Source organism: Sulfurospirillum deleyianum DSM 6946 (assembly GCF_000024885.1).
GTDB lineage: Bacteria > Campylobacterota > Campylobacteria > Campylobacterales > Sulfurospirillaceae > Sulfurospirillum > Sulfurospirillum deleyianum.
The window spans coordinates 114,267-344,952 of the sequence record NC_013512.1 but is presented as its reverse complement, the minus strand read 5'-3'; the positions used below and the strand labels follow the sequence as shown (position 1 = coordinate 344,952).

Sequence of the window (230,686 nt, the reverse complement as noted above, 5' to 3'; positions counted from 1 at the left end):
TTTACATGTAAGTTTAAAATGAAACGTGGTGTCCCCAGCGCGATTCGAACGCACGACCTCAGAATTAGGAATTCTGTGCTCTATCCTGCTGAGCTATGAGGACATTGAAGAGATTTTAAATGGCGGGAATTATACCAAAAATAGACTTAGGAAACCTAAAAGAAGAAGGCTTAAAGTGTACCAAAGATACACTTTAAGCAAGAGTCTTTGTTGACTAAAATGCTGGAACGATAGCACCTTTGTATTTTTCAGTGATAAATTTCTTCACTTCATCGGATTGAACCGCTTTAAGCAGTGCTTTGGTTTTGTCGCTGTTCTCATTGCCCGCTTTGACAACCAAAATATTGGCGTACGGAGAATTCGCAGACTCAAGCGCTAGCGCATCCGTGCTAGGATTAAGCCCTGCGGGAAGTGCGTAGTTGGTGTTAATAACCGCAAGGGTAAAATCTTCAATCACACGGGGAAGTTGTGCTGCTTCAAGCTCTGTAAAGGTAAGATTTTTTGGATTTTCAACAATGTCAAGCTTTGTTTTGAATTCAACATCTTTGAGTTTAATCAATCCAGCACTGGCTAAAACATCTAAAGCACGTCCCCCATTGCTTGGGTCATTGGGAATCGCGACGCTATCACCATCTTTAAGCTCAGAGAGTGATTTAATTTTTTTAGAATAGATACCAATGGGTTCAATATGAATATTACCAACGCTCACAAGCTTTGTGCCTTGATTTTTATTAAACTCAACAAGGTACGGTGTGTGTTGAAAGAAATTTGCATCAATTTCACCAGTGTCTGTGACTTTATTGGGAATAACATAATCATTAAACACTTTAATCTCAAGCGTATACCCTTCTTTGGCTAAAAGAGGTTTTACGATTTCCAATATCTCAGAATGTGGCACGGGAGTCGCACCTACAATAATTGTTTTTGCACTTTTATCTTCTTTTGCAACTGCTTTTTCTTCAACTTTTTTATCGCCACTGCAACCACTGAATGTCAATAATGCTCCTACTAAAATCACGCCTAAATGTTTATACATCTGTACTCCTTAAAATAACTAAATGTTTAGTAAATCTCTTTACTTACTAAACATTTATAAAATCGTAACCTCTTTCGCATTAAAAGAGACTGAATTGTGTATGCTATTTAAAAATCAATGCTTTACTATTTTATAGAGAAAATCCCCTAGACTTTGAAATATCTGAACCAATACAATCAGAATAAAAACCGTCCAAAAGATATACGTACCATCAAAACGATAATAGCCATAATTCATCGCCACCGCACCAAGACCGCCTCCGCCAACGGTTCCTGCCATGGCTGAAAAACCAATAATGATAATTAACGAGAGTGTAATGGCAGAAATAATACTAGGAAATGCCTCAGGCAATAAAACCCTAAAAATAATTTGCACCTTGCTGGTACCAAAAGACTTTGCCGCTTCAATGACACTTCTGTCCACCTCTTTAAAAGCCCCTTCAATCATTCGTGCAATAAAAGGCGCTGTTCCAATGGTAAGCGGAACAATCATGGCAAAGGTTCCAGTATGCTTCCCTACCAAAAATTTTGTCACAGGGAAGAGGACAATAATCAAGATAATAAAAGGGAAGGATCGTAGCATATTGATTGCGACATCTAAAATTTTATAGGTATAACGATGCGGAGATATCCCATTTTTATCTGTAACAATGAGAACAATAGCCAACGCAAACCCAATCAGTGTAGCAAGAAGGGTTGAAACAAGACTCATCGTAAGTGTCTCAATCACAGCATCTATCAAAACCTGTTTCATACTGATTGATTTTTCATAAAAATTGAGGATAGATTGTTCCATATTAAAGTACCTCCCAGATCACTTCAGTTTTCTCTTGTAAATAGGCAGTAATTGAAGTTGCATTTTGTTCATCGATATTAATAACCAGTGAGCCAACCACATGGTCATTGAGTTTTTCAAGTTTTCCCCACACAATGTTAAAATTAAGGTTAAGTTCTCTTGCCATCTTTGTTACAATAGGCTGATACGAGACATTGCTTGGGAAAAAGAGCCTTATATTGACCCCTTCTTGCGGGAGTTCTTCATCCTCACCTAAAAACCGCATCATCTTTTCATCGGGTCTCAAAAAGAGTTCCTCAATACGCCCAAGTCCAATCACTTTGCCATCTTCTAAAAGTAGCGCACGCGATGCAACTCGTTTAACAACATCCATTTCATGCGTAACAATGATGATGGTAACGCCCAGTTTAATGTTGATCTCTTGTAAAAGCTCTAAAATGGATTTAGTGGTATTAGGATCAAGTGCTGATGTTGCTTCATCACTGAGAAGAATTTTGGGATTTAAAGTTAATGCTCTTGCAATCGCAACACGCTGTTTTTGTCCACCACTGAGCTCTTTAGGGTAAACACATTTTTTGGCTTCTAGCCCTACAAGTTTCAAAAGTTCATCGACTCTTCCTTGAATCTTCTCTTTACTATATCCCCAGACTTTCATTGGAAGTGCGATATTGTCATACACATTTTTTTGATTGAGTAAAGAGAAGTTTTGAAAAATCATACCAATCTGACTGCGTAATGCTCCAAGACCACTTTCGTTTAAGTGTTTAACTTCTTGCCCCAATACATTCACGCTACCCTCACTAAAACCTTCCAATCCATTAATGCAACGAAGTAGTGTTGATTTTCCAGCACCGCTGTGCCCAACAATAGCAAATATTTCACCTGTGTTTACATGTAAAGTGATGTCATCTAAAACTTTTTGATCGTTAAAGTATTTACTGAGGTGTTTTATATCTATCACATTTTAACCTTTACAAAAAGTAGTCTAATCCAAAACGCGAGATTATAGCGATTTATTGTTAATCGTTGTGAGTCAAAATATTATTTTTCGTTCATTGAGTAAAAAATGCGTTTAGGAGATAGTAGCGAAAAAAGAGATGTAAAGAGCCCGAAGACTCTTTACATGTAAAAGATTAACCGTTACGTTTTTTAATAATTTCGTCTGCAACGTTTCTAGGAACTTCATCATAATGATCAAATTCCATAGAGTAAGACGCACGACCTTGTGTTTGTGAACGTAGATCTGTTGAGTAACCAAACATCTCGGCAAGAGGACAAAATGCATTAACAATTTTGTTACCACTTCTATCATCCATAGAGTTAATTTGTCCACGTCTACGGTTCAAGTCACCGATAACATCACCCATAAAGTCTTCAGGTGTTTCAACTTCAACTTTCATAATTGGCTCAAGAATAACAGGTTTTGCTTTTCTTGCACCCTCTTTAAAGCCCATTGAAGCAGCAAGTTTAAACGCCATCTCAGAAGAGTCAACCTCATGGTAACTTCCATCATAAAGGGTAACTTTAACGTCTTCCACTTTATAACCTGCAAGAACACCGCTTTGAAGCGCTTCTTTAATACCTTTATCAACCGCTGGGATATATTCTTTTGGAACAGAACCACCTTTGATATCGTTAACAAATTCATAACCAGAACCAGGCTCTTGTGGCTCAAGTTTAAGATAAACGTGACCATACTGACCACGACCACCTGATTGTTTTGCGTATTTGTACTCTTGATTAACGGTTGCACGGATAGTTTCACGGTAAGCAACTTGTGGTTGACCCACTTCCGCACTTACTTTAAACTCTCTAAGCATACGATCAACAAGAATTTCTAAGTGAAGCTCTCCCATACCAGAGATAATCGTTTGACCACTCTCTTCATCGGTTTCAACTCTAAAGCTTGGATCTTCTTGCGCCAATTTTTGAAGCGCAATACCCATTTTCTCTTGATCCGCTTTCGTTTTAGGCTCAACGGCTACAGAGATAACAGGGTCTGGAAATACCATTCTCTCTAAAATTACAGGATCTTTTTCACTGGCAAGTGTATCACCAGTAAGTGTGTCTTTAAGACCTACAACCGCACCAATTTCACCTGAGTGAAGAACTTTAATCTCTTCTCTTTTGTTTGCATGCATTTTAAGAAGACGACCAATTCTCTCTTTTTTATCTTTAGTAGTATTGTAGGCGTAACTTCCGCTTTCCAATGAACCACGGTAAACACGAACGAAGGTTAACTGACCAACGAATGGATCGGTCATAATTTTAAATGCAAGTGCCGCAAACTCACCCTCATCGGTTGAATCAACGACACACTCACGTCCATCTTCGTACTCACCTTTAATCGCATGTACTTCCGTAGGTGCTGGCATATAATCTACAACCGCATCTAGCATCGGTTGAACACCTTTATTTTTAAACGATGTTCCACAAATCATAGGGATAAATGTCATTGCTAAACATCCCGCTTTAATACCTGCTTTAATCTCTTCTTTAGTAAGCTCTTCGCCACCAAGATATTTTTCCATTAAAACATCGCTGGTTTCAGAAACAGCTTCAATCATTTTTTCACGGTATTCTTTTGCTTTATCCGCAAGCTCTGCTGGAATCTCAACCACTTGATAGTTTGAACCCATTGCAGCATCATCATCCCAAACCAGTGCTTTCATCTCAACGAGATCAACAACACCTTTAAAGGTATCTTCTGCGCCAATAGGAATTTGAATAGGCACAGGATTGGCTTTTAAACGAGTTTTAATTTGTGCTTCTACGTTATAAAAATTCGCACCAACACGGTCCATCTTATTAACATAAACCATGCGTGGAACATGGTAACGATTTGCTTGTCTCCATACGGTTTCTGATTGGGGTTGAACACCCCCTACCGCACAAAATACAGCAACTGCACCATCTAAAACACGCATAGAACGTTCAACTTCAATAGTAAAGTCAACGTGACCTGGGGTGTCGATGATATTAATTTGGTGATCTTTCCATGTACATGTTGTCGCAGCAGAAGTAATGGTGATACCTCTCTCTTTTTCTTGCTCCATCCAGTCCATAGTTGCAGCACCGTCATGTACCTCACCAATTTTGTGAGAGATGCCAGTGTAAAATAGAATTCTTTCGGTTGTTGTCGTCTTACCCGCATCAATATGCGCAGCAATACCGATATTACGTACCATGCTTATAGGGGTATTTCTTGCCATTGTCGTTTCCTTAAATGTAGTAGGAGTAAAAATTGAGAAATGAGAAAGAGCGTAAACAAAAGTTCCGCTCTTATCATCATTCTACCAGCGATAGTGAGCAAACGCTTTGTTTGCTTCTGCCATTTTATAAGTATCTTCTTTTTTCTTGAAAGTTGCGCCTCTGCTATTAGCCGCATCTAAAAGTTCATTTGCCAACCTCTCGATCATGGTTCTCTCACTTCTCTTACGAGCATAAGAAACCAACCATCTAAGAGCCAATGCTTGTTGTCTTGCTGGTCTAACTTCTACTGGAACCTGATATGTTGCACCACCAACACGTCTGCTTTTTACTTCCATAACAGGCTTTACATTATCCATAGCTGTATTAAAAATCTCAATACCTTTTAAAGTTCCACTTCTTTTTTCAGCTAATTCTAATGCACCATAAAATACTTTGGTTGCTACACTTTTTTTACCATCAAACATCAACGCATTGATGAACTTTGTAATAACTTTGTTATTATAAATTGGATCAGGTAGTACTTCTCTTACGGGAGCTTTTCTTCTTCTCATTATTTTTCCTTCAAATTTTTGAAAATTTTACTCAAATGATGTCAAAAAACAAGGACATCACCTGTGGTTAAATTTATTTAGCTTTTGGTCTTTTTGTACCGTATTTACTTCTAGACACCGTTCTTTTTGCAACACCTGATGTATCAAGCGCACCACGTACGATATGGTACTTAACACCTGGTAAATCTTTTACCCTACCGCCACGTACCAATACAATGGAGTGTTCTTGTAGGTTATGTCCCTCGCCACCGATGTAGCTAATGACTTCAAAACCGCTTGTCAATTTGACTTTGGCAACTTTTCTCAAAGCTGAGTTTGGTTTCTTAGGAGTTGTGGTATAAACTCTTGTACAAACGCCTCTTCTTTGAGGGCACTTATCAAGTGCAGGTGATTTTGATTTTTTAATCACCTTTTTTCTCTCATTTCTGACGAGTTGGTTAATGGTTGGCACATTATTTCCTTTATTTTGTAAAAAATAGGTGCTAATTTTATTTAAAAATAGCTTAAAAAAAGGTTAAGTTAAGGGAACCTTAACTTAACCTCTACTTGGGTTCAATTCAATATTAAACTGCTTATTTTGGTATAAGCCTGTTCCAACAGGAATCATACGTCCTAAAATAACATTTTCTTTAAGATCTTCAAGCATATCCATTTTTCCTGCGATACTTGCTTCTGTAAGAACTTTGGTTGTTTCTTGGAACGACGCTGCTGAGATAACACTGTCACTACCAACAGCCGCACGAGTTACACCTAAAAGAGTTGGTTCGGCAATGGCTGGTTCTCCACCCATTTTCATGACCGCTTCATTCTCTTCACGGAATCGTCTTCGGCTGATAAGATCACCCATGATGAACTTCGTATCACCACTATCAACAATTCTTACTTGTCGAAGCATTTGAGAAACAATAACTTCAATATGTTTATCGTTAATCGCAACACCTTGACCACGGTAAACTTGTTGAATTTCGCTGATTAGATAATAATGCAATGCTTTTTCACCCATAATACGTAAGATATCATGACTTGAAATCACACCATCAGTCAGTCTCTCGCCCGCATGGACAAATTCGCCTGATTGAACATGAATTTGTGTATTTTTATCCACTAAATACTCAACACTTGTACCGTCTTTTGCTTCGATGATAATACGCTCTTTTGAACGAAGAGGCTTACCAAAACGAATTGTTCCATCAATCTCAGCAATCACGGTTGCATTTTTAGGACGACGTGCTTCAAAAAGCTCACTAATACGAGGTAGACCTCCGGTAATATCTTTTGATTTTGCAATCGCTTTTGGTGTTCTACCAATTAAATCAGCCAAACCTACAACCGTACCATTTTGAACGAAAATCGCTGTTTTTGGCTCTAATTGATACTTAATAATTTCACCTAATTTATTGACAATAACAATGGTCGGCTTCATTCCGCTTGGCAAATATTCATTAATCACCAATCTGCTTTGACCTGTCATCTCATCGAACTGCTCTGTCGCACTAATACCAGGTTCAATATCTTCAAATGTAACCGTACTCGCATCTTCAGCAATAATCGGTGTAGAATACGGATCCCAATCAGCAATGGTAATTTGCTCATTATTGGATGGATACGCTAACAAGGTTTTAGTATCGACCACACTGTTATCATTAATATCAATAATAGAATCACGAGGGATATAATGACGAATTGCTTCTCTATCATCATCATCTGCAATGACAGCAAAAATACCTTTTTCCTTGACAACATGACCTTTAACGATATCATGAATACGCTCTAAATAATCCCCTCTAAGCTTATAGTATTTTACAATACCCTTGGCATCCGCATTAATTTTTTGGATGATAGGCTCACCGTTTTTCACTTTAAGTTCGCTGGCGTAAGGAATACGGCTTGGAACATTCCAACCCTCTTTAATGACCTCAACAATACTCTCATTGACTTCAACACTATCACCATTGACGTAAGGAATATAAAATTTACCCTCAATTTTACCACTTACGCCTGCTAATTCATTTGGCTTAGCAAAGTCACTCTTTCGTAGGGTATATTTTACATTTTCACCGTTTCCGACAATAGAAATAACTGTCTCTTCATGCGCAGTATCAATTTCAATAATACCTTTGATTGGCGACTTGATTTTTGGTTCAACCAATAAAACAGCTGCATTTCTTCGATTAGCAACAATATTTTTACCCTCTTTGGTAACATACGTTTTCACATTGTAATAACGGATGAAACCCTCTTTTTGAGCGATAATTTGACGATCTTGTGACTCAGTCGAAGCGGTACCACCAATGTGGAATGTTCGAAGGGTCAACTGCGTACCTGGTTCACCAATGGATTGAGCTGAAATAATACCTACTGCTTCACCAGGACGAACCAATGTTCCCTCAGCTAAGTTTGTACCATAACACTTCGCACACACACCTTTTTTAGCTTTACATGTAATCGGTGTTCGAATCACAACAGACTTGATACTTGCATCTTTAAGTGCTTGTGCTTTTTTCTCATCAATCAATGTTCCCTCAGTAAAAAGAACCTCATTGGTAATGGTATCAATCACATCTTCTGCTAACACACGACCCGTTGCTCGCTCATACAAGGATTCAACCAACTCGCCGCTTTCACTGATTTCTGTGATTTCAACACCTTCATGTGTTCCACAATCATCCATCGTGACTTTAACATTTTGTGCAACGTCAATCAATTTACGTGTCAAGTAACCCGCATTCGCTGTTTTAAGAGCGGTATCCGCCAAACCTTTACGTGCACCGTGCGTTGAAATAAAGTACTCAAGAACATTGAGACCTTCACGGAAGTTTGAAATAATTGGTGTTTCAATAATACTTCCATCTGGCTTTGCCATCAAACCACGCATACCTGCTAACTGACGAATCTGTGCAGCAGAACCACGCGCACCAGAGTCTGCCATCATATAAATAGAGTTAAATCCACCTTTATGGCTCTCGGTAAGCTTCATCATCTCTGATGCCACATCATTGTTCGTATCAGTCCAGATATCAATAATTTTGTTATAACGCTCTTGTTCGGTCAATAAACCCGAGCTGAACTGTTTTTGAATCTCACGTACTTTTTTCTTCGCTTCTTTGATCTTTTTCACTTTGGTATCAGGAACACGAATATCGTCAATAGAGACTGAGATTCCCGCTTGTGTTGCGTATTTGAAACCAAGATTTTTAAGGTTATCCAAAAATCCTGCTGTAATACCAATGCCGCCCTCTTTAAAGATAAAGTCAACCAATCCACCAATATTTTTCTTCTTTAAAATTCTATTCCAAAGTTCTTCTGGTACAAATTCAGGCAAGATTGATTTTAAAATTAAACGACCCGCTGTCGTAAAAAGAACTCTATCACCAATACGTGTCTTAATTTTTGCATGAATATCTAAAAATCCTGAATCAATAGCAATATGCACTTCATCAATGTTGGCAAAAATTTTATTGCTACCTTTAGCATCTTTCTTCTCTAAAGTAAGATAGTACAGACCCAAAACCATATCTTGTGTTGGAACAGTAACCGCTTTACCGGAAGCTGGAAGCAAGATATTCATAGAACTAAGCATCAAAATCTTACACTCAGCAATCGCTTCTTGTGATAAAGGAACGTGAACCGCCATCTGATCACCATCGAAGTCCGCATTAAATGCCGAACATACGAGTGGATGCAAACGAATCGCTTTACCATCAATCAAAACAGGGTGAAACGCCTGAATGGAGAGCTTGTGAAGTGTCGGCGCACGGTTAAGCATCACAGGATGTCCTTTAACCACTTCCGCCAAACATTCCCAAACCTCATTGGTTTTCATGTCAATCATTTTCTTTGCTTGTTTAACCGTTGTTGCGTACCCTTTTTCTTCAAGACGTGCTAACAAATGCGGTTTAAACAATTCTAAAGCCATTTGCTTTGGAAGACCACATTGATCCATTCTCAAATTTGGTCCCACAACGATAACCGAACGACCTGAAAAGTCAACCCTTTTACCAAGCAAGTTTTGACGGAAACGACCTTGTTTACCTTTAATGATTTCTGAAAGTGATTTTAAAGGACGCTTGTTAGCCCCTTTAACGGCATTGGCACGACGACCATTATCAAACAACGCATCAACTGCCTCTTGTAACATACGCTTTTCATTACGAATAATAATCTCAGGAGCATCAAGTTCCATCAAACGCTTCAAACGGGCGTTTCTGTTGATAACACGACGATACAAATCGTTTACGTCACTGACCGCAAATTTTCCGCCATCCAGTGCGACAAGTGGTCTTAAATCAGGTGGCAATACTGGTAACATCGTGATCATCATCCACTCTGGACGGTTGCCGCTGTTTAAAAATGCTTCAACCACTTTAAGACGTTTAACAATCGTTTTTTTCTTTGCTTCTGAGCTGGTTTGATTGATTTCATCTTTAAGTTGACTTAAAACTTCTACAAGATCAATACTTGCCAACAAATCACGAATCACTTCACCACCCATTTTAGCCACAAAACCTGTGTCACCAAAACGTTGTTGTAAAGATTGATACTGCTCTTCATTTAAAACATCATACGCCACTACTTTATTTTTATTTTCAGCATCATAATAGGCTTCACCTGCGTGTTCTACAATATATGCCTCATAGTAAAGTACGCGCTCTAAATCTTTCATTTTAACACCAAGCAGTGTACCAATACGACTTGGAAGAGAATTGACATACCAAATATGTGCCACAGGAGTAACGAGTTCAATGTGTCCCATACGTGAACGGCGAACTTTGGTGCTGGTAACTTCAACACCACATTTTTCGCACTTAATGCCTTTATAACGCATCTTTTTATATTTACCGCACAGACACTCATAGTCACGTACTGGTCCAAAAATTTTCGCACAAAAGAGACCATCTCGTTCTGGTTTTAATGTACGATAATTGATCGTTTCAGGCTTTTTAACCTCACCATAACTCCATGAACGAATTTTTTCAGGGCTCGCAAGTCTTAATTGAAATGCTTTAAAATCCCTAGGACGGCTCTCTTCGTGAATCTCAATTGGTTCTAGTCGTGTCATCTTCTTCCACCTCATCATAAATCTCAACATCTAAAGCCAAAGACTTCAACTCATTCGTTAAAACGTAGAATGTTTCTGGAATACCCGTTTGTGGAACATTCTCCCCACGAGTAAGCGCTTTGTACGCCAAAATACGTCCTTCAACATCATCTGATTTAACAGTTAACATCTCTCTTAGGGTATGAGCTGCACCGTATGCTTCAAGAGCCCAAACCTCCATCTCACCAAATCTTTGACCACCAAAAAGTGCTTTACCACCCACTGGCTGTTGTGTGACCAAAGAGTAAGGTCCTGTACTTCGTGCATGCACTTTTTCGTCAACCAAGTGGTGGAGTTTTAACATGTACATGTAACCCACGTTAACTTTTTCATGCATTTTTTGACCGGTCATACCATCATATAAATCCGTCTTTCCATCCATATCAATTTTTGCCATCTCAAAGAGTTTTGCAAATTCTTCTGTATTGACACCTTCAAAGATTGGGCTTGCAAAACGCACACCCTTACTCCAATCACGTGCATAACCTAAAAGTTGCTCATCATTTAAAGTATCCATGAAATTACGTGAATCCATCAGTTTTGCAACATCCGCAATGCTAATCATTTTTTCACGAAGTGACTTGATCCAATCACCTTGCTTTTCTTTAAAAATATCTTCAATTTGATCGCCGAGTCTTTTACCAATGAGTCCTAAGTGAACTTCTAGAATTTGTCCAATATTCATACGACTTGGAACACCCAGTGGATTTAAAACAATATCAACAATCTCACCATTTTTGAGATATGGCATATCAACTTCACGAACGATATTAGAAACAATACCTTTGTTACCATGACGTCCCGCCATTTTATCACCGACTTTAAGCTTTCGTTTTGTCGCAATGTAAACTTTAACAAGTTTCACAACACCGCTTGGCAAAATGTCATCTTTTTCTAAGATATTAAGCTTTTCATCATGTTCCTCTTTGAGTTTCTTTTTCTCATTTTGGAAATAGGCTTTTAGATCTTTATACGCATCTTGCACGCCATCATCAAATGCTTTAACAATCGAGTTAATGGAGAAACGATTAACGTTTTGCAAATCTTCTGCCTTAATAAACTGACCTTTTTTATAGCTTTGTTTATTAATTTCTTGATCTTCTTGCAATGGATTTTTAAGAAGAAGTGCATTAATACGCAACATCTCTTCACGATCTAACATAAGTAATTTATCATGGTGTTCACGATCTAAAATCTCTTTTTCTTGCTCATAAGCTTGAACGGCTCTTGGATCTTTGTCATACCCTTTTTTCGTGAAGATTTTAACATCCACAATAATACCCTCAAGCGAAGGGGAAGCATAAAGTGATTTATTGACAACATGTCCTGCTTTTTCACCAAAAATAGCACGTAAAAGTCTCTCTTCAGGCGTTGGCTTTACCTCACCTTTGGGAGATACTTTACCGACTAAAATCATCCCTGGAGTAATGTAAGTACCTACTTTGACAATACCACTATCATCCAAATGCGCTAACTCTTCTTCTTTAACGTTTGGAATATCTTTTGTGATTTCTTCCACACCGTCTTTAAGTTCTCGTGCCTCAACCTCTTTTTCATAGATATGAACACTGGTAAACGCATCTTCACGAATCATACGCTCACTAATAATAATCGCATCTTCGTAGTTATAACCATTCCATGGCATAAACGCAACCATGGCATTTTTACCAATAGCAAGCTCACCTTGATCCATACTTGGACCATCAGCGATCACACCGCCTTTTTCAACAAAATCACCACGTCTTACAATCACTTTTTGTGTAAACGTTGTATTTTGGTTTGTTCTAAGATTTTTTTGCAATGCATAATGGTCAATAAATGCACCATCTTCATCTTCACCCAAAATATAAATATTTTTATTGTCAACTTTTTCAACGATACCTGCACGTCTTGCTTTAATCGCTTCCCATGAATCACGAGCGGCAATTTTTTCAACACCTGTTCCTACAATTGGAGCATCTGATTTTACCAATGGAACGGCTTGACGTTGCATGTTTGAACCCATCAACGCACGGTTGGCGTCATCATGTTCCAAGAAAGGAATCAACGAAGCTGCAACACCTGCAATCATCATGGAAGAGAGGTCGATCAAATCAACTTTCTCTTTTTCGATCATAACCGTTTCGCCATCAACTCTTACTTCAATCAAATCTTCAACAATTTCATTGTTTTCATTGATTTTAGTACTCGCAGGGGCAATAACTAAACCCTCTTCTTGCGTTGCGGTGATGTAAATAATCTCATCTGTAATCGTCGCATTTTCAACTTTACGATACGGTGCTTCCACAAAACCTAAATCATTTACTTTTGCATACATCGACAGGGTATTGATCAAACCAATATTTTGACCCTCAGGTGTTTCAACAGGACAAATTCTTCCATAATGGGTTGGATGAACGTCACGCACTTCAAAACCTGCACGCTCTTTAACTAAACCACCTTCACCTAATGCTGAGAGACGACGTTTATGGGTAATCTCACTGAGTGGATTGGTTTGATCCATAAATTGAGATAATTGTCCGCTGGAGAAAAACTCTGCAATCGTAGAAGTAATCATTTTTGAGTTAATTAAATCATGAGGCATTAACTCTTCAACACTACCACTTAGCGCTGTAAATTTATCACGAATAGCTTTTTGCATTTTTATCAAACCAGAATGCAATTCATTCGCTAAAAGCTCTCCAATGGCACGAATTCTTCTATTACCCAAATGGTCTCTATCATCAATGTGTCCTTGACCATTTTTAACTTTAATCAAATACTTCGCTGTTTTAATAATATCTTCGCTGGTCATAATGGTCACATACTCAGGTACGGATAACCCTAGTTTATGATTCATTTTCATACGACCAACTTTTGTTAAGTCATAACGCTCTGAATTGAAGAAAAGATCTTTCACAAATAACTTTGCGGCTTCTTTGGTCACAGGCTCACCTGGTCTCATGACTTTATAAATACGAATGGCTGCTAAATCGTTCTCATCCTCAACATTTTCTGTTTGACGAAGTAGTTTTAGTGTTTCTGTATCGGCAATAAAAGAGTTAATAATCGCATCATCCACACCACTTGCAAGGTCATTAGCAATCTCAATCGTTTCACATTTTTGCTCAATAATTTTTGCCAATTTACCTTCATCAAGTTGCGCTAAGGTATCGTATAAAACTTCACCACTCTCTTGGTCAATAATTGGAGAAGATAAAAAGCGATTGACAAGAATTTCAACAGGATATTCAATAAATTTCACACCATCTTCAATAAATTTTTCTGCTTTTTTACGTGCAAGACGTTTACCTGCCGCTAAAAGAAGGTTTCCATGCTCATCTTTAAGGTCAAAATCAACACGACCCAAGAAGTTATCTGCTGAGAACTCAATTAAAAATTTATTTTCACGAATCATAATATTAAGCACAGGATAAAAAAGTTTTAAAATATCTTGTTTGCTGTATCCAAGTGCGCGGAATAGAATCGTAATAGGAACTTTTCTGCGTTTATTAATTCTCACAAAAAGTGTATCTTTTGCATCATACTCAAAATACAACCACGAACCACGATCTGGAATGATTTGAGCGTTGTAAATCAATTTATTGGCAACCGTTGGACTCTCTTCTTCTTTGAAAATAACACCAGGGCTTCTGTGAAGCTGATTAACAACAACTCTTTCAACGCCGTTAATCACAAAAGAGGTTCTATCCGTCATCAAAGGAATTTCACGAATAAAAATTGCTTGTTCTTTAATATCTTTTACACCAGTTTTTTCACCAGTTTTTTCATCTTTATCCCATAAGATAAGACGAATATTCATTTTTATGCTAACAGAGTACGTCAGTCCTCGCTCCATACATTCACGGACTGTGTATCTTGGTTTTCCAATTTCAGATCCAGCATATTCTAAAGTAATTCTGTTTTGGGGATCATGAATAGGAAAAATAGATTTAAAAACCTTCTCTACACCACTCTCATCTTTGAGATTTTCAACATTCAAAAATTGTTCATAACTCTTTTGTTGAAGTTGGAGTAGATTGGGGACATCAATTTTTTTAGGGACTTTGGAAAAATCGACTCTAAGGCGATTTCCAGATTTTAAGCTATTTAACATGAGTCTACCTCGTGTAGTTGTTTGAAAAGGGCAGTGGGTTCATCTATAAATTCTATAGATGTTGTAACGACTAAAATACCAGGGAAAGTTTAAAAAGAGAAGCACAAGGCTTCTCTTAAAATAATTGTATTACTTAACTTCAGCGACAGCGCCAGCTTCTTCAAGTTTCTTTTTGATCTCTTCAGCAAGCTCTTTAGATACACCCTCTTTAATAGTTGTAGGTGCACCCTCAACTGCATCTTTAGCCTCTTTAAGACCAAGACCAGTAATCTCTCTAACAACTTTAATAGCGTTAATTTTCTTCTCGCCACCATCTTTAAGGATAACATCAAATTCAGTTTTTTCTTCAACTGCTGCTGCTGCAACACCAGCACCAGCACCAGCTACCATAACAGGAGCAGCAGAAACACCAAATTTTTCTTCGAAATCTTTAACAAGTTGACTCAATTCAAGTACGCTAAGACCTGAAATATACTCTAATACATCTTCTTTTGAAATTGCCATTTCAAATCTCCTCTTTAATATTTAAAAGTTTAAAAAAGAACCTAAGCTCTTTTGGATATTTACATGTAACCTTACATGTAAGATTATGGAACCTTTGTTAAGGTATGACTATTCTGAATCTTGTTTTTTAGCACGAAGTGCATCAAGACCAATGGTAAAGTTTGTAATAGGTGCCATCCAAGTTGAAAGAAGCATTCCAATAAGCTCATTACGAGATGGCATTTTAGAAAGTGCTTCAATTTTAGTGGCATCAACAACTTCACCAGCACAGAAACCGCTTTTAATAACAAAATTTTGATTTGTTTTAGCGAAGTCTGCAACGACTTTAGTTACCAATAACTGATCATCACCCCAAACAAAAATGTTGGTATCTTTAAGTTCAAGTCCTTCAATACCTGCATTGGTCATTGCGATAGAAGCGAGAGTATTTTTAATAACTTTCACTTTAATAGCATCAGGTCTAGAAGCATTTCTCAATGTCTCTAGTGCTTTTGTTTTAAGACCTTTATAGTCACAAACAATCAAACCGTCGGAAGCTTTAAACTCTTCAGTTAGCGAACTAATAAATTCGGCTTTTTCTGTTCTTGTCAATTTTTCTCCTTTCCAACTGGCGATTTCAAGTAGAGCTGAGTTACCTCAAATTAAGCTTGCGCCTCCACTATCTCCAATCAAAGATTAAACACGTTTTATTTTAATAGTATTGCGATTACTTAAGATCAATTAACTCTTGGTTTTCAAGATTCATTGATGGACTCATAGTCAATGAAAGTGCTGCACTCTTAATATATTTACCTTTTGCAGCGGCAGGCTTATGTTTATTGATGGCTTTAATAAATGATTCAAAGTTTTCTCTAATTTGAGCATCAGAAAAACTAATTTTACCAATACCTGCATGGATATTTCCTTGTTTATCAACACGGAAATTAACTTGACCACCCTTATTGTTTTCAACAGCTTTTGCAACATCCATAGTTACAGTCCCTGTCTTTGGATTTGGCATAATACCTTTTGGTCCTAAAATACGACCAACTTTACCAACTAAACCCATCATGTTTGGTGTAGCAATTAAAACATCAAAATTGATGCGACCTGCTTGAATCTCTTCAATCAAATCATCACTTCCTACAATATCTGCACCTGCTGCTTTTGCTTCATCTGCTTTCTCATCTTTTGCAATAACCGCAACACGTACTGTTTTACCAGTTCCAGCAGGAAGTACAACAGAACCTCTTACCATTTGATCCGCATGACGTGGATCCACATTAAGTTTTAATGCGACTTCAATCGTCTCATCGAATTTCGCAGAAGCTAAATTTTTGATGTTTGCCAATGCTTCATCAACTGAATATTTTTTCTCTTTATCAACTTTTTTTAAAAGTTCTTGAAAACGCTTATTAACTCTTTTTGACATTCTCTATCTCCGCATAATTTTGCTTCCGCTTTTTATGTCCCTAGCGGTAAAGGGATAAGATTAATCGACGACAGTAATACCGATACTTCTAGCAGAACCCGCAATAATTTTTGCAGCTTGCTCTTTATCATTTGTATTCAGATCTACAATTTTTCTCTCAACAATCTCAAGAATTTGAGATTTGTTCAATGTTGCAACTTTGTTTTTCAAAGGATTGCTTGAACCACTTTTAATACCTGCTGCTTTTTTGATTAAATCTGTTGCAGGAGGCTGTTTTGTGATAAATGTAAAACTTTTATCTGCATAAACTGTGATTACAACAGGAATTTTAAAACCTGCCAAATCTTTTGTTCTTTCATTAAATGCTTTACAAAACTCCATAATATTAACACCACGTTGACCAAGGGCTGGTCCTACTGGAGGTGATGGATTTGCTTTTGCGGCTTCAATTTGTAATTTAATTTCGCCAATGACCTTTTTTGCCATTTCTTTTCCTTTACGCTTAAACTATTTTTTCAACTTGTGAATAAAGAATCTCGACTGGTGTACTTCTACCAAAGATTGAAACATTAAGTGTGAGTTTACCATGCACCATATCATACTCTTCGACACTTCCTGTGAAGTTTGCAAAAGGACCTTCTGTAATCCTAACGCTCTCACCCGTCTCAAAGAAAATCTTTGGTTTTGGAGCACCTTTTTTCTCTGCCTTTTCCAAAATAAGCGCAATGTCTTTTTCGGTTAAAGGCGTAGGCTTCTTGGACTCACCAATAAATCTTCCAACTTTTGGCAATGATTGAATAAGATGCCATAACGCTGTATCTAAATCTAGTTTTGCAAAAGCATAACCAGGATACAAGCTTCTCTCACTAATCTTTTTCTTACCATTCTTCACTTCAATAACATCTTCTGTTGGAACAACAATTTGTTCTAACTTCTCAGCAATGCCATGATCATTAACGAGCGTAATGATTCCTTTTTTAACTGCTTGTTCACTCCCTGCATAGGTTTGAATTGCATACCATTTATGTGCCATCTGTTCTCCTTAAACCAAAGAAGATAGAGAAAAAGACATAATGGCATCAATCAATGCTAAGAAGAGAGAAATGACAGTTACAACGACAAAAACAGAGATGAAAGCATTCCGAATCTGTTCTTTAATCGGAAAAATGACTTTCGATAATTCAGCTTTAGAATGATGATAATAAGCTTTTAATTTTTCCATATATTACCTCGACTAGTGGCAGGGTAGGAGGGACTCGAACCCCCAACCTGCGGTTTTGGAGACCGACGCTCTACCGTTGGAGCTACTACCCTGCATGTAAAGTTAAGTCAGAAAACGACTTAACTTTTTAATTTCACTTCTTTGTGAACGGTGTGTTTTTTCAAACGAGGACAATACTTGCTAAGTTCAACTTTTTCAGTAACTGTCTTGCTATTTTTGGTTGTTGTGTAATTAATGTCACCACATTCAGAACACTTTAGTCCGATTTTAACGGTCATACTATTTTCCTTGACTTAATTACATGTAAGGGGCAAACCCCTTACATGTTAAAATTACTTGATGATTGCAGAAACAACACCCGCACCAACAGTTCTACCACCCTCACGGATTGCAAAACGAGTACCCTCTTCAAGAGCGATAGGTGCGATAAGTGCAACTTTAATTTTAACGTTATCACCAGGCATAACCATCTCAGTACCTTCTGGCAATGAAATAGAACCTGTTACGTCTGTTGTACGTACATAGAATTGTGGTCTATAGTTGTTAAAGAATGGAGTATGTCTACCACCCTCTTCTTTTGAAAGAACATAGATTTCAGCTTCAAAATCAGTATGAGGAGTGATTGATTTTGGTTTACAAAGAACCATACCACGCTCAACTTCTTCTTTTTTGATACCACGTAACAAGATACCGCAGTTATCGCCTGCTTGACCTTGTTCCATCTCTTTACGGAACATTTCAACACCAGTTACTGTTGTTGTTTTTGTATCTTTAATACCTACGATTTCGATAGTCTCACCAATTTTAACAGAACCTCTGTCGATTTTACCTGTAACAACGGTGCCACGACCTGAGATTGAGAATACGTCTTCGATTGGCATCAAGAAGTCTTTATCTGTCTCACGAACTGGCTCTGGAATATACGCATCAACTGCTGCCATAAGAGCAAGAATTTTTTCACCCCATGGTCCAACAGCACCTGCTTTTGCTTCTTCTAATGCTTTAAGCGCAGAACCTGCAATGATTGGAGTATCGTCACCTGGGAAGTCGTATGAGCTAAGAAGTTCACGAATTTCCATTTCAACGAGTTCAAGAAGTTCTTCATCATCAACCATATCTGCTTTGTTCATGAATACAACAATATAAGGAACACCTACTTGACGAGAAAGAAGAATGTGCTCACGAGTTTGTGGCATAGGACCATCTGCTGCAGAAACAACAAGAATAGCACCGTCCATTTGTGCAGCACCTGTAATCATGTTTTTAACGTAATCGGCGTGGCCTGGACAATCTACGTGAGCGTAATGGCGATTTTCTGTTTCATATTCAATGTGTGAAGTTGCAATAGTAATACCACGCTCTCTCTCTTCAGGAGCGTTATCAATACCATCATAATCTTTAAATTCACAAAGACCTTTTGTAGCAAGAACAGCAGAAATTGCAGCTGTCAATGTAGTTTTACCATGATCAACGTGACCGATGGTTCCAATGTTAACGTGTGGCTTGGTTCTAGAGAACTTTTCTTTTGCCATTTTTTCCTCCGTAATGAGTTTTGTTTTTAATACATTTCAATTTGTCAAAGTTGTTTAAAACTTTTAAGTGATGGAGCTCATAGAGGGACTTGAACCCTCGACCTCTTCCTTACCAAGGAAGTGCTCTACCCCTGAGCCATATGAGCCAACTGTAAAAGGTAAGCCGAACTGTATCGAAAATGCCACTAATGAAATTTATAAGGAAGGAAAGGAAAGACTACTGAACTTGCTCTGTAGCGCCCTAAAGCGGAAGAAATTCAACAGCTCCCAGTTAGCTTATAAAAATCTTGGAGCGGGAGACGGGACTCGAACCCGCGACCCCCAGCTTGGAAGGCTAATGCTCTAGCCAACTGAGCTACTCCCGCAATGGTGGTGAGAGAAGGATTCGAACCTTCGAAGACATAGTCAGCAGATTTACAGTCTGCCCTCGTTGGCCACTTGAGTATCTCACCGTATTTTTTACCATTTTCATTGCTGGTCAAACACTGTCTTTCACAAACAAAAAAATGGAGCTGGTGAACGGAATCGAACCGCCGACCTACTGCTTACAAGGCAGTTGCTCTACCAACTGAGCTACACCAGCATCCTGTGATTGTGAGGTGAAAGTATATCTCAAAATATTTTCAAAGTCAATACTTTTTGGAATATTTTTGAAGAATAAGATAAAATTCGTTCCTAAATTGAAATCAAAAAGGCTTTAGTGATGAAAATTCTCTTTTCACCAAGCGAAACAAAAACAACATATGCCTCAGAGGCTCCTCTTCATGAGAAGAGTTTTATCTTTCCAGAACTCTATCAAAAACGCCTTTTTGTTGTAGAACAGTACCGCTCTTTACTGCAAGAAGCTAATCTTTCGACTTTACAAACACTTTTTGGTTACAAAGAAGAGGAAAAAGTGATAGCACACGCAGCGATAGATCCTTTAAAAGCTCTTACATGTAAAGCCATTGAACGCTACAGTGGCGTTGCGTATGACTATCTGGATTTTCGCACATTAGATGAAATATCACAACACTTTCTTGAGGAAAATCTACTCATCTTTTCCAATCTCTTTGGTCCTATTTTAGCAAAAGACCTTATTCCTGTTTATAAAGTACATCAAGGTCAAAGCCTTAACGGATTTAAAATAGAACCTTTTTATAAAGAGACTTTTCAAGATGTACTGCACACATGGCTTGATGGCGAGATGGTTATTGACCTGCGTGCTGGATTTTATGAAAAATTTTTCACCCTCAAACAGCCTTACATTACCATGAAGTTTCTCAAAAATGGTAAAAATGTCAGCCATTTTGCAAAAGCTTACAGGGGAATGGTTGTGCGAGCCCTCGCACAGCATCGTCCTAGCACAGAAGCAGAATTGCAAAACATTCCTTTTTCTGGTTTAAAAATTAAAGAAATTCTTCTTTCAAAATACAAATACGAATACATCTTTGAGAGTATTGATTGATTGTCACAAAATAGGATACAATGGTGCGAAATTTGCACGCACAAAGGGAAACTATGGAAATTTTGCAATGGATTGTCATTGGTGTTTTGGTTTACATTATTTATTATTTAATTAATAAATATGAAAGAAGGGTTGATGAGCTTACACGTTTGATTGAACTCAATCGTGAAGAAATCAATAAAAACAAAAACAATATTCAAAAAAATGCTGAAGGCGTTAATGCTAATAAAGAAAAAATTGAGCAAATACAATAATCCGCAGGAGAATCTCTTCTCCTGTTTTTTTCAAATAACCATGAAAAGATTATTTTTCTTCATTTTTACTCCATTTCAACAGATTTCAAACAAAGGATTTCTATGTCAAAAATTGTTTTTATTACAGGTGCAACATCAGGTTTTGGAGAAGCAACCGCAATCAAATTTGCTATGGTAGGTTATAAAGTTATTATTACAGGTCGAAGACGTGAGCGATTAGACGCATTAAAAGCAAAACTTCCACACGCAGATATTTTACCTTTGTGTTTTGACGTCCAAAATAAAGAAGAGGTTTTTCAAGCCATTGCTTCGCTCCCTCAAGCCTATAAAAATATTGATATTTTGGTCAATAATGCGGGACTTGCATTGGGCTTAGAGAGAGCCAATGATGCGCATTTGGAAGATTGGGAACAGATGATCGACACAAACATCAAAGGGCTTTTATATGTCACTAAAGCCGTACTTCCTACGATGGTCAAACGAAAAACAGGCTATATTTTCAACCTCAGCTCAACAGCAGCCAGTTGGCCGTATGAAGGGGGCAATGTTTATGGTGCAACCAAAGCGTTTGTCAAGCAGTTTTCCCTGAACCTTCGAACCGATTTAAAAGGAACACATGTGCGTGTAACAAACATTGAGCCTGGATTTTCACAGACAGAGTTTTCAGATGTACGCTTTAAAGGTGATACGCAAAAAGCACACCAACTCTATGAAAATACCATACCCCTTTTAGCAGAAGATATCGCTCAGACTATTTTTACCCTTGCAGAACTTCCTGCGCATGTTAATGTCAATCGCATTGAAATTATGCCGACATGTCAAAGTTATGCCGGTCTTGTGGTTGAGAAGAAGAGTTAAATCTTTTTACATGTAAGAATTTTCTTACATGTAAATCTTATTTTGAGGAACCAATGAATCCAAACGAACACAAAAACAATCCTTTGCATGGCATTACCTTAGAGAAGATGTTGAGTGAATTGCACGCACACTATGGTTGGGAGAAACTTGATGAGATGATGCGTATGAATTGCTTTCATGAAAATCCTAGCATCAAATCGTGCTTGAAATTTTTTAGAAAAACCCCTTGGGCACGCACAAAAATAGAAAAGCTCTACCTTCACTTTCGCACACAAACAACAAAGTAAACCAGTGACATACGCAAAGGCTTTTGGCATTACCGCAATGGGGATGATTTTGATGAGTTTTGAATCCCCTCTTATTAAAATGACCCTTGTAAGTGCTCAAAATTTTACGTTTTACTTTGGTTTATGTATGTTTACGACAATGAATCTCACCCTTTTTTTGAAACACAAAACAGCCTTTTTTGCGCTTTATAAAAAAGATTTTTTGATTATTTTTGCCAGTGGTTTTTGTATTGCGCTGAGTAATCTTTTTTTTATTCTGGCGATCAAGCACACCAGTGTGGCAAGTGCTGTTTTTATTTTAAGTACAGGACCACTGATTAGTGCGGGAATTGGGTTTCTCTTTTTCAAACAAAAAACGCCTTTGCGCACTTTCATCGCTATCTTTTTTGTTTTTATTGGATTGAGTTTTATCCTCTTTCATGATGTGGCTCTTGGCAATATGAAAGGCAATCTTTACGCGTTTGGCTGTGTTTTTTCTTTTGTATCGATGCTAACTATTTTAGAACGCAACAAAGAAGCAAATCGACTCGCATGCTTTGGAACGGGAGCGCTTTTGGCTTCTTGTCTGGCCGCACTGAGTGCGCCTATTGTTCTGCCAGATAGTTATTCGCTGAGTATTATTGTAGGGGTTGGAGCTTTTCTAACACCGCTTTCTCGTGCGTTCATAGGCATAGGAACGAGATTCTTATCTTCAGTAGAAGTAGCCCTCTTAACGATTATTGAACCTGTTCTTGCCCCATTTTGGGTCTGGATTTTATTGAAGGAAGCACCGCATCCAAATACACTCTTAGGCGGTGCTATCATTGTGACAACCTTAATCATTCACTCGATTAAAACACATCAAGCGCATCAAAAAGACTAATGGTCTGAGGCAGTCAACTGTCCATAAAGTACATTCAAATCACCTAAAACCCATGCATCAACAATCTTATCATTTTCAAATTTGAAAAAACAAGCCCCTGAGTAACGAATACGATTTCCGGTGGGTTCAAACCCAAACAGTTTGCCGGTATGTGAGCCTGTGTAAACCAATCGTACAGCGGCTTTATCGCCTTCAACGACCACATCTTCAATCACATGGTACAGATTTGAAAACGCACCAAAAAGCATTTTGGCATAATCACAAAAGCCATTAATACCCTCTACTTTCATACCCAATGAGCCTCTAAAATTAATAGTAGGGCTTAAAAAATGATGCGCTTGGTCAAGCTTTTGCTCGTTCCAAACCACTTCATAATACTCTTCAATAATCTGACGTAGTTGTTTTGCCATTGGCTTTTTTTCCTTTTTCTGGTGCCTGTTTTACCGTAGATTTTGAAGCGGTTGCACTTACGCCACTCTCAAACCAACTCTCACTCGCATCGTATTCAAATTCAAATACCTTATCAAAACCTTTTTTTTCTAACTCACCATCAAGGTTTTGAGGCGTGAGCCCTTTTTTCTTGCAAATTTCAAGAATCTCTTCAATGTCTTCCTCAGGAATGCCACTGTAACGCATCTCTAAAACTGCTTCGTTAGCCGTCATTATCTCTTTCTCGTTCAAAAAAATAGCCCTAAAACGCTAGGGTCATTTACCGTCTGAACTCTCATTCAAACACCGCCACTACACCCTTACTATAACGTAGCGAAATTATAATCATTTTTTTTCAAAAAAAACCTAAAAATTACCTCAATCTATTCATAATATTCGCTATCTTTTTTATCGGTAACAAACATGTGCCCAGGGGCATGCGTGATGGCAAAAGGAAGTTTCATCTGTGTAATCACATTTTGAGGGGTCACACCACACGGCCAAAAAAGTGGAATTTCATCTTCTTTAATGACAATAGCATCGCCATAATCAGGATGTGTAACATCGTTAATACCTATCATCTCAGGATAGCCCACTTGAATGGGTGAACCGTGCATTCTAGGAAAATGACTGGTCACGACACACGCATCGGCGACTTTTTCTTTTTTAATCGGGCGCATACTCACCACCATTTCACCGCTAAAGCCTCCCACGGGCTTGAGTGCAATAGTGGTGCGGTACATCGCCACATTTTTTTGCTCATCCACGTGGCGTAGAGGCATCCCGTTTTCAATGAGTGCAGTCTCAAATGAGAAACTACATCCAATGAGAAAAAAGACCAAATCAGGCGTATAATAAGGCGTTATGTCCGTTACCGTTTCCACCAAAACGCCCTCACGTAAAATGTTGTATTTGGGAATTTCATTTAAGATATTTGCCCCAGGAGCTAAGAGTTTTGAAACATGCCCCTCTTCAATCACCTCAAGCACGGGAATCGCTTTTGAATTTTCACGAGCAAAGGCTTCAAACTCTTTGGCATACGCACGAGGCAGAGCAACCATATTCATCTGAATATACCCAGGGCACTCCCCTGCTGTCGGACGGGTAAATTCACCTTTGGCAATTTTAGCGCGAAGCTCTTTTGGACACATTTTCATCCTTTTTTTGGCACACATTGTAGCAAATTTTAGGTACAATTTTTTAACGTCAACTTTTACATGTAAGGATTTTTATGCAGAGATTTCAGAGCGTTGAAGAGATTGTTTTACAACACTCCACACGCCACATGGACAAAATTCAAGCGCAGTTTCCTTTTGAGCACACCAAAACAGCAGTCGATGCCTTTATACACCTTAAAAAAGGTGTAGTTTTCATCTATACAGGATTTTACGTCGCAGGCTTTGCTGAAACCGATGGTCCCATTGGTACGTACTTTTTAGCTAAAGCGTTTGAAAAAATTGGCTTTAAACCCGTCATTGTGACGGATTCCTTTTGTGAGGGCTATTTTCCTGAGATTGAAACCCTTTATATTCCGCTTTCAGGCTTACATGTAAACGAATATGAAGCGCTTTTAAACGAGTACAAACCCGTTGCTCACTTTTCTATTGAACGTTGCGGTCAAAATGCACAAGGCGATTACCTCAACGCCAGAGGTGTCTCGGTGAAAGAGTTTACCGCACCTGTGGATGAACTCTTTAAATTGGGCAGTAAAGGTGCTCCTAGTTTTGGCATTGGTGATGGGGGAAATGAAGTGGGTATGGGAAGTTTTGCCAAAGCGCTTCAAGATAAAGAGTATTTTAATGACTATTGCGTCATTGCGTGTGATTATCCCATGATTGCTTCCGTATCAAATTGGGGTGGATATGGCTTTATCGCCGAGCTTGAGCGGGTTTTACATGTAAACCTTCTACCTTCGTTTGAAGCGGTTGAGCAGTACCTAGCCTTCATCGTTTCCAAAGGCTCTGTGGATGGCATTAAACGAGAATCGGTCATGTCCGTGGATGGAAAAGAGTGGGCATTGGAACCTGAAATTTTAAAAGCACTAAAAGATTATGCAACCAAAGGATAAGCAATGAAAGTGATCTGTTCACACTGTTTAGCAACCAATAATGTTCCAAAATTAGACGTCTATAAAAAAGCCAACTGCGGAAAATGCAAAGCCTCTTTGCTTGATCCGCACCCTATCGCACTCAGTAGTGATAACTTAGAAGCCATTTTAAGAAGTACCGATGTGCCCGTCATTGTCGATTTTTGGGCACCGTGGTGTGGACCATGCAAAATGTTCGCTCCTGTGTTTGAACAAGCCGCACGTGCCTACCCGCTTCGTGTTTTGTTCGCCAAAGTTGATACCGAAGCTGAGCAATTTTTAGCCTCTCGCTTTAAAATCCGCTCGATTCCAACCATAATTGTCTTTAAAGAGGGTAAAGAAGTGGAACGTGTCAGTGGAGCGATGAACGATGAAGGTTTGGATAGATTTGTGGAGAGATTTTTGTAGTTTACATGTAAGCTTATAAGCTTACATGTAAAATTTAATCATCTTTTTCTTTCATCCCAAGCAAACTTTAACCGATCATATATAGCAACTAATCTTTTAAAATTACTTATGGCATTCTGATCGGCTGACCAAATTATTTTATTTAACTCTTTTAATAGCGCTAAGAGTTCATCAAGATCATTAATAATCTCTTCTTTCTTTAATGATGCAATATATGCTAACTTTGTAGCCCATTGAATATCTAATTCTAAAATCAAAGATAGTTTTCTTTGCGCAGGATTTGCTGTAGCATTTGAAAAACCATTTTCTACTAAGTCAATAATCTCTGTAGAAAAATACTGCTTTTTACTTTGATACTTTTCTTCAGAATCTATATGATCAGCATTTAAATATTTAAAGATTGGTATACTTTTATTTCTTCCATGTGTCTTTGCTTTTGGAATAGTGTATTTAAGAACATATTCTACATTCAAGGCTAAATCATCATTTAGAAAATCTTCAATTAACTCTTTAATGTCAATACATCTATACCCTTTGTCCGATGTCGCAACACCTATTCCTATAGCAAATTCAACATCACTCGAATCACTTAATGACTCAATATCTCTAACACAAAGTTTTTCACTTGGATTATTGGTCACAGATAATTCATAAAATTGTTCTTTGAACAAGCGTGCAATTTTTGCAGGAACTTTTCTTTTAATTGTGCCTAATGCTTCAAAAATAGGAATAAAAGAGTTAGTTTCAATTGTAATCGTTGAAATTATACTGTGATTAACAGTATGTGAACTACGTGCAAAATCAATACTTTCACCTCGTTTGATAAAAATCAATCTATCTTGTAATTTACTGACATTTTCTGTACCAATTGCTTTGACAATTTCTTCAATAATGGCATTAATATTTTTATCACCAAGCTTATAGCCCATAAAAATCACAGGATGATCAACAAAGGTGGTTAATAGCTTTGCAGCTAAGTAACTATTTCTTGAATTAAAATCTTCGTAATCTTCATAGGTTAAAACTAAAGAATTAAACTTTGAACAACATCCATGAATTTTATAAATCTCGGCTATATTATGGCTTCGTCCAAAAAGCATCTCCGATTGCCCAATAAAAGGCTTAAAATCGGGAAAGATTGATTCTATTAATAAATCATAATTTGTCGTAATAATACCATCTACCGAAGCTTTTTTTAAAAGTTCTAACTCTCTTTTCAATGAGTCATCTAACTTACTTAACGTATCTATAATATCTACCGTTTTGAGATATTGGGCTATTTCATATTTTAAAGGCAATGATTTATCAACGATTTTAACATCAATTTTTTCATATTCTTCACGACTATCTTTGTAATCAGAACTCTTCCACCAAACATCAAAGAAATCACTTGAAAGGTTAGAAGCAACTTTTCCTAAATCACCTTCAGAGCTATCTTTATAATACCTAAATGGTTTCTCTACAATTTTGCAATATCTTGCCAATAATTCTTCCCAATTTTCCAAGCCTAAATATCTTTTACTTAATCCTGAACCTATGAACAAATAAGGGGCTGTTAAAAATTTTGTATTTAAATGTTCTGCCAATTTTTCTTTAATTTCTATAAGTTCCATGATTATTATCCTAACATCAAGATTTCTAAAAACTTCAAAACCTGCACATTCTTCTCATTTTCTGCTTTAGCGTGTTCAATAGCACCCACAAGAGCAATCTTCTCTTTTGAAACAACCATGACCAATTCTGCTTGATATTCAGGTAATTTATGTGCGATTACATCCCAAACGATCTCTTCATCAATGCCAAAATAACCATGACTGATTTGATTGCGAAAGTCAACGATGCGACGGTATTCGCTTTTAAGAAGTCCGCTGTTTAAGAGTATTCTGGTGGCTTCGCCGATGATCTCAAGCTCTCTGATGCACGCATCCCATGCCATTTCATGTACGAGCAGTTCAGCTCCATTTTTTATCTTACATGTAAAGCGGGAAATTTTGTCGATAGCAATGAAAATATCGACGATGTAGAGGCTTATATCACGATTAGACATAAAGCACTTCGTGGGCAATTTTTTCTTTAATGAGTTTACGAATCGACTTTTCAAGCCCCAAATCAACTTTAGCACCTAACTCTTTTTCTAAGAGTTCTTTGAGTGCGTAGTAATTATCAAAACTTGAGGGCATATCGACAATGATGTCAATGTCACTTTGTGGGGTTTGTTGCTCTTTGGCGTAGCTACCAAAAAGTCCTATTTTTTTGACATTAAACTGTTCTTGCAAAAAGGGTTTGTGTGTTTTTAGGTAGTCCAAAATCAACTCTCTTGTCATAATACACTCCCACTTTTTAGTGTTTCTATTGTAGCGAAAAAAGCTTTTTTTATCTATTTTCTTTCATTTTGAAATATTTTTAATCGCCTCTTTTTTACTGGGCTATGATACGGGCATTAAAACAGTGAGGTGAGAAATGATTTTAGGAAAATGCCCTTTTTGTGGTGGCAATGTGCTTTCACAAAAGATAACCGCCAGAGGTCAAAAAATAAATCTTTACCATTGTGAGCATGCCATTAAAGAGAGAGATGTAAACGATGACTATGTGTTTAGTGCTACTTCAATGTGCCGTTTTCAAGTTTACTCCAATGCACTCTTGCGCTGGAACAAACGAAGTTTGAGTGAGTTGGAGATGAAAACATTGCTTCAAGAGGGGCAAATTGTAGTGCGTTTGCATGGGAAAAAAGGAACACGTGAATATTTTAAATACGTCGTTGCTGATCCAGAATATGGTGTGAGCATCCTGTGGGATAGCGAAGTTGCGTAAATCTTTACATGTAAAGTGTACTAGGGAACAAATGGAGAAGGCATGTCAATGTAGTATCCTTGCGAATAATCAATCCCTAATTGCTTGACTGCCGATAAAACCGTACTCGAATGAACAAACTCTGCGACAGTTTTAATACCCAATTTTTTAGAAAAACTTACAATCGTCTCTACCACAATTTGGGCATTTTTATCTTTATCAAGCTCTTTAATGAGACTCCCATCAATTTTTATAAAATCTGGTTTGAGTTTGATGATATAGGAAAAATTGGAAAATCCACTCCCAAAATCATCAATGGCAACTTTTGCACCGTAGCGCTTGATTTCATAAAAAAAGAGTATGACTTTATTGAAATCTTCCACTTTTTCTGACTCTAAAAGCTCAAATGTCACTCGATGCCCAATTTTAGAAGTGGTTAATTTATCGATAATAAAATCACAAATTTCTGGGTTAATAATATCTTCAAACGAAAGATTGACACTAAAATCAAAAGGATAACTTTGAAAAACCTCAAAGCTTTTCTCGATGATAGTCATCGTAATTTTGTCATAGACTTTAATCGTTTTTGCCACAGGAATAAAATGATTCGGGTTATGAATCCGCCCCTCTTCATCAATCAAACGAGAGAGCGCTTCAAACTTTACAATTTCATTGGTTTTATTATCAATAATTGGCTGAAAATACGGCACAATACCCGAAGAATCGACAATGGCTTTACGCACTTTTGTGGCGTATTTGAGGTTGGTTTCATACTCCTGAGAAAAACTCATACTGTCTTCATAAATCCAATATTTGAGTTGCTGTTTTTTCGCATATTTCAGCGCCATATTGACTTTTGAAAATATATCGTGATGCGACAAACTCGCACTTGAAGAGAGCGTACAATCGACATAAATCTCTGTTTGGGCATAGGCGTATTTAAGATGAATGAGCTTTCGAGCAAGGCTATCAAGATACTCTTTAAGGAGATAAAAATTCATTTTTTCTTTGATTAAAAGCGCAAATTCATCCCCCGCAATACGATAAACGACTGCTTCTTTTTGACTTTCTTGTAAGCTTTTTGCAAAAGACTCCAAAACAAAATCGCCCACCAAAAAACCATAAAAATCATTCAGCAGTTTAAAATTATCAATATTGGCGAGAATTAACGTAAAGTTATTATCTTCTTCAAGGTCATGACGCAGTTTATAAAGATTAGGCAAACGTGTGAGCGGATCGGTATAAAACTGTTCAACCAAACTCTTTTGTACCAATTCTAATTCACGAGAAAGAACCTCAATCTTTTCAGATGGTGATAGCTCTTTGTGCAGATGTTTTTGCATGACAAACCTTTATTCCTAGCTTAAAAAGGCGTAAGAACTTATTGTATCAAAAGTTAGGTAAATTATGAAAAGAAGGCTAATCCCTCTTAAAGTTTTTTGTGTTACAATAATTTAGACCTCATCACCAAAGGAGAAGGAATGTTTAGAGAGAAGTTTTTAGTGTTCATCTCGATGTTTTTCATCCTAGTCACACTCTCTTATGGAAGAAACAGTGAGATTGAAGTTCCTCGTACGGCACTCAAAGACCAATTTAAGTACTATATTTTATCCGATACCAAACAAGCAACCTTGCATCAAGTGAGCCTCAAACGACTCAGCTATGACACCATTTTATATATTAAAGTCGAAATCAACTGCCCTTCACGTGTGATACGAGAGCTAGGATACAACGTTAATTCGCTGAAAGCCATCTCCACCAACAAACCCTCACAATGGTATCAACCCACCATTGGAAGTGCCCAAGCTGATATTATCACCTACGTGTGTCGCTAAGAGAGTAACTGCTTTAAAATCGGTTCCATCTCTTCATAATCATCACGCTGACTAAAAGCTTCAAAGAGTTGCATTTTCAACGCAAAGACCTGCGAATCAAAAAAGTTTGTTGAGCCCATAAAATCAAGCCCACCAATACCTAGCGTATTCATGGCTTCCCAGACTTCAGGAGAGCTGAGGGTGCTCAGTGTATCTTGAGCGATCAGCTGTGTCAGCCACGAATTATCACCCTCATTCGCTTTGGTGGAGTCATAATGGAGTAAAAAATCCTCAAAACTCCCCTCTTCTTTCTTGATAGAGTTGTACAATCCATACCCAATTCCCGCATACGGGTCTAGCTCAAACAGTCTGCTTTCCATGCGACACTCCTTTTACATGTAAAAGCAAAAAACATACCTTTTTATCTTTACATGTAAACCCATTACAAATCGTTCATTAAGTGAAAGTTTGATAAAATGCACGGATTTGGTTACTCGCAACCAACCCCCATCTCATATCATTAACGAAGAGGTACTGCTCATGGTGTATCAGCACAAAGATTTGATTGGTCTAAGAGACCTCTGTAAAGAAGAAATTCTTTCGTTTCTTCATTTAGCCAAAGAGTTTAAAGAACTAAACAACAGTGATGTGAAAAAATCCTCATCCCTTTATGGCAAAACGGTTATTAACGCATTTTATGAAAATTCCACACGTACCCGTGTCTCTTTTGAAGTAGGAGCTAAACGCCTTGGCGCTGATGCTATTAACTTTTCATCCTCTCAAAGCAGTTCTAAAAAAGGGGAAACCCTAGTGGATACCATTCGCAACATGGAAGCGATGAAAACGGATATTTTTGTTTTGCGTCACTCTAGTTCGGGTGCAGCGCACTTTGTGGCTCAAAACAGCGATGCTTCCATTGTCAACGCAGGTGATGGTCTTAATGAGCACCCAACACAAGGCTTGCTTGATTTGTTCACCATCTTAGAGCATAAAGGGAGTTTTGAAAATTTAACGGTTTCTATTATTGGTGATATTGCCCACAGCAGAGTTGCACGCTCAGATATTTGGGCAATGCGAAAACTAGGTATTAACGTCAAACTTTTTGGTCCTCCAATGATGCTTCCTGTACATATGGAAGTTTTTGACTGCCATGTCTGCTCTTCCATGGAAGAAGCGATAGAGGGAAGCGATGTCATCATTATGCTTCGTATCCAGCTTGAAAGGCAAGATGGCTCCATTTTCCCCTCCGTTCGTGAATACTCCAAATTTTTTGGACTCACCTCGACACGCATGAAACTGGCAAATAAAAACGCCATCGTTCTTCATCCAGGACCGATTAATCGTGGTGTGGAAATGAACTCAGATGTGGTCGATAACAAGGATTACTCGGTGATTTTAAATCAGGTTGAAAACGGTGTTGCTATTCGTATGGCAGTCCTTCATACCTTGAACCTTTATAGAAAAAGTAGGAATATGTAATGAAAACTTTAATCAAAAATGGCATTATTGTGAATAGCAATGGTCAAATAAAAGCAAATGTGCTTATTGAAGATGAGATGATTGTAGATATTATTGAGCATGAAGTGCAAGCCGATAAAATCATTGATGCGTGTGGAAATTACATCATGCCAGGGCTTATTGATATGCACGTGCATTTTAGAGACCCAGGGCAAGAGTATAAAGACGATGTCATCTCTGGCAGTGAAACCGCTGTTGCGAGTGGGGTAACCACCTGCCTTCCGATGGCAAACACGTTTCCCATTAATGACAACAGCTCGATTACTCGTGCGATGATTCAAAAGGCGAAACAACGAGGTTTGATTGATTTATTGCCTATTGGGGCGATTTCACAAGGTTTGCATGGAGACCGTATTGTTGAAATGGGCGATATGATAGAAGCAGGAGCGGTGGCGTTTTCAGACGATGGACTCCCCGTATCTGATAGCAGTGTTATGCGAGATGCCCTAGAGTATTCTCGTGGGTTTAACTCCTTTGTCATCAGCCACTCCGAAGACTGCTCACTCTGCCGTCAAGGGGTGATGCACGAGGGTGAAATTTCAACCATTTTAGGTCTTAAAGGTATGGCTTCTGAGAAAGAGGAGATTATGATTTCTCGGGATATGCTTTTGGCAAAACTGACCAAAGGGCATATTCATATCGCACATGTCAGTTCAGCGTGGTCGCTTAAACTCATTGAACTTGCTAAACAAGAAGGCATTAACATTACCTGCGAAGTCACCCCACACCACTTTAGCTTTTCTGATAAAAACCTTCTCTCCTACAATACCCATTTTAAAATGTCTCCACCGCTTCGTAGCGAAAATGATATCAAGGCTATTCGAGAAGCGCTTAAAAGTGGTTTGGTGGATGTCATTGCAACTGACCATGCCCCACACCATAACGATGATAAATTTGTCGAATTTGACAATGCCCCTTTTGGTATTTTAGGACTCCAAACCCTTGTGCCACTTACTTTAAAATTGGTCAATGAAGGAATCATTTCCCTTGAGCGCATGGTTGAACTTACCTCAGCCAACCCTGCAAAAATTTTGAACCTCAAAACAAAGGGAAAAATTGCCAAAGGGATGCTCGCGGATATTGCGATTATTGACCCGAATAAAGAGTATATTTACGATGAGAGTATCAACAAATCCAAATCCAAAAACTCGCCACTTTTTGGAGAAAAACTCACCGGTGCTGCGGTGATGACACTTAAAAATGGGCGTGTAGTGTACGACTTTCCTCACTGTTTATAAGCCTTACATGTAAAGATGCAAGAGGTGACTTTACATCACTTCTTGCGCCATTTTTTGCATCGCTTTCGCACTGACATGTAACGCTTCAAGTTCCTCTGGAAGCAGTTTATACTTTAAAATTTTACTCGCACCTTTTTTTGTTACCACCACAGGGACATTGAGCACCACATCATGCAATCCATATTCACCGTCTAAATAAACACCCAAAGGTAAAACAGAGTGCTCATCGTTAGCAATAGCACGAATAATACGAAATACACTCGCCGCTGTGCTGTGGTTGGTGTTGCCTTTTTTGTAAAAAACTTCAAATCCTGCTTTTAGAACATCTTGATAAATCTCTTCACGATTGAGTCGTGGCAAGCCATTGAGGTCACAAAAGGTATCCACATCTAAACCGCAAATATTGCAAATGCTCCACGGAAGCGTACTTCCTTTGCCATGTTCGCCCAAAATATACCCGTTGATATTTTTAGGATCAATGCCTACTTTTTTGCTCACAATTTTCATAAATCGAGCCGTATCGACCAGTGTGCCTGAACTAATCAAACGCTCCCTTGGATAAAGCGCTTCTTTGTAAGCAATGTGGGTCAAAACATCCACAGGATTGCTCACCATGATAAGCATGGCATGAGGAGCATAGGTGTAGAGCTTATGCACAATCTCACGAATCAGCGTGGCATTTTCATGCAACAATTCATCTCGTGTTTGACTCCCCTTCAGTTGTGCCCCAGCCGTAATGACAATCACATCGCACTGCGCACAATCCACGTAATCTCCACTGTGTAAATGGGTGTTACGTGCATAGGTAAATGACTCTACATACGAAAAATCTTCTACTTCGCCCACGGCTTTTTGCACATTGCGATTGACTAAGACAATCTCACTCATATTGCCCAGTGTTAAGAGATAATTAACCAGTTCAACCCCAACACCTCCCGCACCAATAATCCCTACACGCATACACGTCCTTTAAAATTTTCTGCGACAGTATAACACGCTTCATGGCACTTCATCCTCTTAAAAAATAGGCACTCCACGCTTAAAAAGGGTCAGAGCTTTACTTTAAACTCTATGCTATAATGGCAGCAAAAAAAGGAGTTCTATGCCACGCTCTCTACGCATTGAAAGTCTTGGGTATCATCATGTGTACAATCGAGGAGTCGCCAAAGGCAAAGTTTTTGAAGATGAACAGGATAAAGCTAAATTTATTGAACTCATGGGAAATATCGCAAGGGAGTTTAAATTTAACATTCACGCCTTTTGCCTTATGGAGAACCACTACCACATTCTCCTTGAAAACAAGCGTGAAAATCTCTCTGCTGGTATGCGTCAGCTCAATGCTCAGTATGCGAGCTACTTCAACAAGCGTCACGACCGTGTAGGGCATTTGTGGCAAGACCGTTTTAAATCATGGTATATCTTCGATAAACACCATCTTTTTAAGCTCTTTAAATACATCGAAACCAATCCTATCCACGCAAAACTCATCCAAAATGTAGGAGAATATCCCTATTGTGCGAGTTACAGCATTTTAAAAGATGCCATTCCACTCTTTTTAGAAAACAGCTTTGTTTTACGAGAGTACAATCCTCAAGAGCTTTTTAATGCCTTATCCACTCCTCTCAATGAAACTGAACTAGAGCACATTGAGGCATTGCGTCATACCAAATACAAGAAAAAAGAGGGTGAGATTGCCCTTTTACATGTAAAGCCATTGGCAGAATACTTTTTACATGTAACGCATAAAACTGCGCGAAATAATGCCATTAAAGAGGCGTATCATGATGGATATACCAAGAGTGAAATTGCACGATATCTTCATTTAAGCCCTGCTGGTGTCTGCAAAATCTTCAAAAGTTAAAAGTAAAGCCCTGACCCATATTGAAAGGAAAGGTAAAAAAAGATAAAATAAGCGCATATTACACGATAAGGTGAGTGAATGGATAATATTTTCAATACCAATCAAGACATAAAAACAATTAATATCGAAGAATCTATCAAGAGCAGTTATCTTGATTATTCGATGAGTGTTATCATCGGACGTGCACTCCCTGATGCACGTGATGGTCTCAAGCCCGTTCATCGAAGAATTTTATATGCTATGAATGACCTCGCCATTTCTTCACGTAGCCCTTACAAAAAATCAGCCCGTATCGTGGGTGATGTTATCGGTAAGTACCACCCACACGGTGATACAGCTGTTTATGACGCTTTGGTTCGTATGGCACAACCCTTTTCTATGCGTATTCCAACGGTAGATGGTCAAGGAAACTTTGGTTCGATTGATGGCGATAACGCTGCTGCGATGCGTTATACCGAAGCTCGTATGACACCACTAGCAGAGGAATTACTGCGTGATTTAGATAAAGACACCGTTGATTTTGTCCCTAACTATGATGACAGTATGATAGAACCTGATGTCTTGCCAAGCCGTGTTCCAAACTTACTGCTTAACGGTTCAAGTGGTATTGCGGTTGGTATGGCGACCAATATTCCTCCACACTGTTTAGACGAACTGTTGGATGGGTTACTCCTTTTAATCGACAACCCAGAAACAACCCTTGAAGAGATTATGGAGTTTATCAAAGGTCCTGATTTTCCAACGAGTGGCATTATTTTTGGTAAAAAAGGAATTATCGAAGCGTATCGAACAGGACGTGGTCGTGTTCGAATTCGTGCGAAAACACATATTGAGAAAAAAGGCAACAAAGATATTATCGTTGTCGATGAATTACCTTACCAAGTCAATAAAGTCCGTCTTATTGAGCAAATCGTAGCATTGGTCAAAGAGAAGATGATAGAAGGTATCAGCGAAATTCGTGATGAGAGTGATAGAGATGGTATTCGCCTTGTTATTGAACTAAAACGTGAGGCGATGAGTGACATTGTATTGAACAACCTTTACAAATCAACCAATATGGAAGTCACTTTTGGAGTCATTCTTCTTGCGATTCATAACAAAGAACCTAAAATCTTTACACTGATAGAACTGTTACAACTCTTTTTACGCCACCGCAAAACCGTTATTATTCGTCGTACCATTTTTGAACTTGAAAAAGCCAAAGCCAAAGCGCATATTTTAGAGGGTTTAAAAATTGCGTTGGACAATATCGACGAGATTATCGCACTCATTAAAGGCAGTGCGGATACGAAAAGTGCGAAAGATGGTTTGATTGAACGCTTCAACCTCAGTGAAGTTCAAGCAGGTGCCATTCTTGATATGCGTTTGCAGCGTCTTACAGGACTTGAGCGAGATAAAATTGAGAATGAATTGGCAGAATTGTTGCTTGAAATTCAACGTTTAAGTGATATTTTACGCAGTGAAGCGCTTTTAAATAACCTCATTAAAGAAGAACTTCTTGAACTCAAAGATAAATTCAAATCCAAACGTATTACTGAGATTGTTGATGATTATGATGATATTGATGTGGAAGATTTGATTGCTAACGAGCCAATGGTTGTCACCATTACGCATCGAGGGTACATCAAACGAGTACCTCTTAAACAGTATGAAAAACAAAAACGTGGCGGAAAGGGCAAAATAGCCGTTACCACCTACGATGATGACTTTATTGAGAGTTTCTTCGTCTCTGATACACACGATACTTTGATGTTTGTAACAGACCGTGGACAGCTCTACTGGCTTAAAGTCTATAAAATTCCTGAAGGAAGTCGTACCGCAAAAGGGAAAGCTGTTGTCAATTTGATTCAGCTACAAGCTGATGAAAAAATTATGGCGATCATTCCAACAACAGATTTTGATGAAACCAAATCGTTGGCGTTCTTTACTAAAAATGGTGTCATTAAACGTACCAACTTAAGTGAGTTTAAAAATATTCGCTCCGTGGGTGTGAGAGCCATTACTTTGGACGATGATGATGGTTTAGTAACCGCTAAGATTGTGACGCAAGAGGCAAAAAATCTCTTTATTGTGACAAAAAAAGGTATGTGTATTCGTTTTGAAGTGGGGGATGCACGTGAAATTGGACGAACAGCACGTGGTGTGACAGGTATTCGTTTCAAAGAAGAGAATGATTGTGTTGTAGGTGCAGCGGTTATTTATAACGACCAAGAAGAGCTTTTAACCGTCACAGAAAAAGGTATTGGTAAGCGAACAACCGCTGAAGAGTACAGGCTTCAAAATCGTGGCGGTAAAGGTGTTATTGCTATGAAACTTACACCAAAAACAGCCGATTTGGTCGGTGTTGTTATTGTCGATGAAGATAAAGATTTGATGGCACTCACCAGTAGTGGAAAAATGATTCGTGTGGATATGGAAACGATTCGAAAAGCTGGACGTAATACCAGTGGTGTGAAAGTAGTTTCCGTAGAAGGTAAAGATGTGGTTCAGAGTCTTGCTCGTTGTCCAAAAGAAGAGGATGAAGAACCTGAGATAGAAGGCATGGATGAAGAGGGAGCGGTACCCCAAGAAGGCTCTTTACTTCTTGAAGAAACAAATTCAAGCGAAGAGTTGGAATAGTAGTTGCTTAAAATAAAAAAATATTTAAAGGTGTATGCATGAGTAGATGGTTTATAACACTTTTGACAAGCTTAGGGTTAGTCATGTTGGTCTCTGGATGTGCGAGTAAAGAAGCGCCTGTAAAAGATCCAAAAGCTGCTGCATATGATTTTAGTAACGAAAAGTCATTTGTTGTCTATGGAGAAGGAATTGCACCACAAAACACAGTCTCTCCAGCACAAGCTATCGCCCTTGCAAAACGTGCCGCCATTACAGACGGATATCGTCAGTTAGGGGAAAAGCTCTATGGCGTTAAAATCAATTCTAGCGAAACGGTTAAAGATGCGGCATTGAAAGATTCTCGTATTGTCGCATCGGTTAATGCCCTTGTTAAAGACGCTGCTATCACGGATGCTATGTTTAAAGATGGTTTATACAGTGTTCGCATGGAAATCACAATGAGCGCACGTAGGTGGCACGAACTTTTTGCCTATTAATTCTTTTCACGCAAGTACTTTTTTGCAGTGAACGGTTTTGGTTTTCATACAAAATCGTCACTGCAAATTCTCTTGTGATTTATGAGCAAAAGAACATTGCACGTTTGAGTGTTCCTTATGAAGGAACCGAAGAGGTGTTATGTAAAATTGTGCTTAGCAATCCCACGAAAATTCCCGAAGAGACCTTTTTACGACAACACTTTGACACTCTTTTACCCTGTTTTTATCCCCTTGCTTCCCATCTTATTTCTCGTAGCGAAACCTATACGAAACACAATAATGACAGGGTTGAGCTTATCATTGAGCCTATTCGCTTTACAGTAGATTTTAAAGATGAATTTGCTACCATAAAAACCGTTCGGTAAAACCTTTTTAGCAGGAACATTTAAAAAATGCACATTGCCATTGTAGAAGACGATATAAATATGCGAAAATCCCTAGAAATTGCCCTAGGAGAGTATGAAGAATTTAAAATATCGAGCTACAAAAGTGCTTTGGATGCACTCAAAAAGATTGACACTAGTGTTGATTTAATCGTCACAGACATTAATATGCCAGGTATGGATGGTATCGAATTTATCAAAAAACTTGATGGGCTTTACGATATTATCGTTATCACAGGTAATGCAACGCTTAGCCGTGCCATTGAGTCGGTACGTTTGGGTGTCAAAGACTTTTTAACCAAACCCTTTGAGATTGAAACCCTTGTTGAAGCGATTAAACGACACGATAAAATTCGAAGCAAAGTGAAAGAGACCCCTGAAAAGATAGAAACACTCAAAGAGACCAGCAACGATTTTATCGCTACCTCACCTGCTTTAGATAAAGCACTCCTTATGGCACGAAAAGCCGCTAAAACAGATGTGAGCGTATTACTCTTAGGTGAAAGTGGTGTGGGGAAAGAGTTATTTGCGAATTATGTTCACAAAAACTCTCCACGTGCTAAGAACCCTTTTGTCGCCATTAATATGGCAGCCATTCCTGAAAATTTACTAGAAAGTGAACTTTTTGGTTATGAAAAAGGGGCATTTACAGATGCCACGACTGAGAAAAAAGGGTATTTTGAAGTTGCTCATGGGGGCACACTTTTTTTAGATGAAATTGGTGAAATGCCCATGATGCTTCAAGCCAAACTTCTACGTGTCATTCAAGAACGTGTGATGGTGCGTGTGGGTGGAACCAAAGAGATTCCGATTGATGTGCGCATTGTCTCCGCAACCAATGCAGATATTCAGAAAAATATCAAAGAAGGGCGTTTCCGTGAGGATTTGTATTATCGACTCAATACCATTCCTATCGAAATTCCTCCATTAAGACAACGTAAAGAGGAGATTATGCCTATTTGTGAGGTCATTTTAGGGAGGGTGATTCAAAAGTATGGTTTGCAAAAACGCTATTTTTCAGAAGAAGCCATCGAATCACTGATGCGTTATCCTTGGCCAGGAAATATTCGAGAACTCATCTCTGTCGTTGAAAGAGCTGTTATTCTAAGTGATGCGGAAGCTATCAGCAAAGAGGATCTTTTTTTAGAGAGTCGTCATAGTTATTGATAACATGTAACATAGACTTTTTTGATAACTTAATACCTTCATCCTATTAGGTTATTAAAAAAGTCTCATACAAAATAATAAGGTTAAACAATGAAAAAGTACAATGTAGCCATCGTTGGAGCTACGGGTGCCGTTGGGGAAGAGTTGGTTCGTGTTTTAGAAGAGGTAGATTTTCCAGTCAATACCCTCATACCTCTAGCAAGCCGTAAAAGTGTCGGTTTAGAGGTTGAACTAAAAGGCAAAACGTATAAAGTGCTAGAACTCACTGAAAAAGCATTTGAAGAGAATGATGTGGAAATCGCATTTTTTAGTGCGGGAGGTGACATTTCAGCACATTACGCTCCTTATGCAGCCGAAGCGGGTGCCGTTGTGATTGACAATACCAGCCATTTTAGAATGGACGCCGATGTTCCTTTGGTGGTTCCTGAATGCAATCCTGCGGATATTGAACAGTGGCAAAATAGAGGTATTATTGCCAACCCAAACTGTTCAACCATTCAAATGGTACAGGTTTTAAAACCTTTAGATGAGCTCTTTAACATTACCCGTGTCGATGTTGCAACCTATCAAGCAGTCAGCGGTGCTGGTAAAAATGGTATGGAAGAGTTAGTCAACCAAATGCAAGACTTTTTTGCTTTTAAACTTGACCAGTGTGAACCTAAAACTTTTGCGCATCAAATCGCTTTAAATGTTATTCCTCATATTGACGTTTTTATGGACAATGCTTACACGAAAGAAGAGATGAAAATGGTCAATGAAACCCAAAAAATCTTGGGTAAAAAAATGGAAATCAGTGCCACATGTGTGCGTGTTCCTGTTATGAGAAGCCACTCTGAGGCGATTACCATTCATTTTGAAAACGATGTCAATTTAGAAAAAGCTATCGAAGCTTTAAAAAACGCAGAAAATGTTGTTGTCATTGATAATCCAGAGAAAAAAGAGTATCCAATGCCTATTATCTCAACCGATACCAATGAAACCTATGTGGGAAGAATCCGTAAAGATATCAACCGTGACAACGTCCTTCATTTGTGGTGTGTCGCAGACCAGATTCGTGTGGGGGCTGCAACCAATGCGGTAAGAATCGCTCAAAAATGGATTCAATTAGAAGAAGAAAAATGATAGAGAAATGGTTTGAAAAAGGACTTTGGTCCAGTAGAATGGTAACGCTTCTGGCGGTTATTTTTAGTATCCTTTCTGCCTTTGCCCTTTTTCTACTCGCAAGTGCAGATTTGTACCACGTACTGACTCAAGTCTATGCTTATTTTTTTACAGGTCTGCATCCAGAAAATTTTCATGCGGATATTGTTGCAGAAATTATCGGTGCTGTTGATTTGTACTTGATTGCCGTTGTGCTTTTGATTTTTGGTTTTGGTATTTACGAACTCTTTATCTCTGATATTGATGTGGCAAAGGGCACAGGAGGCGACAAGATTTTGTATGTACGCTCCCTTGATGAGCTTAAAGACAAAATTGCCAAAGTCATTGTGATGGTTTTGGTCGTAAGCTTTTTTCAACGTGTTTTACATTCAGAATATAAAGATGCCCTAGAGATGCTCTACCTCTCTTTATCTATTTTAGCACTCTCTTTGGGACTCTATTTTTTACATAAAGGTGGAAAACACTGATGATTTTTGTTGATGCGTGTTTGGGTAAAAAAACACCCTATACTCCTGTTTGGATGATGCGACAAGCGGGACGTTATTTGCCAGAATATATGGAAGTAAGGGCACAAGCGGGTGATTTTCTCTCTTTGTGCAAAGACCCACAAAAAGCGTGTGAAGTGACCCTTCAACCTGTAGATATTTTAGGGGTTGATGCAGCTATTTTATTTAGTGATATTTTGGTTGTGCCTTTAGAAATGGGAATGGAACTTCAGTTTTTAAAAGGCGAAGGTCCTGTTTTTTCACATCCGATTAAAAATCAAGCTGACCTTGATGCGCTCGATGTTCAAAAAGCAATCAATGGTTTAGAGTATGTGTATGAGACGATTCGCTTAATTCGAGGCAAACTCGCAGCCGATAAAGCACTGATTGGTTTTTGTGGTGCGCCGTGGACACTTGCGACCTATATGATTGAAGGGCAAGGAACGAAGACGTACGCTTTAGTGAAAAAACTCATTTATACCAATCCTTCGTTTATGCATGCTTTACTCAGTAAAGTCACAGAGGTCTTAAAAGGCTATATGGAGCGTCAGATTCAAAGTGGTGCAGACGTCGTGATGATTTTTGACTCATGGGCAGCGGCACTTGAGGAAAGTGCTTACTTTGAATTTAGCTGGGCGTATATGAAAGAGATAAGCGCTTATCTTAAAGGCAAGTATCCCCATGTCCCTGTGATTTTATTTCCTAAAGGCATTAGTGGATATCTTGATAAGATTGATGGTGAGTTTGATGTTTTTGGGGTTGATTGGTCAACGCCAATGGAATTAGCTAAAGAGAAATTAGGGCATAAATATGTCCTTCAAGGCAATATGGAACCAACCCGTCTTTATAGCAAAGAGGCGATTGATGCGGGTATTTCACACATTGTCTCGGTCATGAAAAATGAACGTCATGTCTTCAACTTAGGGCATGGTATTTTGCCTGATATTCCTGTTGAAAACGCCAAATATTTTATTCAGCAGGTTCAATCTCGCACAAAACTCTAATCTTTTGCCCTCATGAAGAGGGCAACCTCTTTTTACATGTAAGGATTTTTCTATGAGCTCTCTTATCTTTGGACCCATTACTTCTAGGCGTTTTGGACAATCGTTGGGTATTGATTTAAGCCCTGATAGGAAACAGTGCAATTTTGATTGTCTTTACTGTGAACTTAAAGGGGCAAAAACAGTCGATACTGCCACCAATAGCCCTTCTGTTCAAGAGATTATGGATGCGCTAAAGATTGCTTTGCAAAAACACCATACGATTGATGTCATTACATTAACTGCCAATGGTGAACCAACCTTATATCCCTATTTGGGTGAATTAATTGATGCAATCATTCCGATTAAAAAAGAGCATAAACTGCTCATTCTCTCCAATGGCTCAACGATTGATAAACCTGCCATTCAAACTATGCTATCAAAACTCGATATCGTCAAACTCTCTTTGGATTGTGTACATCCAAAATGTTTTAAAAAACTCGATCGTCCTCATAAAGGGATTTACATTGAGACTATTATTGAGGGAATGAAGGCTTTTCGAAAAATCTATCACGGTGAATTGGTGATTGAAATTTTGGTTGTTCAAGGCTTAAACGATACAACTGAGGCATTCGAAGCGCTCCACAAAGTTCTCCAAGAAATTCAGCCTGATCGCATTGATGTAGGAACGATTGACCGTCCTCCTGCGTATGACGTCAAAGGTGTCAGTATGGAGCGGTTGATTGAATTAGCAGGGCTATTAAAAGATTTACATGTAACGATTGCTTATAAAAAAAATTATATTGCCGAAAAACGTCATTTTTCTCCCGAAGAGATTATAGCCCTTCTCAAACGTAGACCGCAAAGCTTTGAAGATATCGCCCTTTGTTTTGATGAACAAAGTCTTCAAAACCTTCAAGACTTAGTTGCTCAGAATGTTTTACATGTAAAGAATATCGCAGGGGTAGATTTTTATAAAGTCGTATAGACTTCTTGCAAAACTCATTTTGCAAGAAGGAAAAGCACCAAGGGTGTACGGTCTTTTGGGCTAAGAAAACTTAGTGTTAACGTAGTCTTTAGAGCTTTGCTTTAAAGGCGTGTTAAGAGTTCTGCAAGAACTCTTATAAAGAAGAGTGGGTGAAATCACCCACTTTATATTTTAAACAAGAAGAGCTTGCGCTTTTTTGTACTGAATGCGCTGATTGAAATAGATAAATCCATAGATGCCAAGACCAATGAGATAAGAGATATAATGACTAGGCAATCCAAGTTTGACAGCCATCAATTTAGGCAACATTAAAAATGGAATCACCACAATTAAGCTTATTCGTTCAATCATGTTTACTTTTCTTAAAATAAATCCCTGTGTCGCCGAAGTGAAAGCAAACATACCCAAAATTGCACCACCAAAAATAAGAGCAATTTCGAAAGGATTGGTAATCCACTGCCATTTTGAAGCATCATTAGGATCTTCTGGATCAACGCCACCAATGAGTAAAAGCTCATTGTTAAAGAAGAACATAAACGGCAAGATAGCTGTTCGAATATCGTAAATAAACGACTGAATACCCGTAATAATAGGATCACTCTTTGCAATCGCCGCAGAAGCATAAGCCGCCATTCCCACAGGTGGCGTGTCATCGGCTAAAATACCAAAATAAAAAACAAACATATGCGCCGCAATCGTAGGAATCAAATAACCACTATTGCCTGCTAATTCCATGATAATTGGTGCGGTTAAGGCTGCCATAACAATATAATTGGCAGTTGTTGGAAGCCCCATACCCAGAACCAATGAAACAAATGCTGTTAAGAAAAGAACCCCTAAGATGTAACCTCCAGAGAGATTATCAATCACCTCAGCAAGAACCAAACCAATTCCTGTGAGTGTTACAGACCCTACGATGATACCTGCAACTGCCGTTGCAACGGCGATAGAGACCATATTTTTACCACCCGCAACCATACCATTTCCAATATCAGCAAAACCTTCCATCACAAGAGGAAGGGTTATTTTTTCTTTATTTAAGTAAGCTTTAAATGGTTTTTGAACGACCATAATAATCATCAAAAACATAATGGCACTAAACGCCGCACTTTGTGCTGATTGTCGTAAAACAATAAGTGTATAGACCAAGAAAAAGATAGGAATCAGATAGTGAATACCTCGAATAAAAATAGGCCATGTACGACCCAAGGTACTAGAATCTTCTCCTTTTAAGCCATGTTTTTTGGCTTCAATATGCACAATATAAAAAAGTGCCGCATAACAGGTAAAAGCAGGGATAAACGCCGCAAAAACGATATCCGTATAATCTAATCCTAAAAACTCTGCCATAATAAATGCCGCAGCACCCATAATAGGAGGCATCAACTGACCATTAACCGAAGCTGCCGTCTCAACCGCTGCTGCTTTGTGTGAACTAAACCCAAGACGCTTCATCAGAGGAATTGTAAATGTTCCTACCGTTACCGTATTGGCAATAGAAGAGCCTGAAATCATACCAAACATACCCGAAGCCGCAACCGCTGCTTTAGCAGGACCTCCATCGTATTTACCCAAAATCGTATAAGAAACTTTAATAAAATATTCACCTGCCCCTGCTTTATCCAGTAAAGAACCAAACAAAACAAATAAAAAGACAAAACTTGCACTCACACCCAATGGTACACCAAAAATACCCTCGGTGGTTAACACCATTTGTCCCATCATTTTATTGATACTTGCACCTTTGTGTGCAATCATATCGGGTAGATAAGGACCAAAATAATCATACAGTAAAAAAACAACCGCCGCTAGCATCAATGGAAGCCCCATAACTCTTCTGGATGCTTCAAGTACGACTAAAATAGTGACAATTCCCACGATAATATCTGTCTGTGTCCACGCACCCGAACGCATTGCCAGATCTCTATAGGCATACCATTGGTATAAAACAGCAGCAATACCTACCAACATAATGACAAAATCGTACCATGTAATAACCGATTGAAGTTTAATACTTTTGCTCATCGCATGCATTGAAAAAGCTAACGCAATACCAAAAGCCAAGTGAATTGCTCTTACATGAGCACTGTTTCCTGGATCGATGACGATATAAAGTTGATATAAAGACCAGCAAAAAGCAATCGCAGCGACAAACCAATATTGCCATGTTGTGCTTTCAAAATCTCTGTGCCCTTCAAATTCACTGATGAGTTTCGCATCATCCAGTCGTTCTTCAAGTGTTTTCACGCATTAACCCTTTAATATGACTCTGTAAGGCCTTGAATTCAAAGCCTTACATGTAAAAAATTATTTTAAAATTCCAGCCTCTTTAAATGCTCTAATCGCACCTGGATGCTGAGGAATACTTAACCCTTCTAACAAACTCTCTTTGGTGATTGTTTTATACGAAGGATGGAGTTCTTTGAATTTTTCAAAATTGTCTAAAATGGTTTTCACCACTTGATACACCACTTCATCTTTAACTTTAGTACTTGTGACAAGAACCGCTTTCACACCAATACTTGGAACATCATTCGGAACACCTTTATAGTAAGAACCTGAGATGATTCCTTTGGCGTAATAAGGATATTTTTTCAACAATACGTCAATTTGTGGACCATCGATAGGTACAATGCTGATATCGACAGAGTTTGCCGCATCTTTGATGTTCGCTGTTGGATGTCCTGCAACAAAGAAATAACCATCAATATGATTGTCTTGAAGCATTGTAGGACCTTCGCTTACTTTTAACTCATTTGCCAATGCAAGATCAGATGCTTTAATACCAAACGCTTCAAATACCAAATCTGCTGTCATATGCGTGCCCGAACCGGGGGAGTCTAAATTAATCTTTTTACCTTTTAAATCAGTGATACTCTTAATCCCTGATTTTTGACTCACAACAAGCGCAAGCAATTCTGGATAGATTGCTATGGCACTTCGAAGCTCAGGAACTGCCGCAGCACCTTGAAACTTACCCTCGCCTTTAAAAGCCTGATACGCTGTATCACTTTGCGAAATACCAAAATCAAGCTCACCCGCTTTGATGGTATTGACATTGTAAACAGAACCACCTGTGGATTCCACAGAACAACGAATGTTGGTCTCTTTTTTGTTTTTATTGACCATTTGACAAATCGCACCACCCGTTGGATAATACGTACCTGTGACACTTCCTGTACCAATGGTAATAAATTCAGCAGCCACCATCGGAACACTGAGTGCCCCCGCAAGTGTTAATAGAGCAAGTTTCCTTTTCATAATAACTCCTTATTAGTGTAGGTTATAATCGTACTATGTTTTGACTGACTTTTCCTTGAATGAAATGATGTAAAAATAAGCAATCGCACTTTTTTTTATATTTTTTGATTTATCTCTTGACAATCAAATATTTTTTTACTATAATTTCGACCTCTTAACAGATTAAGTGTTCCGAATTAGCTCAGCGGTAGAGTAGGTGACTGTTAATCACTTGGTCGCTGGTTCGAATCCAGCATTCGGAGCCACTCTTTTTTAATCCCCTAAAATATTTACCATTTTTAATTGAGTCTATTTCATAATGATATTTTTACATGTAACAATGTTTACTCTGATTCTAAGAGACGAGAAAGCGTAATAAACTGATACCCCTCATCAATTTCCAATGAAAAAGAGTTACCAAACGCACTCTTCTCCTCTTTAACATCTAAAATAATTTGACAATACCGAAAATATTCAAATTGATCAGGATCTATAAAAAATTCACATCCGCCCACTTCTCCAAGCTTTACATTGCGAGAAGGAACATGAAAATCTTTTTTTTCATAACACATCGGAGCCGTACCATCGCAACAGCCACCACTTTGGTTAAAAACCAGTTCGCCATACTCTTTTTTGAGTCGTTCAATCACTTTTAGCGCTTCAGGTGTCGCCACCACTCTTTGCAATGCCATAAAGACTCCTTATGAAAAAAAGCACGGGAAAGCCCGTGCCGTTGGTATTAAAAAAATCCTAAAGGTTTTTGGGTAAAAGAGGTTAAGATATTTTTAGTGTGACGATACGCATTGAGCATCATCATATGGGTTTCTCGCCCAATACCTGATTTTTTATACCCTCCAAACGAGGCATGAGAAGGATAGAGATGATAGCAATTCACCCACACACGACCCGCTTCAATGCCACGTGACATACGGTGGATTTCATGCATATCCCTAGACCAAACGCCTGAGCCTAAACCATAAATGGTGTCATTGGCAATAGAGAGAGCTTCTGCCTCATCTTTAAATGTGGTAACACAAAGCACTGGTCCAAAAATCTCTTCTTGGAAAATGCGCATTTTATTGTGCCCTTTAAAGATGGTGGGCTGAATGTAATTTCCTTTGGGATAAGTTTTGTTTTCATAGGCTTCACCACCGATTAAACACTGCGCCCCCTCTTCTTTTCCAATGCGAATGTACTCCAAAATTTTCTCTTTTTGATTAAGTGAGGCTTGTGCCCCCATTCTTGTGGTTGCATCCAAAGGATTCTCTTGACTAATCGCTTTAACTCTCTCCAAAACCCGTTTCATAAAAGGCTCATAAATAGACTCATGTATCAGTGCACGTGATGGGCATGTGCACACTTCGCCGCTGTTAAACGCAAATAAAACAAGTCCTTCAATCGCTTTATCCAAAAAGTCATCATCGTGTGCCATCACAGAGGGAAAGAAAATATTGGGTGATTTACCTCCTAACTCAAGGGTTGAAGGAATGATATTTTCAGTAGCATACTGCATAATCAGCTGACCCGTGGTTGTCTCTCCTGTAAAGCCTACTTTTTTAATGTCAGGGTGGGTGGAGAGATGTTTACCGATTTTTCCACCTGCACCGTTGATGACATTGATCACCCCTTTGGGCAAGACCTCTTGAATCGTCTCCATCAAAAGTAAAATAGATAAAGGTGTCGCACTCGCAGGTTTAATCACCACGCAGTTTCCAGCAGCCAAAGCTGGAGCAATCTTCCATGCCGCCATTAAAAGTGGAAAATTCCACGGAATAATTTGCGCAACAACACCCAGTGGCTCATAAACCTCTTGTGAGATGGTATTTTCATCCAAATCTGCCACGCTTCCTGCTTCACTACGAATCACTGAGGCAAAGTAGCGAAAATGATCGACCACCAAAGGCAAATCTGCTGCTAAAGTTTCACGAACAGCCTTTCCATTATCTAAGGTTTCAGAAATCGCTAAAAACTCTAAATTTGCCTCTATTTTATCGGCAATCTTATTGAGCATGTCACTTCTTTGAATGACTGAAAAATGTTTATAGCTCTCAAATGCCTTCTTTGCGGCTGCCACGGCAGCATCAACATCGGCCGTACTTGAGCGAGGAATCTTCGTTAAAAGTTCTCCATCGACAGGAGAAAGATTGTCAAAATACTCACCATTGATAGGAGCAATCCACTCACCCCCAATAAAATTCTCATACTGTGATTGATAGACGGGTTTACTGTACACCATAAAAGCCACCTTTCCTTAAGTAGATTCGGATAATTTTTATCCGTGAAAAACTTTATTCCATAAATCTTTAACAAGCGAAACAAAAGAAAAATTAACTCTCTTTTTTAATTTTTAACCATTTTCTTATATGTAATACAGAAGATTTTGTTATACTTTTCTCTTTTATTGAAAAAGGGATTTTGACCATGAAACAGCACACACAGGCTTCAAAGAGGTTCTTAAATACACAAGATTATAAAACGCTCTCCCTTTCTGCTTTTGGTGGAGCACTGGAATTTTATGATTTTATTATTTTTGTCTTTTTCTCAAAAGTGATTGGCTCACTTTTTTTTCCTACTGATATGCCTATTTGGCTTAGCCAACTTCAAACCTTTGGTATCTTTGCCGCTGGTTATTTAGCACGTCCTTTTGGTGGTGTTGTGATGGCGCACTTTGGCGATTTGTTTGGCAGAAAACGTATGTTTACCTTTAGTATTCTTCTCATGGCAGTGCCTACCTTGCTCATTGGTTGTTTACCAACCTATGCTGAACTGGGTTACATTGCGCCTGTTTTACTGTTGATTTTACGTATTTCTCAAGGCTTAGCTGTGGGTGGTGAAATTCCAGGAGCGTGGACATTTGTCGCAGAACATGTTCCTAAAGATAAAGTAGGACTTGCGTGTGGAACGCTGACTTCAGGATTGACACTGGGGATTTTATTGGGTTCATTGGTTTCTATCATGATGCAAAGCAATTTTAATGCTCAGGAGATGCACGATTGGGCGTGGAGAATTCCTTTTATTATGGGTGGTATCTTCGGCTTTATTGCGATGTATTTAAGACGTTGGCTTAAAGAGACACCTATTTTTCTTGAGATGCAAAAGCGTACTAAACAAGAGGAGTCTAAAAAGCTTCCTGTGTGGAATGTCCTATCGCATCATCTCCCACAAACCATCCTTTCTATCTTACTCACATGGGTACTCTCTGCTGGGATCATGGTGATTATCGTGACTGCACACGTTTATCTGCAAGGACAGTTTCACTTTGAAGAAATGGATGTTTCTTTTTCACGTCTTTTAGCCACAGCGGCTTTAGCATTGGGCTGTGTTTTTTATGGCTATCTAGCCGATAAATTTTCCATTGGCAAAGTGATTTTATGGGGCTGTGTTTTCGTTATTTTAGCCACTATTCTCTTCTTCTTCACCCTCTCTTTTGGTGTCACATTTTTATACCTTGCTTATCCTATTGTCGGTTTTAGCATTGGTATTGTGGGTGCATTTCCTTACTATATGGTGAGAGCCTTCCCTGCGAAAGTACGTTACAGCGGTGTCGCATTTTCGTTTAATATCTCTTATGCGATTACAGGGGCTTTAACCTCATTTCTCATTCCTATTTTGGCGAATTTCTTTAACAAATACGCTGCAGGATTGTACGTCATGGCTGTTTATGTTTTAGGTGCGTTGATTGGCTGGTACTTGATGGCTAAGAATGTAGAAGAAACACTCTGCGAGGATATTTAAAAGGCTTTACATGTAAAGCCTTTTAAATAAAGGATAAAGGGGACAGTTTCCATTTATTCATTTATTCAAAAAGGAGTTTCGATGCGTTTGGTTCGAGGCGAAACGATGGTTTTAGTGGTTGATATTCAAGAGCGTTTGATGGTACACATGGATAATCATGAAGAATTAGAAGCCAATATGAATAAATTATTACAAGGTGTAACACTTTTTGATATGCCGTTATTTCTCAATGAACAGTATCCTCAAGGTTTAGGTCATACGATTTCAAGCCTTAGGGAGCAACTACCACACAAGGAAGTGTTTGAGAAAGTAACGTTTAGTTGTTGCCAAAACGCTTCTTTGCATGAAGCATTGCTTACATGTAAGAAAAAAAGTGCCATCGTCTTTGGCATAGAGACGCATGTATGTGTGATGCAGACGTGTTTGGATTTGGTGCAGATGGGCATACAACCTTTTTTGGTCGTGGACTGTTCGGGTTCACGCAAACGGGCTGACCACGAAATCGCCCTTCATCGTATGGTACAAGCAGGTGTCATTCCCATGACGTATGAGTCCGTGTTGTTTGAGTTGTGTGATAGCGCTAAAGACCCTGTTTTTAAAGCAATGAGTCAGATAGTGAAGTAAAATTAAACGATTTTGAAAAAAATAAAGAAAATAAAGAGACAATAAAGGGGACGAGGCTACTTTTTTACATGTAAAGCCTTTATCCCTCTTTCGCATCGGCTAATACAAGGGCAAATAGCACATGCACACCCAGCTCTTGCAGTGCCTTATGCGCCTCTTTTAAGGTGGAGCCTGTGGTAATGATGTCATCAATCAAAATGACATCCATTCCCTCTTTACATGTAATCCTAAAATCCCGTTTATTTGCCTCTCGAAACGCTCGGCTTTTTCCCGAATAGCTCTTATGATTTTGCGCTCTTAAACTTCCATACAGGGGTGTGAGATAGGGCTTGGTTGCCTTGGCTAAAATGGCGCTATGTGAATAACCGTGTCTTATATGATCATCAATGGGGAGCGCATATATGCCTTTGGGCAATTCAAAGGTTTTGAGAAATTCATAAAAAGTATGACGTCCTAATTGAGCAAAAATCTTTGCACCCACAAAGGTATGCTTGGTATGTAGTAAGGGAGCAATATCGCTGTAACGATAAAAAGAGTAAACCCGAAGCCCATCTTTGAGGATTCTAAAAGCAGGTGTTGGCGTTAAAAAAGTTGAGAGACAGGTTTTACAAAGCGGTTGCCAACTGAGCTTTAAACACAGATGGCAACGCATGATTAGTCAATTTTAAGAATGGTTAAAAAGGCTTCTTGAGGGAGCTGAACTTTTCCAATGGATTTCATTCGCTTCTTTCCCTCTTTTTGTTTTTCTAAGAGTTTACGCTTTCTGGTAATGTCACCACCGTAACATTTAGCAGTCACATTTTTACCCATAGATTTAACGGTTTCTCGTGCAATGACTTTGGTACCAATGCTGGCTTGAATCGCCACTTCAAACAGTTGTCGTGGAACGATCTCTTTCATCGCTTTAACAAAATCACGACCTCTGCTTTGTGCACTCACACGTGGTACGATGATAGAAAGTGCATCCACAGGCTCACCAGCAACGAGTAAATCAAGCTTCACCAAATCACCGACTTGATACCCAATCGGTTCATAATCAAAGCTAGCATAGCCTTTGGAGACGGATTTGAGTTTGTCGTAAAAGTCCATCACGATTTCATTGAGGGGAATTTCGTATTCTAAAAGTACACGCTCAGGGCTTAAATAATCCATCTTTTTTTGAATACCCCGTTTGTTGTTCATCAAAATGATGATATTCCCTAAAAACTCCGTCGGTGTTAAAACTGTTGCTTTCACATACGGCTCAGAAATCTCTTCAAATTCATTGACGGGTGGAAGTTGGCTTGGATTTTGAATATCAAGCACTTCCCCTTTTGTTGTTTTAACTTTATAGGTAACCGTTGGCGCAGTGGCAATCAAATCAAGATCAAACTCTCGCTCCAATCGCTCTTTAATGACTTCCATATGCAAAAGTCCCAAAAAGCCAACCCGAAAACCAAAGCCAAGTGCGGCAGATGTTTCAGGCTCATACGAAATGCTTGAGTCATTGAGTTTAAGCTTGTCTAATGCATCTCTAAGTTCTTCAAATTTATCGGTTTCAATGGGGTAAAGTCCCGCAAAAACAAACTGTTTGACTTCTTTAAAGCCTCCAACTGCTTCAGCGGTTTTGTTGTGATTATCCGTAATGGTATCACCAACACGAACATCCCCTACGTTTTTAAGACCCAAAACCACAATGCCCACTTCACCTGTTCTAATTTCCATTGTTTTTTGCATCGCTAAAGGGTGCGGATACATCAAGTTTAAGACTTCGTGTTTTTTACCTGTACCCATAACATAGACTTCTTGCCCTTTTTTAATGGAGCCATCATACACACGTACAAGGGCGAGTGCACCCAAATAGTTGTCAAACCAACTATCATAAATCAGCGCTTTGGTTGGAGCATTCTCATCGCCCGTGGGAGCTGGGATTTTATCGACCAATGTATCAAGAAGTTCTCTAATCCCAATACCACTTTTAGCACTGACACTGAGTGCTTCAGAACAATCAAGCCCAATCGTATGCTCAATCTCATCTTTCACTCGATCAGGATCAGCAGCAGGAAGGTCGATTTTATTGAGCACGGGGATAATTTCTAGGTTATTTTCAAGGGCAATATAGACATTGGCAATCGTTTGTGCTTCCACACCTTGAGAGGCATCAACGACCAAAAGTGCACCATCGCTGGAGGCTAAAGAACGACTCACTTCATAGGAAAAATCGACGTGACCTGGGGTGTCGATGAGATTAAGAATATACGGCTGTCCATCTTTAACGTACGTCAAACGAACACTTTGCGCTTTGATGGTAATGCCACGCTCTTTTTCGATGTCCATGGTATCCATCATCTGTGCGGTCATTTCACGCGCACTCACCGCACCACACTCTTGAATGAGACGATCTGCTAACGTGCTCTTACCATGGTCAATATGCGCAATAATTGAGAAATTTCGAATATGTTTCTGCATTAGATAAAGAGTCCATTGACGCTTTCATTGTGATAGACACGACGAATCACTTCAGCAAAAACAGGGGCAACACTAAGGACTTTAATTCTCTCATTCGCTTCTTTTAACGGAATAGTGTCAGTGACAACCAATTCGTCCAATTCACCTTTTGCCAAACGCTCATACGCAGGACCACTTAAAACCGCATGGGTACAACACGCCATAACACTGGTTGCCCCTTTTTTCTTTAACACTTCAGCCGCTTTCACAATGGTTCCAGCCGTATCAATCATATCATCCACTAAAATAACATCTTTGCCACTCACATCACCAATGATATTCATCACTTCAGATTCATTAGCCTTTTCACGACGCTTATCGACAATGACCATATCCACGCCTAAAAGTTTTGCGAAACTTCTAGCCCTTGCAACGCCGCCAATATCAGGACTTGCAATAATAGGATTTTTAAGATTTTTCGCTTTAACGTAGTCATTAAAAACGATAGAACCATACAAATTATCCACAGGAATATCAAAAAAGCCTTGAATTTGTCCCGCATGCAAATCAATCGTTACCACACGGTCAATCCCCGCTGTTTGCATCATATTGGCAACCAATTTTGCCGTAATAGGAACCCTAGGAGCAGCTTTTCTATCTTGTCTTGCGTATCCAAAGTAAGGAACAACAGCGGTAATGCTATTGGCTGAACTTCGTCTGAGAGCATCTGTTAAAATTAACAACTCCATCAAGTTAATATTAGCAGGTGCACACGTTGACTGAATAATAAACACATCTTTTCCACGTACACTCTCACTCACTTGAACACTGATTTCACCATCGCTAAAACGCTTAATTTCAGCTGCCGAAAGAGGCAAAGAAAGATGTTTAGCCACTCTTTTTGCAAACTCTGGATTTGCCGTTCCTGCAAAGACTTTATAGCCTCTCATAATCATATTTCCTTTACATTAAATAATGCTTTATTCTACCGCATAGGGACTTAAGTGAGCGTTAATACTTTTTTAATCCTAAAGTGCCATAATGTCAAAAGAGCTTTTAGGAGGCTTCTTATGAACAGTTTACGTCGTTTTATTTCACTCTCACTTTTATTCTCTTTTTTTATCATGAGCTATACGGGCATTGTCCTTTTTTTAGCACCCAAAGGAAGAGTTGCCAACGCAACGCATTGGGAGCTTTTTGGATTGGAAAAAACAGAGTTTTCTGCTTTACATGTAAGCTTTATGCTTCTTTTTTTAGTCGGTATGTTTCTTCATATTTACCTTAATTACAAAGCGTTATTCAGCTATTTTAGAAACAAAATCAGAGAGTTTTCACTTTTAACCAAAGAGTTTCTCTTAGCTCTTGGAATCACCCTCTTCTTTCTCATAGGAACGCTCTATCAGTGGATTCCTTTTAGCACTTTTTTGACCTTTCAAGAAAATCTTAAAGCCTCGTGGGAGCAGCCTCAAACCCGTATAGAACCTCAAAAAAAGCTCTCTTTTGAGGGCGGTGGCTTTGGAAAACTAAGCCTAAAAGAAGCAAGCATTCAACATGCGTTTGAACTTCAAACTGCTTTGATATTCTTTGAAGAACAAGGGGTTCCTGCCACAGAAACTTCTACCCTTAAAGAACTTGGAGAATCGTTACATGTAAAACCCTCTCAGCTTTTAAATACACTCAAAACATCTCAAAAAAAGGAGTTAAAATGAGAAAAATCTGTCTGTTACTCGCATTCGTAGGTCTCTTAAATGCGGCCAATACCTCAAGAGGTCCTGTGGCTTTTGAAGCTTATGATACCAACAAAGATAACATCATCACGCAAGAGGAGTTTCAAAGTGTAAAAAATGAGCGGATGAGTGCAAAGGCTGAAGCCAATATGCCGATGCGAAATGCCATCAACTCTCCAGAATTTGGCGTTTTTGATGCCAATAAAGATGGAAAAATTACCAAAGATGAGTATCAAAAAGGACAACTAGAACGTAGACAAGAAAGAGGTGGAAAAGGTAGACAATAGCCTTTACATGTAAAAAAGGCGAATTGATTTTCGCCTTTTTTTACGCACGACTGGAGATAAAAATTCCTAAAACAATAAGAGCAAGTCCTAACACTTTGTAGAGGGTAACACTCTCTGAAAACAAAAAGACTGAAGAGATAAAAACCACCACAAACGTCAACCCCATAAACGGATAGGCGTAGCTCAGCTCAAACTTTGTCATCGCCGCCATCCAGCACAATGAGGCTACAAAAGCGGAGACAAAGCCACTTAAAATAAATGGGTCTAAAAACAGTTTCAATAAAAAAACTATTTTTTCAAGCGTTTCCTCAGGCAAATGCCCATAGTTTGGAATACGCCACTTAATCACTAACTGCCCATACACGGTAAAAAAAATCGTTCCAAAAATGTATAAATGCGCCATTAGCACTCGCTCCATTTGATTAAAATTTCGCACACCGCATCAATTTCTTCAAGGCTAATGCCATAATAAAGGGGCAAACGAACCAATCGTTCACTCTCTTTGGTCGTATAGACATCTTCACCAACCATACGACCGTATTTAAGTCCTGCTGGAGCACTGTGCAAAGGAAGATAATGAAAAACAGCGCCAATATTTGCTTCTTTGAATTTCTCTAAAAGTGCGGTTCGCTCTTCTAAATCTTTGACTTTAAAATAGAACATATGCGCATTATGCACACATCCCTCTGGTATATGTGCCAATTCAATGAACCCTTTTTTCTCCAAAGGCTCAAGCCTGTCATAGTACGCTTTCCATGCATTTAGACGGTGTTCTTGTATCAACTCAGCTTTTTCAAGTTGCCCCCAAAGATAAGCCGCTTGAAGCTCACTGGGCAGATAACTGCTACCTATATCCATCCAACCGTATTTATCGACCATACCTCTAAAAAACTGACTGCGATTGGTTCCTTTTTCACGAATAATCTCCGCACGATGGACAAACTGTTCATCGTTAATGAGTAATAATCCACCTTCACCGCCGCTGGTCACATTTTTGGTTTCGTGAAAACTAAACGCACCTAAATGCCCGATGGTTCCTAAAGGCTTACCCTTATAGGTTGCTTCAAAACCTTGTGCCGCATCTTCAACCACAAAGAGGTTGTGACGTAAGGCAATCTCCATAATCACATCCATCTCACACCCAACACCCGCATAATGCACAGGCACAATCGCTCTTGTTTTAGGCGTAATCGCCGCTTCAATTAAACGCTCATCAATGTTCATGGTTTCAGGTCGAATATCTACAAAAACAATTTTTGCCCCACGGAGCGCAAATGCATCAGCAGTGCTCACAAAGGTGTAGCTTGGCATAATGACCTCATCACCCTCTTTAATGTCCAAAAGCAAAGCCGCCATTTCAAGTGCGTGCGTGCATGAAGGCGTTAAAAGCGTTTTCGCACAACCATAGCGCTTTTCAAACCATGCTTGACACGCTTTACCAAAAGTGCCGTCTCCTGACATTTTTACACTATTCATCGCTTCTAAAACGTACTTATCTTCGTTGCCTGTTCGAGGCGGTTTATTGAAATGTATCATTGTTTATTTTCCTGTACTTTTAAGAAAATGTTTGGCGTTTTCGCCCTCATTTAAAATTAAATCTATCACACTCACCCCATGCTCAAAGGGAGGAAACAGTTGGTGATACTCAGCATACCCACTATAATCCATCCACTCCACGCCAATCCCTGCTTTTTCAAAAATGGACTCATCCAAATAATCACGTGCGGCTGGACCACTCAAATAGGTCGTTGCCCCTAATTCTTGACACAATGCCAACAGTCTTTCACTTTTGCCCTCCGCTAAAACAAACTCTCTGGAGTCTCGAATTTTTGTTTTAATCTCAAGCATTTTGCACAATGCATCAATAAAATAACGATTAATCTCGCTAATATGTGTCTGTGTCGCTCCTGCGTACAGCGCTTCAAACTGCTCTTTGTAGGCTTTAAAAAAGGGCGCCTTAGCATAACTTTGCGCAATGCTTTTCCAATGATTCACATGCCACTTAGCATCGGTTATCATCGTCTCATTGATTTTTTGATGCAAACTCTCCTGCCGCACAGCAATACTGAGCCACTGCAAACCATTTTGGGTTTTAATCTTATTGCGGTTACGCCAATCATTTTTCGTGTATTGCATATCATCGTACAATACAAACTCATCCACACTGCCAATAATGTCAAAATACCCCTTCCACGGGATATAATTTGACTGTAAAATTGCTACTTTTTTCATAAATTAATTGTCTCTTGAATAATATAAAGGGGGCGTCTTTTCACCTCATCAAAAATCTTGCCAATGTAAAGCCCTACAATGCCAATAATGGCAAATAAAAGACCAAACATAAAGAACATTGACACCATTAAACTCGTCCAACCCTCAGTGGCAGTGCCATAAAGAAAGTAACGCAAAACTAACCAGCACGCATACACCAAACTGCCTAACGCAATAAAAAAACCTAATTGAATCGAGAGGCGAAGGGGTTTGTTCGAATGCGATACAATCGAATCAATCGCTAAACGAATCAATTTTGAAAGATTATAAGACGAACTGCCATAAACCCTTGCCGCATGTTCGATATCAATTTCGATTTTTTTAAATCCCACCATTTGTGCAAAGAGTAAAAAGTCACGGCTATGCTCACGGTAACGATTAATCGTTTCAATCACTTTATGGGAGTAAATACCAAAATTAGCAATCGAATTATCATGCTTACTATCGGTAAAATAGTCCAACACTCTATTAAACGCACGAGAACCTAACCGTTTAAAAAAGCTATCCTGCCTCTCTACACGTCTGCCAAACACAATATCATAACCATCACGTGCCGTGTTGTAAAGCTTGATAATCTCTTCAGGCTTATCTTGCAAATCACAATCCATCACCACCACCCACTCGCCTTTGGCATGATCCAATCCTGCTGTGATAGCATAATGCTGACCAAAGTTACGGGAGAGATTAATTCCTTTAACCCTTTCATCCCGTGCGCACAGCATCACAATGCGCTCCCACGAACCTTGTGGACAGGCATCGTTCACAAAAATAATTTCAAATTGATTGCTAATCTGAGAAAGCGTTTCGACTAAGCGCTCATATAACTCAAAAAGCGACTCTTTGCAGCCATAAACGGGAGAAACCACACTTATTTTCACTGACTCCAAGGTATATACCCTTTACATGTAAAGATTAAGAAGGCGTTATTATACGCTTTTTCTTTGGTGGTTTTGCTGTTTTCTTCTCATAGAGTGGATTTTTTTCAAAAATAAAAATCGTGTATTTGCCATAGGTAAATGAATCAATAAAATCAGGCATATTGGACGCTTTAATCCCCTCTTGAAAAACTTCACAATTTTTCTCATCGGTGACAAAAAAGACTTTACCCGCTGTGGAGTCTTTTTGATACCAACGGTCATTGGAGAGCCAGTGCTCTAGTTTAATTCCCTCTTTACTCATAATAATCGGGCGAATATCCACTTCACTGTCACTAAAGACGGTATAAATATGTGAATCCCAATACGTAGCATAACCAAAGTGAAGCCCACGACTACGAAGTTCTTCGACAAAAGCAATGCGTTCATCCACCAAAGCTCTCCACTCCTTAGGCGAGATATACTGCCACGACGTACCAAGGGCTAGTATAAAGCAGAGAGAAACTAAGAGTTTGACAAACAGAGCGTAAAAACGCCACATCATCACATTACAAACTAAAATCATCATGAGAAAAGGAGAGATATAACGAATATTATTACGTGCTGCCCAAGCATGTTCATGCAAACCTGTGGTCGCATACAAAACAAAAATCAACGCAAATCCCACATACGAAAAGAGTACAAAAAAACGCTCCGTAGCGCTCATTTGGAAAAAAGAACCTTTTACATGTAAGAATGGAAGGAGCAAGACCATAGGGTAGAGAAAAAACTTTAAAAGCGCAATACCTCCCTCAAGGGATGCGGCAGGTACATTATTTCCCCACTCTGCACCAATAAAATTAAAAAGTCCTAAAAAAGCGTGTGCCACATGCACAGGCAAACGCTCAAGCCCAATTAACGCTGCTTGATTCGCTCCTCCCGCCACTTTTAAATTCTCTAAAAGGCTTTGGTGTGCCACAATACCTATCGCCATCACTGCTAACGCAAAGAGAATAATAAGAATACGTTTAAGAGAACGTAAGCGCTTTAAGACACCCTGAAATGTTTTTAACGAATCTTTTGCCAAATAAAGGCTAAGACCCAACGCGCCTAAAAAAGGAATCACATAATAGACAAAAAAACGAACAGGATTGGCAAGAACCAGTAGATAAAGCAGTGCCATAAAAAAGATAAAGGCTTTAATTTGTGTCGCAACACTGAGCACATGAGGGCTCAATTTTCTAAAAATAAACATAAACGCTATCATAAACAAAAAGTACCATGTATAGGCCGCTTCTCCATAAAGTTCTCGCAGATACATTGGCGAATAACCCACGCACACGACAATGCCACCCATCAACGATGCAGTACGTGAGAACATTAAAGAGCGTAAAAAAGCATAGACAAAAATTATCATAAAAATAGTGACAAAAAAGACCGTAAACGCATGGGCAAAATAGCCATTTTTACCCAAAAGTACCCAAGGAATCACAAGAATTTGTTTATAAAAAACCCACAAATCGTTATTGACATACCACCAATGGGAGGGGAAAAAGCTCCCTGCGTATACCATCTCTTCAGCTAAAATATTGGCAATAGCCGCATCGGAGTTAAAATAAGCACGATAGGTTTTAAAAATGTAGAAACTGATCTCATACAACACGACATTTAGGAGTAAAAACGCACCAAAAAGAGGCAGTGTTTTTTTAAGAAAATGTTTTTTGGCGTGCACGATTACTCTTTATTGGACAAAAATTCAATCGCACTCTGATAGTAACGACTCTGCTCTAATCCCTCTTCTTTCAGCGCATTGACATACAAAATCAATCGTTCATCAATTTTATTGACAATCTCATCCATATCATCCGTTAAGATGATGAGTTCCACATCCTCAGGACGAATGGTATGGTGTTCCACCAATGTTGTTTGAATAAAATCCATCAACTTTTCCCAATACGCTTTACCGTAAAGAAAAATGCTAATTTTGGTAATTTTTTTGGTTTGAGTGAGCGTTAGGGCTTCAAAAAGTTCATCAAGCGTTCCAAAGCCACCAGGAAAAATAATATAGGCTAAAGAGTATTTTATCAGCATCACTTTTCGCACAAAAAAATAATCAAAGGTTAAGTGTTTGGTTGTAAATTCATTGCCTGATTGTTCATGCGGAAGATTAATGTTTAAACCAATGGACTCACAGGCGTTCGATTCAAAAGCACCTTTATTGGCAGCTTCCATAATCCCTTTGGAACCACCTGTCACAATAGAATACCCCTTCTCACCCAAACGCTTCGCTAACGTGTAAGCCTCTTTGTAGTAGCGATGATTCGCATGAAAACGAGCACTTCCAAAAAAGGTCACAGAAGGTCCTAAATCCTGAAGCTCATCAAATCCTTTGACAAAATCAGACATAATGCGAAGCACACTCCATTCATTGGTGCGCTCAATATCTTTAATGCGTTTTGATTCCTGCATGGGCTCTCTTTAGCGTAATTTCTCTAAACGTTCACGTTTGGTACCAATTTCTCCAATTTGCACACCAAAGTTACCATCCACAATCACCACCTCACCCATCGCAATCACTTTATCCCCTACTAGAATTTCTAAAGGATCATTAGCAAGTTGGTCTAACTCTATCACTGAGCCAATATCCATACTCAAAACATCTTTTAATAACATCTTCTTAGAGCCTATTCGCACACGAATCGGCAATCTCACATCTTTAATTAATTCTATATTACTAATCTCTTCTGGACTCATACTGGGAACTACTTTTTTAGGCTCTATCAAAGCGGATTCTGGAATACTTTCTTTGGGTGTATCCATACGTGGCATATCTTCAACAAGTGGTGTAAGCTCACTGGATATAGCAAAAGCTATCGTATCGTGCGACATATGAATCGCTAAATTATAAATAAAAAGCTTCTCATATCCCCTAAACTCAATCTCGCTATTCGCATCAATATACTCAACACTTTCAATATCAAACTCGAGCTTTGGCATGTTTTTTTGACTAGCGAGGGAGCGTGAAAAAGAGCTTAATATATTGGAAACAATCTCTTTGGTTGCATCCAAATCCTCCGCATCCATCTCCTCTTTTTCTAAACCCTCTCCACCGAGCATCATATCACCAATCGCAGTCGCTATGGATGTCGCAACCGTAACACGCATACGTCCATGCATATCACCGCCGACAGAAACATCCAATCTTGCAAGAGGAGGACTCAGCCTAAGTTTACTCTCGGTACTCTCTTCTTTATTGAGTTCAACCTGTGGTGCAATACCCGTTAAGCCTTCAATCGTTGAAATTACTTCTTGTTGCAATAATTGTACAAATGTATTCACACCTTACCCCTGTTGTGATATATCAAATGATGAAATTTTAGACTTACGAATCTGCTCCAACTCTTCGAGCTCTTCTTTGACTTCATCTTTATCGGTTTTCACCAAACGCTCTATTTTAATTGACTTATGAAAACGATGCAAACCAATCTCCGCTAAAAAAAGCTCTTTTTTGTCAATCATCACAATCGCCTTATCATCAGCGGCTCTATCAAGACGAACAATATCCCCTTTTTTTAGCTCCAAAAGCTCACCCACAGAGAGTTCTGCTTGACCAATAATCGCCTCATTGAAGACCTCTGCGCGAGAAATTAGCGTATTAAGCTCTTTATTGCGACTCTTTTTCGCACTCGTTTCTCCTAGCATAATATCACGGTTGGCAAGACGAGAGAGAATAGGCTCCAAATAGATAACAGGATAACACAAGTTAATCATTCCACTAGAATTGCCGATAATAATCTCCATCACCACCATAATGACAATCTCGTTTTGAGAGACGATTTGTACAACATTGGGGCTAGACTCTTTGGTTTCAATGGCAGGATACATATCCGTAATAGGCGCCCACCCCTCTTTAAGACGCTGCATAATAATACGCAAAATGGCATCTAAAAGATTCAGTTCAATGTCTGTCAGTTCCCTTGTTGCCTCGTATGACTCACCCAAACCTCCCAAAAGCCTGTCAATCATCGGAAAAGCAATGGATGGGTTAATCTCAATGATACAATTCCCATCCAACGGTTTAATCGAAAAAACGTTAAAACTCGTAGGACTAGGCAGTGACATCAAAAACTCACCATAAGTCATCTGATCCACAGAATGAAGCTGAATCTCGACGATACTTCGCATAATTGCGGAGATTTGAGAGGCTAAGTTACGTGCCATTTTGTCATGAATACCTTTAACCGCACGCAACTGCTCTTTTGAGACACGATTGGGGCGTTTAAAATCGTATAAAATAACCTGTTTACTTTCAGTATTGTCAAGTTCACTGCTAAGGGTATCACCATCTTCTTCAACCACTTCTAAAAGTGCATCTATCTCTTCTTGACTTAAAATATCAGCCATGGTATAACCCTAATTGTTCTTTGAGTTTTGCTAACAGTTTTTTATGAATTTGTGAAATTCGTGACTCACTAATCTCTAAAATTTCACTGATCTCTTTAAGATTGAGCTCTTCAAAATAGTAGAGCTGAATAATCATCTGTTCACGTTCATTAAACGTTGAAAGAATGCTTTGAACCATCTCCATCAACTCATCTTTTTCTACTTTTTGTGCTGTATCTTCACCTGAGAGAATCGTCACTTGTTCATTGAGTGACATCACAGAGACAATCATCGCACTATTGCGTGCTTCAGCTATTTTTTCACTATCTTCGCCCAACACTTTTGCCAAATACGCATCATCAGGCTCACTCCCATGTTCACCCAAATAAGCAGTAATTTCTTGATCAACCAATTTAATGAGACGCCTGTTAGCCCTGCTCATCGTATCAAGGGAGCGTAAGAAATCGAGCATAGAGCCATACACACGTTTTTTACCGTATCCCCAAAAAGAGTCATTTTGGTCTTTATCATAGCGACGGGAGAGTTTAATCATCTCCTCTGTACCAATCGAAATTAAATCATTCACATCCACAGAAGCTGGCAAACGCTCACGTAACCGATACGCCATAGCACGAACCGCAGGAAGGTATTGCAATACAAGTTCATCTTGCTCTTTTTTTAAATTTTGACTGTATGGGTTAGGCTGCTTTTTGACCATAGGATTCATTGCTTTCCATCGAGCCTTTCATGAATTTCTCATACTGCTGGTTCATATTATCTAAACTGGCTAAAAGATTATCCATCACTTTTTCTCTGCTTTCAAGCTCTTGAATAAAGTAATCTCCAATATTTTCATGCTCTTTTTTATTAAAAATAAACGTTGCGATTTTATCAAAGTCAAAGAAATTAATCACGGCTACATGGATAATGAGATAAAACACCAAGGTAATTTCTAAGGTGTAAAAAAGTATCTCCTCAGCCTCTGAGAAATTAAGTATTGAAAACATCAATCCGATAAAAAACCCACAAATTGTAAAAAAATAGATGAAATTCTCTGCCTTAACCATGCATCGCCTTTATGGAATGTATCTAAAATTGCTCAATAATACGCTTAAAAAAGCTTCCAAAGCCTTTTGAGGTATCTGTTTTAAGCACTTTTCGTTCCAATTTATAGACAAGATTGTTGACAATGTGTTTCATATCTAAAGAAGCTAAAGAGTTAGGCGCATCATTGGTAAAAAGGGTACGCTGTTTAATACTTTTTGAAATAAGCTTATCCTCAGGTAATTTGCCAATGAGATTAAGTTTTAAACCATTTCCTATGTTAGCTTGTGCGACTTTATTGATCTTATCAAAAATGAGTTGTGCCTCTTTCTCGCTTTTCGTCATATTTAAAATCACATGGATATAAGACTGTGTCTTACTGGTAATCTTAATCGTCGCATACGCATCCGTAATAGCCGCAGGGTCTGGAACGGTGACGACAATCACCTCATCCGCTGCTTCTAAAAAGAGCTGAATATGCTCCCCAATTCCCGCACCCGTATCAATAATCATAAAATCAACATCATCAAGCACTTTTGTCTCTTCTAAAAATCGCTCATAGACAAACTGTTCAGAGTATTTTAAAATTTCATCGCCGCTCTCCCCTGGAATAAGGAGAAGATTTTTTTTGATGGGTACGATGATATCGCTTAGGGAACACTCACCTTTGAGTACATGTAAAATATTTTTATCAATACGCACATTTAAAATGACATCTAAATTGGCAAGACCAATATCCGCATCAAAAAGAGCGACTTTATAGCCGTTATTGGAGAGTACATTTGCCATATTGGCACTCACGGTACTTTTACCCACGCCACCTTTACCGCTCGTGATGGCAATAAATTTTGTGCGACTCTGCGTCTTGGATGAAACAGAACCAACCAGTTCTTGAAGTTTATTTGCCTGTGTTTCCATCGTTACCTCTTTTTTTCTCAAAACCCTCTAAAATACACTCGACCAAAAAGTCACTCGATGCGGGAACAATGTCATCAGGAACCTCCTGCCCAATCGAAAAATAACTCACAGGTTTATCCGTATCATAAATCAAAGAAAAAATCGTTCCAAATGCTTTTGTCTCATCAAACTTTGTAAAAATTAAGGTATCAATATCTAAAAAAGAGAAATTTTTATAAATCTCTTTTAAATCTTCCAACTTACACCCTGCGGAGAGGACTAAATTGACATCAATTTGCAGTTGTGAATTTTGTAAAAATTTATTGAGTTTTACCAATTTTTCTTTATCGTATTGCGAACTTCCCACGGTATCAATCAAAATGACATCACAATGACTGAGCGAAGAGAGCGCATTATTAAAATCATTGGGGTCAACCACATCTTCAATAGGCAAACGCATCATTTTGGCATACGCAAAAAGTTGCTCCACCGCACCAATTCGATACGTATCAAGCGTAATAATGCCAACTTTTGAGCGTTTTTCTTGAATGTAAGAGTAACGAGCCGCTAGTTTGGCAATGGTCGTAGTTTTGCCCACACCTGTGGGACCCACAAACATCATCACCCGTTTGTTTCCTTTTTGAACTTCCGCTTCTACTCTCACAGGAATCAGTTTACGAAGCAACACTTGAAAATAGCGCTTAATGGTCTCTGAGCTGTTTTTCATACGTCCTGGCATATGCTCCAACGTGAGATTCATAATATTTTCTAAATGATCCTCGCCCATACCGCTTATTTTGGCTAATTTATAAATTTCAGAAAATTCTGAGGGAATGGCTAAATGGTTACGGATTGGTGCTTTTTCTTCCCAAAACATCTCTTGAATGAGTTTAATTTTATCTGCAAGTTTATTGATTTCGTTTTTGATATCACCTAACTCTTCACTGGGTACGCTTTTTTCAGATACCTTTATTCCCTGAGACAAAGAGGGCTCACTCGTGGCTTGTGCAATTTGAGAAATTTGTTTTGCCGCTTCTGAGAGACTAAAGAGGACATCTTCACCACCACGTGGTTTTAGAGACTCTACTTTTTCCACTCTAGGTGGCGTACTCTCTTCTTCAATCGCTACCACCACCTCATAAAGTGCGGAAGAGCTAATGGTTTTTTTGCGAATCTGTTTGGTACTAATTACCAGCGCATTTTCACCGCACTCTTGTTGTGCCCGCTTGAGTGCTTCTGCTGGCGTTCCACCACTAAACGTATGAAATTTCACCCTTCTATCCTTTAAAACGTTTTAACGCTAAGAGCGGTACACCCACAGATAAACGCTCCTGCCATTTTGGATGGGGAACGATGACATGTTTTTGATGACGCCTTTCATGATTGAAAAATATTATATCTAAATCAAGGGTTCTTGGACCATTTTTAAAAAGACGCACCCGTCTAAAGCGCTTCTCTACATGTAAAAGTATTTTCAGCAATGCGTTTACATGTAAAGAAGTTTCCACGACCATCACGGCATTGTAAAAATCATTTTGATGAGCATAGCCAAAGGGTGGATTTTTAAAAAGAGGAGAACTCTCCTCTACATGCAAACGAGGGTCATCTTGGAGCAAACGATAGAGGGCAACAAACCGTTTCTTTACCTCTCCCTCATTGCCTCCTACACCAATCAATGCACGATAGGTATAGGCTTTTGCACTGCCTCGATAGGAAGGAAAAAAACGAATCTTCTCTAACTTCACCCCATAATCTCCGCACCATTGCTTCGTACACTAATCGTATCTTCAATGCGCACCCCAAACTGATTGGGCAGATAAATCCCAGGTTCTATGGTAAAGACCATATTTTCCTCAATGATCGCCTGTGAGCGTGCGCTAATCACGGGTAATTCATGAATATCCAATCCCACACCATGCCCTGTGGAATGCACAAAATAGCGTCCATATCCCGCTTTTTCAATCACTTCACGTGCGGCTTTGTCAATCTCACTGGCTTTTACACCCACTTTCACCGCTTTAAGAGCCATCTCTTGCGCCTTTAAAACCGTGTCGTACACTTTTTGTCTTTGCGTATCGCTAAAGTGTTGCTCTTTTTCAAAGCGAAGCGTTCCATCAAAAAAGGCGGTACGGGTTCTATCGGAGCAGTAGCGCTCATATTTCACACCCGCATCCATGAGCACCAAACTTCCTTTTTGAAGCGTGCTATCCGTAGGCAAAGCGTGCGGTTTGGCGGCATTGGCATCAAACGCAACAATGGGCTCAAAACTGAGCCCCAAACTACCTTGACGTTTTAAAAGCATCTCCGCCTCAAAAAAAGCTCTCTTCTCATCCACGCCCTCACCCAAAGCAGAGAGATGCTTCGCAAAAGCATCAAACGCCTCTTTGCCAAACTGTGCTGCTCTTTGAAGCTTTCTTAGTTCATCTTCAGTTTTGATGATGCGTTTTTGTTGTGAGAAATTGGGTCTTTTTTGAAACGTGATGGAAAGTTTTTCACTCAGCTTTGCAAAACGCTCAACGTTCCACTCCAACGGGTTGTAAGCCACTGTCTGAATCTTGCTTTTGCGCATCAGTAACCGAGCAGTTTTGAGCAAATCACCTCTATCGCCCTCTAATACGTGCGCATTGGAGATGAGGCTTGAAGCCTCCGTCGTATAGCGTCCATCGGTAATAAAAAACGCCTCGCTACCGAGTTTTAAAAACAGAGCGTTATCGCACGAGAAACCGCACTCATAAAAGAGTGCGTTCTCATCCATCAGAATGTAGTTATTCACGTTAGGCTTGGGTAACTTGTTGTGCCGCTTGGGCTTTACGAAGGGCGTCAAGTTCGCCTAGCATTTGCATCATAGAAATCATCGCAAGGTGGTAACCAAAAGGACCAAAACCGCTGATTTGACCTGTGCATACGGGGGCTGTCATGCTTTTTTGGCGAAACTCTTCACGTCGATAAATGTTGCTAATGTGCACCTCAATCGCTGGCAAAGAGACCGCACTAATCGCATCACGAATGGCAATAGAGCTGTGTGTATATGCCGCTGGGTTGATAATAATACCATCCGCATCACCTAAACACTCTTGAATTTTATCGACAATTTCACCCTCTAGGTTGGATTGAAAAAATTCAATTTCAAAGTTATTTTGCTTTGCAACCGCTTCCATTTGAGAGTGGATTTCCTCTAATTTCATCGCACCGTACACATTTTGCTCACGATGACCGAGCATATTGAGATTTGGACCTTGAATCACAACAATTTTCATGCATTACCTTTTGTTAAAAATTTTGTTCTATTATAGCTGTACTTAGTTTACGATACAATTACACGAATTTATGGTTTAATAAAGGAAAAGAGTGACACTGATAACCGCCGATTTTGTTCTTACATGTAACGAACAATTTGAAATCATTGAAGAGGGTGCGGTGCTTTTTGATACGCAGATTTTAGAGGTAGGAAAAGCCTCCATTCTCAAAGAAAAACACCCCACCGCAACGCTACTGCAAACCCCAAAAAACAGTGTGCTTCTACCAGGTCTTATTAACAGCCACGTGCATTTAGAATTTAGCGCAAACCAAAGCATGCTACGCTATGGCGATTTTATCCCATGGCTTCAATCGATCATCGCACACCGAGATGAACTGAGCGCACTTGCAACCACGGAACTCATGACATGTAAACTACATGAGATGCTTAAAAGTGGAACCACGAGCCTTGGTGCGATTAGCAGTTTTGGAGCCGATTTGGAAGCGTGTGTGAACGCCCCGCAACGTGTCGTTTATTTTAATGAAGTCCTAGGCTCCGTGCCTAGTGCGGTTGATGTGATGTACAGCGATTTTAGAGGACGATTGGAAGCGAGTAAGGAGTTTACATGTAAACACTTTATCCCTGCTATTTCAGTCCATTCGCCCTACTCTACCCATCCTATTTTGGCGAAAAAAGCGCTTCAACTTGCCCTTGATGAAGGGTGTGTGGTCTCTACGCATTTTATGGAGTCTCCAGCGGAACGGGCATGGATGGATGAGGGAAGTGGAGATTTTCAAAGCTTTTTTAGCGCCTTTAATCCTCACGCCAAACCGATGTGCACAAGCGTGGAGTATCTTGCTCTTTTTGAGAAAAATGCCACCCTTTTTACGCATGGCGTTCACGCCAATCAAGCAGAGTTGCACACCATCGCTGAACAAAACGCAACCCTCACCCACTGCCCTGTCTCCAATCGCCTCTTAGGCGTGGGAGCACTTGATGTAGAGGCTGTGGAAAACGAAAACATTAACCTGACACTTGGAACCGATGGACTAAGCTCCAACATCTCACTAAGCCTCTGGGATGAGATGCGAAGTAGCCTTATGATGCATTCAGACAAAGCGCTAAACACCTTAGCCAAAACCTTGCTTCAAAGCGTTACATGTAACGCCGCTCATGCCTTAAAACTACCGTGCGGTGCTTTAAAAGAGGGCTTGGCTTCGGATATGATTGTGGTGACGTTACCGCAAGAATGCGCCATTGAGACCCTTCCTTTACAGCTTATTTTACACACCCATCACACCCATTTAACTTTTATTGACGGAGAAGAACTATGCTAGAAACCCTTAAAAAACCTTTTCTTTGGATAGGCGCTATTTTTACCTACATCCAAAACCACTTTAAAGCGATGCTTTTTTTACTGCTTTTGGTGCTCATTTTTGGCTCACAAGATGAGCTTAAAACGCCTAATCTTGCGATTGTCAAGCTTGAGGGTGAGATTTTAAATGTGGAAGAGATTTTGGAGAACATCGACAAAGCACAAAACGATGAAAACATCAAAGGTGTGCTTTTACATGTAGATTCCCCTGGTGGCGCACTGGCTCCTTCCATTGAGCTTTCTATGGCGGTAAAACGCTTGGCAGAGAAAAAACCTGTCGTGGCGTATGCTGGGGGAAGTATGACCAGCGGAAGTTACTACGCCTCCATTTGGTCAAACTACATCATCGCCAATCCTGGAGCGTTCATAGGCTCCATTGGGGTTTTGTTTCAAGCGCCCAATGTAGCAGAGTTGGCTAAAAAACTGGGCATTTCTGAGCAGGTCTTAAGTGCGGGAGAGTACAAGCAAATGGGCACCTTTACCCGTGAATGGACGCAAAAAGAGCGAGGTGCGCTCAAAAATTTGATTGATGACGCCTATGATTTGTTTGTTAAAGATGTCGCTACGGCTAGAGGACTTAACCTTGCCAAACCTGATGAGTTTGCCAACGCACAAGTTTTTATCGCCAGTAAGGCGCTCAATGTGCATCTCATTGATGAAATTGGCTCCCTAAGCAGTGCCAAAACCAAAGTGGAAGAGCTTGCCAATATTACGCACCCCGTATGGCAAAAACCAGATGCGATGGATAAATGGATGAAAAGATTGGAGAGTAGCGCACACCTTCCTCTTTTAAACACCATGGGGTATTTAAAGTAATGAAAAAAACCTCCGCCTCCCTTGCCTTTTTGCAATACGTTTATGTGTTACTAGGAACTATGTCCATGGCGTTTGCCGTCGTCTGTTTTTTATCGCCTAACAATATGGTCACGGGAGGGGGCATTGGCATTGCGCTCATTTTGCACTATCTCATTGACTCACTGACCCTTGGAACGCTCATCATTTTGGTGAGTATTCCTTTTGTTATTTTGGGGTTTGTCTATTTTGGAAAACAGTACACCTTTAAAACCCTCCTTGCCATGTTGGGAACCTCGTTTTTTACGGACTTTTTTAGAGAATTTCTGAAACTTAACCCCATCACCGATGACATCCTTTTAGCCGCAATTTTTGGCGGTATGTTTATAGGACTAGGTGTGGGCTTGGTCATTAAAGGGCGCTCTTCTACTGGAAGCACTTCCGTGGTCGGTGAAATCGTGGCGATGAAGAGTAAGTTTAAAGCCTCCGAAGTGCTTTTTGCCATTGATATTAGCATTATGTTTGCGTTTATCCTCACGCACGGCGACATCAAAAAAGCGCTGTATAGTATGCTTGGCGTTTACGTGACCGCTAAGATGATTGATGTGATTTTAATTGGTCGTCCACCTCGCAAAGTGGTGCAAATCGTCTCCAACAATGTTGAAACCTTAACCGAGCAAATCAGAGAGCGCATCGAAGAGCACGGCACGATTTTTACAGGCGTGGGACTTCACCACCAAAAGCAAGTCAAAACGGTGATTTTGGTCACCGTCGAGAGTGCAAAAATCCAACTGCTAAAAGACATCATAAGAGAATACGACCCCGAAGCGTTTCTCATCATCTCCGAGGCCTCAGAGTTTTTAGGAAGAGACTAAGCGCTTTCATTGAAAGTGTTTTTTATGATTGACGGTATAGTGTAATACAGGTGTGGTATTTTTTATTTTTTAGGCTGTTTCTTATATAATGTTCGTTGAATAAATAGTTATGTGTCAAAAGAAGCATTTCTTGAGAAAAAAATTAGAAATAGCTAATCAGCAAATATAAAGGAAGAAGAATGAAAAATAATATTTCAATTGAAAACATTAAAAACTTACTAATAGAATACAATGATGTACCCACTGAAGAAGCCGATAAAGAAGTTACAAAAGAATTGATAGAACAGCTTAAGAATGATAATTTTTTCTCAAGTTACTTGAAGAAGATTCGGGAAATGAAATTGAAAAAAATCAAATTTTAAGTGTTTATATATATGACAAATTTATATTTAAATTACATTGACGATAAAGAGCAAAGAAACATAACAAAATCTTGGAGAGAAATAGTTGACCCTGCGGGCACAACTATTTCTCAGCTCGGCATTCAGATTTTAGTGGGTCAGAGTTAAACTTTTAACTTTCTGAAATTTAATTTTTTACCTGAAAAAAAGTCTATAAGCCCTTACACCATCAACGAAAGTTTTACGATGTAATATCCTCCAAAAATCAACCACAAAAATAAAATCCCTGCCAAATACAAAGGCTTCATGCCCACATTTTTAAATTTGTGAACATGCGTCTCCATGCCTAGCGCACTCATCGCCATGGTGAGCAAAAAGGTGTCAAGCACATTGATGTTTTCCACCACGCTACTGGGCAGAAGATGCAAAGAGTTAAATCCCGCCACCCCTATAAAATAGAGCGCAAACCACGGAATCGCCACCACCGTTTTGCCTCTGCTTTGAGAGCTACTTTTGGCTAAGTACAAACCAAGCAAAATGAGAAAAGGGGCTATCATCATCACCCGTATCATCTTCACAATGACCGCACTTTGCGCCACATCTTCGCTAATGGCATTACCCGCAGCCACCACATGTGCGACCTCATGCACCGTCCCTCCAATGTAAATGCCCATCGCTTCAGGGGATAGAGGCACTAAGCCTAACTGATAGATAAACGGATACAAAAACATCGCAATGCTTCCAAAAAGCACCACGGTAGAAACGGCAACCGTGCTTTTATACGCTTCACCTTTAACCACAGGCTCGGTTGCTAAAACCGCCGCCGCTCCACAGATGGAACTGCCCACACTGGTTAAGATGGTGGTGTCTCTATCGAGTTTTAAAAACTTCGTTCCTACCACATAGCCAATGAGAAAGGTTGAAGCCACCACGCAGACACTCACCACAACACCCACCATACCCACATGCGCTATCTCTTGAAAACTCACTCGAAAACCATAGAGCACAATGCCCGCTCGTAAAAGCGTTTTGGTGGAGAAAAAAATGCCCGCTTCCCACTCTTTGGGGAGTTTATGACGCAAGGTATTGGCATAGAACATGCCCAGTAAAATCCCCACAATTAAAGGGCTTATGCCCAAACGCTTAAGTCCTTCAAACTGGGCAATGTAACTTGCGCTCATGGCAAATAAAGCGACAAATAAAAGACCGCTTAGGGTATTGGAACGATTGGCTTTTTGAAACACCTCTAAATCCTTAGTTTTTTTGTCAATTATAAATCATTCAAAACAATAAGTAAAATAAATTAAACTCGATATAATCATAAATATTTTTAATTAAGAAGTAGCCATGACACTCAAAGAATTAAGCATTTTTTACCATCTCTGCGAAGATGCCCATCTGTGCAATCTCTCTAAAAAGCTAGGCATTACGCAGTCTGCCATCTCCCTTGCCATCAAATCTTTAGAGAAAAAAGTAGGAGAGCCTTTGTTTGACCGTATTGGCAAAAAATTGGTCTTAAGTGAAAAAGGAAGGCTCTTTTATGAAAAAACCCATCCGCATTATGAAGCACTCAAAGAAGCCCAACTCTTTTTTTCGCACAACGCCCTTGCTGGAAGTTTAAAAATCGCATCGAGTAAGACCATCGGCGAGTACCTTATGCCAAGCATCGTTTATGATTTTCGTCTCTTGCATCCTAGTGTGAGTGTGCATAAAACCATTCAAAACTCAGCCTCTATCATTGAAATGGTGAAAAATGGAGCGATAGATATGGGTTTTATCGAATCCTCGTGTGATGAAAAAGAGATACGCAAAGAGGTCATCGCTGATGATGAGCTTATCGTCGTGAGTAGCGACAAAGCGCTTCACAACAAACAGTGCTACATTGATGAGCTCTTTGATAAAAAGTGGATTTTGCGAGAAAAGGGCTCAGGCACACGGGAGGTTTTTTTAGAGGCTTTAGGGGAGAGTGTCAAAACCCTTCCGCTCTTTTTAGAATTTAGTGAGTTTGAGGAGGCAAAAACCCTTTTACTTCGCTACAACGAAAGTATCACCTGCCTCTCTCGTGTGGTGGTCGAAAATGAGCTAAAACGAGGGGAGTTGTTTGAGGTGACACTCAAAAATATCAGCCTCAAACGCCCTTTTTATCTTATTTACCACAAAGACAAATACGCCAGTAAACTCTTTAGCGAATTTAAGCGTTTTGTCCTTGAAGCATCTTCCGATAGGCAATAATCTCATCAATGCTTATCATAGGAAAATCATGCTTTTGCGCAAACAAACGTATCGTTTCGCCCACACTCATAGACCCATCGGCGTTAGTCATTTCACACAGTACGGCATACGGGGAAAGCCCTGCGAGCTTCATCAAGTCTACCGAGGCTTCGGTGTGCCCCTCACGCTCTAAGACCCCATTTTCACGAGCACGCAAAGGAAAAACATGCCCAGGAGAGACGATTTTTGTTTTGCCCTCAGGATGGATGGCTGCTTGAATGGTGGTGACTCTATCTTTCGCACTCACACCTGTGCTCACACCCTCTTTAGCTTCAATGGAGATGGTAAAACCGGTTTGAAATTTTGACTCATTGTGCGAGACCATCATAGGAAGTTCTAGCTCTTCTACTTTTTGAGGCGGTAAGCATAAACAGACAATGCCACTGCACTCACGAATGAGAAGTGCCATTTGCTCAGGGGTTAAGGACTCGGCATGAAAGATAATATCGGCTTCATTTTCACGATCATAACGATCCATGACAATGACACCTTTTTTGTTTTGAAGCGCTTTTAGAGCAAGCGAAACGGAGTGTTCTAACGAGAAATTCGCACACATTTGATTCATGGTAAACCCTTTGGTTTAGAGTAAACTTGAATCAGGGCATTGTTAAATATAGCACTGAACTTGTCACAAACAATGGCAATCATAGACTACATTCTCTCTCATCCGGACTTTAACCGTTGGTTTTGGAGTTACACCAAATCTGCTGACCTTTTACCTTTACATGTAAAGACAAAAGCGCTCGCGGACTCTCTTCCTAGAAGATTACCGCCAGTAGGGAATTGCACCCTGCCCTGAGAAATAAGTTTCGCCAAAATTATACATTTTATTTCTTAAAATTCTTTAAGGTAAGTTTTTAACAAAATTGCGTGAAATTGCTATAATACATAAAAAAAGTGAGGTCGTATGAAAAAATTCATTCAAAACCTTCCCAAAGCTGAACTGCACCTTCACATTGAAGGCACTTTAGAGCCAGAGTTGATGTTTAAATTGGCGCAAAAAAATGAGATAGCCCTTCCTTATGCGAGTATTCAAGAAGTACGTGAGGCGTACAATTTTAACTCCTTACAATCCTTCTTAGACCTCTATTACGCAGGGGCGAGTGTGCTCGTTGAGGAGATTGATTTTTTTGATTTGACATGGGCGTATTTGCAAAAATGCAAAGTTCAAAACATTTTACATGTAGAAATCTTTTTTGACCCACAAACCCACACCAAACGAGGCATTGCTTTTGGTGTGGTGGTGCGTGGCATTGTCAAAGCGCTTCAAAAGGCGAAAAAAGAGCTGGGCATTAGCTCCTTTTTGATTATGTGTTTTTTACGTCACCTCAGCGAAAAAGAGGCGTATGAAACCCTTAAAGAATCTTTACCTTTTAAGCATCATATTATAGGAGTAGGCTTAGATTCGAGTGAGGTGGGGCATCCTCCTTCTAAGTTTGAGCGGGTTTTTAAACGTGCACGACAAGAAGGATATAAAATCGTCGCACACGCAGGTGAAGAGGGCGATAGCTCTTACATTTGGGAAGCGATAAAGCTTTTACATGTAAACCGCATTGACCATGGGATTCGTTGCGATGAAGATGCGACGCTGGTTGATTTTCTTATCGAAAAACAACTTGCCCTTACCGTCTGTCCGCTCTCAAATGTCAAACTCTGCGCTGTGGATGAGATGAAAAACCACAACATTTTAAAACTCTTGCATCAAGGTGTTTTAGTCACCGTCAATTCTGATGATCCTGCCTATTTTGGGGGTTATCTCAATGAAAACTATTTGGCATTGGCCCATGATTTGGGAGCGAGTAAACATGACCTTGTGGCATTGGCTAAAAACAGTTTTAAAGCCTCCTTTTTAAGCGAAGAGGAGAAGGAAAAATACCTCCAACTCTTTACCTAGAGCTTTCGATGATGAAGTGCCTGAGCCGTCAAAATCGTATGGGGCGTTTGTAACTCAAACGTCTCTCCCTCCGCAATCTTTTCAAGTGCTACTTTTTTCCCAGCTTTTACCACCTGTGCATAACACTCTTTTTGCTCACGGCTTGGCTCTTTTGAGTGCAGAGCAAGGGTATACGAAGAGAGTAATTGCTCTTTTTTGGCTAGATTTTGCTTTGTTTGAAAACTCATTTGCTCCAATAACAATGCCACTTGAGCCGACTTTTCACGATGCATCAGTAGCATTTTATCGTTCAGTTGACGCTCCACAAACGCAATCTCTCCCTTCATTAAAGCGAGTTTTTCATCTATGGAGCGTTTAGCAAACAGACGTTTAAGCTGTTCTAACTGCTCCTCTTTGCTGTGCAAAAGACGTCTAAAAAGCAAGTGAGACTGCTCCATCATGCTATCAAGGCGTTGAAGCATCTCTGTGCTATCAGGCAGAATCATCTCCATCGCAGCCGAAGGGGTTGGCGCTCTCATATCAGCGACAAAATCGCTAATCACATAGTCGATTTCATGCCCAACAGAAGAGACCACAGGGGTTTTACATGTAAAGATGGCATCCGCAACCACCTCTTCGTTAAACGCCCACAAATCCTCCACACTGCCACCACCTCGCCCAACGATGATGACATCTACCCCCAAAGTATCCGCACGAGCGATATTGGAGGCAATCGCAAACTTCGCCCCCTCGCCTTGCACTAACGTATCAATAAGGGTAATTTTTACTAAAGGCCAGCGTTTGGTGGCAACTCTGAGCATATCTTGCAGTGCCGCACCTGTACCAGAGGTAACCAAAGCGATGTGATTGACAAAACGAGGCAGAGGTTTTTTACGCCCCGCTTCAAAGTAGCCTTTTGCGCCGAGTTTGGCTTTAAGCTGTTCATACGCCAGTGCCAATGCCCCACTGCCTGAGGGTTCCATCGACGTACAGTTGATTTGGTAGGTTCCACGGGGTGAAAAAACCGAAATTGAGCCATGCACCACCACCGACAAACCCTCTTCAACTTGAAACTTCAAGCTTTTCGTATTACCCTTAAACATCACACACGAAATGGAAGAATCCGCATCTTTAAGGGTAAAGTAGAGATGCCCTGAGCTATGATAGGTGGGTCTTGAGACTTCTCCTTCTACACTTACATGTAAAAAGGTTGCCTCAAGCAAAGATTTGACTTGGTTGTTCAGCGTTGAGACGCTAAGGGTTTGACTCATTAGCGTTTTTTAGCGATCACAAGGGTTGAAATATCCATAGAGAAGCTTTTACAAAACTCCGTCTCAAAACCTGCTTCATCTAGCTCTTTTTGAAGCATAGAAGAGGTTAAAAAACCTTCAATGGAGTTGGGGAGATACTCGTATGCGGCTTTGTTTTTAGAAATCAGTCCACCTAAGATAGGAAGAATTTTGTTCAAATAAAAATCTTTCAGAACAAAGAAAATACCTTTTTTCTCATCTTTGGTAAACTCTAAAATCACCACATAACCACCCGTTTTAAGCACACGGGCAAACTCTTTAAACGCATCTTGGCGCTTCACCACGTTGCGAATACCATAACTAATACTTAAAATATCCGCACTTTCATTCTCCAAAGGAAGTGCTGTTGCTTCAGAAATCACAAACTCAAACTCTGGAAATTTTTGTTTACCCACATCGGTCATCCCAACGGATGGGTCAATCCCCAAAATTTTTTCTATCTTTCGTCCTGCTTTTTTCGCCTGCTTTGCCCAATATCCCATCATATCACCCGTACCACACGCCACATCGACAATCAACGCAATGGGCTTTTGATACCTTGAAAACGTTTCATCACACGCTGTTTTACGCCATTGAATGTCAATGCCCATACTTAAAACACGGTTCGCCGTATCGTACGTTCCTGCGATTTCATCGAACATTTGCACAATTTTTTGCTGTTTATTTTCGTTGGTCTCCAAAATCATCCCTTATACATCTAATTATCTCTTATTGTAGCAAATGAACATTTAATTTTAAATCAGCGCTTTTCTAAGCCTTTTTACTATCCTAGCACTCCCTTTTTTGTGCTTTTTTTTCAGCAAAAAAAATAAAGGCATCTCACTCTTTTCTAAAAGATAAAACCCACTTTGCTCTCTTAAAAAAAAGTCCATATCCATTTTAAATGTCTCATACGCCTTTGTCTGCACAAAACGCAATAAAACAACCCTCTGTTTACATGTAAAAAGTGATAGTTTCTCCATAAAACCCTCACACAAAGAAGCATCAAATAAAGAACGACCCAACTCCAAAAGAGCGATACACTCACGTGCATAAAGACTTAGGCGTTTAGGGGCTTTGGCATCATCTTCGAGCAAAAGAGCAACCGCTTCTTCCAAGCAACGCATCTGTTGATACAACAAGACCCGTAAGACTTTTTGACTGCTCATTCCCCCTAGCAAAGCAAATTCAAAAGGGGGCATTTTAAGGGCATCACAGCGTTTAAAGACCTCTTCAATCAAAAAGTCATAACGCTCTGGTATGCCAAACAACAAGAGAAAACGTTTTTTATACCGCTTATCCTCACTCACCTCTTCACAAATGTAAGAAGCACAGATATCCTCAAAAACTACTATCTCTTCAACCCTTTCAAAACGAATACTCAAAACTCCCAAAGGATTTGCATAGTGGCTAGAATTTTCAAGGTAAAGCCCTAAAAAGAGCTTTTCATAGGAAGGAAAAGCAGTGGCAAAGGTGCGCACTGCTTCTTTGGGATTTTGAAGGAGGTAGCGTTTTTTCAGCGGACTTTTTTTCACAAAAGCGCTTTTAAAACTGCTTTTCCATAACAGGAATCACCTGTTTTTTACGACTTAAAATTTTATCGACCCACATTTCATGGTTGATTAATTTGGTATTGAACGCATTTTCAATCTTACTCTCATCATCACTCACCACTAAAAATTGAGAGCCTTCAACCATAATATCTGTCAATAAAAGCATCACGGTGTGACGATTGCCCTCTTCTTTATAGGCTTTCATATCCGCAAAAAGGGATTCTTTCATCTCATCAAAGACTTTTAAATCAACGACTTCAAGCTGACCGATGCCAATTTTATTGCCACCCATCTCAAAGTCTTTATAATCACGAAGTAAGAGTGAACGAGGGCTTGCGCCTTTGACGGCGGATTTGACTAAAAACATCTCCATACCCAGCGCCTTAAAATCTTCCACGCCCGCAATTTGCGCCAACTCTTTCACCGCTTTGGTGTCCGTTTTGGTACACGTTGGCGATTTGAACAACACCGTATCACTTAAAATGGCGAGCATCATCGCTCCTGCGATGTCTTTTGGAATGTCAATTTTATAGTGGTCAAACATCTCTTTGACAATCGTATTGGTACAACCCACAGGGCGAATCCAACACTCAAGAGGCGTTGTAGTGGTAATGTCACCGAGCTTATGATGGTCAACAATGCCTAAAATGTTGGTCTCTTTAAGATTGTGTGGGGCTTGTGCAAGGTCTGAATAATCGGTAATGTAAAGATTATCGCCTGAGAAGTCATTTTTAAGTAGAGGCGCTTCTAGTTTGAAGGTACTAAGGATAAATTTTGTCTCGGGGCTTAACTCTCCTTGACGTGCGGGTGTGCAGGTTTCACCCAGTTTTGTTTTGAGATATGAGAGGGAAATCGCCGATACCACAGAATCTGAATCGGGATTGATATGTCCACATGCATAGGTTTGCATTGAAAAGTCCTTTGAGTTTTTTTGCAATTATAACCGATTTAACGCAATTTTAAAATGCTATTGGTTTTTGCCTTTGCCTTTGGATTTGTCCGAAAAATCATCCGCTTTATCTTTTTTAGCCTTGGATTTTTCATTTGACTTTTCACGGGCGTCTTTTTTATCTTTGGCATTTTTCTTTGAAACAGCGTCCATATCGTGCCCAGCTTTTAGTGCTTTAAACTCAGGCGAACCTGGTTTAATCCCCAAACTTTGCGCCAAAGCACCCCAACCTTTGCCCTTATCTCGCTCATAACGTTTCAACACATCACCTGAACTCAAACCTGACATCTCTGCTAATTTCAAAATCATATACGCATCAGCAGGTTTTGCCACACTTTTCACGACGCTTGAAATGACTGCATCGCCCACATTAAAACGCTCATTAAGCCCTGAGCGAAGACCTGTTGGATTAGACTCATAACGTGTATTAAGCCCTGACATCCAACCAAAATCAGCCCCAAAAAGCATGGATGCACTCATCAGTAAAACCATGAAAAAATACTTTAACGCCTTCATTTTTTCTCCTTTACATGTAAAGATTTTCTGGCTTCATTATAACTCAATTTTCACTGTGCGGAAGATTCTATTTAACAACAATTTAATCTCTTTGGCTATGATACTTTTTTCGTCAAGGAGTTAAATAATGTTACGAAACAGCTTAACAAGAGTGCGCCTTTTTAGTGCGATGGATGGAGTCTCCTTTTTAGTGTTAATTGGCATTGCCATGCCACTTAAGTACATCGCAGGAGACCCCACGTTAGTACGCTATATTGGTATGACGCACGGTGTTTTGTTCATTCTCTTTGTCGCTTCACTTTTTCACGCTTCCATGCGCTACCAATGGGAATTAAAATTTTCCCTTTTTTGTTTCGCCTGTTCACTGATTCCCTTTGCCCCTTTTTTACTCGATACCAAACTCAAACGCTTACGAGAAGAAAACAATGCCGTTTCATAAAATTTAGGATTATAGAGTGTAGCCTTACATGTAAAACGTTCTTCCCCCGTTTTTCCTTTTTTTCTGTGTTACCATTTATTTACATAAAAATTACGCTTACCCTTTATAATGCCCAAAGAGAAATGAAAAAATTTCTTAAAAAATGGTACTAAAGAGCTACCGTAAGTCAAGAGTGAAGAAGCTGTGACATTCATCACCTTCGAAATATCACACAAACGCATTATAATGCACACAGTAAGCGTAAAAGAGGAAAGAGATTATGAGAGAAAACAACGTTAAGATTATCACCAATGCGACCAGTTATTTTATGCACCAATACACCAAACACTATTTACATGTAAAAAAGCCTGCTGATAGATTGCCGCCACCGCCTGAAGATAAAGAGTATCTGTTGTACATTCATGTGCCTTTTTGTACCATGTTTTGTCCCTACTGCTCCTTTAACAAATTTAACTACACCAAAGAGGCAGCAACCCACTACTTTAAACATTTGCGTGAAGAGATTTTACATGTAAAAGCACTTGGCTATCGTTTTAACTACCTTGTCATTGGGGGAGGAACACCGCTCATTGATGAAGAAGAGCTGATTCAAACCATTGAACTGGTGAAAAAACTCTTTGACATTAAGCATGTTTCCTGTGAGAGTGACCCTAACCACATTCAACCCAAAACCGTGCTTCGCCTCGATGGTTTGGTCGATCGCCTCTCTGTGGGTGTTCAAACCTTTGATGACACACTTTTGAAAAAACTCGGACGCTATGAAAAATTTGGCTCAGGCGAAGAGGTGTACCGAAAAATTGCCTCCATGCTCGGTATTTTACCAATTACCAGTGTGGATTTGATTTTTAATTTTCCTAATCAAAGCAAGGAAAATCTTTTGTACGATATTGAAACATTGACAAAACTCTCACCTGAGCAGAGCAGTTTTTACCCGCTGATGACCTCATCTATGGTCAAAAGCAGTGTGACTAAAACCCTAGGGAAATTTAGCCTTACCAATGAATATGAGTTTTTTAACATCATCAAAGAGTCTCTTAAAAAGTCTTACCCCTCTCGTCATGGTTGGTCATTTTCCAAAGAGAAAGAGGCGATTTTTGATGAGTACGTCATCGACAATGAAGAGTATGTAGGTGTGGGCTCTGGCTCGTTTAGTTTTATCAACAACACCCTCTACCATAACGAATTTGCGCTTGATAAATACGCAGAATGTATTGCACAGAGAAAAAGTGCGGTGGTTAAAGAGCGTACCTTTGAGGCAAATTCTCGTATGTACTATCGCTTGATGGTTGATCTTTTCAACGGCAAACTCTCAAAGAAAAAATTTGAAATAATGTTTGGCATCAAAATCGAAGATGCCCTTAAAAAAGAGCTGATGGCGCTTAAATTTGCTAAAGCGATTAAAGAGAATAAAGAGAGCATTGTCACCACAGAGTTTGGGGATTATCTCTTTTTAGTACTCATGAAAGAATTTTACATGGGCATGGATAGAATCCGAAATGAAGCGAGAAAAAACCTTAGCCTTTAAACGAGGCTAAGGAGAGACTCTCTTTCCATGTTAAAACAAAAAACCCTACATTTTCGCCATTCAAATCCATAATCGGTGTATAAAGGACGTAGTGGTCACCTCGCTTGACATAACCCGTACCTTGAAAATTCATCTCTTTAATAAAATAGAGTCCATTGAAAGATTGATTGACAATCGTATAGTTATCTAACGAGAGCTTTTCATCATACACAATCGCATTGGCGATGGAGCGGTACTCATTTTTCATCAGTACATAAAACGTCACACCATCTTTACTAAAATAATCACTCAGCGCCTTAAAATCAACCACTGTTTCTAGCGTTCCTAGATACTCATGCGCATCAATAACAGGCACAATCGCACGCAAAAACATTCCATGTCGCCCGATTTCAACCCCATCCATCGGATACTTTGTTTCCTTGATTTTCTCTAACGCATGGCGAAAAGCACTTAAATCATCAAGCGCTTGATTGTTATAATCCCACAACCGCATAAAACTCTTAAACGTTTTGGTATGAAGATGAAAACGGGCATTTTCAAAAACATTAGCATACGCAAGGGTATTTTTAATCTCTATCAAGTAGTCCAAACACTTCTCTTTATCTTGCTCTCTCAAGCAGGCAAGGACATAAGGATTTTTTGCCAAAACCACTGAACTAGCGAGCGAAATCGTTGTTGTTTCTTTAATTTTCGTGTGCAGGGTCAACAGCAAAGAGTCCATCTGCTTTTGCAACGCCTCTTCCTCTTCATATGCCATTGATTTTTGATACAAAAAGAGCATAATAACGCCAAAAAGCAACATCAGCGTCGCACTTAAAAAAAACTTTTTCTCTTTCATGAAAGACCCTTTTTCTCATCTGCTTCAACAAAATCCAGCAGTTTCTTTTTATCCCGTTTGAAAATGTAAGTAAAGCGTGAACCTTTGTTTTCATACGACTCTATTTCGATGTCAATGTCGTTTTTATTGCAGATATTATGGACGATATTAAGCCCCAATCCAAAACCACCCTGCACTGAATCTTCCCGCTCAAAGCGTTTAAAAACCTTATACAAATCCTTAATGCCCTGCCCATAATCTTGAATCGTTAAAATACACTGCGTCTCATCTTTTTCAACCAAACCAATTTCCACTATGCCTTGAAAAAAAGAGTATTTTATGGCGTTGGAAAGTGTGTTATCAATGATGCGTTGCAACTCTACTTTATTCATATAAATCATCATTTTAGGACTTACATTCGCCACCAAAACGATGGACTTTGAAATCGCAATATCTTCAAAAAAAGCAATACGCAAATTAAGATATTCGGAGAGATTAATCACCTCTTTATTATAGGTTACCTTTTTATTTTTAATGTAATACTCCACATCTTCATAGGTCATCTGCATCTGCTTGGTGGCTGCTTTAATGCGTTGAAGATGCTTGGAAGGAGCACTGTAATGCGAAAGCAGTTCAACATTGATGTTAATCACACCCAAAGGCGTTTTAAGCTCATGCATCGAATCGTTAAAAAAATCGTTCATGTATTGTTGCGTTTTACGGTAAGGATAGATACTGGAGTTGATAAAAATATGACTCATCACGTAAATCAAAAAAAGCACACTAAAAAAAAGCATTGTGGTTAAAAAGATGATTTTGGCGTAATTCAGTTGGAGTTGCACCACCAAATAGTAAAGCCCCTCAGGCGTTTTAACCTCTTTTTGATAGTACAAAAAAGGATAAATAAACCGCACCCTAAAATCCAAATCATTCAAAGGCTCAGTGATATCACAATGCAACAATGCATGCCTGTCATCGTAAATATTGATATGAAAACGCACACTACGAGGAATTTCAAACGAAGGCGTTGCAAAAATCGTTTTTTCATGGTTGCCTATCCATTCAACCAATTCGTGCGTAGCTTTATACTTCTCTTCCATAATGGTACTTTGAATCGCAAAGTAACTGGGCACACAAAAAAGTGCCATAACAAGAAGGGTATAAACAAAAACCAAACGCAGTGGGTTATAAGACAACATCGATTTTGTATCCTAAGCCTCTGGATGATTTGATGAAATGCTCATCTCCTACTTTCAGTCTAATTTTTCGAATATACATTCGTATGTCTGCATAGCTTATCTCTTTGCCTTCCCACACGTTTTCACGAATCATCTCAATATCACAAAAACTGTTTTTTCGACGAATCAAAAAACGCACCAAATCTTGCTCTTTTGAGGTAAACGTCACAATCGTTTTATCCTCTTTTTTAAGCTCTCCTGTCTCAAAGTTAAAGATATACCCACATGCGAGTGTAAACTCACTCTCGGAGCTGGTTTGGTAATGCTTCTTAATCAACTCTTTCACACGCAGTTCTAACTCTTTAAGCTCAAAAGGCTTTTTAAGATAGTCATTACACCCAAGCTCATACCCAATAGCGATATTGTCAATATCCACCAAAGAGGTAATGATAATAATGGGTGTGGTAATGTTCGCCTCTTTGATGTATTTTATCAGTTCGTGACCATTTAATTTAGGCACTTTGACATCGAGTAAAAAGAGATAGTAGGTCTTTTGCATAATCGCATCCAACGCACTCTCGCCATCAAAAAAAGCATCCACCTCATAGCCTAGAAGTTCCAAATACTCTTTGATACTTTCGTTGTAGTTATAATCATCTTCTAACAATAAAATTTTCATGCCCTATCCTAAATAAATTTGCCCTGCATAGACAATATAATAGCGAAGAATAAGCACCCCTGCAATCACTACCATCGAGTTAATCACAACATAATGCAAACGATATACATGACTTTTGAGTGCGAAAATAACAGTCAGCAAAGGCAAACCAAGTCCTGCACCAATCACCCCTATCCAAAAAAGTCCTGCCCAAAAGCCTTGTGAAAGCGCTGCTTTTGCCGCTTGTGCGGACTCTTCCCCTGCGTAAACCATCCCAATAAATAAAAGGGCTAAGAGTGGCAACTCCGTTAAAATAACCCGCAAATCCAGCACCAAAAGGTATTTGATGCTCTCGGCATTCATCGTACTTTTAAAAAAAAGAAGTCCTGTTAAAATGTTCACCGCAATCCCTAAAGAGAGGCTTGAAGTCAAAAATAAAATAGGTAAAACAGGGCTATTCCACAAAGGAATCGCATACAAAGCAGAGAGTAAAAATCCCGTATAAGAACTAATACACAACGCCGTAATAAAAAGAAAATACTCAATCACTTTTGCATACGAGTGTAGCTCTTTCACCGTTTGAATCAAAGCCACCAAAGGCGATAAAAAGGTATATTTAATCACCGTACGCTCAAAGACTAAGAGCATAAACACCACCACAATAGGCGTATAAAGCAGTAAAAAAAGTACCCCCAAACTCATCACCGAGGTAATGTTGTAGCGAATCAAAAGCCAATAAAAAGAAAGAGGACGCCCCAAATCGACTACTAAAAGAAGCAGACCTAGAAAAATTGCCACAGGGGCGACCACCGCACCTGATTTAATCATCGCATCCCAAATCGAGGAGTTACTGCGTTCATGGCGGTTCCATTTTACAAGAAGAGCGACCATGATAGAGCCTGAACTAAGCCCTGCTAGAAAAAGATAGACTGCAATCGCCCACGACCAATGAATCATCTCATACTGTGCCACACTGCCCCAAATTGGTGTCATGATTTGACCCCTTTTCGATTGGGAATAAAGGCGACTTTGGGTTTTGTTTGAAGATGCGCTTTAGGGAAAATCAAAACCTCACGCATGGAGAGACAATGCACTTCACTTTGGGCTTCATGCATATCGCCAAATGTCAGCGCTTCGGTTGGACAAATACTCACACACGCAGGTAAAAGTTTTTTAGAAAGCCTTGTGTCATAACAAAAATCACACTTTTCAACCACATTTTTTATAGGATTGACAAAACGTGCATGGTAAGGACAGGCTAAAATGCAATATTTACATGTAATACACACTCGCTCATCAATATGCACCAATCCTTGTGCATCTTGAAACGAGGCAAAGGTCGGGCAAACGCTGACACATGGGGGATTTTCACACATCACACACGCCATGCGCTCATAGTGCATACCTAGATTTGGAAAAGTGCCTTTAAGCTCCATACGTACTTGAAGCCTAAAAAAATCCTCTGGCACACCATGCTCCACACGACACGCCACACTGCACGCTTGACACCCAATACAGGCATTTTCATCGTAAATCAACCGATACGCTTTTCCCATCTCTTACCCTACACTTTTGAAATCTTCACACCCACATTACTGATCATCGCTCCACACACAGGCGCACTGCGTAAAGAGAGTAGTTTTGAGGGATTAAGCCCTTTGCCGTTCGCCCGTTTTAAAGCAGGAGCCTCTCTTCCAAAGCCCATATACGCAAACAGGGTATCAGGGCGAATTCCCTCTGTGATAAATGCCGTTGCCCTCTCTTTAGCAATGCCATTTTCGATATAAAATGTCTCTCCCATTTTGAGACCATGTGCTTTGGCTGTTTGAGGATGCATCCAAATAGGGTTATCAGACATCAGTTGATGCAAATAGGGAACATTTTGAGTATGCCCATTGGTATGAATGGCACTTTTACCACTCATCAGCACATAAGGATACCCTTGCGTCACATCCATATCCACCATCTGTGGTGTACCATAACCGCTAAACTGCGCCTCAATGGCTTCGCAGAAAAGCTCTATCTTTCCCGAAGGCGTTGATAAGGTTTTAAGCACCTTTCCAAACACACCATCTTTATCTAAAAATAGTTGACTTTTAGGAAAACGCTCCATAAAAATGCTCACATCTTTTGGCTCTCGCATAAAAAGCTCAGGAATCCCAAATTGCACCACACCTCTGCGCAAAAGTGTCTCTAAGACATTTTCCACGCCTTTGGCTTGATAGGCACGAAGTTCTGCTATTGTACGCCACGCATAATGCCCATCTATTCCCATGGTATGTGCCAAAGCTCTTAGCATCTCTAAAGCACTTTTTGTCCCCTCCAAAGGAACAATCACACGATTTCGCATCGTATAACACGGCACCTTATCACTCTGGTCACGAACACCCTCATCCCGCTCCAAATAAGTGGCTTCTGGCAAAACCACATCTGCCATCATCGCTGTTTCACTCAGATAAATATCATTCACCACAATCAATTCCAAAGCTTCCATCGCCTCTTTCATTTTTTGCGGATGCGCAAGGGTAATGAGAGGATTGTGACGGGTTAAAAACCATCCTTTAATGGCATAAGGTTTTTGCGACAGTATCGCCTCAGGAATGGCTTGCAACACGCCGTGTTCTTGAGATGTAAAAGCATACGCTCCCTTTTGTCCAGCTCCTTCTAAACGCTCTTCGTTTGGAAACACTCTAGGGTAAGCGTTGTTGAGCGTTGGAACACGCTTTTCCCTAGATAAGGCATTGATACGCTCCGCACTCTTTACAAAGTAGATACCCCCTCGTTTTTCCACATTTCCCATTAAAACATTCGCAATAATAATCGCCCTGCTTCGCTGATACTCCGAAGGAGACGTGGTGGCTTTGTGCCCCCAGTCCAAAATACACCGAGGGGAAGCCTCATACACTTCATGCGCAATTCTCTCCACTACCCGTGCAGGGATGGAAGTGAAAGACTCTTGCCATTGTGGGGTAAGCTCTTTAAGTGAATCGGCTAGTTTTTCAAATCCTACCGTGTACTCTTTAACAAACGCTTTGTCGTATTTTCCATCACGAATCCATACATGTAAAAGGCTCAGAACAAACGCCAAATCACTTCCCGCCTTGATGGGATACCACTCATCCGCTTTCGATGCCATTACCGAAAAACGTGGATCAAGCACCACCAATTTTTTAGACGGATTGGAGGCAAAACGTGCCATTGCTTTGGTTAAAGGAATATCCAGCCCTTCAAAAAGGTTATGCCCAAAATTGATAATATAATTGGCGTTTTCAAAATCCCGCTCCAATCGCTCTGCAAACGTATGCTCAAACGCACTCTCAATCGCAATCGGACACGAACTCCAGTGAGAAAATACATTGGGTGAGCCAAACGCATAAGCAAAAGAGCGTAACATATCGTACGACTCTCCTGTTTTAGAGGAGAAGATAACGCTTTTAGCCCCATAGTTTTTTTTCAAATCGCTAAGTTTATTGGCAATGTACGATAGCGCTTCTTCTAAACTCACCGCACGCCACCTGTTTTCACCCCGTTTTCCCATGCGAATCAGCGGTTGTGTGAGCCTTTGCGTATCGTAAAGTTGAGAAATACCCGCCACCCCTCTTGCGCACAAAGAGGTTTCCATCTCTTTCATGTACGCATTGCCCTGCACTGAAACCACTCTGCCATTTTTCACACGTGCTTCCATCGCACAACGGCTACTGCACATTTCACAGAGGGAACGGATGGATTTATCTTCCCCACCTAAAAGTCCCTGAGCGCTCAAACCGCTAGGAAGGAGTGCTGTGGATGTGGCAATTTTGAAAAAATCCCTGCGTTTTTGATTGTACATGTAAGCCCTTTATCGCTCAATCATAGGCATTGGTTTACTAAACAAATAGCCTTGTGAGAAGTTTACATGTAAAGATTCAAGCTTAGCTTGAACCTCCGGATTATCGACAAATTCAGCCACCACCTTGTAGCCCATTTTATGCGCAAACGAGACCATGGTATCAACCATCATAAAATTCACTTCATTGATATGAATATCTCGAATCAACGAGCCATCTATCTTTAAAAAATCAATATCAAGCTTGATAAGATACGAAAAATTAGAATAACCCGTTCCAAAGTCATCAATGGCTATGCGACATCCCAACTTTTTCGCCTCATAAATAAAATGGATAATCTCATGAAAATTTTCAATACCCTCAGATTCAACAATTTCTAAAATAACCCGATGCCCACATTGAAAATTTTTAATATGCTCAAACAAAGACTCCTTGACAGAAGAGGAGAGCATATCGCCTTTGGTGAGATTGATTGAAAAATCAAACGGCAAATCTTTAAAGTAGGCAAACACCTTTTGAATCATAATCTTGGTCAGTTTCTCATACAACCTTGTTTTCTTCGCCTGTTCTAAAAAATGATAGGGACTTAAATAACTCCCATCCTCTTCTTGCAAACGCATCAGCACTTCATACTTGGTGATTTGATGCAGTGTATTGTCATAAATACCTTGAAAGAAAGGCACAATACGGTCATTTTCAATGGCATATTTTATCTTTTGAATCGTATATAAATTGTGTTTGGTTTTTTGTTTTAATCCCTCATCTTCATCACGGTAAAACAGTATCAACTTATTCTCTTTTTTTGCCTCTTTAAGCGCAATGTGCGAACGCATGTACACTTTAGCATCCCTGCCCTCAGCCACACCCACATTGAGCCTTAGCACAACTTCATATCCGTGAATCGTGAAAACTTTTTTCTCTAACTCTTTGACACTTTTAGTAATAAATGCATCTATACCATCATTTTTCAAATCATTACCGCATAAAAGAATTGCAAACTCATCACCATTGATACGAAACACCACATCACTGCAATTATGAAAACTCGTCGCTAAAAAACGCCCTACATATTTTAAAAGCTCATCACCCACATCATAGCCCAAATAGTCATTGATCTCTGAAAATCCAACCAAATTAATCAAAACCAACAATTTAGGCTGATGGTCTAAATTTAAACGGTAAAAGAGGGCTTCTCTGTTTCCAAAGCCTGTGAGTTCATCCTTAAAATGCTTCTCAATAATTCTCTCTTTAAGCACCAACTCTGTGATATCAAAATGCGCACAAATATACTCTAAAATCTCCCCATTTTCATCCAAAATAGGCATAATCGTATTTTGCAAATAATGCGTTTGCCCACTTTTATTAACCCCTTTGGTTATGCCTTTCCATATCTCTTTTTTACGTATTGTTGCCCAAAGATCATCATACAAAGAAGGGTCAGCATCACTGGGTCTAAAAATACGGTGGCTTTGCCCTAAAATCTCCTCTTTTGAAAAACCAGCCATGGCACAAAAAGGCTCACTGACATAGGTAATCACCTTATCAACACTCACCTTAGAGACCATACAAGATGCGTCTAATATTTTTTTATACTGATTAAGAAAATTGACATTAACATCGAGTTCATGCTGAGTTGTATTGACTAAATGGGTAAGGGCTTTGAGGGTTGAACAGTGTACTTCTGGCGTTTTAGTCACCGTATGATTCACCATAAAATCAGATTCACTGAGTCCTAAAACCGTAGTAGCAAGATTAAAAAGCTGATTTTTACGCTTGGAGTGAAAAAACTCCCCATAGGTAAAAAATCCAGCCGTTGGCGCAATATTTTCTAAAAGCTCACACTCATAATTTAAATGCTCTTTGAGAAAAAGTTGTCGTGCACTACACGAATAGACAAAAAGTGCTTCTACTGGTTTTTCATCCATTTTTTCTTGTAAAAGTAAGGCTTTTTGCATAATCTCCTCAACATTTCCAATGGCAAAACGTATTGTATCTCCTACAATAAGATGCCCTGCATAGTGAAACGAACCATCTGTGTTTTGAGCAATTAAAGAACGATACACTTCGATGCCATCAGACATTTTCATAAATGGAAATTCCATCGCATTGTAAGGAAATTTTTTCACACTACCGCTTCCTAAATAGTGCTCATAAATTGACTTTACAGGCACACCATCAATTTCGTAGAGTGCGTTATTGTGTGCTTTGGTTACTAAAAACTCTTTACCTAAAGGTGTCCAACCTAAAGAATACGCACTATTTACATGTAAAGATTTTCCACGTAAACCAACCAACACAATACCCCGTTCTACGATTTGATTTTCATAGATAATAGACGTTTTTTGAAGTAAAAATTTATCCGCAACATTACCCCCTGCTAAAGGAATATGCGAGGCGTGCATATTAAATCCTTCTAAAAAAGATTCACTATCATCTTCTCCAAAAGGGTGTGAAAAAGCGATGCATACTTTGGTATCATCCTCTAAAAGTGCCTGTGCAGCTTTTTTCCCATTTTCAAAACTGGCATCCTCAAAATAATAAACTTTCGCTTGAGATTTTTCAAGATGGCAAAAACTGATTTGTATCGAATGCGAATATATCACTCCAGAAGCTATCTCTCCAGCGGTACTAGCACCAATGAGTACACTATTAGAAAAAAAGGATTTTAAAAAGGAGATAACAGAAGAGAGTTGATGGTGTTCGACTTCACCACAAAAAAGTTGAATGAGTAAGTGCTCATCGCCTTTAAAAGTACTTTTAACAAAGACTTCTAACGCCTCAAGCGTTTGATAGGTATGGTTGATTAATTTCACAAAAATGCCCCAGATAGTATTTTGTAATTCCTTTAAGGCGGCGATACATGGGAAATTCTATCACAATAAAACCATTTTACCAATAAAAAAAACCCCCAATTTTGGGGGTTTTTGACTATTTTTTTAGCCTACGAAGGTTTGACCCGCATAGAGAATGTAAAGTCTTAAGAAAACAACACCCACAAGTACGACTACGGAATTAAGCAAAATGTAACCTACACGGTACGCATGGTGTCTTAAAGCCGTTACCGCAATTAAAAGAGGCGTAGCAATACCAATCCCAATCACACCAATCCAGAAGACATATGCCCACACACCTGTGGTTAAAGCTTGGATAGCAACGAGTGTTTTATCGCCTCCTTGAAAATACATACCCACAAAGAGTGCAAATAAAAGCAACAACTCCATCGGTACCACTCTTAAGTCAAGCTCCAAAAGGTATTTGGCATTTTTTTGGTTGACCTCTGATTTGAAAAAGAGAAGTCCAAACAAAATCGAAGCCGCAACGCCTGATGAAAGCCCAGAAGCGAGAAAAAGAATCGGCAACAACGGTGTGTTAAAGAGCGGATAACTGTACATGGCTGAGAGTAAAAAGCCTGTATAGATACCGATGATAACCGCAAACAAGAAAAGGGTTCGCTCTAACCATGCTGGATTGTCGCCAATACTGTCAATGATGCCTTTAAACGGTTTTAAAAGTCCTGCAAAAGGACCCGTTTCAAACAACCACGGTTTAAACTTAATCGCTGCGTAAATGAAACTCAGTGGCGTATAGATAAAAAGGCCTAAAACACCCAGTGTCATCACCGAGCTAAAGTTATAATGAATCAACAATTTCCAAAAATGAAGCGGTCTTGTTAAGTCAAAAATCAATAAAAACAGACCCAAACAAATGGTCAGTGGCGCTAGAAGCGCACCTGCTTTAATCAAACCATCCCATGGCGCTTTGTTGTTACCTTCTATCCATTTTACCATCAAAGAGGTCATCGCCGCACCCGCAGAGAGTCCTGCTAAAAAAAGATAAACCGCAATCGGCCAATGCCATATAAGTGTTGAGTATTGCTCTAATGAGCCTGCGATGTGATTCATGATTTGATCCCTCCTTTATGGTTTGGTACAATAAACATTTTTGGCTTTGTTCCAAGTCTCTCTTTTTGTTGGTACGTGACACGCTCTGAAAGCACGGTGTTGATTTTGCTTTGAGGGTCATTTAAATCCCCAAATACCAACGCTTCTGTGGGACACACGGTCACACACGCAGGCTCTTCGCCTCTGCTTAAGCGTGATTCGTAGCAAAAGGTACATTTATTGGGCGCTTTGGTTACTGGGTCTACGTAACGTGCTTGATACGGACAGGCTGCCACACAGTACAAACATCCCACGCACAAGTCCACATCTACAAGCACGATGCCATCTTCATTTTTAAACGAAGCGTGGGTTGGACAGACGTTGACACACGGTGTATTTTCACAATGCACACACGATTGGCGGTGGTATTCGTAGCCTAGTGTTCCATTGGGATACTCTTCAGGCTTAATCCACACTTGCAAACGATAGACTGATTCTGGTAGTTGATTTTCGGATCTACACGCAACATTGCACGCTTGACAGCCGATGCAGAGATTGTTGTCGTGGACCATTGCATATTTTTTTGCCATTGTTCTCTCCTCCCCTTACGCTTTTTTAACTTTAACGCCAACAACATGCAGGTTCATACCGCAGTTAGCCGATACATGTGGCGAATAAAGCGCATTACTATGAACACCTTTGCCATAGGCACGTTTTAGCTCTTTACTCACATGACCAAATCCAAAGTAAGCAAACACCGTATCTTCTCTAACCCCTTTGGTCACGAGGGCTTTGCCTTTTTGGCTAGAGTATTTGTTATAAACCTCGATATTATCGCCATTTTTAATGCCCAGTCGTGCTGCTGTTTTTGGATGAATCCACACCGCCGCATCATCCAATAAGTTATTAAGCCACACATTGTTACCGTTATGACCATTGGTACGAACGGCTGATTTTCCATTGATAAAATAGAGCTCATCATTCTCTTTGTATTTGTACGGCTCGTAACTAAGGGCTCCTTTTTTAGAAACCTCTTCAAGTTTGGGACTAAAGAGTTTAATTTTGTGAGGAAAATCGATCGTGCCTTCCTCATTAACATGCACCGCGGCAGATGGAAATTTTTTCACAAAATTTGCAACACTTTTTTTATCTTGCAATAAAAGAGGCACACCAAAACTCGCACTGCCGTTGGCTTTGAGTTTGGCGAGTAAATCAATATTATCGCCCACTTGTTGCAAACGATAATCCTCAATGTCTTTGTATGGGAAGTACGCACTTAAACCCATTTTTTCCGCTAACTCTTTTGCCACACGCCAACCCGGACGTGCATCGCCTACGGGTTCAACCACTTTTTGGCGACCCACACCGTAACTTGGGTTTTTGCTACCACTGGCGGTAAACTCTTCATCTCTTTCAAGATAGGTCGTATCTGGAAGAACAACATCCGCAAACCATGCCGTATCGGAGACTTGAATGTCATGAACGACCACCAAATCCATCGCCTTCAGCGCTTTAATGACATTTTCCATATTCGATTGTGTCATCACAGGATTATTACGGGCAATAAACCAACCATGAATTTTGTAACCTACTCCTGGAAGCTCTTTAAGTGCCGCATGTGGCACCAACGTCACAATACCAGCCCCTTTTTTGGCTAAGAAAAATTCACTGTCTTTTTCGCCAATTCTATCAATGCGAGGAACACTCACTTTTGGATACGCAGGAATTTTTGGTTTTTTAAGTTTAGGTGCTTTGGGATCACCCTCACCGATAAACTGGTTGTAAAAATCCGCACTTTTACCCAAATAGTATCCACCCTCTTTCTCCACAGCACCCACAAGAGCATTTACCATCATCATCGCACGGCGAAGCTCTAACTCTTGAGGAGTAAATGTTACACGGTGACCATAGTCAAAAACCGCTTTTGGAGCCGCTTTTGCAAACTCTCTGGCTAAGCGTTTAATCGTATCGGCTGGAATATCACACTCAACAGCCATCTTCTCAGGAGTATATGGTTCAACAGAAGCTTTTAACTCCTCAAACCCTTCACAATACTTCTCAACAAATTTTTTATCGTAAAGATTTTCATGAATCAAGGTATGAATAAACGCCAAAACAAATGGCAAATCATGCCCTGGTTTAATCGCATGCCATTCGGTTGATTTGGCTGCCATGGTTGAAAGTCTAGGCTCTAACGTGACGAGTTTCGCACCATGAGAAAGGGCATCCATATACGCACGAGCATACGAGATAACAATCCCTTCAAAAACATTGTGACCCATGTTGATAATGTATTTGGCTTTGGCAAAATCACGCCCAATACTTCCGTGATTGTAGACATCTTTCGCCGCCATACCATACGCTAATGGACAGGTTGCTTCGTGTCCAAACAGGTTATGAGAACCATAGGCTTGTGCGAGGTTGTGAAACCATGTTTTTGTCCAACCGCTACGGGCAGTAAATGCCACCGTATGCGCACCATGCTTTTGTTTGATTTCATCGAGTTTTTTGGCAATGAAAGTGTATGCTTCGTCCCAACTGACCTCTTTCCACTTTCCCTCACCTCTCTCGCCCACACGCATAATAGGTTTGACTAAACGTTGTGGGTCATAAAGCTGATTAAACCCTGCCGAACCTCTCGCACACACTTTTCCCCCACGGCTTTTATCCTTTGGATTGCCACGAATGAACATCCCTTTTCCATCTTCCACACGTGCTTCGATGGTACAAGAACTCGTACACATTTCACAAATACTCGGTGTAAATTTTGTGTTGCCCTTGTACTGTTTTTTGATCTCATCCATGGCACCTAAAGTTCCAGGGATGCTCGAAAAACCTGCAACGGCTGCTGCAGTAGAAGAGAGCTTGAGAAAGCCTCTTCGGCTAAGCATTTGAGTCATCTTTCATCCTTTTCATAAGATTTGATAGTGGTATCTTAGGAAAGCTATGTAAATTTTATGTAAATTTGAAAGACGAATTTTAATTTATATTTTTTTGTTTGATTTTAAACTAAGAGGCTTTTTGTGGGAATTGAAGTAGATGAGTGACGTAAAAACATAGTAAAATTTTATGTTTTTACGTTTTACATGTGAGGTGTTCTTCTGGAAGTTGCATTTACTTCTTATACTAAAATTGCCAAACGTTAAGAATAGAAACCTGAGCCTTTTAATTTTATATTTTACTTGACAAATAGAGACATTTTACATTAGACTTCTTGTATGACCCCTTGAAATATCAAGAGTTTCAAAAGTGATGTGCTATGTTTAAAAACGCTTATTTCAATGGGTTGTGAACAAAATCTAATACATAAAGAACAAACATGAATCAATTAACGTTTTTTCAAACATTAAAAAATAAAATCAAAATAAAGGGACAGAACAATAAAATATTAGTTGATGGCACTATAAAAATATCTAAAACAAAAGTCGTCATTAAAGGATCAAACAACACCTTGCATATCAAAAATGGTGTCAAGATGAACGGTTCTTTTATAGAAATAGTTGGCGATAATTGTCAAATAATAATAGGCAAAAATTCAATTATAGGTGATGGATGTTATCTCTCTGCAAAAGAAAAAGATATAACATTAACAATAGGCGATGATTGTATGCTGAGTAGAAATGCTAAGCTGATGACCTCTGATGGGCATCCTATCGTTCAGAACGCACAGGTAATAAACTGCGCTAAAGATATTATACTAAGCGATAAAATATGGATAGCCGATAATGTAGTAATACTCAAGGGTGTGCATATCGGAGCAAACTCTGTGATCGGGATAGGCTCTGTTTTGACAAAATCAATCCCATGCAATGCCATAGCAGCCGGTAACCCCGCAAAAATTGTCAAAGAAGGCATCAGTTGGGAGCATTAAAGCTCTACCAAATTCTTTTTGACCTCTTCTAGCACTATTTTTTTATTCTCATTATCACGTGGTAAACTAAAATACTTTTGGAAGTTTTCTTCTCCAATGCTCTTCCACCTTTTAGGACTTGCAAAAAGATTATCTGCAAAAAATGTCATAGTCGGTGTTCCCATCAGCGAAGCGAGATGATACGTTCCGGTTGAAGTAGAAATAAAGAGTTTAAAATGACTCACTAATTTTGCAAAGTAAACCAATCCTTCAATCGAGAGATAAAAAAGGGCATTGACATCAACGAGTCTCTTTTGCATCGTTTCATAAAGAGCTTTTTCATCCGGGCCAAATGTAAGTACGACTTGATATCTGCCTTGTTTGATAACTTCACGGATAAGCACTTCATACTCATCAAGATTCAAATTTGCATCGCTTGAGCCTCCAAAACCTACATGAAAAGCTATTATGGGTTGAGTTATTTGATGCTTTTTACAAAAATCATCATAAATAGCCTTTGCATCATTAAACTCCAAAAGCGGTTTTTTATACGCTAAATTGATATCACTAAACAGAGCTTTTGAGAGTTCTAAGTTATACTCAAACTCTGCCATCTTCACTTCGCTTCGTCTTTGCAGCACTCTTTTGGTATAAAAAATTTGAGCAATTTTTGTTGCAGGTGCTATTCTTGTGGGTATTCGTGCTAAAAACTGGGCAATAGCAACTCTTGTATTTGAAAACAGGGTTACAGAAGCATCTATTTTTGCTCTTTTAATTTTTTTTGCCAAATCAAAGACATTCTCGCCATTATCCACAATCACCTCATCTATAAAATCGCAACTTTGTGCCAATGTTTTATTAAGCGGTGCGACACAAGCAATAATTTTATTTTTTGGATCATAGTGTTTTAGTACATAAAACGTGGGAAGCGCTGTTATAAAATCACCTAATTTATCTGTACGTACCACTAAAATATTCATCACTTTTCCTTAATTTTATTATCTAACCGACTCTAGGTAAGAAAGGCGGTTATTAAATTTTAAAACGATCAATAGTCATCCCCAAATTTTCAGCTCGTTCAGTTAAATGCTTGGATGCTTGAGAAATCTCTTCAACACTGCGTGTATTTTCACTAGAAAGTTTATAAATCTCCCCAATGGCTTCTAAAATAGCATGCGTTTGGTGCGTGTTAGAATCTGAGAGCTTCGCCATTGCTTGATTAGTGCGATTTGCATGCTCCATGGTTTGTGAAACATTTTGAATCGCTTCTTGGACATTACGAGAATCATCTACTAATAATGTCATGGATTTGGCGTTATGATTTATTGCATCTGCGCTATGACTAATAGCTTGAACAATCACATTAATCGTCACATTAATTTCAACTAAACTCTTTTGCGTTCGCTCTGCTAACTTACGAACTTCATCTGCAACTACGGCAAAGCCACGTCCATGTTCTCCCGCACGCGCCGCTTCAATGGCAGCATTCAGCGCTAGAAGATTGGTCTGATCAGCAATATCAGATATCACACCAAGAACACCTCGTACATCATTGGCTTGATTGCTTAATTCGGTTAATTTATACGCAATATCCATCTCATTTTTTGCTGTGTTTTCCACATTATTGACGAGAGTCAGTAGATGCATTTGTGATGTTTCAAGTGCCTCAACCGCTTTGCTAATATCCTCTTGTGTTTGATTCATCGTAATCATTGCATTGTTTAAATCCTGCGTGATTGCTTTTCCTTTTTCTGAAGCATTTTGAAGCAATGTTGACTCTTTTAAGGCATTATCACCAATCGCAGAAGAGGTACTAAAAAGCTGATTGGCTAGTGTTAAATTTTCATATCCAGACGCTTTAACTTCTCTTAGAGATGTCGCAAAAGAGAGCAATAATTCAGACGTTGCATCTGCAATCAACGAAACTTCATTGCGACACGGTATCTCTAATTTTGTGCGTAAATCTTTTTCTTGAGCACTGTGGGTAATTTCGGTCTCTAATATTCGAAGGGGAGTAACCACTAAGCGTTTTAATCCTAGAAATATGACTAAAACCGTTGCCATAAAAATCACACCAATTAAAGCAATATAATAATAACTAATTTTAAGCGTTTCACTAATTTTGCTTTCAACTTTTTCTTTAGGAACACCTAAAATATTGTATCCGATACGTTGATTGTTATTATCATAAACAGGAAGAGATACCACAAAATAGTCTCCAGAAAAAAGATACTTCTCTTTGATTAAGGCTTCCATATCAAGGGATTTTGCAAAATCTTTCACCTCTTTAGAAAACCATTTATCATTGCTCATAGCATAGGCACCCACCATCTCCATTTTTGAAAGAAGAGGATGTTTAGAAGCAACAGACGCATCAATGAGTTGAATATATTTAACACCCTCTTTTTCAAAATCACGGGAGATACTTCCTACACCCTGAGAGAGATTGACCACACCCAACAAAGTACCCTCTTTTGTGATAATCGGCGCCACGGTTGCAAGTACAAATCCACTGTGTTGCACTGCCCAACTCGATTGAAGTTTTTTTGTTTGAATAGCCACTACATAATTTGATAGCATAGACAAATCATCGCCAAACTTTTTTGCATCCCAACTGCGTGAAAAAGATTTTAAATCTGCCGTTGCAACGTGAATGCGTATGCCTTGATAATTGGTTTTATTTTTAAAAGAATTGGCTACATTTTTCAAAATAAGATGGGTACTTTCACGATCGTTATTTTTGATACTCTCTTGCAATGCAGCCATTTCAGCTAACTCAACAGAAGCAATAATCCCCACATCGTTTTTTACATGTAACTCATCTTGAATCTTCATAGCCAAATAATCACGCTCTTGTGTTTTTTCCTTTTCACTTAAAAAAGATTGCGCATTAAAACTAATAAGCGAAACAATCACCACCGTAAAAAGAGCGATTAGCACCATCAAGCGTATAATCTGAGCCGAAATATGAGTACCTTTGAGCATCTATTTTCCTTTGAAAAACATAAGCGTGAATGGTATCATATTTTCGTCATTATTTTTATAAAAATCTTTCAAATCTAATAATACTAATGATTTAAAAAACAGGGTTCAGGAGTTTACTTTTTTAATTGATAACGCATCATTTTCAATTTTTACACCAACACCATTTAAAAAACCTTTCTGCCATGTTGGATTACACTTTTTTGATGCGCTCTTTCTATCGCTTTATCACTTAAAATTAAGTGTTCATCACGATAAGGATGGCTTACATGTAAAATACTTGAAACCTCTAAAGGTTTGGCGATGATCCCTTTGATGTCACTTCCCTCATACTGTACTCTTTCGACCTCAAACCCTGCTAAAATCAAAGCATCGTATACGGCTTGATACGAGGTTGAGGCGACCAAAACGCCTGTGGGTTTGAGATGTATTTTTAAGAGCTTGATAAACTCTAAACTCACCAATGAAGCGTTGTTGTGCTCCACAAATGGGTCAAGAAAAATCACATCAAAAAGCCCATCCAATCTCTGCACACCATAACGTGCTTCTCTATTGAAAAACGATACTGTCGCATAATGTTCTTCATAGCGTTTACATGTAAAAAGTGCTTCAAGAAGCTTTACATGTAAAGCATCTCCTACAACCTCAGCACTCTGTTTGAGAAGCATTCTATCCTGTTCCATCGCTTTTACATGTAAAGAAAACGTGGAGCATTGTTGGGCAACACGCAACGCTTCAAGGGTGTTGTATCCCATGCCAAAACCAATGTCTAAAAGCGTAACATCGCTCTTGTCCAGACGCTCTTTAAGCTTAGAGCCCTTAATAAAAAGTGTATGTGCTTGCATGAACGCTCCCGCTTTGGGATGGTAATAATCCTTATAGTTCGCACTGTAAAAGGTCATACTTCCATCTTCTAAGCTTATAGCGTGAGGTATTTCATAACTTAAGGGAGGTTGCGCTTCCACCAAATCGCCCTGTCTGATACCTCGGTAGCGCATACTTTGCGCCACGTATTCACCAAAGTGAGCTTTTTCCATCTGCCACAGTGGGGCTATCAGCTCTTTTTTAGGAGTATCGGTTGCGAGACGAATAATGGGAATATGTGAGGGAATGAGACGCAAAAGGCTTATCAGAGCCTCAGCGTATTCGTATTCATTTAAGAGTTGAAAGGGCGCTACCTCATACTCACGAGCCAACTGCGTACCAGAGATAATATGCAAATTATGAAATTTTATCCCATCAATACCCGCTTCCACCAAGCCTTTCACACTCTCTTCCCACATGCAAAAACTCTCATCGGGTAACCCTAAAATCAAATGCGCATAGACCTTTAAACCCTTTACATGTAACCGCTCAATCGCTTCAAGCGAAGCGTGCGCACTGTGCCCACGGTTGATGCGCTCTAGACTTACATCCTGCAGACTTTGCACACCAAGCTCCACCACCACATCCAAACGGCTGTTGAGCTCTGCTAAATATTCCAGCGTTGCTTCACTCAAACAATCAGGTCGTGTACCAATGTGCAACGCTTTAAAGGGATAAAGATTTAAAAGCCTCTCATACGCCTCTTTTTGTTTTAAAATGGAGGCAAAGGTTCCTGTGTAGGCTTGAATATAGAGCGCAAAAGAGGTGGCGTTGTAACGTTTTTTGGCAAATACAATCGCTTTTTCTATCTGCTCTTCAACATTTTTAGCATCAGCAATTTGTGCCGCACGAGCACCGTGTTCGGGACAAAAAGTGCACCCTCCATTCCCATCACGTTCTCGGTTGGGACAGCCAAAGTCTAAATTGACAGGGATGCTAAAAAGCGCTTCGCCATAATGGCATTTCATCGCTTCTTTATGGCTAAGATAGGGGAGCATTATTTAAAAAAGAGTTTGCGTATTTTGGTTAAACCTAACTGCATTCCGCTAAACATCATTACCTTTGCCATCTTGTTCCACATCGACTTTTCATAACAAGGATTGGGACATTTACGACAACTGGGTTTATGCTCATGCGGACAATTTTTAAGCCTTCCATAGGCATATATGAACAGCGTCTCACACTCTTCGCAGAGATGATAGGGCAATTCACACAAAGACTTTTCTTGAAAAGCAACCTCCAGCACACCCTTTTTCTTGGGAACATCATGGTGTTTTTTGTCGCAATGAAGTTGAATAAAACGGTGTAACGTCTGGCTATCGTTTTGGAGTTTTTCAGGAGTCATTGTTTCTCTTTTTTTTGTTTTATTATAGAGAAAAAGAGTAAAGAAAACCTTTACATGTAAAGCGTACGGTGTCTCTTTTCATTGGACACCGTACCGAAGCTACACACTATTTTGCGGGGATGATAATCCCTTTGTAAGGACCAAATTTATGTTGGTGACGTGTGTGGTTCGTATCATACGGTCCCACATCACTATCTGGCACTTTTACTTTGGCATCGGGGAAATCTTTTTCACGGTCTTTTTTCACAGGACGTGGCTTATCGTAATTATTGATATACGCCGCAACATCGTATGCTTGCGCATCGGTTAAGACACGATTGTGATTGTCTGCACCTAAAGGCATATTTGCCACAATCCAATCCGCCGAACGAAGCACACGGTACATTCCCGCACCCGTGTTGTAACTGTCTTTGCCCCAAAGTGCTGGGAACTCATAGCCATTGGCTTTGCCTTCACGCTTAACACCCTCACCATTTTCGCCATGGCAAGAAGCACAATGCTCTTTATACACTTTCTCACCCGCAATCGGATCAGCCGCACGGCTCATCACCATCTTGCGATCGACTTGTGGAAACTCTGCTCCCGATACTTTTGCACCTACAGGAATACCTTGCGCTAACCAGTGCATATACGTCACAATAGCTCGCATCTCTTTGCCATTCTCTGGAAGTGCTCTACCGTTCATACTACGTTCCATACAACCATTGACTCGCTCCTCGATGCTACCGATGTTTTCATCACGGTTTCGGTATTGAGGGAAATTACCCATGGTTGCCATAAAAGGCGCTGACCACTTTTTCGTACCTGCTTCTTGGTGACACGTTGCACAGGCGAAGTTATTGCCCGCATAACGCATTTTAGGATCAGCTACTTCAGGACCGATGTACTTATACGTCTCACTCACCAACGCTTTTCCGTAGCGTACGGTATCGCCAAAAAGATTATTGGGAATGGTGCTCTCATCAGGAGCCTTCCAATCTTTAATCACCACAGGTTCAAACCCTTTATTGGAACGCTGATTAAGCGTTGCCAAATCGAGTGCTAAAAGCGTACTTGTGCCCACAAGCAATGCTACTAATGACACCAATGAAACATGTTTCATCACTACCTCCTTAAGATAATCTTCCTGTTATCATAAACTTCCATCGTCACTTTTTCGTCAATTTTATGATTTAACTTTTTGGATATACTTTTAAAGCTGTTTTGACTTAAGGAGCGCATCATTAAAACCCTTCGCATTTACGCACTTTTATTTGCATTGTTTATCCTTTCAATGACAGGGTTGGGATTTTTGATTTACAAAGTCAACCACGCACTCTATCTTGAAGATGCCAAAAACAGCGTGGAGAGTGTTTTAACCCTCACGCAAGAACTTTTGGAGCACGAAAAACAACTCGCTTTAAGTGTCGCTTTGATGTTAAGCCAAAATGAAACCCTTAAAAAAGGGTATCTTGAAAATAACCGCTCCTTGCTTTTTGCAACCCTCCACGAGGAAATTCCCAACATTAAACGCTACCTAGCCATGGAGACTCTTGAAGTGCAACTCCATTCCAAAGAGGGAAAGGCGTTGGTGCGAAGTTGGGATTTTGGGAGTCATGGGGATGAGTTGCTCTCCTTTCGCAAAGGCGTTACCCTCGTACAAAAACACCAAACCCCTTTTGTCTCCGTTGAACTAGGCAAACGCCTCAACATCAAAGCCATCGCTCCTGTGTTTTTAGAAGGTAAATTTATAGGCTCCCTAGAGGTCATTTTGGATTTTGAGACCATCGCACACAAACTGCGTGAGAAGAAGATTCATTTTGCCATTCTGATGGAAAAATCGTTTCTGGAGATTGGAGAATGGATGAAAGAGAAGCAGATTATCAAAGAGTATGTGCTTTTAAATAGCGAATGCGTTGAGTGCGTGTCTACCCTTCCATCTTTAATTGAGCCACACACGCTGCGCAATGGTTTTGCACGTGAAAACAACACCCTTTTTGGCTTTACGCCTCTTTTTGACATTGAAGCCAAACAGGTCGGGTACATTGGAGTCTGGTTTGATGAGTCTTTGCTGAACGAATCTCTTTTACTCAAAGCCTCACTCAGTCCCACGCTCAAATCTTTACATGTAACCCATTTACACCCTGAAATTCCCCAAAACCACGAGATAGAAATCCGATGAAAATTTTACTGCTTGAAGATGATTTTACCTACCAAGAGAGCATTCAAGACTCCCTTGAAGCAATGGGATACAGCGTTGATGCGTACGATGATGGTGAAAAAGCATTGGATGCGTTGTTTGAAAAACAGTACCATTTGGCTCTGTTAGATATTCGTGTGCCCAGTATGGATGGGTATGAAATTTTAAAAGAGATTCGTAAAGCCAAACTGGATGTGCCTATTATTTTTATTACCTCGCTCACAGATATTAACAACCTCTCTTTAGGCTACGAGCTAGGATGCAATGATTACTTACGCAAACCCTTCTCACTCAAAGAGTTACAGTACCGTGTCTGCCAAACGCTCAAAAGTTACCATCTGCACTCTACTCTAGAGCGCATCCCACTTTCGCATGGGTTTTCCTATTGCACTGATGAACAAACGCTTTGGTTTGAAAATGTAGAGATTACTTTGAGCAACTACGAACGAAAACTCCTCTTTATATTCGTCAAAAATCGAGGGCATTTTGTCTCGATGGAGCGCATCCACGAAGCTGTGTGGGAAGGTAAGGAGATTGGGGAGAATGATATTCGGATGCTGATTAAAAAACTCAGAGATAAAACCGATAAAGATTTTATTATCACCGCCAAAGGCATAGGATATAAAATTGAAAAATGAGACCAAAAACGCACTTCTTTTTGCCATCATTTTAACGTTTTTAACCCTTCTTTTGGTCTCATTCCCTCTTTTTCAGTATCTTTCCGTCTCTTTACGCCTTCATCAGCTCACGCAAGAAAATCAACTCAAAGCCTATGCCAAAGAGATTGAGCAGAGTATTCAAGGGATTTTACCTGTTCAAAAAACCTTTCTCTTTCCCCGCTCCATCCTCTATAAAGTCGCCCTTGTAGATGAAAAAGAACAGATCGTTTTCTCTTTGATTGAAGAACCTATTCCTCTGATGAACAGCTCGTTTGTACCTCATAATGGCGCACTCTTTTACCAACATCCCCTAGCGCCTAATCTCTTACATGTAAAAAGCTTAATCATCCAAAAAGAGATCTCTCACGCACGTCTTTTTTTGGAAAGTTTATGGATGGTCGGGGTCATTTTAATAGGCATGTTTTTGTTCACAACCTTGCTTTTAAAACTGCTTTTAAAACCTTATGTCGAAACCTCAACACGCATGCAACACTTTTTTACCGATGTGATGCATGAGCTCAAAACGCCTCTAGGCATTATGCAGCTCAATCTTGAAAGCTTAGCGCAACACCTCCACAACAAACAGCTCAGTCGTTCCCTAGCCGCACTTTCAACGCTTTCGACGTTGTATGAGGATTTGGAGTATCTCATTAAAAATAAAACCATCACCTACACCAAAGAGCTTTTAGATATTTCCCATTTTTTAGAGGAGCGCATTGCTTACTTTGAAGCACTGAGCTCCTCCAAAGCCATACGCATTGTCTCGTCCATCGCATCACACCATACCTTACACATCAACCGCATTGAGTTTCAACGCATTATCGACAACACCATTACCAACGCCATCAAATACTCTCCACCACAAACAACCCTATTTATTGCACTGTATGAAAACACCGATGGTCTTTATCTCAGTTTTAAAGATGAGGGGATGGGCATTAAAGATGTTGAAAAAATCTTTGAAAGGCACTATCGGGGAGATATTTATAAAGGTGGATTTGGAATAGGGCTTAGTATTGTTAAAAGTATTTGTGATAAATATAAAATGGTGATTGAAGTAAAATCAGAAGAGAAAAAAGGCTCAGAGTTTGTTTATAAATTGAAGTAAAAAAAAGGAGGAGAAATTCTCCTCCTAAAGTCTTATAGACCTGTTACGTTCTCAGCTTGAGGACCTTTTGGACCTTCGCCTAGTTCATAAGTCACTTTTTGACCTTCTGCTAAAGAAACACGGCCGTAACCTGTTCTGTTCACTTGACGAAAGTGTACGAATACATCTTTTCCGCCATCATTTGGTTGGATAAAACCAAAACCTTTTTCATTGTTAAACCATTTAACGGTTCCCTCTAATAAAGCCATTCTATGCTCCTGTTGTAAAATCGAAAAGTAGAAAATTGAGTATTTTTGGAGTATTTAGGATGCTAACTAAAGGTCACGTATCACAAAACTACCAAAGATGAACTCGAACCTCATCTTTCTAGGAAAATAGTGTATCTTATTTTTCAAAATAAAGCAAATATAAATTGTAATTGACCTATACTGAATGCATGAAAATAGCAAAAACCTACGCACTTTACGGTGCTTTTATTCTTATTTTTACAATTACCCTTTTGCTCAGCGTCTGGTTTGGTAAGAAAATACAAGAAGAACACCACATTCAGCAAGAGCGTATCACCGTTTTTGAACGCTACAAAGCTGTTTTAGATTTAGAAAAGACCTTAATTAGAAAAACCGTTGCGGATTACTCTTTTTGGGATGAAATGGTTGATTTTGCCAAAGAACCCAATCACGCATGGAGCAAAGACAACCTTGAAGAACCTATGGTCAAAACATTTGGTGTCTCTTATATTTATGTTTATAATGAACATAAAAAACTTGTTTATAGCTATGACGCACTCAAAAAAAACACCCCAGCGCCCATACTTGAACCTCTCTCAGACGAAAAACCTGAATTTAAAGAGTTTTACGCTTTTTCTGAGGGCAAATGTATCCAATACTTTTTAGCACCCATTCATCCTTTTTCAGATGTGGAGCGTAAAGGGAAACCTTTGGGTTATTTTATTTTGGGACGCGTTTTGGATGATGTGTTTTTTGAAAAGATGGAAGAGATTACCCTTGGTCGCTCCTCTTTAATTCAAAAAAAACCTTTGGAAAATCAATCAAGCTCTTTTTATGTAGAACTTCCTTCTCTTCTCAATGAAACAGTTGGGTATATTCAGTTTGATTATCATCCTTTGGTGATTGTATTTATCTCAAACTTACAAAATTCTCTACTGCTTGCGGGACTCATTCTTTTAGGTATCGCTTTAATGCTCTTTTATCTCTTAACTAAACTTACATTTTTAAAACCCATTCATCTTATCTCTATGACACTCCGCACACATCATCTCGGTTACATCTTTGCCCTTTCAAAGCAGAAAAATGAGTTAGGTGAAATCGCCCATCTTATTTACGAGCATGAAAAGCAAAAAAAACTTCTCGAAGAGTATAAAGAAGCCATTGATGAAAATACGATTGTCTCACGCACAAATGCCAAAGGGATTATCACCTATGCCAATGAGCAGTTTCTTGCTATTTCAGGCTATTCTAAAGAAGAACTGATAGGAAAACCGCACAATATTGTTCGTCATCCAGACAATCCATCGCACTTTTTTCAAGAGATGTGGGAGGTGCTCAAAGCGGGTAAGACATGGAAGGGGATTATTAAAAATAGGCGCAAAGATGGAAGCGTTTATTATGTCAAATCGGTCATTATGCCCCTGCTCTCCTTAGATGGTAAAATCGAATCTTATATGGCAATTCGCCACGATGTCAGCGATTTGTTTGAACAACTCGAAGTATTACAGCAAACAAGCACACTCAATCTTCCTAGCCGTAAACACCTTTTAGAGCAAATTGAAAAATCAAAATATCCACACCTTGCCATTTTGAATATTTGTGATTTTCGAGAAATTAATGCCTTATATGGTCAGGCATTTGGGGATGCATATCTTTATGAATTTGCCCAAAACCTTCAAAAATACATTCGTAAAGGAATGGTCGTTTTTCACCTCCAAGGAGATGAATTTGCCCTCTACTGCGATAAAGAAGTCAGCGAAGAAGCCTTCAATACCTTTTGTGATACCTTACTCACCCGCCTTCAGCAAGAAGGTCTTACCATCAAAAACAAATCTTATACTGTGGCCTGTCGTATTGGAATTGCTAATGGGCTCTCTTATCTCTATAACCGAGCGGAAATCGCACTCAAAGAAGCACGCAATTCGCATAAATCATTGGTGATCTATGATGATAGAGACGGGTTTCAAGAGCGCCTCAAAGAGGATATTCAGTGGAATAAAACCCTACGTGAAGCTCTGATTAATAAACGCTTTACCCTCTTTTTACAAGAGATTGTTCCTTTACATGTAAAACCCAATGCACGTAAAAAATATGAAGTGCTCATTCGCCTTATTGATGAAAATAATCGTGTCATATCGCCTTTTCATTTTATTGATTTAGCAAAACGCTTACACCTTTACGCACAAATTACCCACTTTGTCCTTGAAGAGAGTGTGCAAGTCGCCTTGCATCTAGGGTGCGATGTTTCTATTAACATTACCAAAGAAGATATTTTGCATCATGAAACCACGACGCTTTTATTTGCTCTTTTAAGCCAATATCCTGAACTTAAGGGGCATATCATTCTTGAACTTGTTGAATCTGAGGGAATAGAAGATGTTTCAGAAGTGCGCTCTTTCCTTCAAAAAGCACACGAAAAAGGTTGTTTATTAGCCATTGATGACTTTGGTTCTGGCTATTCAAACTTCGAATATCTTTTACGATTAAGTGTTGATTTTATAAAAATTGATGGCTCCCTTATTAAAAATATTGACAAAGATGCCACCGCCTACGCTACGGTTAAGACTATCAGTACCTTTGCTAAAAATCTAGGTATCGAAGTGGTCGCAGAATTTGTCCATAGTGCTGACGTACTGGAGAAAATCAAAGAACTTCCTATAGACTATGCACAAGGATTTTACCTGCATGAACCAGCGCCCAAAGAGTCTATACAACTATGAAAGCAATCGAACACTTTTTGGAAGTTGTCTCAAAAGATGAATTTGTCGAAGGGCATGAGGTTTTAGAAGAGGAGTGGAAGCGCCTTAAGCACACTCCTATGTTTGAAAATGAAGCAAAGATTTTAAAAGGATTGATTAACGCTTCTACCGCATTAGCCCTTGCGTGCAAAGGAAAAAAAGAGGGTGCAATACGTGTTTGGCAAACCTATGAGAAGTATGCTCCCCTCATTCAAATCACACCAAGCGAGTCTCAAGCGCTCTATCAAAAAGCCCAAAAGCTTTTAGCGCAAAAATATACCCTTTACATGTAAAAAGTAGAATAGGTCAAATAGAGCGATAAAACCCACAAAACGCCATTTAAAATCTTTTTATACAATGCTTCGTCAATGTGATCTTGCAAACGACTACCGATAAAAAATCCGCCAATCGCAATCACGACAAAGGGTAAAATCACCCACACACTGTTCGTACTTAATTCGCCATGATAACCAAAAATCAAAACTTGCAGAATTTTATTGGTAATAAAACAAAAGCTCATCACACCAATGGCACGCTTTTTATCTAAATTAAGCTCTAAAATCAAAATAATCAAAACAGGAATCATAATATTGGCGATTCCACCCACAATCCCACTTAAAAATCCAAATAAAATCGTCATCAAAACAGGATAGGTTGCCACACTATGGCTTAGCGAAATTTTGAGTCTGGCTTTGTTTAGATAGAGTAGAATCACCCCTGCTAACACCAATTTATAATATTCACTGTAATAGACCACTAAAAGATTGGTGCCAATAATACTCCCGCCAATAATACTTACAATCAGCAAGCGATATTCACGCCAAATCTCGCCAAAAGAGTTATCTCGTTTCAAGCTTAAGAAATTAACGGCAATGGTAGGAAAAAGTGTCAATAAAACAGCCTTTTTCAAATCTAAGAAGAGGGCAAATAAAGGTGTGGCTAACATAGGAAAACCAAACCCTAAAATGCCATGCACAATCCCCGCAAAAAAGACAATACATGCCTCATACCAAAAAATTTCATTCCCCAACACGTCGATACCAACTCATTCTATCTTCGCCTATCTCACATGAAAAAATCTCTTTCAAGCCTTGAGGAAGTTTAATTTCCTCGCCTTCTTTAATGTGCGGGGAGCGAAAAATCAAATACCACTCTACCTGCTCTTCCATCGCCTTGAGCATACTCGCTCCACCTTCTATCATCACCATACGATACTCCCTTATGCGCTCAAGACTCTTTTCAATAAACACCTTTCGAGAAGGGCATTGAAAAAGAGGAATGGTTCTATCAAATGTATTCTCATGTGAATAAATCAAAATATCAGGTGCTTTACCTTCACATAACCTTGCATCAAGCGTTGGACGGTCTACCCTTACAGTATTGCCCCCTATCACCATTAAATCACAACAATCTCTTAAACGATGCACCATTGTGCGTGATTCAAGCGATGTAATGGTTCCACCTGTGGCAACACTGTTCGCACTTAACGCTAGTTTATAGAAAATAAATGGTTCTTTTTTTTCTTTACATGTAAAAGGGGTTAAAAGGGTGTCGCACGCTTCTTTGAGGCATCCAAAACTGACATCAACCCCTCTGCTTTGCAAATACGCACCACCACCTTTTGCACGTAAGCTCTCATCATAAGAGCCAATCACCACACGTTTAATACCCAATGCTTCAATTAAAGAAGAACACGGAGGGGTTTTCCCAAAATGATGACACGGCTCAAGCGTTACATGTAAAGAAAGATTTGAAAAAAGGTGTTGGTGATTTTCTTTTAAAAAAAGATGCAGTGCCATTGAATCACTCAGTGCTTCAATGCGTGTATCGTGGGTTAATGTAAGATATGCCTCTTTAAGTGCTAAGACTTCAGCATGAGGTGTTCCTGCTTTGCGGTGCGCACCCATGCCTAAAATCTCTCCAGCATCATTACTGACAACCGCACCCACGGCAGGATTAGGGAAGGTTAGCACTTGATAATGCCATGCGGCATCCAGTGCCTTTTGCATCAGGGCGTTATCTAATGCGTTTACCATTCAAAGTAAGTACGTGCTTTTTCAATATCATCCAAGGCAATTTCTTTTACCTCATTTTCAACACGTACTTGAAGAGTATTGTTTGCAAATCCTTCTAAAATACCAATAAATTTCTCTTTATTTTTCAGCTTAATCTTCACTTTTTCACCCACAGAAACACTAAAATGCTCAGGCTTTAAAAGTTTTCGCTCAATACCAGGAGAGCTCACTTCAAAAAGATATTCACCTTCCAAAGGAGGTTCTACATCAAAAATAGGTGATAAAATACGACTAACTTCCGCACATTTATCTAAATTAATACCCTCTTTTGAGGTGATATAAATACGAAAAATTTTTTTATCAAATTCACTCACGACTTCCGTATCATAAAGGCTTACGCCACAACTTTCTATGATTTTAATCAGTTGTTCTGTATCAATCATCGCTCTTCTTTCCTTTTGCTAACTCTTCTGCTACTCTTGCAAACAAAGTATCCATTTTATTTTGACGCTCTAAACTATCATCAAAACGAAAACGAAAATGAGGGCAGCGAAACCAACCCTCTGCTTGCATACAATGGGTTTGAATATGACGTTGTACACGGTCTAAATGAGAAAGGATATAACGCTTCTCAGCTTCATCATACACAGAACCATCTAAATAGACAATCGCATCGTATTTTCCACGACTGCATTCCACATCAATGACACAAACCCCTCGAAGCATCTCATCTTCAAGGGTACTGAGTGCTTCAGGAATCAGCTCTTTTAAAATACTCTGCGTACGTTGGATTTTTATACTTTTATCCATCATAATTTTGCTTTTTCTTCAACCTCTTTAAAGCTTTCGATATAATCGCCTACTTTAATATCGGTGTAGCCTTCAATGCCCACACCACACTCGTATCCTTTGCCCACTTCTTTGACATCATCTTTGAAACGTTTAAGAGAGGAGACACTACCTTCATAAATAATCACACCATCACGAATAACCCTGATTTTTACACCACGATTAATGGTACCATCCGTTACGATACACCCTGCAATATGACCTAATTTTGGCACGGCAAACACTTCTCTAACCATCGCTTGACCAATATTTTCCTCACGAATGACTGGCGCCATAAGCCCGGTAACAAGACTTGTTACATCATCAATCAAATCATAAATGATATTATAGGTTTTAATCTCAACGCCTGAGCTTTTTGCCTTCTCTTTTACAATCCCTGTTGGACGTACATGGAAACCTAAAATGATACAGTTTGAACTCGCACTAGCAAGTGCCACATCACTCTCAGTAATTCCACCAATACCTGCACTTACAATATTAACTTTTGTTTCAGCGTTTCTAATTTTTTCCAAACTGCCTTTAATCGCCTCTAAACTTCCTTGAACATCGGCTTTAATGATAACAGGCAAGGTTTTAAGTGCCCCCTCTGCAATCATATCGCTCAGCTCATCAAGACTCACTTTGGTTGATTTTGAAAGCTCTTTTTGGCGTAAATATTCTGCTTTTTTCTTTGCATACTCACGTGCAATTTTATCACTCTTCACGTTAATAAGTGTCTCACCAGCACCTGGAACTTCACTCAGACCCAAAACAACCACAGGCTCCCCAGGAAGGGCTTCTTTTACCGCAATGCCTCTGTCATTAAGGAGCGCTTTGACCTTACCAAATGCAATTCCAGCAACAACAATGTCACCGACTCGCATCGTACCATCTTGTACAACAACGGTTGCCACAGGACCACGACCTTTTTCAAGAGAGCTTTCAATAACAGTTGCTTTAACATCACGACTAGGATCTGCTTTGAGTTCTAATACATCTGCTTGCAATAAAATGGTTTCGAGTAAATCTTCAATCCCCATACCCGTCTTAGCAGAAACAGGAACAAACTCATGCTCTCCACCCCAATCAATCGGTGTAATGCCAAGTTCTGCAAGTTGTGCCTTCACCAAATCTGGATTCGCAGATTCTTTATCCATTTTATTCACAGCAATGATAATAGGAACTCCCGCTGCCTTAGCATGTTCAACAGCCTCTTTGGTTTGAGGTTTTACACCATCATCTGCAGCCACAACCACAATAACAATATCCGTTACTTTCGCTCCACGAGAACGCATCTCTGTAAAGGCCTCGTGACCTGGGGTATCGATAAAGGTAATATTGCGACCATTTTTCTCGACCATATAAGCACCCACGTGCTGGGTAATACCACCCGCTTCACCCGCAGCGACTTTTGCACTTCGAATGTAATCAAGCAATGACGTTTTACCATGATCAACGTGACCCATAATGGTAATAACAGGTGCACGTTCTACGAGGTTTTGCTCACTTGCTTCGCCCTCTTCGTCGTACGCTTTGACATAGTCAAATGATTCTTGATCATTTACAGTTGTCACATTAATACCAAACGTATCGGCCAAAATTTCAATGGAATCTTTATCTAAAAAGTCGTTTTTCGTAAACATAACACCTAAAGAGAAAAGCTCTTTAATCACTTCGCCCACAGGCTTGTTAATTTTCTCCGCAAACTCATACACACGAATCTCTTCAGGAATTTCAATCGCACTAATCGCTTCTGCTTCTTGAGTCGTCACATTACGACGTCTTTTTTTACGTCCAACTCTTTGAATACCTTGCATCACAAAATTGGTTTTCTTCGTTGTGCGAATTTGTGTGGGGTCAATCTGTTTTTTCTTTTTGACTTCTTCATTGACTGTGATACCTGCATTTAAATCAGGAAGCACAATCATATCATCATCTTCTATATCAATATTGGTATCAGCCATTTCAATATTAAGTGCAATATCAAGCTTCTCAGCATTTGATTTTTTCTCTGCTGGTACTTTTTTAATTTTCTTCTTTTTCTTTTGTGCTTCTTGATTTATAGGAGAAGAGAACATAGACTCTATACTACGAGAAACCTCTCTTTCAGAACTACCATAAGAAGTGTGACTAAAACTTTTTTCTTCAACAACAGGCTCTACCACTTCAGGTCTTTTCTTTTTAACAATAACCAAACCTCTGCGTTTTCTTACGTTAGTAGGGTCATTCTTCTCTTCAGTGTCTACTTCATCATCCATTAAAAGGGAATCCCCTTTTTGACTCTCATCTTTCATAGAAGTATCTACTGTTTGGACACCCTCTAGCTCTTTTTCTTTCAATGTCTTTGTTTTAGGAGTAGTGACTTTTTCAGCAACAGGTGTTTCGATAATAACAGCTTTCTCGACTTTTTCAACTTTTTCGACAACATCTGCTTTCTTTACTTCTGGAGCTTTTACGGAAGAGAAAGGTTTACTTGCTTGTGTATTCTCTCCAGTCAATACATAATTCATGAGTTTTTCAGCATCTTCTGGATCTATTGAGCTTGAAGGTGCTTTAACATCTAGCCCCATATCAACTGCTTTTTCAATAATATCCTTACTTTTCATGCCTAATTCTTTTGCTATCTCGGTTATGCGAACCTTATCCATTCGTCACTGTCTCCTTAAAAGTTTTACCAAAATCTATCATTGCTTTGTGATTTGTTTTGCATTTATTGTTGAGTATCTTCACAACTTTCTTTTCATTGTTTGTCATACATGCCTTGCAGATATAAAAACTTCTTCCTGTTTTAGAAAAAGGTATGAGTTCTCCATTGATTATCTGCCATCGTTGTAAGCTTTCTTGCAAAGCCCTTTGCCTACAAACAATGCACATTCGTATTGGTTGACTCATTTTTGCGCCTGATTATATCAAAATTTAGCTGTTTTTCAGCTTTTTAAAATTTGAAATCCATGATTATCTAAGTCAAAGATTTCAACTCTAAACATTTCAAAATGGCTCTTTAACGCCATTGCTACTCTATCAACATTTTCATCAAGAACCAAATTAAAAAACGAAGAACCACTTCCTGAGAGCGTACTCATTAATGCGCCATTTTTAAGAGCCATATCACGTACATCAAACAACTCTTTCATCTGTCTCATACGACGATTTTCATGCATACAATCACGGGATGCTACGCGTAAGTAATCCCAATTTTCACTAAAAAATGCCGCTGTTAATAAAGAAGACCTAGAGAGATTATAAACCACATTTTTCATCAAATACGATTTTGGCAATAGGGTTCTTGATTGTGCTGTAGACATTGGACGATCGGGGATAACCATCACGGCCTTGAGTGTTGCGTCAAGCTCTTTTTTCAATGTTCTTACTTTGCCGTTTTCCACAACAGAGCTTGTAAATCCACCATACACTGCAGGTGCAATATTATCAGGATGGGTCTCATAAAGAATGGCTTTGTTTAAAATCGTTTCTCGACTTACCTTGATACCTGCCATTTCATAGGCACTAGCAATCGCACCCACAATAACAGCTGAACTACTTCCCATACCTCTGGAAAATGGAATAGCGTTATAAAACTCAAAACGAAAAAAATCTTTTTTCCCTACCAATTCTTGATAGACATCATAAAAAATAGAGACAAAAATATTATTTTTTTTCAATTTAACGTTTTCTTCTCCCTCACCTTTAATAGAGATACTTTGATACGTTGAGGGTTTAATACACACTTCATTATAGAGGGCGATAGCAAGACCTAAACAATCAAATCCTGGTCCTAAATTGGCACTGGTTGCAGGTATCTTAATATTCAAATACAACTCCTAAACTGCTGGTAACATATAAAGTGGTTCCACATTCTCACTAAAATATGTTTCATTGAGCGTATGGGGTAAGTCAAAAATTTGATCTACGGGGTGGTCAAAACGTTCTGTGCTAATAGTTTCACCTCTTTTTATGAAATAGAGATTTCGCATTGCGCGAATGGGTCTTCCCTCGTTAAATCTAAAACCATCAGATGCTCGAAGAGGAATATGCAAAGCAATACTCAATGTTTTTAAAAAAATATAGGTAATTTTAATTGCCATAAAACTTCCAGGACCTCTTGCAAAAAAAAGTCCCTTCGGCGTATATTCATTTAAAATTTCTTGAAACAAAAGGGGTAAAGCTTCACTGGTCTGCTCTACCACACTGTATTTTTTTATCAGTTGATTATTTTCATAAATGCCTACATGTAAAGGCGAAGTTAGTGTAATAACAACAATATTAACAACTCTTTTTATGCGTAGACCCTCTCAAAATCATATGTTTTTTCAGTGCTTAATGTTTTAATTTCATAATTGCTAGGATCTCGTAAAATAGCTTTTGTCAACTCATGATTCAAATTATGGCTTCCCGCATGCGAACTATAATCACCTAAAAATGGAGCGCCTAAAAGTGATAAATCACCAATAGCATCTAAAATTTTATGGCGTACAAACTCATTTGAAAAACGTAGTCCCTCAGGATTTAAAATTTTTGTTTCATCCATGACCACAGCATTATCTAACGAACCACCTAAAGCAAGTCCACGAGAACGTAACATTTGTACATCTTTTAAAAAACCAAATGTACGTGCTTTGGCTATCTCTTCAATAAAATGGCGTTTACTAAACTCAAAGCTATACTCTTGCTTTCCTATCGAAGGGTGATTAAAATCAATCATAAAATGATACGTTGGCTTTAAACTAGGTGTGACACGCACAAATTTATTGCCTTCGCTGACTTCTACCTCTTTTTTAATAATCAATAAACGCTTTGGTGCCTCAAGTTTGCGAATACCTGCTTCATCTAACATCATACAAAAACTCGCACTACTTCCATCCATTACGGGAACTTCCGCACCATCAACGACAATACGTATATTATCAATGCCATAGGCATACACCGCAGAGAGGAGATGTTCAATCGTTGAAATGGCATAATTTGAATGACCAATAACCGTCGCCATTTGTGTATTGACAACGTTTTGTGGCAATGCCTGAACACTCAAACCAACATCACTTCGATAAAAAACAATGCCACTGTTTGCTTCTAAAGGTTCCAATCGTATCTTAATAGGTTCACCCTTATGTAAACCTATCCCAATACCACTGACCGCTTTTGCTAATGTGGTTTGTTTCACACTATTTCCTTTATTTCAATTACATTATCTCGCATCACTATCTTTTGAAGTACGTTTTGTTTCAAGGTATCTCTATCAACAATTTCACCATTAAAAATAAGGTGACCCCTTGGACTAATACCATTTAATACAATATACTCGCCATCACATTGGACTAATCCGTCTATGATACCATAAATACTGATACTCTCTTCAGAAAAAACTTTAGCACCACTATTGACACGCCCAAAAATAACAATAGGCACACTCTCAATAATCTCTTCACCTGAACGAATAGGACGATCAAAAAGCTTAAGCTTTTGTACAAGGGTAGAAGCTATGCTCTTTTCCTCATTCTGAGGTGATTTTTGGGATGTCTCATCTAAAACCGAAGACTCTTTTTTAATGCCTCCAAAACGGATAGAACATTGATTAATATCTTTATAACATACACCGCTTTGTTCCAACACAAAGGCAATATTTTTTGTAATCGTACCTTCAATAAGCAAAAAGAATTCCCTTAGCAAAGGGCTATTTTTTCTAAAATACTCTAAAAAAAGTGCTTCATCATCAATCGTAATATGAAACACTCGTATGTTTTTTTGTGTTACTTTCATCGTTCAATCATCTTCTTTGAAGCATCCATAACGCTATACACACTCTCTTTTAACCACACTTCATCCATCCACTCTTCAGGTCTAACATCCACTCCTTGAACATACATACCAAAGTGTAAGTGATCTCCTAAAGCCAACCCTGTCACGCCTGTCTTAGCAATCGTCTCTCCTGCTTTAACACTATCCCCTTCTTTCACCATATAGCTCGAACAGTGTCCATACAATGAATAGACACCTAATCCATGCGCAATAATAATATTATTACCATAAATGCCATTTTCACGGGCGAACACAACGATACCGTCGTTAGAGGTTTGCATAGGGGCTTGTGCATTACTCGCAAAATCAAGACCTAAGTGAAAAGATTCACTCACAGGTTGTTTATTGTATTCATAAAAACGATGATCTCCAAAACTTGCTACAACCTGACCATTTCTAAGAGGATAAAAAGGCTTCAAACGAAAATCTTTAATGATTTCAACAGGCACATTAGAGGTTGCTTTTAAAATTTCTTCTTCATTGCCTTTACGCATATCTTCATTCACATATTTAAATTTTTCTAAAGATGAAAGGGAGGATTGTGCAGGAGCAACTTCTGCAATCAAGTCCGAAATTTTTCCCTCTAAAAAACGATCTTGTAAGGCAATAGTAGATGTTCTATATTTTTTATCTTGTAAAAAATAAGGGATATTAAATCTGCTGATATTACCTGCTCTATCGACTGCGACAATAGAAGCGCTAAAATTTTCAATCACGGTAGGCCATGCTACAAAAGAGACATAATACCCCTCTTTATAAAATGGTGTGGGATAAAATTTCTTTCCAAAATTTGTCTCGATATATAAAGATTTCATTGCCTCATCGTATGCTCTAAAAACGACAGTTGCAACGCCTCCTTTAGTAATTTTATATGAATTGTTAATAATATTTACTTCTGGTCGTTTGGTATCTACTTTAATCACAGCCTTTACCTCAGCCGTATTGCCTGCAAAGAAATTCCACTTACTCTGATCAATCGCTTTAATCGTCAATTCAAACACTTTTTGATTAGGGTTAAGTCCCATTTTAGGAAAACTAACATTGATATCTACAACCTGTTGCTTCTCTTTAAACTCTTTGGTATCCACTACAACACTTTTTTCCCCATCAAACAAAGCGGCTTCAACAAATGAAATACCACTTGTATCACCAACTTGAATTTTTAAAGGCTCTTTTAAATTCCACTCAATCTCTTTAGCCAAAGCAATTTGAGGAGCCTCTCTCTCAAAAGTATCTGAAGTAAACATATAAACCACTCCACCGACACCGATTAAAAACATAAGACCTAAAACCAACGCTGCAATAGAAGCTTGTCCTTTTCGTTTCATACTCTTTGAATCCTTTTTATCTTTTCTACAATTTCATCTCGAAGTATCTTAGGATCATATCCTGATACCTCAAATCCAGCGGCTGTTTTGTGACCACCACCTTGATACTCTAACGCAATTTTGGCAACATTAAGATCCTTGCTACGCAATGAAACTTTGTATCCACCCTCTTTTTCTTCTAAAATCATAATGGCTATCGTAACATGTGCAATGCTACGAAGCATATTGACAATATTTTTTGTATCGTGTCGTTTTGCGCCTGTGGCTTCTAGGGTTGCTTTGTCAAAAATAATCGTAGCAACCGTACCATTCTCGTGCAAGTCAAAATGGTTGAGCATATACCCATACAAACGTATTTTGGAAAGAGGTTCTCTTCGTTTAACCTTAGAGGCAATCTCCTTTGGGTTAGCTCCACACTTGACTAATTGTGAAACAATCGCAAATGTCAATTCGTCCATATCACCATACAGAAAAAAACCTGTATCATCCGCAATAGCCGTATAAAGACATATGGCACATGCAGGAGTTAACGTAACGGCATTGGCTTTTAAAAGCTCATATACGACCATCCCAGCACTACTAAAATGATCAATAACCACATTAATCTTACCAAAATAGCGATTGGTCACATGATGATCAATATTGACAATTTCATACTCCCCATGAGGAATTTTTAATCGTTCAAATGTTGCACAATCACAACTGATCACCAAATCAAATGCCTTAGGTAATTCATGTTTGATTTTCGAAAAACCAGGTAAAAAGTCATAACATGCAGGAAGCTCTTTGGATACGTTGTATAAGGTTACTTTTTTACCAGCACGCACTAAGGCGTCATAAAGTGCCAAAGCACTGCCTAGCGTATCTCCATCAGGATGAACATGCGAAACAATCACACTGTGCTCGGCTTCTAACATCCGTTTCCATGCCTGTTGATACATGCAGTCCCCGCTTTCTTTAAAAAAACGATTATACTTAATTTTTCCTGAAAAGTTATTGAGAGGGGTTGATTAAGGGTAGGACTTTTTGGAGCTTTTATAGACAAAAGCTAAAACTTCGGCAACAGCTTTATACAAGTTTTCAGGAATCAGTTCACCTATATTGCATTTTTTATAAAGCTCTCTGGCTAAGGGAGGATTTTCAACAATTTGAATATGATGGTTCAAGGCAATTTCTTTGATACGTAGTGCAACCAAATCTGTCCCCTTAGCGATCACTTTTGGCGCAGCTTCTTTATCTTGATGGTAACGAATAGCCACCGCATAATGGGTGGGATTGGTAATCACTACATCCGCACCAGGTATCTCTTGCATCATACGCTTACGTGTCATTTGCATCTGTATTTGACGAATTTTTGCTTTAATTTTAGGATCACCTTCCATCTGTTTATATTCGTCTTTCACCTCTTGTTTACTCATACGTAACTCTTTAAAGTAGTTAAAGCGTACGAGCATTAAGTCAGCTAAGGCCAAAACCAACAAAATGATTAAAATAACAGCTGCTAAAATCAGCATTTTTTCTTTAAGCCATGCCATTTGGTCAGGAAGAGGAAAATAGATGACCGTTGGCAACTCTTTTGTAAACGACCACAAGAAAAAATAAGAAATTCCCATCACAACACTGACTTTTAAAAGTGTTTTAACCGTTTCTATCAATTTTTTCAGTGAAAAAAGATTTTTAAATCCTTTGATGGGGTCTAATTTACCAAAATTAGGCATCAAAGGTTTGGTTGTAAATAAAAATCCCGTTTGCATAACATTGGCTAAAATACCAGCAATCGCTACGGCTAAAGCCAAAGGGATCACCATGAAAACAACTTCTCGCAATGAAATCAATGAAATTTGAAACGTCACTTCTTTAGTGATTTCTGTTCCAATAAGCGATTGATAATAGTGGTACAGGTAAATAATGCGTGATTCAATAAAAGAGAGCCATGCCAAAAAAGCGCCTAAGGCAACAACCAATGTCACAAAAGCGCTCATATCTTGGCTTTTAGGAACATTCCCCTCTTTTCTGGCATCCTCTATCTTTTTGGAGGTGGCTTCTTCGGTCTTTTCTTGATCATCTGCCACAGATACGGTTTCCTAAATTATAGAAGCGTTTTATGGGTAATTTTCATTGAAAAATCAAGCCATCTCGCTTGATGAATCAAACTGCCACTGCTAATCGCATCCACGCCTGTTTTGGCATAAGCTAAGAGATTTTCTTGCGTAATATTTCCACTGGCTTCCAAAAGAACATGTTTAAAATGGCTATTTCTATACGCAACAACACGCTGAATATCCTCATGAGACATGTTATCACACATGATAATATCCGCACCACACTGCATTGCAAACTGCGCAAAGGCAACATCTTCACACTCAATTTCCACTTTACATGTAAAAGGAATTTTTGCGCGTGCTTCTTGCATAAATTCTCTTAAATCATCGATGGTTTGCAAATGCGTATCTTTAATCATCAAACAATCATCCAATCCCATACGATGGTTATTTCCACCGCCACAACGAATCGCATATTTTTCAAACACACGCAAATGAGGTCTGGTTTTTCGTGTATCTAATAATTTAAGAGCATATCCTTCTAAAACGTTTTTATACGCTGCCACATTCGTAGCTATGCCACTGGCATGTTGCATCATATTTAAGAGTGTTCTCTCACACCGTAACATCGCTTTTGACTCACCTTCAACGCACGCAATCACATCTGCTTTATGCACACGCTCCCCATCATTGACATGAAAAACAATTTCTAGGTAATTCATTTTACACAACGCTTGGACATACGCTTTACCCGCAAAAACACCTTCATCCTTGCAAATAATCTTAGCACTCGCTAAACTATTTTTGCCCACTAAATCAAACAAATCACCTCGACCCACATCCTCTTCAAGCGCTTTTTGAACAAAATCTTTTATCATAGTTCAAACATCCTATTGAGTGCTTCATAAGCCCATTTTCGTGTCTCTTCAGAAATGTGCATCTCATTTTCAAAACGTCCTTTTTGAATGCTAAGAAGTGTGTGATAGACGTCTTGAAGCGTGGTTTCATTCATCGTTGGGCACTCAGGCTTGGTGGAAGAGAGTACATACGTGTTCTCTTTACGCAATCGCTGAATCATATTATACTCAGTACCAATCGCTACTTTTTGCTCTAAGGGAAGTTGTTTAACGTAAGCGATAATCTGACTGGTAGAGCCCACAAAATCAGACTGTTCACACACTTCAGGTTTGCATTCAGGATGTGTGGCAATTAAAATATCAGGATATTTGGCACGATAAAAAGCGATATCTTCCACATCAAAAAGTTGATGCACGGAACAAAAGCCATTGTAACAGATAATAGCAGCCTCTTTAGGATCACTTCCATCGCCCACAACACACGATTTCAACCCCATCTCTTTGGCGATATTTTGTCCCAAACAACGATCTGGTACAAATAAAATCTTCTTCCCACTCTCTAACGCTTTGGTAATAATTTTCTTTGCATTAGCGCTGGTACAGACATAGCCACCCATTTTTCCCACAGCAGCCTTCACTTCAGCCGAAGAGTTGATGTAGGTCACAGGTAAAATAGCTTCTTTTGCAATGCCTGATTGTTCCAAAAGTGCCACATTTTGGTCAAAATACTCCACATCAATCATTCTTGCCATCGCACAACAGGCAATTTTTGGCATCATAACCCGTTTTTCGGGCGCTAAAATTTTCACACTCTGCCCCATAAATCCTACGCCACAAAAAATTAAATACGGATTGGCATCTTTGGCTGCCCACTGCGCAAGTTGTAAGGAATCTCCCACATAATCAGCTAATTCAAACACCTCATCTTTTTGATAAAAGTGTGCAACAATACTTACATGTAACGCTTCTTTAAGCTTTAAAATCTCTTCTTTCATGGTTTGATTATTCACCTCAAATCCTTTGTATGTATCGAAAAAAGTTATTATAGCGTTAAAGAAATAATAACAAAATTATTGCTATACTACGGGCATTTCAATCAAGGATAGCGTGTGGAATTTCTCTTTAATATCAACGTTCAATTTTATATTTTGGCTTATCTTATCGGAGGTATTCCTTGTGGATTACTTTTTGCAAAACTCTTTACAGGAAAAGATATCAGAGAAGCTGGAAGTGGAAGCATTGGTGCGACCAATGTTTTACGTGTCCTCAAAGAAACCAACCCAAAATTAGCAAAAAAATTGGCTATTTTAACTGTTATTTGTGACGCCTTTAAAGGAATTGCTGTCCTACTTCTAGCCAAAATATTACATCTTGAGATAGCAACGCTTTGGGCAATCGCTATTTTTGCCATTGTGGGACATTGTTACAGTCCGTACTTAAAATTTGAAGGTGGCAAAGGTGTCGCCACAGGAGCAGGTGTTCTTTTAGTCATGCTTCCCATTGAAACACTTATTGCTTTTTTCACATGGTTTATTGTGGGCAAAGTTCTTAAAATCTCTTCACTCTCCTCACTCTTGGCACTGTGTGCTCTGCTCTCTTCTTCGTACATTATTCATTATGATTTAGAAGGCATTCACACCCATGCACCTTTATGGATTATCGCTTTTGTGATTGTTTATAAACATGTTCCCAACATTATCCGACTTTTTCAAGGTCAAGAAACCAAAGTTATCTAAGCTATGCAGATTGATATTAAAAACTTAACGTTTGAGACCATCATTGGTATTCTTGAAGAAGAACGGTATACCCCTCAAAAAGTAGTGTTACATGTAAAGATGGATTATGATTATAGAGAAAATTCTTTTATTAATTATGCAGATGTCGCCTCCTTTTTAGAAGCTCACATGAATGAAATGCGCTATGGGCTTCTTGAAGATGCTTTAAATGATTTATCCAAAAAATTAAAAACGAGCTATCCTCAAATTTCTAAATTGACCCTCAAAATTGTAAAACCCACTATTCTTTCAAATGCCTTAGTTGGGGTATCGCATAAAACAAATTACGAGAAAAATTAAAATTTAATTAAAAAAACTTTAAATCTAGCTAAAATTGTGATATAATCCCGTTTAAATTTTAGCAACTAAGGAATTTATAATGCGAATTTTAATCGTAGAAGACGAAGTAACCCTCAATAAAACCATCGCAGAAGGCTTACAAGAGTTTGGGTACCAAACAGACAGCTCAGAGAACTATAAAGATGCAGAATACTACATTGGTATTCGTAATTATGACCTCGTTTTAACCGATTGGATGCTTCCAGATGGTGATGGCGTTGATCTTATCAACCTCATTAAACAAAAATCACCTCGAACTGCTGCGGTCATTATCTCTGCAAAAGATGACAAAGAGAGTGAAATCAAAGCGCTCAAAGCAGGTGCGGATGATTATATTCGAAAACCATTCGATTTTGATATTTTAGTCGCACGTATCGAAGCACGCCTTCGTTTTGGTGGTACGAACGTCATTAAAATTGACGATTTAACCATTGATCCAGATGAAGAAAAAATCACCTACAAAGGTCAAGAGATTGAGCTTAAAGGTAAACCGTTTGAAGTCTTAACACACCTTGCACGCCACAGTGATCAAATTGTTTCTAAAGAACAACTCTTAGATGCTATCTGGGAAGAGCCAGAGCTGGTTACACCAAACGTTATTGAAGTTGCTATTAACCAAATTCGTCAAAAAATGGATAAACCATTAGAAATCTCAACCATTGAGACAGTAAGACGAAGAGGTTATAGATTTTGCTTTCCCAAAAAAGTATAAGAGATAGTTTTATCTTACAATTAGTGTCTGCTTCGGCAACACTGATTGTAATCTTCTCCGTCATCCTCTATAATTACATCAAGATTTCTATTTTTGAAGATATCACGAATGAGCTAACAAAACAAGCTCAAGTCATTGCATCCTCACGTACAAGCTCTGTTGAGCACATGGGAATTAATATCTTTAATCCCTCACTCAGCTCCATTAATCATCCATCCGAAACACAAGTTACCATAGCTATCCGTGTGAATCAAGGCAATACCATTGCTTTTGAACATAGTGAAAAAAATCATCAAAAATTTCTAACTATTTTTTATCCCCTTGAAAAACGTCCTCATCATTTTGTCTCAATTACAAAAAACATCTCTAACACGGACATTTTGCTCGATAAAATTTTTACCAATGTTCTTATTATTAACTTAACTGCTATTTTTTTAATTCTCTTTTATGCCCTTTTTTTATCCCGTATGCTTGTCCTTCCCATCCGTTCTCTTACCAATAAACTAGCCAATATGAACGAAAATTTTCTTCAAATGATTGATACAAAAACCCTTCCAGCAGAATTTTTGCCACTTGGGTCTAGCATTAATAAGCTCGTAGAACGTATTCAAATCTTCGTAAACTCCCAAAAAGAGCTTTTCATTGGAGCAGCCCATGAATTAAAAACGCCTTTAGCGGTGATGAAAACGAAAAATGAAGTCACTCTTTTAAAACTCAGAGAGGCTGAAAAATATATTGAAACCCTTAAAAGTAATAACCAGACCATTAATGATATGAATAAAATGATTGGAAATATTTTAGAAATTGGTCGCCAAGAAGGTGCACAATTTGAAAAACCCATCGAAATTGACCTGATTACTTTCCTTAAAGAACAAATCAATAACTATACAATCCTAGCTAAAATGGAAGAAAAAGAGCTGATAGCACGAGTCGCACCGAAACATTATAAACTGACAACACAACCTACATTATTGGTACATATTTTACAAAATTTTGTTCAAAATGCTATAAAATTTACTCCTAAATATGGCAAAATAACCGTTCAAGCCCATTTAGATGCAGAAGGCTTTTTTATTTATGTTATTGACGAGGGTAGTGGGATTGATGAAAGCAAAGACCTTTTTGCTCCCTTTAAACGCTATGGAAATCAAACAGGTGCAGGGCTAGGACTCTTTCTTGCAAAAAATGCTGCCGATGCTTTGGGGGCTAAAATCACGTTAAAAAATAGAGAAGATGCGCAAGGAACTATTGCAACCCTCTTTCTGCCATCAAAAAAACACGCTCTTTAAATTTCGTTAAAGTATTTTTAGTGTATAAACTCCTCAATAAATTTGACTTCAACAAAGGAAAATAAGTATGTCTTTAATGATTACGGAAGAGTGTATTGCGTGCGATGCTTGTCGCGATGAATGTCCCAATGGAGCAATTGAAGAATCTGATCCTATTTATATTATTGATCCAGACGTCTGTACAGAATGTGTAGGACACTATGATGAACCTGCATGTATTTCAGTATGTCCTGTTGAATGTATTATTCCTGATCCAGATAATATTGAGAGCGTTGAAGAGTTAAAACTAAAATACGAACAGCTCAATAGCGATAATTAATGTCTAAACGTACGGCCATTATAGATATAGGTTCCAACTCTGCTAGAATGGCTATCTTTGAGAGAAGTAGCCGTTTTGCTTTCCATCTGATCAACGAAACAAAAGGTCGTGTACGAATTGGAGAAGGGGCGTATAACTTTGGTGGTGTCCTACAAGAACCCGCACTAAAAAGAGCCTTTAATACATTAGAAGAGTTTACTGCCATCATTCAGAGTTATCACTGTGAAAAAGTCTTTTGTATTGCCACATCAGCGCTTCGTGATGCACCTAACGCTTCTGTTCTTTTAAACCAAATTCGCCAAAATCTTCAACTTAATATCAAAATTATTGATGGAAAAAAAGAGGCGTATTATGGAGCGATTGGGGCGTTAAATTATCTAAGAGAACTTGATGAAGCCGTTACCATTGACATTGGCGGTGGTTCAACAGAACTTGCTAAAATCGAAAATGGTATTGTTGTCGATACCTTTTCTCTGAATATAGGAACAGTACGACTGAAAGAACTCTTTTTTGATAAAAAAGCTCCCCTAAACAGTATTCGACTCTTTATTGACACTTTGCTGGAAAAAATCCCTGAGCGGTTTACATGTAAAACCATCATTGGCATAGGTGGGACACTGCGTTCCCTCTCGAAAATCATTATGGAGAGAACGAATTACCCTCTTAAAACAGTCCATGGTTTTGAATATGCCTTAGAGGATCATAGGCCTTTCATTGATGCGATTGTGAATGCGGATGTTTTAGGATTGAAAGCATTGGGTGTTCGAAAAGACCGTTATGATACGATGCGAGAAGGATGTATTATTTTTCAATCCATTGCTAAAAAATTTATGGCAAATACTATCATTACCAGTGGTGCAGGAATTCGAGAAGGCGTCTATCTCTGTGATTTATTGCGTACAAACCATCATAAATTTCCCTCTAATTTCAAGCTAAGTCTTAGAAGTCTCAAAGATCGTTTTTCTCTAACGGAAAAAGAAAATCTTTCAATCAAACGTGTTGCTTTATCGCTTTTTGACGTCTTGCAACCTTTACATAACATGATGGAAACTTACAAATATGAGTTAGGTATAGCGTGTGAACTCTGTAATATTGGTATTAAACTTGGATTTTATCAAAATAATCTCCATAGCTTTTACTTTGTACTCAATAATCTTAACTATGGTTTTTCACACCAACAAAAGATTTTGATTGCAACACTTATTAAATACCAAAGTAATAAACTTCCTCTTGAAGAAGAAATTGCACCCTATAAAACCGTTCTCCCAGAACTTAAAACACTTAATTGGCTTAGCTTTTTACTATCCCTTGCCAAAACACTCAACCACGATATGAGCCAAGAGAAAATAGCTTTTCAGTACCAAAATCACACATTAACTATTGAAACAGATAAGAAGTTATTTCTTGCAAGAGAACATATTAAACAGATGGTAAAACCTGCATCATTTGCGATTATTATTAAGTAGTATCAAAAAGTGAGGTAAAGGGAAGAAGAGCGATTTCTTCTTCCCTAAGAGATTAAAACTTTTGACCAATAGTAAATTCAAATGACGCCTTCTCATCGCCACTTTTATCCATCACAGGTTGTGCAAAAATCAAACCAATCGGTCCAAGTGGTGAAATCCATTCAAGGGCAACACCTGTACCACCACGCTTAATATTAAGGTCATCTTCCCCGATCATACCATAATCAAAAAAGAGCGCTCCACGCATCTTAAGTCTCTCAACCAATGGGAAACTAAATTCAACGGTGTTGACAAACATGGTATTACCACCAATAAGTACATCTTTCCCTGGGATTTTTGGAGAGAGTGAGTTGGATTCATAACCACGAACGGTTCGAACACCACCCATATAAAACTTCTCACCAAAAGAGTATTTTTCATCAGCATCATCAATAGCAAGGTATTTAAATTGTGCTTTATAACGGAAAATCAAATCATAATCAATCACATCTTGTAAACCATAATAGTAAGCAAATTTATTAACACTGCTTGCAAACTTTTCATCACCACCTAATCCTGCAATTTCCAGCGTACTACTCGCTGAAATACCGCTACGTGGTAAATAATAATCATCTGTGTTATTAAAAGAGATACCAGGAACGACAGAACTTTTAATCGTTGTTTCATCTGTCCATAATATGTCTTTATAAGGTGTCAACTCGCTATCAAGCTCAGACAACTTATTTTGCTCAATAATATATCCCAGTGACACACCCCAGTGGCGTGCGATTTTACGTCCTAAGACCACATTAATTCCGTATCGCTCTTCATCGTAGTAATCAAAGTCGTTATCAGCGGCATAAATTCGACCACTGAGACTATACACAGAGTCAAATAAACGAGGATTTGAGAGTGAAATACCACCGTTTAATTCACTATCACTTCGCTCAACGTCAATGCCCGCTCTAAGACCTGAACCAAAAATGTTACCATCAGAAAGATTCGCACTTAACAAAAGACCATCAGAAGAGCCATAACCAATACCACCACCAATAGAACCTGTTGAAGCTTCTTTAACGTTGATAGCTAAATCCATCGAATTTTTACTTAAACGCTCTTCTTTAATCTCAACATCTTCAAAATAACCCGTTCGTTTTAACGCACTTTTGGTATCTGTGACATCTGTTCTGCGGTAGAGTTCACCATCAGCCAAATAAATTTCACGTCGTACCACTCTATCAATCGTTCGGCTATTTCCAGCAATACGTACACTATTGATATAAACCTTATCTCCAGGGAGAACGCGATACGTAATGTTAGCGACATGCTTTGTTTTATCGCTTTTAACATCAGGCATCACTTTCACAAAAGCGTATCCGAGGTCTGCTACTTTTGTTTCGATTAAGGTCATATCCTTACGTAATTTTGCAACGTTAAACACTTTACCATTTTGTAAAAACATCTCTTTTATCGTCTCTTGCGTATCAATAAATCCTTCTGGAATCTCAATCGCAATATCACCTATCGTATACTGTTCACCCTCACTGACACTGTAAACCAAATCAGCTGTATAACTGTCCATATACGTTTTTAAGAAGGGCTGACTCACTTTACAATCAAGATACCCTTTTTGCATGTAAGCATCTTTAATCCGTGCAGAATCATGTTCTAAATCATTCAATCTAAGTTTACCATCATTAAATCCCCACATCCAAGGAAGCCACTCTTCAGATTTATTGGCGATAGTAGGTTCTACATCATCATAATCTAAGGCTTTTGATCCACACAATGCCACATTTTTAATGACAACATTCTCACCACGGTTAATGATAAAATCAAGTGACGTTGAGAGCTTTTCATTTAAAGGTGCTGTTTTGACTTCAACCACGGTATCAAAATACCCTTTTTCTTCATAAAATTTTACGATTTTTTGTTTAGCAGATTCTGCTCTTTCAGGATCATACACTTCACCTTTTTTTACACCTGAGATTTTATGCATCTCTTCAACATCATTTTCACTAATTCCTGTGAAATCCACTTTAGCAATGACAGGTTTTTCTTTGACGTGCACCACCAAAGAACCTTCACCGCCATCTTCAATCCAGATATCTTCAAAATAGTTTTGTTTATAGAGTGTTTTAATGGCTTTATCGATCTTTTCCATATCAACAGAATCACCTGCTTTCATGTCGATCATTTCAGAAGCCATCTCAGGAGAGAGACGAATTAATCCATCAAACTGAATACTTTTCAACGGTACTGCGTACAAAGATGTTGCAACAATGAGAGACAGAGCAGTTATTTTTTTCATACTATTGAGCCCTAATGATAGAATAGAATTTTTAGATATTTTAAAATATAATACCATCTCTAGAATTAAGCGCCCATTAAAGGTATTTACAGCTTTTTGGAGCTTATCTTCAGGCTAAAAAAGGATTCAAAATGATAGTTGGAATTGTGGGATTAGGGTTAATGGGAGGCTCATTAGGATTAGCACTTCAAAATACAAAATTGGTCTCAAAAATTGTAGGGTTTGACCATAACCTTAGCCACTGTGAAGAAGCTCTTAGATTGGGGCTTGTCCATGAAATTGTCTCATTTAATGAAATTAAAACCTGCGATATTATCTTTCTAGCTATTCCTGTTGGAGGGATTATTAAAGCACTCCAAGAGCTCAAAGATGTTTCAGAAAAAACAACGATTATTGACTTAGGAAGTACGAAAGCAGAAATTCTTGATGCCGTTCCCCATAACATTCGACAAAATTTCATTGCTGCACATCCGATGACAGGTACAGAAAAATTTGGTCCTAGTGCTGCCATTCAAAATCTCTATCATGATAAAGTGGTTGTCCTATGCGATACAGATCAAAGTGGTGATTTACATAAAAATAGAGCTATTCAAATCTTCTCACATATTGGTATGAAAATTGTCTTTATGGATCCACACTCCCATGATGCCCATGCTGCTTTTATCTCACATCTTCCCCATGCGCTCAGTTATGCACTTGCCAACAGCGTTATGGGACAAGAAGACCCTAAGAGTATATTATTGCTCGCAGCAGGAGGATTTCGTGATATGAGTAGGATTGCCAAGAGTTCACCACAAATGTGGTCGAACATTTTTAAACAAAACAAACAAAATATTTTAAAATCCATTGAGATATTTGAAGAAGAGTTGCATAAATCAAAGAAAATGATGGAAGAAGAAGATTGGGAAGGGTTAGAATCGTGGATGAGTAAAGCGACGACACTGCACAAAATTTTATAATTATGCTTTACATGTAAACATGCCTTGCTATGTTTACATGTAAGCTTTTAACGCTTAATGACCACCAAATCTCACCAAAGCACTTGCCCATGTAAATCCGCCACCAAACGTATCTAAAAGCATTAAATCACCTTTTTTAATACGCCCTTGTTCATAAGCATCGTTCATTGCCATCGGAATAGAAGCTGCGGAAGTATTGCCATATTTGGCAACAGTCAGTACGGTTTTTTCAAGTGGAAATTCTAGTTTGGTACGTACCGCCTCAATAATACGTAGGTTTGCCTGATGTGGAATAAAATGATCTACATCAGAGACTTGTACATTATTTTTTTCCAAAATATCAATCACATCATTGGTCAGTGTTTTCACAGCGATTTTATAGACATCATTTCCCTGCATTTTAATAAAATTAAGTTTATTATCCAGTGTTTCTTGAGAACAAGGATATTTTGAACCACATCCTGGTGTCATCAAAAGTTCACCATAACGTCCATCTGCGGATGCATGAATATCCACAATGGCTTCATTTTTATCTTCCGTTCGACCAATAATCGCAGCCCCCGCACCATCACCAAATAAAATACACGTTCCTCGATCCGTATAATCAACAAGACTGCTAATTTTCTCAGCGCCAATAAGCAAAATATTTTTCTTCATTCCCGACTCAATAAAAGCCTTTGCCATAGAAAGCATATAGACAAATCCACTACATGCTGCACTGATATCAAATGCCATGACATTATGTATGCCAAGTTTTCCTGCAATCACACACGCTGTTGAAGGCATACACAAATAATCAGGGGAGAGTGTGGCACAGATAATTAAATCAATCTCTTCTTTAGCAATGCCCGCTCTTTCTATCGCTTGTTCTGCTGCTTTGACACCTAAATCACTCGTAGACTCATCTTCTGAAGCAATGCGTCTTTCTTTAATACCTGTACGTTTTTCAATCCATTCATCACTGGTTTCAACCATTTCTTCGAGATGAAAATTATTTAAAATGCGTTCAGGAGCATAAGCCCCAATGGATTTTAAAGATGCGTACACATGTTTCCTTTATAACTCTAGTTGTGCAAGTTTATTTTCAATGTCTGTATTGATGTTAGAGCTTGAAAAATTAATTGCTTGAAAAATGGCATTTTTAACGGCTTTAGCATTACTTTTACCATGACCAATAATCGCACAGCCATTAATACCAATCAGTGGAGCACCACCGTATTCAGCATAATCCACCTGCTTTTTAAGGACTGTAAATACCTTACGCATTAAAACTGCACCTGCAATGGCTAAGGGTGAACGTCTTACATTTTGTTTGATGATTTTCGTAATAGAATCTGCCACACCTTCACTGGTTTTCAGCAAAATATTACCGACAAATCCATCACACACAATGACATCAACTGAACCATCAAAAATATTATTACCTTCAACATTACCTACAAAGCTTTTGAGTTGTTTTAAAAGTAAAAAAGCCTCTTTCGTAATCTCATTTCCTTTGCTTTCTTCTTCTCCGTTAGAGAGAAGTCCAACTTTTGGATGAGCCACTTTTAGAATATCTTTGACATAAGCTTCGCCCATAACAGCAAACTGTGCCAAATGCTCAGCTTTACAATCCACATTAGCACCTACGTCTAATACAAGGCTCACTTTTCCGTTTACGGCTGTTGGCATAATGGTTGCTATAGCTGGACGTAAAACACCTTTGAGTCTTCCTATTCGAAGCGTTGCCAAGCTCATGGTTGCACCACTATGCCCCATAGAAACCACAGCATCAGCAACATTATCTTTTACTAAATCAACAGCTTTATAAATCGACGTCTCTTTTCGCTTAAGCGCATTGGTTGCTGCTTCATGCATATCTAGGACATCGGTTGATTCAATAAAAGAGACTCGATCTAAATATTCAGATGGAATAAGAGGTTTAAGAACAGATACGTTCCCGACAAGAAGTGCTTTGAACTCACGCTCTTTGAGCGCATGAAGGGTTCCTTCAACAATGGGAGCGGGACCGAAGTCTCCGCCCATCGCATCAACTGCTATTGTTAGCATCTTAGTTTTTATATTCGCCTGTTGTTTTGTTCACTCTATGAGGCATTTTCCATGTGCCATCACTATCTTTTACAGGCATAGGAAGTGTCACTTTGTAGTGAGTTCTTCTTTTTGCAGCTCTTGTTTTGCTTACACGTCTCTTAGGTACTGCCATTTTATTCTCCTTTTAATTGTTCACATTGTCCACAATAGTGGTAGTCACTTTTGAAAGCTTCAATCTCACTTTGTAACATCTCTGTTAAATCAATCGAACCATCAAAAAATTCTATCACATTTAAAAGTTCTTCACCTTCTTGATCTTGATAAAGACCTTCACTAGCAAAAACTTCAACACGCTCATTGACTGCTATATTAAAAGCCTCACCACAACGATCACATACATGTGCAAGAGTTCCCTCCATAACACCTGTGCATTTTACGAGTGAATGACCACTTTTAATAGCTTCTCCAGAAAATCTAATTTCATCCAAAGATGTTTCAAAATGAACCCCGTTTAAGGAGATTTTTTTGAATTCAATTTGCATCGGAATTAGTTAATCTCTCTTTGTGCAAAAAAGAAATTAATCTCAATTTTTGCATTTTCTAAACTGTCACTGCCATGAACAGCGTTCGCATCAATACTCTCTGCAAAATCTGCTCTGATTGTACCTTTTGCTGCTTCTTTAGGATTAGTTGCACCCATAAGATCACGGTTTTTAAGAACAGCATTTTCGCCTTCTAAAACCATAATAACAACTGGACCACTGATCATAAATTTAACCAAATCACCAAAGAAAGGTCTACTCGCATGTACTGCATAAAACGCTTCTGCATCTGCTTGGCTAAGTTGTACTTTTTTCATTGCAGCAATTCTTAAACCATTTGATTCAAATCTGTCAACAATTTTACCAATAACATTTTTAGCGACTGCATCTGGCTTGATAATGGATAATGTGCTCTCCACAATCTTCTCCTATATATAATTGAATTTCATAACTTTGTAGGGAATTAGAACGGGGGAGTATAGCAGAATTTTTTTTTAATATCAATTAAACGATTTTACTTTTAGGTAAAACAAAAGAGGGAAACTCCCTCCTTTGCTCTTTTTTACTCAGCACAAGGCGTTGTGCCTTTTCTCATATCCGCACTGATTTCATCACGGCTTGGTTGTCCAGGATATGGAGCATCCCATACGATACATCCTTCAGTTGGACATGCTTCAGCACATGCTGGTGCATCATGGTGACCTACACACTCAACACATTTATCTGCATAAACATAATAAATATCAGCACCTGTTGGGTTATCACTATCATCCACGATTGCCTCTACTGGACACTCATCAATACAGGCGCCACATGCGATACAAATATCTGTAATTTTTACTGCCATAATTTCTCCTTGAACTGGTATTTTTTACTAACTAAAAACTATATCGAAACAAAATTGAAATTGATATTAACCCAATTTGCTAGTTGAAAACTCAAAAATGACTTAATCTAACCTCTTTGAACAGGCACCATATTTTTCTGAATAGACTTTTTTTCAAAACCGTTTTGATAGCACTATTCTACACTCTCTTCATAGCATGAAAATAGCCTCAGTGCACAATGAGCACTTCACGCTTTTTCTCCTCTTCTGAATATTAAATTAACCTTTATAAGACACAATTAATCCTATTTAATCAAAATAGTTTTTACATTTTTCTATATAATTTCTTCGTCAATAAAATTTATTATTAAGGATTTTACATGTTAGTAACCAATAAAGCTCCAGATTTTACAGCAACCGCTGTTTTAGGTGACAATCAAATTGTTGATAACTTTAATCTTTATGAAAATCTAGGTTCAAAAGGTGCTGTTTTATTCTTTTACCCTTTAGATTTTACATTTGTTTGTCCGTCAGAAATTATTGCATTTGATAAAAGACTTGAAGAATTTACCAGCCGTGGTATCAATGTTATCTCTGTTTCTGTGGATTCACAATTTTCGCACTTTGCTTGGAAAAACACCCCTATCAATCAAGGCGGTATCGGACATGTACGTTTCCCTATGGTAGCAGATATTACCAAACAAATCTCACGTGATTATGATGTCCTTTTTAAAGAAGGTGTAGCACTCCGTGGTTCTTTCTTACTCGACAAAGATGGCACGATCAGACATGCAGTGATCAATGACTTGCCTTTGGGAAGAAATATTGATGAGATGATCCGTATGATTGACACCATGCTCTTTACCAATGAATACGGGGAAGTATGCCCAGCAGGATGGCAAAAAGGAGATCAAGGGATGAGAGCAAGTACAGAAGGTGTTGCAGATTATCTAGCAAACAATGCAGAAAAACTTTAATAGATTTTACAAGAGAAGGGAAAAACCCTTCTCTTGAAATCTACGATTTTTTAGAACACATCGGGCACGACGTGACACTCGCGATAATATCCATACGTTCAATTTTTACATTTTGGTTTTCTTCCAAACAATTTTGATACTGCAATAAATTTGCATCACAATCTACATCTTCTATCGCCCCACATCCTTGGCACACAATATGAATATGTGGTTTTGAATAGATGTCGTAACGCATCTTACCATCAGCAACATTCACTTCAATGACAACACCTTTTTCTTTAAGTGTCGCAATATTTTTATACACTGTTGCTAAAGACATAGACGGATTTTCTCTCCTAAGTGCCTCATACAAATCATCCATCGTCGGGTGTTTTTTTTGACCTAACTCTTTTAAAACGGAAATTCGCTGAGGTGTCGCTTTGAGATCTTTTGTTTTTAACATCTGAATAACATCATGCATTTTACACACCTCCTTTCAATTATTTTCGATATTATTCCATAATTACTATGAAATAAGATAAAAATAAATCAACTAATATTTTTTATTTATTAATAAATATCTTTTAGAATTTTATCGGCAATCTGTTGCGGGGTAATACCTAATCTCTCTTCAATCAAATGAGTTGCCCCATGAGTAATAAACGCATCCTCATATTCAAAGCTTTTTATCTTTACATATAACGTATATTTCTCTTTAAACGCAGAGAGTAAAGAACCTACGCCACCTATTTTAGCACTTTCACTGATGACGTACCATGTATCATACGACTCTTTTAAAGATAGGAGTAAAGCTTCATCCAGTGGCTTTGCAAATCGTAAATCCACAATACCAACCTCTATCCCTTTCTCTTCTAAAGCCTTCGCTACCACCAATGCCTTTCCCACACCATTCCCGTACCCCAAAATGATGTGACGACTTGTACCCTTTTTTAGTAACGCTGCCTTGCCATATTCATAAGGAAGAGGCATGGATGGCAGAGAAGGTAAAAAAGCACCTCTGGGATAACGAATCGCTATGGGACCTTGATGGTTATAGGCATATTCAAGCGCTGCATGCATACTTTGCTCATCACATGGTGCCATTAACGTCATATTAGGGATAGCACTTAAATAAGCAATGTCAAAAGCTCCTTGATGGGTTTCACCATCTTCTCCTACAATACCTGCTCTATCAATGGCAAAAACAACATTTAAATTCATAATACACGCATCATGAATCACTTGGTCGTACGCCCGTTGTAAAAATGTTGAATAAATACTAATGTAAGGTTTAAAACCCTCTTTTGCCATCGCACACATGGACGTTACGGCATGTTGTTCTGCAATAGCAACATCCCAAAAACGATTAGGATACGATTGAATCAAAGGACTTAATCCCGTGCCACTTGGCATTGCTGCTGTAACACCGACGACATTTTCATATTTCTTAGCCAATGCTATTAACGCTTCAGAATACATGGTCGTTGCGTTTTTCCCAACTCCTTGTTTAATTGCTTCGCCACTGGCAACATCAAAAGGTCCAACGCCATGCCATTTTTCATAATACCCCTCAGCCATCTCATACCCTTTTCCTTTAAGGGTCTGGGTATGAATAATCACAGGCTTTTTAAGACTACGTGCTGATTGCATCGCTCGAATCAAGCTCTCTACATCATGTCCGTCAATCGGTCCAATATAATCAATCCCTAACTCTTCAAACAAAATACCTGGTGTAATCAGTTTAAAGCCCTCTTCAAATTTCTTAGCCATATACGTAGCACTCTCTGGCAAATACTGCAAAATTTGTTCGGTTGTTTTTTTAATTTTTTGGTAAAACTCACCAGCCATCGCTTGGGATAAAAACTTGCTAATGGCTCCGATTGGCTTTGCAATACTCATTTTATTATCATTTAAAATAATCACCACTGGATAGCGTCTAAATCCTAATTCATTAAGCGCTTCATACACCATACCCGCACTTAAAGAACCATCACCAATCAATGCTACAGGCAGACGTTCAGACTGTTCATTTTTTAAGGCAATCGCTTTAGCTGCGCCAACGGCTAGAGAAATAGAGGTAGAACTATGCCCTGCGACAAAATAGTCATACGGTGATTCATCAGGTCGTGTATATCCACTAATGCCATCAAGTTCTCTTAACGTATCAAACCGTTCCCATCGATCGGTAATGAGTTTGTGCGTATAGGCTTGGTGACTCACATCAAAAATAAAAGGGTCTTTTTTGACATCAAAGACATAATGCATCGCAACAATCAATTCAACAGCCCCAATATTGCTACTAAGATGCCCTCCATTGTGGCTTACTGTCTCAATAATTTTTGTTCTAATTTGCTCACAATATACTTCTAATTCTTCAATAGAATATTCTTTTAATGTTTTCATGTCTTCCAATACTTCTTAATTTTCTTGTAGTAAATACTTCACTTTTTCTAAGCGCATCGCCAACGTTCCATCAAGATTTCCCACATCACTTAAGACCACCACACCACCAATTGCAACTGCGTCATCGGCTACAACTTTAATTTTTTCTTCATTGGCATAAAGTTCTTTAAGTGCTTCTACATCTTTAGGATGAACCCTTAGTTCAATTTTTAAAGCGTCCTTTACCTCTTGGAGCAAAGCTTTTGAGAGTGATGCTGCAACCTGAGAACTGGAAATATTCAACTCTTTTTTGATCACCTCTTTAGCAATTTCAAAAGCACTGACACTCATCTCTGTTTCAATGTGTCCTAATCTCTCATCAATCGTTTTATAAAGGGTATCAAGATGAGTGATAGATTTTAAATAACGTGATTTTGCTTCAGAAATGGCAAGTTCACTCTCCTCTTTTGCTTTTTGATATCCTTGATTATAGGCATTTTCACGCTCACGTTCAACCGCTTCAGTTAACCGTTTTAAAAAATCTTCTTCTTGCTTTTCAATTTGTATCTGAAGCTTAATGACATTGGATGTTAACTCATCCGTTTTTTTCAAAAGTTCCTCAATAAACTGACTCTGTCGTCCCTCTTCGATACGTGCGATAGAGACAATTTCATCCTTTATGGGTTCATTGACTTCCGCTTGTGCTGGATAGACTTCTTCTGTTACATGTAAAGGAACAGGATTTTCTACCGTACCCAATACTTTGAAGCGATACCGCTGTATAGAGTGTTCTTCTAAATTTTCTTTGACGATGATATTTTCAGTCATATTAACCTATCATTTCCTCGGCTTCACCAATTTGGAGAACACCTTGTTCTGCAAGTTTTTGAACCTCTTCAACAATTTTTCGTTGCGCTTCTTCCACATCTTTCACACGCACCGCACCTAAAAAATTCATCTCTTCCACAAAGGCTTCTTGCGCACGCTGAGACATATTATCAAAAAACTTTTGCTGCAATTCAGGAACAGCGCCTTTTAGGGCAACCATTAAATCTTTTTTATCGGCAACCTTAAGAATTTCACGCACAGAATTGCCATCTAATTTCATAATATCCTCAAACGTAAACATCATATCTTTAATAACAGAAGCGAGTTTTTCATCCGCTTGTTCAATGTACGCAATCGTCGTTTTAGAAGCTTTTTGACCTAAACGATTTAAGATTTCAGCCACAGCACGAGGACCACCCACTTCTACTTTATAAGACGTTAAGGACTCTAATTTATTTTCCAAAACGGCGGAAACACGTTTCACCACCGAAGGTGAAATCTCACCTAAATTTGCCATTCTAATGGTCACTTCACTGCGTATTTGATCAGGAAAATAGGAGAGGGTTTCAGCAGCACTACTTGGATCCATATGGGCTAAAATCAGTGCCACGGTTTGAGGATGCTCATTGATAATAAAATCACCTAACTGTTGAGGTTTAATTTGAGAGAGATAGCCAAAACTTTGAGAATTTTCCATCGATTTTGAGAGTTTATCTAAAATCTTTTGTGCTCCCTCCGCACCAAAAGTTCGGTATAAAATCTCTTTAGCATACTCCAAACCACCACTTCTAATATACTGGTTGGATTGCAAAATAACATAAAACTCTTCCAAAACAGCGTTAGCCACAGATTTATCAATATTTTTTGCCGTAGCAATGTGCTTTGAAATATCCGTGACAACATCAATTTCCATATGTGAAAAAAGATTGGCTGTTGCATCTTCACCTAACTGAATCAGCAAAATAGCTGATTTTTCAGACATTGTCAGTTCATTGTAAAGTGTTTTTTGCTCTTCTGTGAGTTTCATTATCCAATATCCCTTGCGCTATTTCTTCCCTCAAATTCACCTTCATTGCGTATCATGGATTGAATGATACTTGCAAAATCCTCACTTTTCTCATCGGCAATGTGCTTGAGTTTTTCCAAAAGAACATCATATTTTAACGCTTCTTCATTGAAATCTTGACCAATACCTAATTGGTCTTCTACTTTCTTGCGTGCCTCTTTAAATTTCTCTAAGGTATCTTCAACACTCTCATCTTCTAATTTAATCGGTTCAACCTCATCCTCAAAATCATCCAACTTTGTTTCGACCATTTTTTGACTGAAAGGAAGAATAACTTTTTTATAAAAAATAAATAATAAACCAGCCACAAGAATGTATTTAAGTAAAGGTGTTAATTTGATAAGGTAACTTAAAACCTCCTCCATAAAACTTTTGGGAGGAACCCTTGTTCCATCACTAGAGAGGGGTTTAAACTCTAAATTACTGACAGTAACTTCATCTCCACGTGTAGCGTTGTACCCTACTGTTTGTCTTACAACATCACGGATAGCATCCATCTGCTCTTTGCTTAAAGGAAAATACTCCAACTCATTTTTTTTATTACCATCGGCATCAAGACCGTATTTATACGTACCATCAACCACAACAGCAGCCGTTAAGCGTTTGATTTTGGCAAACTCATCTTTAGAATTAACCACTTTTTTAGAAATCTCATAATTTGTGGTTGTCGAACTTTTTTGATACGTTTCACCTTTTTTAGTACTCTCTAAGCCTTGAACAGGTCCAATGTTACTAATCGCCCCTGGTACGCCACCGACGTCTTGAGGCTCTTTTCCTTCACGTTTCTCTTCCACACTCTGTTCGCTTCTAGGAACAGAATTGGGGTCATACACCTCACTGACATAATCTTGTTGTGAAAAATCAAAATCAATCGTCACTTTCGCATTGACCTTATCCACGCCACCAATCACAGGCGCTAGAACATTAATAATTTTTTGCTCAATATTATGCTCAAACTCTTTTTTATAGCGTATTTGACTCTTAACGAGTTCGCCTTGAAAAAGATTGCTCTCTTCATCCCCTAAAGGTTCTCCATCTTGATTGACGATAGAGACATTTTCTGCGGGGAGATTGGCAATGGAGGCGGCAACAAGATTTCGAATACCTACGATTTGTTTCACAGAAAGTGCCATACCTTGTCTAATATTCAGCACAATAGACGCAGTAGCAGGTACTTGCTTTTGAGCAAAGACACTCTCTTTAGGAATGGCAATATGCACACTGGCATTAGCGATAGGTCCTAAGCTTTCTATGGTGCGCGCTAACTCACCTTCTAGTGCCCTAATGTATTTGATTTTTTGTTCAAAATCGGTTGCACCAAATTCAGTTTTATCAAAAATTTCAAAACCAACTTTGCTGTTTTTTGGGATACCAAGCGCTGCAATAGCAATACGTTGCTTATGCACCATATCATTTGGTACTGCAATCGTTCCTTCATCGAGTACTTTATAAGGTACTTTATCTTTTTCAAGCTGTTGAATAATCAACGCCGAATCGCCCGCTGTTGTTTTCTCAAATAAAATTGTATAACCACTCATGGAAGAGGAGCTGGTATTTTTATACAACATTAAAAACACAAGAAAACCAATTAAAACAACAATGGAGACTGCTGAAACAATTTTTTGACGTAAGGTCAAGTTTTGAATCAATGTTGCAATTTGATTTAAAAGTGTTTTAAAATCCATCTTTGATTCTCTTACATGTAAAGTGTTTTAAACGATTCAAAAAAGCGTGCGTTTTGCTCAGGCGTTCCTATCGTTACTCGAATAGCATTCATTCCATAAGAGCCTAAATTCCTCACGATTATACCTTTTTCCATCAGTTTTTGCGCTATCTCAGCACTCTTTTTATCCTTATCAAATGTAAACACAATAAAATTGGTATAACTCTCAATAATCTCAAAGCCCAATTCTTTTGCAAAGGCTTCATACGCTTTCATTTGCTCAAAATTTTCTCTCACGGATGCTTCGACAAAGGACTCGTCACTTAACGCAACAATCGCTGCTTTGAGAGTAAGATTAGTGATATTAAATGGGGCTCGAAGTTTTAAGAGTGCTTTAATAACTTCAGGCTGAGCAATACCATATCCACAACGCATCCCTCCTAATCCATAGGCTTTAGAAAACGTTCCTGTATAAAGCGTATTGGGATATTTCGCGATAATATCACTAGGAATAATTTTTTTAGCTGAATCTTTAAAACTCGCATACTCCTGATACGCCCCATCAATAATCACCAACGTTTCAGGACTAATTTCATCCAAAAAGGCGTACACATCTTTTGTGTCCACACACTCTCCTAGTGGATTATTGGGAATACACAATATAATAATCGCAACATCTTTATTTGCTTTGTAGAGTTCAAGCATCTGAGCTAAATCGTGCTGTGCTGAAGCCGTTTTTAAAACTTTACCACCTGTTTGAAGGGTATAAATTTCATACATCGCAAAGGTAATACCTGCCATTAAGACTTTAGAAGAGGGATTTGATTTGGCATGAATCGCAAACTCAATCACTTGATCACTGCCTGAGCCAATAATCACATTCTCGTCATGAACGCCAAATTTAGTCGCCAATGCCCCTTTGAGTTCATACATACTATCATCAGGATAGAGATTCATTTTTGAGGCTTCCTCGCGTACAGCTTCAATCACTTTTAGACTACATCCTCTTGGATTTTCATTGCTCGCAAGTTTAATCACATCCTTTGCTTCAATACCATACTCTCGCACCACTAGCTCAATAGGTTTCCCTGCTTCATAAAGTTTTAGTTGATCTAACACCGCATTAAATTGCATTTTTTATTCTCCACAAATATAGCTGCCAAGCCATTTAATATCATATTTATCTCTATTTTCCTCAATCACTTTTTGAACATTTTCATCGTCAATATGCCCTTCAAAATCCATATAAAAAATAGACTGAAATCCTTTTTCTTTCGTAGGACGTGACTCAATTTTAGTTAAATTAACTTTTTGATTTTGAAAGGTTTGTAAAAATTCAACCAAACCACCAGGTTTATCATCCGTCTTTGCTAGAATGGAGGTTTTATTGTGAATCCCTTTTTTATTTTTAAAATCACTCAAAATGAGAAAGCGTGTTTGATTGGCAAGATTGTCCTCAATTTTTTCAAATAAAACAGGAAGATTGCATAATTTTGCTGCGATATGCGAACAAATGGCTGCGGCGTCATGATCCACACTTGCTTTTCGTGCTGCCTCTGCGGTGGATTTGGTAGGAATAAATTCCACACCTAAAAGCATATGCTCTTCTAAAAAGTGACGGCACTGATTGTATCCTTGAGGATGAGAATAGATGCGTTTGATTTTTTTAATATCTTCACACACGGTCGCAAAAGAGTGATGAATATCCATGTACAGTTCTGCAACAATCTTGGAATTAAATTTTCCCAAACAATCCAGCGTTGTACCCACGGCACCTGCGGTATTGTTTTCTACGGGAACGACACCATACTTTGCTTCACCATTTTCTAGCACATGAAATACCGCTTCAATGGAACTAAGCTCAATATAACTACCCATTGCTCCAAAGCGGCTCTCTGCGGCTTGATGGGTATAGCTTCCCTCTGGCCCCATAAAAGCAATCTTCTCAGGAAATTCAAGATTTCGACTGACAGCAAACACTTCTAAAAAGATTGCATCAATCGCCTTTTCATTTAAAACACCATGATTCAAAGATTTTAAGCGATCCAAAATCTCTTTTTCTCTCTCAGGTCGATAAATCGCTGTTCCACTCGTTTGTTTTACTTTGCCAATCTCTCTCACGAGTTCCATACGCTCGTTTAAGAGTTTTAAGATACGATCATCAATCCCATCAATCGCTTTTCGATACTCTTCTATTGTTTGCATGTTACACCCTTTATCTGCCCAATATCTGCTACAACAGCGTCTAAAGACTCTTTTACATGTAAAACTTCTTCTTCTCTTTGGCATTTACCACTTAGGACTAAAATAGTTTTCATCCCTAGCGCCTTCGCTCCGATGAGATCACCAATGGCATCATCGCTGATAATCGTCACTGCCTCAAAATCTTTCGTAAAACCTTGTGCTTCTAAAAGCTTCAACGCTTCTGTGTAAAAGAGTGTGCTAGGTTTTCCCACCACACTGTATTCTGCGCCTGTTGCATAGGAAAGCATCTGTAAAATTGCTCCAACACCTGGAAAACGGCGTTTATCTTTGGCATAAATACTTGTCGCATGCATTCCCACAATTTTTGCGCCACCTAGAACTAATTCTATCATGCTGGCATAATCATTGGCATCAAAATCTTTTTTACTCGCAATCACAATCGCCTCAGGATTTTTCGCATCTTGCTCATACCCTAACTTCTCCATAACATCCACAAATTCTTGCGCACCAAAACTTCGAATAGCTTTTACATGTAAGACTTTCTCTAACGCCATAAAAGGGTCAAGATAGTGTCCTTGTGGAATAGAAAAGCCTAAATGATTTAAGAAATCATGAAACTCTTGACTAGGAATTTTGGTGTTGTTGGTAATGACCACATACGGAATATTCGCCCTATTAAGCGCGTCAATAAACTCAATCGCCCCTTTAATCGGCTTCTTTTGCACATCATCAATCAATGTACCTTGCACATCAATAAAATAACTCATAGGTACTCTTTCTCCAATGCAATCACATCTTCAAATGTCTCACGTCTGCGAATCAAACGATCTTCGCCATTTTCAAGGGCGACTTCTGCCACACGCATACGGGTATTGTAATTACTACTCATGGTAAATCCATACGCCCCTGCACTTTTTACCACCAAAATATCATCGTGCTCTAAAGCGGGAAGTTCAATATTTTTAGCCAAAAAGTCACCGCTTTCACATACAGGACCTACCACATCACAGAGACTTTTTTCAGTCCCCTCTTTTCCTTCAACCTCAATGGCATGATACGCTTGATAAAGGCTTGGTCGAATCAAGTCGTTCATCGCTCCATCCACAATGACAAAACGCTTAAATCCATTATATTTTTCATACAAAACTTTGGTAAGAAAGTAGCCACAATCTCCCACTAAATAACGTCCAGGTTCACATACAAGGGTGACATCTAAGCCTCCTAATGCAGCAAAAATGGATTGAGCATAGTCATAAAGCGCAATCGTCTCTTCTTCTTTGTACTGGATACCAATACCACCACCCACATCAAAAAATTTAATATCAATTTTAAGGGCTTTTAAATTGCGTACCAAATTGGCTAAAACGTCTGCTGCTTCTTTAAAGGGATTGACATCTGTAATTTGACTGCCAATATGAAAGTGAATGCCGACTGGATCAAGTGAAGCGCTATTTTTCGCATGAATGTACATACGCTTCGCACTTTCAATATCCACGCCAAATTTATTTTCATGCAAACCTGTTGAGATATACGGATGGGTTTTAGGGTCAATGTTTGGATTGACACGAATGCTAATACGTGCAACAACACCTAATTTTTGAGCTATGATTTCCACACGCTTCATCTCTTCTTCGCTTTCAAGATTAAGCATTAAAATATCATTGCGAAGGGCTTCTTCAATCTCATCGTCCCTTTTACCCACACCACTAAAAATAATTTTATACTTAGGAATCCCCGCCAAAAGCGCTCGTTTGACTTCCCCAATGGAGACACAATCACATCCTGCACCTAAATGCGCCATATGTTTTAACACTGAAAGATTTGAATTGGATTTTACCGCAAAACAAATAAGCGATTTACGTGCTTTGAAAACATCCTTAAGAGCGGAAAATTTATGTGTGATACTATCAAAATCATAGAGATAAAGCGGTGTGCCATATGTGTGTGCTAATGCTGAGAATTTCGTCATTTTAAACCTTATGAGAGATAACAATAATTGTTTATTCTATCAAAAAGTTAAACAAAAAATAATTAAAAGGCTCTTACGCTCGTTTGACATAAAAATATAGTGCGATAAAAGCAAGCATGACAATCGGTAAGAAAATAGCAATTTCTGGAATTAAGACACTATTAATCGCTAAACGACTCAACAAGAAGAGTGAACTCCAGACCAATAAAGTGACAAAAGCAAATGAGGAGGCTACCAATGCCGTATTGAAGTAACGTCCCATCAAAGGGGCATTATAAAAAAGAATGACACTTAAAAAAGGAGCAAAAAAGGGGAAAAAAAGCTGATAAAAAAGGGTTGATTTAATTTTGCTGGTATTCACACCTTGTGTTTCAAAAAAACGTAAAGCATCAATGCCATCACGAATGGAGAGAGAAAAATCACTTTGATACACATTGTCCATAATTTTTGGTTTAAAATTTTTCATGGCTTGAAGCGTTTCTTGTTTTTCTATCCAAAAACCTTTATCATCTAAAGAAGTGATAGAGGGTTTATGCGTAATTTCAACCTCTTTGAGCCACCAAACATCCTTCACAAAAGAGGCCATTTTTGCACGAATAATACGCTTAACATCCGCACTTTCGACATCAAAAATCGTTACATCATAGGCAACTTGTTTGAGAGGGTCTAATTTTTTAAAATAGACATATTGCTGGTCATGTTTGATAAATAAATCTTCAGAACTATTTGAAATACGATTGTACTTTTTCAAGTTAGAGCCATACTCATACGCATAGGCAAACTCGGTGTAATTGAGTCCTATATGCAAAAGACTCAACACCAATGCGACACCAAAAAGAGGACGAACCAGCGCTTTTTTCGTAATACTCGAAGCATACATACAAATCAATTCATTGGTTTTAAGCATCGCAAAATACGTAACAATCATGGCAAAAACGATGGAGAGCGGTAAAACATAATTAATAGCACTCATCGCTTGAAAAAGAGCATACAAAATCTGTAAATTCGCTGAATCAGGGATATTTTTATAGTTGGTGAGCAGATCAACACCCACATAGAATAAATCCAATCCGATAAAAATAACAAGAAAATTTTTGAGATAGTTTTTAATAATATATGTCTCAAAAAGTTTCATACTTTATCCTTATCACATAGCGTTTGTTTAAGAGCATAGTGTAACGCAACTTCTTTTAAATCCTCTTTCAACAAAGCCATCACACTTCTTTTTACATGTAAAAGCAGTGCGGGTAAAGCTTCCCTCTGACACGCCGAAAAATCCGAAAGCACATATTTGGCAACATCACTTTTATGCGTGGGTTTTCCAATCCCAATGCGAACCCGTATATACTCACTACCCATATGTGCATCAATCGAGCGAAGTCCATTGTGCCCTCCGTGTCCTCCACCTATTTTGAAACGAAGGGTTCCAAAAGGAAGGTCTAAATCGTCATGAATCACAATAATTTGCTCAGGTTTAAAATAATCACTCACCGCACGAACACTCTCACCTGAGAGATTCATATACGTATTAGGTTTCAGTAGTAATATTGAAGGGGCTTTGAACAATTCACCCTTAAAAGCAGTTTTGGAAATTTTTTCAGCAAGAGGATGGTCATCGAGTAAAGCATCGATGACCATAAAACCAACATTATGTCGGTTATTTTTATATTGGAAGTCAGGATTTCCTAATCCAACAATCAGTGTCATTAAGCGTTACTTCGCTTTAATGACTCCGGCAATAGATACACGTGTTTCATCCATAATTTTCACATTGGCTGGAACCTGAATATCACGCACAAGGATAGTCTCACCTACATCAAGTTCACTGACATCAACGGTAAAATCATTTGGCAAGTTTTCTGCTGTACATTTAACTGCTAAACGTTTTTTAGATTGAATTAAAACACCTTTGTTTTTTGTACCTTTTGGGATACCTACGGTTTTAACGGGAACCAAATATTTTGTTAAAACACCTGGAAGTGCGATTCTTAAATCAACATGTAAAAGATTGCTGTTTACAGGGTCTCTTTGGTAATCTTGAATCACGACATTGTACTCAGTACCCGCAACTTTAACAGGGAAAATGAGACTGTCTTTGCTCTTTGCTGCTTTGATGAATTCGTTTGCTTTAAATGCAGCATTGATGTTTTGTTCACCCTTACCGTAAATATTAGCAATTAGATATCCATCTCTACGAAGCGCTTTGGTAGCCTTTTTTTCGATACTATCTCTAATGATGCCTTCTAACATGGTTTTCCTTTTTTGAAAATAAGGGAATGATTTTACCCAAAAAAACCTAAAATCTCTCTAAATATCTACCACACTACTGTTTTAAACCGATAATATCTTTATCATACGTTTTGAGCTCACTTAAATTCACAGGTGCTTCATTTTTACGTTTATCTTTTTGCGTTTTTTCAGCATCATAAAAATCTAATGCCATGGTAATATCATTGCGACTCGTCGATGCTTTAATCGCTTCACTACGCTCAATTCTTCCCTCTGCATAAAGCTCTAAAAGCGCTTGATCAAAGGTTTGCGTTTTATACACCTCTTTTCCTTCTTTTAAAGCATCAGGAATTTCCATCTCTCGACCCTCTAAAATTAACGCTTCAATCCGTGCATTTTTCACCAAAACTTCTACGGCAGCAGTACGACCTCTCTCCACAGTTTTAACCAATCGTTGCGCAATAACCCCTTGTAAAACAGAGGCTAAAGACATTTTGATGCGGTTTTGCTCACTGCCAGGAAACATACCAATAATACGACCAATCGTCTCTTTGGCATCAACGGTATGAAGTGTTGAAAGCACTAAATGCCCCGTTTCAGCAGCATGCATCGCTGTTTCAATGGTCTCCAAATCACGCATTTCCCCGACCAAAATAACATCAGGGTCTTCACGAAGCGCCGCACGAAGGGCGTCTGCAAAAGAGAGAGCATCTTGACCAATAGCACGTTGATTGACCACACACGACTCATCTTTATAGATAAACTCCACAGGATCTTCAATCGTAATAATATGCTTCTTTTGGTTTTTATTAATACGGTTAATCATTGAAGCCAGTGTGGTTGTCTTTCCTGAACCTGTCGGTCCTGTAACCAAAACAAGTCCCCGTGATAAATCACATAAAGAGTTGAGTACTTCTGGTAAATGCAAGGATTCAACGGTAGGCAAAACCATAGGAATCGTTCTAAAAACAGCAGAAACGCCATCCACTTGAAAAAACATATTGACACGAAAGCGATATTCATCGTTGAGTTTAAAGGTGAAGTCAATGTTTTTCTTTTCCACAAACTCAGGGAAACGTCCACGAAGAAGCTCCTTAGCTAACGTAAGACCCTCTTGATAAGCTAAAACCTCTTTTGAAAAAGGGAGGATTTCACCATTGATACGCCCCCGAATACTCGTTCCTGTTTTTACATGTAAATCACTTCCACCATGCTCAACCAATTTACTCAAGTAAAACTTAAGCTTTTTAGTCATTTCAAACGTGAGTTCACTGACATTAACACTCTCAGCCATGCCTTCTCCTTTGACTATTTGAGTTCGTTTAAAATCTCCACAAAAGCCTCTTTAAAAGCGTGTAATCCCTCTTCTATCAATTCATCACACACGCCTTGCAAATTAATTTCATTGGCGGCAAGTGCGTTAAAAAAATTTTCAATCATCTCAGGTGTGTATTCAATAGGTTTTACCTCTTCTGCCATTACAAACGCATGAATCGTATTTAAAGGCGCTGTATTGATAGCATTTTTCACCAAAAGTTCTTGAATATAATAGTCTGCTCGTAAACTCTCCCCTTTGACCCCTGTGCTTGCAAAAAGGGCTCTTACATTTGGAAGTCCTTCTGCTTCAATAACATCATAACAGCGCAATGCATTCATAATACCCACACGTCCTGTTGGAAAATCAATCGCAGCTAGCTTTTCATCTAACTTTCGGTCAAAACGACTCACAAAAATACTAATCACCGCAGAAGGGAAAGTTTGACTACCTTTTTCTTTTAAAGTGTCATTGGCACGTTTAAACGCTTCTAAACACCCTTTAGTCTGTTTTTCTGAAAAAATAAGGGTCGCATTGACATGAATACCTTGACTCAAAAGTGCTTCCATTGCTACAAATCCTGCTTCTGTTGCAGGAACTTTAATCATCACATTCGGATAGCCAATGGTCTTAAAAAGACGCTGACCCTCTTCAATGGTGGCATTGGCATCATCACATAAAAAAGGATCGACCTCAATGCTAATAAACCCATCATCTCCTTTTTGATACGAATCCAAAAGCAAAGAAGCCGCTTTTTGAATATCTTCAATGGCGAGTGCCTCATAAATTGCTTTAGGAGCTTGCCCTTGCACCAACGCTTTAGAATGCGCATACGCAGGAGAGCCCAAAAACGCTGCCTTAAAAATAGAAGGATTGCTGGTCGCCGCATTGACAATCTTTTTTTCAATCAAACTCGAAAACTCATTCTCTAAAAAACTTCTCTCAACAAAATCACACCATAACGAAAATTTTAATTCATTGTTATACATACTTCACACTCTTTTCTAAATAAATTCAAGAAGATTGCGCATATCTTTCTCATCAATTACAATATTTGCGGCACTCTTCAAAATAGGTTTGGCACAAAATGCCACTTTTTTACTCGCATGTTCAAACATCGACAAATCATTGGCTCCATCACCCACCGCCATTGTATTTTCCTCTGTTACATGTAAAAGATTTTGCACCCTTCTTAACATGTCACCCTTGGAAAATCCAAACATCATATCGCCACCCACAAGCCCGCTTAAGTGATTGTCTCTTACATGTAAAATATTCGCAAAGTCCGCATCAAAGCCTAAAATCGCTTTGGCAGGCGTTGTGCCTATACGAAATCCTCCACTAAAGACTATCACGGTATACCCATTGGCTTTGAGTCCTGCAATCGCATCACATGCGCCATTCATTAAAGGTAAATGAGCACAAATCTCTTCGGCTTTTCTCGCATTCATCCCTTTTAAAAGTCCGACACGGGTCGTTAAACTCTCAAAGAAATCAAGCTCTCCACGCATCGCTGCTTCCGTAATCGCACAGACCTCTTTTTCTACCCCATGCTCTTTTGCTAAAAAATCTATCGTTTCACCATCCATGAGGGTTGAATCAAAATCAAACACACACAATTTCATTCTCATTGCTCCTTCATTACGAATAAAGGGTTTATTATAGCACTCCAAACCTTAGGCAACATTCCAACACGTTTTCGGTTATAATACAAAAAAATTAATCGTACGGATAGCCTTATGTTAGAATCTTTTATTGAAAAACTCAAACATGATAGCCTCTTAACGCTAGAGACAACACCCATTCATGAGCCTACATTTGAGCCTATTATTGAGAAAATTGCACAGCTTGGGTTGGATAAAAAAGTGGATGGTTTTAGCACCACCGATAACCCCTTAGCCCGTTTGAAATACAACGCACTTTTTGGTGCTTTAAAACTGCAAAATCGTTTTCATAAACCGGTTATTGCAACCATGAGCATGCGTGATCGCAACAAATTAGCCCTTCAATCAGACCTTTTAGGCGCTAATGAAAACGACCTTCGCACCATTTTATGCCTTACAGGTGATCCAGCAAGTGCGAGTGATCAACCTGCTCTTAAAGGTGTTTTTGAGGGAAATAGCACCCTTTTAATGGATATTATTCAATGCTTTAATGCAGGGATTGATTATTCAGGCAAACCTTTTAAAACACAACCAAAACCCATTTATCCCTTTGCGGTTTGTAACGCTCACGCCAACACACCTCGTCATTTAATGAAAAAAATGGCAACAAAAATGAGTCATGGAGCCGTAGGCATTATCACCCAGCCTGTCTACAGTATGGAAAATGCTACCATGCTTGTAGAACTCTTAAAAGAGGCGAAAAAAGAGATAGGAAAAGAGACGCATGAGGCCGAGCTTATTTTAGGATTTTTCCCGATTATCAAGCTACGTACTGCTCAATTTTTGAGCGCGCACGTTCCAGGAGTGCATGTTCCCACACTTTGGATGGAAAAACTAGCCCATGCGAAAAAAATCAGTGAAGCAGAAGAACATAAAGTCGGTTTTGAACTTTCACTCCAAACATTTCGTATGCTGAAAAAAGTTCACCCTAAAATTCATATGATGAGTGCGAATAACTTTGAGTTAATTGCAGATTTATTAGCAGATTAATCTTTACATGTAAAGAGCTAAACCTTCTGGCTTAGCTCTTACAGAGATTTAAAAATCACGTTTTAAAAGCGCTTCAACCTTTAAAATCGTCAAAATACTTTCCTCTCGCATACCAATACCATAAACTAATCCTTTTTCCGCATGAATCGTCTCAGGTGGTGGTCCAATACGACTGCTTTTAATACGAATCGCCTCGGTGAGTCTATCAATCACAAATCCAGCGGTATTATCATGCCCTTTCATCACAATATAGCGTGTATCCTCTGTTGGCTTAACGGAGTCCATTTTAAATTTACGGCGCAAATCAATCAAAGGAATGACACTTCCTCGAAGATTAAAGACACCTAAAATATAATCAGGCACACTCGGAACTCTGGTATATTCAATCGGTTTAATAATCTCTTGAATACTCAAAATAGGCACTGCGTACTCTTCTTGACCAATTATAAATCCAACGAGTTGAACAACATCATCCTCTTTTTTATAAGGCTCATCAATCTGTTTTTGTTGTTTTTGGATAATTTGATTTAATTTATCATTCATCGCACTACCGCCTATAATTTAATATTTTTTCGAACAACACTCTCAAGGTATTCTGGAGAGTAAGGTTTCGTGATATATTCACTCATGCCTGATTCAACACCTCTGAGTCTATCTGATTTTGAGGTACGAGAAGTCACCGCGATAAGTGGAAGATTTTTATATTTTGAATACTTACGAATTTCACCTGCAAGTGTGTACCCATCCATGCGTGGCATTTCAATATCAATCAACACCGCATCAATACTGTGTTCTGAGGATTTAATCATATTGAGTGCTTCTTGACCGTTGCTTGCCTCAATGGTTTTAACCCCAATCGGTTCCATTGATTTTTTCATAATGTTTCTATCCATGGCACTATCATCCACCACTAAGACCACATAATCACTTGGGACGCTCTTCGTCTTAACAACTGTTTCTGCACTGGCACGAATATCAACATTAATCCCTTTAGCAAGATTCATCAATGCTGCAACATCCACAATCAATGTCACACGACCATCGCCTCGAATCGTAGCTCCTGCAATGCCTTCAATCCCTTGCAAATAATCTCCTAGAGATTTAATAACAATCTCCTCTTGACCCACTAAAGTATCGACCACAATGCCTAGCTTTGACTCGGCAAGTCCTATGACAACGACATAGGTATGTTCACCACCTTCATAGACCTGTTTAACACCAAAAATATCAGAGAGACGAACCAAAGAGAGCACTTCATCTCGAAGTCTTAAAACATTTTTACCCTCAATCGTGTAAATCTCATCGAGTGGGATACGCACAGTCTCTAAAACAGAGGCTAAAGGAATCGCATAATACTCTTCTTGCGCCCCAACCAATAAAGCTTGAATAATGGCAAGGGTTAATGGAATCTTCAAACGAATCACCGTTCCATGACCTACCTCACTATCCACATCAATAATACCATTGAGTTTTTCAATATTGGTCTTAACAACGTCCATACCCACGCCACGACCTGAAACGTTGGTCACGACTTTCGCCGTAGAAAGTGAAGGTTTAAAGATAAGCGCATACGCCTCTTTATCACTCATACCATCCGCTTCTCGCTCGGTAATCATCCCTTTTTCAATCGCTTTTGAACGGAGTAAATCAGGATCTAAACCTTTACCATCATCGGTAATTTCAATGACAATATTATTGCCCTCATTGTACGCTTTAAGCTGAATGAGTCCCGTATCAGGTTTACCTTTTGCACGTCTGCTCTCGACATCTTCGATACCATGATCGCATGAGTTTCGAATAATATGTACCAATGGATCACCAATCTCTTCAACAATGGATTTATCCAGTTCTGTTTCCTCACCTGAAATTTCAAGCTCAATTTGTTTACCCAGTTCACGAGAAAGATCACGTACCATGCGTGGAAATTTATTGAACACTTTGGCAATCGGAAGCATTCTGGTTTTCATCACCGCAATTTGTAAGTCAGTAGTGACCAAAGAAATAGACGAGACGACTTGATTGAGTTCTTCAAGAAACTTCTCACCCTCATAACGCTCTTCCACATCGTCATAAATTTTAAGCAATCTATTTTTACCTAAAACCAACTCCCCAATTAAATTCATCAAGTGGTCAAGTCGTTTGACCTCAACACGAATCGTTTGTTCCATAGAACTGGATGCATCTTTTTTCGCAGGGGCATTGTTTTCATTACTTGCAGCACGTTTAACGGGTTCAGAGGCTTTTGGTATCTCTTTTTCATCCTCATTCTCTTCATCCAAAAGCGAAGAAACAGGTGTTGGCGTTGATGCAGCAGGTTTTGCACTGTGTTGTTTGCGCTGACGATCCTCTTCTTTACGCATTTTAAGAAGTCTCTCAATCTCGTCTTCCACCTCTTTATCGCTGAGTTTTGAATAATCAACATTATCCTCATTCATCGGTGTTTCCACAGGATCCATCTGAACAGGTGCCGCTGGTGCACGTACTTCTTCTCCATTTGAAATTAAATCCAAACGATGACAAATATCCGTGATATCAATACCAATAGAAGTATCATTGCCATGGTCACGAATCGCATGAAGTAAGCTTTTCATTAAGTCAATCGACTCTAAAACCACATCCATAACATCGTGTGTGAGCTTAAGTTCACCATGACGTGCCTTATTTAAGACATCTTCCATATGGTGTGTAAGACCTGTAAGGATATCAAAATTTAAAAACGATGATGACCCTTTAATCGTATGTGCCACCCTAAAAATGCTATTAAGCAGTTCCAAATCATCAGGATTTGACTCTAGCTCTACCAAATTTTGATCAAGTTGTTCAATAAGTTCGAACGCTTCAACCAAAAAATCTTCTAAAATTTCTTGAATATCTTCCATCGTTCTACCCCTATTGTGCTGTTTTCACATGTGCTTTGATGACTTTTGAGACTTCTTTATAGAAGATACCCGCATCAAACTTGGTTAAATAGGCTTCACCGCCCGCCTCTTTGCCTCTAATCTCACTAAAATGATCGCTAATAGATGAGTTAAAAACAATCGGAATATTTTTAAACCTTGGGTCTTCTTTGACATTGGCAGCAAAGTGAAACCCATCCATTTGAGGCATTTCCACATCACTAATGATAATTTTAACCACATCGGTTAAATCCTCATGATAGTTTGCGTATAACTCATTTAGTCTCTCTAAGCCTTCCATGCCGTCTTTTGCCTCGACCACACGCATACCCATTTTACGAAGTGCATCACTGACCAGTTTTCGAGCGGTCATACTGTCATCCAAAATCAACGCTGTACCATCAATTTTTTGAATTTGATCATCTTCCACATCAATTTTTGGCTGGTAAATACCCAAAGATTGTACAACGCTTTCAAGGTCTAAAATCAACAAAACCTCATCGTTTTCAATCCGTGTCACACCCGTAATCTGACTCTTATCCAGTGAGCCCATCCCTGCGACAAACGATGCTGGTTCGATATCTTTCCAACTAATACGACGAATACGTTTCGCCTCATGAACAACAAAACCAATTAAAATATCGCTAAATTCGGTAATAATAATACGTGGTTTAATCGACCCATCATCAGGCTCTTTGATGTTCATCCATTTGGCAAGATTGACCACAGGAATCACAATCCCACGCAAATCAAAAATTCCCTCAATATAATCAGGAACACCTGGAAGTTCTGTAAGATTAGGGATTTTGATGATTTCGCGCACTTTGGCGACATTCACACCATAAATTCCCTCATATACCCCGTTTTCTTCCTTTTTAAAAATACGGAAGTCAACCAGCTCCATCTCATTAGAGCCTACTTTTAAAATACTTTCTTTCGCCATTACTGCCCCTTATTGACTTGGACATGACCTCAATTGCATGGGTGCAAATGGTGTCTCTAGTGAGGATTGTACACTAAAGTAGCTTTGATTGCACGCAAAAGATGAAAAATTTATATAATGCACACCAGATACCATAAAAGCGTGATTCTGATGGTAATGACCTTCTGCGATCACCTCCGCTTTAGGGTAGAAAGAGAGCTTGCGTTGTATGAGCGTTGTAAAATGAGGAATACGTTTGCATAAGTTCTTTTGAGTTTGGGATTTTTCAATCGCCTTTGAAATGGCTCCATGACTTAACCCATCACAGCCATTTAAAAAACGCAACATCAGAGGATTTCGAATCAAAGCCGTGTAGAGACGGTTGAGCCAATCGTTACCGTATTTATCACCATGCAGTAACAAACAGCTTTGTCCGCTAGGAAGTTTACATGTAAGAGGTTGTTGAGAAAGAGGTATCACCTTTACATGGTTAAAGAGTTTTGAGAGACAAAAGTCATGATTGCCCTCAAAATAGTACACCTCACAGCTCTGTGCAATCTCTTCTAAGAGGGCAATATAGTGGGCGTATTGCTTGACGCCATGACGCACTTCACCAACCAATAGATCAAACATATCGCCCATTAAAAAGAGTTGGGGTGGAGGATCTTTCTTTACATGTAAAAGGTATTCAAAGAAAAAGGAGCGCTGAGAGCTATCGTGCGCATCGGCGATAAAATGCGCTCCTTCACGAATGACAAGATTAGGGGACATACGCAATGATGGGGATTCCAGCGCTCTCTTCAAACCCACACATAAGGTTGGCATTCACCACTGCTTGAGAAGAAGCGCCTCTTAAAAGATTGTCGATCGCTGAAGAGACAAAAAGTGATGTCCCTTTTTGGGTCACAAACAAATCACAAAAGTTCGTTCCTGCCACCGACTTAATATCCACAGGATTTTCTCTTACTCTCACAAAACGAGCCTCTTTGTAAAAAGATTGAAGGACGGCTTTAGCATCAATCACTTCACTCGTTTGCAAATACGCACTCACCAACATCCCTCGACTCACAGGCAAAAGATGGGGAATAAAATTGACCTCGTAAGCGTGTCCACTCGCTTGAGCAATCTTTTCTGCAATCTCTGGCTCATGACGGTGTTTGAGAGGATTGTAAGCAAAAATATTCTCATTAATCGTAACAAAATGCGATGTTTGAGAGAGTTTTTTACCCGCACCCGAGACCCCACTTTTTGCATCAAGAAAAATGGGTGCGTCTTTTTTAAGATACGAAAGAAACGGTAAAACCGCTAAGAGTGAAGCGGTAGGGTAACAGCCGGGATTGGCAATCAAACGAGCTGCTTTAATTTTCTCTTTATGAATCTCAGGAAGCCCATAGACCGCCTCTTGAAGATGCTCTTTATCTTGATGTTCACAGTAGTGTTTTTCATAGGCTTCAAGCTCTAAACGATAATCCGCTGAGAGATCAACTACCTTTACATGTAACTCTAAAAGTTCTTTGGCAAAGCCCATCGCCGCTTGATGAGGAAGGGCTAAAAATGCCAAATCCGCATGTTTTGCTACCTCTTTAGCATCGGCTTTAAGCACCTCTTGTTCAAAGACACCCACCAAACTTGGATGCAATGCACTCGCCTTAACGCCACCCTCTGTGGTGGCAATATAGGTAATCTCAAAATGTGGATGAGAAATGAGCATTTTAATCAGCTCTAAGCCTGTATACCCACTCGCCCCAATAATCGCGACTCTCATTTAGATTTTACCTCAAAGCTAATTTCACAATACGTAATGTTTAAAATGGCATACTCTTGCGTTCCTACGGGCAATTTAATCATCACTTCCTCATCCACACAACGCCCCATCAACTGTTTAGAAAGCGGTGAATGATACGAAATTAGCCCTAAATCAGGATTGCTCTCCGTACTGCCTACAATACTATACGTTACCTCTTCATTGGTTTCTAAATTCTCTAGCGTAATGGTTGAGCCAAAACGCACTTTGTCATGCTCATACGTGCTAGGGTCAATCACTTGCGAGCGCGATACCAAATCGCTGAGTTCTGCAATACGAGAATCAATAAACGCCAATTTCTCTTTCGCCGCATGGTATTCCGCATTCTCTTTTAAATCGCCGTGGCTTCGTGCGATATCAAGCTCTATCACCGTCTCTGGACGTTGTCTTTTTTTTAAGTCACTCAGTTCATCGGTTAATTTTTTATAGCCATATTCAGTCATCGGTTCTTTAGTATTCATTCGTATACTCCTTATATCCTTCCAATAATTATGCCTTAATAATACTTATCATTGCCTCTGTGGCACCGTGCTTTAACATGCCTCGAAGCTCCTTTGCCTGTATTAAAAATGCCTCTTTATCGACATTTTTATAAGCGTGAAGCAAACCCTCAACACTCACCTCTTCTTGCAAAAGCTCTTCATGCAAAGCAGATTTATGGGCAAAATCAAATAAAATATTGGCTAAGCCCACATGCCTCAATTTCACAAAATGTTTCGCAATCCAAAAATCAATCGCTTTAGCCCTGTAAGCCAATACAAATGGCACACCAACCAGTGCGGCTTCAAGGGTTGCTGTGCCCGAACAAATAAAGGCAAACTCGCTTTTGGCAAATGCCTCATAAGTATTTCTACAGATTTTAAAATCGTGAATATCCCCGTAAATTTCAGCAATCTCTCGATAATCAAAATGAGGGGGAATCACCAAAATCTTCTCCTTATCTACCAACTTAGCTGCCACCTCTTTATAAATGGGAAAGAGCGTTTTAATCTCACTTTTACGACTTCCTGGTAAAAAGGCAACCACGCCACTCGTGTCACATTGAAGTTTAAAGAGTGGAATCTCATCTAAAAGAGGATTGCCCACATAAGTCGATTTGGTGTAAAACTGATCTTCAAAAGGAAAAATGGAGGCTAAAACATCGCAATAACGCTGCATCGCTTTAACACGTTTGGGTTTCCACGCCCACACTTTGGGCAAGATATAATAAATAATTGGCACATTGGGATTAATTGTTTTAATCGCTTTGGCTAAAGGCAAATTAAACGCAGGTGAATCAATTAAAATAACTTTATCCACGAAAAAACTCATCCGAGCCATAATTTTTATCGCTTTTTTAGCCTTACGAATTTTAGGCAATGCGTCTAGAAAACCCATAATGGAAAATGCTTTTGAAGGCATCACGGGGTTACCAAAACGTTCATCAAAAACGCCATAAATTTCGCACCCCTCTATTCCATTTAAAATAGGCTCTAAATGGAGATTGGCGGAGGGTTCAAGCGCAGAAATCAATAATTTCACAACAGTGCCTTTTTTAATTCTTTATGACGAAGTCTATACAAAAATCTCTTAAAAATAGACTCGCTTTTGTGCTTTAAAGGAAGTCTAACATAAGTCTCTTTCGTTATAATATCCCAAAAACAAGGTTTATAAATGAAACGCATTTTAATTACGAATGATGATGGTTTTGAAAGTGCAGGGCTTCACGCACTTGCTCGTGCGCTTCGTCCTTTAGGGCATGTGACTATTGTCGCTCCAAGTTCTGAAAAATCTGCCTGCGGACACTCCCTTACCCTGACCCGTCCGCTTCGTTTTATCTCTCTTGAAGATGACTTTTTTAAACTCGATGATGGCACACCCACGGATTGTATCTACCTCTCATTGAACGCTCTTTTTGAAGGTTCAAACAAACCCGACCTCATTGTAAGTGGCATCAATAAAGGCTCCAATTTAGGCGAGGACATTACGTACAGCGGAACAGCCAGTGCGGCTATGGAAGGCGCTTTGCACGGTATTCCCTCGATTGCGATTTCACAAGTCTATGTGGGAGGGCCTCAAAACATTGAACTCACCCATGGGTATGATTTGGCGGAGAAAACGGTGCATGATTTAGCGAAAAAAATCTTAGAAGGCACATTTCCTCTAAGTGAGCGTCGCTTTTTAAATATCAATATTCCGCCACTCACGCCTGATGAATGTAAAGGGTATAAAATTACCCGTGCGGGGTATCGTATGTATGGCAATGATGCGCACTTGCATCGAAATCCTAGAGGCGAGGAGTATTATTGGCTAGGTGTGCACACGTTAGAGTGGAGAAAGAGTGAAAAAAAGGACTGTGACCTCAGTGCCATTGAAGCGGGATATGTCTCTATTACACCGATTCAGCTCGATATGACTGCGCATGATGAATTAGAAACGTTAAACCACTGGATAGAACATGGATGACCGCTTTACCAGAGTTCGCTCTGTTTTGAATGATGATTTTGAAAAACTCCAAAACGCTCACATTTTACTTTTAGGTGTCGGAGGTGTCGGAAGTGTCTGCTTGGATACACTCTTTCGCACAGGCATTGGGCACATCACTATCGTGGATGATGATGTGTATGACATCACCAATCAAAACCGCCAATTAGGCTCTGAAGCCCTAGGCGAAGTCAAAGTCTTACACCTTGCCTCACTTTATCCCAATATCACACCCATTCACGCACTCATTACGCCAGAATGGGTGGAACACTTTGATTTTTCACTTTACGATGTGGTGATTGATGCCATTGATGATATACCCGCCAAAATTGCCATTGCTCACAAAGTGAGTGAAAAACTTTTAAGCTCCAGTGGCAGTGCCAAAAAAATTGACCCCACCCGCATCCAAACCGCTTCGATTTGGAAAACCCATGGTGATGCGTTAGCGAAAAAAATGCGTTATGAGCTTAAAAAAAGTGGCTTTCAAGGAGATTTTCTCACCGTTTTCTCCGATGAGGAACCTTTGTGCAAAGCGCTAGGAAGCCTAATGTGCGTCACAGGAGCCTTTGGCTTGACACTCGCTTCTCTTGCGATTCGAAAGATTGCGGGGAAAATATAGGCGTTGCATGTTTTACATGTAACGCCTAGTCCTCCTAACTAGAGTTCTTGCAGAGCTCAACTTTTAACTTTTTCATCCTTACATGTAAAACTATTTTTGCACATATGTGCATATTTACTCTTGACATTATGCACATATGTGTATTATAATGGCGAAACCTTATAAGGAAATAGGAACTTTCATGGCTAGAAATCCAAAAGAGAGAGTGGTCAGTCATCCTCCGCTGTTTACAACATTTAAACCAGCAGGAGTGATTGGAGACAAACTTGAAACGATTGTGCTTGAACTCGATGAATACGAAGCGATTCGCTTGGCAGATCATGAGGGATTTGAGCATGAACAAGCATCTGAAGCAATGGGAATTTCACGCTCAACGTTTACACGATTGGTAGAACGTGCGCGTAAAAAAGTAGCTTCAATGCTGATTACTGGATCAAAGCTAACGATTGGTGGTGGGAGTATTCATTTTAAAGAGAATCTTTATCGATGTGTGGAGTGTCGCCATATTTTCAAAGCGAGTCTGCACGAAGAACATGAGCAATGTCCTTTGTGTCACTCGAGCCACTTGGTCAATTTTGCCAGAGGCTTTGGGCATGGACGATGTTGCCACGAAAGAGTTCAAAAATGAGTACTAAAGGCTTGGAATAACCTTATTTTAAACCATTTTTATCCCCTGATAAGATGAAAATGGTACGATCAATAACAAAGGAAACAAAATGTTTGGAAGAAACAAAGCGAACCGTTGTGGAAACGGTATGAATCAAAATGGCGGACGTGGTGCAAATATGCGAGGTAACGGCAATCAAGGAAATATGGGTGGTGGTCGAAACAATGGTGGAGCTTTTGGCATGGGTGGCTTTTGTGTCTGCACCAAATGCGGTGAAAAAGTACCTCATGAAAGAGGGGTTAAATGCACCACACAAAAATGCCCTGCATGTGGTCATACCCTTGTGAGAGAAGAACTCGTCCAACAAAAAAACACTGCGGTACAACAATGAAAATAGCCATAGCCAGTGGTAAAGGTGGAACAGGGAAAACAACCCTCTCCACCAATCTTGCAACATTTTTAGGGGAGAGTCAAAGCACTGTTTTGGTTGATTTGGATGTGGAAGAACCCAATTCCAATCTTTTTTTACAAGGCGAACTCTTACGCAAAGAGGATAAAATGAAGATGATTCCTCGTTGGGATAGCACTTCATGTACCCTGTGTGGTGAATGCATTGAAAACTGTAATTTTAATGCCCTTCTTTGCCTTGCCAATGAGATTTTAATCTTCCCCAATCTCTGCCACAGCTGTTATGCCTGTTCAGAGCTTTGTCCTATGGGTTCACTGCCGATGGAACCTCAAAAAATGGGCGAACTGAGCCATTTTCTTGCAGGGGATATTGAGTTTGTAGAAGGTCGTTTAAATATCGGAGAGGAACAAGCCGTCTCATTGATTGCGCAGACTAAAAAATATGTTGATCAACATTTTGATGATGAAACCATGAAGCTTTTTGATTCACCTCCAGGGACGTCTTGCCCTGTGATTGAGGCGATTAAAGATGCTGATTTTGTCATTTTAGTGACTGAACCCACTCCTTTTGGTTTGCACGATTTAACCCTTGCGGTTGAGACGACACGCATTTTAGGAAAAGAGTTTGGAGTGGTCATTAACCGTTATGGTATGGGAAATGAAGATGTTGTAGCGTATTGCCAAAGAGAAAACATCCCTATTATTGGAAAAATTCCTCATTTGATTGAAGCAGCAAAGCTCTATTCGGCGGGAAAACTTATCTATAAAGAGATTCCATCTTTCAAAGATGAAATCGAAAAAATAGCTTTACATGTAAAAGCACGTTTTCAAGGAGCTGCGCAATGAAAGAGATTGTCGTCATTTCAGGCAAAGGCGGTACGGGAAAAACCTCCATTACCGCAGCGCTGGCAAGTTTAGCCAAAGATGCATGTGTGGTTGTGGATTGTGATGTAGACGCAGCGGATATGCACCTTTTACTTCAGCCAGATTTTGATCACAAAGAGGATTTTTACAGCGGTGTTTTAGCCCACATTGATCCTGAGACCTGCCGTAATTGCGGACGATGTGCAAAGGTGTGCCGTTTTGATGCGATTGTCTTAGAAAATGGTCGTTATGTTGTGGATGAGCTCTCGTGTGAAGGGTGTGGATACTGTGAAAAAGTGTGCCGACTCAATGCTATTTCGATGAATGAGCGTTTGGCAGGAGCATGGTTTACATCTCAAACCAAATACGGAAGCGACATGGTGCATGCAAAACTGGGTATTGGTGCTGAAAATTCAGGTAAACTGGTCGCTAAAGTTAAAAAAGAGGGCAAAGCCATTGCCTTAGCAAAAAATAAATCGTTGATGATTGTGGATGGCTCACCTGGCATTGGCTGTCCTGTGGTCTCTTCCTTAAGTGGGGCTAACTTTGCCTTACTCGTAACCGAGCCAACGCTTTCAGGGCTACATGATTTAAAACGGGTCTATGAAGTCGTGAAAAAATTTCGTATTAAAGCAGGATGTATTATTAACAAAGCCGATTTAAATCCTGAAGTGTGTGCGCAGATTGAAGCCTTTTTGAGAGAAGAATCCATTTTACATGTAAAGAGTATTCCTTACAACAAAGCCTTTACACAAGCGATGGTTGAAGCAAAAACCATTACCGAATACAGCGATGAGCCTTTAAAAAAGTTACTTGAAGAGAGTTTTGAAACCATAAAAAATACATTAGGAGTATAAAATGAAAATAGCTTTTACAACCAAAGACCCTGCATGGGAATCCATGATGGAAGCACGTTTTGGACGTACGTATTATGTCCTTGTTTTTGATGAGCAAAGTGGTCAAATTACGATTCATGATAACCGTGAAATTGTCAATCAAGAACACGGTGCAGGTCCTAAAATGGCAAAAGTAATGGCAGATTTAGGTGTGGATGTCATTATTACAGGCAATGGTCCTGGAGAAAATGCTCGTGCGGTATTGGCGCAAATGAATACGGTTGTTTATGTTGGTGCGGGTGAAATGAGTGTGGCAGAAGCGTACAAAGCCTATCAAGATGGTGCACTGGAAAAGTTTTAGTTTAAAAGCGTTAAAATAACTATTCTAAAAAATAAATAAAAGGTTAAGTTATGATTATTGTATTTCCTACCACCAAAGATGATGGGCTCAGTGCCAAACGTGGTGCACATTTTGGTCGAGCCACTTTTTATACTGTTGTCAAAGTTGAAGATGGCATCGTAAAAGATGTAAGTGTTCATAAAAACCCTGGACATGTTACTGGTGCATGTCAAAATGCCGTGAGCAATATTCAATCCCTTGGAGCAGATGTTCTGATTGTGGGAGGTATTGGTGGAGAGCCTTTGAAAAAATTTCTAGCTCTTGGTATTGATGTCTATTTTGATGATAAAAATGAGATTTTAGAAGACTCTTTACGTGCATTTTTAGCAGGTAATGTTGCTAAAATTGACCCAAATCATACCTGCAGTAGCCATAAATAAAAACTATGAAGAATAATCTTTACATGTAAGGATTATTCTTCACTTTCAAAGCTAAATCTCTGCTTTTTTCTGTTAAGACATACCCATTTATTGAATATTCAAGATATCCTTTATAACTCAAAATAGATTTTACATAGTGATTTTGCAATGGCTTTAATGGTTCCATGTTGTTTTCAAAAACTTCATCTAAATAACGTACCGCTTCAAAAACATATCTTTTATTACAAATCGCTAGAAAATAAATTAAAGATTTCAAAAAAGATTTTACAAATAAAGTGACAAACAAAAAACCTGTTGAGGCGGTAGCGACCGTTAATCTTGCTCTATTAACATCATCCTGCACACTGATAGGATTATCCATCATCCCATAGACACCCAAATCATCATAACTCTTAAGCAAGACTCTTTCAGAATATGTATCTCTGTCCAAATAAGAAAGAGAAAGAAAATAAAGTGTAGTAATAAACACACAACTGTAAAGAGCAATCCATACCAATCGATACTCCGCAATAAAAATGGGAACACAGCCTATGATCATAGTTATCAACATGAAATTTCTTGCTTTTCGATACACTTTTTTGTCTTTATTATCTATCTCAGAATAAACACTGTAAAAATAAAACAATAAAACAAACGAAAAAGGAACTAATACGAATGGGGTCTTGTAAGCAATAAACGTCATATAATGATCTGTTACAGGTAAATCAGCATACATAACCATTGAAAACACCCAAAATAATGCGCAAGGGATTAATACAAATACCATACTAAAATAAAACATTATGATAAAAGGAAGAATCCATTTATCTTTATGAATCTCTTGCATGAATGCTTTTAGAATAGCGGTTGCATCATACTGATTCATAGCTGTTCTCATCGCAATCGCTTCTTTTTCACTCTGCCTAATCTGTAAATCATTGAAGGCTTATCTTCAAAAAAACCTTTACATGTAAAGACAATCACATCCGCTTTTTCTTTGGCAAATGCTTCATCAAAACCTTTTCCACTGGGATTTGAAGAGGTCGAGTAACTCCATTTTAGTTTGCGTAAAAATTCCAAATGCGCTTCCTCTTTCACCACACGAATCGCTAAGCCACACGGATAAGCAAACGTTGTTTTTTTGGAGCGTCGTACACAATTTTTATGCAATGTTGGAACTCTCGTAAAGGTACGCAAGGTTTTAAGCGAATCCACACTCATCAAAAACGATTTACCGCTTGGGCGGTTTTTCGTTTGAATGAGCGCGTCTACATTTTGGGAGAGAAACCCCGCTGTTGTCTCTGTTTGGGCTAGATATACCAGCTGGGGATTCATGATTTTTAGTTTAAATAGTCTTGTAATGCACGTGGTTCAAGTGCGCTTTTATCTTGAATGTACTCAATGGACTCTGTCGCAGCAGCAGCGGCAGCAACGGTGGTAAAATAAGGGATTTTAAAACGAAGCACGGCTTGGCGAATTTTCTTCGCATCGTCTTTGCTTGATTTGGCATCACTCGTATTAATGACAAGCGCAATATCCCCATTTTTGAGTTTATCTTCAATATTTGGACGACCCTCGCTGATTTTATAGACAAACTCAGCCTCCACACCCGCATCTTGAAGCGCTTTGTGCGTACCGCCTGTGGCAACCACTTTAAAGCCTAATTGAACAAATTTCTCACCGATTTGTTTCGCAAAACTTTTGTCGATATCGACCAATGAGATAAACACAGAGCCACTCTTTGGAAGCACGTTAGCCGAAGCGATTTGACTTTTTGCAAACGAAGCTGGGAAGTTTTTGCTAATACCCATGACTTCGCCTGTTGATTTCATCTCAGGTCCTAAAATGAGGTCTGCGCCTTGAAGTTTATTGAACGGGAATACCGCCTCTTTCACTGCAACATGATCAAATTTCTTAGGTTTTAAAATGCCATTTTCTTCTCGTAACACATCAAATTTATCGTAAAATTTAAGCGCTTCTCTAAGATTACCTTGAAACATGACACGAGTGGCTATTTTTGCCATTGGCATACCTGTTGCTTTACTCACAAATGGCACGGTACGACTCGCTCTTGGATTCACTTCAATCATATATACATCGTCTTGATAGATAGCGTATTGAATGTTCATCAAACCTACAACACCTAAATTAAGAGCGATTTGTTGTGTTTGCGCTTCAATTTTTGCCAAAATAGCATCGCTTAAACTGACACTAGGCAGAGAACATGCGCTATCGCCACTATGAATTCCCGCTTCTTCAATGTGTTGCATAATACCACCAATGTACACATCTTTACCATCACAAATGGCATCCACATCCACTTCAATGGCACGGTCTAAAAACTGGTCGATGAGAACAGGTGAATTATGGCTTACACTGACCGCTTCATTCATATACGTTCGAAGCTCACTCTCGTTGTAGACGATACGCATCGCACGTCCACCGAGAACATAACTTGGACGCACTAAAACAGGATACCCAATCTCTTTAGCTTTCTCTATCGCCTCTTCTTCGCTGGTTGCAGTGGCATTATTTGGTTGCTTAATGTTATTTTCGGTAATAAATTTAGAAAACTTCTCTCTATCTTCTGCCATATCAATCACACGTGCGGTGGTACCGATGATTTTTGCACCCATAACGGTCAATTTCTTCGCTAATTTAAGCGGTGTTTGTCCACCAAAATGAACGATAATCCCATCGGGATTCTCTTTTTCAACCACACTTCTTACATGTTCAAAATCAATCGGCTCAAAGTAAAGAATATCGCTGGTATCGTAATCGGTTGAAACGGTTTCAGGATTACAGTTATACATAATGGTTTTAACACCCATATCATTTAGCGCATACGCCGCATGCACACAACAATAGTCAAACTCGATACCTTGACCAATTCGGTTAGGCCCCCCACCAATAATCATCACCTTTTTTTGGCTCTCTTCACTCTTTACATGTAAAGGAAGTTTTGTCACATTAGTGGTAGAGTAAAGATACGGTGTTAAGGCTTTAAACTCTGCCGCGCAGGTATCGACTTCATTGTACTCAAAATCAATGCCAAGTTTAGTTCGTGCAAAATAGATATCATTTGAGGTCAGTTCTAAATTGTCTTCTTGATTAATAAGTTTTGCAATCATCTTATCCGAAAAGCCCATCGTTTTAGCCTGACGCAAAAGCTTTTCATCATTTAAAATAAACATATCGATCTTTTTTTCAAAATCAATAATCTCTTTAAACTGATTTAAAAACCACGGATCAATCTTACTTAACGCAAAAATATCTTCCACACTGTACCCACGACGGAACGCTTCACCTACATAGAGCATTCTATCCGCATTGGGGCGACGAATCTCATTTTTGAGTTTTTCTTCATCCACTTTCATACTCTCAAAACCACTAAGATTGGTCTCCAGTGAGCAGAGTGCTTTTTGGAACGACTCTTTAAACGTACGACCAATCGCCATCACTTCACCCACACTCTTCATTGAAGTCGTTAATGTCGAATCGGCAAGTGGAAATTTTTCAAAGGTAAAGCGAGGCACTTTTGTCACAATGTAGTCAATGACAGGCTCAAAACTTGCCGCTGTTCCTGTAATGTCATTTTTAATCTCATCAAGCGTAAAACCAACCGCCAAAAGTGTCGCCACTTTGGCGATAGGATACCCTGTCGCTTTAGAAGCAAGTGCCGAACTACGACTCACACGAGGGTTCATCTCAATCACCGTCATACGACCTGTGTTAGGACAAATTGAAAACTGGACGTTACTTCCACCCGTATCGACGCCAATCTCACGCAAAATGGCAAACGAAGCATTTCGCATACGCTGATACTCTTTATCCGTTAACGTAAGCGCTGGTGCAATGGTAATACTATCTCCCGTATGCACACCCATTGGGTCTAGGTTTTCAATGGAACAGACGATAATGCAGTTATCCGCTCTATCACGAATGACTTCCATCTCATACTCTTTCCAACCTAAGAGTGACTCTTCAATCAAAATCTCATTAATCGGACTGGCATCCAATCCTGCCATCGCCAATTCTTTAAACTCATCAATATTATACGCAACACCACTACCGCCACCTGCTAGGGTATAAGAAGCACGGATAATCAATGGAAAGCCTATTTTTTCAGCCGCCACATACGCATCTTCCATGTTGTAAGCATAGGCACTAATAGGTAAATCCATTCCGATTTTCAACATCGCCTCTTTAAAAGCTTGTCTATCTTCACCTTTCTTAATGGCCGCAGGATTTGCCCCTAAAAATGTGACATTGTTAAGCATCCCTTTTTCATGCATGGTCATGGCAACATTCAGCGCTGTTTGCCCACCCATCGTTGGAAGCACAGCATCAACACTCTCTTTTTCAATAATGCGTGCAATCACTTCTGGAGTAATAGGTTCAATATACGTTCTATCTGCAAACTCAGGGTCTGTCATAATCGTTGCAGGATTTGAATTCACCAAAACAACACGATAGCCTAACTCTTTAAGCGTTTTTGCCGCTTGCGTTCCAGAGTAGTCAAATTCACATGCCTGTCCGATGACGATTGGACCTGATCCAATTAATAATATGGTTTTAATATCTTGACGTTTTGGCATTTCTTTCCTTTTAATCTGCTATATAATACTCAAGCCAATATCCAAAGAGACTGGATTGAATATTAGTTCTGCTTAATCACATGCATGTATGCGGGAACTCTTGGTGTAACATACGGTGTTACCACAACGGTTTTTGAAGACTCCTCTTCAATCACTTTTGAAACCACACCCACTTTGATACCCTCAAAAAAAATCCCATCTAAGCCACTTGTCACCACTTCATCCCCAACTTGAGGCAACAACCACTGAGAAATGTATTTTACAAGCACCTCTTTACGATTTCCTTGCACAATACCTTGCATCTTACTTTCACCCACATATACCGCAAAAATTGACTGAGGATCACTGAGCAACAAGGCTTGTGGATGTCCATCGTTGGCTACAACAATTCCAGCAGCATACCCTTTTTGCAGAAGTCCATAAATTTTACTTTGATTAAAGTCATCAAAGCGAAGCCATACTTTTCCATAATCATTTAAATTAGCATACCCAATAGATTCCACGAGTTGCACATTTGGATGATAGCCTGTTGTGTTATGTTCTTTGAGTAAATCGTTTAATTTACTTGCAAAAGCAATCGACAAAACAGCTGATTTTTGCAATACCTGATTTTCAGCTCTTAACTTTTGTATCTCTTCTTGCTGGTTGATGTGTTCATCAATTTTTTCCCATAACGCCATTTTGGTATCGACATAAAAAGCCAGTATTTTATTTTGGATACCACCTATGACATGCCTTGCTTCTGTGCCGTATCGAAACGATACAAACACAAAAGCGACACACAAGAGAAGAATTTTAACTTTATTCATTCGATAATTGTTGTAATAAATCTATCTCTTCAAGGGCCTTACCTGTTCCTTTTGCCACCGCTAAAAGAGGCTCATCCGCTACAAAAACCGGCAATTTCACAATATCTGAGAGGTACTTGTCAAACCCACGAATCAATGCACCACCACCTGTTAAAACAATACCATTTTCAACAATATCCCCCGCTAAATCAGGAGGCATGACTTCAAGAACATCTTTAAGCGCATCTGCGACCTCTTTAAGTGGCTCTTTAATCGCATCTCTCACATCTTCGCTACTGAGTTCAATACGGCTGAGTAAACCACTGACTTGATCACGCCCTTTTACAACCATAGAAAGAGGCTCTTCCATTGGTATGGCTGTACCAATCGAAATTTTAATCTCTTCGCCTGTTCGCTCGCCAATCAATAAGTTATATTTTTTCTTAACATAATCCACAATCGCCATATCAATCTTATCACCTGCGACACGAATCGACTTACTAATGACCAATCCTCCTAAAGAAACGACGCCAATTTCGGTTGTACCGCCACCAATATCCACGACTAAACTTCCTTGAGGCTCACGAATAGGAAGCCCTGCGCCAATCGCAGCTGCCATAGGTTCTTCAATCAAAAAGACTTCACGAGCACCCGCACTCATAGCAGATTCACGTACCGCTTTTCGCTCTACTTGTGTCAAACCATAAGGGACACAGATAATAATACGTGGGCGTAAAAAACTTTTTCTACGATGTGCTTTTTCAATGAAGTAACGGATCATCTTCTCTGTCATATCAAAATCAGCAATCACTCCATCACGCATAGGACGAATCGCTTCAATATCTCCTGGCGTTTTCCCCACCATATTTTTTGCTTCTTTTCCTACGGCTAAAATGTTTTGCTTTCCATAACGATTACGCTGAACAGCTACCACAGAAGGTTCATTGATAATAATACCTTTGCCCTTCACCAATACCAAAGTATTCGCTGTTCCTAGGTCAATACTCATATCACTCGAAAAAAACCCAATTATTTTGTCTAAAATCATCTCATCTATCCTTTACTTACGCACTTTTTTTATCTTTTTTAACATAAAGAGGCTTCTCACCTTTTTGGACGGCATCTTTGGTGACAATCACTTCATACCCCTCTAACTCTGGAAGCTCATACATCACATCCACCATAAGCTCCTCCATAATGCTTCGAAGTCCACGTGCGCCTGTTTTACGTTTGATGGCAAGCTCAGCAACTGCTTCAAGCGCCTCTTTTTCAAACGTCAACTCGACATTATCAATCCCAAATAATTTTTGATACTGTTTATAAATCGCATTTTTAGGCTCTGTTAAAATGCGTACCATATCTTCTTTGGTAATAGGAGACAATTTTGCCGTTACATGTAAACGACCAATCAACTCAGGAATTAACCCATAGTGCACTAAATCATCAGGTTCTACTAGGTCAAAAAGCCCATTGTCTTGACTTTTACTGCGTTTTTCCTGCTCAAAACCCAAAACATTTTTGCCGATACGACGCTTAATAATCTCTTCCAATCCATCAAACGCACCCGCACACACAAATAAAATATTGGTCGTATCAATTTGAATAAACTCTTGATTAGGGTGTTTACGTCCCCCTTTAGGTGGAATATTGACCACACTGCCCTCAATAATTTTAAGCAGTGCTTGCTGTACACCCTCACCTGAAACATCTCTGGTAATAGAGCGGTTTTCACTCATACGGGCAATCTTGTCTATTTCATCAATAAAAACAATACCTTGCTCTGCTTTTTTCACATCACCATTGGCACATTGAAGCAATTTTGTCAAAATATTTTCCACATCTTCACCCACATAACCCGCTTCTGTGAGGCTGGTTGCATCAGAAATAGCAATAGGCACATCTAAAAAACGTGCTAACGTTTGTGCCATAAGCGTTTTTCCACTTCCCGTAGGTCCAATCAATAAAATATTGGATTTTGAAATTTCAGTATCATCGCTCATCATGCTCTGTTTAAAAATACGTTTGTAATGGTTATAAACCCCTACTGAAAATACTTTTTTCGCTTGGTCTTGACCAATGACAAAATCATCTAATACTTTTTTTAACTCTTTAGGGGTAAGAAGTGTTGGGTTAAAAGACTCTTCTTGGGATGAGTGCGTACTTGAATTCTCTGGAATTTCCCCAAAGAAGATTTTATACGCAGAAACCACACAATGCTCACAAATAAAGACATCATCACCCGCTATGAGACGGGTATCATTGCTCTCTTTGGTTCCACAAAAACTACATTCTCTACTGACCATTATTTTTCCTCTCAAATGGAATCCCACGAGTTGATTCGACAATAAAACGACACAGTTGCAACACTTTTTCATTGCTTTCACTCACTACAAGCGCAGCGGCTGTCTCTTGAAGCGGTTGTCCTGATTCAAACAATTTACGATACGCCACACGCAAAGCATCAATGTCGACACGCTCAAAATGACGTCGTAACCCATTGAGATTTAAGCCTCTTAGTACCGCACGATTTCCTTCTGCTAAACAAAACGGTGGAATATCCTGTGAAAGGGCAGATGCTCCTGCGATCATGGCAAAATCTCCAATTTTAACAAACTGGTGAATCGGTGTCATCCCACCAATAACCGCATAACTTCCCATCTCAACGTGTCCTGCAAGGGTTGCGGCATTCGCTAAAATACAGTGATCGCCAATGTGCACATCGTGTCCTACATGCACATACCCCATAAAGAGATTGTAACTGCCAATGACTGTTTTACTTCCTCCACCTAAGGTACCAGGATTAAAAAGCGTAAACTCACGAATCTTGTTATAATCCCCAATAATTAACTCTACCTCTTCACCCGCATATTTCAAATCTTGAGGAATTGACCCCAAAACAGCGTGTGAAAAGATCTCATTGTATTTTCCAATCGTGGTGTTACCGTAGATGTGCGCACCCTGAGCGATTTTGGTGCCCTCACCTATTTTGGCATGTTTAGAGATAAAACAAAAAGCGCCCACCTCAACATTGCCCTCAAGCAATGCTCCCTCTTCCACAATAGCGGTTGGGTGAATATTTGACATCTTATTTGTCCACAATCATAGCTTTAAGTTCGGCTTCTGCCACCAACTTATCATCCACGTAGGCTTTGGCATCCAAAACCCAAATATTGCCTCGGTGTTTCAAAACAGCTAATTGATAAACCAATTTATCTCCTGGCCGTACAGGATTTCTAAATTTCGCATTATCAATGCTCATAAAGTAAACCACTTTTTCTTTGGTACCTTCTTGAGCCTCTTCATCCATGCTTTTAAACGCTAAAACACCACCAGCTTGCGCCATCCCTTCAATAATCATGACACCTGGATAAATAGGATGCTCAGGAAAGTGCCCTTGAAAAATTTGTTCACCAATCGTCACATTTTTATACGCTTCAATGGAAGTGCCTGATTGCAACGCAGTGACTCGATCAATCAGTAAAAAAGGAAAGCGGTGGGGGAGTATTTTTTGAATCTCTACAACATCAATTAACATCTTTAAAACCTTCTAACAAAATTCTAATATTTTAGCCAATTAATACTAAATTTTCTCTAATGTCAGGATAACTCTTGCTCTCAACGCAGAGTTCATAGCCTCCCATTTCAACCTCATCCAACACAATCAAAGGGCTTAGAGAAAAAGAAAATCTCCCACAGATTGCCTCTCTTACACGTATCTCACACGCTATGGTTGGGGGATTTTGTAACATCTCTTTCACCGAATCATATCTGGCATGTGCAATGGCATTAAAACACTCTAATGAAAGAAACCGAGCCTCTTCTTTGGCAAAATAACCAACCCCTTCGGCGATAAACTCTATCTTAGATTTGATACGCTCTTTTTTACATGTAGAGTAAAACAAAATATAACTTGGCAGAACACTTCCTTCACTTTTTCTCACCCATCCTCGAAGCAAACGGTAGTTTAAGAACTTCTCACGCATCAATCGAAATGGAGTCGCTTCTGCTTCATAATCCATCACTTTTTCATACAATGCGATACGTTCTTCAATGGAGGAAGGAAGCACTTGAGGTCTTAGAGGAGAACTGAGTTCATCTACCCACCTCTTTTGCTGTTCTCTTTGAACACGAAGCGCAAACGAGCACCCACAATAATCTTGATGATAGAGCATTGCCTCTTTAGCTAAAGCAAATTGTTCTTGGGTTCCACCTTGTTTTCGAAAATCAGGCGCAACACTTTCCAATCCATACTTCCTAGCAATCGTCGCTAACGCATTTTCTAACTGTGAAAGTGATTTTTTAGGACTTGTTAGCAATGTCGTTGTTATCACATTTTCGCCTAATTCTAGGGCTTTTTTCGCTGTTTCTTCTAACCTGTTATCAAAACAAATCGTACAACGTTTGCCTTTTTCAGGTTCATTTTCAAATCCTCGTACCGCCTCTAACCATCCCTCATAATTGTACGCACCCTCATGCAAAACAATCCCCAATGTTTGACAACTACGTTTGACATCTAACAGACGTAAACGATACTCACTAAAAGGATGAATATTTGGGTCATAAAAAAAAGCTTGTAAGGATTCTTGAGGGTATTTTTGCGCTAATTTTTTCAAAAAAAAGTGACTATCAACAGAGCAACAAATGTGAACAAGCATGTTATTTCTTTACGGAATTAATTTTGTTTAAAAGTATACCACAGCGCTCTTTTACCAAAAGTTTATTCTATTTTGTAGTATAATGATTTAACCTTGCGATGGAGGATATGCCATGAAAAAATCTCTTAAAATTGTTTTATTTTGGCTTTTTTCACTCTTTATTTTCTACACGCTAAGTGGTTTTGTGATTTTACCATGGTGGACAAAAACATACCTTCCTTCCCTTATCAAAGAGTCCTTCCAGTTACCCCTTAGCCTTGAAGAAGTAACCTTCAACCCCTTTACATTCGAGTTACATGTAAAGAATATTGCCCTGAAAGATCATAACGAAAGCAATATAAGCACCATTGAACATCTTTATGTTAATTATGAACCCTCCTTTTTATTTAAAAAAGAGTTTTATGTCAAAACCATTCTTGTAGATCGCCCATTCACGAACTTTCACATTGACCAAAATGGCACATTTAACCTTTTGACCTTCTTTCCTTCTTCTTCGAACGAACACAATGCCACCCAAACATCCTCTTCTTTGGTGATGCCATTGATTATCGAGCATGTTGAATTGCAAAAAGGGGGCATACACTTTAAAGATGAAAGTGTAAAAGAACCCTTTGCTCTTGATATTCAGCCCATTAACTATGTCATTAACAATCTGAGTTTTTACAAAGATGATCTCAGCATCCATGCCTTAAAAATTGCACTCCAAAATGAGGAAAAAATCTCACTTGCGAGCAGTATTTCTCTTGAGCCTTTAAAATTTCATGGAGAGTTACACGTAGATCGTTTACCTTTGAAAGATTTTTGGCGTTATTTGCTTCCTACGCTCCCCGCAACGCTCGAGCAAGGAGCACTGAGTCTTCGCCTTCCTTTTTCCATGGATTTAAGCAAAGAGGTGCCACTACTCACCATAGATAAAGCAGAAGCACACCTAGAAGAGATACGTTTTCTTGATCAAACAAACAAAGTTATTGAACTGCCTTCTTTAAAGCTTGATGGCATAGATTTTGACCTTCAAAAAGCTTCGATTCATATTCAAAATGCTCTTATCCATGAAGCGTTTGTTGATGTACAGTTACACGAACATTATATGCCCAATGTCGCACGACTCTTTTCCCCTCCTGCAACTAAAACAGCTACGACTTCTCAACAAAAGGGTACAAAAGAAAAGGCATGGACTTTTGCATTGGATACGCTTCGTTTAACCAACAGCGCCCTGATATTGACCGATCACAATGTTAAAGGTGCGCCCATTCATCTCTCAGGACTAAATGCTACGTTGACTTCCCTTAGCAGTGATATGAATCGCTCTATCGTCTATGAGCTTAATACCTCCGTCGATAAAGATGCTTCCCTAGCACTCAAAGGTTCTTTTGTTCCCTCAACGACACAACTTACTGTAGAACTCAAAGCCAAAGCGCTCTCCCTAGCAAAAGTTCAACCCTATCTCCATCCTTTTACCACGCTGATTTTAAAAGAAGGATTGCTCTTCAGTGACGCTAAAATGAATGCCTCATTTGGCAAAAATCCTCTGATTAAAATCAGCGCAGACGCAGAGCTCTCAAAACTCGTTCTCTTAGATCGTTTTAAAAACACCCTTTTACAGTGGGAAAAACTCAAGATGGACTCCATTGCTTACGCATCTTCGCCAGCCTCTTTACATGTAAAGAAAATTTCTCTTCTTAAACCGTATGTTAATTTGGATATTAAAAAAGATCAAACTACCAATTTCTCAGATATACTCAAAACACAAGCAGCACAAACATCCCCTACAAAAACCAAACCTTCCTCTACTACCAAAGAGACGCCTTTAGAACTGCTCATCGGTGATATTGCCCTTCAAAACGGTAGCGCACACTTTAAAGACGCTTCCTTACCCATTCCTTTTGCAACCTACATGACAAGCCTAAATGGCAAATTTTCAACACTCAATACCCAAAGCGCAAAGCCTTCTGTTCTTAAATTGGAAGGCAAGGTTAACAAGTATGGCTATGCGAAAATTGATGGTTCGCTTTTGCCTTTTGACTTTAAAAATCGAGCAACCCTAAAACTCATCTTTAAAAATCTTGATATGAAATCTTTCACCCCTTATTCAGGAAAATTTGTCGGTTATGCCATTAAGGGAGGAAAACTCTCTATGGATCTCTCCTATAAAATTCGAAAAGGCTTAATGGAGGGAGACAATAAAATCAATCTTGACTCTCTTACCTTAGGTGAAAAAATCGAAAGTGATGAAGCGATTAACGTACCTTTAGGTCTTGCCATTGCGATTTTAAAAGATTCCCGTGGTCAAATTGATATCAATCTTCCTGTCAGTGGTGATATGAATAGTCCAGAGTTTCGTTATGGAAGCATTGTGTGGCGTGCGATTGGAAATTTACTGGGCAGTGTCATTACTTCTCCCTTTAAGCTTTTAGGCTCTGTACTGGGCATTGAAACCGAAAATCTAACCAGCATTGACTTTGCGGCTGGCGAGTTTGCGCTCATCGGGTCAGAAGAAGAGAAGATGGAACACTACCAACTTATTTTAGAAAAAAGAGGCGAACTTAAACTCCTCATTACACCTAGCTTCAATGAAACCATCGACACACAAGCCCTTCAAGAGAACAATGTCACTGCACAAATTGAAACTTTGACACCCAAAGGAAGCAGTGAAAAAAATAGTTATGGACGAGCTATCGAAAAACTTTTTGTCACCTACTACTCAAAAGAGGCTTATAAAAAAGAGCTTCAACGCTATCAAGAGGAAAAACTTGACAAAGGGGCTATTTATGAGCGTTTAAGAAGTAAAATTGCTGAAAAAATCACGGTTACTCCTGAAGCATTAACGACCCTTGCAAACAAACGAGCAACAGCAATTCGAGACAATCTTATCACCAAACATAAAATTGCCCCTGATCGACTCCAGATACAAGAACCTCAAAGCAGCGATGCATTACGTGAAAAATGGGTGGGATGCGCTATCTCGATTAGCAACTAATCTAAGGAGTCAAAGCCTTAGATTATTGCAAGGATACTAACGCCTCTTTCACAGCGTTTGCATGTTCTTTTACTTTTACATTGCTCCATACCTGCGCAATTTTCCCAGCAGGGTCAATCAAAAATGTCGAACGCACAATGCCCATATACTCTTTGCCATAGTTTTTTTTCATCTGCCATACGCCATAATTTTGAGCCACCTCTTTGGCTTCATCTGAAAGAAGCGTAATCTCCAAATTCTGTTTCAAAATGAAATTTTGATGTGATTTTGGACTATCAGGACTAATCCCTAAAATAACCGCATTTAAATCTTCAAACGCAGGAAGTGCCTCTGTAAAATCACACGCTTCACTCGTACATCCAGGAGTATTATCTTTGGGATAAAAATAAAGAACCACCCATTTCCCTTCCAAATCACGCAAAGAAATCTCTACATTGTCTTGATTGGGCAAACTAAACGCAGGAGCAATATCACCACGGTTTAACATCTTTTTTCCTTCATTTTTGGTTTACATGTAAGGATTAAAATTTCACCTTATGTCACAAAATTATAACGCATTTTCATACTAAAACTATCTTTAATTAATTTTTGGCTACCATAGTACCTCTTTAGAAAACGACATGTAAAAAGGTAAAAACATGGATAAAGCACAGTACATTTGGATGGATGGCAAATTAGTAGCATGGGATGATGCAAAAATACACATTTTGACCCACACGCTTCATTATGGCAATGGCGTTTTTGAAGGAACACGTGCCTACATGACCGAGAATGGTTTGGCGATTTTTAAGCTTAGAGAACATACAAAGCGTTTACTCAATTCAGCAAAAATCACGCGCATTAAGCCTACTTTTTCACTTGAAGAGTTAGAAAAAGCACACATTGAACTCTTAAAAGCCAATGATTTTAAATCCAATGTCTATATTCGACCGCTTATTTATTTAGGATACGGCGTTATGGGCTTAAATCACATTAAAGCTCCTGTCAACACAGCCATTGCCGCATGGCAGTGGGGAAGCTATTTGGGTGATGAAGGCTTAGAAAACGGCATTCGTGTTAAGATTTCCTCTTTTGTGCGAAACCCAGCAAAATCCGTTATGGGAAAAGCAAAAGCAGCGGCAAACTACCTCAATTCTCAAATGGCAAAATACGAAGCCATCGAAGCAGGATACGAAGAAGCGCTTTTATTGGATGATGAAGGATTTATCGCAGAAGGAAGTGGAGAGTGTTTCTTTATCGTCAGAAATGGCGTTTTAATTACACCACCAAATGATACATCCCTTGAGAGTATCACCCAAGCAACGGTTCTTGATTTAGCCAAAGAGGCGGGTATTCCTATTGAGCGTAGACGCATTAGCCGTGATGAAGCGTATATCGCAGATGAAGCATTTTTTACAGGCACAGCCGCAGAAGTTACGCCTATCAAAGATATTGATAATTACATTATCGGTGATGGAAACCGAGGAGCAATGACCAAACAGCTTCAAGAAGCCTATTTTGATGTTGTTTATGGACGTAATCTAAAATACAAACATCTTTTAACGTATATTTAACCAAAGGAAATTTATGCCAGCAGATTTGAACGATTATTTTAAAAAGAAAAACGGTGGAGGGAACTTCGGTGGGGGAGGCGATAATGACAATCGCACACCTTTTAACGTAGAACCTCCCGATTTTATGAAAAATTTTGGCAAAGCTTCAGGGGTGGTCTATTTTCTGATTGCCGTTGTTTTAATTGCTATCTTTGCAAAACCCTATGTCATTATTAACTCAGGTGAAATGGGTATTAAAGCAACTGCGGGTAAATTTGAACCCATCCCTATGGAACCAGGTTTTCATCTTTTTATCCCATTTATCCAACAGGTTTTTATCGTGGATACAAAAGTACGTATTATGAACTACTCTTCCACTGAAGACTTAGGCGAAGTGGTTCAAAGAGGCTCTGGTATCAAACGAAATGCAACTATTTCTGTACTCGATGCAAGAGGTTTACCTGTTTCTATCGAACTAACCGTTCAGTACAAACTCGAACCTTCCACAGCACCTCAAACCATTGCCACATGGGGTATGTCATGGGAAGATAAAATTATTAATCCCGTCGTTCGTGATGTTACACGAAGCGTTATCGGTAAATTCAATGCCGAAGAACTCCCTCAAAAACGTAATGAAATTGCAGTGAATATCGAAGAGGGAATCCGTAAAGCGATTGATGCGCAACCAGGGCAACCTGTTGAATTACTGACCGTGCAACTACGTGAAATTGTCTTGCCTGCCAAAATAAAAGAACAAATTGAGCGTGTTCAAGTCGCACGTCAAGAAGTCGAACGTACCAAATATGAAGTCGAACGTGCTAATCAAGAAGCGCTCAAACGAGCCGCTGAAGCTGAAGGTCAAGCCAAAGCAAGAGAGATTAACGCTCAAGGTCAAGCCAATGCTCTTAAAATTGAAGCCGAAGCAGAAGCCTATGCTAACAAAAAAATTAGCGAAAGTATTTCATCGCCACTTTTAAACCTTCGTCAAATCGAAGTACAAGGCAAATTCAACGAAGCCCTTCGTGAAAATAAAGATGCTAAGATTTTCTTAACACCTGGTGGTTCAACACCGAATATTTGGGTTGATACCAAAGATAGCCAGAAAGCTGTTAGTGTAAGCAAATGAGTCAAGCCCTTTTAAAAACTATTGATTGGACAAAAACACCCTTGCTCCCTGTGATCGCACAAGAAGCAAGGAATGGGGATGTTTTGATGTTAGCGTATATGAACGAAGAAGCGCTCATGTTAACACTCTCAACGGGCTTTGCGCATTACTACTCAAGAAGCCGCCAATCTCTTTGGAAAAAAGGAGAAAGCAGTGGACATGTGCAACATGTTCAAGAGGCTTATTTAGATTGTGATAGCGATACATTGCTTCTTAAAGTAGAACAAGAAGGTGTTGCGTGTCATACAGGACGGAGCTCATGCTTTTTTAACCGTCTTGATAAAGATGAAGCCCCGAAAGAAGAAGCCAAAGCAATTCAGGGTTATTCCATCAGTGACACAATTTATCATATTGTTCAAGAGCGTAAACATGCGGATCCAAAAACATCTTATGTTGCCTCTTTGCTTCAAAAAGGTGATAATAGTATCTTAAAAAAAGTTGTTGAAGAAGCGGGTGAATTTTGTTTTGCCATCAAAGATGGAGAATCTAAAGAGATTATTTATGAAGCTGCTGACTTAATGTTTCATACACTCGTTGCACTAGGAGCAAAAGATATTCATCCTTCTTTAATTTCAAAAGAGCTTGAGCGACGCCTTGGTCTAAGTGGCATAGAAGAGAAAAACAGCCGCAATGAACATTAATGCGCTTAAACTCTCACTCTTAACTTATTTCCAACACCTTAGTCTTTATGACTATTTGGCGTTTGGATGGCTATGTCTTACCTTTCTTATCCTGATTTTTTTGGCGATTCTTGTCGCCAAAAAATCCTCAGCCTTTGCGTTACTGATTATTATTGTCTCTCTTCTTTTTCTAGGTATTGCTCCTTTTTTTATCTATCAAAAACTCAATACCACCTTACGCAAAACGGAAACAACCATAACATTATTAAAAAAACTCAATTTTTCTTCTTCTTTAATTTTAGAAACAACCATTACCAATCAATCTAAAAAAGATTTTAACCTCTGTATTTTACACGCTTCTATTTTCAAAGCAGACGAAAATATATCGAATATAAAAGCGTATCTCTATCAATTAAAACCTCTTGCAAATCAGTCGATTATTATTAAAGAATTTATTCCACAAGAAAGTACTCTTGAGTATCGAATAGTTTTCGATGATTTCGATTACAGTGGGGATATAAACGCAACGCTCAAAGCTGAGTGTTATTAAGGAGAAAAGACGTGACCTATCTAACAGGATTACATTGGATGGCTCTTTTGATTATTGGCTCTCTTTCTATCCTCATAGTACTTCTTACCTTGAAAAATACAGAAAGAAAAGCACTTTTTGCACCTATCATGGCAAATCTTCTTATTACCTCACTCTTGATTGCCTTTACATTTTACGCACTTGATAAATATACTAAAATAGCACGACTTGAAAATATGGTTCAAAAAAAAGTTCTTATTAATGAATCATTTTCTATTTCAGGACAAATTCGTAATGTTGGAAAATTTACAATTGGAAAGTGTAAACTTGAAGTTAAAATTTTCAATGCTTCGCTAGAGCGCATAGGAACAGACTCTGCGATTTTTGTACCTAAATCCGCTTTTGAAAACTTTTTCAAAAGAGATCAACTCCCTACGATTGAAACAACGAAAACTTTTCTGATTGCAGAAAATTTAACAGAGGGTGAAATGCGTAATTTTACAGTGTTTATGCCCTATCCTCCCGCATTTGAAAAGCCCTACACACGTTACGAGCTTTTCTGCCACTAAAAAAATCCATAGACTTTTTTCAATGGGTTATGAAGGAAATCTAATACTTCAATCCTACTTCTCTCAAAGCCTTACGAATGGCATGCATTTGCTCGTGTTTCACATAGCACCACGAAGGAGAGAGTAACGTCGTATCTTCAATACCAGCGCTGACACGCTGAATCATTACATTTTCAGGTAAAAGTTGAATCGCCTCAACAAGCGTCTGAATATAGGACTCTTTAGAAATGGGAATAAAATGACCTTTTTTAAAATCATTGGCTAAAGCTGTACGCTCCACCACATATAAAGGGTGAAATTTAAAGGAATGAACCCCTAAACCTAAAGCAAATTTAACACTCTCTAATGCCATCTGTGGCGTCTCATCTGGAAGACCAAAAATCACATGTGCGCAAATTTTAAGATTATAGTGATGTGTTAATGCAATATAATGTGCGATATTAGCGCTATCGTGCCCACGATTAATCCGTTTTAACGTAGCGTCTGAAGAAGATTGGATACCATACTCTATCCATATTTCATACGTCTTAGAGAGTTCAGATAAATACGCTAACACTTCTTCACTAATGCTATCCGTACGTGTTCCAATGCTTAATCCCACAACCCCTTCAAAACTAAGCGCCTTTGTATAGAGAGCTTTAAGGGTATCAAGAGGAGCATAGGTATTGGTAAAGGATTGAAAATAGATAATAAATTTTTGTGCACTAAATTTTTTTGCAAGAATTTTTTTTGTTTTTTTATATTGTGCTTCGAGTTGAATGAGCTGAAAGTCTAAATAGGGATTTTCAGAGTTTGGGTGTAGAAAAAATCGTTTAGGTTGATTGTGATCTAAATTTGGGCTAAAAGACTCATTTTCACAAAAAACACACCCACCTCTTGCAACGGTACCGTCTATATTTGGGCAGGTAAATCCAGAAATAGAAATGGGGATTTTGTAAACGCTCTCCCTAAATTTTTTTCTAAAATACCGCCCTGCGGTTAAAAGCTCTCGCATTATTTAATGAAGTAGTTTCCATCAAAACTAACCAAAGAGTAATTCATATCGTTTCCAATGCTCTCTTTAAGCGCATCAATACTTAAAAATGCCAAAGAATCCGCTTCAATATACTCACGCACTTCCTCAACATTTTTATTGGCACTAATGAGTTCTTTGTAACTAGGCGTGTCAATACCATACAAACATGGATGCTCAATGGTAGGAGAAGCTATACGCATATGTACTTCAGCAGCACCTGCGCGTTTTAGAAGCTTAACGATTTGTCTTGATGTTGTTCCTCGTACAATACTATCATCAATAACCACAATCTTTTTTCCCTCCAAAATTTTATGAATAGGAGAAAGTTTAAGTTTTACTTTCAAATCACGTACGGCTTGTGTTGGCTCAATAAATGTTCTTCCCACGTAGTGGTTTCGTACAATTGCCATTTCAAAAGGTATTCCACTCGCTTGAGCATAGCCTAAGGCCGCACTCACTCCACTATCAGGGACAGGAATTACAAAATCTGCCTCCACAGGAGCAAGTTCAGCAAGTTTCATACCCATTTTTTTACGAATTGCATAAACATTTTTACCTTCAATAACACTATCAGGTCGTGCAAAATAGATAAATTCAAAGGCACAAACATGTGGATCAGGTTCAAAAAGCTGAATACTCTCAAACTCTTTTTCTCCTTGATGAAAAATAACCATTTCACCAGGACGTACATCCCTTACAAATTCAGCATCGACCAAATCAAGTGCACACGTTTCACTCGCAACAATATACCCACCATTTTTAAAGCGTCCAATAGAAAGAGGGCGAACACCATAACGATCACGCATTGCAAACATTTTGGTACGACTTTGAATCAAAAGACAGTAAGCACCTTTAATTATATGTAACGCTTCTATAATGCGATCTTGCAGTTTTCCTTGTTGACTTCTTGCGATCAGATGAATAATATTTTCAGTATCCATAGAAGATTGAAAAATGGCACCTTGCTCAATAAGTTTACTTCTCACTTCATGTTTATTAATTAAATTACCGTTATGAACGATAGAAATATCTCCCAGCTTATAACTTGCGGCTACGGGTTGAGCATCTCTGACTGAATCGCTTCCTGCTGTTGAATATCGGTTGTGACCAATTGCCATATCGCCTTGTAAGAAAGAGAGTTTATCTTCATTAAAAACTTCTGTTACCAATCCATTATCTTTGAGTGTACGAATTTTTTTACCATCACTCGCACTAATTCCTGTCGCCTCTTGACCACGATGTTGCATCGCAAAAAGAGCATAATACGCTATCTTGGAAGCATGTTTTACATCAAATACACCAACAATCGCACACATACGTTTATTTTACCTTTTCTTAAAGACCTAGACAGTCACTAATTGTATAGAGACCATTGGGTTGATTGATGATCCACTTTGCAGCTTTAATAGCACCTTTTGCAAAGGTATCACGACTGGTTGCCGTATGGTTCATCTCAATAAATTCACCATCATTATAAAATCCTACCGTATGACGCCCCACAATATCACCGCCACGAAGTGCCATAATCGCAATTTCATCTTTACTTCGCTCACCAATAAGCCCATTGCGACCACTCACACGTACATCATCTAAATTTAATCCTCGACCACGAGCAGCATACTCACCCAATGTCAATGCTGTACCACTAGGTGCATCTTTTTTAAAACGATGATGCTGTTCCACAATTTCAATATCAAAATCACTCAAACTTTTAGATGCCAACTCCACAAGGCGATTCATCACGGCAACACCTAAGGACATATTGGTTGAATACAGAACAGGCATATTACTCGCAACTTCTTTAAGCAGGTTGTGTTGATGTTCGTTTAAGCCAGTTGTTCCAATCACTAAAGGCTTGGGAGATTTGAGTGCATTTTCTAAAAGGCTTTCTGTACCCATGGCAATCGTAAAATCAATAATCACATCACTTTTATCCAAAAGAGTCAATCCATCATCTGTCACAATCGTCTCTTTGGGTATAGGAAAGCTCAACGGCTCAAGTGCATGCAAAACATAAGGTCTTGCTTCCTTATCTTTGATTAAATTCTCCACTAATAATCGCCCTACTCTTCCCGTTGAGCCATGAATTCCTACCTGTATCATTTTTGCCGTTTCCTTTTTCAATGATTCACATATTCTAAAGCTTGAATACCTGCTGTGGCACCATCACCTGCAGCACACACGACTTGCTTTTGTGCTTTTGTTCGAATATCTCCCGCAGCAAACAAACCTTTCACAGAAGTATGCATATTGAGATCAACGATAACATTTCCATTGTCATCCATCTCGCATAAAAAGCGACCATCTTCTTGCTTCAAAATAGTGTTATTCACATTCATCCCTACAAAAACAAAAACACCAGGAACTTTAATATCTCTTTCATTGCCCTCTTTATCAACGACAATCAGTCCATTAAGACCCATCGCATCACCGTATGCTTTTTTAATACTCACATTTAAAACGAGTTCAATTTTTGGATTATTTTTCACTTTTTCGATTGTACTTGGACTTGCACGGAAAGTATCACGTCTGTGCACTAAATAAACTTTGGAGCAAATATGGGAAAGATAAAGTGCTTCTTCTAACGCAGTATCGCCGCCACCTAAGGCAACAACTTCTTTGTTTTTATAAAAAAATCCATCGCATGTTGCACAGGTGCTTACACCCTTGCCAAAAAATTCTGCTTCACCTTCAAAGTTAGCACGCTTTGGGGCACTCCCCGTAGCAATCACAACACTTTTTGCTTCTTCACTTTTTCCACCGGCTAAAGCAATATGAAATGTACCCTCTTTATTTTTAGAAATGCGTGTTACTTCTTCCATGGCATGTTTTAAACCAAAACGCATACATTGTTCTGACCATGGAGCCATAAAATCTAAACCACTTAAAATCTGAGCTGAACCTGGATAATTTTCTATTTCACTGCTACTGGTAATTTGACCACCAGGAAGCCCTTTTTCAAACATAACAACATTTTTTAAACCACCACGTGTTGCATAAAGTCCAGCACTCAGACCAGCAGGACCACCCCCAATAATTGCTAAATCTAACATTGTTTTTCCTTATTTTGTTGGAGATTTTTCACAGCGTTACATACTAACATGAAACGCTCTGCAAACTTTTATCCATTTGAAGTAGTGTAAGATGAGGAAGCTTTAGTGCTTCCTCATAAAATTTTAAATTAGAGCAGTGAATTAATTTTATCAGCTAAAACTTGTTTAGATGAAGCACCGATCATTTGATCGACCAACTCGCCATTTTTAAAGAAAAGAATGGTAGGAATAGAACGGATACCATACTTAATCGCTACATCTTGCTCTTCGTCTGTGTTTACTTTACAGATTTTAGCTTTACCGTCAAAATCATTTGCCAACTCTTCAATGACTGGAGCAATCATACGACATGGTCCACACCATGGTGCCCAAAAATCTACTAAAGCAACGCCTTCTGCTACAGTACTATCAAAATTTGATGCATTTAACTCTAAATATTTTCCCATATTCTTCCCCTAAATCGTTATTTTATAGTGATTCAATTATACTCACTCTAACTTTAAATTTACCATAGCATAGAAACTTATTTTTTTAGTAACTAATATTTTTTATTATTTCTATCTCTTCACCTTTGATACTAATAGCATCAATTTGATAACAATACGATGAAGGATGTGTCAAAAAATAGTAATGAATCGTCGTAATAATTTTTTTCATTTTAGAGGGCGTAATACGAAGAAGAGGATCATACTTTTGAGAATATTTCACCTCACAAAAATGCAAAATATCTTCTTTCAGGGCAATAATGTCAATTTCACCAAACTTAGAGTGAAAATTACGTGCAAGAATCGTATAACCCTCTTTTTCAAGATAGGCTGAGGCCTTTGTTTCAGCCTCTTTTCCTATCATAAGACTCATTTGTTACGCTTCGATTCGAATCATGGCAGGTTTTTGCTCAACAAACTCTAATTGGCTTAATTCATGAAGAGCTTTTTGGATATTGCTCTCTTTACAGATATGCGTTGAAAAAAGAAGTACCGCACACTCTTCTCTTTTGGCGTCTTGTTTTTGTAAAAAACTACTAATCGAAATCGAATGTTGACCCAGAATTTCAGAAATTTTAGATAAAACACCAATCTTATCTGCAACACTTACACGAATATAATACTGTGTGCAGATATCATCTTTGTCCATCAAGGTTAAACCACTTTTTTCTAAAGGTTTAATAAACCCTAACATCGGTGAGTTTTGTGTATGACGTGCAATATCAATCAAGTCTGATACAACAGCGCTCGCAGTCGCACTTCCTCCAGCACCTGGTCCATAATACATCGTTTCACCCACACGATCTCCTATGACACTAATACCATTCATAACACCATCGACTTTAGCAATCATCTGTTGAATGGGAACCAGTGCAGGATGGACACGTAATTCTACTTGATCACCACTTTTTTTAGCAATCGTCAAAAGCTTAATGTTATAGCCAAACTCTTTGGCAAAATAGATGTCTTCACTGTTAATATGTTCAATCCCTTCGATTAAAATATCTTCAGGTTTAACGTTAATGCCATAGGCGATACTGGCTAGAATCAACAATTTATGTGCCGCATCAAAACCACCTACATCAAAGGTAGGATCAGCTTCTGCGTAGCCTAGTGCTTGTGCTTCTTTAAGCACATCTGCGAATTCAGCTTTTTCATTCATCATTTTGGTCAAAATAAAATTACATGTACCATTCATAATGCCTTTAATCGCTTCAATGTGATTGGCACTTAAACCCTCACGAAGTGCCTTAATAATAGGAATACCACCTGCGACACTTGCCTCATAACCAATAGGCGTATTGCCGGCTAAATCACGTAATTCATAGCGGTGATATGCCAGTAATGCTTTATTAGCAGTGACAACAGCTTTATTATTTTTTAATGCTCGTGTGACAATTTTATACGCTTCATCCACACCACCCATTAATTCAACAACAACATCAATTTCAGGATTTTCAAGAACATCATCAAGATTTGTACTTAAAGGAATCGAAACATCTCTTTTTTTAGTTGCATCTCGCACAATTCCTAAAATAGGAACAATTTTTTTGCCACTGCGTGCAGTAATAATATCTTCATTCTCTTGCAAAATCTTTACAACATGGCTTCCAACCGTTCCAACACCAATAATTCCAACTCGCATCATACTTTAGCCTTCTAAACTCTTCAAATACTTCTTCACATTACGTGCAGCTTGACGGATTCTATTTTCATTCTCAATCAAAGCAATTCTGACATAACCATCTCCCGCCTCACCAAAACCGATCCCAGGGCTCACTGCAATTTTCGCCTCTTTTAAAAGCTGTTTTGCAAACTCCATACTTCCTAAATGAGCTGCAACTTTAGGAATTTTTGCCCAGATAAACATGGTTGATTGAGGTTTTTCCATCTCCCAACCCGCATTATTAAAACTCTCCACTAAAACATCTCTACGTTTACGGTATTTTTCACGAATCTCATCCACGCACTCCTGAGGACCATCTAGTGCTACTGTGGAAGCTACCTGAATAGGTGTAAACATACCATAATCAAACCATGACTTGATTTTCTGAAGCGCACCTACCAGTTTTTTATTGCCTACGACAAAACCTACACGCCAACCAGCCATATTGTAACTTTTTGAAAGAGTGTAACACTCGACCGCAACGTCTTTAGCCCCTGCTACTTGCAAAATTGAAGGTGTCTCATAGCCATCAAACGACAAATCGGCATACGCAATATCACTGATAATATAAAAACGTTCTTCTTTGGCATAAGCAACCAACTCTTCATAAAAAGAGAGGTCTGTAGTTACACACGTTGGATTGTGAGGGAAATTGACAACAACAAATTTTGGTTTAGGGGCAGACTCACGAAACACTTTTTTAAGTTTAATAAAAAACTGCTCTTTATCGAGCTCGTACTTTTCATTGTAGTCCAAACCAAACTTATGAACATTGCCTCCTGCAATCATAAAAGCATACGCATGAATGGGGTAGGCAGGATCTGGAACAACCGCCACATCACCAGGATTGATAATCGCTTGTGCTAGATGTACAAATCCCTCTTTACTCCCTAGGGTTGCAACAGCTTCCGTATTGGGGTCTAGGGTAACACCGTATTTGCGTGCATACCAGTTACAAATCGCCAAACGTAATTTAAAAATACCCTTACTGACTGAATAACCATGCGTTCCATCTTTTTGTGCTGATTCCACTAATTTATCAATGATATGTTGAGGCGTTCTTCCATCTGGATTTCCCATAGAAAAGTCGATAATATCATCACCCGCATGGCGAGCGGCTAATTTTAATTCATTAATTTGGGCAAAAACGTACCCTGGCAATCTCTCAATGGTATTAAAACGAATCTCATCAAACATTTTTTATCCTTTTATTCTTTTACATGTAACGATAACCCATGCTTAATATTATCAAGCATAACAGCATCACTGATTTTAAGATACACAGCCCCTAAAGGCACTTCTAATTTCAACGTCCGTGTTGATTCTTCTGATTTAATTGCGTGCAGAAGATTCAAATTTTCGTCAAAAAAATCGACATCTGGGAACCATTTATCAGAACTTTGTGCATTAATCACAATCTCTTTCGCATTTTTAATATCAATCCAGTATGGTTTTAAAGGTTTTCCTAAAGGTGTAGTCACGCCACTTTCCACTTTTTTAGCACTCAAAAAAGCACGATCAGAGTTGATATCATAAAACCAATAATGGTTTTCGTTCCGCACGATATTGGTGATATAACACCCTTTGGCTTCTAACGTTTTCGCAAAAATTTCGGGATCAAGAACATGCTCTGTTTGAAGATAAATTTCCCATACAAAACCGCCACTATCCCTTAAAGCGTTGTTGGTTAAAAAATAACTGTATCCCATTAGTTCCAACGACTCATTAATAATTTTTAAAAAAATAAAAGGATCTTGTTGGGTTCGAAACGCTAAACGAAGTTGAATCGGTCTATCATAAAGAAGTTGAAGCAATCCATTTTTTTTCAAAACAGAGATCACTTTGACACTATTTATCTCGCCATTGGAAGTTAAAAATTGATCTTTTTGTGCAAAGAGAACCTGTATTAAATTTTTTTGTGCTTCATATTTAGAAGAACCCACAAAACTCTTAATCTTTTCATCCAAAGGAGAAGCACCCAATAAAGAGAGCGCTAGGGTTAAAATGATAAAAAGTTTTTTCACCAGTTTTTACCTCGATTCAATTCAATAAATTTTTCTTCGGAAATCTTATGAAGCTGTCCATTTTCAACCAAAAATCGTGTCGCTCCTTGCTCACTAAAATCCTCGACATTTCCATCATAAAAAAGTTTAAAAAATCCATGTCCTGTTTTAATAATCTGTTTTTGAGTAAGGTCAATCGTGAGATTGTGCTCATTTGAGCTCTCTTTACGAGCACTGTTTTCTAAATTAACCACCCCAATCCATACTTTTTTCAAGGGCACGAATGTTGCTATTTTATTTTTCAGCTCATTTTTTTGAACCGTGGTATTTTCCTCATTGAGGGCTAAAGATTCAGAAGCATTGGTCTCATTCCCCTCAATTTGACGGGTCAAATTTTCATTAATACTCACAACAACCGCTTCTAAACTACTGTTCGTACTATTGCTCTCCACCACACGTTCCTCAACTTTGACACCTAAAGATGTGACAGCTTCTTTCACCACAGGAGCACTTTGATAGGCATTGTTGGTTTGAGGTAGTTCCGTTTTCACTTTATCGAGAATACTTGGGATACCTACATTGATTTTAAAAATAGACCCCACGAAAAAAAGAGTCGCAATGAGCACTAAAAGAAGAAAAAACCACGCAACCTTTTTATAACTTCTATCGCTTTTCGCACAAATAAAGATTTTATTTTTCTGTGGTTCCTCATCATTTTCATGCTCTGCCCAATAGTCATGGTATCCTTCAAGCCATTCAGTAAAATCTATAGTATATTCACGTGAAAGAATTTTGACAAAACCAAGCGTATTAATTTTATTCAACTTATCGTACTGAGCGTTAACAATAAACTCTAATTGTTTCACCTCAATATGCGTTTTTAAGGAAACCTCTTTTAGTCCAATCTTCTCCAACACCTTAACATCGTTATCCATTGGCGATCCTATCACACAATATAGCTGCTGCTGCGCTTACGTTTAAAGAGTCAAATGCTCTTGCCATTTTAATGGATACAACGGTGTCTAATCGCTCTTTGACTTTAGGAGACAATCCTTTGCCTTCACTTCCCATAATCAAAGCCCGTTTAGGAGCGAATGTCACCTTTTGAACATCAACACCATCCATATCCGCACCATAAAGTGTAAATCCTATCTGCTTTAACTCATTGAGCATATCTTTTGTTGAAGGCACGAGGGCAATAGGCAATTCAAATGCTGCCGCACTGCTGGTACGCAAAATGGCTTCAAGGTTACATGTTTTCATCCCACTTAAAATCAGCCCATCCGCACCAAAAGCATACGCACTCCGCACAATCGCACCAATATTTCCTACGTCAGTGACCTCATCCAAAATGACCAAAAAGGAACCTTGCTTAATTGCGCTAAAAGGTGTTAACTCAAGAGGTTCAATCTCCGCAATAAACCCTTGATGATTTCCTCCGTGACACAAGGCTTGAGCTTTACGCTCATCAATGTTACAAATTTTTTGTGTCACATTAGCAATATGCGAAAAAAGCTTCGTATCACATTTTTTGGGCAAAAAAACCGTCTTAATCCTTGAAGGATAGTGCTTTAACAGATGTAAAAAGAGTTGTTTTCCATAGATTATCATGGTAAATATTGTATCCAAAATGGCTTAAAATAATACGAGACAGAGAAGAAAAGAGGTATTTTGATGCGTTACATGTAACGCATTAGTTTTGAAGTTTTGCGTACCACTCTTTTACACTTTCACCTGTGAGTTTTGAGAGAAGTTTTGCTTTTTGTTTTGGAGGAATGTCAAGACTCACTAGGTCTTCTTTCGTAATGGCTTCACCCCCCTCATGGAGAACTGGAGTAATGACCACGACCCACTCACCTTTTAGATTGGCTGTTTGAAATGCCACTTGTACTTCAAGGGAAGTACCTAAAAAACGTTTTTCATATAATTTTGTTGCCTCTTTAATAGCAAAAATAGGACGATGGGGTGCAAAGTGTGCTAATTCATCGATTAACTTTTCAATACGATGGGGTGATTCGTAGAGTACCACGGCATAGGGTGCGTTTAAAACTTCAAAAAGTTCATTTTGACGCTCTATTCCTTTGTGGGATAAAAATCCATAAAATAAAAATTGATGGGTGGCAATACCACTTGTCACATAGGCTAACAAAGCTGCATTTGCCCCAGGAAGTACTTCATAATCAAGGGTGTTTTCTTGACAAAAACGCACCAACGCATTTCCAGGATCACTAATCCCAGGCATACCAGCATCGCTTAAATACCCAACGTTTTCTTGAAAAATTGCTTTATCTATCTGTGCTAAGACACTATTTTCATTGTGGGAATGCATCGAAATAAACTGTTTAATGCGAAATTCAATGCCATGTTTTTGAGAAAGAAGAGAAAGAAGTCGTTTAGTGATACGCGTATCTTCGCAAAAAAGAGTGTGACACTCTGCTAAAAGCTTTAAACTTCGAACAGAGATGTCATCAAGATTTCCTATGGGAGTAGGAATAAAGTAAACCAAAGTATTTAAAAAAAACTATTTGAGATTATATTTTTTCTTAAATTTCTCAACACGACCTGCAGCATCAACAATCTTCTCACTGCCCGTAAAGAATGGATGACATGAACTACAAATATCGATTCTTAACTCTGCTTTGTTAGACATAGTTTCAAAACTATTGCCACACGCGCATGTTACAACACACGGTACATATTCAGGATGAATATCTTTTTTCATACTATTTTTCCTTAATTGTTTATCATAAAAATAAAATCTTTTTATTTGGCACGTTCTGCCAAAGGGTGCAAATTATAGCACAAAAGATTCATTATTTCAAGTCATGCCAATATTTTAGAAGCTACAGCCACCACAGCGGTTTCGCTTCGCAAAATCGTTTTACATGTAAGCCCTACAATCGTGTGATTTGAAAACATATTTCTCTCTTTTTCACTAAATCCTCCCTCAGGTCCGATCAGTATGGAAGAAATCTCGGCTGATTCTTTCATCGTTTCTTGAGAAAAGTCCAAAATAGTACTCGTTGGATACGCTTCTAAGTACGCTTGCAAGGAAGAAAAGAGCTCCATTTCCATCCAACGGCTACGCCCGCACTGTTGGCACGAATTAATCACGATACGTTGCATCCGATCAAAATCAAGTTTATGGCTTTTTTGCGAAAACTCGGCGTAGATAAAACTCAGTTTTGAAACACCCAGTTCATTGAGCATGGGAAGTGTTTTTTCAATCATTTTTGGGTCAATCACACACCAACCAATATGCATTTTTTTTGAAGCATCAATCTCTAAGATTTCACCTGAAACACGCTCCAAAAGTGCTTCTTTTTTACCCACCTCTTGAATACGGTATCCATACAACACGCCATCGTTTAAATTGCGCCAATACAAAAGTGCGTCTTTAGCGACTCTACGTACCTTAAAAAGGTGCTCATACGCTCGAACATCTACCCTTAAGAGAGCTTCTCCTGCTTCAGGATGATAAACAAACTGCATCTTAATGGACCGTATAAAAAAGAATACTTGTGACAATCAGTGCCACTAAATCAAGCAAATATTTTTTAGTCGCATAGGCTTTATAGGCATTTTGAGACACTTCCGTGCGCTCAAGCTTTTTATAGAGTTTATGCCCTCTGATTCCAAACGCAACGATGCCCACCCACACCACTATCATCACCCAAACAGAAAGGGAAAAGGTAAATTGCTGCACAGCCATCACAATAATACCTGTAAAAAAAATCGCCGAAAGGACAATATAATACTGCGGTGCAATCAGTTCCAAACGTTTAGAGAGTTTGACAAATGTTCTATCACTCTTTAAGAGGTAAAGGTTAATGACTATCAGTGCACACAAGAACACAATGAACACCAAATGTAATTGGCTTGAGAGACGAATGAACGCTTCCATGATGAAAAATCCTTCAAAAAAATAATCTGAAATTTTACCCGTTTAAGTATAATACTCCCCATAAATATAAAGGTTAGCCTATGCCCATTTCGTACCAAGAAGCACTTCAAATCATTCAAACATCTATCAAACCTTTACATGTAAAACAAACTTTACCTCTTTTAAATGCTTTGCATCGTGTTGCTAGTCAAGATATTTACGCAAAATTTGCACTCCCAAAATACCCCATGAGTTTAAAGGAAGGCTATGGGATTGCTTTTAAAGCCCTTACGACACATTACCCCCTGCTTCAAGCGCCTTATCCTTCTTCAATTCCTTTGGGTTATGGCGTCAAACTTTCCACAGGTTCTCCTATTCCAGAGGGCATTAATGCCATTATCCCCGAAGAAGAGGTACTCGTTGAACGAGAAAATGAGATTCAGATATCTTTACATGTAACGCTATTTGCGCATATCAAAAAAGAGGGTGAAGACATTACGCAAGGAGAAGTATTGCTCAAAAAAGGGGAGCGCTTGAGTGCCCAAAAGATAACCGCCCTTGCTTCGCAATGTATTCGAAACATTCACGTTTTCAAAAAACCAACCATCAGTCTTTTGAGCATTGGAACACCCTTAGTTAAAAAAGAGATTTGCAATTCAAATGCGATGAGTTTAGCCGCACGCATCTTAGAATTGGGAGGGAAGATTGGGGACATTCACCTCTGCGATGAAAATGAAGATGCTATTTTAAAAGCTATGGATACATTAGTGCCCACCTCAGATGCGATTATTACCACAGGTGCGCTCAGTCGAAACGATAGTATGTGTTCCTTATTGGAAAAAAAGACGCTCTTTCCTCTTTTTCATCATGTCTCGATTACACCCGCTAGACCGAGTGCTTTAAGTCTCTTAAATGAAAAACCTATTTTACATCTACCTGGTTTACCGCTCAGTTGTACCTTAGGCTTTGAAATGCTAGGTGTGCCACTGCTTAGACACCTCCAATCACATCCCTCTCTTTTGCCCTCTTTTATCAGTTGTATCAATCAAAAAAGAGTTACATGTAAGGATGCTTCTATGAATGCGATTCCTGGATACAGCGATGGAAATCATTTTGTAAGTGCGCCTCATTATGAAGCAGGAAGACTCAATATTTTAAGTCAATGCAATGGCTATGCTTTGGTTGAACAAAAAACATCCATTGAAGAAGGAGAAGAGATTCCCTTCTTCTTTTTTACTTATCCGCCTGTCTCATAAAAAGCACGCTTAGAGACCTCATTTTGGTCATCATCGCTCCACTTGTTTTTTTCAGGCTTATTGCGTAAAACTTCTTTTAAAATTTCCGTTGCCTCTTTCATATCCCCTTTGTGCACGGCATCTTTGATGCTCATCGCCTCATCAAAATAAAGACAAGGAATCAACATCCCTTCTGCGGTTAAACGAATACGATTGCAATCTTCACAAAAATCGTGCTGATGCGGGTCAATGACACCAAAGACATACCCATCTTCCATTTCAAAAAGATGTGCAGGACTAGGACCTTCCCGCCCTATCGCTTTAAACGTATATTTTATAGCGATTTTATCTCGCACTTCTTGTCCACTCAGCCCTTTTAATTGTGCTTTGGCATGGGTGTTTTCCATGTATTCAATAAAGCGAATCGACATCCCTCTGGCTTTGGCGTACTCAAGCACGTCTAAGACCTCATCGGCATTAATGCCTTGAATTGGCACCATGTTGATTTTTACTTTCAGCCCCACACGCAACGCCTCTTCAATGCCCTCTTGTACTCTGGTTAAAACATCTTTTTGCGCCATTTTTGCCGCAACATCTGCTTTGAGACTATCCAAAGAAACATTGACCCGTTTTAAGCCAGCATCTTTAAGTTTTTGCGCCGCTCCTTTGAGTAAAAAACCATTCGTTGTGAGTGCCAAATCCAGCCCACTTTTATGGTGATTAATCATGGCAATAAACTTATCCAAATCAGTTCTTAACAGAGGCTCACCCCCTGTAATTCGAATCTTGCTAATCCCCTCATCAATGGCGACTTTAACAAACAAAAAAAGGTCTTCAAAACTGAGCAAATTCTCTTTCGGAACCCATGAAAAAGGCTTCTCTGGCATACAGTATTGGCATCTAAAATTACACCGTTCGGTCACAGAAATTCTAAGATAGGTTACATTTCTTCCAAATCCATCAATAAGCATGAAAGTCCTTATTTCTACAGTGATATGCTTACGCTTTTATCTAAAAGCTCGTGGGGGCTATTATACACAAATCTTTTACAGATGCAAGTTTCTCCTTCAAGCTATTTTGACTGTTGAAGCTTTTTGTAACAGAGGCTAAGATAAACTACAGTTGTACTTAAATCTTTTCAAGGAGTGTGGGGATGAATAAACCTATTCCTAATCAAAAAGAACATGCTGTGAGTGCGGATGCTTTTTTAGTTTCTAAAACAGATACGCACGGAAAAATCACCTACTGTAATGAGCCTTTTTTAAAAATTGTTGGCGCAAGCGAACAAGAACTTTTGGGCAAACCGCACAATATTATTCGTCATCCAGAGATGCCTCATATTATTTTTAAACTGCTCTGGGAAAAAATTAAAAACAAAGAAGAAATTTTTGCTTATATTAAAAACTTGAGCTTTGATGGTGGGTATTACTGGGTCTATGCCAATGTCACTGCCTCAGTGGATGCCCTGGGTAAAGTTGTGGGATACTACTCCATTCGACGTAAAGCAAACCCTAAAGCATTGGCTATTATCGAGCCTCTGTATGCCAAACTTTTAGAGTTAGAAAAAAGTGGTGGTATGGAAGCTTCACTGCGTTATTTAAACGATGTCTTAGCAGAGAAAGGAATGAATTATGAAGAGTTCTCAAACGTCTTACAACGCTTATAAAATCCCTTTTTTAGGGAGTAGAAAAAGACTTAAATGTGATGAGGCGCTGTATGAAAAAACCTTGAATGTCATTAAAGAAGCCGCACAAGGCAATTTAGAACCTCGCATTGTCAATCTTGACCCCAATGATCCTATGGGACAAATTGCCTTAGGGATTAATGATCTCCTAGACCAGATGGAGGCGTTAATGCGCGAGAGTAAAACCTCCATCGAATCAGCCAGTCAAGGAAAAACCTATCGTAATATTTTTAATGAGGGATTTCGTGGACTTTTTGCAAGCAACGCCCAGTATATCTCAAGAGGTGTTCAAGGCGTTATTGATGGACAAAAAGGAAAAGCCAAAGGGGTACTCTCCTCTGCTTTTGCAGACCTTGGTAACGGTAACAACGGTGTTTTAAGTATTCAAGAGGACTTAAACAGTAGCATTCAAGAGATGTCTCATATTACTGATATCGCCAATACAACAGCGCACAAATCAGATGAAAGCCTCCACACACTGGGTGAACTTTCTGAAGGAATCAAAGAGTTGCTTGAGCTTTTAAACAGTACCAATGAAGCGATCACCTCTTTAAGCCTTAGAACGTCTGAAATCTCTTCTGTGGTCAATTTAATTAAAGATATTGCTGATCAAACCAACCTTTTAGCGCTTAATGCCGCCATTGAAGCCGCACGAGCGGGAGAACATGGACGCGGTTTTGCGGTGGTTGCGGATGAAGTGCGAAAACTCGCAGAACGAACTCAAAAAGCAACGCAAGAGATTGCGATGACCATTCAAACCTTACAACAAGAGACCAATGGTATTCATGCCAATTCTGAGCGTATTAGTGTGATTGCAAACACAAGTGGAGAGAATGTGATGCATTTTGAAGAGATTCTCAAAGCCTTTAATGAAGATGCCAATGCAACCGCAGATACCTCATTTAAACTGGAAAATAAAATTTTTACCATCTTGGCAAAAATGGATCACATTGTTTACAAAACCAAAGCCTATTCGGCTATCTTAAACGAACAAAAAGAGGCGCATTTTGCGAATCACCATGAATGTCGTTTAGGACAATGGTATGAAGCTCCACTGACCAAAGAGCGTTTTAGCCTCACACCTTCTTATTCACGACTAGAAGAAGCTCATAAAAATGTGCACCAATACGTTCATACCAACATGGACGCTCTCCAAAGTGGCTATACCCTAGACTCTCTTTCACACTTTATTGAAAACTTTAAACGTATGGAAGAAGCAAGTACTACACTCTTTAAACTTTTAAATGCGATGATTCAAGAAGGCTCAACGCTTTCTCGAACATCCAAATAAGTCTTAAACGGGTTTACATGTAAACCCGTTATTTTAAATTGGCTAACTTTAAAACCAAATCCACTTCCCCAATACCAATACGTAAGTCTTTAGCGATTTCTGCCTCACTCTTTCCTTTGGTATAGTGTGCAATAATCATCTTCTCATTCGAACTTGAAGGCGAAGCTGAAGCAAAACTCATCTCTTTGGTACGACTTTCAATGCGTTCCAAACGACTGCTTTGCTCCTCTTTAAAATGGTAAATAATCGACTCAATCTCTTTAAGCGATGACACCACAGGAATAGCACTCTTATGAATCTCTTCTTTGACAAACTGTACCATCTTTTGCTCAAGCACCGCTGGGTCAAATGCGGGTTCTTTCTCCTGAGTACGTAGTTCATTGAGCGCTTTGTTAAGCACATGGTTTTGATAATTGAGCTCTTCAATACTCTTTTCATAAATAGAGAGCTTTTTATTGACCTCCATATCACGAATATAAACCATTAAAAAGACAATAATCACCAGCGCAGCAAGTCCTATAAACGCTAAAGTTTCAATACTCACTTCCATTTCCTTTCATTTGACGAATCATTGCACGTTCGCATGCCGTCATATAAGCACTCCACTCTTGCTCATCATCTTCATGCATCAAAACAATTTTCCCCACAAATGCATCGACTGCTTCAAAAAAAAGAGGCATGGAACGCTGAGGAAAAGTAGGCATCGCAATACGTGCATAATATCCTTTTTGAGGTGTTAAAACAGCCTCACTCAAGCGAAGATACCCGTGGGCAATATCACTGAGCATCGCACTCTCTTTGAGCTCCAAAACCAAAGGTGTCTTGGATGTAACAAGGTGTGTTAAAGTCTCTATTTTTCGATGTAACTCAATGAGGAGTGTTAAAAGCACTGGGTCACTCTCTTCTGCAGCCTTACGAATTTTAGACGATTTGAGCCAGACACCCAAAGGATCATCATTGAGTTGCATCAGTGCATAATACTCTTGTAAAAAAGAGGCATTTTCGGATGTTCCCTCTTCGTACACCATATGTAAAACTGCGGGAACAAAACGAATACCATCCATCATCTTATATCCTATCTAAAAAAATGAGACTAAAAAAGATCATTCCCAAATAGCCATTGAGCGTGAAAAACGCTTTATCAATTTTGGTAAAATCTTTGGCAACAATACGGTGCTCTAAAAACAGTACCACGGCAGAAACCCCTATTGCTCCATAGGCAAACCCTCCCAACTGCGCTTCAACCACAAAAAGCAACCAAAACAAAACAGTTTGAGCATGAAACAAACGGGAGATGAAAAACGTCGCTTCCCAACCAAAACGAGAAGGAATGGAAAAAAGCCCATTGGCTTTATCGTACTCCATATCTTGCAAAGAATAAAGCAGATCAAATCCAGCCACCCAATACATCACACCAATAGAGAGAAGCACCGCCCATAAAGGAATAGCAGCTTCCACGGCTACGACTCCTGCAATCGGTGCCAACCCCAAAGAGAGACCCAAAACCAAATGCGCATAGGGTGAAAAACGCTTAAACAAAGAGTACCCACCCAAAATCATCAAAATCGGCACACTCAAATAAAAGGCAAGGTCATTGATACAATAAGCCACCGCAATAAAAAGCAGTGCGTTAAAACCAATAAAAAAGAGTAAATTTGAAGCCCCTATGCGACCATCCACACTCGGACGATTGGCAGTTCGTGGGTTGTACTTATCAATATCTCTATCTGCGTAACGGTTAAACGCCATCGCAAAATTCCGAGCGCTTACTGCCGCTAAAAGTCCTAAAACAAAGAGCTTAAATCCAAACCATACTGTATCATTGTGCGCTTTTGAAGAGACAATCATTGCCGTAAAAATAAAAGGAAGCGCAAAAACAGAGTGTTTAAAAACGATTAAATCACCAATATCTTTAAGTTTTTGCCAAAAATGTTGCAAGAGAAACCTTTACATGTAAGATGACTTGATTTTACAACAAAACCCTTTAAAAGTGTTATAATTGCCCCATAAAACCGCATAAAACAAAGAGAATACCATTGAAAACTATTGCTATTTTAGGAGCAACCGCTTCGGGAAAAACCGCCCTTGCCATTGAACTTGCCCATAAACATTCGGCGTATATTTTATCCCTTGATTCACTGAGCATCTACACAGAGATTGATATTGCTTCGGCTAAACCGAGTCTTGAAGAGCGTCAGGGCATTGCTCATTTTGGTATGGATGTACTTTTACCCAATGAGCATTTTGATGTCACGATGTTTTTTGACCTTTATAAAGACGCCAAAGAAGCATGCGAAAAAGATCAAAAGCATCTCATTATCGTTGGAGGAACAGGATTTTATCTCAAAGCAATGATGGAAGGCTTTAGTGTCAAACCTGAAATATCCTTACATGTAAAAGAAAAAGTGGAAGAAAGCCTACTTGATTTAACCTCAGCTTATGCGCTGATTCAACGCAAAGACCCTACCTTTGCCTCAAAAATTGCCTTAAACGATCGCTACCGCATTGAAAAATGGTTAGAAATTTTTTATGCTACCGATGAAGTGCCTTCCGACTATCTTGCGAACACCAAACAAGCACCGCTTATTTGTGAAGTTCCTCTTTTTGAAATTGAGACACCCAAAGAGATTTTGGCACAAAGGATTGCTTTACGCACTCAAAAAATGCTTCAGATGGGATTGATTGAGGAAGTGTTTGGATTAGAAAAAAAGTACACACGAACGCCTCAATGTATGAAAGCGATTGGCATTAAAGAGGTGCTAGACTATTTTGATGGAAGATATACACTCGGCCTGCTAGAAGAGCGCATTACCCTCAATACACTCCATTTAGCTAAACGCCAACGCACATTTAACGCATCACAGTTTCCAATACATCCTAAAATCGAGATAGAGAGACTTAAGCCTTTAATCGCAAACACGTTTTACATGTAACGAGCGTTTAAAAAAGTTTGAGATTTTCCTCACAAATCTTTTTCCATGAACTGCTCTCGTTATTTTCAACACACTGCGTAAAGTAAGCTTTGGCTTTTTCACGCTCTTTGAGTTTTAAACTTAACTCACCCGCATGGTAAAACAAGCGTATTTTATCCTCATTTTTCAAAGAGCTTCCCATGAGTGATTCTGCAAGAGTTAACGCTTCATCATCCCTACCTAAGCGTTTTAGTGCTTCAATATAACTAAATTCTATACGAGGAGATAGCGCTGTGGATTGATATTTTTTCTGCTCATCCACAATCATTTTGGCATATTTGACAAGCAATAAATCATTTTTGGTTTCACTCGCTATCGTAATAATTTCATCATAAATATCTAAGTTACTGGCTTCATTAGGATACAAAATTCCAATGCTCTGCGCTAAAGAGAGCGCACCATCATTATTTTTCAATTTAACCAGCGCAAAGAAAAGGGTACGAATACTGTCTAAGCTAATTTTCTCTCGTAAACTAAAGGAAAGTGTTTTCAAATCCTCTTTAAACGCAACTGCTTCTTCATATTCTCCCATTTTATAGAGAGCTTGCACCTCTTTTTGTGCCCACGCATAACGCTCTTTGAGTGAAGCATCTTGAAGGTGTGAGCGACTAATTTCATGCGCATTTTCATACCGCGCGGTTGCCATAAAACAGTTAAACAACGCCTCTTGATACACAGGCTCATCTATATGCAACGTATACTGCTCAATCAATAAAACACTCTCTTGACACGCTTTTTGATTCAGATGTTCCACGCTCAAACCTTTTGCCGCAGCATAAATCAACTCAGCAGGTTTAAGATCAAACGTCTCAGGAAGAGGTGTCAGTGCTTCCTCTAAGGCAAGTACTTTCGCATACGCTTTTTGTTTGAGGAGTAAATTGGCTTTTTCTAACAAGGCCCTCTGCCCAATTTCATTATTGGCGTACTTTTCAATTAACGTATCATAGTAAGCGGCTAATTTTGTCTCATTATTTTCATTCAGACGGAAGAAAAGCGTATCTAAACTTTCCGTCACTTCTTGCACATAATCGCCTGTATTTTTATATGCTGCCAAATACTCTTTATAACGACTATGCGCTGCTTCCACTTCATTGGCTTTAGCATGCCAATCCCCACTCTCTTTGAGTAAGATTTCTCGATTTTCAGCTTTCTCAGATATACCTTGAAGCAGAACATCTGCAACTTTTGCAGCCAAGTCATACAACTTATGCTCTGCTAATCTACGTGCAAGTTTGTAACTTCGCTCTTTATCTTTTAACAAAAATTGGGCATTAACATTTAAGACTTTAAAAAGATACTCTTTCGCCTCTTGCATTTTTCCAGCATCCATTTGATGATCACTCAAACGAATCGCAGCCTCAGAAGCAATATCTAAATCCTGCGCACTGTAAAGTACATCCAAATAGAGCTTAAGTGCTTTATCTTTCTCTTTTTTAAGAAAAAGGTTGTCTGCAAAAAGCAAAATAGCCCGTTTGGTAAAAGAACTTTGAGGATGTTCATCCACTAAAATATCAAGCACATAATTAGCATCCGCTTTCGCTCCCGATTTCAGATACGCCTTTGCCATAAACATCAAAACTTCAGGGAGATTTTCGTCACTGGTAAACTCTTTACTCCATTGCTTTGCAAGGGTAATCATATCTCCTTCATTAAAAGCAAATTCAGGACTTTCATCGCTTCGTGCACTAAGAAGTTTATCCATAGAGCGCATCTGAAATAGCTCCAATTCACTTCGAAAAATAGAGTTTGGATAGAGACTTAACACCCGCTTCACATCTTTAATCACACTCTCATCGTATCCATCATAATAGGCTTTTTTAATTTCAAGATACAGCCCAATATCTTTACTTTGCGCATACGAAATGGGAGCACCATTTAAATCAAGCGCCCCAATCGAAGGACGTTCATTTTTAGAGAATTGCACAGGAAAATCTAACCCATCATGCCCTGCTTCTGCTTCAAACAATGCCTTTTCTTCAAGTAAGATACTCCAATGGGTATAACGGTTGGTTTTTGGTTTGGTTAAAATTTCTGTCGTGTTGTAGAGTTCTTCTTCGATAGGAATCAATTTTGAATTGACCTTAGGATCAATTAAAATATAAAACTGCCCCCCTTTTTCATAAAAATCAAGTTCGGCATATTTTGTTTTTTTGGATTCAATACGTTTGGTAATCGGTCTATCGACTTGACACAGGTACTGTTTTTTATCTTTTTCAAATACCATGGTTTCACACAAGAAAGGTTTCGCATCCATAATATGCAAGATTGCATAATTGGTTTTACTCTCTTTACCACTGTTTAAAACCAATTCCAGTGAAAAAAGTTGTACCGATAAAAAGAAGAGGAAAAGTAGTAATTTCATGCCTACATTATAGCAAAATAAGGGGTTTTTCACCCCTTATTTAAAAACCACTCATACTGACATATTTTGTCAAAACTCCAAGCAGTGGTTCAACAAAAACAATAGCAAAGACTGTAATCATCACAGCCACTCCAACAATCACTTTCAAAGGGGTCGATGCATTGGTCTCATACAGTCTTGCATCCGCCATGACTGGCTCTTTTAAAAACATATAAACCGCTAGCTTCATATAGTAATAAACTGCTATCGCACTGTTAATGGCAATAATCACCGCCAAATAGATATAGCCACTGTTAATCGCCGCACTGATAAGATAGAGCTTTCCCCAAAAAACAGAAAAAGGAGGCATACCCGCAAGTGCAAACATAAAAATTCCCATAATGGTTGCCGTTGCTGGCATAATTTTTACAAGACCTGAGAATTTAGTAAAAGGGTGCTGATAGCGCTCATCCCACAAATTCTTACGATGCCTTACAATCCAAAGCATCGTAAATGCTCCTAGATTCGTAAACATGAAAAGTGTCCAGTACAAAAAGAGTGCTGTATTGGATTGGGTGGTGCCTATTAAAATAGCTGCCATCATAAAACCTGCATGAGAAATAGAGCTAAATGCTAGCATACGTTTGACATCTTCTTGTACCAATGCGGTAATATTTGCCAACGTCATGGTAAGCACAACCGCAATGTATAAAATATGCTCCAACCAGACCACACCTGAAAAAATTAACATCTCAAAAAGGCGCATTGCAACGACAAATCCAGCGATTTTTGGAACCACTGCCATATACCCTGCAAGTGGCGCAGAACTTCCCTCATACACATCAGGTGTCCACGTGTGCGATGGCACCAAAGAGAGCTTAAATCCAAGGGCTCCTAGCATAAAAATTGCCCCTGCCAAAATGCCAATCAACGGTTCAAAATTTCTCTCTTGAAGCACTCGTTCAATTTCATGAATCTCAACACTTCCACTCATCGCATAAAAAATAAGCGCAGAGAGTGCGTAAAATCCTGCGGCTAAAGCACCCATTGTAAAATATTTAATCGCTGCCTCAAAAGCTTTAGCACGGTTGTGCATCGCAATCAAGGTGTATAAGGCAAGACTTGAAGTCTCAAGACCGATAAAAATCAAAATGAGATTGTCACTGACGACCATACACTGAAAACCCACAATCATAAACATAAAGAGCACATAAAACTCTGCCATTTCGAACTCTCTAAAATGGCGATGACTCAACGAAAGGGGTAAAAAGATAGCTGAGGCAACCAAAAGAATCACTTGCGCAATAAGGGCAATACCATCAATGAGTAAGACATCAAAGAAACCACGCACAGGTCCGTTATAGCCTAAAACGGCTCCTAAATCTAAGAGAATAAACAAAATGGTAATCATCGTTAGAAAACTACGATTGAGACCTTTAACCGCCAAATCCACACATATCAGTGCCAATGCTCCTAATGCTAAAATCGCCATAGGAAGCAGTGCAGGAATATTCAGTGTTGCTATATCAATAGAGATTGTCTCCATTAGTGTGTCCCTCCTATGGTATTAGCATGCATTAAAAGCGCTTTTGTTGAAGGCTCAACTGCTTTTTGATCCATTAAAACAAGCATTTTTTGAACACTCATATCAATCGTTGAAAGCAACGGTTTAGGGTAAACACCTAAGGCTACAACCAAAGCAACCAAAGGAATTAATGCTGTGAGTTCTTTGGCACTCAAATCTTTTAACCCTCGATTTTCTTCATGTACCACCGCACCAAAAAACGATTTTTTATAGAGTACGAGCATATACACTGCCCCTAAAATAATTCCTGTTCCCGCAAAAAGGGTGATGACCCAACTCACACGATAAAATCCCATCAAAGACAAAAATTCACCCACAAAACCAATCGTTAAAGGAAGTCCCACAGAGGCCATCAACATAATGCCGTAAATGGTTGCAAAACGTGGCATGACTTGCGCTAACCCTCCAAATTGACTCATCAATTTAGTATGTCGGCGATCATAGATAACCCCCACAAGCATAAAAAGCGCACCACTGACAATACCATGGCTGAGCATTAAAAAGATAGACCCCGTAATACCCTCAGCGTTCATAGCAAACGTACCTAGGATGACAATACCCATGTGCGAAATTGAACTATATGCAATCACTTGTTTCATATCATCCTGAGCATACGCAATCATTGCTGCATAAATAACCATAATCACACATATAATCGCCACGGGAATTAAAAAATAGACACTTGCATCAGGAAAAAGAGGGAGTGAAAAACGTACAAAACCATAACTTCCCATCTTCAAAAGCACCGCTGCTAGAATAATAGAACCTATCGTAGGCGCTTGTCCATGTGCATAAGGCAACCATGTGTGAAAGGGAAACATCGGTACTTTAATGGCAAAGCCTAAAAAGAAAGCCCCAAATAGCCATAACTGCGTCGTAAAAGGAACTTGTAAAAGATGCCAATCAGGCAAAGCAAAACTCCAAATGCCTGTCGCTTCATAATACAAAAAGCCCATATACAAAATACCCACTAACATTAACACCGAACCTGCGAAGGTATAGAGAAAAAACTTAATGGCAGCATACATACGCTTTTCGCCACCCCATCCACCAATGATATAAAGCATCGGCACCAAAGAGAGTTCCCAAAACGCATAAAACCAAATGACATCTAAAATAAGAAATACGCCCACCATCGTCATCTCTAAAAAGAGTACCGAAATAATTAGATTTTTAACATCTTTCTCAATGCTAAGTGCAATCAAAGCAATCATGGTAATAAAGGTTGAAAGAATGACTAAAAAGAGCGAGATGCCATCCACACCCAAATAGTAACTCATACCATAACTTGGGATAAACGCATAAAACTCCACAAACTGATACCCAGCATTTGCACTATCAAACCCCATCCATAAAATAACGGACAAAACAAACTCGATCGCACTGACACTAATACCATACGCCCGAATACTCTCTTTAGCAACCAAAAAGCCTAAAAGACCTGCTGCTGCTGGAAAAAATACTAAAAGGGATAAAATATGTTCCATTCTCTAACTCCTACGCCATGGGTCTATAAAAAAGCGCTAAAAAGAGCAAAACTACGATTCCTACAACCATCCAGCGCAACATATCAGAGAGATTTCCACTCTGCATTTTTCGTGCTTTTTCTCCCGTTCCATAAATCATCTTTGCAATAAAATCAACGGTACTATCAACCACTTTCATATCCACATTCAACCATGCAAATTTTGCCATGGCATCAAAAGGACGCATAATATAAAGCTCATACAATTTTGGAATGTAGTATTGATTGCTTAAAAGTTTGTAACACCAACGCTCTTCTAAGCGTTTTGAAAAACCACCACGTTTGTACATGTAAATAGCAAACGCAATACCACTTAATGCAATACCTAAAGTGGCAGCAATTAAAACGATTTCCGTCCCATGCGCAATATGAATCTCATAATGGCTCAAAATGCGTGTTACAAAGCCTTCAAAACTGTGCTCAAAAAGTCCTGCTACCACTGCCAAAAGCCCTAAAGGAAGTAAAGCATAGATCACAAAAGGTTGTGCTTCGTGTGGATGTACTCCGTATTTGATATGTTCTTTTTCACCAAAGAAAACAAGCATCACTAAACGAAAGCTGTAAAATGCCGTTAACCCTGCTCCAATAAAAAGCGCAAACCATAAAAAGTAGGCACCCTCATTAAACGCCACTTCCAAAATTTTATCTTTGGAGAAAAAGCCCGCAAAAGGATAAATTCCAGCCAATGCAACCGAAGCGACACTCATGAGAATAGCCGTAGCCTTCATAGAGCCATAAAGCCCACCCATTTTTTTAATGTTCAACTCATCGTGCATCGCATGCATGACATTTCCCGCACCCAAAAAGAGAAGGGATTTAAAAAAGGCATGGGTCATTAAGTGAAACAACGCAATCCAATACGCACCAAGACCTGCAGCCACAAACATATATCCTAATTGTGAAAGGGTTGAATAGGCGATAATGCGTTTAAGGTCATTGTTCACAAGCGCCATTGAAGCTGCAAACAGAGCGACAAATGCCCCTAGGGAAGCTATCGCAAATCCAACATCTGGCACCATACTGTAAAGTTCCCCTGCACGAATAACCAAGTAAACACCTGCGGTTACCATCGTTGCGGCGTGAATCAGTGCCGAAACAGGCGTAGGTCCTTCCATCGCATCTGCTAGCCATGTATGCAGAGGAAACTGCGCTGATTTTCCCATCGCACCAATAAATAAAAAGATTCCCATCGTTGTAATTAAAGCGTTATCAAACTCTTTGAGAGTTGCAAAGACATCATCGTATTGTAAAGAACCTACATTCCAATAAATTAAAAAGAGTCCCATTAGCATACCAAGGTCTGCAATACGGTTCATAATAAACGCTTCATTGGCCGCCCAAGAAGCGGAGTGTTTGTGGTACCAAAAACCAATGAGCAACCACGAACAAAGCCCCACGCCTTCCCAACCGATAAAAAGCCCCGCAAAATTATCGCTCATCACTAAAATCATCATCGAAAAAACAAAGGCTGAGAGATAGGAGAAAAAGCGGTTAAAACTCTTATCATGATCCATATATCCAATGGAGTAAATATGCACAACAGTGGAAACAAGCGTCACAGTTACCATCATAATGACCGAAACTTCATCAACCACAAAACCAAAAGGGATGTATAAATTCCCTGCGACAATCCATTCCATCAGCGTTACATGTAACGCTCCATGCTCATTCACATCAAAGAGTAGCACCAAAGAAGAAAGCATCGAAAGTCCAATAAGACACGACGCCACAATACCCACAAACAATGCTTTAGGGCGTGCCGCAAATAACGCCCCAAAGAGGGCACTAATTAAAGGAGCAAAAAGTGCGGTGTAGAGATAATTTTCCATAGCTTACCCTTTCATCATTTGGAGGCTATTTAAATCAACAGAGCCATTGCGTTTATACCACAAAATGAGAAGTCCCAAACCCACAGCAACTTCACTGGCTGCCACGGCAATAATAAAAAAAGCAAACATCTGCCCTGTAAAATCTCCATAATACTTTGAGACCGCAACAAAACCAATATTAACGGCATTCAATAAAATCTCTGTGGAAAAGAAGAGCATCAAAAGATTGGTTCTTCGCATAACACCGACCAAACCAATAGCAAAAAGCAATCCCGTTAAAATAAGATAATGGGTTAACGTAATCATTTGCCCTCCTTTAGCATTTCACATTCATCCTCTTCTATGGCTAAATGCTCATCCATTTTTTTACTCGCTAAAACAATACCTGAAATCATCGCCACTAAAAGCATAATCGCCGCCAATTCAAAAGGCACTAAGTATTTGGTAAATAAAATAAGTCCTACCATCTGAATATTTCCTACATTTTCAATGGCAGGATACGAAGCTTCAATGCTCTCTGAAACCAACGGCATACATAAAATGGCGACAATCAAAACAGCACTGACAATCGAAAGTGTGTACGCAATTTTTTTCGAACGCATCTTCTCGCTGACATCACGGGTGGTATCAAAAAACATCATACCAAACGCATACAACGCCATAATAGCGCCCGAGTAAACCACAATCTGTACCACACCTAAAAACTCAGCGTCTAAAATAAAAAAGAATCCTGAGATAAAAATCATCCCACCTGCGAGTGCGCTCATGGCATACAAAGCGTTTTTGCTCATCACCACAATGCCAAACATACCCAATGTGAGTATGGAAAAAATATAAAATGCTACTGTTTCATACATGGCAACCTCAATACGCTAATGGTGTTTTTTTAACGGTTTCATCGGCATGGTCGCTTAAAGCACCAAAGCCTGAAAACTCTTTTTGTTCTTTGGCTCTAAAGGTATCAAGAGGGGTGAGCATATCCTCTTTGAGTCCAAAATGAGCCCGCTGTTCACTCGCATTTTCATACTCCGCTCCATGCACAATGGCCAGTTCTGGACACACCTCCGCACAATACCCACAAAAGATACAACGCCCAAAGTTAATGCTATACTGACTCACCTCTTTGCGACTCTTCTCATCAATGCGTGTCTCCATGCGAATACACTTTGCAATACAAATTTTTTCACACAATCCACACCCAATACATCGCTCACTCCCGCTCTCAAAGAGACGAAGCAGACGATGAATCGCACGATAGCGTGGACCCATTTCCATTTTTTCACTGGGGTATTTGAGGGTGTGAATGTCAAACCGTATCATCTCACGAAGCACCACCCAAAGTCCTACAAATAACTCACCCTTAAGGGTTCGCTTCACCACTCTTTGAAACGCTTCCCAGCCATTTTCACTCTTTTTCTCACCCTCAAAAAAGATATAATCCCCGCTACAATCACGTTTTTTAAAATCATTTAGTGTCATCTAAGCCTCCTAAATCAGCACAAAGCCCGTGATCAAGATATTGACCACAGCAAGAGGCATCATCACTTTCCAACAAACCCACATTAACTGATCAGGTCTGACGTGTGGCCATGCCGCTCTGACCCATAAAAATAAGAAAATCCAAAAAGAGACTTTTAAGAGCATCATCACTGCCCCTGGAATAAACCCTAAAGGAGCATATCCGCCCATAAAAATGATGCTCACGAGTACTGAAATGGTAATCATATTGGCGTACTCCCCAATAAAAAAGAGTCCCCAACGCATCCCTGAATACTCCGTAGCATACCCAGCAACGACTTCGGCTTCAAACTCAACCGTATCAAATGGGGCACGGTTGGTCTCCATAAATCCTGCGATGGCAAAAAGTACAAACGCTAAAGGTTGTTTCCAAATGAGCCACTGGGTAATGCCTCCACTTTGATAGTCGTTAATATCAATCAAAGAGAGAGAACCAATAAGCATAATAGGCGCTAATACCGAAAGCCCTGTCACCACTTCAAAGGAGAGCATCTGCACCACCGCACGAGCCGCTCCTAAAAGCGACCATTTATTCGCACTGCTCATACCTGCTAACAACGGCCCATAAATACCCACCGATGCGACACCCATCACGTAGAGAAGGGCTACGTTAATGTCGGAGATAATAGGATGAATGGTGTAACCAAACAGCGTAAACTCAGGAAAATAAGGCACAGCTGCCATCGCGACAAACGCACTGGTTGCCGCAATGACAGGGGCTATCATAAAAATGGGCTTAATCGCATTTTGAGGGATAATATCCTCTTTGGTAAAGAGCTTAATTCCATCAGCGGCAAGTTGTAACAAACCATAGGGTCCCACATGCATGGGTCCAAGACGTCGTTGCATAAACGCCAAAACCTTACGCTCAATAAAGGTTGCAAAACCTGCCATCGCCGCCACCACAGAGACAACGATGACCGCTTTTACCACGGTTTCAACCATCACTGCTGTTTCAAACATGCGCAACTCCTTTCATTGTTACACTCGCAAAACGATACCCCTCTTTAAAAAACGGTGTGACATCTATTTTAGTATCAAAATCTGGTAAATAAGGAATCATTCCCCCTATCATTGGCTCCTCTTTGAGCACAATGACCAACTTCGCTCCCGCATCGTTTTCAAGGGTTAGCATATCGCCACTTTTAAGATTTTTAGCTTCTAAAAACGCTTTGGAGACATACAAAGCACCCGCTTCGTTAAGCTGATGTGCTCTGTTAGTAAAAGCACTAAATTGGTGCACAGGGTTAGCAAGATAGACCATATCCCCCTCTTTACATGTAAAGCTTATTAAAGGCTCAACCTCATCGTTACATGTAAGGTTTTGTGTCTCTAAAAGATAGCCTCGATTTTCCCTTCCATCGTTTTCATACTGATTTGGAAGGTCATCAAATTTTTGAGCTTTAAACCCTTTTTGAGCAGGTAAAAGAGGCGTGTAATCAATCGTCCACTCTGCCTCAAATCCTAATGCGTTCGCAATGTCATTAAGACAATACCCTTTAAAAGGAAGGGCGGCGTTGGTTGGAACCACTCGCTTATTCATGGAGCTAAACGTGCCCTCTTGCTGATTGAGTGCTGGCATTGCCAAATCCCCTTTACCCAAAGCACTCAACGTCACATCCCCTTGGGTGTTATAGCCTAGGATGTAGTTTCCTTTTTCTTCATCCAAATCACAAATCAGCGAAACGCCTAAGGTGTTGGTGCGAGAAGGAATAATCACCACGCTAAATGGCGTAAAACGCTCTATTAAGCCTAAAAGCTTAGCAATGTTTTTTGCCCTTGGATGCGCATAAACATCTTCTCCTACCATCAGACTAAAGCTATCTTTTTTATCGAGCAGTTTCGTGATTTTATCACTCACATCCGCCTCAGCGCCTATGAGTGAAACCAAAGCATTGGTATCGACTTCTATCTCTTTTTCGACCACTTTACTCACACTGGTGATGACCTCTTTTTCTTCACCGCTCTCTTCATCTTTCACCATCTCTTTGACATCTTCTTTAATGTTTTCTTGAATGGTTTTTTTCTCAATCGTATGAAATGTGGCTAAATAGCTTGTAAGTGCTTTTGGCATCGCCTCTTTGTCACCAAAAAAGTCTAAAAGAAAGTACGCAATCGCCTCTTCAGCACCTACTTTGTGTGTAATGCAGAGGAGGTTTTTCGAATAAGCTGAAACCACAGGGTCTGGGATAGGATGGAAGTAAAGCCCTGCGCCTTTGTTCATGCCTATCGCATTGTTCATCGCATAACCCGCATTGGGGCTATCGGTTTTGATGGCACTTGCGAAACTCACGACAAAATTGCTGGAGCGAACACGCTCTAAATCACCACTGTAAAGGCTTTTGCCTGAGGTACTTGCATAGTGTTTAAGAAATTCTTGGTATCGTTTTGCCTCAGGGTTAATGAGTTTATAGCCATACGTTTCTTTGAGCTTTTGTAAAATGAATGCTTCTTCATTGGTAATGTAACTCTCAAATGCAATCGTATCGACCTTGGTTTTTAAGCTCTCCACAACCGTTTCAAAGGCTTTTTCATCTTTACATGTAACCTCGTTTTGAAAGTCAAACCCGTAGCGTGCGCCTGCATGAAGCGGTGCGTAGTTATGCTCACTGCTCACACGGTAAATTTTTGGCTCTGGATTGCTGATGCTAGTCTGTTTGACATCGTAAAAAAGAAGGGAACAATCACTGCTGTGAGGATTGGAAGCGGGGATTTTTTTCAGCTCCCACGCATTGGAGCTGTACTGAAAGTCTGAACCCACAAGCGCACCCACAGGACACACCGCCGTACACTCACCGCACTGCGTACAATCCAAACTCTCCGCCCCACTGGCAATGCCAATAATCGACTTTTGAAGCTTATTCCACATGGCATAGGCATCTTTTTCGGTTTTATCTTTCCATGTTTTGTCCAACTCTGCGCCACCACGAGGAACGGTTTTAAGGGCAGACTCGCCTATCATATCTTTACAGACGGTCACACAGCGCTCACACACAATACACAAAGAAGCATCGTAATGAATGCGCCCCCACTGTTTGGTTGGACGGTGCGTGTCTGCGATACAGTGATGTTGCGCATCAACCCCCATGTGCAAGGTGTAGTTTTGAAGCTCACACTCGCCACTTTGGTCACACACGCCACACTCCAAAGGATGATTCACATCGTAAATCTCCATAATCGCACGGCGCTCTTTTTCAATCTCTTCACTTTTGGTGATGACATTCATCCCCTCTTTGGCTCTGGCATTACAACTATACGCCCTCTTGCCATCAATATCCACCAAACAGAGGCGACATGCTAGCGTAGGTGAGCAGTTGGTCACATAACACAGTGCTGGGATAAAAATGTTATTTCTGCGTGCAACGCCTAAAACGTATTCACCCTCTTTGGCAAGACACGCTTTTCCATCAATCGTTATCGTAATATCGTTCATGACAGCCTCACTTCACTATTTTGACAACATGGTAGGGATACGCCCTACCCAGTTTCGCACAGGGCATTAATCCAATAACCCCTTTGAGCGTTTCATTTTTAACGAAAGTACACGCATGGACTTCTTCGCCTATTTTCACGCCAATGCTTTCATTCTCTTTGACTTTAGCCGCCATTTGAAACTGGGATGATCCAATCAATACGCCCTCTTTTTCACCTACCTTCAAAGGACATTCATAGACCACAACCCCATCAAAACTCTTAATATCCGCAACCTCATCCATCATCTCTAAACTATCATTGAGGCTCACATCTGCCTCCGTTGCACCCACAACCATCACATGAGCTTTTCCATAACGGGCGATGAGTCCTGCGAGTTTGGCAATATGAGAAGCTCTTGGATGGAAGATGACATCATCCCCTAAAAGGAGTAAGACCTTATTCGCCTTTTGATACAAGGCTTCAATCACCTCAATCTCCTCTTCACCCACGTTGCTCTCCGCACTCAAATAACCCTCATCCAGCTCTTCAAAGTACGATTCAATCATGTGAGGCATCTTTACATGTAAAAGAAAACTTTTGGCTAAAAGCGCAAAAACACCCTCTTCTGAGCCCACTTCATAACGGCTAAAAAAAGCACTTTTCTCAATCAGTGAAGCCTCTTCCATGCTAAACAAATAGACCAATTTGGCATCGCTATTTTGAAGTGCCTGAAGCAGTGCTTCATCATGGCGTGAGGGCAAAACACCCACGGAGATAATCACATCAAAATCGTTACAACTAAAAGCAAAAGCCTCTTTTTTTGCTTGTTGCAGGGCGTGTATAAACTGTTTCTTTTCCATTATGCTACTTCACTTTTTACTTTTTTAACCACAATCATCCAATCCGCTTCATTGAATTTAAGAGAGTTCATCAGCGTCCAACCCGCCTCTTTAATCACATCAGCACTTTTTTGAACAGGAGAAAAATCGCCTATTTCAAACATAAAAATAGACACCTCACCCAAAGTGCTCTCGTCAATAATTTCAAGCATACGTCCGTAAAAATCATCCCCTAAATGGCGTAAATCATAGCGTTGCATGCCCTCTCCTTATCTGTCAATTTCGCCAAAGACGATATTCGCATTTCCAATAATCGCCACCACGTCCGCCAAATACTCACCCACCAATAACTCCTGCAAGAAAGCGGTGTGAAAAAAGCTAGGGGTTCTCAGTTTCAAACGGTACGGATAAGGCTCTCCTTGGGAGTTAATGTAAAACCCTAACTCACCTTTAGGCGACTCGGTTGCCACATAGACTTCACCCACAGGTGGGCGCATACCTTGTGTAACGAGAACAAAATGTTGCATCAAAGCATAATTTTGCGTCATAATCTGCTCTTTAGGTGCACTAATATACTGCGGAGCATGCGCCATAATCTCAGGGCTTGTTCCTTCATACATCGGAATGAGTTGTTTTAAAATACGAATACTCTGTTTCATCTCTTCCATATGCAATTTATAGCGTCCATAACTATCACAGGTCGTACTGACAGGGACATCAAACTCGACCTCATCGTAGAGTTCATACGGCTCTTCTTTACGAATATCCCACGCAATGCCACTGCCTCTTAACATCGGACCCGAACAACCCCAACTTTGCGCTTGTTCAGGAGTGACAACACCCACCCCTTCCAAACGCATCTTCCAAATACGGTTCTCATCCAACAATGCTTCATAATCGGTGATATCATGGGGTAAACGATTGAGGTAGCGATTGAGGTTTTCTAACCAGCCTTTAGGTAAATCCAAAGGCACGCCACCAATACGAACTGAAGAGTGTGTGAGTCTTGCACCACAATAATCCTCAATCAAATCCAGCGCATACTCCCTTTCTCTAAAGGTGTATAAAAAGATGGTCATCGCACCTACATCAAGCGCATGGGTTGCTAACCAAAAAAGATGTGAGGTAATACGATTTAGCTCCAGTAAAAGCATACGAATCACTTTTGCCCGTCTAGGCACTTCAAGTCCTATGAGCTTCTCAACCGCTAAAGAAAACCCGTAGTTATTGGAACTTGCGGCAATATAATCCATTCTATCGGTCGTTGGCAAAAACTCATTGTAAATCATATTTTCAGCCATCTTCTCCATACCACGGTGCAAGTAGCCAATATCAGGGGTTGCTTTGCTCACTTTCTCGCCATCAAGCTCTAAAATCAGGCGTAATTGTCCGTGAGAACTGGGGTGTTGAGGTCCAAAGTTCACAATCATATGGTTATCTTCACGCTCAAAAGCGATATTCTCAAAGAAAGGTTTTAGACGATTGACTTTTTGCATGGTTAAGGCCTTTCTTTCACAATTTTGGAATCTTCTTTTTTCAATTTTTTCACAATAAACACCCCACCCTCTTCTTGATAATCGGTGTTTGTCTTCTCCACACTAGGTTCTGCACCAAAAGGCACTTCATGGTGAAGATGCGCAAAACGGTAGGTATCATTCACATCAATACGTGCGCTATCTCGCTCTTCTGGTCCAATAATGTCACGGTACTCTTTACCAAAAATTTTATCAATCTCATACCACTGCGCAACCTCATCACCTTGAAGTGGATAGGTTTTGCGAAGCGGATGGTCATACCAATCATCCGGCATCAAAAGACGTTTCATATACGGATGCCCACTAATGATGACACCAAACATATCATACATTTCACGTTCCGCCCAATCAGCACTTTTATACACATTGCTCACGCTTTGCAAAGTCTCTTTCTCTTTGAGAAAACATTTTACACGCAGACGTTTACGTTTGCTCGTGGAGAGGAGTTGGTAAAAAATCTCAAACTCACCGCTTTTAGCCAACCAATCAATCGCACTGTGCTCACTTAAAAAATTGTAGGAGAGTTTATCCCTTAAAAATTCTAAAACTTTGAGATTATCCTTTGCGTTGATATAAAGGACAAGCTGACCTCTTTGGATGTACGATTCCTTAATAAAAAAGGAAGACTCCAAATCTTTCACATCTTTGGCAAAAACTTCATCACTCTCCACTGCTTCTTTGGGAATTTCTGGAGCTACAAAATAACGGTCGTTGTAGTAAGCTTTTTTTTGTACGTTTTTTTTATCGCTGTAAACTCTCATCATACCAACCTTTTAGGCGCAAGTTTACGAGAGGCTTTCTCGGTTCTAATTTTCTTTTGAAGCAGCATAAGCGCATACTGAAGCGTTTCAGGACGAGGCGCACACCCTGGAAGATAAATATCCACAGGCACAATTCTATCCGCCCCTTGAACGGTAGCGTAGGTATTAAACATTCCGCCTGTGTTGGCACAACTACCCATGCTAATGACCCATTTTGGATCAGGCATCTGGTCGTACAAACGGCGCATAAAAGGAGCATGTTTTTTGGTCAGTGTTCCTGCAATCACAATCACATCGGCTTGTCTAGGGCTCGCTCTAAAAATCGTTCCAAAACGGTCAAAATCGTAACGACTCGCTCCCGTTGCCATCATCTCAATCGCACAACAAGCCAGTCCATAGGTAAGAGGCCAAAGCGAGTTACTACGACCCCACTGCACCAATTTATCAACCGTCGTCAAAGCAACAGGAAGCCCTGCTTCTTGGAGGTAATTTATCTTATGCTGTGCCATTCAAGCGCTCCTTTTCTCCATGCGTAGGCAAAACCTATGCTCAAAATCAAAACAAACAAAATCATCTCAATAAACCCAAACATTCCTAAAACCTTAAAGTTAACCGCCCACGGGAACATAAAAATAATCTCCACATCAAACAAAATAAACAATACCGCAAACAAATAGAAGTGTGCGGAGATTTTGTTGGGCTGTTTGGTCACTTCTGGTCCACACTCGTAGATGGTGAGTTTAAGCTTCTCCGTATCCAAACGTGCCATCTTTCGACTCACGGTTCGTGCTAAAATGGTAATGCCATAAAAGACAACTGCACAAAAAACGAGTAGAAAAAAGGCTCCAAAAAAAGGATGTGAAAAATCCATGTGCGACAAAGAGGTCATCTGCAATTCCTTTACTTTTTTTACCACAAATCCATTTGAACACTCTTTACATGTAAAGTGCTCAAAAAGGCTTGCAAGCCTTTACTTCATAAAACCAACCGACTTCACATCCCCAAAAGCGCCTTTGGTTTCACGATCAATAGAGAGTTTAAAATCCTCAAAGGTAAACAAAGGCTCCTCTTTGGTGGCTACCTTAAGTGCTGTGTTTTTAAGCACTACTTTAATCTGCCCACCTGTGAGCGGATAGGACGCTAAGCGCTCAATATCAAGTCCCTCTTCATAACGTGCATTTTGAGGTAAAAGCTTTTTCCAAAGTTCCAAACGCTGAGTAAAGTCAGGCTTTTCAAAGGCTATTTTATAGTCAAAACGTCTGGAAAAGGCAGGGTCAATCGTCTCTAAAAGATTGGTCGTTGCAATCAGTAGTCCATCAAAACGCTCAATCTGCTCTAAAAAGATATTTTGCATTTGGTTGTGCATTTTATCAGCACTTGCTCCACTGTCGGTTGAGCGAGCGCTTAAAAACTGGTCGGCTTCATTAAGCAGTAAAAGTGGCTCACTTTTGGTTTTTTTGCACAACTCTTTGTAGGTGTCAAAAATATTGCGTACATTTTTTTCACTTTCCCCCACATATTTTGAGAGAATCTTCGAACAATCAAAACTCAGCACTCGTTTTTTCATCGACTTTGCCAAAGAAAGAGCCGTCATGGTTTTGCCAGTACCAGGAGGTCCATAGAGAATAATCTTCGCATCAATCCCACTGCGTCTCTCTTTGATGCCCCATTCTCTAAGCAATTTCACCACATTTTTATCAATCTGTTTGAGTAAATTGTCCAAAACCTCTTTGGTCTTAGGGTGCAAAATGACATCTTCGAGCGTTGTTTTAGGGTCAATCAGCTCAAAAAGCTCTTGCTCACCAATCAGCATATCAAGTTTAATTTTTTTATTTTTCTTCTCTTTGTTAGGGTGCATAATTTTTTGCAAAATCTCTTCGGCAATGAAAAAACTACGTGTCACACCCCCAAAGGTGCTAAGCATTTCATCGTAATCAATAATGAGATTTTCAATGAGTTTTGAACCTTCTTCGAGTAACGAGCGGTTTTTAATCTTTTCATAATCATCCAAACTAATGAGATTAATAAGCGTATTCATATCTCTTAAACTCTCAAACTCTCCTGCATACTCCTCTTTAAGAAGGGCTAGAAAAATGAGTTGTTCTTTGAGGCTTAATTCATTCTCTTTAAAAATACTTTCAACGATAATCTCATTTTGTGTTACTTTTATACGCTCACTAATACGGCTCTCTAAAAGTTCGAGTTTGTTTTTAAGTCGCCCAATACTTGGGGAGCTTTCTGTCGCACTGTTTTTTGTTTGACTGAGTTTTTGATAGAGTTCGATACGAAAAAATTGATCTTTTAAATATTCAAGATGATCCTCATAAGGTGTCACATCTGGTAACACGACCTCAAGTGTTCCTTCCTCAAGGAGTTTTAGAAATGCGGAGCTCAGTGTCACACTGCTGTTTAAAAGCTCCAGTTGAGAAACATCCATAATCTTAGAATTTAAAAAATTATTCTGAACAATCCAGCCTTGTTCAATTAGCTCTTTGACTAAAACAAGCTGATGCAAATGGGCATAATTTTTTTGACCAAAAAGTTTCATCAAAATCTCAGAAACATCCAAGTCTACCGAGCCTTGAACATACTCTTTGGTCATGATTTGTAAGAGCTTCGCTTCATTGAGTGAACATTTTAGATGCTCATAAATTTGACATTTTTGAACATCTTTACACTCTAAAAAATCGATTAAATACTTCAATACTCACCCTTTCATCCCAATAAATCATACCCTTGCACATATTGGGGTTTATATGATGACAAGATGATAATAAAATAACCCTTTGATACGAAAGTTAATCTCTATTTTTTACGCAAAAAATTGCCAGATTGAACATTTTCTTTTAAGACCCGTTTTAAGACCTTTCCTGTTGCATTTTTAGGTAACTCTTCTACAAAATAAATATGCTTTGGTAATTTAAAATTGGCTAAATGTTTCTTTAGGTAACTTCTGAGTTCTACTTCGATGAGGGTCACATTTTCTTTGGGTTGGATAAAAGCTAGGACATCCTCATCTTTGGTTTGTTCATTTTTAAGTCCAATGACCGCTACAGCGTCCACACCTTCGTATTTGTAAATCACCTCTTCAATTTCTCTAGGATAAATATTAATCCCTTTTGAGATAATCAAATCTTTCTTACGATCCACAATGTACACAAAGCCATCTTTATCTTTCTTGCCCAAATCACCTGTGAGTAACCAACCATTGCTAATCGTCTCATCCGTCGCATCAGGATGATTCAGATAGCCTTGCATGACACAATCACCCTTGACCATAATCTCACCTACCTCACCCATAGGAACTTCCATCCGTTCTTCATCCACTATCTTAATCTCATAGCTAGGAAGAGGCAGCCCAACGGAGAGCGGTTTTTGATGATCCAGTCGGTTTACACATACCGCAGGTGAACATTCACTTAAACCATATCCCTCTAAGAGTTTGGCTTTTTTAAATTTGGCACCAAAATCATTGAGTGCTTGTTCACTTAATGGCGCACTGCCTGAGATAAAAATGCGTACTTTGTTAAACCACATAAAATACCATGGAATCTTTGCCTTCAACAAGGCGTTATAGAGCGTAGGAACGCCTAGAAAAATGGTGACACGTTTTAGCAATGTTTGTTTGAGTACATTGGCAAAAGGAAAAACAGAGCGCACAATGACAATGCTAGAACAGGTAAACATCGGTAAAAGCACCATAATGGAGAGTGTAAAGCTGTGAAACATCGGTAGAAAAACAATAAACCTATCGTTACATGTAACTTTAAAAGAGTCTGCTCCACTAATGGCATTTGAGAAGAGATTGCGGTAACTGAGCATCGCCCCTTTAGGTTTACCTGTTGTTCCTGAAGTATAGACGATACAGGCGGTATCATCAAGCTTAGCCTCACACGCTTCTTCTACATCCCTAAGCGTTGTCGCTAAAATTGTCTCGAAACGTTCCTCATTTTCATCCAAAGGCGCTTCTATCCAAATAATACGCTCAATTTTAGTACGCTCTAGCAAAGGTTTCGTTTCTTTAGCAAAAGCATAGGAGCTTAAAAGCATTTTGGCACCGCAGTCATTTAAGATATACTCAAACTCCTCTTCTTTTAAGAAAGTATTGAGAGGAACGGCAATAGCGCCTAGTTTGGTGATGGCGTACAACGCCACCACAAACGCTTCGCAGTTCCCTACAATCATGGCGACTTTGTCACCTTTTTGAATGTTGCTTTGCTTTAAAAAGTGTGCAAACGTATCAATCGAATCTTTGAGTTTGGCATAACTTATCTTTCTATCATCCATAAAAATAGCCGTTTTTCGAGGTGCGTTTTTTGCATTCGAACACAGCACCTCATAAAAATTTTGATACGGATAACTGAGCATATCTAAAACTTATATTTGAGAGATGCTGTGACAAGATGTGCGGCTGAATCACTAAATTTGCCATTAACCCCTGCTGAGTTAGTCACACTCCTATCTTCTTTGTCACTGTACAGATACGCTAAGCCCATTTTCATCTCTTTACTTAAGGCATACTCAAAACCCGCAGAGTAAATCTTCGCATCCGAATCAGGAAGCTCAAAGCCCATCGTGCTACTAGGAACAGGGGTTTTATCAATCGCAAAACCTGCCATGAGTTTTAGTGCATCACTGTATTGGTGACTAATACCTATACGATAAGCATTGGCATCTTTCCAGTTTTTTAGCTTTGATTGCCCTAAAGGAGTTGCTTCAACAGCACTATTTTCAAAGTCAAAGTCTAGATCTTTATAGCTTGACCAATAGGTGCGCTCAAATACAAATTCAAGGGTTGTCTTATCTAAGGTATAAGCTGTTGCTAGGACTAACGAGGCAGGCAAAGGAATATGTGTTTTTACATCACCATTGAGTAAAGCCCCATTAATTGTTGTTTTTGCATCACCATCCACCGTAAGATTTACTTTCGAACGGTAGGTCGCAGAAAATGTTAAATCTTCAATCGGTTTGTAACTAAAAGCAAGGTTATAGCCATAATCAATGGAATCTGCTTCCATTTTATTGTTATAATTAAAACCTCCACCAACACCTTGATATTTAATCACTCCTGTCGTATAAACTCCACGCAAACCAAAGCCCAAAGCTAACTGGTCATTCACTTTATAACTTGCCGTAGGATTGATCTCCACAACTTTTAAGGTGAACTCCTCAGAACTTCTCATCTGATAGCTCTCATCCCAACGCTTTGAAAGACCAGCAGGGGCTACGATAGAAAGACCATAACGCCAATTGCCCACCATTGGTGAGACATAGTGTAAATTGGGGAGTAAAAAGTTCTCCTCTTTGGAATCACCACTACTGTTTCCAACAGGAGTTCCACCAGAAGCGGTATAATCCACTTTAGGGAGATTAATATACGTTAAAGAGGTTTCAATATAACCACCCTCTGCCATAAATGCCATATTGGCAGGGTTATAATAACTCGCATCAGCCCCATTGGCACTGGCGACGTATGCCGCACTCATTGCGACAGAATTTAAAGATTGCTCAGGAATTCTATAGCCTGAAGCTAAAAGGGTTGCCGTACTAAGACTTAGTAACGTAGCGACTTTGAGGGTTTGTTTCATTCAGTTTCCTTAAAAAATTAGTCAATTAGGCTATAAAGAAGTGCAATCTCTTCTGCCCAAATAGATTCGTCTATCGTTTCAAGTATTAAAGGGATATCATCCATGCGAGCATCATTCATGATTAATTTAAAAGGCGCTAGTCCTAGCTTCCCTTTGCCTAAAGAGTCGTGCCTGTCCACATGCGAGCCCAAATCAGGCTTAGAATCGTTAAGATGCATTCCTTTGAGGTACTTAAAGCCCACGATTGTATCAAATTTGTGCATCGTTTGCCCATAGGTTTCTTCAGTTCTAAAGTCATACCCTGAGGTAAAAAGATGACACGTATCAATGCAAACACCCACCCGCTCTTTATCGATAGCGTTTTCCATTAGATAACTAAGGTGTTCCATTTTGTAACCTAAATTGCTTCCTTGTCCTGCAGTATTTTCAACAACGAGTGTCACACCACTGGTTTTGCGTAACACTTCGTTCATCGAAGCACTAATCAGCTCCAAACACGCCTCTTCGCTGATTTGCTTTAGGTGACTACCTGGATGAAAGTTCAACTTATCAAGCCCTAACGCCTCACAGCGCTTCACCTCATCAATAAAAGCGTTTAAAGACTTCTGCCGTGCATCTGCTTCTGGATGCCCTAAATTAATCAAATAACTATCGTGAGCTAAGACGTGTTTGGGAAGAATTTCTGCTTTTTCCAGTTCAACTTTAAAACGCTCAATATCTTCTTTTGTAAGCGATTTTCCTTCCCATTGGCGTTGATTTTTCGTAAAAAGAGCAAAGGCTTTTGCCCCAATTTTCACTGCATTTATAGGAGCATTAAATACCCCTCCACTGGCACTCACATGTGCCCCAACATATTTCATTATTTTTCCTTTTAGGGTAATGGTCTAAGTCGAATCAAAATACCGTTTTGGGTATCTTTGAAACTTGAGTGTGCATTTTCAACTTTATAGAGGATATGGCTTCCTTCAAAAGTGAGTTCTTGCTCAAATCCCTGAGGGGTTTGGCGTAAGAATTTACCATGATAAATAGGCTTTTGCGCCATAATATCTTCAATCAATTCTGGATAATGTTCGGCTTGAAAAAAATGGTGATTAAAAGCGAGTTTATCCAAACATTGCCCATCCAAACAGATATAATTGCCCATCATTTCAAGATGAAACAGTACATTGCCCGCTGAAAAAATCTGAATACTATCGTAATGATTTCCGTGGTTGATAAAGCCTGTATCGGAGAGTGCGATTTGTTTATTTTTAATGGTAATAATATAGGCTTCTGAACGTGTAATCTCTTTTTTAACAGCACAGCCACTCAAGATAAAAAGAAGCAATGTAATACTGACATGTAAAAACCATTTCATGATTGACACGCCTTGCAAATGCCTTTAAGCACAATGCTTTTCACTTCACCTTCCACCTCACCAAAATCCACATCCATACAAATAATTCGATGGCACTGTTCACAAATAAAATGCGCATGAGTTTTGCCTGAAAGCTCAAAATACCACTTGCGATCATCGCCTTCAAATTTATGCACCATTCCCGCCTCTTCAAAAAGCGCAATATTGCGATAAAAGGTCGCTTTATCCATAGCACTGTCCATTTTTTCTTTAATTTGCTCATAATTCATGGGCTGTGTTGCCGCTTTAAGCACCATTAAAATTGAAAAACGTGCGGTTGTAAATTTAATGTCATATTTACAACACAATGCTTTTATCTGTTCGTTCATCACCCACTCTTTACATGTAAATTGTCGTGAATGGTATCCAATTTTTTATTAAGTCACAACTAAGTTGCATTTGATTAAGATTCTGCGTATTTTATGCAACTTAGTCGCAAAGGAGATTTTATGAAACGTGTTTTGTTACTTTTTACACTACTTTTTAGCACCTTTTTGTATGCTAAACCAACTGTTACGGTGAGCATTGTACCTCAGAAATATTTTGTCGAACAAATCGCAAAAGAGCTTTTACATGTAAACGTTATGGTAAGCCCCGGTTCAAGCCCTCACACCTATGAGCCAAAACCTTCACAAATGAAAGAGTTAGCCAACTCAGACGCCTACTTCAGCATTGGAGATGGATTTGAAAAAGCATGGCTTCCTAAATTTAAAAGCACTCATCCCAAACTGCTTATCGTCGATACCATCCAAGGACTTGAAAAAATTCCTATGGCAGAGCACCACCATGAAGAAAAAGCTCATCAACACGATGAACACGGTACACCTGATCCACATGTTTGGCTTGATCCTATTTCTGTAAAAATTCAAGCTAAAAATATTTACGATGCCCTCGTCAAACTCTACCCTTTACATGTAAAAGCATTGACGGAGAATTATGAAGCATTCAATGCCTCTTTGGATACGCTCGATGCAACTATCCAAAACAAGCTATCGAATGTTAAAAATCGAAAATTTATCATTTTTCACCCCTCTTTTGGCTACTTCGCTAAACGCTACAATTTAGAGCAGATTGCGATTGAAGTGAGTGGAAAAGAGCCTAAACCTAAAGAGTTGGCACGCATTATTGAAGAAGCAAAAGAGGAGAATGTTAAAGTCATTTTTGTCTCTCCTCAATTCTCACAAAAAAGCGCACAAACTATTGCAACCCAAATCAATGGCAAAGTCTTAACCATCAACCCTCTTGCCTACGAATGGCGTGAGAATATGCTTAGTGTGGCTGAAATATTTGAATCAGAACTAAAATGATATAATCGTCCTTATGCAAAACGATATTTCAATTAATCACCTTTTTTTTAGTTACGATGGGACGATTGTATTGGAGGACATTAACCTCCAATACAATCGTAAAGAGTTTTTAGCCATCATTGGGCCTAATGGTGGAGGAAAAAGTACCCTTCTAAAAGTCATGATAGGACTTCTTCGCCCTACATCAGGCGAGGTTTTGCTTTTTGGAAAAAATCCTTTACATGTAAGCCATGAAATTGCTTATGTTCCACAAGATACGATTGCCAATAAAGACTTTCCTATTAAAGTGCTCGATGTTGTTTTGATGGGAAGACTTCAAAAATCAACCTCCTTTGCACCCTATTCCAAAGAAGATTATGCAATAGCATATGCCATGCTTGAAAAAGTGGGTATGAAAGGGTTTGAGCATCAAAAAATCAATGCCCTCTCCGGCGGACAACGTCAACGTGTTTTTATTGCCCGTGCTTTGGCGTGTGAAGCAAAAATCATTTTCCTAGACGAGCCCACGGCAAGCATCGATACCGCAGGACAAATGGAGGTCTTTAAATTGTTAAAAACTCTCAATGAAACAGTGGGAATTGTCATTATCAGCCACGATATCAATGTCGCTCTCAACTACGCTACCAAAGTTGCGCATATCAATAAAACACTCTATATTCATGATGTATCCGCCACACCAAACCTACAAACCTTTCAAAAAACCAATGGTCATTTCTGTCCAATTGAGCTCATTAGTGCTACACGGTGTAACCATTTTCATAAAGAGGTTTTATGATAGAACTTTTTTCATTTGATTTTATGCAAAACGCTCTGTTTGCTTCTGTGTTAGTGAGTGTTATTTGTGGTGTTATTGGAACACTGATTGTCATTAACCGTATGGTTTTCATTGCGGGTGGTATTGCACATGGCTCGTATGGCGGGATTGGACTTGCCCTTTATTTTGGTATTGCCCCCATGCTGGGTGCTTCTCTTTTTGCACTGTTTCTAGGGCTGATTATTGCTTATATTACGCATCAAAATAGCACACGTATTGACTCACTTATCGGAGTGATTTGGGCGTTTGGTATGGCACTGGGTATTATTATGACGGATCTAACACCTGGGTATAATGTGGATTTAATGAGTTATCTTTTTGGTGCTATTTTATCTGTTTCTAACGAAGATATTTATGGCATGAGTGGTGTGTTTGTTTTGGTGTTAGTCTTTGCGTTACTCTTTTACAAACAACTTTTAGCGATGAGTTTTGATGCACAATTTGCCAAACTCAGAGGTGTCAATGTTACCTTGCTCTATTTTGGGTTGGTGTTGATGACGGCTTTGGGTGTGGTAATTATTATCCGTGCGGTGGGACTTATTTTGGTCATTGCCTTACTAACCATTCCTCCTTACATCGCTGAAAAACTAACAAATTCTATGGCAAAAATGATGCTCTTCTCCGCCCTTTTATCGGCTTTCTTTTGTATCACAGGATTACTCCTTGCGTCTTTCTTCAACCTCAGCGCAGGAGCAACGATTATTATGGTAGGAACTGCAACCTTTTTTCTTCAATTTCTATTCAGTACCCTTTTGCGTAAAGCCTAGAGTGGCTTTCGCTTCAGGCGACGGCGCTCTACCATATAAGCACCCAATTCTGCAATCAACATACCACTTAAAATCAAAAAAGCTCCCGCAATTTGCGAAAGACTCAACACTTCATTGGCAAACCAATACCCAAATAATCCCGCACTCACAGGTTCCATCGTAAAAATAATCGCTGTTTTAGCCGCTGTGGTAAAACGCTGCACCGCCGTTTGTACCCAAAAAGCAAAAATAGTCGCAAACAAAACAGTAATCGCAATCGCATTGATAAACAACCCATCTATGCGAGGAGGCATAATCGCACCCTCTAAAACAAACCCTCCTATGAAAGAGCCCAACGCAACGGTAAAAAATTGAATACAAACCAACAAATAAACATTATGCTTTGTGGAATAATACCCCGTAAATACAATATGTAAAGCAAACATCATGGCACAAATAAACGCATACCCCTCGCCTAAACCAAACCCAATCTCACTGTTGAGCGTGAGAAAATAAAGTCCAATCGCAGCAACGACTGCTCCAAAAGAGGAGAATAAAGAGGCTTTGTGTTTAAAAATAAGATAGGAGATAAACGGTACCACAATGACATTTAAGCCTGTAATAAACCCTACGGTGGAAGAGTACGTATAAGTCAGTGCAAACGTCTGAAAAGCATACCCTAAAAACATAAACGTTCCGAGTAGAACACCTGCTTTTAAAACTTCTGTATTAAAGTAACGCAATGCTCTCACGGAAAGAAGAAGCATCAACACGGCTGCTACGAAAAACCGCCAAAACAAAAAAGTATAGACAGGTGTTTCATTTACCGCTGCTTGAACAACAAAAAATGTACTTCCCCACGCAACTGCTACTAAAAGAAGCAAAAAATCTGCAATTAACTCTTTTAATTTATAATTTATCAAGAAATCCAACCTATTTTTTGTAAGATAAGCACGTATTGTAACACATCGGATGAAAAAAAGAAAAAAATTATTTTTCTTAATCTTTCTCACATGTTAATGCTATAATTACTTTCTTGTGACATATTTTGGGAGGTTTTAGTAATGACACCGCGCATTTGGATCTCTTGTTTCTGTCTGGTCGCTTCTTTTACAGCTCTACGCGCACAAAATAACGGTGAAATACTCTACCGTCAATGTGCAGGTTGCCATGGAATAGATGGCAAAAATAAAGCATTTGGTAAAAGTGGCATCATCGCAGGACAAAATGTTAAAGATTTAATTGAGAGTCTTAAATTTTACCGAGAAAGTGAATTTAAAGCACATGGAACGTCTTTGGTCATGTCAAAGCAGACAAAGAATATGAGTGAGCAAGATATTAACGAAGTTGCACAATACATTTCAAAATTACCGAAATAATCTCCTTAAAAAAGGCACCTTTTCGTATGAAAAAGTTGATGTATTGTCTCTTAATGCTCACTGTATTGTGTGCACTTCCCTCCTCTTTGGCTGCTAGTACCCTGAAAGGTAAAGTTTATTATTCAAAAGTTCTCAAACCGGCATGCGGATTTAATGGTAATGTTATGGGGAAAAAACATACGATGAATGAGTGGAAACACTTTTATCAAAACAACCAACTCTCCTTAGCTATCCAAGTACTTTGTCCACACGCCCCTGAAATTAGTGATCCAAATGATCTTTTAAATCTTTATCATTTTTTAAGTTCTTTTGCAAGCGACAGTGGAAATGTTCCTTCTTGCAATTAGAAAATTTTATACAAAACCTTTATCTTACTTTTATATACAACTGCTACAATTATGATGCGTTCTCAAAAAATTTCGTATTTAACGAGAGATGAGCCTTCTTGTAAAGAAGCTTTTTGCAAAAACTTTCCAAGACACCAATTTAGAACTTCTCAATGAAAGGTTTGAATGAATCAAACAATTGTGCGAATGGAAAACGTTGATAAATATTATGGCGATTTTCATGTGCTTAAAAACATCAATTTTTCTGTTAAAGAGGGAGAAATTGTTGTTATCTGTGGACCTAGCGGAAGTGGAAAATCAACACTTATTCGCTGTATTAATAAACTTGAAGAAATTGACAGTGGCGAGATTAACGTTGATACCTATGATTTGTATGACAAAAAAGTTAATATCAACAGTGTTCGAGCAGAAACGGGAATGGTTTTTCAACATTTTAATCTTTTCCCACATCTTACCATCTTAGAGAATATCACCCTTGCACAGCGTAAAGTAAAAAAAGTGAGTAAGCATGATGCCAATGAACGCTCTTTAAAACTCTTAGAACGTGTAGGATTAGTCCATAAAGCTGAGGGCTATCCTAACGAGCTCAGCGGTGGACAAAAACAGCGTGTTGCGATTGCAAGAACCCTTGCCATGCAACCTAAAATTATTCTTTTTGATGAGCCAACGTCTGCACTTGATCCTGAAATGATTGGTGGTGTTTTAGATGTTATGCGAGAACTTGCTCACGAAAACTACACCATCATTTGTGTCACACATGAAATGGGTTTTGCAAAAGAGGTCAGTAATCGCATTGTTTTTATGGATGAAGGAAGGATTATTGAAGAGGGAACACCTGAAGACTTTTTCACCAATCCAAAAACAGAACGTGCACAAAAATTTTTACAAGAAATCTTAACACATTAAAAACTAAACCCTTAAGGAGCGTAGGTATGAAAAAACTTCTAGCGGCATTACTCGTAATGCTTGGACTCAATGCCATGGCAGATGATATCAATCTATGGCAAAAATCAACCCTCAATAGCATTTTACAAAAAGGCGAATTGACAGTTGGACTAGAGCCTGGTTATATGCCTTTTGAGATGAAAGATAAACAAGGTAACGTCATTGGCTTTGATGTGGATATCGCCAATGAAATGGCAAAAGCAATGGGTGTCAAACTCAAGCTCGTTCCAACAGCATGGGATGGAATTATTGCGGGCCTTTTAACAGGGAAGTATGACATCATCATCTCCGGTATGACCATCACACAAGAGCGCAATCTCAAGATTAACTTTGCTGACCCTTACATTAGCGTAGGTCAAACCATTCTTGCCCCTAAAAAACATGCCGGTAAAAAATGGAGTGATTTGGATAAACCTGAGTACACCATCGTCACAAAAATCGGGGTCACAGGGGAAATTGCAACACGAAAAATGTTTAAAAAAGCAAAAATCAGAACTTTCGAAACTGAAGCAGACGCAGCACAAGAGGTGCTAAATGGCAATGCAGATGGGTTAGTCTATGACAAGCCTTATAACGCTATCTTCTTTGCTGAAAAAGGTGGCGATAAATTAGTACATCTTAGTGATGAATTAACCTATGAGCCTTTAGGTTTTGCGGTACGTAAAGGTGATCCTGATTTTCTTAATTGGCTAAATAATTTCTTGAACCAAACAAAAAATGACGGTACGTATAAAAAAATTTATGACAGATGGTTTACACAAACCGCTTGGCAAAAAAAGGTAATGTAAGCAGTGGCAAAAGAGAAACAACACTTTTTACACAATAAAACATTCGGTCACATTGTGGCCGCTATGTTTTATATTATTTTAGGCTATTCGCTCTTTCTAGCAGCGTCCAATATGAACTATATTTGGAAATGGAGCGGTGTTCCTAAATATTTTATGTATGAAAAAACAGACACGATTACTTCTCCCATAGATGGCAACGTACGTATCAATGGTACCAAAATTATCATTGAAGGAATAGAAGATAGTAAAGAAATTGAGATTGAAAAAGGCTATACGCTTCAGATAGCAGAGGGTGATCATATCTATGAAAATGACCCCTTAGCATATCAAACGTCTATGCAAATGGGTCCTTTAGTTGAGGGGCTCTTAGTGACACTTGAAATTTCAGGATTGGCTGCAATCTTAGCATTTTCAATGGGAGCACTGCTTGCTTTTATGCGTATCTCTCACTACCAATTTTTAAAAGATATCGCAACAATTTATATTGCTATTATTAGAGGAACCCCTCTACTGGTACAAATTTTTATTTTTTACTTTATTATTGCAACGATTTTTGAGATTGAACGTTTCTTTGCAGGAGCTATCTCGCTAGGGCTTTTCTTTGGTGCATACATCGCAGAAGTTTTACGTGGTGCGATTCAATCCATCGACAAAGGACAATATGAAGCTGCCAAATCATTAGGAATGAACTATCCTCAAACCATGCTTTATATCATTATGCCTCAAGCTCTCAAACGAGCGCTCCCTACTCTTGTAGGAGAAATGATAGCCTTAGTCAAAGACTCTTCTCTTGTTTCTGTTATCTCCATTACGGATTTAACCAAAGTTGGACGAGAAATTGTCGCTAACACCTTTTCACCGTTTGAGACATGGCTCATTATTGCAGCAGTTTATTTTATGATTACGTTTTTACTGACTGCATTTGGACATAAAATCGAAACTAAAATGAAAAAACAAGGAGGCATGTAAGCTTTTCTAAAAAGCTTACCGCCTAAATCGTATATTCTTGAAGTTCACTCTGGAGTTCTTCAAGAATCTCTTTCTCACGCTTCGTAATATAATCAAGAATTTTTTGACTCATAATGCGATCAGGAAAAATACGCATACAATAACGATACGAATTGTTATACTCAATAATATTGATCACTTCACCTTGTAACTCTATTTTGCGATCATTACTCATGCCATTGAGTTCAAACTCGATCATGACATGCGCTCCTACAAAAATGCCATTATTTTCATTGCTCACAACCCCTAAACCGTTCATAGAGAGGTCATACAACCTTCCACTGGTTTGAACTGTATTAAATTGATGTAAATGAACAGTTGCCACGATATCAGGATGCACACGAATGGACTCTCTTTGAAGTGCTGGCATATTGAGTAAATAAATAAAGTTACTTAAAGTGACGGTATTGGTTTGGAAGTTGTACGAAAGGACATCAGCTTTCATATGTTTGCTAAAGTAGTTATTTTTAACGATAAAGGCATGATTATCTAATTTGATAGCAATGGCTTGCAGCGCATCTACTTTAAAACTAACACTCTCCCCCTCAATCGCAACAATGGTTGCCTCAGAACTAATAGGCACCCCTTTATACAAATTAAGAAAGATGATTTTTTCATCTGCGTTTTGCATCCTATGAAAACTTTCAATAATTGTATTGGTATGGGTTAACAAAACATCACCACTAAACACAAAATCATTGAAAGACTCTACCAAAGAGCTATTGGTCTCTTTTTGTTCACAAACAGCGATAAAACGTTGAATACATTCACATAAAAGCTCCAAATACGAAACACTTTTGTGCTCATGACAAAAAGCAATGTACTGTTCAATCACATAAAATAAACTGCGTGTTACTAAAAACTGCATCTTTATTTCATCATACCGCATCGTTACTAGTAATTCGTTTCGAAGAAAGGCAATCTCTTGATCGCACTTAAAGAGACTCTCATAAAGTGTCTTGCCAAGGCGTTCTATCTCTTCATCATGCGTTTCATGATTTAGTTTCTTCCATAATGTGGAAAAATACTCCATA

At 39.1% G+C, this 230,686-nt stretch carries 237 protein-coding genes, 7 tRNA genes, 1 pseudogene and 1 riboswitch (1 of these 246 running past the window's edge); of the genes and pseudogenes, 74 read left to right on the top strand and 171 right to left on the bottom strand.

Going from position 1 to position 230,686, the window contains the following annotated elements; translation table 11 throughout:
- Positions 1-26 precede the first annotated feature (26 nt).
- From SDEL_RS01865 to SDEL_RS01760, 22 genes are all read right to left on the bottom strand, one after another.
- A tRNA-Arg gene (locus SDEL_RS01865) sits at positions 27-103 on the bottom strand.
- 111 nt (positions 104-214) lie between these two features.
- The gene (locus tag SDEL_RS01860; RefSeq protein ID WP_012856163.1) at positions 215-1,036 is read right to left on the bottom strand and encodes a MetQ/NlpA family ABC transporter substrate-binding protein; all 822 of its coding nucleotides are present in this window, start codon (positions 1,034-1,036) and stop codon (positions 215-217) included.
- A gap of 114 nt (positions 1,037-1,150) precedes the next feature.
- Positions 1,151-1,831: a methionine ABC transporter permease gene (locus SDEL_RS01855; protein WP_012856162.1), complete on the bottom strand. Its 681-nt coding sequence runs from the start codon at positions 1,829-1,831 to the stop codon at positions 1,151-1,153.
- Position 1,832: 1 nt separating this feature from the next.
- Positions 1,833-2,792: a methionine ABC transporter ATP-binding protein gene (locus SDEL_RS01850; RefSeq protein WP_012856161.1), complete on the bottom strand. Its 960-nt coding sequence runs from the start codon at positions 2,790-2,792 to the stop codon at positions 1,833-1,835.
- A 172-nt stretch (positions 2,793-2,964) separates the two neighbouring features.
- Positions 2,965-5,043 carry an elongation factor G gene (fusA, locus tag SDEL_RS01845; protein WP_012856160.1) on the bottom strand — a complete coding sequence of 693 codons (2,079 nt, stop codon included), beginning with the start codon at positions 5,041-5,043 and terminating at the stop codon, positions 2,965-2,967.
- Between the two features lie 81 nt (positions 5,044-5,124).
- Positions 5,125-5,595 carry a 30S ribosomal protein S7 gene (gene rpsG / locus SDEL_RS01840; RefSeq protein ID WP_012856159.1) on the bottom strand — a complete coding sequence of 157 codons (471 nt, stop codon included), beginning with the start codon at positions 5,593-5,595 and terminating at the stop codon, positions 5,125-5,127.
- Positions 5,596-5,668: 73 nt separating this feature from the next.
- Positions 5,669-6,046: a 30S ribosomal protein S12 gene (gene rpsL / locus SDEL_RS01835; RefSeq protein ID WP_012856158.1), complete on the bottom strand. Its 378-nt coding sequence runs from the start codon at positions 6,044-6,046 to the stop codon at positions 5,669-5,671.
- 84 nt (positions 6,047-6,130) lie between these two features.
- Positions 6,131-10,654, bottom strand: coding sequence for a DNA-directed RNA polymerase subunit beta' (gene rpoC, locus SDEL_RS01830; protein WP_012856157.1), 4,524 nt, complete (start codon positions 10,652-10,654; stop codon positions 6,131-6,133).
- Positions 10,632-14,789 (bottom strand): DNA-directed RNA polymerase subunit beta, encoded by a 4,158-nt coding sequence (rpoB, locus tag SDEL_RS01825; RefSeq protein WP_012856156.1) that lies wholly within the window; start codon positions 14,787-14,789, stop codon positions 10,632-10,634. The genes rpoC and rpoB overlap by 23 nt, the downstream gene beginning before the upstream one ends.
- A 129-nt stretch (positions 14,790-14,918) precedes the next feature.
- A complete protein-coding gene (gene rplL / locus SDEL_RS01820; RefSeq protein WP_012856155.1) occupies positions 14,919-15,293 on the bottom strand; it encodes a 50S ribosomal protein L7/L12 in 375 nt (124 codons plus the stop codon).
- A gap of 108 nt (positions 15,294-15,401) precedes the next feature.
- Complete coding sequence (gene rplJ, locus SDEL_RS01815) at positions 15,402-15,884, bottom strand: 50S ribosomal protein L10 (RefSeq protein WP_012856154.1); 483 nt, start codon at positions 15,882-15,884, stop codon at positions 15,402-15,404.
- 115 nt (positions 15,885-15,999) lie between these two features.
- Positions 16,000-16,704, bottom strand: a complete 705-nt coding sequence (rplA, locus tag SDEL_RS01810) for a 50S ribosomal protein L1 (RefSeq protein ID WP_012856153.1) — start codon at positions 16,702-16,704, stop codon at positions 16,000-16,002.
- Between the two features lie 60 nt (positions 16,705-16,764).
- Entirely contained in the window at positions 16,765-17,190 is a 426-nt protein-coding gene (gene rplK / locus SDEL_RS01805; RefSeq protein WP_012856152.1) for a 50S ribosomal protein L11, read from the bottom strand.
- Between the two features lie 16 nt (positions 17,191-17,206).
- The gene (nusG, locus tag SDEL_RS01800) at positions 17,207-17,737 is read right to left on the bottom strand and encodes a transcription termination/antitermination protein NusG (RefSeq protein WP_012856151.1); all 531 of its coding nucleotides are present in this window, start codon (positions 17,735-17,737) and stop codon (positions 17,207-17,209) included.
- A gap of 9 nt (positions 17,738-17,746) precedes the next feature.
- On the bottom strand, positions 17,747-17,926 hold the full coding sequence (secE, locus tag SDEL_RS01795) for a preprotein translocase subunit SecE (protein ID WP_012856150.1): 180 nt from the start codon (positions 17,924-17,926) through the stop codon (positions 17,747-17,749).
- Positions 17,927-17,942: 16 nt separating this feature from the next.
- A tRNA-Trp gene (locus tag SDEL_RS01790) sits at positions 17,943-18,018 on the bottom strand.
- A 27-nt stretch (positions 18,019-18,045) separates the two neighbouring features.
- The gene (gene rpmG, locus SDEL_RS01785; RefSeq protein WP_012856149.1) at positions 18,046-18,204 is read right to left on the bottom strand and encodes a 50S ribosomal protein L33; all 159 of its coding nucleotides are present in this window, start codon (positions 18,202-18,204) and stop codon (positions 18,046-18,048) included.
- A gap of 54 nt (positions 18,205-18,258) precedes the next feature.
- On the bottom strand, positions 18,259-19,458 hold the full coding sequence (gene tuf / locus SDEL_RS01780) for an elongation factor Tu (RefSeq protein WP_012856148.1): 1,200 nt from the start codon (positions 19,456-19,458) through the stop codon (positions 18,259-18,261).
- Between the two features lie 71 nt (positions 19,459-19,529).
- Positions 19,530-19,604: transfer RNA gene (locus SDEL_RS01775), tRNA-Thr, on the bottom strand.
- Positions 19,605-19,746: 142 nt separating this feature from the next.
- A tRNA-Gly gene (locus tag SDEL_RS01770) sits at positions 19,747-19,823 on the bottom strand.
- Positions 19,824-19,825: 2 nt separating this feature from the next.
- A tRNA-Tyr gene (locus SDEL_RS01765) sits at positions 19,826-19,910 on the bottom strand.
- Between the two features lie 55 nt (positions 19,911-19,965).
- A tRNA-Thr gene (locus SDEL_RS01760) sits at positions 19,966-20,041 on the bottom strand.
- Positions 20,042-20,161: 120 nt separating this feature from the next.
- On the opposite strand from SDEL_RS01760, the gene SDEL_RS01755 reads away from it, so the two are divergent.
- From SDEL_RS01755 to SDEL_RS01735, 5 genes are all read left to right on the top strand, one after another.
- Complete coding sequence (locus tag SDEL_RS01755; protein WP_012856147.1) at positions 20,162-20,905, top strand: YaaA family protein; 744 nt, start codon at positions 20,162-20,164, stop codon at positions 20,903-20,905.
- A 53-nt stretch (positions 20,906-20,958) separates the two neighbouring features.
- Positions 20,959-21,159, top strand: coding sequence for a hypothetical protein (locus SDEL_RS01750; RefSeq protein ID WP_012856146.1), 201 nt, complete (start codon positions 20,959-20,961; stop codon positions 21,157-21,159).
- A 102-nt stretch (positions 21,160-21,261) separates the two neighbouring features.
- Entirely contained in the window at positions 21,262-22,017 is a 756-nt protein-coding gene (locus SDEL_RS01745) for an SDR family oxidoreductase (protein WP_012856145.1), read from the top strand.
- A gap of 53 nt (positions 22,018-22,070) precedes the next feature.
- On the top strand, positions 22,071-22,304 hold the full coding sequence (locus SDEL_RS01740; protein WP_012856144.1) for a VF530 family protein: 234 nt from the start codon (positions 22,071-22,073) through the stop codon (positions 22,302-22,304).
- Between the two features lie 4 nt (positions 22,305-22,308).
- A complete protein-coding gene (locus SDEL_RS01735) occupies positions 22,309-23,166 on the top strand; it encodes a DMT family transporter (protein WP_012856143.1) in 858 nt (285 codons plus the stop codon).
- Here the strand turns inward: SDEL_RS01735 and SDEL_RS01730 are convergent.
- The 3 genes from SDEL_RS01730 to SDEL_RS01720 form a co-directional block, all read right to left on the bottom strand.
- Entirely contained in the window at positions 23,163-23,576 is a 414-nt protein-coding gene (locus tag SDEL_RS01730) for an ester cyclase (RefSeq protein WP_012856142.1), read from the bottom strand. The genes SDEL_RS01735 and SDEL_RS01730 overlap by 4 nt on opposite strands.
- Complete coding sequence (locus SDEL_RS01725; protein WP_012856141.1) at positions 23,548-23,829, bottom strand: hypothetical protein; 282 nt, start codon at positions 23,827-23,829, stop codon at positions 23,548-23,550. Before SDEL_RS01725 ends, SDEL_RS01730 begins: the two co-directional genes overlap by 29 nt.
- A gap of 149 nt (positions 23,830-23,978) precedes the next feature.
- A complete protein-coding gene (locus tag SDEL_RS01720) occupies positions 23,979-24,752 on the bottom strand; it encodes a putative hydro-lyase (protein ID WP_280938028.1) in 774 nt (257 codons plus the stop codon).
- Between the two features lie 74 nt (positions 24,753-24,826).
- Here SDEL_RS01720 and SDEL_RS01715 point away from each other — a divergent pair, with 74 nt between their 5' ends.
- A complete protein-coding gene (locus tag SDEL_RS01715; RefSeq protein ID WP_012856139.1) occupies positions 24,827-25,663 on the top strand; it encodes a DUF4392 domain-containing protein in 837 nt (278 codons plus the stop codon).
- A gap of 3 nt (positions 25,664-25,666) precedes the next feature.
- Positions 25,667-26,089 carry a thioredoxin TrxC gene (gene trxC / locus SDEL_RS01710; protein WP_012856138.1) on the top strand — a complete coding sequence of 141 codons (423 nt, stop codon included), beginning with the start codon at positions 25,667-25,669 and terminating at the stop codon, positions 26,087-26,089.
- A 38-nt stretch (positions 26,090-26,127) separates the two neighbouring features.
- Here the strand turns inward: trxC and SDEL_RS01705 are convergent, their stop codons facing one another.
- From SDEL_RS01705 to SDEL_RS01695, 3 genes are read right to left on the bottom strand one after another with little or no spacing between them, the layout of a single operon-like run.
- Positions 26,128-27,702, bottom strand: a complete 1,575-nt coding sequence (locus SDEL_RS01705; RefSeq protein ID WP_012856137.1) for an SIR2 family NAD-dependent protein deacylase — start codon at positions 27,700-27,702, stop codon at positions 26,128-26,130.
- A gap of 5 nt (positions 27,703-27,707) precedes the next feature.
- Positions 27,708-28,136: a HepT-like ribonuclease domain-containing protein gene (locus SDEL_RS01700; protein ID WP_012856136.1), complete on the bottom strand. Its 429-nt coding sequence runs from the start codon at positions 28,134-28,136 to the stop codon at positions 27,708-27,710.
- Entirely contained in the window at positions 28,129-28,413 is a 285-nt protein-coding gene (locus tag SDEL_RS01695; RefSeq protein WP_012856135.1) for a nucleotidyltransferase family protein, read from the bottom strand. The genes SDEL_RS01700 and SDEL_RS01695 overlap by 8 nt, the downstream gene beginning before the upstream one ends.
- Positions 28,414-28,549: 136 nt before the next feature.
- Between SDEL_RS01695 and SDEL_RS01690 the strand changes: the two genes are divergently transcribed.
- A complete protein-coding gene (locus tag SDEL_RS01690; RefSeq protein WP_012856134.1) occupies positions 28,550-28,900 on the top strand; it encodes a hypothetical protein in 351 nt (116 codons plus the stop codon).
- Positions 28,901-28,920: 20 nt separating this feature from the next.
- Here SDEL_RS01690 and SDEL_RS01685 read toward each other — a convergent pair whose 3' ends face one another.
- Complete coding sequence (locus SDEL_RS01685) at positions 28,921-30,222, bottom strand: EAL domain-containing protein (protein ID WP_012856133.1); 1,302 nt, start codon at positions 30,220-30,222, stop codon at positions 28,921-28,923.
- Positions 30,223-30,360: 138 nt separating this feature from the next.
- On the opposite strand from SDEL_RS01685, the gene SDEL_RS01680 reads away from it, so the two are divergent.
- Positions 30,361-30,714: a hypothetical protein gene (locus SDEL_RS01680; RefSeq protein WP_012856132.1), complete on the top strand. Its 354-nt coding sequence runs from the start codon at positions 30,361-30,363 to the stop codon at positions 30,712-30,714.
- Here the strand turns inward: SDEL_RS01680 and SDEL_RS01675 are convergent.
- A complete protein-coding gene (locus SDEL_RS01675; RefSeq protein WP_012856131.1) occupies positions 30,711-31,073 on the bottom strand; it encodes a hypothetical protein in 363 nt (120 codons plus the stop codon). The genes SDEL_RS01680 and SDEL_RS01675 overlap by 4 nt on opposite strands.
- Positions 31,074-31,233: 160 nt before the next feature.
- Here SDEL_RS01675 and SDEL_RS01670 point away from each other — a divergent pair, with 160 nt between their 5' ends.
- Both SDEL_RS01670 and SDEL_RS01665 read left to right on the top strand, forming a co-directional pair.
- Entirely contained in the window at positions 31,234-32,172 is a 939-nt protein-coding gene (locus SDEL_RS01670; RefSeq protein ID WP_012856130.1) for an aspartate carbamoyltransferase catalytic subunit, read from the top strand.
- Positions 32,172-33,449 (top strand): dihydroorotase, encoded by a 1,278-nt coding sequence (locus tag SDEL_RS01665; protein ID WP_012856129.1) that lies wholly within the window; start codon positions 32,172-32,174, stop codon positions 33,447-33,449. Before SDEL_RS01670 ends, SDEL_RS01665 begins: the two co-directional genes overlap by 1 nt.
- Positions 33,450-33,479: 30 nt before the next feature.
- Here SDEL_RS01665 and SDEL_RS01660 read toward each other — a convergent pair whose 3' ends face one another.
- Entirely contained in the window at positions 33,480-34,409 is a 930-nt protein-coding gene (locus tag SDEL_RS01660; protein ID WP_012856128.1) for a lactate/malate family dehydrogenase, read from the bottom strand.
- Positions 34,410-34,551: 142 nt separating this feature from the next.
- Between SDEL_RS01660 and SDEL_RS01655 the strand changes: the two genes are divergently transcribed.
- The 9 genes from SDEL_RS01655 to SDEL_RS01615 all read left to right on the top strand — a co-directional run bounded on the left by SDEL_RS01655 (position 34,552) and on the right by SDEL_RS01615 (position 43,569).
- A complete protein-coding gene (locus SDEL_RS01655; protein WP_012856127.1) occupies positions 34,552-35,310 on the top strand; it encodes a transposase in 759 nt (252 codons plus the stop codon).
- A gap of 78 nt (positions 35,311-35,388) precedes the next feature.
- Positions 35,389-37,929 carry a DNA gyrase subunit A gene (gyrA, locus tag SDEL_RS01650; protein ID WP_012856126.1) on the top strand — a complete coding sequence of 847 codons (2,541 nt, stop codon included), beginning with the start codon at positions 35,389-35,391 and terminating at the stop codon, positions 37,927-37,929.
- Positions 37,930-37,967: 38 nt separating this feature from the next.
- Positions 37,968-38,405: an LPP20 family lipoprotein gene (locus SDEL_RS01645; RefSeq protein ID WP_012856125.1), complete on the top strand. Its 438-nt coding sequence runs from the start codon at positions 37,968-37,970 to the stop codon at positions 38,403-38,405.
- Positions 38,381-38,770: a hypothetical protein gene (locus SDEL_RS01640; protein ID WP_012856124.1), complete on the top strand. Its 390-nt coding sequence runs from the start codon at positions 38,381-38,383 to the stop codon at positions 38,768-38,770. Before SDEL_RS01645 ends, SDEL_RS01640 begins: the two co-directional genes overlap by 25 nt.
- A gap of 27 nt (positions 38,771-38,797) precedes the next feature.
- Entirely contained in the window at positions 38,798-39,955 is a 1,158-nt protein-coding gene (locus SDEL_RS01635) for a sigma-54-dependent transcriptional regulator (RefSeq protein ID WP_012856123.1), read from the top strand.
- Positions 39,956-40,045: 90 nt separating this feature from the next.
- The gene (locus SDEL_RS01630) at positions 40,046-41,077 is read left to right on the top strand and encodes an aspartate-semialdehyde dehydrogenase (RefSeq protein ID WP_012856122.1); all 1,032 of its coding nucleotides are present in this window, start codon (positions 40,046-40,048) and stop codon (positions 41,075-41,077) included.
- On the top strand, positions 41,074-41,583 hold the full coding sequence (locus SDEL_RS01625) for a YqhA family protein (protein ID WP_012856121.1): 510 nt from the start codon (positions 41,074-41,076) through the stop codon (positions 41,581-41,583). Before SDEL_RS01630 ends, SDEL_RS01625 begins: the two co-directional genes overlap by 4 nt.
- Positions 41,583-42,605, top strand: coding sequence for a uroporphyrinogen decarboxylase (gene hemE, locus SDEL_RS01620; RefSeq protein WP_012856120.1), 1,023 nt, complete (start codon positions 41,583-41,585; stop codon positions 42,603-42,605). The genes SDEL_RS01625 and hemE overlap by 1 nt, the downstream gene beginning before the upstream one ends.
- A gap of 52 nt (positions 42,606-42,657) precedes the next feature.
- Positions 42,658-43,569 (top strand): radical SAM protein, encoded by a 912-nt coding sequence (locus tag SDEL_RS01615; RefSeq protein ID WP_012856119.1) that lies wholly within the window; start codon positions 42,658-42,660, stop codon positions 43,567-43,569.
- 171 nt (positions 43,570-43,740) lie between these two features.
- On the opposite strand, the gene SDEL_RS01610 is transcribed toward SDEL_RS01615, so the two are convergent.
- Complete coding sequence (locus tag SDEL_RS01610) at positions 43,741-45,816, bottom strand: TRAP transporter permease (RefSeq protein ID WP_012856118.1); 2,076 nt, start codon at positions 45,814-45,816, stop codon at positions 43,741-43,743.
- A 60-nt stretch (positions 45,817-45,876) separates the two neighbouring features.
- Positions 45,877-46,830, bottom strand: coding sequence for a TAXI family TRAP transporter solute-binding subunit (locus SDEL_RS01605; RefSeq protein WP_012856117.1), 954 nt, complete (start codon positions 46,828-46,830; stop codon positions 45,877-45,879).
- A 170-nt stretch (positions 46,831-47,000) separates the two neighbouring features.
- Here SDEL_RS01605 and SDEL_RS01600 point away from each other — a divergent pair.
- Positions 47,001-47,075 (top strand) — tRNA-Asn (locus tag SDEL_RS01600).
- A 78-nt stretch (positions 47,076-47,153) separates the two neighbouring features.
- On the opposite strand, the gene SDEL_RS01595 is transcribed toward SDEL_RS01600, so the two are convergent.
- Together SDEL_RS01595 and SDEL_RS01590 are read right to left on the bottom strand one after the other, a co-directional pair.
- Positions 47,154-47,501 carry a DUF779 domain-containing protein gene (locus SDEL_RS01595; protein WP_012856116.1) on the bottom strand — a complete coding sequence of 116 codons (348 nt, stop codon included), beginning with the start codon at positions 47,499-47,501 and terminating at the stop codon, positions 47,154-47,156.
- A 47-nt stretch (positions 47,502-47,548) separates the two neighbouring features.
- The gene (locus tag SDEL_RS01590; protein ID WP_012856115.1) at positions 47,549-49,045 is read right to left on the bottom strand and encodes an aldehyde dehydrogenase family protein; all 1,497 of its coding nucleotides are present in this window, start codon (positions 49,043-49,045) and stop codon (positions 47,549-47,551) included.
- A gap of 185 nt (positions 49,046-49,230) precedes the next feature.
- Between SDEL_RS01590 and SDEL_RS01585 the strand changes: the two genes are divergently transcribed.
- Entirely contained in the window at positions 49,231-50,544 is a 1,314-nt protein-coding gene (locus tag SDEL_RS01585; protein ID WP_012856114.1) for an MFS transporter, read from the top strand.
- Between the two features lie 81 nt (positions 50,545-50,625).
- Positions 50,626-51,168, top strand: coding sequence for a hydrolase (locus SDEL_RS01580; RefSeq protein WP_012856113.1), 543 nt, complete (start codon positions 50,626-50,628; stop codon positions 51,166-51,168).
- A 79-nt stretch (positions 51,169-51,247) separates the two neighbouring features.
- On the opposite strand, the gene SDEL_RS01575 is transcribed toward SDEL_RS01580, so the two are convergent.
- The 3 genes from SDEL_RS01575 to SDEL_RS01565 are packed head-to-tail and all read right to left on the bottom strand — an operon-like array spanning position 51,248 to position 54,545.
- A complete protein-coding gene (locus SDEL_RS01575; RefSeq protein WP_012856112.1) occupies positions 51,248-51,820 on the bottom strand; it encodes a ComF family protein in 573 nt (190 codons plus the stop codon).
- A gap of 2 nt (positions 51,821-51,822) precedes the next feature.
- Positions 51,823-53,616, bottom strand: a complete 1,794-nt coding sequence (lepA, locus tag SDEL_RS01570; protein WP_012856111.1) for a translation elongation factor 4 — start codon at positions 53,614-53,616, stop codon at positions 51,823-51,825.
- Positions 53,616-54,545 carry a ribose-phosphate pyrophosphokinase gene (locus SDEL_RS01565; protein ID WP_012856110.1) on the bottom strand — a complete coding sequence of 310 codons (930 nt, stop codon included), beginning with the start codon at positions 54,543-54,545 and terminating at the stop codon, positions 53,616-53,618. The genes lepA and SDEL_RS01565 overlap by 1 nt, the downstream gene beginning before the upstream one ends.
- Before the next feature lie 120 nt (positions 54,546-54,665).
- Here SDEL_RS01565 and SDEL_RS11600 point away from each other — a divergent pair, with 120 nt between their 5' ends.
- Together SDEL_RS11600 and SDEL_RS01555 are read left to right on the top strand one after the other, a co-directional pair.
- Complete coding sequence (locus SDEL_RS11600) at positions 54,666-55,304, top strand: DUF4405 domain-containing protein (RefSeq protein WP_012856109.1); 639 nt, start codon at positions 54,666-54,668, stop codon at positions 55,302-55,304.
- The gene (locus SDEL_RS01555; RefSeq protein ID WP_012856108.1) at positions 55,301-55,609 is read left to right on the top strand and encodes an EF-hand domain-containing protein; all 309 of its coding nucleotides are present in this window, start codon (positions 55,301-55,303) and stop codon (positions 55,607-55,609) included. The genes SDEL_RS11600 and SDEL_RS01555 overlap by 4 nt, the downstream gene beginning before the upstream one ends.
- Positions 55,610-55,649: 40 nt before the next feature.
- On the opposite strand, the gene SDEL_RS01550 is transcribed toward SDEL_RS01555, so the two are convergent.
- The 15 genes from SDEL_RS01550 to aroQ are packed head-to-tail and all read right to left on the bottom strand — an operon-like array spanning position 55,650 to position 68,315.
- Complete coding sequence (locus SDEL_RS01550) at positions 55,650-56,012, bottom strand: EamA family transporter (protein WP_012856107.1); 363 nt, start codon at positions 56,010-56,012, stop codon at positions 55,650-55,652.
- Entirely contained in the window at positions 56,012-57,145 is a 1,134-nt protein-coding gene (gene rffA / locus SDEL_RS01545) for a dTDP-4-amino-4,6-dideoxygalactose transaminase (protein ID WP_012856106.1), read from the bottom strand. Before rffA ends, SDEL_RS01550 begins: the two co-directional genes overlap by 1 nt.
- Before the next feature lie 3 nt (positions 57,146-57,148).
- Positions 57,149-57,841: a WbqC family protein gene (locus SDEL_RS01540; protein WP_012856105.1), complete on the bottom strand. Its 693-nt coding sequence runs from the start codon at positions 57,839-57,841 to the stop codon at positions 57,149-57,151.
- Positions 57,838-58,758 (bottom strand): glycosyltransferase family 2 protein, encoded by a 921-nt coding sequence (locus SDEL_RS01535; RefSeq protein ID WP_223295852.1) that lies wholly within the window; start codon positions 58,756-58,758, stop codon positions 57,838-57,840. Before SDEL_RS01535 ends, SDEL_RS01540 begins: the two co-directional genes overlap by 4 nt.
- Before the next feature lie 34 nt (positions 58,759-58,792).
- Positions 58,793-60,466, bottom strand: a complete 1,674-nt coding sequence (locus SDEL_RS01530; protein ID WP_012856103.1) for a hypothetical protein — start codon at positions 60,464-60,466, stop codon at positions 58,793-58,795.
- Positions 60,467-60,468: 2 nt separating this feature from the next.
- The gene (locus tag SDEL_RS01525; protein ID WP_012856102.1) at positions 60,469-61,203 is read right to left on the bottom strand and encodes an LOG family protein; all 735 of its coding nucleotides are present in this window, start codon (positions 61,201-61,203) and stop codon (positions 60,469-60,471) included.
- Positions 61,204-61,212: 9 nt separating this feature from the next.
- Positions 61,213-62,073 (bottom strand): flagellar motor switch protein FliY, encoded by an 861-nt coding sequence (gene fliY, locus SDEL_RS01520; protein WP_012856101.1) that lies wholly within the window; start codon positions 62,071-62,073, stop codon positions 61,213-61,215.
- 3 nt (positions 62,074-62,076) lie between these two features.
- Positions 62,077-63,138 carry a flagellar motor switch protein FliM gene (gene fliM / locus SDEL_RS01515; protein ID WP_012856100.1) on the bottom strand — a complete coding sequence of 354 codons (1,062 nt, stop codon included), beginning with the start codon at positions 63,136-63,138 and terminating at the stop codon, positions 62,077-62,079.
- The gene (locus SDEL_RS01510; protein ID WP_190275670.1) at positions 63,131-63,835 is read right to left on the bottom strand and encodes an RNA polymerase sigma factor FliA; all 705 of its coding nucleotides are present in this window, start codon (positions 63,833-63,835) and stop codon (positions 63,131-63,133) included. Before SDEL_RS01510 ends, fliM begins: the two co-directional genes overlap by 8 nt.
- Positions 63,816-64,184, bottom strand: a complete 369-nt coding sequence (locus SDEL_RS01505) for a hypothetical protein (protein WP_012856098.1) — start codon at positions 64,182-64,184, stop codon at positions 63,816-63,818. The genes SDEL_RS01510 and SDEL_RS01505 overlap by 20 nt, the downstream gene beginning before the upstream one ends.
- A 22-nt stretch (positions 64,185-64,206) precedes the next feature.
- Positions 64,207-65,079 carry a MinD/ParA family protein gene (locus SDEL_RS01500; RefSeq protein ID WP_012856097.1) on the bottom strand — a complete coding sequence of 291 codons (873 nt, stop codon included), beginning with the start codon at positions 65,077-65,079 and terminating at the stop codon, positions 64,207-64,209.
- Entirely contained in the window at positions 65,060-66,331 is a 1,272-nt protein-coding gene (gene flhF / locus SDEL_RS01495; RefSeq protein WP_012856096.1) for a flagellar biosynthesis GTPase FlhF, read from the bottom strand. The genes SDEL_RS01500 and flhF overlap by 20 nt, the downstream gene beginning before the upstream one ends.
- Positions 66,332-66,335: 4 nt before the next feature.
- Positions 66,336-66,803, bottom strand: a complete 468-nt coding sequence (gene folK / locus SDEL_RS01490) for a 2-amino-4-hydroxy-6-hydroxymethyldihydropteridine diphosphokinase (RefSeq protein ID WP_012856095.1) — start codon at positions 66,801-66,803, stop codon at positions 66,336-66,338.
- Positions 66,800-67,831: a M24 family metallopeptidase gene (locus SDEL_RS01485; protein WP_041666218.1), complete on the bottom strand. Its 1,032-nt coding sequence runs from the start codon at positions 67,829-67,831 to the stop codon at positions 66,800-66,802. Before SDEL_RS01485 ends, folK begins: the two co-directional genes overlap by 4 nt.
- A gap of 1 nt (position 67,832) precedes the next feature.
- Positions 67,833-68,315 carry a type II 3-dehydroquinate dehydratase gene (gene aroQ / locus SDEL_RS01480; protein WP_012856093.1) on the bottom strand — a complete coding sequence of 161 codons (483 nt, stop codon included), beginning with the start codon at positions 68,313-68,315 and terminating at the stop codon, positions 67,833-67,835.
- A 91-nt stretch (positions 68,316-68,406) separates the two neighbouring features.
- On the opposite strand from aroQ, the gene mqnF reads away from it, so the two are divergent.
- From mqnF to SDEL_RS01460, 4 genes are all read left to right on the top strand, one after another.
- Positions 68,407-69,633, top strand: a complete 1,227-nt coding sequence (gene mqnF / locus SDEL_RS01475; RefSeq protein WP_012856092.1) for an aminofutalosine deaminase family hydrolase — start codon at positions 68,407-68,409, stop codon at positions 69,631-69,633.
- Positions 69,627-70,487 carry a signal peptide peptidase SppA gene (sppA, locus tag SDEL_RS01470; RefSeq protein WP_012856091.1) on the top strand — a complete coding sequence of 287 codons (861 nt, stop codon included), beginning with the start codon at positions 69,627-69,629 and terminating at the stop codon, positions 70,485-70,487. The genes mqnF and sppA overlap by 7 nt, the downstream gene beginning before the upstream one ends.
- The gene (locus SDEL_RS01465) at positions 70,487-71,338 is read left to right on the top strand and encodes a YitT family protein (protein ID WP_012856090.1); all 852 of its coding nucleotides are present in this window, start codon (positions 70,487-70,489) and stop codon (positions 71,336-71,338) included. Before sppA ends, SDEL_RS01465 begins: the two co-directional genes overlap by 1 nt.
- A gap of 179 nt (positions 71,339-71,517) precedes the next feature.
- Positions 71,518-71,700, top strand: a complete 183-nt coding sequence (locus SDEL_RS01460; protein ID WP_012856089.1) for a hypothetical protein — start codon at positions 71,518-71,520, stop codon at positions 71,698-71,700.
- Positions 71,701-71,900: 200 nt separating this feature from the next.
- Here SDEL_RS01460 and SDEL_RS01455 read toward each other — a convergent pair whose 3' ends face one another.
- The gene (locus tag SDEL_RS01455) at positions 71,901-72,923 is read right to left on the bottom strand and encodes a YeiH family protein (protein ID WP_012856088.1); all 1,023 of its coding nucleotides are present in this window, start codon (positions 72,921-72,923) and stop codon (positions 71,901-71,903) included.
- A gap of 103 nt (positions 72,924-73,026) precedes the next feature.
- Between SDEL_RS01455 and SDEL_RS01450 the strand changes: the two genes are divergently transcribed.
- On the top strand, positions 73,027-73,911 hold the full coding sequence (locus tag SDEL_RS01450) for a LysR substrate-binding domain-containing protein (RefSeq protein WP_012856087.1): 885 nt from the start codon (positions 73,027-73,029) through the stop codon (positions 73,909-73,911).
- Here the strand turns inward: SDEL_RS01450 and ribB are convergent.
- Positions 73,871-74,515 carry a 3,4-dihydroxy-2-butanone-4-phosphate synthase gene (gene ribB, locus SDEL_RS01445; protein ID WP_012856086.1) on the bottom strand — a complete coding sequence of 215 codons (645 nt, stop codon included), beginning with the start codon at positions 74,513-74,515 and terminating at the stop codon, positions 73,871-73,873. The genes SDEL_RS01450 and ribB overlap by 41 nt on opposite strands.
- Positions 74,516-74,601: 86 nt before the next feature.
- Positions 74,602-74,757: riboswitch (FMN riboswitch) on the bottom strand.
- Positions 74,758-74,857: 100 nt separating this feature from the next.
- Between ribB and SDEL_RS01440 the strand changes: the two genes are divergently transcribed.
- The gene (locus SDEL_RS01440) at positions 74,858-75,844 is read left to right on the top strand and encodes an adenosine deaminase (RefSeq protein WP_012856085.1); all 987 of its coding nucleotides are present in this window, start codon (positions 74,858-74,860) and stop codon (positions 75,842-75,844) included.
- On the opposite strand, the gene xseA is transcribed toward SDEL_RS01440, so the two are convergent.
- From xseA to SDEL_RS01415, 5 genes are read right to left on the bottom strand one after another with little or no spacing between them, the layout of a single operon-like run.
- Positions 75,841-77,094 (bottom strand): exodeoxyribonuclease VII large subunit, encoded by a 1,254-nt coding sequence (gene xseA, locus SDEL_RS01435; RefSeq protein ID WP_012856084.1) that lies wholly within the window; start codon positions 77,092-77,094, stop codon positions 75,841-75,843. The genes SDEL_RS01440 and xseA overlap by 4 nt on opposite strands.
- Entirely contained in the window at positions 77,094-77,819 is a 726-nt protein-coding gene (ubiE, locus tag SDEL_RS01430; protein WP_012856083.1) for a bifunctional demethylmenaquinone methyltransferase/2-methoxy-6-polyprenyl-1,4-benzoquinol methylase UbiE, read from the bottom strand. The genes xseA and ubiE overlap by 1 nt, the downstream gene beginning before the upstream one ends.
- A gap of 48 nt (positions 77,820-77,867) precedes the next feature.
- Positions 77,868-78,647 (bottom strand): hypothetical protein, encoded by a 780-nt coding sequence (locus SDEL_RS01425; protein WP_012856082.1) that lies wholly within the window; start codon positions 78,645-78,647, stop codon positions 77,868-77,870.
- A gap of 10 nt (positions 78,648-78,657) precedes the next feature.
- Positions 78,658-79,575, bottom strand: a complete 918-nt coding sequence (locus tag SDEL_RS01420) for a manganese-dependent inorganic pyrophosphatase (protein ID WP_012856081.1) — start codon at positions 79,573-79,575, stop codon at positions 78,658-78,660.
- Between the two features lie 57 nt (positions 79,576-79,632).
- Complete coding sequence (locus SDEL_RS01415; protein ID WP_012856080.1) at positions 79,633-80,130, bottom strand: hypothetical protein; 498 nt, start codon at positions 80,128-80,130, stop codon at positions 79,633-79,635.
- A gap of 127 nt (positions 80,131-80,257) precedes the next feature.
- On the opposite strand from SDEL_RS01415, the gene SDEL_RS01410 reads away from it, so the two are divergent.
- On the top strand, positions 80,258-80,569 hold the full coding sequence (locus tag SDEL_RS01410; RefSeq protein WP_012856079.1) for a DUF3817 domain-containing protein: 312 nt from the start codon (positions 80,258-80,260) through the stop codon (positions 80,567-80,569).
- Between the two features lie 259 nt (positions 80,570-80,828).
- Positions 80,829-82,094 (top strand): coproporphyrinogen III oxidase family protein, encoded by a 1,266-nt coding sequence (locus SDEL_RS01405; RefSeq protein WP_012856078.1) that lies wholly within the window; start codon positions 80,829-80,831, stop codon positions 82,092-82,094.
- Here SDEL_RS01405 and SDEL_RS01400 read toward each other — a convergent pair.
- From SDEL_RS01400 to phsA (SDEL_RS01355), 10 genes are all read right to left on the bottom strand, one after another.
- On the bottom strand, positions 82,084-82,932 hold the full coding sequence (locus SDEL_RS01400) for a cache domain-containing protein (RefSeq protein WP_012856077.1): 849 nt from the start codon (positions 82,930-82,932) through the stop codon (positions 82,084-82,086). The genes SDEL_RS01405 and SDEL_RS01400 overlap by 11 nt on opposite strands.
- Positions 82,929-84,110, bottom strand: a complete 1,182-nt coding sequence (locus SDEL_RS01395) for a sensor histidine kinase (protein ID WP_012856076.1) — start codon at positions 84,108-84,110, stop codon at positions 82,929-82,931. The genes SDEL_RS01400 and SDEL_RS01395 overlap by 4 nt, the downstream gene beginning before the upstream one ends.
- Positions 84,097-84,768, bottom strand: coding sequence for a response regulator transcription factor (locus SDEL_RS01390; RefSeq protein ID WP_012856075.1), 672 nt, complete (start codon positions 84,766-84,768; stop codon positions 84,097-84,099). Before SDEL_RS01390 ends, SDEL_RS01395 begins: the two co-directional genes overlap by 14 nt.
- A 3-nt stretch (positions 84,769-84,771) precedes the next feature.
- Positions 84,772-85,740 carry an NrfD/PsrC family molybdoenzyme membrane anchor subunit gene (nrfD, locus tag SDEL_RS01385; RefSeq protein ID WP_012856074.1) on the bottom strand — a complete coding sequence of 323 codons (969 nt, stop codon included), beginning with the start codon at positions 85,738-85,740 and terminating at the stop codon, positions 84,772-84,774.
- Positions 85,737-86,303 (bottom strand): 4Fe-4S dicluster domain-containing protein, encoded by a 567-nt coding sequence (locus tag SDEL_RS01380; RefSeq protein ID WP_012856073.1) that lies wholly within the window; start codon positions 86,301-86,303, stop codon positions 85,737-85,739. The genes nrfD (SDEL_RS01385) and SDEL_RS01380 overlap by 4 nt, the downstream gene beginning before the upstream one ends.
- Before the next feature lie 8 nt (positions 86,304-86,311).
- Complete coding sequence (gene phsA / locus SDEL_RS01375) at positions 86,312-88,576, bottom strand: thiosulfate reductase PhsA (protein ID WP_012856072.1); 2,265 nt, start codon at positions 88,574-88,576, stop codon at positions 86,312-86,314.
- Between the two features lie 9 nt (positions 88,577-88,585).
- Positions 88,586-91,387, bottom strand: a complete 2,802-nt coding sequence (locus SDEL_RS01370) for an EAL domain-containing protein (RefSeq protein ID WP_012856071.1) — start codon at positions 91,385-91,387, stop codon at positions 88,586-88,588.
- 123 nt (positions 91,388-91,510) lie between these two features.
- Positions 91,511-92,476, bottom strand: coding sequence for an NrfD/PsrC family molybdoenzyme membrane anchor subunit (nrfD, locus tag SDEL_RS01365; RefSeq protein WP_012856070.1), 966 nt, complete (start codon positions 92,474-92,476; stop codon positions 91,511-91,513).
- Positions 92,473-93,045, bottom strand: a complete 573-nt coding sequence (locus tag SDEL_RS01360) for a 4Fe-4S dicluster domain-containing protein (protein ID WP_012856069.1) — start codon at positions 93,043-93,045, stop codon at positions 92,473-92,475. Before SDEL_RS01360 ends, nrfD (SDEL_RS01365) begins: the two co-directional genes overlap by 4 nt.
- A 15-nt stretch (positions 93,046-93,060) precedes the next feature.
- Entirely contained in the window at positions 93,061-95,355 is a 2,295-nt protein-coding gene (phsA, locus tag SDEL_RS01355) for a thiosulfate reductase PhsA (protein WP_012856068.1), read from the bottom strand.
- Positions 95,356-95,774: 419 nt separating this feature from the next.
- Here phsA (SDEL_RS01355) and SDEL_RS01350 point away from each other — a divergent pair, with 419 nt between their 5' ends.
- Positions 95,775-96,326, top strand: coding sequence for an acyltransferase (locus SDEL_RS01350; RefSeq protein ID WP_012856067.1), 552 nt, complete (start codon positions 95,775-95,777; stop codon positions 96,324-96,326).
- Here SDEL_RS01350 and SDEL_RS01345 read toward each other — a convergent pair.
- From SDEL_RS01345 to SDEL_RS01325, 5 genes and pseudogenes are all read right to left on the bottom strand, one after another.
- Positions 96,323-97,285 carry a glycosyltransferase family 9 protein gene (locus SDEL_RS01345; RefSeq protein ID WP_012856066.1) on the bottom strand — a complete coding sequence of 321 codons (963 nt, stop codon included), beginning with the start codon at positions 97,283-97,285 and terminating at the stop codon, positions 96,323-96,325. The genes SDEL_RS01350 and SDEL_RS01345 overlap by 4 nt on opposite strands.
- Positions 97,286-97,337: 52 nt before the next feature.
- Positions 97,338-99,071: pseudogene (locus SDEL_RS12345) on the bottom strand (methyl-accepting chemotaxis protein); the annotation flags it as partial.
- Positions 99,072-99,454: 383 nt separating this feature from the next.
- Positions 99,455-101,149, bottom strand: coding sequence for a tRNA modification radical SAM protein MnmL/YtqA (mnmL, locus tag SDEL_RS01335; RefSeq protein WP_012856064.1), 1,695 nt, complete (start codon positions 101,147-101,149; stop codon positions 99,455-99,457).
- Positions 101,149-101,496 (bottom strand): nitrous oxide-stimulated promoter family protein, encoded by a 348-nt coding sequence (locus SDEL_RS01330; protein ID WP_012856063.1) that lies wholly within the window; start codon positions 101,494-101,496, stop codon positions 101,149-101,151. The genes mnmL (SDEL_RS01335) and SDEL_RS01330 overlap by 1 nt, the downstream gene beginning before the upstream one ends.
- Before the next feature lie 106 nt (positions 101,497-101,602).
- Complete coding sequence (locus SDEL_RS01325; protein ID WP_012856062.1) at positions 101,603-102,598, bottom strand: c-type cytochrome; 996 nt, start codon at positions 102,596-102,598, stop codon at positions 101,603-101,605.
- A gap of 189 nt (positions 102,599-102,787) precedes the next feature.
- Here SDEL_RS01325 and SDEL_RS01320 point away from each other — a divergent pair, with 189 nt between their 5' ends.
- From SDEL_RS01320 to SDEL_RS01310, 3 genes are read left to right on the top strand one after another with little or no spacing between them, the layout of a single operon-like run.
- Positions 102,788-103,657, top strand: a complete 870-nt coding sequence (locus SDEL_RS01320) for a cache domain-containing protein (RefSeq protein WP_041666213.1) — start codon at positions 102,788-102,790, stop codon at positions 103,655-103,657.
- Positions 103,654-104,313 carry a response regulator transcription factor gene (locus SDEL_RS01315; RefSeq protein WP_012856060.1) on the top strand — a complete coding sequence of 220 codons (660 nt, stop codon included), beginning with the start codon at positions 103,654-103,656 and terminating at the stop codon, positions 104,311-104,313. Before SDEL_RS01320 ends, SDEL_RS01315 begins: the two co-directional genes overlap by 4 nt.
- Entirely contained in the window at positions 104,303-105,442 is a 1,140-nt protein-coding gene (locus SDEL_RS01310; protein ID WP_012856059.1) for a sensor histidine kinase, read from the top strand. The genes SDEL_RS01315 and SDEL_RS01310 overlap by 11 nt, the downstream gene beginning before the upstream one ends.
- A gap of 32 nt (positions 105,443-105,474) precedes the next feature.
- On the opposite strand, the gene SDEL_RS01305 is transcribed toward SDEL_RS01310, so the two are convergent.
- Positions 105,475-105,690 (bottom strand): cold-shock protein, encoded by a 216-nt coding sequence (locus tag SDEL_RS01305; protein WP_012856058.1) that lies wholly within the window; start codon positions 105,688-105,690, stop codon positions 105,475-105,477.
- A gap of 188 nt (positions 105,691-105,878) precedes the next feature.
- On the opposite strand from SDEL_RS01305, the gene SDEL_RS11595 reads away from it, so the two are divergent.
- Positions 105,879-108,389: an EAL domain-containing protein gene (locus tag SDEL_RS11595; protein WP_012856057.1), complete on the top strand. Its 2,511-nt coding sequence runs from the start codon at positions 105,879-105,881 to the stop codon at positions 108,387-108,389.
- Positions 108,386-108,700, top strand: a complete 315-nt coding sequence (locus SDEL_RS01295; RefSeq protein WP_012856056.1) for a DUF309 domain-containing protein — start codon at positions 108,386-108,388, stop codon at positions 108,698-108,700. The genes SDEL_RS11595 and SDEL_RS01295 overlap by 4 nt, the downstream gene beginning before the upstream one ends.
- On the opposite strand, the gene SDEL_RS01290 is transcribed toward SDEL_RS01295, so the two are convergent.
- The 14 genes from SDEL_RS01290 to nadA all read right to left on the bottom strand — a co-directional run bounded on the left by SDEL_RS01290 (position 108,691) and on the right by nadA (position 122,268).
- On the bottom strand, positions 108,691-109,440 hold the full coding sequence (locus SDEL_RS01290) for a sulfite exporter TauE/SafE family protein (protein ID WP_012856055.1): 750 nt from the start codon (positions 109,438-109,440) through the stop codon (positions 108,691-108,693). The genes SDEL_RS01295 and SDEL_RS01290 overlap by 10 nt on opposite strands.
- Positions 109,427-110,443 carry a bifunctional diaminohydroxyphosphoribosylaminopyrimidine deaminase/5-amino-6-(5-phosphoribosylamino)uracil reductase RibD gene (gene ribD, locus SDEL_RS01285; RefSeq protein ID WP_012856054.1) on the bottom strand — a complete coding sequence of 339 codons (1,017 nt, stop codon included), beginning with the start codon at positions 110,441-110,443 and terminating at the stop codon, positions 109,427-109,429. Before ribD ends, SDEL_RS01290 begins: the two co-directional genes overlap by 14 nt.
- Positions 110,437-110,865 carry an LSm family protein gene (locus tag SDEL_RS01280; protein ID WP_012856053.1) on the bottom strand — a complete coding sequence of 143 codons (429 nt, stop codon included), beginning with the start codon at positions 110,863-110,865 and terminating at the stop codon, positions 110,437-110,439. The genes ribD and SDEL_RS01280 overlap by 7 nt, the downstream gene beginning before the upstream one ends.
- Positions 110,858-111,235: a 30S ribosome-binding factor RbfA gene (rbfA, locus tag SDEL_RS01275; RefSeq protein WP_012856052.1), complete on the bottom strand. Its 378-nt coding sequence runs from the start codon at positions 111,233-111,235 to the stop codon at positions 110,858-110,860. Before rbfA ends, SDEL_RS01280 begins: the two co-directional genes overlap by 8 nt.
- Positions 111,232-113,898: a translation initiation factor IF-2 gene (gene infB, locus SDEL_RS01270; RefSeq protein WP_012856051.1), complete on the bottom strand. Its 2,667-nt coding sequence runs from the start codon at positions 113,896-113,898 to the stop codon at positions 111,232-111,234. Before infB ends, rbfA begins: the two co-directional genes overlap by 4 nt.
- Before the next feature lie 279 nt (positions 113,899-114,177).
- Positions 114,178-115,062, bottom strand: coding sequence for a homoserine kinase (thrB, locus tag SDEL_RS01260; protein WP_012856050.1), 885 nt, complete (start codon positions 115,060-115,062; stop codon positions 114,178-114,180).
- 9 nt (positions 115,063-115,071) lie between these two features.
- Complete coding sequence (locus tag SDEL_RS01255) at positions 115,072-115,437, bottom strand: hypothetical protein (RefSeq protein WP_223295825.1); 366 nt, start codon at positions 115,435-115,437, stop codon at positions 115,072-115,074.
- 89 nt (positions 115,438-115,526) lie between these two features.
- Positions 115,527-116,411, bottom strand: coding sequence for a UDP-3-O-acyl-N-acetylglucosamine deacetylase (gene lpxC / locus SDEL_RS01250; protein ID WP_012856048.1), 885 nt, complete (start codon positions 116,409-116,411; stop codon positions 115,527-115,529).
- Positions 116,408-117,007 carry a septum site-determining protein MinC gene (gene minC, locus SDEL_RS01245; protein ID WP_012856047.1) on the bottom strand — a complete coding sequence of 200 codons (600 nt, stop codon included), beginning with the start codon at positions 117,005-117,007 and terminating at the stop codon, positions 116,408-116,410. The genes lpxC and minC overlap by 4 nt, the downstream gene beginning before the upstream one ends.
- On the bottom strand, positions 117,004-118,374 hold the full coding sequence (gene pgp6 / locus SDEL_RS01240) for a peptidoglycan metallopeptidase Pgp6 (RefSeq protein ID WP_012856046.1): 1,371 nt from the start codon (positions 118,372-118,374) through the stop codon (positions 117,004-117,006). The genes minC and pgp6 overlap by 4 nt, the downstream gene beginning before the upstream one ends.
- Positions 118,371-119,315 carry a DHH family phosphoesterase gene (locus SDEL_RS01235; protein WP_012856045.1) on the bottom strand — a complete coding sequence of 315 codons (945 nt, stop codon included), beginning with the start codon at positions 119,313-119,315 and terminating at the stop codon, positions 118,371-118,373. The genes pgp6 and SDEL_RS01235 overlap by 4 nt, the downstream gene beginning before the upstream one ends.
- Positions 119,316-119,384: 69 nt before the next feature.
- The gene (gene flhB / locus SDEL_RS01230; RefSeq protein ID WP_012856044.1) at positions 119,385-120,446 is read right to left on the bottom strand and encodes a flagellar biosynthesis protein FlhB; all 1,062 of its coding nucleotides are present in this window, start codon (positions 120,444-120,446) and stop codon (positions 119,385-119,387) included.
- 17 nt (positions 120,447-120,463) lie between these two features.
- Entirely contained in the window at positions 120,464-121,294 is an 831-nt protein-coding gene (gene nadC, locus SDEL_RS01225) for a carboxylating nicotinate-nucleotide diphosphorylase (protein ID WP_012856043.1), read from the bottom strand.
- The gene (gene nadA / locus SDEL_RS01220; protein WP_041666401.1) at positions 121,291-122,268 is read right to left on the bottom strand and encodes a quinolinate synthase NadA; all 978 of its coding nucleotides are present in this window, start codon (positions 122,266-122,268) and stop codon (positions 121,291-121,293) included. Before nadA ends, nadC begins: the two co-directional genes overlap by 4 nt.
- Before the next feature lie 114 nt (positions 122,269-122,382).
- Here nadA and plsY point away from each other — a divergent pair, with 114 nt between their 5' ends.
- The 6 genes from plsY (at position 122,383) to SDEL_RS01190 (ending at position 127,173) form a co-directional block, all read left to right on the top strand.
- The gene (gene plsY, locus SDEL_RS01215) at positions 122,383-123,009 is read left to right on the top strand and encodes a glycerol-3-phosphate 1-O-acyltransferase PlsY (RefSeq protein ID WP_012856041.1); all 627 of its coding nucleotides are present in this window, start codon (positions 122,383-122,385) and stop codon (positions 123,007-123,009) included.
- 3 nt (positions 123,010-123,012) lie between these two features.
- The gene (locus SDEL_RS01210) at positions 123,013-123,348 is read left to right on the top strand and encodes a FolB domain-containing protein (protein ID WP_012856040.1); all 336 of its coding nucleotides are present in this window, start codon (positions 123,013-123,015) and stop codon (positions 123,346-123,348) included.
- 79 nt (positions 123,349-123,427) lie between these two features.
- A complete protein-coding gene (hsrA, locus tag SDEL_RS01205; RefSeq protein ID WP_012856039.1) occupies positions 123,428-124,099 on the top strand; it encodes a homeostatic response regulator transcription factor HsrA in 672 nt (223 codons plus the stop codon).
- Positions 124,078-125,388 (top strand): sensor histidine kinase, encoded by a 1,311-nt coding sequence (locus tag SDEL_RS01200; protein WP_012856038.1) that lies wholly within the window; start codon positions 124,078-124,080, stop codon positions 125,386-125,388. Before hsrA ends, SDEL_RS01200 begins: the two co-directional genes overlap by 22 nt.
- Positions 125,389-125,455: 67 nt before the next feature.
- A complete protein-coding gene (locus tag SDEL_RS01195; RefSeq protein WP_012856037.1) occupies positions 125,456-125,707 on the top strand; it encodes a YfhL family 4Fe-4S dicluster ferredoxin in 252 nt (83 codons plus the stop codon).
- Positions 125,707-127,173 carry a Ppx/GppA phosphatase family protein gene (locus tag SDEL_RS01190; protein WP_012856036.1) on the top strand — a complete coding sequence of 489 codons (1,467 nt, stop codon included), beginning with the start codon at positions 125,707-125,709 and terminating at the stop codon, positions 127,171-127,173. Before SDEL_RS01195 ends, SDEL_RS01190 begins: the two co-directional genes overlap by 1 nt.
- A 52-nt stretch (positions 127,174-127,225) precedes the next feature.
- On the opposite strand, the gene bamA is transcribed toward SDEL_RS01190, so the two are convergent.
- Positions 127,226-129,463, bottom strand: coding sequence for an outer membrane protein assembly factor BamA (gene bamA / locus SDEL_RS01185; RefSeq protein WP_012856035.1), 2,238 nt, complete (start codon positions 129,461-129,463; stop codon positions 127,226-127,228).
- A gap of 131 nt (positions 129,464-129,594) precedes the next feature.
- Here bamA and SDEL_RS01180 point away from each other — a divergent pair, with 131 nt between their 5' ends.
- Positions 129,595-130,422: a prephenate dehydrogenase gene (locus SDEL_RS01180; RefSeq protein WP_012856034.1), complete on the top strand. Its 828-nt coding sequence runs from the start codon at positions 129,595-129,597 to the stop codon at positions 130,420-130,422.
- A 54-nt stretch (positions 130,423-130,476) separates the two neighbouring features.
- On the opposite strand, the gene SDEL_RS01175 is transcribed toward SDEL_RS01180, so the two are convergent.
- The 6 genes from SDEL_RS01175 to SDEL_RS01150 all read right to left on the bottom strand — a co-directional run bounded on the left by SDEL_RS01175 (position 130,477) and on the right by SDEL_RS01150 (position 133,842).
- A complete protein-coding gene (locus tag SDEL_RS01175; RefSeq protein ID WP_012856033.1) occupies positions 130,477-131,469 on the bottom strand; it encodes a beta-ketoacyl-ACP synthase III in 993 nt (330 codons plus the stop codon).
- Between the two features lie 9 nt (positions 131,470-131,478).
- Entirely contained in the window at positions 131,479-132,471 is a 993-nt protein-coding gene (gene plsX / locus SDEL_RS01170) for a phosphate acyltransferase PlsX (protein ID WP_012856032.1), read from the bottom strand.
- A gap of 1 nt (position 132,472) precedes the next feature.
- Positions 132,473-132,625, bottom strand: a complete 153-nt coding sequence (gene rpmF / locus SDEL_RS01165) for a 50S ribosomal protein L32 (protein WP_012856031.1) — start codon at positions 132,623-132,625, stop codon at positions 132,473-132,475.
- 1 nt (position 132,626) lies between these two features.
- Positions 132,627-132,995 (bottom strand): DUF177 domain-containing protein, encoded by a 369-nt coding sequence (locus SDEL_RS01160; RefSeq protein WP_012856030.1) that lies wholly within the window; start codon positions 132,993-132,995, stop codon positions 132,627-132,629.
- A 5-nt stretch (positions 132,996-133,000) separates the two neighbouring features.
- Complete coding sequence (ndk, locus tag SDEL_RS01155) at positions 133,001-133,414, bottom strand: nucleoside-diphosphate kinase (protein WP_012856029.1); 414 nt, start codon at positions 133,412-133,414, stop codon at positions 133,001-133,003.
- 143 nt (positions 133,415-133,557) lie between these two features.
- On the bottom strand, positions 133,558-133,842 hold the full coding sequence (locus SDEL_RS01150; protein WP_012856028.1) for a DUF362 domain-containing protein: 285 nt from the start codon (positions 133,840-133,842) through the stop codon (positions 133,558-133,560).
- Positions 133,843-134,201: 359 nt separating this feature from the next.
- Here SDEL_RS01150 and SDEL_RS01145 point away from each other — a divergent pair, with 359 nt between their 5' ends.
- A complete protein-coding gene (locus tag SDEL_RS01145; RefSeq protein ID WP_012856027.1) occupies positions 134,202-134,798 on the top strand; it encodes a peroxiredoxin in 597 nt (198 codons plus the stop codon).
- Between the two features lie 40 nt (positions 134,799-134,838).
- Here SDEL_RS01145 and SDEL_RS01140 read toward each other — a convergent pair whose 3' ends face one another.
- From SDEL_RS01140 to serB, 15 genes are all read right to left on the bottom strand, one after another.
- The gene (locus tag SDEL_RS01140; protein WP_012856026.1) at positions 134,839-135,258 is read right to left on the bottom strand and encodes a Fur family transcriptional regulator; all 420 of its coding nucleotides are present in this window, start codon (positions 135,256-135,258) and stop codon (positions 134,839-134,841) included.
- 89 nt (positions 135,259-135,347) lie between these two features.
- Positions 135,348-137,180, bottom strand: a complete 1,833-nt coding sequence (gene dxs / locus SDEL_RS01135) for a 1-deoxy-D-xylulose-5-phosphate synthase (protein ID WP_012856025.1) — start codon at positions 137,178-137,180, stop codon at positions 135,348-135,350.
- Positions 137,181-137,195: 15 nt separating this feature from the next.
- Positions 137,196-137,987, bottom strand: coding sequence for a flagellar assembly protein FliH (gene fliH / locus SDEL_RS01130; protein ID WP_012856024.1), 792 nt, complete (start codon positions 137,985-137,987; stop codon positions 137,196-137,198).
- A gap of 1 nt (position 137,988) precedes the next feature.
- The gene (gene fliG, locus SDEL_RS01125; RefSeq protein WP_041666207.1) at positions 137,989-139,017 is read right to left on the bottom strand and encodes a flagellar motor switch protein FliG; all 1,029 of its coding nucleotides are present in this window, start codon (positions 139,015-139,017) and stop codon (positions 137,989-137,991) included.
- Entirely contained in the window at positions 139,014-140,738 is a 1,725-nt protein-coding gene (gene fliF / locus SDEL_RS01120) for a flagellar basal-body MS-ring/collar protein FliF (RefSeq protein ID WP_012856022.1), read from the bottom strand. Before fliF ends, fliG begins: the two co-directional genes overlap by 4 nt.
- Positions 140,739-140,749: 11 nt before the next feature.
- On the bottom strand, positions 140,750-141,850 hold the full coding sequence (gene hisC, locus SDEL_RS01115) for a histidinol-phosphate transaminase (protein ID WP_012856021.1): 1,101 nt from the start codon (positions 141,848-141,850) through the stop codon (positions 140,750-140,752).
- Between the two features lie 3 nt (positions 141,851-141,853).
- Positions 141,854-142,921, bottom strand: a complete 1,068-nt coding sequence (gene pheA, locus SDEL_RS01110) for a prephenate dehydratase (RefSeq protein WP_012856020.1) — start codon at positions 142,919-142,921, stop codon at positions 141,854-141,856.
- Positions 142,909-143,688: an HAD-IIA family hydrolase gene (locus SDEL_RS01105; protein WP_012856019.1), complete on the bottom strand. Its 780-nt coding sequence runs from the start codon at positions 143,686-143,688 to the stop codon at positions 142,909-142,911. Before SDEL_RS01105 ends, pheA begins: the two co-directional genes overlap by 13 nt.
- Positions 143,685-144,890, bottom strand: a complete 1,206-nt coding sequence (gene lysA, locus SDEL_RS01100) for a diaminopimelate decarboxylase (protein WP_012856018.1) — start codon at positions 144,888-144,890, stop codon at positions 143,685-143,687. Before lysA ends, SDEL_RS01105 begins: the two co-directional genes overlap by 4 nt.
- 73 nt (positions 144,891-144,963) lie before the next feature.
- Positions 144,964-146,025: an LptF/LptG family permease gene (locus SDEL_RS01095; protein ID WP_012856017.1), complete on the bottom strand. Its 1,062-nt coding sequence runs from the start codon at positions 146,023-146,025 to the stop codon at positions 144,964-144,966.
- Entirely contained in the window at positions 146,022-146,597 is a 576-nt protein-coding gene (gene pth / locus SDEL_RS01090) for an aminoacyl-tRNA hydrolase (protein WP_012856016.1), read from the bottom strand. Before pth ends, SDEL_RS01095 begins: the two co-directional genes overlap by 4 nt.
- A 6-nt stretch (positions 146,598-146,603) precedes the next feature.
- Positions 146,604-147,140, bottom strand: coding sequence for a 50S ribosomal protein L25/general stress protein Ctc (locus tag SDEL_RS01085; RefSeq protein WP_012856015.1), 537 nt, complete (start codon positions 147,138-147,140; stop codon positions 146,604-146,606).
- A 73-nt stretch (positions 147,141-147,213) separates the two neighbouring features.
- Positions 147,214-148,413 (bottom strand): type IV pilus twitching motility protein PilT, encoded by a 1,200-nt coding sequence (locus SDEL_RS01080; RefSeq protein WP_012856014.1) that lies wholly within the window; start codon positions 148,411-148,413, stop codon positions 147,214-147,216.
- A 14-nt stretch (positions 148,414-148,427) separates the two neighbouring features.
- Positions 148,428-149,423 carry a transaldolase gene (locus SDEL_RS01075; RefSeq protein WP_012856013.1) on the bottom strand — a complete coding sequence of 332 codons (996 nt, stop codon included), beginning with the start codon at positions 149,421-149,423 and terminating at the stop codon, positions 148,428-148,430.
- A gap of 15 nt (positions 149,424-149,438) precedes the next feature.
- Positions 149,439-150,059: a phosphoserine phosphatase SerB gene (gene serB, locus SDEL_RS01070; protein ID WP_012856012.1), complete on the bottom strand. Its 621-nt coding sequence runs from the start codon at positions 150,057-150,059 to the stop codon at positions 149,439-149,441.
- Between the two features lie 114 nt (positions 150,060-150,173).
- Between serB and SDEL_RS01065 the strand changes: the two genes are divergently transcribed.
- Positions 150,174-151,088 (top strand): methylenetetrahydrofolate reductase, encoded by a 915-nt coding sequence (locus tag SDEL_RS01065; protein WP_012856011.1) that lies wholly within the window; start codon positions 150,174-150,176, stop codon positions 151,086-151,088.
- Positions 151,089-151,136: 48 nt separating this feature from the next.
- Here the strand turns inward: SDEL_RS01065 and SDEL_RS01060 are convergent, their stop codons facing one another.
- From SDEL_RS01060 to lpxB, 7 genes are read right to left on the bottom strand one after another with little or no spacing between them, the layout of a single operon-like run.
- Positions 151,137-151,631, bottom strand: coding sequence for a chemotaxis protein CheW (locus tag SDEL_RS01060; RefSeq protein WP_012856010.1), 495 nt, complete (start codon positions 151,629-151,631; stop codon positions 151,137-151,139).
- A gap of 11 nt (positions 151,632-151,642) precedes the next feature.
- A complete protein-coding gene (locus tag SDEL_RS01055) occupies positions 151,643-153,967 on the bottom strand; it encodes a hybrid sensor histidine kinase/response regulator (RefSeq protein WP_012856009.1) in 2,325 nt (774 codons plus the stop codon).
- A 10-nt stretch (positions 153,968-153,977) separates the two neighbouring features.
- Positions 153,978-154,928, bottom strand: coding sequence for a chemotaxis protein (locus SDEL_RS01050; protein ID WP_012856008.1), 951 nt, complete (start codon positions 154,926-154,928; stop codon positions 153,978-153,980).
- Positions 154,929-154,937: 9 nt separating this feature from the next.
- Positions 154,938-155,732: a UDP-2,3-diacylglucosamine diphosphatase gene (locus SDEL_RS01045; RefSeq protein WP_223295824.1), complete on the bottom strand. Its 795-nt coding sequence runs from the start codon at positions 155,730-155,732 to the stop codon at positions 154,938-154,940.
- Positions 155,668-156,672 (bottom strand): N-acetyl-gamma-glutamyl-phosphate reductase, encoded by a 1,005-nt coding sequence (argC, locus tag SDEL_RS01040; RefSeq protein WP_012856006.1) that lies wholly within the window; start codon positions 156,670-156,672, stop codon positions 155,668-155,670. The genes SDEL_RS01045 and argC overlap by 65 nt, the downstream gene beginning before the upstream one ends.
- Positions 156,669-157,172 (bottom strand): transcription elongation factor GreA, encoded by a 504-nt coding sequence (greA, locus tag SDEL_RS01035; protein ID WP_012856005.1) that lies wholly within the window; start codon positions 157,170-157,172, stop codon positions 156,669-156,671. The genes argC and greA overlap by 4 nt, the downstream gene beginning before the upstream one ends.
- 28 nt (positions 157,173-157,200) lie before the next feature.
- Positions 157,201-158,232, bottom strand: coding sequence for a lipid-A-disaccharide synthase (lpxB, locus tag SDEL_RS01030; RefSeq protein ID WP_012856004.1), 1,032 nt, complete (start codon positions 158,230-158,232; stop codon positions 157,201-157,203).
- A gap of 132 nt (positions 158,233-158,364) precedes the next feature.
- Between lpxB and surE the strand changes: the two genes are divergently transcribed.
- The 8 genes from surE (at position 158,365) to SDEL_RS00990 (ending at position 163,288) form a co-directional block, all read left to right on the top strand.
- Positions 158,365-159,156, top strand: coding sequence for a 5'/3'-nucleotidase SurE (gene surE / locus SDEL_RS01025; RefSeq protein WP_012856003.1), 792 nt, complete (start codon positions 158,365-158,367; stop codon positions 159,154-159,156).
- Positions 159,149-159,793 carry a tRNA threonylcarbamoyladenosine dehydratase gene (locus SDEL_RS01020; RefSeq protein WP_012856002.1) on the top strand — a complete coding sequence of 215 codons (645 nt, stop codon included), beginning with the start codon at positions 159,149-159,151 and terminating at the stop codon, positions 159,791-159,793. Before surE ends, SDEL_RS01020 begins: the two co-directional genes overlap by 8 nt.
- Positions 159,794-159,974: 181 nt before the next feature.
- Positions 159,975-160,421: a DUF134 domain-containing protein gene (locus SDEL_RS01015; protein WP_012856001.1), complete on the top strand. Its 447-nt coding sequence runs from the start codon at positions 159,975-159,977 to the stop codon at positions 160,419-160,421.
- An 88-nt stretch (positions 160,422-160,509) separates the two neighbouring features.
- A complete protein-coding gene (locus SDEL_RS01010; protein WP_012856000.1) occupies positions 160,510-160,791 on the top strand; it encodes a hypothetical protein in 282 nt (93 codons plus the stop codon).
- On the top strand, positions 160,788-161,654 hold the full coding sequence (locus SDEL_RS01005) for an ATP-binding protein (protein ID WP_012855999.1): 867 nt from the start codon (positions 160,788-160,790) through the stop codon (positions 161,652-161,654). The genes SDEL_RS01010 and SDEL_RS01005 overlap by 4 nt, the downstream gene beginning before the upstream one ends.
- Positions 161,651-162,529 (top strand): ATP-binding protein, encoded by an 879-nt coding sequence (locus SDEL_RS01000; RefSeq protein WP_012855998.1) that lies wholly within the window; start codon positions 161,651-161,653, stop codon positions 162,527-162,529. The genes SDEL_RS01005 and SDEL_RS01000 overlap by 4 nt, the downstream gene beginning before the upstream one ends.
- 1 nt (position 162,530) lies before the next feature.
- Complete coding sequence (locus SDEL_RS00995; RefSeq protein WP_012855997.1) at positions 162,531-162,869, top strand: NifB/NifX family molybdenum-iron cluster-binding protein; 339 nt, start codon at positions 162,531-162,533, stop codon at positions 162,867-162,869.
- Positions 162,870-162,919: 50 nt separating this feature from the next.
- Positions 162,920-163,288: a NifB/NifX family molybdenum-iron cluster-binding protein gene (locus SDEL_RS00990; protein WP_012855996.1), complete on the top strand. Its 369-nt coding sequence runs from the start codon at positions 162,920-162,922 to the stop codon at positions 163,286-163,288.
- A 19-nt stretch (positions 163,289-163,307) separates the two neighbouring features.
- Here the strand turns inward: SDEL_RS00990 and SDEL_RS00985 are convergent, their stop codons facing one another.
- The 9 genes from SDEL_RS00985 to SDEL_RS00945 form a co-directional block, all read right to left on the bottom strand.
- Complete coding sequence (locus tag SDEL_RS00985) at positions 163,308-164,165, bottom strand: hypothetical protein (protein WP_041666205.1); 858 nt, start codon at positions 164,163-164,165, stop codon at positions 163,308-163,310.
- On the bottom strand, positions 164,162-164,602 hold the full coding sequence (locus SDEL_RS00980; protein WP_012855994.1) for a hypothetical protein: 441 nt from the start codon (positions 164,600-164,602) through the stop codon (positions 164,162-164,164). The genes SDEL_RS00985 and SDEL_RS00980 overlap by 4 nt, the downstream gene beginning before the upstream one ends.
- Before the next feature lie 5 nt (positions 164,603-164,607).
- Entirely contained in the window at positions 164,608-167,865 is a 3,258-nt protein-coding gene (carB, locus tag SDEL_RS00975; protein ID WP_012855993.1) for a carbamoyl-phosphate synthase large subunit, read from the bottom strand.
- Between the two features lie 62 nt (positions 167,866-167,927).
- Positions 167,928-168,674, bottom strand: a complete 747-nt coding sequence (mreC, locus tag SDEL_RS00970; RefSeq protein ID WP_012855992.1) for a rod shape-determining protein MreC — start codon at positions 168,672-168,674, stop codon at positions 167,928-167,930.
- On the bottom strand, positions 168,667-169,701 hold the full coding sequence (locus SDEL_RS00965; RefSeq protein ID WP_012855991.1) for a rod shape-determining protein: 1,035 nt from the start codon (positions 169,699-169,701) through the stop codon (positions 168,667-168,669). The genes mreC and SDEL_RS00965 overlap by 8 nt, the downstream gene beginning before the upstream one ends.
- A 16-nt stretch (positions 169,702-169,717) precedes the next feature.
- The gene (gene clpX / locus SDEL_RS00960) at positions 169,718-170,956 is read right to left on the bottom strand and encodes an ATP-dependent Clp protease ATP-binding subunit ClpX (protein WP_012855990.1); all 1,239 of its coding nucleotides are present in this window, start codon (positions 170,954-170,956) and stop codon (positions 169,718-169,720) included.
- On the bottom strand, positions 170,946-171,737 hold the full coding sequence (gene lpxA / locus SDEL_RS00955) for an acyl-ACP--UDP-N-acetylglucosamine O-acyltransferase (protein ID WP_012855989.1): 792 nt from the start codon (positions 171,735-171,737) through the stop codon (positions 170,946-170,948). Before lpxA ends, clpX begins: the two co-directional genes overlap by 11 nt.
- A 1-nt stretch (position 171,738) precedes the next feature.
- Positions 171,739-172,188, bottom strand: coding sequence for a 3-hydroxyacyl-ACP dehydratase FabZ (fabZ, locus tag SDEL_RS00950; protein WP_012855988.1), 450 nt, complete (start codon positions 172,186-172,188; stop codon positions 171,739-171,741).
- Between the two features lie 31 nt (positions 172,189-172,219).
- Complete coding sequence (locus tag SDEL_RS00945; RefSeq protein ID WP_012855987.1) at positions 172,220-173,308, bottom strand: epoxyqueuosine reductase QueH; 1,089 nt, start codon at positions 173,306-173,308, stop codon at positions 172,220-172,222.
- Positions 173,309-173,420: 112 nt separating this feature from the next.
- On the opposite strand from SDEL_RS00945, the gene SDEL_RS00940 reads away from it, so the two are divergent.
- Positions 173,421-176,285, top strand: a complete 2,865-nt coding sequence (locus tag SDEL_RS00940; protein ID WP_012855986.1) for a DUF748 domain-containing protein — start codon at positions 173,421-173,423, stop codon at positions 176,283-176,285.
- 22 nt (positions 176,286-176,307) lie between these two features.
- On the opposite strand, the gene bcp is transcribed toward SDEL_RS00940, so the two are convergent.
- Positions 176,308-176,772, bottom strand: coding sequence for a thioredoxin-dependent thiol peroxidase (gene bcp / locus SDEL_RS00935; RefSeq protein WP_012855985.1), 465 nt, complete (start codon positions 176,770-176,772; stop codon positions 176,308-176,310).
- A 151-nt stretch (positions 176,773-176,923) separates the two neighbouring features.
- Between bcp and SDEL_RS00930 the strand changes: the two genes are divergently transcribed.
- The 5 genes from SDEL_RS00930 to SDEL_RS00910 are packed head-to-tail and all read left to right on the top strand — an operon-like array spanning position 176,924 to position 180,700.
- Complete coding sequence (locus SDEL_RS00930) at positions 176,924-177,838, top strand: branched-chain amino acid transaminase (protein WP_012855984.1); 915 nt, start codon at positions 176,924-176,926, stop codon at positions 177,836-177,838.
- Positions 177,839-177,851: 13 nt separating this feature from the next.
- A complete protein-coding gene (locus SDEL_RS00925; protein WP_012855983.1) occupies positions 177,852-178,943 on the top strand; it encodes an SPFH domain-containing protein in 1,092 nt (363 codons plus the stop codon).
- Positions 178,940-179,623, top strand: a complete 684-nt coding sequence (gene hisIE, locus SDEL_RS00920) for a bifunctional phosphoribosyl-AMP cyclohydrolase/phosphoribosyl-ATP diphosphatase HisIE (protein ID WP_012855982.1) — start codon at positions 178,940-178,942, stop codon at positions 179,621-179,623. Before SDEL_RS00925 ends, hisIE begins: the two co-directional genes overlap by 4 nt.
- Positions 179,613-180,152, top strand: a complete 540-nt coding sequence (locus tag SDEL_RS00915; RefSeq protein WP_012855981.1) for a DUF2393 domain-containing protein — start codon at positions 179,613-179,615, stop codon at positions 180,150-180,152. The genes hisIE and SDEL_RS00915 overlap by 11 nt, the downstream gene beginning before the upstream one ends.
- An 11-nt stretch (positions 180,153-180,163) precedes the next feature.
- Complete coding sequence (locus SDEL_RS00910; RefSeq protein ID WP_012855980.1) at positions 180,164-180,700, top strand: DUF2393 domain-containing protein; 537 nt, start codon at positions 180,164-180,166, stop codon at positions 180,698-180,700.
- 40 nt (positions 180,701-180,740) lie between these two features.
- On the opposite strand, the gene mnmL (SDEL_RS00905) is transcribed toward SDEL_RS00910, so the two are convergent.
- From mnmL (SDEL_RS00905) to SDEL_RS00835, 15 genes are all read right to left on the bottom strand, one after another.
- Complete coding sequence (mnmL, locus tag SDEL_RS00905) at positions 180,741-181,694, bottom strand: tRNA modification radical SAM protein MnmL/YtqA (protein ID WP_012855979.1); 954 nt, start codon at positions 181,692-181,694, stop codon at positions 180,741-180,743.
- A complete protein-coding gene (purF, locus tag SDEL_RS00900) occupies positions 181,694-183,031 on the bottom strand; it encodes an amidophosphoribosyltransferase (protein ID WP_012855978.1) in 1,338 nt (445 codons plus the stop codon). The genes mnmL (SDEL_RS00905) and purF overlap by 1 nt, the downstream gene beginning before the upstream one ends.
- A gap of 19 nt (positions 183,032-183,050) precedes the next feature.
- Positions 183,051-183,818, bottom strand: coding sequence for a 4-hydroxy-tetrahydrodipicolinate reductase (gene dapB, locus SDEL_RS00895; RefSeq protein ID WP_012855977.1), 768 nt, complete (start codon positions 183,816-183,818; stop codon positions 183,051-183,053).
- Positions 183,819-183,835: 17 nt separating this feature from the next.
- The gene (trxB, locus tag SDEL_RS00890) at positions 183,836-184,768 is read right to left on the bottom strand and encodes a thioredoxin-disulfide reductase (protein ID WP_012855976.1); all 933 of its coding nucleotides are present in this window, start codon (positions 184,766-184,768) and stop codon (positions 183,836-183,838) included.
- Between the two features lie 128 nt (positions 184,769-184,896).
- On the bottom strand, positions 184,897-185,214 hold the full coding sequence (gene trxA, locus SDEL_RS00885; RefSeq protein ID WP_012855975.1) for a thioredoxin: 318 nt from the start codon (positions 185,212-185,214) through the stop codon (positions 184,897-184,899).
- 85 nt (positions 185,215-185,299) lie between these two features.
- Entirely contained in the window at positions 185,300-185,626 is a 327-nt protein-coding gene (locus SDEL_RS00880; RefSeq protein WP_012855974.1) for a YraN family protein, read from the bottom strand.
- A 3-nt stretch (positions 185,627-185,629) separates the two neighbouring features.
- The gene (locus tag SDEL_RS00875) at positions 185,630-186,901 is read right to left on the bottom strand and encodes a homoserine dehydrogenase (protein ID WP_012855973.1); all 1,272 of its coding nucleotides are present in this window, start codon (positions 186,899-186,901) and stop codon (positions 185,630-185,632) included.
- A gap of 3 nt (positions 186,902-186,904) precedes the next feature.
- A complete protein-coding gene (locus SDEL_RS00870; RefSeq protein WP_012855972.1) occupies positions 186,905-188,116 on the bottom strand; it encodes an LL-diaminopimelate aminotransferase in 1,212 nt (403 codons plus the stop codon).
- 11 nt (positions 188,117-188,127) lie between these two features.
- A complete protein-coding gene (locus SDEL_RS00865) occupies positions 188,128-188,943 on the bottom strand; it encodes a hypothetical protein (protein ID WP_012855971.1) in 816 nt (271 codons plus the stop codon).
- A complete protein-coding gene (locus SDEL_RS00860) occupies positions 188,940-189,857 on the bottom strand; it encodes a hypothetical protein (RefSeq protein WP_012855970.1) in 918 nt (305 codons plus the stop codon). Before SDEL_RS00860 ends, SDEL_RS00865 begins: the two co-directional genes overlap by 4 nt.
- Positions 189,850-190,533, bottom strand: a complete 684-nt coding sequence (rlmB, locus tag SDEL_RS00855) for a 23S rRNA (guanosine(2251)-2'-O)-methyltransferase RlmB (RefSeq protein ID WP_012855969.1) — start codon at positions 190,531-190,533, stop codon at positions 189,850-189,852. Before rlmB ends, SDEL_RS00860 begins: the two co-directional genes overlap by 8 nt.
- Before the next feature lie 82 nt (positions 190,534-190,615).
- Complete coding sequence (rsmI, locus tag SDEL_RS00850; protein WP_012855968.1) at positions 190,616-191,428, bottom strand: 16S rRNA (cytidine(1402)-2'-O)-methyltransferase; 813 nt, start codon at positions 191,426-191,428, stop codon at positions 190,616-190,618.
- 15 nt (positions 191,429-191,443) lie between these two features.
- Positions 191,444-191,644 (bottom strand): 50S ribosomal protein L31, encoded by a 201-nt coding sequence (rpmE, locus tag SDEL_RS00845; RefSeq protein WP_012855967.1) that lies wholly within the window; start codon positions 191,642-191,644, stop codon positions 191,444-191,446.
- Between the two features lie 101 nt (positions 191,645-191,745).
- Positions 191,746-192,414 (bottom strand): 16S rRNA (uracil(1498)-N(3))-methyltransferase, encoded by a 669-nt coding sequence (locus SDEL_RS00840; RefSeq protein WP_012855966.1) that lies wholly within the window; start codon positions 192,412-192,414, stop codon positions 191,746-191,748.
- Between the two features lies 1 nt (position 192,415).
- Entirely contained in the window at positions 192,416-192,826 is a 411-nt protein-coding gene (locus tag SDEL_RS00835; RefSeq protein WP_012855965.1) for a hypothetical protein, read from the bottom strand.
- Between the two features lie 80 nt (positions 192,827-192,906).
- Here SDEL_RS00835 and SDEL_RS00830 point away from each other — a divergent pair, with 80 nt between their 5' ends.
- A complete protein-coding gene (locus tag SDEL_RS00830; RefSeq protein WP_012855964.1) occupies positions 192,907-194,061 on the top strand; it encodes a molybdopterin molybdotransferase MoeA in 1,155 nt (384 codons plus the stop codon).
- Here the strand turns inward: SDEL_RS00830 and moaA are convergent.
- Positions 194,043-195,011: a GTP 3',8-cyclase MoaA gene (moaA, locus tag SDEL_RS00825; protein ID WP_012855963.1), complete on the bottom strand. Its 969-nt coding sequence runs from the start codon at positions 195,009-195,011 to the stop codon at positions 194,043-194,045. The genes SDEL_RS00830 and moaA overlap by 19 nt on opposite strands.
- Positions 195,012-195,193: 182 nt before the next feature.
- Between moaA and SDEL_RS00820 the strand changes: the two genes are divergently transcribed.
- Both SDEL_RS00820 and SDEL_RS12340 read left to right on the top strand, forming a co-directional pair.
- Positions 195,194-195,706 (top strand): PAS domain-containing protein, encoded by a 513-nt coding sequence (locus tag SDEL_RS00820; protein ID WP_012855962.1) that lies wholly within the window; start codon positions 195,194-195,196, stop codon positions 195,704-195,706.
- Positions 195,672-197,015 carry a methyl-accepting chemotaxis protein gene (locus tag SDEL_RS12340; protein WP_012855961.1) on the top strand — a complete coding sequence of 448 codons (1,344 nt, stop codon included), beginning with the start codon at positions 195,672-195,674 and terminating at the stop codon, positions 197,013-197,015. Before SDEL_RS00820 ends, SDEL_RS12340 begins: the two co-directional genes overlap by 35 nt.
- Before the next feature lie 28 nt (positions 197,016-197,043).
- Here the strand turns inward: SDEL_RS12340 and SDEL_RS00810 are convergent, their stop codons facing one another.
- The 3 genes from SDEL_RS00810 to mqnP are packed head-to-tail and all read right to left on the bottom strand — an operon-like array spanning position 197,044 to position 198,953.
- A complete protein-coding gene (locus tag SDEL_RS00810; RefSeq protein WP_223295823.1) occupies positions 197,044-197,565 on the bottom strand; it encodes a DUF6115 domain-containing protein in 522 nt (173 codons plus the stop codon).
- Complete coding sequence (locus SDEL_RS00805) at positions 197,549-198,082, bottom strand: hypothetical protein (RefSeq protein ID WP_012855959.1); 534 nt, start codon at positions 198,080-198,082, stop codon at positions 197,549-197,551. Before SDEL_RS00805 ends, SDEL_RS00810 begins: the two co-directional genes overlap by 17 nt.
- A 1-nt stretch (position 198,083) precedes the next feature.
- Positions 198,084-198,953, bottom strand: coding sequence for a menaquinone biosynthesis prenyltransferase MqnP (mqnP, locus tag SDEL_RS00800; protein ID WP_012855958.1), 870 nt, complete (start codon positions 198,951-198,953; stop codon positions 198,084-198,086).
- A gap of 98 nt (positions 198,954-199,051) precedes the next feature.
- Here mqnP and miaA point away from each other — a divergent pair, with 98 nt between their 5' ends.
- On the top strand, positions 199,052-199,948 hold the full coding sequence (miaA, locus tag SDEL_RS00795; RefSeq protein WP_012855957.1) for a tRNA (adenosine(37)-N6)-dimethylallyltransferase MiaA: 897 nt from the start codon (positions 199,052-199,054) through the stop codon (positions 199,946-199,948).
- Positions 199,949-199,955: 7 nt separating this feature from the next.
- Here miaA and SDEL_RS00790 read toward each other — a convergent pair whose 3' ends face one another.
- The 21 genes from SDEL_RS00790 to SDEL_RS00690 all read right to left on the bottom strand — a co-directional run bounded on the left by SDEL_RS00790 (position 199,956) and on the right by SDEL_RS00690 (position 222,647).
- A complete protein-coding gene (locus SDEL_RS00790) occupies positions 199,956-202,349 on the bottom strand; it encodes a tetratricopeptide repeat protein (RefSeq protein WP_012855956.1) in 2,394 nt (797 codons plus the stop codon).
- 40 nt (positions 202,350-202,389) lie between these two features.
- On the bottom strand, positions 202,390-203,874 hold the full coding sequence (gene nuoN / locus SDEL_RS00785) for an NADH-quinone oxidoreductase subunit NuoN (protein WP_012855955.1): 1,485 nt from the start codon (positions 203,872-203,874) through the stop codon (positions 202,390-202,392).
- Positions 203,874-205,400 carry an NADH-quinone oxidoreductase subunit M gene (locus tag SDEL_RS00780; RefSeq protein ID WP_012855954.1) on the bottom strand — a complete coding sequence of 509 codons (1,527 nt, stop codon included), beginning with the start codon at positions 205,398-205,400 and terminating at the stop codon, positions 203,874-203,876. The genes nuoN and SDEL_RS00780 overlap by 1 nt, the downstream gene beginning before the upstream one ends.
- Positions 205,401-205,410: 10 nt before the next feature.
- Positions 205,411-207,267 carry an NADH-quinone oxidoreductase subunit L gene (gene nuoL, locus SDEL_RS00775; protein WP_012855953.1) on the bottom strand — a complete coding sequence of 619 codons (1,857 nt, stop codon included), beginning with the start codon at positions 207,265-207,267 and terminating at the stop codon, positions 205,411-205,413.
- 3 nt (positions 207,268-207,270) lie between these two features.
- Positions 207,271-207,573, bottom strand: coding sequence for an NADH-quinone oxidoreductase subunit NuoK (gene nuoK, locus SDEL_RS00770; protein ID WP_012855952.1), 303 nt, complete (start codon positions 207,571-207,573; stop codon positions 207,271-207,273).
- Positions 207,570-208,124: an NADH-quinone oxidoreductase subunit J gene (locus tag SDEL_RS00765; protein ID WP_012855951.1), complete on the bottom strand. Its 555-nt coding sequence runs from the start codon at positions 208,122-208,124 to the stop codon at positions 207,570-207,572. The genes nuoK and SDEL_RS00765 overlap by 4 nt, the downstream gene beginning before the upstream one ends.
- Before the next feature lie 7 nt (positions 208,125-208,131).
- On the bottom strand, positions 208,132-208,746 hold the full coding sequence (nuoI, locus tag SDEL_RS00760) for an NADH-quinone oxidoreductase subunit NuoI (RefSeq protein ID WP_012855950.1): 615 nt from the start codon (positions 208,744-208,746) through the stop codon (positions 208,132-208,134).
- A 9-nt stretch (positions 208,747-208,755) separates the two neighbouring features.
- The gene (gene nuoH / locus SDEL_RS00755) at positions 208,756-209,748 is read right to left on the bottom strand and encodes an NADH-quinone oxidoreductase subunit NuoH (protein ID WP_012855949.1); all 993 of its coding nucleotides are present in this window, start codon (positions 209,746-209,748) and stop codon (positions 208,756-208,758) included.
- A complete protein-coding gene (locus SDEL_RS00750; RefSeq protein WP_012855948.1) occupies positions 209,741-212,218 on the bottom strand; it encodes an NADH-quinone oxidoreductase subunit G in 2,478 nt (825 codons plus the stop codon). The genes nuoH and SDEL_RS00750 overlap by 8 nt, the downstream gene beginning before the upstream one ends.
- A gap of 7 nt (positions 212,219-212,225) precedes the next feature.
- On the bottom strand, positions 212,226-213,059 hold the full coding sequence (locus SDEL_RS00745) for a hypothetical protein (RefSeq protein ID WP_012855947.1): 834 nt from the start codon (positions 213,057-213,059) through the stop codon (positions 212,226-212,228).
- A complete protein-coding gene (locus tag SDEL_RS00740) occupies positions 213,059-213,298 on the bottom strand; it encodes an NADH-ubiquinone oxidoreductase subunit E family protein (RefSeq protein WP_012855946.1) in 240 nt (79 codons plus the stop codon). The genes SDEL_RS00745 and SDEL_RS00740 overlap by 1 nt, the downstream gene beginning before the upstream one ends.
- 9 nt (positions 213,299-213,307) lie before the next feature.
- Positions 213,308-214,534, bottom strand: a complete 1,227-nt coding sequence (gene nuoD / locus SDEL_RS00735; protein WP_012855945.1) for an NADH dehydrogenase (quinone) subunit D — start codon at positions 214,532-214,534, stop codon at positions 213,308-213,310.
- A 2-nt stretch (positions 214,535-214,536) separates the two neighbouring features.
- Entirely contained in the window at positions 214,537-215,337 is an 801-nt protein-coding gene (locus SDEL_RS00730) for an NADH-quinone oxidoreductase subunit C (RefSeq protein WP_012855944.1), read from the bottom strand.
- The gene (locus SDEL_RS00725) at positions 215,334-215,843 is read right to left on the bottom strand and encodes a NuoB/complex I 20 kDa subunit family protein (RefSeq protein ID WP_012855943.1); all 510 of its coding nucleotides are present in this window, start codon (positions 215,841-215,843) and stop codon (positions 215,334-215,336) included. Before SDEL_RS00725 ends, SDEL_RS00730 begins: the two co-directional genes overlap by 4 nt.
- Positions 215,825-216,223 carry an NAD(P)H-quinone oxidoreductase subunit 3 gene (locus SDEL_RS00720; protein ID WP_012855942.1) on the bottom strand — a complete coding sequence of 133 codons (399 nt, stop codon included), beginning with the start codon at positions 216,221-216,223 and terminating at the stop codon, positions 215,825-215,827. Before SDEL_RS00720 ends, SDEL_RS00725 begins: the two co-directional genes overlap by 19 nt.
- A gap of 81 nt (positions 216,224-216,304) precedes the next feature.
- A complete protein-coding gene (locus SDEL_RS00715; protein ID WP_012855941.1) occupies positions 216,305-218,038 on the bottom strand; it encodes an ATP-binding protein in 1,734 nt (577 codons plus the stop codon).
- A 101-nt stretch (positions 218,039-218,139) separates the two neighbouring features.
- Positions 218,140-219,702: a fatty acid--CoA ligase gene (locus SDEL_RS00710; protein WP_012855940.1), complete on the bottom strand. Its 1,563-nt coding sequence runs from the start codon at positions 219,700-219,702 to the stop codon at positions 218,140-218,142.
- 2 nt (positions 219,703-219,704) lie between these two features.
- Positions 219,705-220,922: an OmpP1/FadL family transporter gene (locus tag SDEL_RS00705; RefSeq protein ID WP_012855939.1), complete on the bottom strand. Its 1,218-nt coding sequence runs from the start codon at positions 220,920-220,922 to the stop codon at positions 219,705-219,707.
- A 17-nt stretch (positions 220,923-220,939) separates the two neighbouring features.
- Positions 220,940-221,782: a deoxyribonuclease IV gene (gene nfo, locus SDEL_RS00700; protein WP_012855938.1), complete on the bottom strand. Its 843-nt coding sequence runs from the start codon at positions 221,780-221,782 to the stop codon at positions 220,940-220,942.
- Between the two features lie 11 nt (positions 221,783-221,793).
- Positions 221,794-222,279 carry a hypothetical protein gene (locus tag SDEL_RS00695; protein ID WP_012855937.1) on the bottom strand — a complete coding sequence of 162 codons (486 nt, stop codon included), beginning with the start codon at positions 222,277-222,279 and terminating at the stop codon, positions 221,794-221,796.
- Positions 222,276-222,647, bottom strand: a complete 372-nt coding sequence (locus tag SDEL_RS00690) for a Fur family transcriptional regulator (RefSeq protein ID WP_012855936.1) — start codon at positions 222,645-222,647, stop codon at positions 222,276-222,278. The genes SDEL_RS00695 and SDEL_RS00690 overlap by 4 nt, the downstream gene beginning before the upstream one ends.
- Positions 222,648-222,767: 120 nt before the next feature.
- Here SDEL_RS00690 and SDEL_RS00685 point away from each other — a divergent pair, with 120 nt between their 5' ends.
- The 3 genes from SDEL_RS00685 to SDEL_RS00675 are packed head-to-tail and all read left to right on the top strand — an operon-like array spanning position 222,768 to position 225,206.
- Positions 222,768-223,625 (top strand): metal ABC transporter solute-binding protein, Zn/Mn family, encoded by an 858-nt coding sequence (locus tag SDEL_RS00685; protein ID WP_012855935.1) that lies wholly within the window; start codon positions 222,768-222,770, stop codon positions 223,623-223,625.
- A gap of 13 nt (positions 223,626-223,638) precedes the next feature.
- On the top strand, positions 223,639-224,400 hold the full coding sequence (locus SDEL_RS00680; RefSeq protein ID WP_012855934.1) for a metal ABC transporter ATP-binding protein: 762 nt from the start codon (positions 223,639-223,641) through the stop codon (positions 224,398-224,400).
- A complete protein-coding gene (locus tag SDEL_RS00675; RefSeq protein ID WP_012855933.1) occupies positions 224,397-225,206 on the top strand; it encodes a metal ABC transporter permease in 810 nt (269 codons plus the stop codon). The genes SDEL_RS00680 and SDEL_RS00675 overlap by 4 nt, the downstream gene beginning before the upstream one ends.
- Here SDEL_RS00675 and SDEL_RS00670 read toward each other — a convergent pair.
- On the bottom strand, positions 225,203-226,108 hold the full coding sequence (locus SDEL_RS00670) for a DMT family transporter (protein ID WP_012855932.1): 906 nt from the start codon (positions 226,106-226,108) through the stop codon (positions 225,203-225,205). The genes SDEL_RS00675 and SDEL_RS00670 overlap by 4 nt on opposite strands.
- A gap of 141 nt (positions 226,109-226,249) precedes the next feature.
- Between SDEL_RS00670 and SDEL_RS00665 the strand changes: the two genes are divergently transcribed.
- The 5 genes from SDEL_RS00665 (at position 226,250) to SDEL_RS00645 (ending at position 229,613) form a co-directional block, all read left to right on the top strand.
- Positions 226,250-226,564 carry a c-type cytochrome gene (locus SDEL_RS00665; RefSeq protein ID WP_012855931.1) on the top strand — a complete coding sequence of 105 codons (315 nt, stop codon included), beginning with the start codon at positions 226,250-226,252 and terminating at the stop codon, positions 226,562-226,564.
- Between the two features lie 26 nt (positions 226,565-226,590).
- On the top strand, positions 226,591-226,911 hold the full coding sequence (locus SDEL_RS00660; RefSeq protein ID WP_012855930.1) for a hypothetical protein: 321 nt from the start codon (positions 226,591-226,593) through the stop codon (positions 226,909-226,911).
- Positions 226,912-227,076: 165 nt separating this feature from the next.
- Entirely contained in the window at positions 227,077-227,817 is a 741-nt protein-coding gene (locus SDEL_RS00655; protein ID WP_012855929.1) for an amino acid ABC transporter ATP-binding protein, read from the top strand.
- Positions 227,818-227,843: 26 nt separating this feature from the next.
- Positions 227,844-228,644, top strand: coding sequence for a transporter substrate-binding domain-containing protein (locus SDEL_RS00650; protein WP_012855928.1), 801 nt, complete (start codon positions 227,844-227,846; stop codon positions 228,642-228,644).
- A 3-nt stretch (positions 228,645-228,647) separates the two neighbouring features.
- Complete coding sequence (locus SDEL_RS00645) at positions 228,648-229,613, top strand: amino acid ABC transporter permease (RefSeq protein ID WP_012855927.1); 966 nt, start codon at positions 228,648-228,650, stop codon at positions 229,611-229,613.
- A gap of 22 nt (positions 229,614-229,635) precedes the next feature.
- Here the strand turns inward: SDEL_RS00645 and SDEL_RS00640 are convergent, their stop codons facing one another.
- Positions 229,636-230,686, bottom strand: the 3' portion of a protein-coding gene (locus tag SDEL_RS00640; protein WP_012855926.1) for a PilZ domain-containing protein. It continues 86 nt past the right edge of the window; 1,051 of the gene's 1,137 nt are visible here — the last part of the coding sequence; the start codon falls outside the window, past its right edge; its stop codon occupies positions 229,636-229,638.

Excerpts from the sequence above, each read along its gene's own strand:
- SDEL_RS01860 (WP_012856163.1), bottom strand. The coding sequence starts at position 1,036 with ATGTATAAACATTTAGGCGTGATTTTAGTAGGAGCATTATTGACATTC.
- SDEL_RS01855 (WP_012856162.1), bottom strand. The coding sequence starts at position 1,831 with ATGGAACAATCTATCCTCAATTTTTATGAAAAATCAATCAGTATGAAA.
- fusA (WP_012856160.1), bottom strand. The coding sequence starts at position 5,043 with ATGGCAAGAAATACCCCTATAAGCATGGTACGTAATATCGGTATTGCT.
- rpsG (WP_012856159.1), bottom strand. The coding sequence starts at position 5,595 with ATGAGAAGAAGAAAAGCTCCCGTAAGAGAAGTACTACCTGATCCAATT.
- rpoC (WP_012856157.1), bottom strand. The coding sequence starts at position 10,654 with ATGACACGACTAGAACCAATTGAGATTCACGAAGAGAGCCGTCCTAGG.
- rpoB (WP_012856156.1), bottom strand. The coding sequence starts at position 14,789 with ATGTTAAATAGCTTAAAATCTGGAAATCGCCTTAGAGTCGATTTTTCC.
- rplL (WP_012856155.1), bottom strand. The coding sequence starts at position 15,293 with ATGGCAATTTCAAAAGAAGATGTATTAGAGTATATTTCAGGTCTTAGC.
- rplA (WP_012856153.1), bottom strand. The coding sequence starts at position 16,704 with ATGTCAAAAAGAGTTAATAAGCGTTTTCAAGAACTTTTAAAAAAAGTT.
- rplK (WP_012856152.1), bottom strand. The coding sequence starts at position 17,190 with ATGGCAAAAAAGGTCATTGGCGAAATTAAATTACAAATTGAAGCCGCA.
- nusG (WP_012856151.1), bottom strand. The coding sequence starts at position 17,737 with ATGGCACATAAATGGTATGCAATTCAAACCTATGCAGGGAGTGAACAA.
- secE (WP_012856150.1), bottom strand. The coding sequence starts at position 17,926 with ATGGAAAAATTAAAAGCTTATTATCATCATTCTAAAGCTGAATTATCG.
- rpmG (WP_012856149.1), bottom strand. The coding sequence starts at position 18,204 with ATGACCGTTAAAATCGGACTAAAGTGTTCTGAATGTGGTGACATTAAT.
- tuf (WP_012856148.1), bottom strand. The coding sequence starts at position 19,458 with ATGGCAAAAGAAAAGTTCTCTAGAACCAAGCCACACGTTAACATTGGA.
- SDEL_RS01755 (WP_012856147.1), top strand. The coding sequence starts at position 20,162 with ATGAAAATTCTCTTTTCACCAAGCGAAACAAAAACAACATATGCCTCA.
- SDEL_RS01750 (WP_012856146.1), top strand. The coding sequence starts at position 20,959 with ATGGAAATTTTGCAATGGATTGTCATTGGTGTTTTGGTTTACATTATT.
- SDEL_RS01745 (WP_012856145.1), top strand. The coding sequence starts at position 21,262 with ATGTCAAAAATTGTTTTTATTACAGGTGCAACATCAGGTTTTGGAGAA.
- SDEL_RS01740 (WP_012856144.1), top strand. The coding sequence starts at position 22,071 with ATGAATCCAAACGAACACAAAAACAATCCTTTGCATGGCATTACCTTA.
- SDEL_RS01730 (WP_012856142.1), bottom strand. The coding sequence starts at position 23,576 with ATGGCAAAACAACTACGTCAGATTATTGAAGAGTATTATGAAGTGGTT.
- SDEL_RS01725 (WP_012856141.1), bottom strand. The coding sequence starts at position 23,829 with ATGACGGCTAACGAAGCAGTTTTAGAGATGCGTTACAGTGGCATTCCT.
- SDEL_RS01720 (WP_280938028.1), bottom strand. The coding sequence starts at position 24,752 with ATGAAAATGTGTCCAAAAGAGCTTCGCGCTAAAATTGCCAAAGGTGAA.
- SDEL_RS01715 (WP_012856139.1), top strand. The coding sequence starts at position 24,827 with ATGCAGAGATTTCAGAGCGTTGAAGAGATTGTTTTACAACACTCCACA.
- trxC (WP_012856138.1), top strand. The coding sequence starts at position 25,667 with ATGAAAGTGATCTGTTCACACTGTTTAGCAACCAATAATGTTCCAAAA.
- SDEL_RS01705 (WP_012856137.1), bottom strand. The coding sequence starts at position 27,702 with ATGGAACTTATAGAAATTAAAGAAAAATTGGCAGAACATTTAAATACA.
- SDEL_RS01700 (WP_012856136.1), bottom strand. The coding sequence starts at position 28,136 with ATGTCTAATCGTGATATAAGCCTCTACATCGTCGATATTTTCATTGCT.
- SDEL_RS01695 (WP_012856135.1), bottom strand. The coding sequence starts at position 28,413 with ATGACAAGAGAGTTGATTTTGGACTACCTAAAAACACACAAACCCTTT.
- SDEL_RS01690 (WP_012856134.1), top strand. The coding sequence starts at position 28,550 with ATGATTTTAGGAAAATGCCCTTTTTGTGGTGGCAATGTGCTTTCACAA.
- SDEL_RS01685 (WP_012856133.1), bottom strand. The coding sequence starts at position 30,222 with ATGCAAAAACATCTGCACAAAGAGCTATCACCATCTGAAAAGATTGAG.
- SDEL_RS01680 (WP_012856132.1), top strand. The coding sequence starts at position 30,361 with ATGTTTAGAGAGAAGTTTTTAGTGTTCATCTCGATGTTTTTCATCCTA.
- SDEL_RS01675 (WP_012856131.1), bottom strand. The coding sequence starts at position 31,073 with ATGGAAAGCAGACTGTTTGAGCTAGACCCGTATGCGGGAATTGGGTAT.
- SDEL_RS01670 (WP_012856130.1), top strand. The coding sequence starts at position 31,234 with ATGGTGTATCAGCACAAAGATTTGATTGGTCTAAGAGACCTCTGTAAA.
- SDEL_RS01665 (WP_012856129.1), top strand. The coding sequence starts at position 32,172 with ATGAAAACTTTAATCAAAAATGGCATTATTGTGAATAGCAATGGTCAA.
- SDEL_RS01660 (WP_012856128.1), bottom strand. The coding sequence starts at position 34,409 with ATGCGTGTAGGGATTATTGGTGCGGGAGGTGTTGGGGTTGAACTGGTT.
- SDEL_RS01655 (WP_012856127.1), top strand. The coding sequence starts at position 34,552 with ATGCCACGCTCTCTACGCATTGAAAGTCTTGGGTATCATCATGTGTAC.
- gyrA (WP_012856126.1), top strand. The coding sequence starts at position 35,389 with ATGGATAATATTTTCAATACCAATCAAGACATAAAAACAATTAATATC.
- SDEL_RS01645 (WP_012856125.1), top strand. The coding sequence starts at position 37,968 with ATGAGTAGATGGTTTATAACACTTTTGACAAGCTTAGGGTTAGTCATG.
- SDEL_RS01635 (WP_012856123.1), top strand. The coding sequence starts at position 38,798 with ATGCACATTGCCATTGTAGAAGACGATATAAATATGCGAAAATCCCTA.
- SDEL_RS01630 (WP_012856122.1), top strand. The coding sequence starts at position 40,046 with ATGAAAAAGTACAATGTAGCCATCGTTGGAGCTACGGGTGCCGTTGGG.
- SDEL_RS01625 (WP_012856121.1), top strand. The coding sequence starts at position 41,074 with ATGATAGAGAAATGGTTTGAAAAAGGACTTTGGTCCAGTAGAATGGTA.
- hemE (WP_012856120.1), top strand. The coding sequence starts at position 41,583 with ATGATTTTTGTTGATGCGTGTTTGGGTAAAAAAACACCCTATACTCCT.
- SDEL_RS01615 (WP_012856119.1), top strand. The coding sequence starts at position 42,658 with ATGAGCTCTCTTATCTTTGGACCCATTACTTCTAGGCGTTTTGGACAA.
- SDEL_RS01605 (WP_012856117.1), bottom strand. The coding sequence starts at position 46,830 with ATGAAAAGGAAACTTGCTCTATTAACACTTGCGGGGGCACTCAGTGTT.
- SDEL_RS01595 (WP_012856116.1), bottom strand. The coding sequence starts at position 47,501 with ATGGCATTGCAAAGAGTGGTGGCGACACCTGAAGCGCTAAAAGTGATT.
- SDEL_RS01590 (WP_012856115.1), bottom strand. The coding sequence starts at position 49,045 with ATGGTGTACAGTAAACCCGTCTATCAATCACAGTATGAGAATTTTATT.
- SDEL_RS01585 (WP_012856114.1), top strand. The coding sequence starts at position 49,231 with ATGAAACAGCACACACAGGCTTCAAAGAGGTTCTTAAATACACAAGAT.
- SDEL_RS01580 (WP_012856113.1), top strand. The coding sequence starts at position 50,626 with ATGCGTTTGGTTCGAGGCGAAACGATGGTTTTAGTGGTTGATATTCAA.
- SDEL_RS01575 (WP_012856112.1), bottom strand. The coding sequence starts at position 51,820 with ATGCGTTGCCATCTGTGTTTAAAGCTCAGTTGGCAACCGCTTTGTAAA.
- lepA (WP_012856111.1), bottom strand. The coding sequence starts at position 53,616 with ATGCAGAAACATATTCGAAATTTCTCAATTATTGCGCATATTGACCAT.
- SDEL_RS01565 (WP_012856110.1), bottom strand. The coding sequence starts at position 54,545 with ATGAGAGGCTATAAAGTCTTTGCAGGAACGGCAAATCCAGAGTTTGCA.
- SDEL_RS11600 (WP_012856109.1), top strand. The coding sequence starts at position 54,666 with ATGAACAGTTTACGTCGTTTTATTTCACTCTCACTTTTATTCTCTTTT.
- SDEL_RS01555 (WP_012856108.1), top strand. The coding sequence starts at position 55,301 with ATGAGAAAAATCTGTCTGTTACTCGCATTCGTAGGTCTCTTAAATGCG.
- SDEL_RS01550 (WP_012856107.1), bottom strand. The coding sequence starts at position 56,012 with ATGGCGCATTTATACATTTTTGGAACGATTTTTTTTACCGTGTATGGG.
- rffA (WP_012856106.1), bottom strand. The coding sequence starts at position 57,145 with ATGATACATTTCAATAAACCGCCTCGAACAGGCAACGAAGATAAGTAC.
- SDEL_RS01540 (WP_012856105.1), bottom strand. The coding sequence starts at position 57,841 with ATGAAAAAAGTAGCAATTTTACAGTCAAATTATATCCCGTGGAAGGGG.
- SDEL_RS01525 (WP_012856102.1), bottom strand. The coding sequence starts at position 61,203 with ATGCAGGAATCAAAACGCATTAAAGATATTGAGCGCACCAATGAATGG.
- fliM (WP_012856100.1), bottom strand. The coding sequence starts at position 63,138 with ATGGCTGATATTTTAAGTCAAGAAGAGATAGATGCACTTTTAGAAGTG.
- SDEL_RS01510 (WP_190275670.1), bottom strand. The coding sequence starts at position 63,835 with ATGGTCAAAAAGCAGCCTAACCCATACAGTCAAAATTTAAAAAAAGAG.
- SDEL_RS01505 (WP_012856098.1), bottom strand. The coding sequence starts at position 64,184 with ATGGTTAAGGCAGAGAATTTCATCTATTTTTTTACAATTTGTGGGTTT.
- SDEL_RS01500 (WP_012856097.1), bottom strand. The coding sequence starts at position 65,079 with ATGGAAACACAGGCAAATAAACTTCAAGAACTGGTTGGTTCTGTTTCA.
- aroQ (WP_012856093.1), bottom strand. The coding sequence starts at position 68,315 with ATGAAAATTGTTGTGATTCAAGGTCCAAATCTCAATATGCTCGGTCAT.
- sppA (WP_012856091.1), top strand. The coding sequence starts at position 69,627 with ATGCTAGAAACCCTTAAAAAACCTTTTCTTTGGATAGGCGCTATTTTT.
- SDEL_RS01465 (WP_012856090.1), top strand. The coding sequence starts at position 70,487 with ATGAAAAAAACCTCCGCCTCCCTTGCCTTTTTGCAATACGTTTATGTG.
- SDEL_RS01460 (WP_012856089.1), top strand. The coding sequence starts at position 71,518 with ATGAAAAATAATATTTCAATTGAAAACATTAAAAACTTACTAATAGAA.
- SDEL_RS01450 (WP_012856087.1), top strand. The coding sequence starts at position 73,027 with ATGACACTCAAAGAATTAAGCATTTTTTACCATCTCTGCGAAGATGCC.
- ribB (WP_012856086.1), bottom strand. The coding sequence starts at position 74,515 with ATGAATCAAATGTGTGCGAATTTCTCGTTAGAACACTCCGTTTCGCTT.
- SDEL_RS01440 (WP_012856085.1), top strand. The coding sequence starts at position 74,858 with ATGAAAAAATTCATTCAAAACCTTCCCAAAGCTGAACTGCACCTTCAC.
- xseA (WP_012856084.1), bottom strand. The coding sequence starts at position 77,094 with ATGAGTCAAACCCTTAGCGTCTCAACGCTGAACAACCAAGTCAAATCT.
- ubiE (WP_012856083.1), bottom strand. The coding sequence starts at position 77,819 with ATGATTTTGGAGACCAACGAAAATAAACAGCAAAAAATTGTGCAAATG.
- SDEL_RS01420 (WP_012856081.1), bottom strand. The coding sequence starts at position 79,575 with ATGCAAACCTATGCATGTGGACATATCAATCCCGATTCAGATTCTGTG.
- SDEL_RS01415 (WP_012856080.1), bottom strand. The coding sequence starts at position 80,130 with ATGAAGGCGTTAAAGTATTTTTTCATGGTTTTACTGATGAGTGCATCC.
- SDEL_RS01410 (WP_012856079.1), top strand. The coding sequence starts at position 80,258 with ATGTTACGAAACAGCTTAACAAGAGTGCGCCTTTTTAGTGCGATGGAT.
- SDEL_RS01405 (WP_012856078.1), top strand. The coding sequence starts at position 80,829 with ATGAGAGAAAACAACGTTAAGATTATCACCAATGCGACCAGTTATTTT.
- SDEL_RS01400 (WP_012856077.1), bottom strand. The coding sequence starts at position 82,932 with ATGAAAGAGAAAAAGTTTTTTTTAAGTGCGACGCTGATGTTGCTTTTT.
- SDEL_RS01395 (WP_012856076.1), bottom strand. The coding sequence starts at position 84,110 with ATGTTGTCTTATAACCCACTGCGTTTGGTTTTTGTTTATACCCTTCTT.
- SDEL_RS01390 (WP_012856075.1), bottom strand. The coding sequence starts at position 84,768 with ATGAAAATTTTATTGTTAGAAGATGATTATAACTACAACGAAAGTATC.
- nrfD (WP_012856074.1), bottom strand. The coding sequence starts at position 85,740 with ATGACACCAATTTGGGGCAGTGTGGCACAGTATGAGATGATTCATTGG.
- SDEL_RS01380 (WP_012856073.1), bottom strand. The coding sequence starts at position 86,303 with ATGGGAAAAGCGTATCGGTTGATTTACGATGAAAATGCCTGTATTGGG.
- phsA (WP_012856072.1), bottom strand. The coding sequence starts at position 88,576 with ATGTACAATCAAAAACGCAGGGATTTTTTCAAAATTGCCACATCCACA.
- nrfD (WP_012856070.1), bottom strand. The coding sequence starts at position 92,476 with ATGAATCACATCGCAGGCTCATTAGAGCAATACTCAACACTTATATGG.
- SDEL_RS01360 (WP_012856069.1), bottom strand. The coding sequence starts at position 93,045 with ATGGCAAAAAAATATGCAATGGTCCACGACAACAATCTCTGCATCGGC.
- phsA (WP_012856068.1), bottom strand. The coding sequence starts at position 95,355 with ATGACTCAAATGCTTAGCCGAAGAGGCTTTCTCAAGCTCTCTTCTACT.
- SDEL_RS01350 (WP_012856067.1), top strand. The coding sequence starts at position 95,775 with ATGAATCAATTAACGTTTTTTCAAACATTAAAAAATAAAATCAAAATA.
- SDEL_RS01345 (WP_012856066.1), bottom strand. The coding sequence starts at position 97,285 with ATGAATATTTTAGTGGTACGTACAGATAAATTAGGTGATTTTATAACA.
- mnmL (WP_012856064.1), bottom strand. The coding sequence starts at position 101,149 with ATGCTCCCCTATCTTAGCCATAAAGAAGCGATGAAATGCCATTATGGC.
- SDEL_RS01330 (WP_012856063.1), bottom strand. The coding sequence starts at position 101,496 with ATGACTCCTGAAAAACTCCAAAACGATAGCCAGACGTTACACCGTTTT.
- SDEL_RS01325 (WP_012856062.1), bottom strand. The coding sequence starts at position 102,598 with ATGAAACATGTTTCATTGGTGTCATTAGTAGCATTGCTTGTGGGCACA.
- SDEL_RS01315 (WP_012856060.1), top strand. The coding sequence starts at position 103,654 with ATGAAAATTTTACTGCTTGAAGATGATTTTACCTACCAAGAGAGCATT.
- SDEL_RS01305 (WP_012856058.1), bottom strand. The coding sequence starts at position 105,690 with ATGGCTTTATTAGAGGGAACCGTTAAATGGTTTAACAATGAAAAAGGT.
- SDEL_RS11595 (WP_012856057.1), top strand. The coding sequence starts at position 105,879 with ATGAAAATAGCAAAAACCTACGCACTTTACGGTGCTTTTATTCTTATT.
- SDEL_RS01295 (WP_012856056.1), top strand. The coding sequence starts at position 108,386 with ATGAAAGCAATCGAACACTTTTTGGAAGTTGTCTCAAAAGATGAATTT.
- ribD (WP_012856054.1), bottom strand. The coding sequence starts at position 110,443 with ATGGTAAACGCATTAGATAACGCCCTGATGCAAAAGGCACTGGATGCC.
- SDEL_RS01280 (WP_012856053.1), bottom strand. The coding sequence starts at position 110,865 with ATGATTGATACAGAACAACTGATTAAAATCATAGAAAGTTGTGGCGTA.
- rbfA (WP_012856052.1), bottom strand. The coding sequence starts at position 111,235 with ATGATGGATAAAAGTATAAAAATCCAACGTACGCAGAGTATTTTAAAA.
- infB (WP_012856051.1), bottom strand. The coding sequence starts at position 113,898 with ATGGATAAGGTTCGCATAACCGAGATAGCAAAAGAATTAGGCATGAAA.
- minC (WP_012856047.1), bottom strand. The coding sequence starts at position 117,007 with ATGAAAGTAACACAAAAAAACATACGAGTGTTTCATATTACGATTGAT.
- pgp6 (WP_012856046.1), bottom strand. The coding sequence starts at position 118,374 with ATGAAACGAAAAGGACAAGCTTCTATTGCAGCGTTGGTTTTAGGTCTT.
- SDEL_RS01235 (WP_012856045.1), bottom strand. The coding sequence starts at position 119,315 with ATGTATCAACAGGCATGGAAACGGATGTTAGAAGCCGAGCACAGTGTG.
- nadC (WP_012856043.1), bottom strand. The coding sequence starts at position 121,294 with ATGATAAAAGATTTTGTTCAAAAAGCGCTTGAAGAGGATGTGGGTCGA.
- nadA (WP_041666401.1), bottom strand. The coding sequence starts at position 122,268 with ATGAAAGAAGAGATTTTAAAGCTTAAAGAAGCGTTACATGTAAGTATT.
- SDEL_RS01210 (WP_012856040.1), top strand. The coding sequence starts at position 123,013 with ATGCAGATTGATATTAAAAACTTAACGTTTGAGACCATCATTGGTATT.
- hsrA (WP_012856039.1), top strand. The coding sequence starts at position 123,428 with ATGCGAATTTTAATCGTAGAAGACGAAGTAACCCTCAATAAAACCATC.
- SDEL_RS01195 (WP_012856037.1), top strand. The coding sequence starts at position 125,456 with ATGTCTTTAATGATTACGGAAGAGTGTATTGCGTGCGATGCTTGTCGC.
- SDEL_RS01190 (WP_012856036.1), top strand. The coding sequence starts at position 125,707 with ATGTCTAAACGTACGGCCATTATAGATATAGGTTCCAACTCTGCTAGA.
- bamA (WP_012856035.1), bottom strand. The coding sequence starts at position 129,463 with ATGAAAAAAATAACTGCTCTGTCTCTCATTGTTGCAACATCTTTGTAC.
- SDEL_RS01180 (WP_012856034.1), top strand. The coding sequence starts at position 129,595 with ATGATAGTTGGAATTGTGGGATTAGGGTTAATGGGAGGCTCATTAGGA.
- plsX (WP_012856032.1), bottom strand. The coding sequence starts at position 132,471 with ATGCTAACAATAGCAGTTGATGCGATGGGCGGAGACTTCGGTCCCGCT.
- rpmF (WP_012856031.1), bottom strand. The coding sequence starts at position 132,625 with ATGGCAGTACCTAAGAGACGTGTAAGCAAAACAAGAGCTGCAAAAAGA.
- SDEL_RS01160 (WP_012856030.1), bottom strand. The coding sequence starts at position 132,995 with ATGCAAATTGAATTCAAAAAAATCTCCTTAAACGGGGTTCATTTTGAA.
- SDEL_RS01150 (WP_012856028.1), bottom strand. The coding sequence starts at position 133,842 with ATGGCAGTAAAAATTACAGATATTTGTATCGCATGTGGCGCCTGTATT.
- SDEL_RS01145 (WP_012856027.1), top strand. The coding sequence starts at position 134,202 with ATGTTAGTAACCAATAAAGCTCCAGATTTTACAGCAACCGCTGTTTTA.
- SDEL_RS01140 (WP_012856026.1), bottom strand. The coding sequence starts at position 135,258 with ATGCATGATGTTATTCAGATGTTAAAAACAAAAGATCTCAAAGCGACA.
- dxs (WP_012856025.1), bottom strand. The coding sequence starts at position 137,180 with ATGAAAACATTAAAAGAATATTCTATTGAAGAATTAGAAGTATATTGT.
- fliH (WP_012856024.1), bottom strand. The coding sequence starts at position 137,987 with ATGACTGAAAATATCATCGTCAAAGAAAATTTAGAAGAACACTCTATA.
- fliF (WP_012856022.1), bottom strand. The coding sequence starts at position 140,738 with ATGGATTTTAAAACACTTTTAAATCAAATTGCAACATTGATTCAAAAC.
- hisC (WP_012856021.1), bottom strand. The coding sequence starts at position 141,850 with ATGCAATTTAATGCGGTGTTAGATCAACTAAAACTTTATGAAGCAGGG.
- pheA (WP_012856020.1), bottom strand. The coding sequence starts at position 142,921 with ATGCAAACAATAGAAGAGTATCGAAAAGCGATTGATGGGATTGATGAT.
- SDEL_RS01105 (WP_012856019.1), bottom strand. The coding sequence starts at position 143,688 with ATGAGTTATTTTATTGATGTGCAAGGTACATTGATTGATGATGTGCAA.
- lysA (WP_012856018.1), bottom strand. The coding sequence starts at position 144,890 with ATGACGAAATTCTCAGCATTAGCACACACATATGGCACACCGCTTTAT.
- SDEL_RS01095 (WP_012856017.1), bottom strand. The coding sequence starts at position 146,025 with ATGAAACTTTTTGAGACATATATTATTAAAAACTATCTCAAAAATTTT.
- pth (WP_012856016.1), bottom strand. The coding sequence starts at position 146,597 with ATGACACTGATTGTTGGATTAGGAAATCCTGACTTCCAATATAAAAAT.
- SDEL_RS01085 (WP_012856015.1), bottom strand. The coding sequence starts at position 147,140 with ATGTTAGAAGGCATCATTAGAGATAGTATCGAAAAAAAGGCTACCAAA.
- SDEL_RS01080 (WP_012856014.1), bottom strand. The coding sequence starts at position 148,413 with ATGGCTGAGAGTGTTAATGTCAGTGAACTCACGTTTGAAATGACTAAA.
- SDEL_RS01075 (WP_012856013.1), bottom strand. The coding sequence starts at position 149,423 with ATGTATAACAATGAATTAAAATTTTCGTTATGGTGTGATTTTGTTGAG.
- serB (WP_012856012.1), bottom strand. The coding sequence starts at position 150,059 with ATGAAATTGTGTGTGTTTGATTTTGATTCAACCCTCATGGATGGTGAA.
- SDEL_RS01065 (WP_012856011.1), top strand. The coding sequence starts at position 150,174 with ATGTTAGAATCTTTTATTGAAAAACTCAAACATGATAGCCTCTTAACG.
- SDEL_RS01060 (WP_012856010.1), bottom strand. The coding sequence starts at position 151,631 with ATGAATGATAAATTAAATCAAATTATCCAAAAACAACAAAAACAGATT.
- SDEL_RS01055 (WP_012856009.1), bottom strand. The coding sequence starts at position 153,967 with ATGGAAGATATTCAAGAAATTTTAGAAGATTTTTTGGTTGAAGCGTTC.
- SDEL_RS01050 (WP_012856008.1), bottom strand. The coding sequence starts at position 154,928 with ATGGCGAAAGAAAGTATTTTAAAAGTAGGCTCTAATGAGATGGAGCTG.
- SDEL_RS01045 (WP_223295824.1), bottom strand. The coding sequence starts at position 155,732 with ATGCCAACCTTATGTGTGGGTTTGAAGAGAGCGCTGGAATCCCCATCA.
- argC (WP_012856006.1), bottom strand. The coding sequence starts at position 156,672 with ATGAGAGTCGCGATTATTGGGGCGAGTGGGTATACAGGCTTAGAGCTG.
- greA (WP_012856005.1), bottom strand. The coding sequence starts at position 157,172 with ATGAATACTAAAGAACCGATGACTGAATATGGCTATAAAAAATTAACC.
- surE (WP_012856003.1), top strand. The coding sequence starts at position 158,365 with ATGAAACGCATTTTAATTACGAATGATGATGGTTTTGAAAGTGCAGGG.
- SDEL_RS01020 (WP_012856002.1), top strand. The coding sequence starts at position 159,149 with ATGGATGACCGCTTTACCAGAGTTCGCTCTGTTTTGAATGATGATTTT.
- SDEL_RS01015 (WP_012856001.1), top strand. The coding sequence starts at position 159,975 with ATGGCTAGAAATCCAAAAGAGAGAGTGGTCAGTCATCCTCCGCTGTTT.
- SDEL_RS01010 (WP_012856000.1), top strand. The coding sequence starts at position 160,510 with ATGTTTGGAAGAAACAAAGCGAACCGTTGTGGAAACGGTATGAATCAA.
- SDEL_RS01005 (WP_012855999.1), top strand. The coding sequence starts at position 160,788 with ATGAAAATAGCCATAGCCAGTGGTAAAGGTGGAACAGGGAAAACAACC.
- SDEL_RS01000 (WP_012855998.1), top strand. The coding sequence starts at position 161,651 with ATGAAAGAGATTGTCGTCATTTCAGGCAAAGGCGGTACGGGAAAAACC.
- SDEL_RS00995 (WP_012855997.1), top strand. The coding sequence starts at position 162,531 with ATGAAAATAGCTTTTACAACCAAAGACCCTGCATGGGAATCCATGATG.
- SDEL_RS00990 (WP_012855996.1), top strand. The coding sequence starts at position 162,920 with ATGATTATTGTATTTCCTACCACCAAAGATGATGGGCTCAGTGCCAAA.
- SDEL_RS00985 (WP_041666205.1), bottom strand. The coding sequence starts at position 164,165 with ATGAGAACAGCTATGAATCAGTATGATGCAACCGCTATTCTAAAAGCA.
- SDEL_RS00980 (WP_012855994.1), bottom strand. The coding sequence starts at position 164,602 with ATGAATCCCCAGCTGGTATATCTAGCCCAAACAGAGACAACAGCGGGG.
- carB (WP_012855993.1), bottom strand. The coding sequence starts at position 167,865 with ATGCCAAAACGTCAAGATATTAAAACCATATTATTAATTGGATCAGGT.
- mreC (WP_012855992.1), bottom strand. The coding sequence starts at position 168,674 with ATGAATAAAGTTAAAATTCTTCTCTTGTGTGTCGCTTTTGTGTTTGTA.
- SDEL_RS00965 (WP_012855991.1), bottom strand. The coding sequence starts at position 169,701 with ATGATTTTAGACAAAATAATTGGGTTTTTTTCGAGTGATATGAGTATT.
- clpX (WP_012855990.1), bottom strand. The coding sequence starts at position 170,956 with ATGGTCAGTAGAGAATGTAGTTTTTGTGGAACCAAAGAGAGCAATGAT.
- lpxA (WP_012855989.1), bottom strand. The coding sequence starts at position 171,737 with ATGTCAAATATTCACCCAACCGCTATTGTGGAAGAGGGAGCATTGCTT.
- fabZ (WP_012855988.1), bottom strand. The coding sequence starts at position 172,188 with ATGTTAATTGATGTTGTAGAGATTCAAAAAATACTCCCCCACCGCTTT.
- SDEL_RS00945 (WP_012855987.1), bottom strand. The coding sequence starts at position 173,308 with ATGCTTGTTCACATTTGTTGCTCTGTTGATAGTCACTTTTTTTTGAAA.
- SDEL_RS00940 (WP_012855986.1), top strand. The coding sequence starts at position 173,421 with ATGAAAAAATCTCTTAAAATTGTTTTATTTTGGCTTTTTTCACTCTTT.
- bcp (WP_012855985.1), bottom strand. The coding sequence starts at position 176,772 with ATGTTAAACCGTGGTGATATTGCTCCTGCGTTTAGTTTGCCCAATCAA.
- SDEL_RS00930 (WP_012855984.1), top strand. The coding sequence starts at position 176,924 with ATGGATAAAGCACAGTACATTTGGATGGATGGCAAATTAGTAGCATGG.
- SDEL_RS00925 (WP_012855983.1), top strand. The coding sequence starts at position 177,852 with ATGCCAGCAGATTTGAACGATTATTTTAAAAAGAAAAACGGTGGAGGG.
- hisIE (WP_012855982.1), top strand. The coding sequence starts at position 178,940 with ATGAGTCAAGCCCTTTTAAAAACTATTGATTGGACAAAAACACCCTTG.
- SDEL_RS00915 (WP_012855981.1), top strand. The coding sequence starts at position 179,613 with ATGAACATTAATGCGCTTAAACTCTCACTCTTAACTTATTTCCAACAC.
- mnmL (WP_012855979.1), bottom strand. The coding sequence starts at position 181,694 with ATGCGAGAGCTTTTAACCGCAGGGCGGTATTTTAGAAAAAAATTTAGG.
- purF (WP_012855978.1), bottom strand. The coding sequence starts at position 183,031 with ATGTGTGCGATTGTTGGTGTATTTGATGTAAAACATGCTTCCAAGATA.
- dapB (WP_012855977.1), bottom strand. The coding sequence starts at position 183,818 with ATGATACAGGTAGGAATTCATGGCTCAACGGGAAGAGTAGGGCGATTA.
- trxB (WP_012855976.1), bottom strand. The coding sequence starts at position 184,768 with ATGTTAGATTTAGCAATTATTGGGGGTGGTCCTGCTGGTCTGAGTGCT.
- trxA (WP_012855975.1), bottom strand. The coding sequence starts at position 185,214 with ATGGGAAAATATTTAGAGTTAAATGCATCAAATTTTGATAGTACTGTA.
- SDEL_RS00880 (WP_012855974.1), bottom strand. The coding sequence starts at position 185,626 with ATGAGTCTTATGATAGGAAAAGAGGCTGAAACAAAGGCCTCAGCCTAT.
- SDEL_RS00875 (WP_012855973.1), bottom strand. The coding sequence starts at position 186,901 with ATGATGCGAGTTGGAATTATTGGTGTTGGAACGGTTGGAAGCCATGTT.
- SDEL_RS00870 (WP_012855972.1), bottom strand. The coding sequence starts at position 188,116 with ATGTTTGATGAGATTCGTTTTAATACCATTGAGAGATTGCCAGGGTAC.
- SDEL_RS00860 (WP_012855970.1), bottom strand. The coding sequence starts at position 189,857 with ATGGATAACGATGTTAAGGTGTTGGAGAAGATTGGACTAAAAGAGGTT.
- rlmB (WP_012855969.1), bottom strand. The coding sequence starts at position 190,533 with ATGATAATCTATGGAAAACAACTCTTTTTACATCTGTTAAAGCACTAT.
- rpmE (WP_012855967.1), bottom strand. The coding sequence starts at position 191,644 with ATGAAAAAAGATATTCATCCTGAATATGTACCGTGTGTTGTAACATGC.
- SDEL_RS00840 (WP_012855966.1), bottom strand. The coding sequence starts at position 192,414 with ATGCAGTTTGTTTATCATCCTGAAGCAGGAGAAGCTCTCTTAAGGGTA.
- SDEL_RS00835 (WP_012855965.1), bottom strand. The coding sequence starts at position 192,826 with ATGGAAGCGTTCATTCGTCTCTCAAGCCAATTACATTTGGTGTTCATT.
- SDEL_RS00830 (WP_012855964.1), top strand. The coding sequence starts at position 192,907 with ATGCCCATTTCGTACCAAGAAGCACTTCAAATCATTCAAACATCTATC.
- moaA (WP_012855963.1), bottom strand. The coding sequence starts at position 195,011 with ATGCTTATTGATGGATTTGGAAGAAATGTAACCTATCTTAGAATTTCT.
- SDEL_RS00820 (WP_012855962.1), top strand. The coding sequence starts at position 195,194 with ATGAATAAACCTATTCCTAATCAAAAAGAACATGCTGTGAGTGCGGAT.
- SDEL_RS12340 (WP_012855961.1), top strand. The coding sequence starts at position 195,672 with ATGAAGAGTTCTCAAACGTCTTACAACGCTTATAAAATCCCTTTTTTA.
- SDEL_RS00810 (WP_223295823.1), bottom strand. The coding sequence starts at position 197,565 with ATGGAAGTGAGTATTGAAACTTTAGCGTTTATAGGACTTGCTGCGCTG.
- SDEL_RS00805 (WP_012855959.1), bottom strand. The coding sequence starts at position 198,082 with ATGATGGATGGTATTCGTTTTGTTCCCGCAGTTTTACATATGGTGTAC.
- SDEL_RS00790 (WP_012855956.1), bottom strand. The coding sequence starts at position 202,349 with ATGAAATTACTACTTTTCCTCTTCTTTTTATCGGTACAACTTTTTTCA.
- nuoN (WP_012855955.1), bottom strand. The coding sequence starts at position 203,874 with ATGGAGACAATCTCTATTGATATAGCAACACTGAATATTCCTGCACTG.
- SDEL_RS00780 (WP_012855954.1), bottom strand. The coding sequence starts at position 205,400 with ATGGAACATATTTTATCCCTTTTAGTATTTTTTCCAGCAGCAGCAGGT.
- nuoL (WP_012855953.1), bottom strand. The coding sequence starts at position 207,267 with ATGGAAAATTATCTCTACACCGCACTTTTTGCTCCTTTAATTAGTGCC.
- nuoK (WP_012855952.1), bottom strand. The coding sequence starts at position 207,573 with ATGATTACGTTAACCCATTATCTTATTTTAACGGGATTGCTTTTTGCT.
- SDEL_RS00765 (WP_012855951.1), bottom strand. The coding sequence starts at position 208,124 with ATGTATGAAACAGTAGCATTTTATATTTTTTCCATACTCACATTGGGT.
- nuoI (WP_012855950.1), bottom strand. The coding sequence starts at position 208,746 with ATGACACTAAATGATTTTAAAAAACGTGATTGTAGCGGGGATTATATC.
- nuoH (WP_012855949.1), bottom strand. The coding sequence starts at position 209,748 with ATGTTTGAAACAGCAGTGATGGTTGAAACCGTGGTAAAAGCGGTCATC.
- SDEL_RS00750 (WP_012855948.1), bottom strand. The coding sequence starts at position 212,218 with ATGAACGATATTACGATAACGATTGATGGAAAAGCGTGTCTTGCCAAA.
- SDEL_RS00745 (WP_012855947.1), bottom strand. The coding sequence starts at position 213,059 with ATGGAAAAGAAACAGTTTATACACGCCCTGCAACAAGCAAAAAAAGAG.
- SDEL_RS00740 (WP_012855946.1), bottom strand. The coding sequence starts at position 213,298 with ATGCAACGCTATGATTTACGCCATTTAGGGGATGATTTTTACGGACGT.
- nuoD (WP_012855945.1), bottom strand. The coding sequence starts at position 214,534 with ATGCAAAAAGTCAATCGTCTAAAACCTTTCTTTGAGAATATCGCTTTT.
- SDEL_RS00730 (WP_012855944.1), bottom strand. The coding sequence starts at position 215,337 with ATGATGAGAGTTTACAGCGATAAAAAAAACGTACAAAAAAAAGCTTAC.
- SDEL_RS00725 (WP_012855943.1), bottom strand. The coding sequence starts at position 215,843 with ATGGCACAGCATAAGATAAATTACCTCCAAGAAGCAGGGCTTCCTGTT.
- SDEL_RS00720 (WP_012855942.1), bottom strand. The coding sequence starts at position 216,223 with ATGACCTCTTTGTCGCACATGGATTTTTCACATCCTTTTTTTGGAGCC.
- SDEL_RS00710 (WP_012855940.1), bottom strand. The coding sequence starts at position 219,702 with ATGCTCAGTTATCCGTATCAAAATTTTTATGAGGTGCTGTGTTCGAAT.
- SDEL_RS00705 (WP_012855939.1), bottom strand. The coding sequence starts at position 220,922 with ATGAAACAAACCCTCAAAGTCGCTACGTTACTAAGTCTTAGTACGGCA.
- nfo (WP_012855938.1), bottom strand. The coding sequence starts at position 221,782 with ATGAAATATGTTGGGGCACATGTGAGTGCCAGTGGAGGGGTATTTAAT.
- SDEL_RS00695 (WP_012855937.1), bottom strand. The coding sequence starts at position 222,279 with ATGAAATGGTTTTTACATGTCAGTATTACATTGCTTCTTTTTATCTTG.
- SDEL_RS00690 (WP_012855936.1), bottom strand. The coding sequence starts at position 222,647 with ATGAACGAACAGATAAAAGCATTGTGTTGTAAATATGACATTAAATTT.
- SDEL_RS00685 (WP_012855935.1), top strand. The coding sequence starts at position 222,768 with ATGAAACGTGTTTTGTTACTTTTTACACTACTTTTTAGCACCTTTTTG.
- SDEL_RS00680 (WP_012855934.1), top strand. The coding sequence starts at position 223,639 with ATGCAAAACGATATTTCAATTAATCACCTTTTTTTTAGTTACGATGGG.
- SDEL_RS00675 (WP_012855933.1), top strand. The coding sequence starts at position 224,397 with ATGATAGAACTTTTTTCATTTGATTTTATGCAAAACGCTCTGTTTGCT.
- SDEL_RS00665 (WP_012855931.1), top strand. The coding sequence starts at position 226,250 with ATGACACCGCGCATTTGGATCTCTTGTTTCTGTCTGGTCGCTTCTTTT.
- SDEL_RS00660 (WP_012855930.1), top strand. The coding sequence starts at position 226,591 with ATGAAAAAGTTGATGTATTGTCTCTTAATGCTCACTGTATTGTGTGCA.
- SDEL_RS00655 (WP_012855929.1), top strand. The coding sequence starts at position 227,077 with ATGAATCAAACAATTGTGCGAATGGAAAACGTTGATAAATATTATGGC.
- SDEL_RS00650 (WP_012855928.1), top strand. The coding sequence starts at position 227,844 with ATGAAAAAACTTCTAGCGGCATTACTCGTAATGCTTGGACTCAATGCC.